We start from the raw sequence: 224,845 nt of genomic DNA on the forward strand, positions 1-224,845 counted from the left end.
CTCGACGCCTGGGGGTCCGTCCGGACTGCGGATCGGGCAAGCGCTTTCCTATCAGCTGCTGGCATGATGGAGCGCATGCGCATTCTTATTGCTCCGGATAAGTTCAAGGGTTCCCTGACCGCGGCCGAGGCGGCGGCTGCCATCGCCGAAGGTGCTTTGCGGGTCTATCCTGACGCCGTCGCCACGCAGTTCCCCATTGCCGACGGCGGCGAGGGGACCCTGGAGGCGGCGGTTTCGGCGGGCTACGAGGAGCGCCTCAACGCCGTCGTGGGCCCCATCCTTGCGCCAATCGGCGCCGCCTGGGCCATCAGCAAGGCCGACGACGGCAGGGTTACCGCCGTCATTGAAACGGCCCAGGCCTCCGGCCTTGCGGAGATGGAACCCACCCCGGCCAACGCCCTCCGGGCCCACAGCTACGGGTGCGGGCAGCTCATTGCGGCAGCCCTGGATGCCGGCGCCAACGAGATCGTGCTGGGCCTCGGCGGCTCGGCCATGACCGACGGCGGCAGCGGGGCACTGCGTGCCCTGGGCCTGAAGCCGCTGGACTCCGCGGGGAACGTGGTGCCCCTGGGCGGCGGTTCACTCGCGGACGTCGCCGCGCTGGACACGAGCGGGCTGGACCCGCGGCTTGCCGCCACAGCCTTCCGCATCGCCGTCGACGTACGCAACCCCCTCTACGGACCCGAAGGTGCCGCGCACGTCTTCGCGCCACAGAAAGGCGCGGACCCGGACACCGTGGAACTGCTCGACGCCGGCCTCCGCAACTGGGCGTCCGTCCTGCGCGAAGCCACGGGCCGGAACGTTAACGTCCCCGGGGCGGGCGCCGCCGGTGGCTTCCCGGCGTCGTTCCTTGCCTTCACCGACGCCGCGCTGGAAGGCGGCTTCTCGCTTGTTGCCGGGCTGACCGGGCTGGCCGGACAGCTGGGTGAGGCAGACCTCGTCATCACCGGCGAAGGATCCATGGACTCGCAGTCACTGACCGGAAAAGCGCCCATCGCGCTCGCGGACGCAGCCCGGGAGCGCGGCATCCCGGTGATCGTGGTGGCCGGCAGGATCCTGGTCACGCCTGAAGAACTTGCCCACCATGGTGTGGTGGCTGCCGCACAGCTGCTGGACGTGGCGCCCAGCCCGCAGGATGCGATGGGAAACGCCGCCAAATACCTGGCCCGGGCAACCAGCCAGGTACTCGAGGGCGCCTAAGGGCTAAACGATAGTGGTGCTGCGCCGCCGCCACCAGCAGGGGCGGTTCCCATGATGGTTCGCCGGCAGATTCCTTTCGGCTGTGCCCGGCTCAGGTGCCGGTTTCATAATGCGGCTCTGCAACGGGTTTGGACTCCGGCGATCCCTTTTCCCGCAGATAGACGGACGCGCCCACCAGGACGGCGACGGCCAGGAACTCGCTCTGCCAGTTCTGGAAGGATTCAAACCAAAAGCGGCTGGTGCCCACGTACTGAATGACCGAGACGCCCGCCTCCCCGTGGCTTTCCTGTTCCTCGTTGTACGCCGCGGCGCCGCCGAAGGCGTGCGCGGTGAACGAGCCAACAAACAGCAGGAACAGGAGGATGGACAGCGAGTGCTCGTAGACCTTGAGGACTGCGCCGCCGCGCTTCACCGGCCAGGGGGTGGCCTTTTTGGTGGCCGCCTGGCGCGGGTCCTCGTCCTGTGGCGCGTCCTTGCCTACAGGCTTGGACTCGGAAGAGCCCCTCTGGAACAGAAAGGCAGTCAGGACCACATACATGGCCATTTGCAGGAACTCCGATTCCCAGTTCTCAAAGGTGGCCTCGACGAAGTCGCCCGTGGCCAGGAATGCCAGAACTGATACAGCGGCTTCCCCGTGCGCCTGCTGCTCCTGGCTGTAGTTCGCCGCGCCGGTCAGGATCATGCCCGCAAAGAACACGAGGAACAGGCCCGCATTCACCAGGAGCAGCCCGTGTTCCCTCATCCATTTGCTGCTCATTGTTAGCCTCCCTTCAAGCCATGGGGCGCCGTGTCTTCAGTGGCGCGCCTGTTCAAATGCATAGGGATGTAGACCAGCAGGACCACCATCACCGCCATCAGCGCCCCGCCTGCAGTAAGGCCGGCCGAGCGGCCGGCGGCCACATCGAAAACAAGCGCAGCCGTACCCGCGCTCAGGAGCGCGATTCCGGCAAGGGTCATCTTGGCGATCGAATCGCCGCTGGACACCAGGGTTTCCTTGAGCCGCTTTCGGAACAGCCGCCGGTGCACGCTCACCGGCAGGAGGATGAGTGCGGTGGTGAGGGCCGCAATCACCACGTTGGCCAGGTAGAGGTTGACCTGGAAATCGTCGAGATCCTCAAACCGCTGCTGGAAGGGGAGGGTCAGCAGGAAGCCGGCAAGGATCTGAACGCCCATCTGCAGCACCCGCAACTCCTGCAGCAGTTCTGCCCAGTTGCGGTCCAGTTGTTCCTCGCGGGTTTCGTTCCGGCCCGATCGGCCTGTGTAATCCTCCACCTCGGACACTGCTTCTCCTTCACTGCCAGCCTCTTAGTTCCCTTTCTACTCTTCCCCGATCCAGAAGCAAGGCTGGCGTTGCACCCGCCCCAACATTTGGTAAGTTTACTGATTATATTCGCACCGAACGGTGGACTTTGCTCCTCCGGCCGGGATAGCTTCGAAGGACCGGTGCACAGCGGAGCTCTTCGAAAACCGACACAGTGAGCAGGCGGACTATGAGCGACACAGGCAAGCAGACAGACCAGCCAAAGGATCCGCGGGGCGGCTACCACTCGGGTCCGTTCCCGGAGCAGGAACAGAAGCAGCCCGGCCTCACGGCGCCGATGGAACCCAAGCCCGACCATGGCGAACTGAGCTACGAGGGGCACGGGAAGCTTCAGGGCAAGGCGGCCCTCATCACGGGCGGTGATTCCGGAATCGGCAAGGCCGCCGCCATTGCCTTTGCCCGTGAGGGTGCCGACGTGGCCATTTCCTACCTCCCGGAAGAGGAGGAAGATGCGCAGGACACCGCGGACTGGATCCGCAAGGCGGGCCAGCGCGTCCTCCTGTTTGCCGGAGACGGCCGCGAGGAGGAATTCAGCACGCGCATTGCCGGGGAAACCGTGTCCGGGTTTGGGCGGCTGGACGTGGTGGTGCTCAACGCGGCCTACCAGAAGAACCGCGAGAGCCTGGAGTCCCTGGCCACCGAGGAATTCGACCGCGTCTTCAAGACCAACCTCTACTCGCTGCTCTGGACCGCGCGGGCCGCGGTACCGCACCTCAAACCGGGCGCGTCCATCATCACCACGGCATCCATCCAGGCCTTCAACCCGTCGCCGGGCCTCATTGATTACGCCATGACCAAGGCCGCGCAGGTGGCGTTCACCAAAGCGCTCGCGCAGGAACTTGGTCCCCAGGGCATCCGCGTCAACGCTGTGGCGCCCGGCCCCATCTGGACCCCGCTGATCCCGGCAACGGAGTGGCCGGATAAGCTCCCGAAATTCGGCCAGGATACCCCTTTGGGGCGGGCAGGCCAGCCGGCCGAACTTGCCGCGGCGTATGTGCTGCTGGCCTCCGAGGACGGATCCTACATTTCGGGGGCAGTCCTGCCGGTAACCGGGGGCAAGGGGCTCTAAGCCCGGGCCCCAAACCGTACGCGACCCAGCAGACCAGCTTCATCCGAACAGACAACAGGAGGAAACCATGACGCAGGAAAACCAGCACGCGCAGCCCGAAACGGACCCGGGCGGCTACGGCACCCCCACCGCTGAGCAGGAAATGGGCGGAGCCCAAGGCGCCCCGGGCAGCGTGGAGACGAACGAGCCCCAGTCGGAGGCCGGCGGGGATCCGGTACCCCACGACATGGACCTTCCTTCCAGCGCCGCCGAGATCGACGAGTCCAACGACGACTCCCGGGGATCCGCCCCGGTCTCGTCCGAGCCTGGGCAGGAAGCTGCCGGAATTCCGGACGGCAGCGGCAATGACCTGCCCCAGGAGAAGTCGCCGAAAGACGACGACGGCGAGGAGTTCAGCGCCGGCTAAGCACGCTCCGGGGCCGTCCGCGGCGGCCTCCCGCGAGCGTTGGGAAAGTTAGTTCGCATGGAGGCCTCCGCCCCGTGGTTCCCCGGGGAACCGCAGGGCGGAGGCCTCCGGCGTGCCGGGACGTCCTGCCGCCCACATGCAACCGTCCGGCGGAACTTGCCGTAACCCTCGCGGGCCTTGCCGCGCAGGCCGAGCCCGCGTTCGCCGTCGTCATCAGTGACCAGTCAACCGGCAGCCGCAGCTGCGAAGTGTGGCTGGCCCCGCAGCCTTCGCTCTGCCGCCGCGATATGCTCCACGCTGCCGGCGGGTTAGCGTTCCGGGACGGCTCCCCCTCCTTTCGACCGGTCGGGGGAGTAGTCTTAGAAAACAGGTTTTGCAGTAGGCCGGAGCGCTTCAACCAAGGCGTGGATCATGGCCGCTGAACCAACAGGGCAGCTCGGCTGGGGACCCCTTCCAGTACCCCCGGAACAGGTATTTGACAGCAAGGATGTCGAAACCTACCTCTGGGAAGTCACCCGTGACTTCATGGCGGACATCAAGGGCGAACAGCGCGGCATCAGCTGGGCAGCCACCCTTTTCCGCCTGGGCCAGGCCCGCACCGTCGCCGCGGGAACGGAAAAGGCGCGCGAGGCTGACCGCGAACAGTGCTCGTTCGCCGACGGTCCGGTCATGGAGGCCATCCGCAGCGGCGAGTTTGTGCTGTTGTCCGATGTCAGCCGCGACCGGCGTTGGCCCGGGTACGCAAGTGCGGCCGCCAGCCACGGGGTGCAGTCGCTCCTGTCCATACCCATCGCATCCGAGGGCGGAACGAGCGCCGCCATCAACCTGTACGCGGCCTTTCCCCACACGTTCACAAGTGACGACCTCCTCCGCAGCAGGAGCTACGCCCAGCAGTTGGCGCGCGCGTTGCGGGTAGTGGTGCGGGTGGCGGAGCGCGCCGAGGCAACGGCGGGGATCGCCGTCGTGCAAAGCTCCCTGGTCCTGGTGGACCTGGCGGTGCGCAGCCTCATGGATGAGTACGGGCTAAGCCGCGAGGGGGCCCTTCGATTCCTGCAGAACCAGGCTCTGCACCACGAACTCGACCTGCGCGACGCAGCCCTGAACGTGGTTGTGCCCGGCTCCGCCCGGGAGAGCCCCAGGGCCGGGGATTCCGGCAGGGAGCCCACGGGGCTGAGGCAGGGAACGCCCGACGGCGTGGCGGACTTCCGCCTGCTGCCTCCTGCCGAGCTGGACCAGCAGGCGGAAAAACCGGGCGGCCGGAAGGCCGGACGGGGCAAGGACACACCTCATCCTGCGGAAGGGAGGACGGCATGACCGCGCAGAAGCACGAGGAGCCGGCGTCGGGAGCCATACAGCATCCCTGGCACCGCTTTGTGGCCCTCGGCGACTCGTTCACCGAGGGGGTGGGCGATCCCGAGCCGGAGAACCAGGGCGGGCTGCGGGGCTGGGCCGACCGCGTGGCCGAGGAACTCAGCGTTGGGCGGCCGGATTTTGCCTATGCCAACCTCGCCATCCGGGGCCGGCGGCTGCGGGAGATCCTGGATCAGCAGGTGGGCCCGGCACTGGCCGCAAAGCCTGACCTGGTGACGCTCTCCGCTGGTGGAAACGACATTGTGTTCCGCCGCAGCGACCCGGACAAGCTTGCCGAGAAGATCGACGCCGGCGTGGAGCAGCTCGCCCGCTCCGGGGCCACCGTGGTCCTTTTTGCCGGTCCCGATTGGGGCGCCACCCCGGTCTTCGGCAAGATACGCGGCAAGGTGGCCATCTTCAACGAGAACCTGTACATAGTGGCCGCCCGGCACAACGCCGTCATGGTTGACCTGTGGTGCCTGCGCGACCTCACTGGACCAGGCATGTGGGATCCTGACCGCCTGCATTTCTCGCCGCTGGGCCACCACACCATAGCCATAGGGGTGCTGGAGGCCCTGGCCGTTCCCCACAGCCTTGAACCGATGCGGCCCAAGGCGCTCCCGCCGCGCAGCTGGAAGGCAGCCCGGGCCGAGGACCTGGCATGGGCCCGTGAATACCTTGTTCCCTGGGCCGTCCGCCAGGTCAGGCACCCGGCGGCGGCCCCGCTGGCTCCCAAACGGCCCCAGCCAGGACCGGTGTTCGGGCATAGGCATTTCCAGGCCGGCCATCCGGCCGGCCTGCCCGCCGAGCCGCCGTCCCTTAAGAAGGCCTAGCGCTTCTTGGGTGTCCGCTTGGCGGCGGCGTTGACGGCTGCCTTCACGGCGGGTGGAAGGCCGGCCTGTTCCGTCTCGGGCTCGGCCGCGGTGCCCCTGGCTTTCGCTATGGCCTTCATGCCGTGGTAGATCACCAGGGCCGCTGCCGAGCCCAGGGCGATGCCCGTGAACTTGAGGTCACCGATGGTCCAGGTGTAGTCCGCGATGCCGATGATCAGGGCCACGGCGGCGGTGGTCAGGTTGACCGGATTCGAGAAATTGACCTTGTTCTGGACCCAGATCTTCACGCCCAGGATGCCGATCATTCCATAGAGCATGGTGGCCGCTCCGCCCAGGACGCCCGGCGGGACAGTGGCAATCAGCTCGCCGAATTTCGGGGAGAAGCTCAACAGGATGGCGAAGATGCCGGCAACCCAGTAGGCCGCCGTCGAATACACCTTGGTGGCTGCCATGACGCCGATGTTCTCGGCGTAGGTGGTGGTGCCGGAGCCGCCGCCGAAGCCTGCCAGGACGGTGGCGGCGCCGTCGGCCATCAGCGCGCGGCCGGAAACGTCGTCGAGGTTCTGCCCTGTCATGGCGGCCACGGACTTCACATGGCCGATGTTCTCCGCCACGAGTACCAGCACCACCGGCACGAAGAGGCCCAGGACGCCCAGGTGGAATTCAGGGGTCTGGAACTGCGGGAGGCCGATCCACGCGGCGGCATCCATCTTGGCGTAGCTCACTTCGCCGCGCAGCATGGCCACGAGGTAGCCCGCTATTACGCCCACCAGGATGCTCAGGCGGCCAAGGATCCCGCGGAACAGGACGCTGACCAGGATGATGGTGGCCAGCGTGACGACGGCGGTGACGGGCGCGGCGTCGAAGTTGTTTTTTGCGGCGGGGGCAAGGTTGAGGCCGATCAGCGCCACGATGGCGCCCGTGACGATGGGCGGCATCAGCCGGTTGATCCAGCCTGCGCCGAACTTCTGCACAATGGCGCCCACCAGGGCCAGGGCCGCGCCGGCCAGCACCACGCCGCCCAGTGCCCCGGGAATGCCGAACTGCTGCTGGGACGCCATGATGGGGGCAATGAAGGCGAAGCTTGAGCCCAGGTAGCTGGGAATCCGGCCCTTGGTGATCACCAGGAAAAGCAGTGTGCCGATGCCGGAGAAGAACAAGGTGGTGGCAGGCGGCATGCCTGTGATGATGGGCACCAGGAACGTGGCGCCGAACATGGCCACCACGTGCTGCATGCCCACGCCGATGGTGAGCGGCCAGGCCAGCCGCTCATCCGGGGCCACCACGTGGCCCGGCTTAATCGACTTTCCGGTGCCGTGCAGCTTCCATTTGATTCCGAGCATGCTCATGGCGGAGGCCTTTCGGGGGCTTTCGGGGGTGCCGCGGAGGGCGAAGATTAACTGGGACAAGGATACCGCCAGCGCCGCGTTGCGGCCTGCTGTGGCGGACGTCACCCGCCGTCACGGGAAGAGGGACGGACTGGTTGAAGTTGCAACTATGGAAAGCAACAAGGCCGCCCCGGTAAGCGGGGAGGCGCAGCGAAAGGTAAGCCCATGACAATTGCCCACGAAGAAGCGGTTATCGATTCGGCCGCCGTCGACGCCATTTTCGCCCAGGCCCGCACCGCCAACTCCTTCACCGGAGAGGTGACCGAGGATCAGGCGCAGGCAATCTACGAGCTGACCAAGTTCGGCCCCACCGCTTTCAACTCCCAGCCGCTGCGCGTGACCTACGTCCGTTCCGATGAGGCCCGCGCCAAGCTGGTGGAGGCCCTCATGCCGGGCAACCGCGCCAAGACGGCTTCCGCCCCGCTGGTGGCAATCCTCAGCTACGACACCGACTGGGCAGGGCAGTGGGACGCCTTCCTCCCCGGCTACAACGCCCCCAAGGCCATGTACGACGCCAACCCGGAACTCGCCGCCGCCACCGGCAACAACAACGCCCACCTGCAGGCCGGCTACTTCATCCTGGCCGTCCGTTCCCTCGGGTTCGCCGCCGGCCCCATGACGGGCGCCGACTTTGGCGCGATCGACGCAGCGTTCTTCCCCGCCGGGGACCAGAAGAGCTTCCTGGTGGTCAACATCGGCCAGCCTGCCGAAGACGCCTGGGGCGAAGCCAAGCCCAAGTTCGCCTACGAGGACGTCGTCCGCACCGTCTAACCCCCGGGACGCTCTCTCACTTAATGCGCCTTTTCTGCCATCGCTCTCTCACCCCTGAGAGAGCGATGGCGCTTAAGCCGCATTAAGTGAGAGAGCGTCGGCAGGGGCGGTGGCAGACTGGGGCTATGCCGATGCGGAACCTCATCCTGGTGGCGTTCGTCGAGCCGGTGGCGGACGGGCTGGTCTTCCCCCGCAGCGAATGGCCGCTGCACATCACCCTGGTGAGGTTCGACGCCGACGCCCCGGACAGTGCCGACGCGGCCGAGCGCATCGCCGGCCTTGCTGAGGGCCCGGCGATGGCCGCCCTGGGCGCCCGGCTGACCGTGGGTGAGGACGCAGGCTTCGGCCGGAACGGCTCCGTGCCCGTGAACCTCATCCAGCCCCAGCCGGACCTGCAGGCCCTGCACGAGCAGCTGGTCGCTGCGGCGGGCAGCCTGGGCGGCACAATCCTGACGCCGGCCCACACGATGGCAGGCTACCGGCCGCATGTCTCGCACCAAGGCGGCAAACGGCTCAACCCGGGCGACGCCGTCGTGCTTGACCGTATTGCACTGGTGGACATGGCGCCGGACGGTGACCGCACCGTCCGGCGCATCCTGCGCCTGTGGGCCCTGCCGGAAACCGAAGAGCCGCCTAGGAGATAACGCTGTCCACCAAGGCCTTGGCTTCCGCCTGGACCTGCTTGAGGTGTTCCTCGCCCTTGAAGGACTCGGCGTAGATCTTGTAGACGTCCTCGGTGCCCGAGGGGCGGGCGGCAAACCAGGCGTTCTCCGTGACCACCTTCAGCCCGCCAATGGGCGCGCCATTGCCGGGGGCCTCGGTCAGCTTGGCCAGGATGGGTTCCCCGGCCAGGGACGTCGCCGTGACGTCCGACGACGACAGCTTGCCGAGTGCCGACTTCTGCTCCCGCGTGGCTGCGGCGTCAATGCGGGCGTAGACGGGCGCGCCGAACTGGTCCGTCAGGCCCTTGTACAGCTGCGAGGGCGACTTGCCTGTAACTGCGGTGATCTCCGAGGCGAGCAGGGCCAGCAGGATGCCGTCCTTGTCCGTGGTCCAGACGGTGCCGTCCTTCTTGTTGAAGGAGGCGCCGGCCGATTCCTCGCCGCCGAACGCGCCTTCGCCGGACAGCAGGCCGGGCACGAACCACTTGAAGCCGACCGGAACCTCAACGAGCTTGCGGCCCAGGCTTTCCGCCACGCGGTCGATGATGGAGGACGAGACGAGGGTCTTGCCCACTACCGAGGCCGGGTTCCAGCCGCTGCGGTTGCGGTACAGGTAGTCGATGGCGACGGCGAGGTAATGGTTCGGGTTCATCAGTCCGCCGTCCGGTGTCACGATGCCGTGGCGGTCGGCGTCGGCGTCATTTCCCGTGGCGATGTCAAAGGCGGACCCGCCGTCGGACATCCGCTTGATCAGCGACGCCATCGCGGACGGCGAGGAGCAGTCCATCCGGATCTTTTCGTCCCAGTCCAGGGTCATGAACGCCCACTGGGGGTCCACCGTGGGGTTCACGACGGTCAGGTCCAGCTGGTGGCGCTCGCCGATCTCACCCCAGTAGTCAACGGACGCCCCGCCCATGGGGTCGGCACCGATCCTGACCCCGGCCTCGCGGATGGCGTCCAGGTTGAGCACGGACGGGAGGTCGTCAACATAGCTGCTGAGGAAGTCGAACTTGCCGGTGGTATCCGCGGCAAGTGCGTCCGCGACGGGAATTCGCTTCACCCCGCGCAGGTCGTTCCCGAGCAGTTCGTTGGCGCGGTTGGCGATCCACCCGGTGGCATCGGAATCGGCCGGGCCGCCGTGCGGAGGGTTGTACTTGAAGCCGCCGTCGGCCGGCGGGTTGTGGCTGGGGGTGACCACGATGCCGTCCGCCTGGGGGGCGCCGGCCGGGGCCTTCCGGTTGTAGGTGAGGATGGCGTGGCTCAGGGCGGGCGTCGGGGTGTAGCCGTGCCGGGCATCCACGAGGACCTGGACGCCGTTGGCTGCCAGCACCTCAAGTGCGGAGTTTTGCGCAGGTTCACTCAGGGCGTGCGTGTCCTTGGCCAGGAACAGCGGACCGGTGATGCCCTGCCCTGCACGGTATTCCACGATCGCCTGGGTGATGGCAACAATGTGTTTCTCGTTGAAGGACGCCTTGAGGCTGGAGCCGCGGTGCCCGGAGGTTCCGAACACCACGCGCTGGCCTGGATCACCCAGATCCGGCGTGATGTCGTAGTACGCATCGAGGAGCGCAGTGATGTCAACAAGGTCCTGGGGTTGGGCAACTGTGCCCGCGCGGCTAGCCATGCCACCAGCATGCCAGACGGGGGCCGGAGTCAAAACGATCCGTCCGGAATGCGGCCGGTGTGTCCGGCCTGTGACGGAATAACGTCATCAAGCGAGTAGTCAACCTGAGTACTGCCCCGGAAAGTACTTATATACCGCCGCCTGCGTGCCCTGTTACCTTCGAAAAAATCCGGCAAAACGTATGGAAGCAAGGCACGACGGCGGGCGGCCGCCGTCGTCCTTCCGGCAGGGAAGCAGGGACGCCATGGGGGCAGGAGACGGGGCAGCCGAGCAGTCCAGGCTGGCCGCGGAGAGGGTGGCCAGGCTCAAGCGCCGGCTCGACGAAGCGGAGCGTTCCACGAAGCCGTGGGACGCAGGCGCCGAGGACGCAGGCGCCGAGGGCGCGACGGCGCTGGCCGAGAAGCTGGGCGAGCTGGTTCCGTTGGGCTGGCACGTGCTGCATGATGTCCACTGGCCGGGCCGGCCCAAGGCAAGCCTGGACCACGTCCTGGTGGGGCCGGGCGGCGTGGTTGTGGTGGATTGCAAGGACTGGACCGGGGAGGTCCGTGTTGCCTCCGGCGTGCTGTGGCAGGGGCGATACGCCCGGACCCAGGCTGTGGAGGGGGCCCTGGCCCAGTGCGCCGCCGTGACGTCCGTGGTTCCCCCGACGCACCGGAGGCTGGTGCGTCCGTTGATCTGCATGGCTGCCCAGCCGGACCTCTTCGGCGTGACGAACTCGGATGTTGCAGTGGCCGGAACCGGCCGCGTCGTGGGGGCAATAGAAGCCCTGCCTCCGGTCCTGGACCAGCAGGCCGTGGAGGGTCTGTACAAACACCTCGGCCAGGAGCTGACCCACGAACAGGAAGCCGGCATCACGGCGCTGCGGAGCGTACGGCCCGGAACCGCAGTTCCGCCCGCCGGAACGGCAGCAACTGATGAAGCAGGGCCAGCAGGTGTTGCCCCGAGGGCGGGCTCGCCGTCCCGTCCGGTGGTCCGGGGGAACCCCTCCGGGACCACGCCGGCCGGACTTGGCCCGGTCCGGCGGCACAATTCGGCTCGGCACAATTCGGTTCGGCACAATTCGGTTCGGCACGGTGCCGGCTCGGCGGCGCGCCAGCACGGAGCCGCCGGCGCAGGAAGGCTTGCCCTCCTTGCCGCTTTTGTGATCTTTGCGGTGTACGTCCTGCCCTACTGGGGACAATAGATCCCCCAACCGGCCGGGAGTAGGCTGGAACAAAATCCAAGGGGGAAAACCATGTCCGACCAGCCCAGCCAGCGTCCCGAATCCGGGCAGCCCGAGTCCGCGGCGCCGTCGGGCTTTGAGCCGCCCCGTTTCGCCGCGCCCTCCGCCGGCGGGACACCACCGCAGCCGCAGTACGGGCAGGGCGGTTACGGGCAGGGCGCTTCCGGTCAGAACGCCTACGGCGAACCGGGGCGGTACCCGACGCCGTACGGCCAGCAGCCGAGCCCCTATGCCCAGCAGCCGGGCCCGTACGGCCAGCCTGCCAGCCCCTATGGCCAGCCGGCGTACTACGGCATGCAGGCGGAGCCGAAAACGCTGAGCATTGCCAGCATGGTGTGCGGCATCGCCTCCGTCATCATGGGCTGGATCCTGTTGCCGCAGGTCGCCGCGATCATCACCGGACACATGGCGCTGAAGCGGGAACCGGCGGGCAGGGGCATGTCCATCGCCGGCCTGGTCCTGGGCTACCTGTGCTTGCTGGGCTACGGCGCGCTCTGGCTGCTCGCCATCATCGGGCTCACCATAGCCGGCACCACCAGCGGTTCGGGCTACATGTACTGAACCCCAGTCATGGGCCAGGCCAACCGCCTGAACCAGCCGCTGGGGCGGTCCGGCGCTCCCGCGCCCGGGCCGCCGTCGTGCGTTTAAACCGTGCCTTTACGCCGTGCGTTCACGCCGCCGTGCGTTCAGCCTCGCGGAGCCTGCGTCGGCGGGATGTTGTGGTTAAGGCGGAAGATGTTGTGGGGGTCGTACCGGTCCTTCAGGGCTGACAGCCGCTGAAACTTCTCCGGTCCGTACGCCGCGCGGGCGGAATCCGGCCCCTTTAGCCCGACTTCCGCACCCAGGAAATTGACGTACTCCCCGTGCTCTGCGAAGGGCTGCATGAGCCCGTGTGCTCTGCGGGCGAACGCGGTCAGCCGCTCGTCCTCGGAGGGATCGCGCCAGAACCCGTAGACATTCAGCCAATACCGGGCAGACCGGTTCGGGAACGCCGTGGCATCGTCAGGTACCCGTCCGAACGCCCCTTCCATATGGTGGATATCGATGCCGGTGCCTTCCCACGCAAGCTCGGAGGCGAAACCCAGCAGGACATCCACCGACTCCTCATCGAGGCGGGAAAAGGAGACGTTCTTCCAGTAACCGCGCGAGCCTTTGGGAAAGACGCTGTCCATGGCGCTCTGCCAGTCCAGCCAGGAGGTGGGGCCAACTTCCTCTTCGTCGGGCGGAGCGCCGGCCCGGAGCCGGTCGACAAGGGCGAGCCCGGCCTCGTGGTCCTCCGCGACCCACGCAAACCCGATGATCATCCACGGGTCGCTGCCCATTCCGAATTCCGCAGGGAAGACCAGGAACGAGACGATCGGGTTCATTTCATCGGGCAGGTTCCGGGTCCAGTCGGCAAAGGCAAGGAGGGCGTTCCGCCAGTGTTCCCGCCGGTAGAACAGGTTCCCGCCCAGCGGGGCCGGCGGCAGCGCGCGGGCATGGAAGGTAAAGGACGTCACCACGCCGAAGTTTCCGCCGCCGCCGCGCAGGCCCCAGAACAGCTCCGGGTTCTCGTGGGCGGCGGCGTGCAGGTGTTCTCCGGTGGCGGTGACGATGTCCACGCATTCCAGGTTGTCCAGGCTCAGGCCGCTTGACCGCGTCAGCCAGCCCACGCCCCCGCCGAGCGTCAGTCCTGCCACGCCTGTTCCGCTGATCACTCCCAGGGGGACGGCAAGGTTGTGGGCGGCAGTTTCGCGGTCGACGTCGGCAAGGGTGGCTCCGGGTTCAACGGTCACCAGTTTGCTGCCGGCGTAGACCTGGACGCGCTTGAGCTGGCCCAGATCCAGGACCAGCCCGCCGTCAACAGTGCCGTGTCCTGCAACATTGTGGCCGCCGCCGCGGACGGCCAACGCCAACCCCGTGCGCCGCACTGCGTCCAGAACGGCGTCAATATCCGGCATGGCCCCGGCCCGGACGACGGCTCGCGGCCGGAGATCGACCATGCCGTTCCACACCCGCCGGGCTTCTTCGTACAGGGGGTCATGGGGCTCGATCAGGGATCCGGACAGCTTCCCGCGCAGCTCGTGCAGTGCCTGCTGTACCGCCAGTTCCCTGGTGTTCTCATGGACTGTGGACATCGTCGGTGCTCTTCCGCTTAAGGGGCTAAGCCCCCGGGGATAAGGAAGATATGGAAGGCGTCAGGCGCCTGTGATGAGGAACTGCCGGCGATTTTGAGCCGGAAGCAGGATGCGATGTCCAGAGTGTAAAACCGCCGCCCGGCGGGGTCAATAAGCGCGCGCTACCCGCGCGTCAGCGGAGCAGCTCCACGTCCGAGACCAGCTCGATGTGGGCAAGCATGGCTTCGGCGGCGCCTTCGGCATCCTGCCCCCTGACGGCATCGGCGATCTTGCGGTGGGAGGCGAGGGACTGCTCGGGCCGGCCCGGCTGGCCGAGGGATTCCATCCTGGTCTCCAAAATCATTTCTGCGATGAAGGCCATGAGCTGCGCCAGCACCGAGGAGTGCGCTGCCGCCGTAATCGCCTGGTGGAAGAGCTCGTCGCCGCGGGCTCCGCGGTCGCCGTCGCTGATCTCCTTCGCCATGACCTCAAGCGCCTCGTCGATGGCAGCCAGGTCTTCATCGGTACGCCGGACAGCGGCGAGGGCGGCAAGCTTCACTTCAAGGGTGCTGCGCGCCTCCACGATTTCCGGCAGCCGGCTCTGGTGCTCCCGCAGGCCCTTGATGACCGAGGCCACGCTGGGCCGCCGGGCCAGGACGGCGCCGGTACCGTGCTGCACGTCGATAACCCCGAGCACTTCAAGGGCAACGAGGGCCTGCGCGAGCGTGGCGCGCGAAACCCCCAGGCGTTCGGCAAGGTCGCGCTCGGCCGGCAGCAGGTCGCCGGGCCGCAGCTGGGCAGACTCGATGTAGGACAGGATCTGCTCCACGAGCTGTTCGTACAGCCGGGGCCGCGTGATTCGTTCCAGTCCCAGCCGTGATGCCTTCTCCACAAAGCCCTCGCTACGTCGTCGGTCCCTCCACAATACAGCCTTCTCCTATTGACAGATAGACTCGGTCTCTAGGAGGCTAGTCCAGTGAGCCAGTAACTCACGTCACACTTTCGTCCAACGGAGGACCAACGATGTCCGCTCCTGTTTTGTCCATCATCATCCTCGCGGCGATGTTCCTGCTCGCCACCGTCCTGCCCCTGAACATGGGCGCCCTTGCATTCGTGGGCGCCTTCCTGCTGGGTACCGTTGTGCTGGGAATGTCCACCAGCGACATCCTGGCCAACTTCCCCGGCGGCCTGTTCCTGACCATCGTCGGCGTCACGTACCTCTTCGCCATCGCCCAGAACAACGGCACCATCGACCTCCTGGTGAGGGGCGCCGTGCGCCTGGTGGGCAACCGCGTAGCACTGATTCCCTGGGTCATGTTCGCCATCACCGCCGTCATCACGGCCGTCGGCGCCCTGTCTCCGGCCGCCGTCGCCATCATTGCCCCGATCGCCCTCAGCTTCGCCGGGAAGTACAGGATCAAGCCCCTGCTCATGGGCATGATGGTGATCCACGGAGCGCAGGCAGGCGGGTTCTCGCCGATCGCCGTATACGGCGTCACGGTGAACGGCATCCTCGCCAAAACCGACCTGGACTTCAGCCCCACCGCCTTGTTCCTGTCCAGCCTCGTCTTCAACCTCGTGATCGCCCTGGTGCTCTTTGTGGTCCTGGGCGGCCGTGCACTGCTGTCCTCCAAGGTGAGCCACTTCGTGGAGCAGGCAGCCGAAGCGCGGATGGCGGTCAGCGTCGGGGCCAAGTCCGGCGACGTCCCCTTCAAGGGCTTCGGCTCCGGCATGTACGGACCCCGGGATCCGGCAGGCGACGGCGTGGCAGCCACCAAGGAGCGCTCCGAGCGCGTCCCGCAGCTGGTGACCATCGCCGGGCTCATCGCCCTGGCCGTCATCGCCCTCGGCTTCAAGGTGGACGTCGGATTTGTCTCCATCACCATTGCCATCGTGGTGGCACTCGTCTCGCCCGCTGCCCAGAAGGGCGCCATCAACAAGATCAGCTGGTCCACCGTGCTGCTGATCTGCGGCATGCTGACGTTCGTCGGAGTGCTGGAGGAAGCCGGAACCATCGAGTTCGTCTCCAACGGCGTGGCCGGCCTGGGCATGCCGCTGCTGGCGGCCCTGCTCATTTGCTTCATCGGTGCCGTGGTCTCCGCCTTCGCATCGTCCACTGCCATCCTCGCCGCACTCATCCCGCTTGCGGTGCCGTTCCTGTCCACCGGCGAAATCGGAGCGGTCGGCGTGATCTGCGCCCTGGCAGTTGCCTCCACCATCGTGGACGTTTCGCCCTTCTCCACCAACGGTGCGCTGGTCCTGGCCAACGCGCCCGAGGGCGTGGACAAGGACCGGTTCTACAAGCAGATCCTGGGCTACAGCGGCATCGTCATCGTCGCAGGGCCCGTCCTTGCCTGGCTCGCCCTGGTGGTCCCCGGATGGCTCTAGCCACGTAACCTCCGCACCCGCCTTTCCCGTTCCACCAGAAAAGGAACCAGCGCATGAGCAGAACCGACAGTACGCAAGGACCCTTGTCCGGCCACCTCGTGGTGGACCTGAGCCGGGCCCTGGCCGGACCGCATGCCGGCATGATGATGGCGGACCTGGGCGCCCGCGTCATCAAAGTGGAGAACCCCGGCACCGGGGACGACACCCGCGGCTGGGGCCCGCCCTTCGTGGGCCCCCCTGAGGACCCCCAGTCCACCTACTTCATGTCCTGCAACCGCAACAAGGAATCCATCAGCCTGGACCTGAAGAGCGGAGATGGCCAGGCGGTGCTGCGGGGGCTGCTGGAGCGCGCCGACGTGGTGATCGAGAACTTCCGTCCCGGGGTGATGGACAGGCTGGGCTTCTCCACGGCCGCCATGCACGAAATCAACCCGCGCCTGGTAATCCTCTCCATCACCGGGTTTGGCCACGACGGGCCGGAATCCCGGCGCAGCGGCTACGACCAGATCCTGCAGGGCGAGGCCGGGCTCATGTCCCTCACGGGGTCAGGGCCGGACGACCCCCAGCGCGTCGGGGTTCCCATTGCCGACCTGCTTTCCGGCATGAACGGGGCCTTCGGAGTGGTGGCGGCGCTGGTTGAACGGGACAGGACCGGCCGCGGGCAGGTAGTGCGGACTTCACTGCTGGCATCACTGATCGGGGTGCACGCGTTCCAGGGCACCCGCACCACGGTGGCAGGGGAAGTTCCGCAGGCGCAGGGCAACCACCATCCGTCCATTGCTCCCTATGGCCTTTTTGCCTGCCGGGACGGGAGCGTGCAGATCAGCGTCGGCAGCGAAAAACTGTGGGCCTCGTTCGCCGCGGCCTTCGGCCTGGACGCGGCGGCGCCCGGCTTTGCCAGCAACGCCGAAAGGGTGGGGAACCGCTCCGGCGTGATTGCCGCCGTCGAACGCGTCTTTGCCGGCTACGGGGCAGCAGAGCTGCTGCAGAAGCTGAACGACGCCGGGATCCCCGCAGGGAAGGTGCGCTCGCTTGACGAGGTGTATGCGTGGGAACAGGTTGCGTCCCAGGGCCTGGTAGTTGACGTCGACCACCCGCTGCTCGGCAAGGTCAGCCTGCCCGGGCCGCCGCTGAGGTTCTTTGCCGCCGGTGACGCTGCGGAAACCACCGTCACCCAACACGACGCGCCGCCCTTGCTGGACGAGGACGGGCAGGCCATCCGCGAGTGGCTAGGCCTCGGTGCCGTAGCCGCGGGGGCGAAATAGCATGGCGACGACGGAAAAAGTGCGGCACCTGGGCGCCGCCGAACTGTTGGACAACGTGGTGGACCAGGGTTCCTTCGTCTCCTGGGACACGCCGGTGCAGGAGCCGCCGCTGTCCGGGGAGTACTTCCGCGACCTCGCCAAGGCAAGGGACCGGAGCGGTACGGACGAGTCCGTGATCACGGGCGCCGGGCTCATCCGGGGGCGCCGGGTGGCGGTGATCGTCAGTGAGTTTTCCTTCCTGGCGGGATCGATCGGCCACGCGGCGGCCCAGCGGATCGTGGCCGCCGTCGAGCGGGCCACGGCTGAGGGGCTGCCGCTGCTGGCCGGCCCTGCGTCCGGGGGCACCCGGATGCAGGAAGGGACACTGGCCTTCCTGTCCATGGTGAAAATTACCGGGGCCGTGCGGGCGCACCGCCAGGCCGGCCTTCCCTACCTGGTCTACCTGCGGCACCCCACCACCGGCGGCGTCATGGCCTCGTGGGGATCCCTCGGCCACATCAACGTGGCAGAGCCCGGAGCCCTCCTGGGATTCCTCGGCCCCCGGGTCTACGAGGCCCTGCACGGCGAAGCCTTCCCGGAGAACGTACAGACAGCGGAGAACCTGTTCAACAAGGGACTGATCGACGGCGTGGTGGAGCCTGCCGACCTCGCCGACCTGGTGGCCAGGGCCCTGGACATCCTGTGCGCGAAGCGGGCCGGCGTTCCGGCGAAGCCCGCGACGCTTGGCGTCCGGCCTGCTCCCGTGGATGCGTGGACATCGATCGGCATCTCCCGGCGTCCCCGGCGTCCTGACCTTCGGCAGCTCCTGAAATACGGCGCAGTGGATGCCCTGCCCCTCAACGGAACGGGCCAGGGGGAGAAGGACCCGGGGCTGCTGCTGGCCCTGGCCCGCTTCGGCGGCCAGTCCTGCATCGTCCTGGGCCACGCCCGGCCGCTCCGCAGGGACGCTGCCGGCATGGGGCCCGGATCCCTGCGGGAAGCGCGCCGCGGCATGAAGCTGGCCGAGGAGCTGCGGCTGCCGCTGCTCACAGTCATCGATACGGCGGGTGCGGCGCTCTCGCAGGATGCGGAGGAAGGCGGGCTGGCAGGGGAGATCGCGCGCTCGCTCCACGAACTCATTGGCCTGGCCGCCCCGTCGGTCTCCGTGCTGCTCGGCCAGGGCGCCGGGGGAGGGGCGCTGGCGCTGCTGCCGGCGGACCGGACCATTGCGGCGCAGCACAGTTGGCTCTCACCGCTGCCTCCCGAGGGTGCCAGCGCCATCGTGCACCGCACAACGGCACATGCCCCCGCGATGGCCCAGGCGCAGGGCGTGAACGTCGCATCGCTGTACGCCAACGGCCTCGTGGACCACATCGTGGATGAGCGGGACGACGCCTCCCTGGAGCCGCGCGAATTCTGCCAGCGCATGGCAAAGGCCATCGAGTATGAGCTGGGCTCGCTCGCCGGCCTTCCCGTTCCAGGCCTCGTTGCCGCGCGGTCCGCGAAGTATCGGAGCCTGGGCGCGGGGTGACCTGGCCCCTCCGCGCGCTACCTCCGCTGCTGGACCCTCGCGCGGTGGGCGTTCCTGCGCAGCTGGAGGATGCGGGCGCCGCCCGCCATCGCAACGAGGACGCCGCCGGTCACGCTGGCGATGAACAGGGCCATGCCCAGCGGGACCATTCCTTCCAGCCCGAAGTAGCGGACCACCACCTGGTCCTGGTTCTGCAGGATGAAGATGATCAGCAGGATCAGGATCACCAGGGCCGCCACCACGGCAGCCCACACCACCCCTGCGCGCGTCACCCGGGGCTGCTCCGCAGCCGCCGGGGTACGTGTTGTAGGACTGGGGGTAACGGGCGAGCCGCTGGCCGGCCGCGCATTCGGCGCAGCCGCAGTGCCGGTTCGGTCCGCCGGCGGCATTCCTTCACCACTCGGCTCCGGCTGCCCCTCAGGCCCCGGCGTGTACTGTCCAGCACTCATTCGTGTCCCCTTCCAAAATGCTAAGCATGCTTACAATGCCACCTTAGCGGGCGGGGTTCGGCAGGCACAACGCCAGTCCCGCTGAGCCCCGGCGCTCCATTTTCGCTCTTCGACGGCCGTCAGCTCACCCGCTTCGGCCGCCACAAGAGTCCACCGGGTAACAGTGCCGTCCGGGGCGGGCTGCGATCCGCGGGGCCAGTGCGTTGTCAATACGGCGGCGGACCCCACTTTCCCGCCGCGGTTCGGCGGCAAAGGTCGTCCGCAATGTCAGGGGTTTCGCCGGGACCGCGTCCGGAAGACAGCGGAAGGGCCCTCAGCGAAGACCCCTCCGTTGACTTTTCCACGGACTTTGCGCCAGCGTCATACCCTCTCCCTGCGCCGTTCAGCAGAGGTGGTGCCGGGCTTCGGTGTCTTCCACCAGGCCGGGAAAGCCCAGAACGTGAAGTCCTGCGCCTTGACTGTCTTCTCCGGCGTCTCTATCGGGGTTTCCGGGGTGTCCTGCTTGGCTTCAGGCCGGCGGCGGGTTTCCTTCCTATCGCCCCACCCGAAGTCCTTGCTGGATGAATAGCACATCACAGACCTCCTTACAGTGACTGCCCTTTAATCGTCCTCCCGTTTCCGTGGGGAGTCGACACCTTTTGCGCAAAGCCTCTGCAGCGTCACTGTTCAGTCATGCCCGAAGGGTGGTTGTCCGCCGTGATCACGTCCTCGGCCTCCTGCGGGCGGTGGAACTCGCACGGGCCATGATGCCGGAGGGGCAGGAGGCAGGTCCGTCCAGTGGGCAGGTGGACCATGCCGCAGCGGCCCCTCTCGGCCAGGTCCTCCCGGATGGTGGCGTTGTTCAGGTCCGGCCTGGCCGGGTTCGCTCCGTGGGGTGTTTCGCTGGCAGCGGCGCGGGAGTGTTCAGCATTCATGGTCGGCAACTCCTCGTTGAGTGATAGCCGGATAAGGGAAGCGAAAGCCGGGCGGACTCTGCCAGTCTGGTCCCGCACGGTTACGGGAGCATTAAGCGGGTGTTAGATCCAGCTCAACAAGCCCTCCACGCGGCTTTTAGTACCCCAACTGATTGGCCACCTGGATCCACGCGGCTTTTAGTACCCCAACTGATTGGCCACCTGGAGCAGGAGGGCCTCGGAACCGGCCGGCCCCACCAGTTGGATGCCCATCGGCAACCCCTGGCCGGGTGCTCCTCCGGTCCAGTGGACAGGAAGGGTGACGGCCGGCAGGCCACAGACATTGACCACGGAGGACCATGGCGCGTACTCGCACTGCTTGCGGTAGTCCCCGTCGGCGTCCCCCGGCCACTGGGCCGCGGGCCACCGGTCGCCGCCGTGCATGCCGGTGAACCAGCCCACCGGACGCGGCGTCTGCGCGAGCGCCGGCATCAGCATCAGGTCCCACCGGGCGTACTGCGCCACAGTATCGTGCTGGAACTGCCGCAGGAAGGCCAGGGATTCAGCGAGTTTCGCCGGGCTGCGCTGCTGTGCCCGACGCCGGAAGGTGCGGGTCAGGGGAGCCAGCAGCGCCTCACGGTGCGGGCTGATCCTGGCCGTCCCCACTGCCGCAGTCCAGGCCGTCGTGAAGGCGTCCGGGTAGCGGTTGTCATAGCGGATGGAAGCCTCGCCGAGGGAATGCCCGGCATGTTCAAGCAGGCGGATGCCCGCATTGAGGGCATCCAGCGCTTCCTGCTCGGGGCTGAAAGGAAACGTCCCGGACCACGGGCTGTCCAGCGTAATCCCGATTCGGAGCTTCGCTGGTTCCTGCTTCAACGCCGCGAGGTAGCCGCCGTCCTTTTCGGGAACATCCCCGGGCATGCCGCGCGTGCGTGCAGCGGGCGTGGACATTGCGGAGGAGGGCCCGGCGGGCACCAGGGCGTCCATCATAAGTGCGGCATCGGCGGAGGTCCTTGCGATGGGGCCGGCCACCACCAGCCGGGCGGGATCCCCGAGGCTTTCCCCGGCCGGGACCAGGCCCCGGCCGGGCTTGAGCCCCACCAGTCCGCAGGCTGCAGCGGGAATCCGGACAGATCCACCGCCGTCGGTCCCCGGCGCGAAAGGAATCAGCCCGGCGGCCACAGCAGCCGCGCTGCCGCCGGAGGATCCCCCCGAGCTCCTGCTCAGGGCATGGGGATTGCGCGACGGCGGCGCGATCCGGTTTTCGCTGTAGGCGGTCAACCCGAACTCGGGCACTTGGGTCTTGCCCAGCGAAATAGCCCCCGCTTTACGGAGCAGGGCCACCAGTGGTGCGTCGCTGAGGGCCGGCTTGTGGTCCACCGCGGCGCTGCCGTGCGTGGTTGGCACGCCTTCCACGTCGGTCAGGTCCTTGTAAGCCAAGGGCATGCCGTGCAGGAGGGGCAACTCCCCGGCCGGAATCCGGGACCGCAGTGAGTCGGCGGAGCGGGCCTGCTCCATCGCCTGGTCCGCCGTCACGGTGACAAAGGCGCCCAGGGGGACGTTCTGCCGGTCTATCCGCTGCAGGAAATGGGCTGCCGCCTCCGCTGCTGAGACCTTCCCCTGCCGCAGCTGGTCCCGGAGGGCCACTGCGGGCAGTTCGTGGAGTTCAGCCACGGGAGCCCGCGGCCAGGGCAGGATGGCCGCGGCCCGTTCGGCCTCGGCCTCCGGCTGCGGCCAGGACGCGGTGTTCAGGAAGCAACTTTCCTCCTTGGGTTCACACAGAAGCTTAACTTGGCTGCGCGCAAGCCCCTCCGGGAGGTAAAGCACTAGGCTTAAAGCGACCCCCGATCCGCGAAGGCAGGAATCACCATGAGCGATTTCGACAACGTTCCCGTCAACGACATCCCCGATGATGCGGTCATCCTGGACGTCCGTGAGGATTACGAATGGGTGGCAGGGCATGCAGAGGGCGCCCTCCACATTCCCATGGACCAGCTTCCGGGCCGTCTGGAGGAACTCGACCCTGACGAGGACGTCTACGTCATTTGCCGCACCGGCGGCAGGTCCTTCCGCGTGGCGCAATGGCTCACGGGCCAGGGCTACACCGCCATTAACGTTTCCGGCGGCATGGACATGTGGCTGGAAGCCGGCAAGCCCCTCGTCTCGGACAACGGGCTGAAACCGATGGTGCTGTAGGCGAGGAATATTCATGTCCGAGTCCTCCGTGACCTATGCCTTCCTCGGGCCCGCGGGTACCTTCACCGAGGCTGCCCTCATGCAGGTGCCGGATGCCGCGCAGGCTACCCGCGTGCCGTCGTCGAACGTCAATGCTGCCCTGGATAAAGTGCGTGACGGTTCGGCGTTTGCTGCCATGGTCCCAATAGAGAACTCGGTGGAGGGCGGCGTTACCGCTACCTTGGACGCAATCGCCGGCGGCAAGGAACTGCGGATAATCCGCGAGGTCCTGGTGCCCATCAGCTTCGTGCTTGTGGCCAGGCCGGGGGTCGGGCTGGCGGACGTGCGCCGGGTGTCAACCCACGGCCATGCCTGGGCGCAGTGCCGGCTGTGGATGGACAGGAATATCCCATCAGCGGAATATGTACCCGGTTCATCCACTGCCGCTTCGGCAATGGGGCTCCTGGACGAGGCCTGCCATTATGACGCGGCCATCTGCGCTCCCCTGGTAGCCCGGGAACAGCCCGGGCTGACCGTTCTGGCGGAGGACATCGGTGACAACCCGGAGGCCGTGACGCGCTTCATCCTGGTCAGCCGCCCGGGCGCGCTGCCCTCGCGCACCGGAGCGGACAAAACCACCGTTGTGGTGCCGCTTCCGGAGGACCGTCCGGGAGCCCTGATGGAGATCTTGGACCAGTTTGCCAGCCGCGGCGTAAACCTCAGCCGTATTGAGTCCCGGCCCACCGGACAGTTCCTGGGGGACTACTTCTTCAGCATCGACGCCGACGGGCACGTGGGCGACGAGCGGATGGCCGATGCCTTGGCCGGGCTCCACCGCCTCAGCCCGGCCACGCGCTTCCTCGGGTCATATCCCCGCGCGGACATGCAACGCGCAGTGGTGGAACCGCACACAGCTGACCAGGCGTTTCGCGCAGCGCGGGAGTGGGTGGAGGGCATTCTCCGGCCTGCATGACAGGGCGCCGAAAACGGTCCTGCCCGCTTCGCCCAAAGCGTACGCAAATGCCCCCTGAAGTACTTTCGCGGGCTGTTGACAATGCGTATGCTTGCCTGATCCACATGGGGGATGGCCCCTAGCGAAGGGAGCGCGTCATGACCACCAGCGGCACCGAAAACGACGGCCAGGGGATGATCGTCAACCCCCGGCCCACTGCCGACAACCAGGACTGGGACGGCGACGACGCCGACCGTGCCGATCGCTTGCGCTTTGAAGAAGAACAAGCCATGATCCGCGAGCAGTCCGAGGCCCATGCCGCCGCCAAAGCTGCCGAGGAGCACAAACGCAGCCGCAACTGACCGCTAATCCTCCCCTTTGACCCGGATCAAGAGAGACCGCGGCTCCACCTGGACCGTGAGCTTGGTGGCCTCGCCGGAGGTGTCGCCGTCCAGCTGGATGGGCATCGGTTCCGGACACTTTATGACCACTTTCCCGGAGCGGTAAACGGTCATGTCGGGCAGCTTCCCGGTGTGCTTGAACATGATTTTGACGTACATCAGCAGCCATCCGACGGCACTGCGGGGGCTCATCACCACTACGTCCAGCATGCCGTCGTCGATCATGGCCTGGGGTATGAAATCGATGCCGCCGGGGATCAGGCCGCAGTTGGCGAACAGAACGCTGCGGATGTTGCGGACCTGCCCCGGACTGCCGTCCAGGGAAATCGTGACCTTCTTCCTGGGTCCCGGGAGATGCCGCATGCCGGCCTCGGTATATGCGAGCCATCCCACGGCCTTCTTCAGTCCGGCATTGGTGTCGGCCAGGATTTCGGCATCCATGCCGATGCCCGCGATCACCAGGAACGAGTGTTCGGTTGATTCCCCGGTCCAGGAGTTTTCAATGCTCATCCGGGCGGTGTCGATGTACCGTTGCCGGCCGAAAAGCGCAGTATTGACGCTGGCGTGAAGGTCGTTGACGTCCAGGTCGACGTTCCGTGCCAGCAGGTTGCCGGTGCCCAGCGGGATGAGTCCCATGGCCACGCCCGTATGCGCGAGGGACTCGGCCACCACACGGACTGTGCCGTCGCCGCCGCCGACGAGGACGACGTCGGGCTTGTACGCCAGGGCCGCCTTGACCTGCGAATAGCCGGGGTCCTCCGCCGTCGTCTCGAAGAAGACGGGGTTCTCCCAGCCCGCCGCCAGACATCCCCGCTGGATGATGCCTTTCGCTTCGCCCGCGCGGGTTTTGATGGGGTTGAGGACTACGGCCACGCGCTGCCGGGCCAGGCCAGGTTCGTGCGCGTCGGCGCCTACGGTGCTGCGGATGTGCAGGGCCTTGAGCTTGCGCACGCCCCACCAGCTTGAGATGGCAAACGCGAGGGCCACCCCAATCAGCAGGTACAGGATCCAGTCGCTCATGGTGGTTCAACAGTAGCCCGGCGAAGCCTTCCGGTCCGGCACGCCCGCTGCCGCCCGCCGTCTTCCGCGGTATTGGATACCCTTGTGTGGTGATCGACGTAAAAGACCTCAGCGAAAACCCGGATAAATACCGTGCAAGCCAGCGTGCCCGCCGTGCGGATGAATCAGTGGTGGACGCGATCATCTCTGCGGATTCCGCCCGCCGCGCGGCGCTGATCCGCTTCGAGAACCTCCGTGCCGAGCAGAACGCTTTCGGCAAGAAGGTGGCACAGACCAAGGGCGACGAAAAGAAGGCGCTGCTGGCCGAGGTCAAGGAGCTGGCCAACTCGGTCAAGGCCGCCTCCGCCGAGGCCGATGCCGCCCAGACGAAGCAGGAAGAACTGCTGCGCACCATCCCCAACCTGGTTGAGGACGGCGTTCCCGAGGGCGGCGAGGATGACTACGTGGTGGTCAAGACCGTCGGCACGCCCCGCGAATTCCCGGACTTCGAGCCGAAGGACCACCTGGAAATCGGCGAGCTTATCGGCGCGATCGACATGGAGCGCGGCGCCAAGGTTTCCGGCGCCCGCTTCTACTTCCTGCGCGGGGTGGGTGCCCGGCTGGAGATGGCGCTGCTGCAGATGGCCATGGACCAGGCCATCGAGGCCGGTTTCGTCCCCATGATCACGCCCACCCTGGTGCGCCCGGAGACCATGCAGGGCACCGGCTTTGACGTAAAGCACGACGCCGAGATCTACCGTCTCGCCGAAGACGACCTCTACCTGGTGGGCACCTCCGAGGTTGCCCTCGCCGGGTACCACGCGGACGAAATCCTGGACTTTGCCGCCGGCCCCATCCGCTACGCCGGCCAGAGCTCCTGCTACCGCCGCGAAGCCGGGTCGCACGGCAAGGACACCCGCGGCATCATCCGCGTCCACCAGTTCAACAAGGTGGAGATGTTCATCTACACCACCGTTGAAGAGGCCGCCGCCGAGCACCAGCGGCTGCTGGCGTGGGAAGAGGAGATGCTGGCCAAGTGCGAGCTGCCGTACCGGGTGATTGACACCGCGGCCGGCGACCTCGGCATGTCCGCCGCCCGGAAGTACGACTGCGAAGCGTGGGTTCCCACCCAGGGCGCCTACCGCGAGCTGACCTCCACCTCCAACTGCACCACCTTCCAGGCCCGCCGGCTGAACATCCGCGAACGCGCGGTGAACGCCGAGGGCGTCGCGAAGGGCACCCGGGCCGTAGCCACCTTGAATGGAACCCTGGCCACCACCCGCTGGATCGTGGCGCTGCTGGAGCACCACCAGAACGCGGACGGCTCGGTCAACGTGCCCAAGGCCCTGCAGAAGTACCTGGGCGGCCTCGAGGTCCTCCCGGTCCTCTAGCTTCGCCTGCTTCCCGGGGCATCGCACCCTCTGACGGACTTTGCACCAGGGCATTCCCGGGTGCAAAGTCCGTCAGAGGGTTCTTTTTGCCCTGGTGCCGCTGTTAGGCAGCCCGGCATTCCGCAGCACAGCGCCCAGCCTGGCTGCATCCGAAGCAGTCGCCCAGTCCCAGCGCACCACACTGAACCCGGCCGCACGGAGTTTGTCTTCGCGCTTCTTTTCAGCCAGGACGGCTTGGCGGGACGTCTGGTCGCCCAAGTACTCATCGCGCAGGTACTTCGCGTCGCCGTCGAACTCGCCAATAAGTTTGAACTGCGGCCAGAAGAAGTCGGTCCGGGCAATGAAGTGGCCTCCCGCGCGGAAGTTTGCCTGCAACAGGGGCGCGGGAAAACCCAGGAGGTGCATCTGTGCCCGGCTGAGTGATTCGCCGGCTGATCCGGAGTTGGCAACGGCGAAATTGAGCACCTGGGTGACCCATCGCCGGCGTGCGCCCGACTCCAGGCGCGCGGCGTGCCCCAGCAACTCGTCCTTGCTCACCCGGGGGCCTGAAGTACGACGCATGCCGATAGCATGATCGGCCAGCACTGTTCCGGCCGCAAAGTTCTCTCTTGCGATGACCGCCACCACCGTCTCGGGCAATGGCGTTATCTGTAGCCCTCCGAACGCGATGGTTGGTCCCCGGGAAGCATGCCGGGCGACACCATAGGAGGTGAGTCCCTCAAGTCCGCACAATCCGGATGGCATTCGAGCAGCGGACGTAGTGGGGAGGCTCCGGCCCCTATGGCCCCGTGATGCACCTGCAAGGTGGACATGATCGGGGACAGCGAGCATCTCCAGGTTCCACAGGACAGCGGCTGTGTTGAGGCAGAACTTTGACGAAGGCAGTTCAAGGTTCACGGCAAGGATTGTCTGCCGGTACCTTTCCCATGGTGGCAGTGAGATCCACTCATCTTTGGCCGCGTACACTCCCTTGCGGACACGGACCAGTTCGCCGCGGGCATACCGCCTGCGGAGCGAGCGCGAGTCTCCGGTACTGCGGTGCAATGCGGCGGCATCAATCAGCTGCATGCCTCCATGGTCGCCGCGCCACCGAGGGAAGGGCAGGACGGTTCTGCCCCATGTGGACAACGGCGGCACCCGAGCCGCACCGGGAAACGGTCTATGCACCGGGGCGTGCGCGGGTGCTTTGTCCGTGGGAGGGTGCACGCCTCAGAACACGGAGGTTAACACTCACACCGGGGACAACCTGTGGGTATTAACCAACTGTTCAATAACTCTGTGGCGCGCGTCCTAGCGGCGTTTCGGGGCGTCTGGTTCACTATTGGAATGACAACGCTGACTGAAACCTCAGTCGCCGGCAACGATGACCGGCGAGATAACAACAACAACGGCCGCAAGCTGATGGTCGCACTGGACGTGGACGGCACGCTGGTGGACCACGACGGCCACATGTCCCAGGGTGTCCGGGAATCGGCGCAGGCCGTAGTGGCAGCCGGGCACGAGGTGATGATCGCCACGGGCCGTTCGCTCAAGGCCACCTTGCCCATCATCGAGAAAATCGGGATTGAGCGCGGCTACGCCGTCTGCTGCAACGGCGGCGTGACGCTGCGGCTCCATCCGGCACTGGACGGCGGCTACGAGGTCATCCACAAGGCCACGTTCGACCCCGCACCCGCACTCCGGGCACTGCGCGAGCGGCTTCCTTCTGCCAAGTATGCGCTGGAGGATGCGGACGGAAACTTCCTGTCCACCGAGCGCTTCCAGGACCCGAGTTTCGGCGTCGAGGCCATCGGCGTCGATTTCCACACCATGCTTGAAGCCACGGCAGTGCGCGTGGTGGTCTTCAGCACCGAAAACACCCCGGAAGAGTTCAATGAGGCCATTGAACACGTGGGCCTCGCCGGCGTCACCTACTCCGTGGGCTGGACCGCGTGGCTGGACATCGCCGCCGCCGGCGTGACCAAAGCCAGCGCGCTGGAAAACCTCCGCGGCAGGCTCGGCATCGAACGGCATCTCACGGTGGCCATCGGCGACGGCCGCAACGACATCGAGATGCTCACCTGGGCAGGACGCGGAGTGGCCATGGGCCAGGCGCCGGAGGAAGTCATCGCCGTCGCCAACGAGGTCACCCACTCAGTGTTCGACGACGGCGCGGCCCACGTGCTGCGCAGCCTGCTGTAGCTGCGGCAAACCTCCCGAGATTCCGGTTCAGCTGGCAGCCTTACGCGGGCTTCGCCTATGCGGCAGCCGGGCTGCGCAGCTGGCTGGACCGCGCAACTGACTGTCCCCGCGTCCGGCGGAAGCCCGCCGTCGGGCAGAATGGAAAGCATGACCCTCACCACCTTCGCCCTCATCCGCCACGGCCAGACAGACTGGAATGCGCAGCGCCGCCTGCAGGGATCCACGGACATTCCACTGAACGACGTCGGCCGGGCCCAGGCGCGTGATGCCGTTGACGTTTTGTCGGCGTACGAATGGGACGCCATTGTGTCCTCGCCGCTGAGCCGCGCTGCCGAAACCGCAGATGTGATAGCCGGCGGACTCGGGCTGGGCGAGGTCCGCCGCCTGCCGGAGCTCACGGAGCGGAGCTTCGGACCGGCGGAGGGAATGCAGGCGGGCCCGGAACTGGAGGCACTCCGCATCCCCGGGGGCTTCCGCGGCGCCGAAAGCGAGGACGAGGCAGCTGACCGCGGTCTCGCCGCCCTGGAGGCACTGGCCAAGGAGTACAGCGGCAGCCGTGTTCTCGTCGTCGCGCACGGAACACTGCTCCGGGTGAGCCTCAGCCGGGCCGTAGGGACCGCTTTGGCCAGCATCGACAACGCTGTGCTGAACCTGGCGCACCACCACGCGATCGACGGCTGGCAGCTCGAATACTTCAACGGCGAGCCGGTGATGGCGGCTAGCCAGGCCTGAGGGGGCCGCAGCCCCTACCGGACCGCGAGGATCAAGCCCAGCAGCCGGGCCGCCGCAGGCCGGGCCGCGTGCTCCTCGTTCCACTGGGCCCGTGCCACCGCCTTGCTGACCGCCTGCGTGGTGATTCCGAGTTCCTGGGCCACAGCCTTCTGCTGGCCCCGCACGCCGGGCGTCAGCAGGTCAAGCACCCGCCACTCGGCACCGGAGCGGTCGCGCACGATATGCCCCAGCAGCCGCAGCACGGCCTCGGCGTCGTGCGCCACGTCAGCCAGCGGCCCCTCCACTGCAACCGGAACCCGGTCCTTGCTGCTCCGCAGGCGGTCCACGGCGCGCCGGGCATACACCAGCCCGTGGCCCGAAGCGTCCTTGATCTGGTTGGGCAACGGTTCGTTGACGGGCCCTACGCCGATGCCCACGTACCAGGAGCCGTCCCGGAGCGCGATCAGGGCCGCCTCCACCGCCTGGTGCGGGCAGTCCACAATGCCCTGGACCTCGTCCTCGACGGACCGGTCAAAATCAAGGCGCGCAGGAATGTGCCGCAGGTCCCTGAGCAGCTGCGGCACCCGGTCGCCATCGCGCCGGCTATCGGTCTGGTTGATTGTCAGCGTGAACATCTGAATCCAAAGACTACCCGCAGGTAGCAGCGCCAAGGCAAGCGGGGTTGCCTCGGGCTGGCCCATCTGGTGCGATGGGGGAACGGCTGCACCTGGCGGATCAAAGGGTGGGCGAACGCGACGTGAGGATGGTTATGGCCGGCAGCATGGGGCAGGGCGAACTTGAACTTGTGGACCGCTGGTGGCGCGCCGCCAACTACCTTTCCGTCGGGCAGATCTATCTCCGCTCCAACCCGCTCCTGCGCGAACCGCTGCAGGCCGAACACACCAAATCCCGGCTGCTGGGCCACTGGGGCACCACCCCCGGCCTGAACTTCGTCTATGCCCACCTGAACCGCATCATCCGCCGCGACTCCGCCGAGATGCTTTTTGTGGCGGGTCCCGGCCACGGCGGCCCCGCCGTCGTCGCCAATGCCTGGCTGGAAGGCACCTACTCCGAGGTCTACGGCCACGTGGGCAACGATGGCGACGGCATGGCCGAACTCTTCCGCCAGTTTTCCTACCCGGGCGGCATCCCCAGCCACGCGGCGCCGGAAAGCCCCGGCTCCATCAGCGAGGGCGGCGAACTCGGGTATTCCCTCGCCCACGCGTACGGCTCGGTCCTGGACAACCCCCAGCTGGTCACCGCCGTCGTGATTGGTGACGGCGAAGCGGAAACCGGCCCGCTGGCCGCCAGCTGGCACTCCCACAACTTCCTGGACCCGGCCACTGACGGTGCGGTGCTGCCCATCCTGCACCTGAACGGGTACAAAATCGCCAACCCCACCATCCTGGCCCGGATGCCCGAAGAGCAGCTGGAGCAGTTGCTGCGCGGTTACGGGCATGAGCCCTACTTCGTGACAGTGGAAGACCCGGACAACACGGAGCAGGCGCACCGCGACTTCGCGGATGCGCTGGAACGCTGCATGGCCGGCATCCGCGCCATCCAGGACTCACGGCGGTCTCCCCGGGCCGGACAGGACGGGGCGGATGCCGCTGCCCGTTGGCCCATGATCGTGCTGCGCTCGCCGAAAGGCTGGACCGGACCGCGCGTAGTGGACGGGCTGCAGGTTGAGGGGACGTGGCGCAGCCACCAGGTCCCGCTCTCCGAAGTCCGCACCAACGGGGAGCACCTGAAGCAGCTGGAAGGGTGGCTGCAGTCCTACCGCCCCGAGGAGCTGTTCGACGGCGACGGCAGGCTCCGGCCCGAGGTCGCCGAGGCCGCGCCCACGGGCGCTTTCCGGATGAGCGCAACGCCGCACGCCAACGGCGGACTGCTGCGGAAGGCGCTAAGGCTGCCTGCCTACCGGGACTACGCCGTCGAAGTCCCGGAGCCGGGGACCGAGCGCGTCAGCCCGATGGTCACGCTGGGCTCGTGGATGCGGGACGTCATCTCGCGGAACATGGAAACGTTCCGGCTCTTTGGCCCGGACGAGACCGCCTCCAACCGGCTGCAGGACGTCTACGAGGTCACGGACAAAGTATGGCAGTACAGGATTGACGACGCCGACGAGCACCTTGCGCGGTCCGGCCGCGTGATGGAGGTGCTCAGCGAACACCTGTGCCAGGGCTGGCTGGAAGGCTACCTCCTGACCGGACGCCACGGGGTCTTCAACTGTTACGAGGCCTTCATCCACATCGTCGACTCCATGTTCAACCAGCATGCCAAGTGGCTGAAGGTGCACCGGCAGCTGCCGTGGCGCCAGCCGGTGGCATCGCTGAACTACCTGCTGTCCTCCCACGTGTGGCAGCAGGACCACAACGGCTTCTCGCACCAGGACCCGGGCTTTATTGACCATGCCGTGAACAAGAAGGCGGAGGTCATCCGGGTATACCTGCCGCCGGACGCCAACACCCTGCTGTACGTCATGGACCAATGCCTGGCCTCCACCGACTACGTGAACATTGTGGTCAGCGGAAAGCAGCCCTCGCCCACCTGGCTGGGCCCCGCCGACGCCGCCAACCACTGCCGCCGGGGGCTGGGGATCTGGGCGTTCGCGGGGTCCGAGGTGCCCGGCGAGGAGCCCGACGTCGTGATGGCCTGCGCGGGTGACGTGCCCACCGTGGAGACCGTTGCGGCAGCCGAACTGCTCCGGGAAGGCGCGCCCGGACTGAAGGTCCGGGTGGTCAACGTGGTGGACCTGATGCGGCTGCAGGACGTGAGCGAGCACCCGCACGGGCTTCCGGCCCGGGATTTCGACGGGATCTTCACGGCGGACAAGCCCATCATCTTCGCCTACCACGGCTACCCCGCGCTGATCCACCGGCTTGCCTACCGCCGCTCCAACCAGGACGGCCTGCACGTGCGCGGCTACAAGGAAGAGGGGACCACCACCACGCCGTTCGACATGGCCATGCTGAACGGGATCGACCGGTTCCAGCTGGCCATCGACGCGATCGACCGCGTGCCCGGGCTGGCCGAGAGGCATTCCCTCCTCCGGCAGCACCTCCAGGACCGGCGGATGAGGGCCCGGGAACACACCCGGCTGCACGGGGAGGACCCGGAGGAGATCCGCAACTGGACCCTTGGCGGCGTGGGTCCCGCTAGCTGACGAGTTCCGCCAGCCCGCAGGAGGGCAGGTGGATCCACCCCTCGTCGAGGGCGGCTGCGGCGTGCGCGCCGTCAGGGGGCGCGGTAAGCCCGACGGCGGCCGCGCGGGCGGTGAGGGATGCGACGACGGCGTCGAACAGGTCGTCCGAGGCTGCAAGCCTGTCCTCCTGCCCGGCCAGGTCCAGCCAGGGGGCCTGCTGCCGCAGGTTCGCGAGGAGTATGGAAAGCCGCTCGGTTTCCGGGGTCCCCCGTCCTTTGTAGCCGCGGGCGACCAGTCCCCACAGTTTCAGGGAAGCAGCCGGATAGACCTCCGCGAGGCGTCCCGATCCGTCCCTGGGCTGGGGGCCGTGGAGCGCCGCGATCTTTGCCTGGATCACCGCGCACCGCATGGCCGGGTGCGCCAGCCGGTCCGCGGAGACGCTGAGGGGGATCAGTCCGGTCCGGCGGGTGACGAACCTGTCCGTGTCACGGTAGGCAAGCAGCCGCCGGCCTTCGATGCCGTCATGCGCAAGCACGGGGTCGGCGTCGAAGGTAAGGTGCCCGGTGAGGAACGGGATCAGGGCCCGAGGCCACCCCACCGGGCAGTCGATCCCCGTCATGGCGGCGCCGCCAAACAGTTCCACGATCTCCTGGTCGCCCACATCCAGCGCCAGGTGCACCAGGCCGGCGGAATCCTTGCCCCATTCGAGGACCGCCACGGCGGTTTTCCTGGTGGCCGCGGCCAGGTCGACGCCTAAAGTCCGCATCGGAACCCTCACGCTGCCCGGTAGCGCAGCGTTCCCGGGATGGTGCCGTGTTTGCCGAGGTCATCGCCGCGGGCGAACCGTGCCCAGAGCGCCCGCAGCTCGCGTCCTGCCGCGTTGACCTCATCCCAGCTGGCGCCGGCAATCAGGCCCACGCCGTCCCACGTGTTCCGGTTGCCGAAAAGCAGCGGGAGGTCAACAGTGTGGGCAGCGCCGAAGATGTTTCCCGGGGCATGCCAGCTCAGGACGTAGCGGTGGGCCTTCCCGCCAGCCCGGGCATGGCGCCGGGCGAACCTCCGCGCCGCCTTCGCATAGACGGTCTCGGTGACCACCCAGTCAATGGCGCGGACGGCGGCAGACCCCACCAGCGGGACGCGCGCCAGCCGGCTGAGGTAGGGGCTGCGGGGCAGGAACAGCCGTGCTTCCTCGGACGTATGCCCGATCAGCACCTCAACGCCGGGCGCGGCGCGGTTCCAGGCGGCTTCAATATCCGGCTCCGCCGGCAGCGGCGCGTGGCCATACTGGGTTCCGAAAGGCATGGCGGCCAGCATGCCGAATTTCCGGGCTACCTGGGCAACGTGGTCCTCCCGCTCAACGATGTCCATGGCGGGGGTGTCCTCGTCCACGGCCTCGGCAACGATGCCCATGGCATGGTTCATTTTCGCCCTGCCGCGGGAGATTCCCAGCGGGGCGCTTTGGATGATGGCCCGCTGGAAGAGGGACGGTGCTTCGGCTGTGGCCATGAGGTGCGCGATCGCGTCACCTCCGGCCGACTGGCCGAAGGCCGTCACCCGGCCGGGGTCGCCGCCGAACGCGGCAATGTTCCGCTGCACCCAGCGGAATGCCTCAAGCTGGTCCAGGAGGCCCAGGTTCCCCGGCCGGCCGGTGCGGGTCGCCAGGAAGCCGAACAGCCCCAGGCGGTACGTCACAGAGACCACCACCACCCGGTTCTCGGACACCAGCGCCGCGGGGTCGAAGATGGCGAGGTCGCCCGAGCCGGTGGTGTAGGAGCCGCCGTGGATCCAGACCATCACGGGGAGCTGTTCGCCGGAGGCAAGGCCGGCGGGCATGGTGATGGAAAGGTTCTGGCAGTCCTCGCTCCCCGGCAGCTCCCCGTAGCGGGTGCCCAGGACGTCATCGAGGAACGGCACCGGCCCCTGCGGGCAGGCGGGCGCGGGGGAGGTGGCGGCAAACGGAACCGTCCAGCCAGGCGCCGGGGCGGGAGGCTGGAAACGTCCGGCGGTGGCGTAAGGGATCCCGGTTGCGCGGACGACGTCCCCGTCCCGCCAGCCGGTGACAGGACCGCAGGGCGGGTTGAAGACTGGCGCTGAGCTCACCAATTCACCTTAAACCACAACGCGGGGTCACTTCCGGCCCAATTCTGGCGAAGAATTCGGCGCGGAGTGACCCCGCGTTGCTTCAGGAAATCAGTGCTTGGTGGGCACGTAACGCTTGATGGAAGCTTCCAGCTCGGCCTCGGCGGCAGCGCGGTCGCCCCAGCCCTCGGCCTTGACCCACTTGCCCGGCTCCAGGTCCTTGTAGCGGGTGAAGAAGTGCTCGATCTCCTTGATCAGGAAGTCGTTGACGTCGCTGACCTCCTGGATGTGGTCGAAGCGGGCGTCCACCGGCACGCAGAGGATCTTGGCGTCTCCGCCGCCGTCGTCCGTCATGTTGAAGACGCCGATGGGGCGGGACTCAACGATGACGCCCGGGTGCAGGTCGAAGTCCTGCAGCAGCACCAGCGCATCCAACGGGTCGCCATCCTCGCCGAGGGTGTTCTCGAAGTATCCGTAGTGCGTGGGGTACTGCATGGAGGTGAAGAGGACGCGGTCCAGGCGGACGCGGCCGGTCTCGTGGTCAACTTCATACTTGACGCGTGATCCCTTGGGGATCTCGATGGTCACGTCATGCTTCATGGAATGCTCCTCGGCAATTGCAGGGGGTTCGCGGCACTTCTGACGGGCAACAAAAAGCACTGTCGGTGCCGCCGACTATTATTGAGGATATAGCGAGAGGCCCTGGAATCAGGAACTTGTGGGGAAATTTCAGGACTTGAGGACCGGCACCAGCATGACCAAGACAATCGGCACGGACCGGCAGTACGGCCGTGTCCGGCAGGCAGCGCTGAGGGGCGTCACCGGTCTGCGGAGGTCCTGGCTGCTGGTCCTGCTGGCGGCCCTCCTGGTTGCCCTTTCCGTCCCGGCGGCCCTGCTGGTGGCCCCCGGCTTCCTGGGTCCCGAGGCCCCTGCCCCCGCTCCGCCCGCGCCCGCATGGCAGCAGGCTCCCGCCACGCTCTCTGCCCGGCCGGGCCTGGCCACACTCGACCCTTCGGCGGACGTCCCGGCCCGGGCCGCCGTCACGGCGCAGCTGGATCCGCTGTTAAAGGCCGACGGCGGCGGAACGTTCACCGCGCTGGTCCAGGATGCGCTGACCGGCGAGGTCCTGTTTGACCGCGGCGGATCGGAAGGCCGCGTTCCGGCGTCCAACATGAAACTGCTCACTGCCGTCGCCGCCCTGCGGTCCCTGGGGCCCGGGCACCGTTTCAGCACAACTGTTGTTGCCGGGCCGGTGCCCGGGCAGGTGGTGCTGGTGGGCGGCGGGGACGTGCTCCTGGGGCCTGGCGAGTCGAACCCCGAACGGGCAATGGGACGCGCCGGCCTGGCATCCCTGGCTGCCGGCACGGTGGAGGCGCTGAAGGCTGACGGCGCGGCGGGGGAGCTCAAGGTCCTCGTGGACGACTCCCTTTTCTCCGGACCCGCGCTGAACCCGGCCTGGGACAGCGGGGATGTGGCCGCCGGCGAAGTGGCACCCTTGTTCCCCCTGGCCCTGAACTCAGCCCGGTACGATCCCGCTGTCACCACCGGTGCACGCCCGCAGGACTCCGCCATGGCTGCCGCCGAGGAGTTTGCCGCCCGGCTGCGGACGGCAGGCGCCGCCGCGGGACTCACTGTGGCAGCCGCCGTCGAACGTTCACCCCAGCCGGCGGGAGCAGGCGCCGCGGCAGCCCGCGCGGCGGCAACGGCCGCTCCCGGGGAGGATTCCAGTGAACCGAGGCTGCTGGCGGAGGTGCAGTCCGCCACCGTGGCCGAACAGGTGGACGTGATGCTGCAGGACTCTGACAACTACCTGGCGGAAGCATTGGGCCGGCTCACGGCACTGGCGGACGGGCTGCCCGGCAGCAACGACGGCGCCACGGCGGCAGTCCGTGCGCAGATCTCCGCAGCCGGCCTCGCCACGGATGCCCTGAAGCTGGTGGACGTCTGTGGACTGGCTATGGGCAACCAGGTCTCGGCCCGGCAGTTTACCGAGGCGGTGCGGGCCATCACCTCGGGCACGGACCCCAGGCTGCGGGCCGCGCTGGACGGATTCCCGGTGGCCGGCCTGACCGGAACCCTGGACACCCGCTACGGCGGCGATGCCACTGCCGGCGGTGCCGGGCTGGTGCGGGCCAAGACCGGCACGCTGAACACAGTGCTCGCATTGAGCGGCTATGTGGTTGACGCGGACGGCAGGCTGCTGGTCTTTTCCTTCATCGGCAACGGGCTCACCCCCGGGGCTGCGGGCAACAAGGAAGCCCTGGACCGCGCCGCCACCGCGCTCGCAGGCTGCGGCTGCCGGTAGCAGCAAGTAGGATTCGCGGCGCGCTTTCCGCATCCTGTGGACCGCCTGTGCAAGTGCGTCCGTGGCCGGCCGGGTGCCCCGAAGGGTTCGCCGGTCAGCGAACTTAAGGACTATCCACAGCATGCTGTGTTCTGATGGGAACCATGGAGCCCACTGCACGCGAGTCGTCAACCCAGACGTTGTCCGCCACGGCACAGTCCTTGATCAACTGGGACCTCGCCGCCTCCACCGCCGCACGCCTGGCCCCGGCCGGGCCCGTGCTCAGCGAGGCCGCCATGGGTGAGGCCGTGGACAGCCTGCGCCGCCTGGCGGATGTGTCCGTTGAGCACGTCCACCAGATCACCGGGCTGGAGGCGGCACGCGACCTCCGGGACTCCTCCGTGCTGGTGGTGGACCGGGCGTCATGGGCCAAGGCAAACACGCAGAGCTTCGCGGTGATGCTCAAGCCTGCCATGGAAAAGATGCTGGAAAGCCGGCGCGGCACGCTGAGCCCCGGCGCCGCCAGCGTCAGCGGGGCCATCACCGGGAGCCAGCTCGGCGCCGTCCTGGCATTCCTGGCCAGCAAGGTCCTGGGGCAGTACGATCCCTTCGCCGCACTCGCGGAAGGCTCCACCGCCCCTGCCGGCGGCAGGCTCCTCCTTGTTGCCCCGAACATCGTGGCCGTGGAGCGCGAACTCAACGTCGCGCCTGAGGATTTCCGCCTCTGGGTGTGCCTGCACGAGCAGACCCACCGCGTGCAGTTCGCAGCCGCCCCCTGGCTGCGGCACCACATGCTTGAGCAGATCGACGAACTCAGCGTTCACCTGCTGGGCAACGTCGACTCCCTGATGGAGCGGGCCACCGCCGCCGCACGCTCCCTCAAGGACCGCACCGCCTCCGGAAACACCCCCGGCCGCGGTGCCATCCTGGACCTCCTCCAGGACCCGGAGGAAAAGGCGGCCATCTCCCACCTCACCGCCGTGATGAGCCTCCTCGAAGGCCACGCGAACGTGGTGATGGATGCCGTGGACGCCAGCATCATCCCGTCCGTAAAGACCATCCGGCAGCGGTTCAACGACCGCGGCAAGGACCGCGGCGTGATCGAAAAGTTCATCCGCAGCCTCCTTGGCCTGGACGCCAAAATGCGCCAATACTCGGACGGCGCCAGGTTTGTGCGGGCCGTGGTGGATGTGGCCGGCATGGAAGGCTTTAACAAGGTGTGGGAGTCCGCAGACCACCTGCCCACCGAGCCGGAGATCCACGACGCCAAGTTGTGGCTTGACCGGATGGGACTCTGATTGCCTCGCAGCGAGTCACCTGACGCAGCATCCGGCGGCCCGGGCGGCGACAGCACCGGCGGGAGGAGCGGCTTCCAGAGCGGACGACGACGGCCCGGGAGGCTGGCGCCCGTCGTCGGCAAGGCGCGTAAGGCGCTCCAGGACGCCTTGGCGCAGGCGGGTTACCCGCGGCATGTCCTGGTGGCCTGCAGCGGCGGGCCGGACTCCCTGGCGCTGGCCGCCGTCGCCGCCTACTTTGCCCGGCGCGGGCACGTGGACGGCCACCCGGTCACGGTGGGAGCGGTGGTGGTGGACCACCAGCTGCAGGAAGGGTCCGCAGGCGTGGCTGCGGAAACCGCGCGGACACTGCGGGACCTGGGGCTGGCGCCCGTGGAGATCCGTGCCGTGACGGTGGCAACGGCCGGCATGGGTCCGGAGGCAGCGGCCCGGGAAGCCCGGCATGAAGCGCTTGAAGCCGCCGCCGCCGGCCAGGGCGCCGGAGCCATCCTGCTGGGCCACACGCTGGACGACCAGGCGGAACAGGTGCTCCTTGGCCTGGCCCGCGGCTCCGGCACGCGCTCCCTTGCCGGCATGAGGCCGGAGCGGGGACTCCTGCTGCGGCCGTTCCTGGGGCTCCGCCGGGCGGATACGGAGGAGATCTGCGAGGTGGAGCAGCTGCAGCCCTGGCACGATCCCACCAACTCGGACCCGGCCTTCGCGCGTTCCCGTACCCGGGTGGAAGTGCTCCCTCACCTTGAGGAAAAACTGGGCCCCGGCGTCGCCGAATCCCTCGCCCGGACCGCTTCAATCCTCCAGCTGGACGCCGACTACCTTGAGGACGTGGCGGAAACCACGTTCTCGGCGCTCGTTGAACGGGACGGCGCCGAAGTGAGCCTCCCGGAGGAGGCCTTGCGCGCCCTCGCCCCGGCCATCAGGTACCGCGTCATCGCCAAGGCGGCGGCCGACGTCGGCGGGCAGCAGCCCGGCTACCAGCGCCTTTTGGCGGCGGAGGCGCTGCTGCGGAGGCAGGGCTCGGCCGGGCCGGTGGAGCTGCCCGGCGGGGTGAGCGCCTACCGCCTGTCCCTCGCGGAGCTGGAGGCGGCGGGAACCGTAGGCGGCCCGGCCGCAACCGATAACGCCAACCCCGTTCCCCGCGAAGCGGCCCGCTGTGGGAAGCTAGTATTCCGGCCTCAAAAACCGCCCGCAAAATAGTCGCACCCCGCATCTACACAGGAGCCATTGGTGGATTCAAACGACGTCCAGGCAGACCTCAAGCACGTTCTCTACACCAAGGAACAGATCCAGCAGCGCATCACGGAGCTGGCTGAGCAGATCGACAAGGACTATGAGGGCCGCGAAATCCTCATCGTGGGCGTGCTCAAGGGTGCGGTGATGGTCATGGCGGACCTGGCCCGGGCGCTGCACAGCCACATCTCCATGGACTGGATGGCGGTGTCCTCCTACGGCTCAGGCACCCAGTCCTCCGGAGTGGTCCGGATCCTGAAGGACCTGGACACGGACCTGATGGGCAAGGACGTGCTGATCGTCGAGGACATCATCGATTCCGGCCTCACCCTGTCCTGGCTCAAGACCAACCTGGAATCCCGCGGCACCGCCTCCGTGGAGATCTGCACCGCTTTCCGCAAGCCCACTGCCGCGAAGGTGGAGATCGACGTCAAGTACGTCGGCTACGACATCCCCAACGAGTTCGTGGTGGGCTACGGCCTGGACTACGCGGAGAAGTACCGCAACCTGGACTTCGTGGGCACCCTGGCCCCGCACGTCTACGAGTAGGCCCCCGGCACGCCGCCGTCGGAAATAGTCCGGTGACACCACGCCCCCTGGAGCAGGTCCTCCGCCGCCCCGGCGCCACTACGCCCACAGGGAACTTTTGCCGTCCATCATGCGTGATCTACTCCGGACGGTGTATAGCTAGAAGCTGACGCAGCACCATCACGCGCGCAGACTACTCGCCGTGCAGCACTACCGGAAGGGACGGGGCCAGCCCCCGAACAGATGAAAGCTAAGAACTTCTTCAAAGGCCCGGGCATCTGGATCGTCGTCGTGGTCGGTCTGCTCCTGGTGGCCTTTGCAACGCTGGCCCCAGGCGGTGCGGCACGGATCGACACTGACAAGGGCCTGGAACTGCTCTCCGGAAACCAGGTGGAGCAGGCCAAAATCTTCGACGGCGAAAACCGCGTGGACCTGACTTTGAAGGACAACCTGCAGCTTGACGGGCAGGACAAGGGCAAGAGCGTCCAGTTCTTCTTCGTGGACGCCCGTGCGCAGGACGTGGTCAAGGCGGTAACCGACGCCAAGCCTGCCCAGGGCTACACGGACCAGCCCATCGAGAGCAACTGGTTCTCCGGCCTGCTCTCCCTCCTGATTCCCGTCATCCTCCTCGGCGCCCTGTTCTGGTTCCTCATGACCCGCATGCAGGGCGGCGGCTCCAAGATCATGCAGTTCGGCAAGTCCAAGGCCAAGATGGTCAGCAAGGACATGCCGCAGGTGACGTTCGCCGACGTCGCAGGATCCGACGAGGCAGTGGAGGAACTCCAGGAAATCAAGGAATTCCTGCAGGAGCCCGCCAAGTTCCAGGCCGTTGGCGCCAAGATCCCCAAGGGCGTGCTGCTCTACGGCCCTCCCGGTACCGGCAAGACCCTCCTGGCCCGCGCCGTCGCGGGTGAGGCCGGCGTCCCCTTCTTCTCCATCTCCGGCTCCGACTTCGTGGAAATGTTCGTCGGCGTGGGCGCCTCCCGCGTCCGCGACCTCTTCGAGCAGGCCAAAACCAACTCCCCGGCCATCATCTTCGTCGACGAGATCGACGCCGTGGGCCGTCACCGCGGCGCGGGCATCGGCGGGGGCAACGACGAACGCGAGCAGACCCTCAACCAGCTGCTGGTGGAGATGGACGGCTTCGACGTCAAGACCAACGTCATCCTCATCGCCGCCACCAACCGGCCCGACGTGCTGGACCCCGCACTGCTGCGTCCGGGACGCTTCGACCGCCAGATCGGCGTGGACGCACCGGACATGATCGGCCGCGACCAGATCCTGCAGGTACATGCCAAAGGCAAGCCGATGGCACCGGGCGTGGACCTCAAGGCCGTGGCCAAGAAGACCCCCGGCTACACGGGCGCGGACCTGGCCAACGTCCTGAACGAAGCCGCGCTGCTCACCGCCCGCTCCAACGCGAACCTCATCGACGACCGCGCGCTGGATGAAGCCATTGACCGCGTCATGGCCGGCCCGCAGAAGCGCAGCCGCGTCATGAAGGAACACGAGCGGAAGATCACCGCCTACCACGAAGGCGGGCACGCCCTCGTCGCGGCCGCACTGCGGAACTCCGCCCCGGTCACCAAGATCACCATCCTTCCCCGTGGCCGCGCCCTGGGCTACACCATGGTGGTCCCGGACAACGACAAGTACTCCGTGACCCGCAACGAACTGCTTGACCAGATGGCCTATGCCATGGGCGGCCGCGTGGCCGAGGAGATCGTGTTCCACGACCCCTCCACCGGCGCGTCCAATGACATCGAAAAGGCCACCGGCACCGCGCGGAAGATGGTCACCGAATACGGCATGAGCGAGCGGGTTGGCGCTGTCCGGCTGGGCCAGGGCGGCGGCGAACCGTTCCTGGGCCGCGATGCCGGCCACGAGCGCAACTATTCGGACCAGATCGCCTACGTGGTGGATGAGGAAGTGCGCCGCCTCATCGACCAGGCCCATGACGAGGCCTACGCCATCCTCACCGAGAACCGGGACGTCCTGGACCGGCTGGCCCTGGAACTGCTGGAACGCGAAACGCTGAACCAGGCCGAGATCGCCGACATCTTCAGGGACATCCGCAAGCGCGACTTCCGCGAGGTGTGGCTGTCCAAGGAGAGCCGCCCGGTCCAGATGGCGGGCCCCGTGGAGTCCCGCCAGGAAAGGGCGGAACGCGAGGCCCAGGAAGAGGCCAAGAAGGCGCGCCTGGACGAGCCTTTGGACGCGCAGCCGCCGCACCCGCAGGGTGTTCCCGAGGATGCACCGTTCCGGGGCGGGGTAACGGACGCGGGGCCTGACGCCCTACGCGGCTAAGCTTTCTTACGTGACCCACTTCGACGACGACGACGTTTCCGCCTCCGCCGGCTACCCGGCGGAGGGCGGCGCCCACCACTCAAAGCACAACAAAGTGGACCGGCCCCGGATCGAGGCAGCTGTCCGTGAAATTCTCCTGGCCATTGGAGAGGACCCGGACCGCGGCGGCCTCGTAGACACCCCCAGGCGTGTGGCCAAGGCCTACGCCGAGGTGTTTGCAGGGCTGCACCATGACCCCGCGGACGTCCTGTCCACCACCTTTGACCTGGACCATGAGGAACTGGTCCTCGTCAAGGACATCCCCTTCTATTCCACGTGTGAGCACCACCTGGTGCCGTTCCACGGCGTGGCCCATGTGGGCTACATCCCGTCGCATGAGGGCAAGGTGACGGGCCTTAGCAAGCTGGCCCGGCTCGTGGACATCTACGCCCGCCGCCCGCAGGTGCAGGAGCGCCTCACCACTGAAATCGTCGAAGCGATGGTCCGCCACCTCAAGCCGCGCGGCGCCATCGTCGTTGTTGAATGCGAACACATGTGCATGTCCATGCGCGGTATCCGCAAGCCCGGAGCGAAGACCGTCACCAGTGCGGTCCGCGGGCAGCTTCATGACCCGGCCACCCGCGCCGAAGCCATGAGCCTCATCCTCGGAAGGTAATCAACAGACCATGGATTCACTAGCTGCAGCGCCGGGAACCGGCCCCGCAACCTCGCCACTGCCCGTCCTGCGCAAACCGCGCCCGGCAGCCCGGTTCGAAGACCTGCCCACCGGCCGCACCCTGGTGATGGGCATCCTGAACGTCACTCCGGATTCCTTCAGCGACGGCGGCAGCCACCCCACGGCGGACACCGCCATCGCGGCAGGGCTCCGCATGTTCTACGCGGGCGCGGACATCATCGATGTCGGAGGCGAATCCACCCGGCCCGGCGCCGAGGACGTCAGCCCGGAGGAAGAACAGCGGCGTGTTGTTCCCGTCATCGAGGCGCTGGTGAAGGCCGGCGCCCTGGTCAGCATCGACACCACCCATGCCTCCACGGCCGCTGCCGCCCTGAAGGCCGGCGCCGCCATCATCAACGACGTCTCCGGGCTCACCATCGAACCGGAAATGGCCGAGCTCGCGGCCTCCTCCAAAGCGCCTTACATCCTTACGCACCGCCGCGGCGACGCCCGCACCATGAACTCGCTGGCCGAATACAAGGACGTGGCGGCGGAAGTGGCAGCCGAGCTCGCCGGGGTGCGGGACAAGCTCTACGCCGCAGGCGTCAGCCAGGAACAGATCATCATCGATCCGGGCCTGGGGTTTGCCAAGAACGACGCCCAGAACTGGGAGCTCCTGCAGAACCTGGACCAGCTGGAAGGCCTGGGCCACCGGATCCTCGTTGGTGCGTCCCGCAAGCGGTTCCTCGGCACCCTGCTCACCGTGGCCGGCAAGTCCGCCGCCCCCGAGGAACGTGACGGGGCCACCGCCGCCATCACAGCCATCAGCGCCTACCGCGGCGCCTGGGCCGTCCGCGTGCACGACGTCGGCCCCAGCCTTGACGCCGTCAAGGTGGCCGCGCGCATGGCCGCACCCCGCGCCGGCAGTTAAGCGCACCCATGGACAGGATTACGCTGAGCGGCGTGACCGCCGTCGGCCATCACGGCGTGTTTGATTTTGAGCGCCGTGAGGGCCAGCCTTTTGTTGTGGACGCCGTCTTGTACCTGGACTTCGCCAAGGCGGCCGAGTCGGACGACGTCCGGGACACCGCGCACTACGGCGAGGTGGCGCAGCGTATTACCGAGTGGATCGCGGGCGAGCCGCTGAACCTGATCGAGGCGCTGGCGGTGCGGATCGCGGAGGGCCTGCTGGCCGAATTCCGGCTCCAGGCCGTGGACATCACCGTGCACAAACCGCAGGCTCCCATCGAGGTTCCCTTCGGCGATGTGTCAGTCAGCGTCCACCGCACCCGGAATGCCGCGGAAAGGCAAGCCCAGGGGGAGGGGCCATGAACAGCGGTTATACCAAGGCGGTCCTTGCGCTCGGCAGCAACCTGGGCGAGCGCAACGATACCCTTAGCGCGGCCGTCGCGGACCTCGTAGACCCGCCGGAGGTGCGGCTGCTGGCGGTCTCGCCGGTGGTGCAGACGAAGGCCGTAGGCGGGCCGGCCGGGCAGCCCGACTTCCTGAACATGGTCATCACGGTTGAAACCAGCCTCACCCCGCGGCAGTTGCTGGAGCACTGCCAGGCGGTGGAAAACAAGCACCACCGCGTCCGGGAGGTGCGCTGGGGGCCGCGGACGCTCGACGTCGACATCATCACCTACGGCGACGTCCGCAGCGAGGACCCTGCCCTGACCCTGCCGCATCCCCTCGCGGCCAGCCGGGCGTTCGTCCTCTATCCGTGGTCCCTTATTGAACCCGCCGCCGTCCTGGACGGTGAACGGATCAGCACCCTTGCCGCCAAGGCAGGCGACTTCAACGACCTCGTCCCCTTTGACGGCTTTGGCGACTTCGACGGAATGCCCACGGCCGGGGCGGTGGAGGAACTATGAAGCCCATCAACCCGCTGCGCCTGCTGCTCATCGGCTTCATCCTGGCCGTGGCGGGCTGGTCCGCGACCGTGGTGACCAGCCGGTACGGCATGTCCACCCCCGTCCTGCCGCCCACGGCACTGGCAACCATGGGCGTGATCGTGGCCATCACGCTGATCCTCGGGATCAGGGTCCTCAGGTGGCGCAACAGCATCAGCGCCAACGGCGCCAAGAACGGCGGCAAGGGCGGCGCCGCCCGTAAGCGGCCGGTGCTGGATCCGCTCCTCGCCGCCCGCACCCTGGTACTCGCGCAGGCCTGCGCCTACGCCGGGACGGTGCTGCTGGGCTGGCACGTGGGCATCTTCCTGGACCAGCTGCGCATCTGGAGCCTGCGCAGCGACCAGGCCATCACCTGGCTCGCGCTTGCCATGGCCGGCGGGGGACTGGTGATGATCGTGGTGGGCCTGCTGGTGGAACGGTTCTGCAGGATCCCGCCGGAGGACGGCGAAACCAAAGGCCTCGACGGGAAGCCCGGCCGTGCCGTTGGCGAGGCGTCCGGGGAAGGCGAATATGCATACCGGGGCGATTGATCCTCCCGGCATCACCTGGCAGCGGGTGTCCCCCAAATATGTCACCGTGAGGGTGGTGCAGTGGGCCCTTGGAAACCTGGCCGCCGTGCTGGTCCTCTCCCTGCCGCTGGTCCTCGTCCTCGCGGAGGCGTGGGCCTGGCCGCCGCTGTGGCTTGCCGCCACCGTGCCGGCCGCCATGCTGGTGGTGGCCCTCTGGCGGCTCGCGCTCATCCCGCGGCAGGTCCGCGCCATCGGTTACGCGGAACGGGACGATGACCTCCTGATCCGGACCGGCATCTTCTTCCAGCGGACCATGGCCGTCCCCTACGGCCGGATGCAGTACGTGGACATCGGAGTGGGCCCGGTGGAGCGCTCTCTTGGACTGTGCACGCTCAAGCTCCACACCGCAGCGCCGGGGACCAACGCCCAGATCCCCGGCCTGCCCGCCGCCGAAGGCGCACGGCTCCGCGAGCAGCTGGCGGCGCGCGGGGAAGCCAGGCTGGCAGGACTGTGACGGCAGAGGGACCTCCGCAGTGGCCCGGCGCCCCGGCCACTGCGGCCGGCAACAACGCCCCTGAACCGCTTTCGGGCACCGCGCCCGACGGCGAATGGCTGCGCGTGCACCCGGCGTCGCCGTTTGTCCGCGGCTGGGTTGCCCTGGCCGCCATTGGCTTCTTCCTCGGCCGTGACGTCTTTGAACGCGCGCTGCAGGGCCGGCCCGTTGTTGAGGAAGACCTCGCCGGCCGGGCCCCCTTGCTGCTGGTGGGCGGCGGCGCAGTGCTGCTGGCCTCGGTGCTGGGGTTCATCCTCACCTGGTACTTCACCAAGTACCAGGTGTCCGGCGGCTACGTCCGCGTCAATACCGGGTTCCTGTTCCGGCAGCAGCGCCAGGCACGGCTGGACCGGGTCCAGGCCATCGACATCGTTCAGCCGCTGCTGGCCCGGATCTTCGGCCTGGCAGAACTCAAGTTCGAGGTGGCGGACGCCGGAGAGTCGGCGGTGCGGCTCGCCTACCTGAAGATCGACGACGCCCGGCAGCTGCGTGCCACCATCCTCGCCCGGGCGGCCGGTGTCATCACGGGCCCGGACCGCCCCGGCGAGCCCGCCCCCGAGGCGCCGGAATATCCGGTGCTTTCCGTGCCGCCGTCGCGCCTTGTAGGTTCCCTGCTGCTCAGCGAGCAGAGCTTCTTCGTGGTGCTTGGTGGCATCGTTTCCGTGGTGCTCTCGGCCATCACCGAACACCAGGGGTTCTACTTTTACCTCATTCCGGCCGCCGTGGGGCTCGCCGCGAGCTACTGGGGACTGTTCAACAAGGGCTACAACTTCAGCGCCGCGATCTCACCGGACGGCATCCGCCTGCGCTACGGCCTGCTGGACACCCAGGCGCAGACGCTGCCGCCGGGACGCATCCAGGCGTTGAAAATCACCCAGCCGCCGTTATGGCGGCCGCTCGGCTGGTACCGGATGCAGGTCAACGTGGCCGGTTACGGCATCGTGGAGAACGCCGGCGAGGGCTCGGCCCGGACCACGCTGCTGCCCGTGGGCAGGCTTGGCGACGTGATGGCCATGCTGGCGCTGGTGCTGCCGGACCCCGGCACCGCGCACCCCGCTGCAGTCTTCGGCGCCGGCCTCACCAGCCTGGATTCCGACGGCGGCTTCGTCACCACTCCGCGCAGCGCACGCTGGCTTGCCCCCTTGGGCTGGCGGCGGAACGGTTTCACGGCCACGGACACGGCCCTGCTTCTCCGCTCCGGCCGCTGGTGGCGCCAGCTGGTGGTGGTTCCGCACCAGCGCACCCAGTCCATGGCCCTGCACCAGGGCCCGCTGGCGCGCCGGTTCGGCGTGGCAGACCTGGTGCTGCACACCACGCCCGGTCCCGTTGCGCCCCGGCTCACGCAGGCCGGCACTGCCCAGGCGCTGGCGCTGTTCGATGAACAGTCCGCACGCGCCCGGCTGGCCAGGAAGCGGCAGACTACGGAACAGTGGCTCCGGCAGGTAGTCCCGGATGCTCCGGCGGGGGAGCCCGGCCCGACAGTGGAACCGGCCGAAACCCGGACGCCCCAACAACAGGAAGGCGGGCAGCATGGCTAAGCCCGGACGCCTCGGCGTCGGAATCATTGGTGCCGGCAAAGTGGGGGCGGTGCTCGGTGCCGCCCTGCGCGCTGCCGAACATGCCGTCGTCGGGGTCTCAGCTGTCTCCGAGGCGAGCCGTGAACGGGCGGAGGCGCTGCTTCCCGGCGTGCCTGTCCTGGAGGTCCAGGACATTGTGGAGCGCGCGGAACTCGTCCTCCTGGCCGTGCCCGACGACGCCCTGCCGGGCCTGGTGGACGGGCTGGCAAAGCTCGGCGCCTGGCAGCCGGGCCAGCTGGTTGCCCACACCTCCGGCCGGTTCGGAGTGGGGGTCCTGCACCCGGTGCGCGCTGCCGGCGCTGTCCCGCTCGCCCTGCATCCGGCCATGACGTTCACGGGGATGAGCCTGGACCTGACCCGGCTGCTGGACTGCACGTTCGGAGTGACGGCAGATGCCGCCATGCTCCCCATCGCCCAGGCGCTGGTGGTGGAGATGGGTGCGGAACCGGTGGCCATCGCCGAGGCGGACCGGACGCTGTACCACGCGGCCCTGGCCCACAGTTCGAACCACCTGGTGACCCTCGTGGCCCAGGCATCCGAGCTGCTGCGCTCGGTGGGAGTGGAGCTGCCGGAACGCATGCTCGGCCCGCTCCTGCGGGCCACGCTGGAGAATGCACTGGCGTCAGGGGAGTCCGCCCTGACCGGGCCGGTAGCCCGCGGCGACGTGGGAACCGTCTCCGCGCACGCGGCCGCGCTGCGGGAGTTCGACGGCGGCGGCCACGGCGACGTGCTCGAGGCCTACCTTGCGATGGCCCGGGCCACAGCCCTGCGCGCCGAAGGGCGCGGGCTGCTGAAAGCCGAACAGCTGGAGGGACTCCGCCAAGCCCTCGAACCGAAGGAGGACTGAAGATGCCCATCAAGCTCGTCACCACGGTGGCAGGCCTCCATGCTGAGGGAGCCCGGCTCCTTGCCTCCAAGCACGGAGCCTCACAGGGTCTGGTGCCCACGATGGGTGCGCTGCACCAGGGCCATGCCGCCCTGGCGCGTACCGCCGTCGAACAGAATGACGTGGTGGTGGCCACGGTCTTCGTCAACCCGCTGCAGTTCGGTGACGCCGTGGACCTGGACCGCTACCCCCGCACCCTGGACGCCGACCTTGCGCTGCTGGAAGCCGAAGGCGTGGACCTGGTGTTTGCGCCATCAGTCGATGAGGTCTACCCCGGCGGCGAACCGCTGGTGCGCGTGACGTCCGGTCGGCTCGGGGAAAAGTGGGAGGGGGCGTCCCGGCCGGGGCATTTCGACGGTGCCCTGACCGTGGTGGCCAAACTGCTCCACTACGGGATGCCGGCCGCAGGGCTGCCGGACGGCGGCGCGGCACGTGCCGGCCTGCCCGCCTACCGTGCCTACTTCGGCCAGAAGGACGCCCAACAGCTGGCGCTGGTCAGGCGCATGGTGGCTGACCTCAATTTTCCGGTGGAGATTGTGGGGGTGCCCACGGTGCGCGCCGTGGACGGGCTGGCGCTGTCCAGCCGCAACCGCTTCCTGTCGGACGAGGAGCGGGAGGCGGCGCTGGTGCTTTTCAGGGCCCTCCGCCTGCTTGAGGAACGGGCGCATGCCCGGCAACCGCTGGATCTGGAGTCCGCCCAGGCGATGGTGGAGTCGCAGCCCCTGGTGGCCTTGGACTACTTCGACGTTGTGGACCCGGGCACCCTGGAGCCGCTGGCCGAGAACTGCCGGGAGACCCCGTTCCGGGGGGAGGCCCTGGCGCTCATTGCGGCCAAGGTCGGGCCGGTCCGGCTGATCGACAACGCGCCGCTACATTCCTGACCCGGCGCCCTGGCCGGTACCCCTGCCGTCGCCGGTGCCAGGCCGGCGTTGATAGGGGGTGTTGATAGGGGAGCGGAGGCCTGTTGGGCCGGCAACTGATCCGATATGCTCAAATTATTGCCCCGGACCCTGGCATCGGCCCATCACGGCTATCCAGGAGGACCAAGTAAAAATGGGCAAAAGTCTCGCTACCCCCATCCGCGGGCTCGTGGACCGGACCCGGTATCCCGCAGCACCTGACGCAAGCCCCCTTGCAGAGCAGTCGCTGGACATCATCTCGTCCATCCTCGAAGACACTTCGCCCGGGCTGGCGGAAATAAAGCTCCGGCTCCGTCGCTGCCTGGCCGCTTATCCGCGGCGCCCGGAGCTGGCGTTGCTCGCCCACCTGATGGAGACATCCAGCCTGGTGAACCCGATGGGCGGCGAAACGCTGCCGTGATCTTGCGGCTGAACTGACCGGCGACGGTGGGTATCCTTAGGTGACCACACCACCGTTCCGGTTCAGCCAGCAGCCAACCCGGCGACAGCGGAATGAATCAGGAAACAGGGGCTCACCATGGACATTGCACCCGGGCTGGCGGGTGAAGAGGACCTGTGTGGCCCCTATCTGGAGAAACTGCCCGTTACCGGCGCCGCCGTATCCCTTTTCGGCGGCGCGACAGCTGAATCCCTGATCTGTGCCAGTGACGCTTTGGCTGCAAGGCTTGATGAACTGCAGTTCAGCCTGGGCGAGGGGCCCCGCTGGCGCGCGGTCCGGACCCGGCTGCCTGTGCTGGTTCCTGACGCACAAGGTGTTCCGCACCCGGAATGGCCGATGTTCCACAGGGCGATTAACGGGACGGACGCGGCTGCCCTGTTTGTCTTCCCGCTGACTATCGGCGCTGCGGACCTGGGCGTTGTTGAGCTTTATCACTCCGCCGCGGGAACGCTGAACAGGTCCCACCAGGCAACGGCGGCCACACTTGCCGGCCAGACGTCCTGGTACCTTTTGCGGAAGATCCTGACGATCGGCTCTCCGGACACGGACCCTGCCCTCGATCCACCCCTGATGTCGCGCCGTGAAATCCACCAGGCAACGGGCATGGTCCTTGCCCAGTCCGGCGCGACCGCGGCGGACTCATTGCTGTTGCTGCGCGCCTACGCGTTCGCCCATGACCTCACGCTGAGGGAGACGGCCCAGGCAGTGCTCGAAGGCCGCCTGAAGTTCGAGCCCGGCCATGGCGGCGGTCCTGGTGCCCGGCCCCTGCAGTAAAATAGCGACATGGCAACGACAACCCGCGCTGAGCGCGTCAGTGGGGCGTTCGTGAAGATCGCGGACACACTGGTTGCGGACTATGACGTCCTTGACCTGCTCCACACCCTGGTCGAGGAATCCGTGGGGCTCCTCGACATCGCGGCGGCGGGCCTGGTCCTGGCCGACCCCAGCGGGGAACTCCAGGTTTTGGCTTCAACCAGCGAGGAGAGCCAGTTGGTGGAAGTGCTCCAGTTGCGGGCCGGGGAAGGACCGTGCGTAGAGTGCTACGCAACCGGTAACCCGGTGACCGTTGAGGACATTCAGGTCCTTGACCGGTGGCCCCAATTCAAGGCGGCGGCGCTGTCCCAGGGGTTTCGTTCCGTACACGCCGTTCCCATGCGGATACACGGCCGGACTATCGGTGCCATGGGCCTCTTCGGTTCTGCGCCCGGTTCCCTGACTGCGGAGGATTCCGCCATTGGCCAGGCGCTGGCCGACGTCGCCACCATCAGCCTCATGCACGAACGCACCATCAGGGAAGCCGTCCTGGTGAACGAGCAGCTGCAGCGTGCGCTCAACAGCCGAATCTTGATTGAGCAGGCCAAGGGAGTCATCGCCCACACGGCCGGTGTGGACATGAACGAGGCCTTCTCGCTGCTCCGGAACCACGCCCGTGCACATAATGAAGGACTCCACGAGACCGCCAGCCGGATCGTGGACCGCAGCCTCACGCTTTAGCCGGGCCTGCTAATCCGAATCGTGCCTGCGCCCGGAACGGTGCCTGGCAGTCAGAGTGGCAGGTGCCCGCGGTACATGAGCTGCTCCAGCAGTGCCTGCTCCGGCTCGCCTGGATGCCGTGCGACGCAGCGGCGGAGCCGGGCCCGTGCCAGCTCTTCGCCGGGTGACTTGCCGCAGAGCACTTCGTCGATGACTTCCTGGGCCTGCCACCGGAGGGACTCGATGGCAAACTGCCGGATCTCATCCGGCGTGTCAACGGCCATCCAGGAGTCCGGATCCGAGGGCACGGCTGGGAACATCCGCTCTGCTGACATTGGGGCCTCCTTGCACCAACCCGAGGGGGCCGGTCAGGGCCTCCACGGCGTCAAAAAGCATGTTGGAAAAACACTACAACGGGAAAGACCGGTCTGTCTCCCTCCGCAGTAGACTGAAGATCCTATGAGTCCAGAGGCAGAAGTCCCTCCGACCCCCGTGCCGGCACCGGTGGCGTCAACTGAGGGCAATGCAAATTCCGTGGACCGGATCATGGCGGTGGCCTATGAGCTTTTTTCCCAGCGGGGCGTGCGGGATGTTGGCGTCAATGAGCTTATTGAACGGTCCGGGGTAGCCAAGGCGACCTTCTACCGGCACTTCCCTTCCAAGGATTCGCTGGTCCTGGCCTTCCTGGAGCAGCGGGACAGGCAATGGACAGTGGGCGCCATCGTCTCGGAGGCCCGCCGCCGGGGAAGCACGCCCGCCGATCAGCTGCTGGCCATCTTCGACGTGTTTGGCGACTGGTTCCTCCGGGAGGACTTTGAAGCCTGCTCCTTCATCAACATCCTGCTCGAGATGGGCCCGGCCCATCCACTGGGGCAGGCAAGCATCGACTACCTGGCAAAGATCCGCGGGCACGTGCAGGCCTTGGCCGAAGAAGCGGGGCTGCAGCGGCCGGAGGAGTTTGCCCGGTCCTGGCACATCCTCATGAAGGGCTCGATCATCTCAGCCACCGAAGGGGACATGCAGGCCGCCAAGCGCGCGCAGCAGATGGCCGGCTGGCTGATCCAGCACCACAGGGGCTAGAAGCTGAGCTCCGGCGTCCGGGGAGCGGAAGTGCTGGACCGCACCACTAACCGGGTCTCCATCAGCTCATCGGCCGGCCCGGCAGTCTCCGCATCATCCTGCACCAGCGCCAGCAGGCGCTCCACCGCCCGCATTCCCTGGTCACGGGGAAACTGGTCGATGGTGGTCAGGCCGAGGATTTCGCCCATCTCGTGGCCGTCCACGCCAATGACGGACAGCTCGTCGGGGATCCGCAGCCCGAGGTCGCGGGCCGCCAGCATTGCGCCGAAGGCCATTTCATCGGAGGCGCAGAAGATCGCGGTCGGCCGTTCCTCGGCGTCCGCCAGCAGGTGCTTTGTCTCCTTGTACGCGCCGTTCGCCGAGTAGTCGGAGATCAGGGACCACGCCTCGTGGACCGGCAGTCCTGCCGCGGCCATGGCTTCCTCGTATCCGGCGCGGCGGCCGCTGGAGATCTCGAAATTCCTTCCATACTCCTGCTCGCCGCCGAGGTGGGCCACCCGGGAGTGTCCAAGGCTGATCAGGTGGTTTGTTGCGCGGCGGCCCACCTCCACATCGTCGATCCGGAGGGTGGGAATCCCCGGAAGCGGGCCGCCCACGCCCACCACCGGGATTCCGGCAGCGAGGATCTGTTCGGTCTCGTGGGCGTTGAGCTGCAGCGAGACTGCCAGGACGCCGTCGAGCCGTTTGCGCAGCAGGAAATCCCCCAGCACCGATTCCCGGTACCGGTCGCCCTGGAAGTCGTAAAGGGTGAGATCGTAACCGGCATCCATCAGGGCGGAATTGGCGCCCTCCAGCAGCGTGGCGAAGTACCACCGGTTGACGAAGGGCAGCACCACGCCAATGTTGTGGCTGCGGCCGCTCGCCAGGCTTGAGGCGTGGTAGGACATGACGAAGCCAAGCTCGCTGGCTGCCTCGGTCACGGCCTGCCTGGCCCGGCTTGAAACACTGCCCTTGCCGCTCAACGCACGCGACGCCGTCGCCTGTGAAACCCCCGCCAGACGCGCTACGTCCCTAATTCCTGCCACTGACCCTCTGCTGTTCCGCTTGGCGCCATGCGCAGCCAAATGCACTGCGCAGGACCCAGCTTACGCTGGTCAGCAGCGTCCCCATCCGTGCTAAGCAGGATGTCCAAGCGTGGCAGGTCAACCGGCTCTGCGCCCATATTCATCATCACCAGCACGCCGTTGTTGGCAAACATGATGCAGTCTGGCGACGTGAAACCGTCAACCCAGGCCAGGGAGCCGGCGCCGAGCTTCAGGCCACGGCGAAGCCCCAGTGCACGGGTGTACAGGGACAGGGCGGAGGACCCGTCCTGCCGCTGCGCGTCCCGGGACAATGCTGCCCAGCCCTCAGGCTGCGGCAGCCAGGACTCACCTGTGCTGTTGAAGCCGAATGCCGGTGCGGCCGCCTGCCACGGCAGGGGTACCCGGCAGCCGTCGCGGCCAATGCGTTCTCCGGCGGTCCGCCGGAACGAGGGGTCCTGGCGGAACGTGTGGTCCATGGTGGTGTGGTCCGGCAGGCCCAGCTCCTCACCCTGGTACAGGTAGACGCCGCCGGGCAGCGCGAGCATAAGCATCGACGCGGCAACCGCACGGCGCAGGCCAAGCTCAGCGTCCGGCTGGACGTCTTCCGCGCCCAGGCCGTCACCGGGCCGGGCAGGGGGCTCGACGATGCCGAAGCGCGTGGCGTGCCGGACGACGTCGTGGTTCGAAAGCACCCACGTGGTGGGCGCGCCCACGGAATCGAACATCCGCAGTGAGCTTTCAATGACCGCACGCAGCCTGGCGGGATCCCACGGCGTGCCCAGGTACGCGAAGTTGAAGGCCTGGTGCATCTGGTCCGGCAGGACCCAGTTGGTCAGCCGGGACAGGGGGTCGATGCTTGCTTCGGCGCAGAGGATGCGCTCGCCGTCGAACTCGGCAAGGACCTCGCGCCACCGCCGGTAGATGTCGTGGATTTCCGGCTGGCCGAACATCGGCGCCAGGTGGCCCGGGAAGTCTTCGGTGCTGACGCCGTCTGGCCGTCCATGCCAGTCCGGCAATCCGTCCGCCTTGACCAGGGCGTGGGCCACGTCCACCCGGAAGCCGGCAACGCCGCGGCTGAGCCAGAAACGCAGGATGCGCTCAAATTCGGCATGCACGGCGGGGTTGTCCCAGTTGAAGTCGGGCTGGGAGGAATCGAAGAGGTGCACGTACCACTGGCCCGGCTCGCCGGACGGCTCCGTAATGCGGGTCCAGGCCGGTCCGCCGAAGTGGGACTGCCAGTTGTTGGGCGGCAGTTCCCCGGTGTCACCGCGGCCGTCCCGGAAGACGAACATGTCCCGTTCGGGGCTTCCCGGACCTGCCGCCAATGCGGCCTGGAACAGCGCGTGGTCCGAGGAGCAATGGTTTGGCACCAGGTCGATGATGACCCGGATGCCCAGGGAATCCGCCCGGGCAACCAGGGCGTCGAAGTCACCAAGGGTGCCGAACACGGGATCGACGTCGCAGTAATCGGCAACGTCGTAGCCGCCGTCCCGCTGCGGCGAGACATAGAAGGGCGACAGCCAGACGGCGTCGATGTCGAGCTCCGCCAACTGGTGAAGCTCGGCTGTGATGCCCGGAAGATCACCTTGTCCATCGCCGTTCAGGTCCCGGAACGAGCGCGGGTAGATCTGGTAAATCACCGAGGACCGCCACCACTCGGAGCCTTCGTCTGCCGGGTGGACGGGTACCAGGCGGGCGGCGGAGAGGTCAGGCTCTACGGGGAGAAGTGTGTTCGTCATCGGGCCATCGTAGCCGCAATGACCCCAAGAATGGAACGGCTTCCAAGAAGTTGATACCGATGCTTCCCGTGACAGGGGCACGTCTTTAGCCGCCTACCGTGTAGCAACGGTGCATGTGACGCCATTTTCGTGAAGGGCTGGACAATAAAAAATGGAAGCGCTTACAGTTGGGTGACGCAAATCACCAGCCGGCTCCCTTCCGCGGAGAAACGGCACGCTTTCAAAGGAGAAAAATGAGTAGGATTCAGGGTGCTCTCGCGGTTACCGCTACCGCGGTGCTGCTGCTTACGGGGTGCGGAAACGGTGCCGAACCAAAGCAGGCAGCCTCATCAGCACCGGCCGCGGCGGGGTCCACCGCCGCCCCCGAGCGGGCGGATGCCGACCTGGTGATCTGGACGGACAACCTGAAGGCCGATTCGATCCGCGCATTCGCCGAGGATTTTGCGGCTGACAACGGCATCAGCGTGGCCGTCCAGGTCATCTCGGGCGAGTTCCAGACTGCCCTTGTGACGGCAAATGCTGCAGGCAATGGCCCCGATGTTTTCACCGGAGCGCACGACATGATCGGCAATCTCGTCCAGAACGGCTCCATTGATCCGCTGCAGATTGCCCCGGACCAGCTCAAGGGCTACGCCGAGACGGCAGTGAAGGCTGTGACCTATAACGAGTCGGTGTACGCACTGCCGTATGGAATCGAAACCCTCGGCCTGTTCCGCAACACAGACCTCGTCCCTGAGGCGCCCCTGACCTTGGAGGATGCCTTCGCCAAGGGACAGGAGGCTGTGGCCGCCAAGAAGGCGGAAGTTCCTTTCAGCTTGCCGCAAGGGAACAGCGGCGACGCCTACCACATGCAGCCGTTGTACACGTCAATGGGCGGTTACCTCTTCGGTTCGACACCACAGGGTGACCTTGATCCGTCTGACCTGGGTGTGGGTGGTGAAGGCTCTGTCGCTGCTGCCAAGAAGATTCACGCCCTTGGGGAAGCGGGCAGCGGCATCCTGAAGCGCTCCATCAGCGTTGACAATTCGATCTCTTTGTTCGCTGACGGCAAGGCGCCGTACCTTGTTGCCGGTCCTTGGGCCCTGAACCAGGTTGAAAAAGCGGGAATCCCCTTCGAGGTGACACCCATTCCCGGTTTCGAGGGACAGGCCGCTGCCCAGCCCTTCGCCGGCGTTCAGGGCTTCTACGTCGCTTCGAAAGGAAAGAACGAAGCCTTCGCCCACGAGTTCGTGGAGAACGCGATGAACACCGAAGCGGGCATGACGCAGATGTTCGAAGGCGCAAAGCTGCCGCCGACCATGACCACGGTCCGGGAAAAAATCGCAGGCCAAAACCCCGCCATTGAGACGTTTGCCTCCGCAGCGGAGTCCGCCCAGCCCATGCCGGCCATTCCTGAAATGGCTGCCGTCTTCGCCCCCCTCGGCCAGGCTTTTGCGGCCCTCGTGGGCGGCGCTGACCCGGAAAGCACGATGCGCTCCGTGCGGGAAACCATCGCTGCTGCAATCGGCAAGTAGCAAACAGGCCCAGGTGGCCGTTGCACAAGTCTTCGGCCCCCTGGGCCCTGCTGCCCAGATTGACCTCCAGGAGAACCCCCATGATCAAAACACTCACGCGCCTGCAGCGTCCCTCGTCGGCTGCAGCAAACGATCCCGGCACCCGTCGCGACATCACGACCAAACCGGTGTCCCTCTTTGCCAAAATCCTTGCACTGGGTACCGTTGCCGGCTCAGCCGCAGCACTTACCCCGGCCCTTATCGCTACAGGAAAGTGGGGCTTCCTCGCGGCGGTCTGGGGCATCGCCGGCATCCTGCTGCTGACATATATCACCGGCCGCGGTGTGCCTGCCAAGTACCTTGTGCCCGGCGCGCTCCTCCTGGTGGTCTTCCTGGTGTACCCCATCGTGATGACGTTCCAGATGTCCACAACCAACTTCGGTGACGGAACCAGGACGTCAAAGGAAGAAACCGTCTCGCAAATCATCGGCGCTTCAGTCGTTCAAAGCCCTGATTCGCCGCGCTACAACCTCTCCGTGGCGACTGAAGGAAATCCCGCGACCGGACCGTACGCTTTTCTGCTTGTGGAGCCCAAAAGCGGATCAGTGTTCCTTGGCACCCCCGGAGACGGGCTGCGGGAGCTTGAACCGGCCGACGTCACCGTCAGCGGCGGGTTCGTCACTGCGGCCGAGGGCTACCAGCTCCTGACGCCCCAAGAGGTCAACAGCGCCAGCGACGCGCTGAAAAATCTTGCGGTGCCCACTGACCGTGGCGCCATCCGGCAGCTGGGCATCCGCCAGGCCTTCGAGGGCGCCTCGCCGCTCACATACGACGAAGCCCGCGATGTCATCTCAAACACGGTGACCGGCGTGGACTACGCACCCGTCCTGCAGGGCGACAAGGAGTACTTCGTCGACGGAGAAGGAAAGCGGCTGTCCGACCAGTCCTGGCTGGCAGATGTGGGGTTCGCCAACTATCAGCGCATCTTCACAGACACAAGAATCAGCTCCGATTTCCTGCAGATCTTCGCATGGACCTTCATCTTCGCAACGGTCTCGGTCGCGGGAACTTTCCTGCTTGGGCTCGGCCTCGCTGCCGCGCTCAACGATCCGCGGATCAAAGGCCAGCGCTTCTACCGGGCCATCCTCATCCTCCCCTACGCCATCCCGGGGTTTATCGCCCTGCTGGTCTGGTCCAGCTTCTGGAACAAAGACTTCGGCCTGATCAACAACGCCTTGGGCCTGGACCTGAACTGGCTCGGCGACCCCTTCCTGGCCAAGGCAGCCATCCTCCTGACCAATTTCTGGATGGGATTCCCCTACATGTTCCTGGTGTGCACCGGAGCCCTCCAGGCGATCCCCGCAGACCTGAAGGAAGCATCACGTATTGACGGCGCCAGCGGATTCCTGGGCTTCCGGAAAATCACGTTCCCACTGCTCCTGGTCACTGTCGCCCCCTTGCTGGTATCGACCTTCGCCTTCAATTTCAACAACTTCAACGCCATCTACCTGTTGACCGAAGGCGGGCCCTTCGATCCCGCCAACCCGACGGCGGGAGCAACTGACATCCTGATCAGCTACACCTACCGCCTGGCCTTCGGAGGGCAGGGCGCACAGCTTGGCTTTGCCGCAACCGTGTCAGTGCTGCTGTTCGTCATCACCGGCATCATCGCCGCAATTCAGTTCCGTTTCACGCGCACCCTGGAAGAGGTGAACTGATGTCGTCTGCCCAGACACGTCTCGCTCCGGTACCCCAGCAGGAACCGCAAAAGACTCCGGAGTCCCGCCGCAGGCACCCGAGAAACCGATGGTTCACAGAAGTTGGATGGCGTCACCTTGTGGCAATCGCGGCGGTGTCCGTAGCCCTGCTCCCCGTGCTGTTCATTGTCTCGGCCGCGCTGAACCCGCTGGGCACGGTGGCGTCCACCAGCCTGATTCCCCGTGAAGTGAGCTTCGTGCATTTCGAAGCCCTCTTCACGGACCCCAACCGCCCTTACCTCCGCTGGTTTGCCAACACGCTGATCATCAGTACTGTCGTCACACTTGGCCAGATTCTGTGCAGCGCCCTGGCAGCATACGCCTTTTCGCGCTTCCGCTTCAGCGGCCGGCGAATTGGCTTGCTCAGCCTTCTCCTCATCCAGATGTTCCCCCAGTTCCTCGCCGTAGTGGCGCTGTACCTCATGTTCACTTCCATCGGTGACGTCATTCCCCAGCTGGGCCTCAACACGCTCCTGGGCTACGGACTCCTGCTCATGGGTGGCGCACTCTCGCAGGTGTGGCTCATCAAGGGATTCTTCGACTCGGTGCCGAAGGAGCTGGACGAGGCAGCAATCATGGACGGAGCGGGCCACGCCACCGTGTTCTTCCGCGTCATCTTCCCCCTGATAACCCCGATCCTGGCAGTCACCGGCCTGCTGTCCTTCATCGGCGTGCTGGGCGAATTTGTCCTGGCATCAATCTTCCTCACCGATAACGACGTCAAGACCCTGGCTGTCGGACTGTACGCCACCATCGACGCTGACCGGTCCGGGAACCTCGGCGTGTTCGCCGCAGGAGCCCTCCTCACCAGCCTGCCCGTGGTCCTTCTCTTCCAGTTCCTGCAAAAGTTCATCACCGGAGGACTCACCGCCGGGGCGGTCAAGGGATGAGCGCCACGCAGCTGTGGGACCATCCACACCATGACGGTTCCGCAATGTACGTTTCCAACCCCACTCCTGAACTGGGGGACGCAGTCACGGTGTTCCTTCGGGTTCCCCGCGCCAGCGGCGTAACGAAGGCCCTGCTGCGCGTATGCATAGACGGCGAACAGGCGCTGCTTGAGACGAGCATCGATCGTCAAAACGCGGACGAGTTCTGGCTGAAGGCTGATTTCCCGCTGGAGAACCCGGTGGTGAACTACCGCTGGCTGCTCGACGGATCCCCGAGCGGGTACCAGTGGTTCAACGGGACTGGCCTGCACACCCGCGACGTAACGGACGCCTGCGACTTCCGCATCACCGCCTACTCCCCGCCCCCCGCCTGGGCAAACAGTGCCGTCCTCTACCAGATCTTCCCGGACCGGTTTGCAAAATCAGTGGACCGGCCGGCACCGGACTGGGCCATCCCCGAGGACTGGGGAAACAAAGTGATCGGGCGGGGACCCGAAACTCCGTACCAATACTTCGGCGGAGACCTCGACGGAATCACCACCCGCCTGGAACACATTGCCTCCTTGGGGGCCGACACCGTGTATCTGACACCGATATTTCCCGCCCGTTCAAACCACCGGTACGACGCATCCAGTTTCGACCAGGTGGATCCCTTGCTTGGCGGGGATGCAGCTCTGCGCCGCCTCTCCGGGGCCCTGCATGACCGCGGCATGCGCCTGCTTGGTGACCTGACGACCAACCACTGCGGGGACGCCCACGAATGGTTCAGGACAGCGGTTGAAGATCCGCAAAGCGTCGAAGCGGGATTCTTCCTCTTCACCAACCACCCTGATGAGTACGTGTGCTGGTTCGGGCATAAATCGCTGCCGAAGTTCAACCACAGCGATCCGGAATTGCGTCGGCGCCTGTACGAGGGCGAGGATTCCGTCGTGGCCCGCTGGCTGGGACCGCACGGATTCGACGGCTGGCGCATCGACGTCGCCAACATGACGGGGCGGCACGGCACGACCGACCTCAACCACATGGTGTCCACCACGCTGCGCCGGACCATGGCTGAAGCCGATCCGGAGGCGCTGCTGCTGGCCGAACACAGTCACGACGCATCACAGGACCTGCAGGTGGATGGCTGGCATGGCGTGATGAATTACGCCGGTTTCACGCGCCCGGTATGGCAATGGCTGAAGCCGCCAACCGCCGTACCGCTGGAGCCAGGGCCGTTCGTGTCCATCCCCCGGCTCTCCGGGAAAGACGTGGTCGGCTCAATGCGGGACTTCGCCGCGGCCGTACCCTGGCGCGCGGCCGCGCACGCCCTCAACCTTGTTGGGTCCCACGACACGTTCCGGGTGAGCACCCTGCTCGGGGACCCGCGGCTGGTCACGGTGGCATTTGGACTGTTGGCCACGATGCCAGGGATCCCCATGCTGTGGGCGGGAGATGAGATCGGACAGGAGGGCGTGAACGGTGAAGATGGCCGCCGCCCCTTCCCCTGGGACAAACCGGATGAATGGGATCATGGCAGGCTGGCCACCACCCGTGCTCTTTTCCAAACGCGGAAACAGTCGGAAGCCCTTCGACACGGCGGACTGCGGTGGCTGGCAATCGGAGATGATGCTTTTGCCTTCCTTCGTGAATCAGCCAACGAAACGGTGCTGATCCACGCCTCCCGGGCCGACCATGCCGCCATCAGGGTTCCCGCCCAGGTCGTCGGAACCAGCCTGCGCGGCCTGGCAGGAACCCCGGACCTTCACGCTGCGGCAGATGGAATGGTCACCCTGCCCGGCGCAGGGCCGGGCTTTGCCATGTGGAGCTGTGACCCGTCCGCTTAAGGGCACTGCGCCGCGGCAGAGAAAATGCTCAGCTTGCTTATCACTTTCGGTGTTCCTAGGCTGGAAACTGTCAGGCAATAGCTTCCGGGGCGTGGTCCGGTGCCCACAAGGCGCCGGACCGGCCTCAGTCGAGGAGGAACAATGTCAGAACAGAGCATCGCAGGCAAGAAGGTCGCATTCCTGTTGACGGACGGCGTCGAGCAGGTTGAACTCACCAGCCCGTGGCAGGCAGTCAAGGACGCCGGCGGCCAGCCCACCCTGGTGGCCCCGAAGAGCGGCAAGCTGCAGGGTTTCAAGGGCACGGAGAAGGGCGACACGTTCGACGTCGACCTGACCGTTGCCGAGGCCAACGCCGGTGACTTTGACGCCCTGGTGCTTCCCGGCGGCGTCGTCAACGCCGACCACCTCCGCGTGGACAAGGATGCCCAGAGCTTCACCCGCAGCTTCTTTGAACAGCACAAGCCGGTGGCCTCCATCTGCCACGGGCCCTGGCTCCTCATTGAAGCCGGCGTGCTCCGCGGACGGAACGTTACCTCGTACCACACGCTCCAGACCGACCTGAAGAACGCGGGCGCCAACTGGACGGACGAGGAAGTGGTGGTGGACCAGGGCCTGGTGACCAGCCGCAAGCCGGACGACCTGCCCGCCTTCAACGCCAAACTGGTTGAGGAAATCGCGGAAGGCCGGCACGCGGGCCAGACCGCCTAGTTCCGGATCCAACCCCGGCAGTTCCCTCAGGCTTCAGAAAAAGTTCCGGTGCGGAGGAATTACTCCACCCGGTAGAGTGTTGGCACCTGCAGCGGCCATGTTCGCGCATCATCCATACACTCCCTGAGGGAACACCCATGTCTACCGAAGTTTCTCCAAACGCCAAAGGGCAGTCAGTCCAGACCGATGGAACCAGGCCTGCCGCGCCGGAGAAGATGTCCCGTGAATCGGTGACCATCATCAGCACGCTGCTGGTGGCCACCTTCGTGGTGATCCTCAACGAGACGATCATGAACGTAGCCCTGCAGCGGCTCATGGTGGACCTCCGGGTGGATGCGCCCACAGTCCAGTGGCTCTCCACCGGCTTCATGCTCACCATGGCCGTTGTCATCCCCACCACGGGGTTCATCCTGCAGAGCCTCTCCACGCGCGCCGTCTTCCTGCTCGCCATGGGGCTCTTTGCCGGCGGCACCGCGCTCGCCGCGGCAGCTCCCGGATTTGAGGTCCTGCTGCTGGCGCGCATCGTCCAGGCGGGCGGCACGGCCATCATGCTGCCGCTGCTGATGACCACCATCCTCACCCTGGTCCCGCTGGCCAGGCGCGGGGCCGTAATGGGCAACGTCAGCATCGCCATTTCCGTGGCTCCGGCCATGGGCCCCACGGTGTCCGGGCTGATCCTTGAGCATTTCACCTGGCGTTTTATGTTCGTGTTCGTCCTCCCGGTGGCCCTCGTGGCGCTCGCCATCGGCGCGAAGTACCTGACCAACGTGGGGGAGACGGAGAAGACCAGGCTCGACTTCCTCTCGGTCCTCCTGACCGTCCCCGCGTTCGGCGGGCTGGTTTACGGGCTCAGCCAGATCGGCGGCGGCCACGGCGGCCAGACCGGTCCGGGAGCGCCCGCCATCGCCGCGCTGGTGATCGGCGTCGCCAGCCTCGCCGTGTTCGTGCTTCGCCAGGTGCGGCTGCAGAAGGCCGAAGCCCCGCTGCTGGACCTACGCGCCTTCAACTTCCGCATGTTCACTGTCTCGGTCCTGCTGATGGTGGTGGCCATGATGGCGCTGTTCGGCGGCGTGATCCTGCTGCCGCTCTACCTGCAGGAAATCCGCGGCCTCGGCTCCCTTGAGACAGGACTGGCCCTGCTGCCCGGTGGCCTTGCCATGGGCCTGCTCGGCCCGGTCATCGGCCGGTTGTTCGACAAAGTGGGGCCGCTGCCGCTGACCGTCACGGGTTCCATCCTGATGGTTTTGTCCCTGTGGCAGTTTTCCATGCTCGACGCCGGCACGTCCGTTGCGTGGATCGTCACCTTGCACGTGGGGCTGAGTTTTGGCCTGGCACTGCTGTTCACACCGGCGTTCACCACCGGCCTGAACCCGCTGCCGCCGCACCTCTACTCGCACGGGTCCGCGATCATGAGCACCACGCAGCAGGTGGCGGGCGCAGCCGGCACAGCCCTGCTGGTGTCGATCTTCGCGGTGGTCTCGGCAGCGTCCGGCCTCGTGGCGGGGATGAGCGCCGCGTTCCTGACGGCAACCGTCATAGCCTTTGCCGCCGTCGTACTTTCCGCGATGATGCGCAAGGCCGAAGGTGCCGGGCCGGGTCACGCCGCCCACTAACCCGCCGCCGGCCTGCCCAACTGAGTAGCGCCAAGTGTCGTTTTGACCGCTCAAAACGACACTTGGCGCTACCTACTTGGGCTAGCCGGCGAAGAAGTCCGCGAGCACCTTGATGAGCCTGTCCGGGGCCTTGATGACGCCGTCGTGGCCCAGACCCGGGAGGATCGTGTAGCTGGAGCCGGAGAGGACGTCGTGGATCTGGCCGCAGGCCACGCCGAAGTACGCGGGGCTCTTTTCGCCCACCACGATCAGGGTTTCCAGCGGCAGCGCCAGGAACGGCTCGGCCGGCATGTCCGCCGCGATGATGGCCTTGATTTCCCGGACGCCGGTGCGCATCAGCTCGCGCTGCTGCCTGCCCTCGGTGGTGCCGGCCGTGAGCTTGTTGGCGAGCGTCAGCATCGACAGCGGCATGCGGGACGAAAACGAGCCCCCGGCTTCAAGCCCGCGCTGCAGGACGGCGAGGGCGCGGTCATCGTCGCCGGCGGCAGCTGCCCGCTCGTACTCGGCCGTCCAGTCAGCCTTGACGCTGTGGTTCACGGAGACCGCGGGGTCGTACACGGCCAGCCGCTCCACCGGCAGGGTCCGCGCCGCGTGCAGGGCAACGGCCCCGCCGAAGCTGTGGCCGAAGACGTCCGTGCTCGCGGTGTGTTTCATGACCGTGTCCAGGTCGCGGATGTCCACGTCCAGCGTGTAGTCCTCCGGCTGGGGCGATGACGAACCGCGGCCGCGCCGGTTGAACGTGTGCACCGGACGGCCCAGGGCCGCGCTGAGCTTCTGCGCAAACTTCGTGTAGTCCGCTGCGGTCACCATGGAAGGCGGGACAATAACAACGCCCGAACCGGCGGAAGCGAGTTCCGTGCCCGTGGAGAAGAGCTCCAGCGTGCCGCCGTCGGGGGTCCTGATGTTCTCACGCGTCATGTTCCGAGCCTAGCTGAGCAACCTGAAGGCAAGCATCACGCGCGCTGCACCCCTGGAGACATTTTCGCCTCGGCCTGCGCCGGGATGGTCAGCCCAGTTGTCCTATGAGCACTGCGCTCTGCTCCCGGATGGCAGGGAGTTCTTCGGCCAGCCCGCAGAGGATGAGCCCCGCGTCGGCCGCCTGGAGCGGAGATTCCGAGGTTGCCAGTCCGTCTGCCCGCAGGTTGACCAGGGATTCGACGAGGCGGAACGCCAGGTCTCCCGGGTTCCCCGAAGCTGCGGCAGGACCCGCCGGGGACACGGCCGCGCCCAGTTCCCCGTACAGGTTCCGCAGTTCCTGCCGGTCCGCCAGGAACCGCGCGAACCGGCCGCCGCGGGTTTCGGGCAGGTGGTACAGGATTCCGAGGTTCCAGCGGGAGCTGCACAGTTGCGTGCCGTCATAAAGGGCGACGGCGTGAAGCCGGCCTCCCGGTGTCCCCTCACCGGGGGGCAGGTCGGCCACCGCGCGGGCAAACTTCAGGCCGCCCAGCACGGTCCCCTCCAGCAGGTCCTCGAGGATGTCGTCCTTGGTTTTGAAGTGGTGGTACAGGGACGACTGCCTGATCCCCACAGCGTCGGCAATGGACCGGGTGGATGTGTTGGCGAAGCCGTGCGTCGTGAAAAGCTCGGCCGCCGCATCCAGGATTTCGTCCCGTGCAGTCGCCCCTGGCCTGGAGGGCTGTTGGCTGCGGGGGCGTCCCGGTCCGGCTGAAGTCACGGCATCATTCTTGCACCCGGGCGGGCACGCCTTCGCCACTCCGGGCGGAGGTGAGGAGGCGGAAATACCGTGGAAACAAGATGTCCATGCGCCTTTTACAGAGGCGAAACTCGTTGGGGACATCGCGCTGGAAAACTATCAAGTGACCGGTATTCCGCAGCTTTCGGCCGAGTGCTGCAGAACCGGCGGCCCCCGCCATTCCAGCCCCCGGAGAATCCGATGACCTCAACCATTGCTCCCGCCGTCCACGCGGACGACGCGGATCTGACGTCCCTTGGCTACGAACCCACCCTCCACCGGAAACTCGGCCGCTACGCTTCCTTTGCCGCCGGCTTTTCCTTCGTCTCGATCCTGACCACCATCTTCCAGCTGTTCGCCTTCGGCTACTCGTTCGCGGGGCCGGCCTTCTTCTGGACCTGGCCGGTGGTACTGGTGGGCCAGCTCCTCGTTGCCCTCAACTTCGCGGAACTCGCCGCCCGCTACCCGCTGTCCGGAGCCGTGTACCAGTGGGCCCGCCGCGTCGGGGGAGAGGGAGTGGGCTGGTTCGCCGGCTGGTTCATGGCCATTGCCCAGGTGGTCACAGCCGCCGCCGCCGCGATCGCCCTGCAGGTGGTGCTGCCCCAGCTCTGGGACGGCTTCCAGATAGTTGGCGGTGACCCCGCGCTCAACACCGTCAGCGGAGCGGCCAACGCCGTCATCCTCGGTGCCGTCCTCCTGGTGGCCACCACCATCATCAACTCGCTCGGCGTCAAGCTGATGGCGCACGTCAACTCGGTGGGCGTCACCTGCGAGATCGTCGGCGTCGTGGCCGTCATCCTCGCCCTCATCAGCGCAGCCCAGCGCGGACCTGAGGTTGTTGCGGACACCACCGTGCTCCAGACATCCGAGCTCGGCGCCGTGGGAGCCTTCCTGGTGTCCGGCCTGATGGCCGCCTACGTGATGGTGGGCTTCAACTCCGCCGGCGAACTCTCGGAAGAAACCAAGGACCCGCGCCGGACAGCGCCGCGCACCATTCTTTCCGCCCTGCTCATCTCGGGCATCGGCGGCGCCCTGATGATCATCACGGCCCTGATGGCCGCCCCAAGCCTCGACGACGGCCGCCTCGCCACCGAGGGCCTGCCCTACGTCCTCACCGCCGTCCTGGGCACATTCTGGGGCAAGGTCCTGCTGGTGGACGTGGCCATCGCCATCTTCGTCTGCACCCTGGCCATCCAGACCGCCGGTTCCCGGCTGGTGTTCTCCATGGCCCGCGACGGCAAGCTGCCCGCGTCCGCCCTGCTGTCGACAGTCCACCCCACCCGGGGTACGCCCATGTGGCCGTCGATTGCCATCGGCGCCCTGGCCGTCGGCGTCCTTGCCATCAACGTTGGCAACGCCGCCCTGTTCACCACCCTCTGCAGCGTCTGCATCGTCATGGTCTACATCGCCTACCTCCTGGTCACCGTGCCGCAGCTCCTCAACAGGCTCCGCGGCGACTGGAACCGGGTGGGGCAGGCGCTGCCTGAAGGACTGTTCTCGCTGGGCCGCTGGGGACTCCCGGTGAACATCCTCGCCGTCCTCTACGGCGCCGTCATGGTGGTCAACCTTGCCTGGCCGCGTCCGGAGGTCTACGACCCCTCCGGCGAAAACGGACTCCTCCTATACTCAGCGCCGCTGATGGTCGCCGTCGTCCTGCTCCTGGGGATGTGGGTCCGACGCCGGAACCTGGCTTCGAAGGCCTGACGCGCCGGAGCTCCACCCCGGCTTGCGGAACAACAGCTCCGGGAACAACCACGCGCAACGAACCGCGCTCCAGAACAACACGGGATAGACATGACTCAAGTAACCGAAAGCCCGGCATCGGCCGGCACCGCCACCACGGAAGGCGCCCGCGCCCACGCCAGGGAGCAGCACGGCAGGACCGTTGACACGATGCGGTTTGTGCCCGCCGCCTCCGCGCCCGACCGCCTGACCGCCGGCCTCACCGGGGACGCCGCCGCCCAGCCCACCTGGGCCGAATCCCTCGCCTTCGGGCGCTACACCACCATGACCCTGGCCCGGGGCACCAGGATCAGGCTCACGGACACCTCCGGCGACGCCTGCGTGCACGCCCTCCTCTACCGCGCCGGAGCCCTGCACGAGCGGCTCAACATCGCGGACACCGTCAAGGTGCCCTGGCAGGCCTACCCCTCAACAGGCCACCCGCTGCTTTCCGACGCCGGCCGCCTGATGGCCACGATCGTCGCCGATGCCTCCTCCCGCCACGACGCCCTGACGGGCGCCACCACCCTGGCGGGCAACACGGCACGGTACGGTGCGGGCACCGCCCACAGTGCGTCCCCTGCCGCCCGCGAGCTGCTTACCCTTGGAGCGCTCAAGAACGGGCTTGGCCCGCGTGACGTGGCGCCGTCGCTGACCCTCTTCAAGGGCATCACCGTGGACCCTGCCGGCAGCATCACCTTCACCGGGAGCGCCGGGCCGGGCGCCGCCGTCGAACTCCTGCTCCAGCTGGACACCGTGCTGGTACTGGCCAACACCGCCCACCCCCTGGACCCGCGCCCTGACTTCACCGGGACTGCCGTCGACATCGTGGCCTGGCATGCGCCGCTGGACCTGGCGGCACTGGAATCCGGAGCACTCACCGGGCCCCTGGCTCCCGAACACCTGCAGGCACTGCACAACACCGAACACGATCTGACCGCGAGGAACGCCCGATGAACACCGCCACCTCCGCCGCTCCCGCAGCAGGCGCCCGCGACATTGCCCTGGCTCCCGGCGACGTGGTCCTCGACGAGCTCGTCGAGGCCCGCGGCCCCTGGTCCGCCGTCGTCTCCGCCGGCGACGTGCTGACCATTGTGGACCTGGAAGGCAACCAGGCCGTGGACTGCCTCCTGTACGCGGCGGACGACACCTCCGTGCGGTACTCCGCCGCCGTCACCATTGCGCAGCAGCAGTCGATTGTCCTGACCACGGGTTCCGTCCTGCGGGCGGAAACCGGCGCGCCCCTGATGACAGTCGTCGCGGACGAGGTGGGCGTTCATGACACCATCGGCGGCGCCTGCTCACAGGAATCGAACACCCTCCGCTATGGCCAGCACACCCGCGAACAGCACGCCTGCGTGGAGAACTTCCTGATCGAGGGCTCGCGCTGGGGCCTGGGCAAACGGGACCTGGTGTCCAACATCAACTGGTTCATGAACGTCCCGGTGGACCCGGACGGCGCCCTGGGCATCGTGGACGGGCTGTCCGCGCCCGGGAAGCGCGTGGCGCTGCGGGCCGAGGTGGACACCCTGGTACTGGTGTCCAACTGCCCGCAGGTCAACAACCCCTGCAACGGCTTCAACCCCACCCCTGTCCGCATGATCGTCACCCGGCCGGAGGCTGCACTGTGAACTCCATTGACACGTCGAACACCTTCGACACCCTCCTGATCGCCAACCGCGGCGAAATCGCCTGCCGCATCATCGAATCCGCGAAGAAGCTGGGCCTCCGCACCGTCGCCGTGTTCTCCGAAGCGGACCGCGGCGCCAAGCACGTCCGGCTCGCCGACGAGGCTGTACTGCTGGGGCCCGCGCCGGCCAAGGAGTCCTACCTCCGGGTGGACGCCATCCTGGCGGCGGCAAAGGAAACCGGCGCCGGCGCCATCCATCCCGGCTACGGCTTCCTCTCCGAGGACGCCGCCTTCGCCGAGGCCGTGGAAGCGGCGGGACTGGTCTTCGTGGGCCCCACCGCCGAGCAGCTGCGCATCTTCGGCACCAAGCACACAGCGCGCGACGCCGCGCGGGCAGCCGGGGTGCCGATGATCGCCGGTTCAGGGCTGCTTGGGGACGTGGACGACGCCGTTGCGGCCAGCACCGCGATTGGCTTCCCGCTGATGCTCAAGGCCACCGGAGGTGGCGGCGGGATCGGCATGACGGTCTGCCGCAACGAGGCCGAGCTCGTGGACAGCTTCCCCCGCGTGGCCCGCCTGGCCGGGGCCAGCTTTGGCACCGCAGGGGTTTTCGCCGAGCGGTACGTGGAGAACGCCCGGCACGTCGAGGTGCAGATCTTTGGCGACGGCGAGGGCCGTGTGGTCAGCCTGGGCGACCGCGACTGCTCCCTGCAGCGCCGCCACCAGAAGGTCCTCGAGGAGGCACCCGCGCCGGACCTGCCGGAGGAGCTGCGCGAAGAACTCCACCGCAGCTCGCGGGCCCTCTGCGCCTCCCTCAACTACCGCTCCGCCGGCACCGTCGAGTTCGTCTACGACTCCGCCCGCAAGGAAGCGTCCTTCCTGGAAGTGAACGCCCGGCTCCAGGTGGAGCACCCCGTCACCGAAGCCGTCACCGGGGTGGACCTGGTGGAATGGATGCTCCGCCTTGCCCAGGGCGGCGGCCAGGCCGCCACCGTCCTTGAAGGAGTGCCGGACAGCCTGCCCGTGACCGGCCACGCCGTGGAAGCGCGCGTGTATGCCGAGGATCCGGCCCGCGGCTTCCAGCCCAGCGCCGGAACCGTCACCAACGCCGCCTACCCCGCAACGGCGGACGTCCGGGTGGACGCCTGGGCCGAAACCGGCACCGAAGTGTCCACCAACTACGATCCGCTCCTGGGCAAGATCATCACTTCCGGCACTGACCGCACCGAAGCTTTCGACCGGCTGGCCGCCGCGCTCGCCGGCACCAGGATCGACGGCATCGAGACCAACTTAGGGCTGCTCCGCGCCGCCACCGCCCTGGACGTGGTCCGCAGCGTCGAGCACTCCACGAGCACCCTGGACAACGTGGGCGACCCCGAACCGCGCATCACCGTGGGCCGCCCCGGGCTGCAGACCAGCGTGCAGGACTGGCCCGGCCGGACCGGACTGTGGCAGATCGGCGTCCCGCCGAGCGGGCCCATGGACGATCTGTCCTTCCGGCTCGGCAACACCGCCCTGGGCAACCCGGAAGGTGCGCCCGGCCTGGAATTCACCATGACCGGCCCCAGCCTGGCCTTCACGCACGCCACCACTGTCTGCGTCACCGGCGCGGAGGTGGCAGTGACGGTTGACGGGCAGGAGGTGCCCGCCTGGACGCCGGTGACGGTCCCCGCGGGAGGTACGCTCGACGTCGGCACGGCCGGCGGCAAAGGCCTGCGCGGCTACATCCTGTTCCAGGGCGGCCTGGACATTCCGCAGTACCTGGGCAGCGCCTCCACCTTCACGCTCGGCCAGTTCGGCGGGCACGCCGGACGGGTCCTGCGCGCCGGCGACGTGCTTCGCGCCGTTGCCCCGTCCGCCGGCGCACCTGAAGAAGCCCCCGCAGCAGCAGTGCCCCTCGACAGCCGTCCCGCCCTTAGCTCCACTTGGGAACTCGCCGTGACGGAAGGCCCGCACGGTGCCCCGGAGTTCTTCCAGCGCGAAGACATCGAAGAGCTGTATGCATCCGAGTACGAGGTCCACTTCAACTCCGCCCGCACCGGCGTCCGGCTGACCGGCCCCAAGCCGCGCTGGGCCAGGACCGACGGCGGCGAGGCCGGACTGCACCCGTCCAACATCCATGACACCGCGTACTCGGTGGGTGCCCTGGACTTCACCGGCGACACCCCCATCCTGCTCGGCCCGGACGGCCCCAGCCTGGGCGGGTTCGTCTGCCCGGTCACCGTGGTGACCGCCGATCGCTGGAAGCTCGGCCAGCTCCGGCCGGGGGACAAGGTCCGGTTCGTTCCCGTCCGCGTCAGCCAGGCGCCGTCGGCCAGGGATCTCGGCCCGGGCCGGCAGCTGGTGCTGCCCGGCGACGCCGGCTGGTCCGGGGACCTATCGAAGGCCACTGCCGCTGCCGCCAGCCTGCCTGCCCCGCGCGGGGATGGCGACGACGGCGTGCTGGGCCGGGTGCCGGAAGGTCCCGGCCGTCCCGCGGTCACCTACCGCCGCTCCGGCGACGACAACCTGCTTGTGGAGTACGGCGAAATGGTCCTGGACCTCGGCCTCCGCGCCCGGGTGCACGCCCTGCACCAGCACCTCGAACAGCTCCGGGTTCCGGGCATCGTGGACCTCACCCCGGGCATCCGCTCCCTGCAGGTCAAGGTGGATCCCGCGGTCCTGTCCACGAAGCGCCTGCTGGGACTGGTCCGGGAGATCGAGGCGGCACTGCCGGCGAGTTCCGAGCTGGTGGTTCCCAGCCGCACCGTCCGGCTGCCGCTGTCCTGGGACGACCCCGCCACCCGCGAGGCAATCGAACGCTACATGGCGGGCGTCCGCGACGACGCCCCCTGGTGCCCCTGGAACATCGAATTCATCCGGCGGATCAACGGCCTGGACTCGGTCAATGACGTCTTCGACACCGTGTTCAACGCCGAGTACCTGGTCCTCGGGCTGGGCGACGTCTACCTTGGCGCGCCGGTGGCCACGCCGCTGGATCCCCGGCACCGCCTGGTCACCACCAAGTACAACCCCGCCCGCACCTGGACCCCGGAAAACGCGGTGGGCATCGGCGGCGCGTACATGTGCATCTACGGCATGGAAGGACCTGGCGGCTACCAGTTCGTAGGCCGCACCACCCAGGTCTGGTCGCGCTACGCGGAGTCCGCCCCGTTCGAGCCCGGTTCGCCGTGGCTGCTGCGCTTCTTCGACCGGATCTCCTGGTACCCGGTCAGCCCCGAGGAACTCCTGGATCTCCGTGCGGACATGGCCGCCGGCCGCGGCCGCGGAGTGGAGATCGAGGACGGAACCTTTTCGCTGGCCGAGCACGAGGTGTTCCTCGAGGAAAACCGAGAGTCCATCGCGGCGTTCCGGGAAAAGCAGGGCGAGGCATTCGCCGTGGAACGGCAGGCATGGGCCGACGCCGGCGAGTTCGACCGCGCTGACGCCCTGGCCGCTGTCATCTCACCGGTGGCAGATGAGGTGACTGTTCCCGACGGCGGGTCCCTCGTGGCCGCGCCGTTCGCCGCGAGCGTCTGGAAGGTTGACGTGGCGGAAGGCGACCGGGTGGTGCAGGGCCAGGCGCTGGTCTCGCTGGAGGCGATGAAAATGGAAACCGTCCTGGAAGCTCCCTGTGACGGCGTTGTGCTCCGCGTCCTGCCGGCCGCCGGTTCGCAGGTGGTGGCGGGAGAGGCAGTGGTGGTCCTCGGCAGCGCGGATGCGGAGTCCGTGTCCGTTACCGAAGCACAGGAACTGGAAGAGGCAACAGTATGAGCACCGTAACCTCCGGCCCGGCCGGCACGCGGGTCAAGGCGGCGCTGGCCGCGCTGGATGCAGTGGACCGTCCGGAAATCTGGATCACCCTGCGCAGTGCGGATGACCTCCTGGCGGAGGCCGCCGCCATCGACGCGGCGGTGTCGGGTGGAGCCCGACTGCCGCTGGCCGGGCTCCTGCTCGCCGTCAAGAACAACGTTGACGTCGCGGGAATCCCCACGACGGCCGCATGCCCCGGGTTCGCCTACGTGCCGGAGAGGGACGCCGAAGCGGTGGCCCGCCTCCGTGCCGGCGGCGCCCTGGTGCTGGGCGCCACCAACCTGGACCAGTTCGCCACCGGCCTGGTGGGCACCCGCAGCCCGCACGGGGCGGTCCGGGATTCCCGCCGACCGGACTACATTTCAGGCGGCTCCAGCTCCGGCTCGGCAGTCGCTGTGGCCCTTGGCCTGGTGGATATCGCCATCGGAACGGACACCGCCGGCTCGGGCCGCGTGCCCGCCGGGCTGCAGGGGATCGTGGGCATCAAGCCGACGCTGGATGTTGTGTCCACCGCCGGCGTCGTGCCCGCATGCCGGTCCTGGGACGCCGTCACCATCTTCGCCCGCCACCTCTCGACGGCGGAGCTCGCCATGGGCGTGATGGCGGGAGGAGCCCGGTCCTGGCCGGCGGACATCCGGCTGGCGGCACCGGAAAAGCCGCGGGTCGCCTATCCCGCAACCCTGCCGGCGCTGCCGGACGCCTGGGCAGCCGAATTCCACCGCAATGTGGACCGGCTCAAGGGACTGGGCGTGGAGGCGGAGGCGATCGAATTCGATGCCTTCCTCGAGGCCGCCCGGCTGCTGTACGACGGCGGGCTGGTGGCGGAGCGCCACGCCGCTGTCGGCAGTTTCCTGGAAAAGTACGACGGCGGCGCAGGCAACCAGGCGGGCATCGACCCCACCGTGGAACGCATCATCCGGGCGGCCGGCAGAGTGCCGGCCCACCGGTACGTGGCTGACACGGCCAAGCTGGAAGCGTTGAAGCAGCAGGCGATGGCGCGGCTGGAAGGGTTTGACGCCCTGCTGATCCCCACCGCCCCGTTCCACCCCACCCTTGCCGATGTGGCCGCGGACCCGGTGGGAGTGAACTCGCTGATGGGGACGTACACGAACTTCTGCAACCTGTTTGACCTCAGTGCTGTTGCGGTGCCGGCCGGCACGGTGGACGGCGCGCAGTTCGGGCTGACCGTGGTGGCACGGACGTTCGAGGACGCCGTTGCCGCGGACATCGCCCGGCTCCTTGAGGTGACCCCCGAAGCGCCTGCCCTCTTCGCTCGTGCCCTTCACGAGCCTGGCGCGGCGCCGGCGGCTGCCGGCGAAGCTGCCCACCCGTCGTCGTCCGTTCCCTGGCCGGTGGCTGCAGGCGCAACCGCCGTGCCGCTGGTGGTGGTCGGCGCGCACCGGAAGGGGCAGCCCCTGGCCCGCCAGCTGGAGGAGCTCGGCGCCGCCTGGGACGGCCCCGTCCGTACCGCGGCCCGCTACCGGATGGTGTCCCTGGACACCGAACCGCCGAAGCCAGGGGTGTACCGTGCGGAGGACGGCGGAGCCGAGCTTGTGGGGGAACGGTGGCTCGTGTCCCAAGCCGGACTTGGGGCGTTCCTGGCTGCCCTGTCAGAACCCATGCTGCTCGGATCAATCCAACTGGCCGACGGTTCCCGGGCTGTGGGGTTCGCCTGCGATGCGGTGGCCGCCGCACAGGGGGAGGACATCACGCTCTACGGCGACTGGCTGGCCGCCAAGGACCATCTGTCCAGGCGCAAGAGCGTGGGGCAGGACCTCGGGGACGCCGCGCTGGCGGGGTCCACCGCGGTGCCTAGCCCTTGAAGTACGTGGAAATGTCGGTGACCAGTTCGCCCACGGCAGCCGGGATGGAACCGTGGAAGCACTTGGGGGAGAGCTCGTAGGTGCTGCCGGGGACCGCAGCGTGCAGCCGCTCGGCCGTTGCCTTGTAATAGCCGGGACTCTTGCCGCCCGCCATGAAGTGGGTGTTGGCAGGAAGCACGCTGAAGTCCCTGGCATGGTCCGCCTCCTTGTAGGCGGCCCGGAGCTCGCCCACCCCGCTGGGCATGACTTCCTGGAACATCCGGTTCACCTTGGTCCGCGACAGCACGGCCATCAGCCCGGCAAGGACGGGCTCGGGGATCCTCGCCAAAGCCGAACCCGGTTTGGTGGCCTTCTTCATGTGGGCCAGGGCATGGCCCACCTTGCCGTTGTTCACGGCGTCCTCGAACCCGTCCAGCCAGCCGGTGTCGATGCTGCCGTCGATGTTCACGGCGGCGTCGTACACCGCAAGCTTGTCCGGCACGTACGCGGTGCCGGTGAACTCCTGGACCGCGTTGAGGGCCACGGATCCGCTCAGGCTGTGGCCCAGGATGTTCCTAGCGCCCGTGGCGTCCAGGACCGTGCGCACATCCGCGATCTCGGTGGCCATGGAGTAGTCCGCTGGCTGTTCCGACGAGCTTCCGCGCCCGCGGCGGTCATACACGTCAACGGCCCACCCGTCGCCGAGGCCCTTCGCCAGGGCCACGGAAAAGGGCCGATAGATCAGGGCGGTGAGGAAGGCCCCGCCGATCAGCAGCACCCGGCGGTCTCCCGGCGCATCTTCGGTGCCGTAGCTGTACAAAGCCAGCCGGCCGCCGTCGTGCGTTGGAAGTACCTGTTCTTTCACCACCCCATCCTAGGCAGGCGCCTGCGGGGCAGCCGCGAAGCCGGGCTGTCCAACTCCCGGTAAACTTGGGGATTGTGACTTCCCAAAACACCCCCGCGCCCAAGAACGCCCCAGAGCCCCTCGACGCCAGCGAGCAGATGCGGATCCGCATGGAGAAGCGCGCCAAACTGATCGAGCGCGGCACCGAGGCGTACCCGGTGGGCGTGGAGCGGACGCACTCCCTCGCCGAAATCCGCGAGAAGTACGCCCACCTTGAGGCGGACGACACCACGGGGGACACCGTGGGAGTCACCGGCCGCGTGGTGTTTATCCGCAACACCGGCAAGCTGTGCTTCGCCACCCTCCAGGAGGGCGGCACCGACGGCAAGGGAACCCGGCTCCAGGCCATGCTGAGCCTCGCCAACGTGGGCGAAGAGGCGCTCGCGGACTGGAAGGCCCTGGTTGACCTCGGCGACCACGTGTTCATCAAGGGCGAGGTCATCTCCTCCCGCCGCGGCGAACTGTCCGTCATGGCAGAGTCCTGGTCCATGGCCTCCAAGGCGCTCCGCCCGCTGCCGGTGCTGCACGCGGAACTGAACGAAGAGACCCGTGTCCGCCAGCGCTACGTGGACCTGATGGTCCGCGACGAAGCCCGCGAAATGGTCTACACCCGCGCCGCCATCACCCGCTCCATCCGCGAAACACTCTTCCGCCACAGCTACGTGGAGGTGGAGACCCCCATCCTCAACCTGGTCCACGGCGGCGCGCTGGCGCGTCCGTTCGAGACCCACATGAACGCCTTCGACCAGAAGATGACCCTGCGCATCGCCACCGAGCTCTACCTCAAGCGCGCTGTAGTGGGCGGGATCGACCGCGTCTACGACATGGGCCGCGTGTTCCGCAACGAGGGCGTGGACTCCACCCACAGCCCGGAGTTCACCACCCTTGAGTGCTACGAGGCGTGGGCTGACCAGTTCGTGATGGCCGAGCGCATCAAGGAGATCATCCTCGACGCCGCCGACGCCGTGGGTGCCGGACGTGTCCTCCAGACGGACGCCGGGGAGATTAACCTCGACGGCGAGTGGGCCTGGCTTGCCGTGTACCCGGGGCTTTCCGACGCCGTTGGCCAGGAAGTCACGCCGGATACTCCGCTGGAGGTGCTCCGCGACATCGCCGCAAAGCACGAGGTCAAGGTGGACCCGAAGTGGGATGCCGAGAAGCTCGCTGTTGAGTTGTTCGGCGAGATCGTGGAGCCCACGCTGCTGAACCCCACCTTCGTCTACGATTACCCGCCGTCCGCCCAGCCGCTGGCCCGTCCGCACCGCGAGGACGGCCGCCTGATCGAAGCCTGGGACCTCATCATCGGCGGAATGGAACGCGGCACCGCCTTCTCCGAGCTGATCGACCCCGTTATCCAGCGCGAACGCCTGACCGAGCAGTCACGCCATGCGGCCGCCGGGGACGACGAGGCAATGCAGCTGGACGAGGACTTCCTGCGTGCCCTTGAGTACGGTGCTCCGCCGATGGGCGGAATCGGACTGGGGATCGACCGGCTCGTCATGTTGTTCACGGGCGCCGGAATCCGCGAAACGATTCTGTTCCCGTTGCTCAAGCCGGAAGGGCACTGACCGTGGAATATGTAGCTGTCCTTCTTCCGTCCGTGGTGGTGGGCCTGCTTTTCTGGTTTGCCATGAAGTCGATTTTCAATGCGGACAAAGCGGAACGCCAGGCGGAAGCCCAGGCCCAGGCCGAAGCCGAAGCTAAGGCGGCATCCCCCGCGGACCGGACGGACCCGGAATCGAATTGATAAACCCCCGGCTTTTCCCTCCAATATCCCCCGGAACCATTTGCCGCTTTGACGCGTTGCCATAAAGGGAGTCATACTTTTAAGGAAACATCCTGCTTTTCTGCACACCGAACCCTTTCCAAAAGGAAGTCTTAAATGGCACAGAAAGTAAACATCATCCTCGTTGATGATCTGGATGGGGGATCCGCAGACGAGAATGTGAAGTTTGGCCTTGACGGGACGAACTACGAGATCGATCTTTCGGCGGCAAACGCCGCTGAACTTCGTTCTTCGCTGGAACGTTTTGTTGCAGCCGCACGGAAAACTTCCGGCGGCCGCCCGGCCCGGGCCAAGGCGGCATCGGGGGGACGCAGCCACGACTCTGCACAGATTAGGCAATGGGCCCGCGAAAACGGCTACACGGTTAACAGCCGCGGCCGAATTCAGGCTGAAATCCAGGAAGCCTACCAAAAGGCCCATTCCTAGTTCGTGCCTCGGATAAAAAGGCCCTGCTTCCCGAACGGGAAGCAGGGCCTTTTCCTGTTCCGGGCCTTTGCGTTCCGGGCCGGGAATGGGCGGCTGCCGCTATTACTCGGGCAGCGACGGTTCATGCGGGTGCCGCGGAGGATTGCCGCGCAGGAAACCTGCGGCGGCAATTTGTTCGGCTACATAGAACACGAACGGCGGGATGTCACCGGTCTTCGCCAGGACCGCCCCGGATCCCAGTGTGGCGAGAGCGAGGGCGGCCGCTTCCTTTTCCCTGTCCGGAAGGCTTGCCAGCGCTCCGGACAGGGACCCTAGGGCAAGCACGTGCAGCCACGCGTAGCTGAGGAACGGCCAGCCCGGAAGCCGGCGTGCAGCGAAGCGCTCCAGGTCGGAGGCGCGCAGGGCGAGCTGGGAAACAAACAGGGGCGCCCCCGCGGCAAGGGCGGCGGTGGCTGCGGCCACCAGCGTCCTGGCCCGGCCGGCAGGGAGGGCAAGGGCCAGGCGTGCGAAGGCGGCGGGCATCGCCGCGGTTCCGGCCGCGGCGACGTGCTGTCCCACGATCCATGAGCGCTGCCCTTTGCGGAGCATCGTGAGCCGCCGGGCGGGATCGGGTTCGAGGTAGACGCCGGGCACCGGACTGATGCCCGCAAGCCAGACAATGCCGGCCGCCACGGCAACTTCCGCCGGACGACGGACGCGTTTCAGATCCACCTGCGACATCTCATTACCTCCCTGGACCCCTTCTCAGGATATTCCCGAACCACCACGGTTTCCCCTGTGGCGAACACGCTCCACAAGCAGGGGCCAGCCACGTAGCATCAAAGTACGTCGTAGCTAGGAGTGTGGCGAAATGTTTGAGCGATTTACGGACCGTGCCCGTCGCGTAGTTGTGCTTGCCCAAGAAGAGGCACGCATGCTGAACCACAATTACATCGGTACCGAACACATCCTCTTGGGTCTTATCCATGAGGGTGAGGGTGTTGCCGCCAAAGCTCTTGAGTCCTTGAGCATTTCGCTCGACGGCGTTCGCGAGCAGGTGCAGGAGATCATCGGACAGGGCCAGCAGGCGCCGTCCGGCCACATCCCCTTCACGCCCCGTGCCAAGAAGGTGCTGGAGCTCTCGCTGCGCGAAGCCCTCCAGCTGGGCCACAACTACATCGGCACGGAGCACATCCTGCTGGGCCTCATCCGCGAAGGTGAGGGTGTTGCTGCCCAGGTGCTGGTCAAGCTCGGCGCCGACCTGAACCGGGTCCGCCAGCAGGTCATCCAGCTCCTGTCGGGCTACCAGGGCAAGGAGACCACCGGCGCAGGCGTCGGCTCCGGGCAGCCCGAGGGCACGCCTGCAGGGTCTGTGGTCCTGGACCAGTTCGGCCGCAACCTCACCCAGGCTGCGCGCGAGAACAAGCTGGACCCCGTCATCGGGCGCGAGCAGGAGATGGAACGCGTCATGCAGGTCCTCTCCCGCCGCACCAAGAACAACCCGGTCCTGATTGGTGAGCCGGGCGTCGGCAAGACGGCCGTCGTCGAGGGCCTGGCCCAGGCGATTGTCCGCGGCGACGTCCCCGAAACCATCAAGGACAAGCAGCTCTACACCCTGGACCTGGGGTCCCTGGTGGCAGGCTCGCGTTACCGCGGTGACTTCGAAGAGCGCCTGAAGAAGGTCCTCAAGGAGATCCGCACCCGCGGCGACATCATCCTTTTCATCGACGAAATCCACACCCTTGTGGGCGCGGGTGCCGCTGAAGGAGCCATCGACGCCGCTTCCATCCTGAAGCCCATGCTGGCCCGCGGCGAGCTGCAGACCATCGGTGCCACCACGCTGGATGAGTACCGCAAGCACATCGAAAAGGATGCCGCGCTGGAGCGCCGCTTCCAGCCGATCCAGGTCAAGGAACCCTCCGTGGCGCACGCCATCGAGATCCTCAAGGGGCTGCGTGACCGCTACGAGGCGCACCACCGCGTCACCATCACCGACGGCGCCCTGGCCTCTGCTGCGAGCCTCGCCGAGCGCTACATCTCGGACCGCTTCCTGCCGGACAAGGCGATCGACCTGATCGACGAAGCCGGGGCCCGGCTGCGTATCCGCCGCATGACCGCTCCGCCGGAGCTCAAGGCCATGGACGAGCGCATCGCCAAGCTGAAGATGGAAAAGGAGTCCGCGATTGACGCGCAGGACTTCGAAGGTGCCGCCGCGCTCCGCGACAAGGAGCAGAAGATGATTTCCGAGCGCGCGGAGAAGGAGCGCCACTGGAAGTCCGGCGGCATGGACGACATCTCCGAGGTGGATGAGGATCTCATCGCCGAGGTGCTGGCGAACTCCACCGGCATCCCCGTGTTCAAGCTGACCGAGGAGGAGTCCTCGCGCCTGCTGAAGATGGAAGACGAACTGCACAAGCGCGTGGTGGGCCAGAACGAGGCCATCAAGGCCCTCTCCCAGGCCATCCGCCGTACCCGTGCAGGGCTCAAGGACCCCAAGCGTCCCGGCGGCTCGTTCATCTTCGCCGGCCCCACCGGCGTCGGCAAGACCGAGCTGGCCAAGGCACTCGCTGAGTTCCTGTTCGGTGAAGAGGACGCCCTCATCACCCTGGACATGTCCGAGTACTCCGAGAAGCACACCGTCTCGCGGCTCTTTGGTGCCCCTCCGGGCTACGTGGGCTACGAGGAAGGCGGCCAGCTGACCGAGAAGGTCCGCCGCCGTCCGTTCTCCGTGGTGCTGTTCGACGAAGTTGAAAAGGCCCACGCGGACCTCTTCAACTCGCTGCTGCAGATCCTGGAAGACGGCCGCCTGACCGACTCCCAGGGCCGCGTGGTGGACTTCAAGAACACCGTGATCATCATGACCACCAACCTGGGTACCCGGGACATCTCCAAGAGTGTGGCCACCGGCTTCCAGTCCGGCACCGACACGCAGACCGGCTACAACCGCATGCGTGCCCGTGTGACCGAGGAGCTCAAGCAGCACTTCCGCCCCGAGTTCCTGAACCGTGTGGACGACGTCGTGGTGTTCCCGCAGCTCACCCAGGACGAGATCATCGAGATCGTGGACCTGTTCGTAACCCGGCTGGAGAAGCGCCTCAAGGACAAGGACATGGGCATCGAGCTCACCAAGGCCGCCAAGGTGCTCCTCGCAACCCGCGGCTACGATCCCGCCATGGGTGCCCGGCCGCTGCGCCGGACCATTCAGCGCGAGATCGAGGACCAGCTCTCCGAGAAGATCCTGTTCGGCGAGATCCACCCCGGCGACATCGTCGTTGTGGACGTGGAAGGCGAAGGCGACGACGCGAAGTTCACCTTCGCCGGCAACGCCAAGCCGCGTATCCCGGAAATCGCCCCGAGCGTCTAGTCTCGACAGCCAAAGCCCCGCCACTCCGCAAGGAGCGGCGGGGCTTTCGCTTTGCCCTCGGTCCCGTCAAAGTGTTGGCATCCGGCGGTCACCCGTGGCTAAGTCGCTGCGGCACCGGAGTCATTTGCCGCTTGCTGCTCCTCCGTCGCGTTGACGCAAGCTACACAAATGACCCCGGCCCCTCCGCTTCGCGTGAGGCGCGCCTATGCACGAGGCGACGGACATCAGGCATTTATGTAGGCGCCGTCAAAGCGAGGAACGAGCAGGCGCCGGGAAATGTCTGATGGTCGTCGCCGGAGCGGACCCGGGCGCCCTGCCCCCCTTTGAACTTGAGCGCCGGCGTCGTTCCGCGGGTAGGTAGCGGTTTGTGATGTGGGACACGGTCGGGTTGAATCGGGGCATGGCTAACTTGGAACCGGCGATCCCGGATGAGCGACCTTTGACCCCTTTTCATGATTTGGACCATTATTTGTCAATCCCGCGGGTAAGTGGCCTCGCCCTGAGCCCGGACGGCACCCGGCTGGTCACTACCGTGGCCACCCTGAACGGGAAAGGCACCGAATTCGGTACCGCCCTGTGGGAGCTGGATCCCGCGGGGCAAAAGCACGCCCGGCGGATCACCCGCAGCGCCAAGGGTGAGGCGGGGGCGGCGTTCGCTGCCAATGGGGACGTCTATTTCACCTCCGCGCGGCCGGACCCGGACAGCCCCGAGGAGGAGCCCGTCAAGGCGCTCTGGCTGCTTCCCGCGGACGGCGGCGAAGCCCGCGTGGTGTTGAACCGGGCCGGCGGAGTGGGCGCCGTGCTGACGGCCCGGAACGCCGACGCCGCCTTCGTGACCGCGGAGGTCCTGGCCGGTTCCGCCGACGAAGAGGAGGACGCCGAACGCCGAAAATCGCGGAAGGACCGCAAGGTCTCCGCCATCCTGCACAGTGAATATCCGGTCCGGTACTGGGACGCGGACCTGGGACCGGGCCAGCCCCGGATCTTCGCGGTTGAGCCCGGCGAAGCACAGGACGGCGGCAAACCGGCAACCGTCGATGCCACCGCGCCGCTGGTCCTGCGGAACCTCACGCCGGATGCCGGACCCAGGCTGCGGGAGGCGGAAACCGTGGTCAGCCCCGATGGCAAAACCATCTACACGAGCTACACCAAGCCGCTGGCCAAGGCCGACAGCAGGTCCATCCTGGTGGCCGTGGACGTGGCCTCCGGCAGCACCAAGGTGCTCCTGGACGAGGAGGGCATGAGCTTTTTCCCGGGTCCCGTCAGCCCCGACGGCAGCACCCTGGCAGTTGTCAGCGAAAGCGACACCACGCCGCAGGAGGCCCCGCAGGTCAAGCTCCACCTGCTGGACGTAGCCGGGGAAGGCGGAGACGCCCCGGGCGGCCTGGTGCCGCTGGCTCACGACTGGGACCGGTGGCCCAAGCCCGCTGCCTGGCTTCCGGACGGGTCCGCCCTCCTGGTCACCGCGGACGACGACGGCGCGTCGCCGGTCTTCCGGATCAGCGTCCCCGCCGGCGCGGCTGAAGTAAGTGTCGCCCGGGTGACGCAGGACGCTGCGGCCTACTCCGACGTCGTGGTTTCGCCGGACGGACGCAGCGCCTACGCCCTGCGGAGCTCCTACGAGTTCCCGCCTGAAGCGGTACGGCTGGACCTGCGGACGGGCGAGGCCACGCGGCTGCCCGCCCCCGCGGAGCGGCCGGTGCGCCCCGGCAGGCTGGAACGCATCGCTGCGACGGCGGCGGACGGGTCCCGTGTCCCGGCCTACCTCGCGCTGCCGGAGGGCGCGTCAGCGGAGTCTCCGGCGCCCATGCTCCTGTGGATCCATGGTGGACCGCTCGGGTCCTGGAACGCCTGGACCTGGCGGTGGAACCCGTGGCTGATGACTGCCAGGGGCTATGCGGTCCTCCTGCCCGACCCTGCGCTCTCCACCGGGTACGGCCAGGCCCACATCCAGCGCGGGTGGGGAGCCTGGGGCAAAGCACCGTACGCGGACCTGATGGCCGTCACGGACGCCGCGGTCCAGCGGCCCGACCTCGACGCCGGCCGGACCGCCGCCATGGGAGGGTCCTTCGGCGGCTACATGGCCAACTGGGTGGCAGGGCAGACGGACCGGTTCAGGGCAATCGTGACGCACGCGAGCCTGTGGGCGCTGGACCAGTTCGGCCCCACCACGGACGCCTCGCAGTACTGGCTTAAGGAAATGACAGAAGAGATGGCGCTGGACAACTCACCGCACCTTCACGTCGAAAACATCGGCACGCCCATGCTGGTGATCCACGGGGACAAGGACTACCGGGTGCCCATCGGCGAGGGGCTGCGGCTTTGGTACGAGCTGCTGTCCAAGTCAAAGCTCGCCGCGGACCAGGACGGGCAGACGCCGCATCGGTTCCTGTATTTTCCGGACGAGAACCACTGGGTGCTCCAGCCGCAGCATGCAAAGGTCTGGTACCAGGTTGTGGAGTCATTCCTGGCCAGGAATGTCCTAGGCCAGGACGTGCCACTGCCCGCCGAACTCGGGCTGTAGCCTTTCCGGCGGGGTTTAGGGAACGCCCTTTTCGGGCAAAGCCACTATTCAGGCAATGCCCCTATTCAGGCAAAGCACCGCCCGCTCCCAAAAAGGGCGCGGGCGGGGCTTTGCAAAGGCCTTTTGCTGGCTGTGCCCTCATCGTCGAAAAGAAATGGCGGCCCGGATAAGGAAAGCCGGCGGCAGTTTCCGGCCGGATGGAAAGCCGTACAGCCAAAAGATTGCCGGCCCCGCACAGGGAAAGGAAGTACAAAAGGGCGGCAAGCTGACAGATGCGGAGTCCCGCAATTCCTTCGGGAGCAGTCCGGGTGGCATTCCCGGCCGCGTGACTAACCCACCAGGCGCCCGGCTGCGCGGCATTTGTGCGGGCCCCGGAAAAACCCGGCGGCACTGTCAAACGGACAGGGCCGAAATACCCGTAAAGAAGGGCGCGGTGGGACTGCCTTCGTGACCGCGAACTAGGATTGCCCTGTGACTGACTCCTTTCATATTCGCCCTGCCCGCACCGGTGACGTCCCCGCCATCAAGAAGCTGGTGGCGCCGCTGGCGGAGCAGCGGATCCTCATGGCCAAGGAGACGGTGGCCTACTACGAAAGCCTGCAGGAGTTTCGGATCGCTGAATCCAGCGACGGCGAGGTCATTGGCTGCGGGGCGCTGCACGTCATGTGGGAAGACCTTGCCGAAGTCCGCACGCTCGCTGCTTCCCAGGACTGGCGCGGCAAGGGAGTAGGGCACGTGCTGGTGGAAAGCCTCCTGGATGAAGCCCGGGCCCTTGGCGTCTCCCGTGTTTTCTGCCTGACATTCGAGGTGGACTTCTTCAAGCGCCACGGGTTCGACGTCATGGCCGACCAGTCAGCAGTTGATCCCGTGGTTTATTCGGAACTCCTCCGCTCGCATGATGAGGGTGTTGCCGAGTTCCTGGACCTCGCGCGGGTCAAGCCCAACACCCTGGGCAACACACGCATGATCAAAGTGCTGTAGCAGCCACCTGATCTGTGAGGACTTGTTTTATTCGATTTGATGGATAAACTGGCTGAGGCCGGGATGGGGGGCCCACAGAAAGGGACAGTCATTTGGGGGCTGTCCCTTTCCTGCGTCTGCCGCCGGGCCGGATTGCCGGGCGGGGATCCCTACCGCCATCCGGCCTGCCGGTAGTAGGGTCAAAGTGACATTCTCCAGGCAGTAGAACCAGGAGCGCCGCCATGAAAAAACTCATTAACGATCCCCGGGCCGTAGTAGATGAATCAGTGCAGGGCTTTGGCCTGGCCCACGCCGACTTGGTTACCGTCAGCTCAGATCCAACGTTCATCACGCGCAAAGACGCGCCTGTGAACGGCAAGGTGGGCCTGGTCTCCGGAGGCGGCAGCGGGCACGAGCCGTTGCACGCCGGCTTTGTGGGGCGGGGAATGCTCGACGCCGCCGTGCCGGGGGCGGTGTTCACCTCGCCGACGCCGGACCAGATCCTTCCGGCGACCCTCGCGGTGAACTCGGGGGCCGGCGTCGTCCATATCGTGAAGAACTACACCGGCGACGTCCTGAACTTTGAGACGGCAGCCGAACTGGCGGAAGCCGAGGGCGTCAGCATCCGCACGGTCCTGGTGAACGACGACGTCGCGGTCGAGGACTCCCTGTACACCGCAGGCCGCCGCGGCGTAGGCGGGACGGTGCTGGTGGAGAAGATTGCCGGTGCCGCCGCCGAAAGGGGCGATGACCTGGAGGCTGTGGCCGCCATCGGCGAACGGGTCAACGCCAATGTCCGCACCATGGGCGTGGCCCTGTCCGCCTGCACCGTCCCGCACGCAGGCTCGCCCAGCTTTGACCTGGCCGAGGACGAGATTGAAATCGGCATCGGCATCCACGGAGAGCCCGGGCGCCACCGCATCCCCATGGAGAATGCCGACGGCATTACGGACCGGCTGCTGGAACCCGTACTGGCCGATCTGGGTATCACGTCGGGGGATAAAGTCCTGCTGTTCGTCAACGGCATGGGCGGCACGCCGCTGAGTGAGCTGTACATCGTCTACCGGCGGGCTGCGCAGGTCCTGTCCGAGCGGGGCGCCGCCGTGGAGCGTTCACTGGTGGGCAACTACATCACTTCCCTGGAGATGCAGGGCTGCTCCATCTCAGTACTGAGGCTGGATGACGAGCTAACGGACTTGTGGGACGCACCGGTGCACACGGCAGCACTGCGCTGGGGCGTGTAGCAGTGCCCCTGGACGTCACCTGGGCGGTGAAGTGGCTGACGCTGTCCGCGCAGGCAATGGCAGAAAACCGGGTCTACCTGATTGAACTCGACCGCGCCATCGGCGATTCGGACCACGGGGAAAACATGGACCGGGGTTTCCAGGCCGTCCTGTCGAAGCTGGCGGAGGCGCCCCCGGAGACACCCGGGGCTGCCTTGAAACTTACCGCGATGACCCTGATGTCCAAGGTCGGCGGGGCTGCCGGCCCTCTGTACGGCACGGCCTTCCTCCGGGCGGCCACGTCCCTGGGGGACTCCGCGGAAATCGATCCGGCCGCGTGGGCAAACGCCCTGGCCGCAGCCCGGGACGGCATTGTGGCCCGCGGGAAGGCCGAATCCGGGGACAAGACAATGGTGGATGCCTGGACTCCGGCGGCGGAGGCAGCGCAAAAGGCTGCGCTGAACGGCGGTTCGGATGTCCTGGCGGTCCTGGTTGCAGCAGCCGAGGCCGCCGAAGCCGGTGCCGTCGCCACCGATCCCATGGTGGCGCGCAAAGGCCGCGCGAGTTACCTCGGGGAGCGCAGCGCCGGTCACCGGGACCCCGGCGCCGCCTCCTCAGCGCTGATTCTCCGCGCCGCGGTGGGGGCAGCTGCATGACCGTGAGCCTTGTGGTGGTCTCCCACAGCGGGAAGATTGCCGACGGCGCTGCCGAGCTTGCCGCCCAGATGGCACCCGACGTCGTGGTCCTGACCGCCGGAGGCACCTCGGACGGCAGGATCGGCACCAGCCTCGAAAAGGTCCTGGCCGCGCTGGACAAGGCTGGCAGCGGGGGCACTGTGATCCTCACCGACCTGGGGTCCGCGGTGATGACTGCCGAGTCCGCGCTGGAGTTCGCGGAAAACGCCGAAGACATGGTGCTGGCCGACGCGCCGCTCGTGGAGGGACTCGTGGCGGCAGCCGTTGCGGCCCAAGGCGGTGCGGATATGCAGGCAGTCAAGCAGGCGGCGGAAGCTGCTGGTGGTCCGGTCCGCGACCAGGAACAACCGCCCCTCAGCAGCGTTGAGGAAGGACGCGTCACCGGAGGGGGCCCGGACTTCACCGGGGACTTTGAGCTGGTCAACCTGGCGGGGATGCACGCGCGCCCGGCGGCGAAGATCGCCGGCGGCCTGTCCGCAATGGATGCCGAGGTGACCGTGAACGGGGTGGACGGGGCATCCATGACAGGACTGATGACGCTCGCCGCGGGGAAGGGGTCCGTGCTGCATGTGGAAGCCTGGGGTGCCGACGCGGAGCGGGCCGTGAACTATGTTGGCGGGCTGGTGCAGGCCGGGTTCGGGGAACCCTGAAGCTGGCCGCACCCGGAATCCGGGCCGGCCCAAATCAGCGCATGGCGGTGTGTTCTTGAGGACCATGGCCGCTCCTGGCAATATGCTCGATGCCATGGAAATGCCCCAGCCCGAAGACAGCTCCGCGGATATCGAAGTACTGGACGGGCAGACGTCCGTCGAGGAGCTGCTGGCCGACCTGGGGTTTGAGTGGCGGCACGGCAGCCCCGCCCAGGAGCCGGCACCGGCCACCGCTGTCGGCAACGCCTTCGGCCAGCCGGCACTGTTCTAACGGCCGTTCTCCCGGGCCTTTTCGAAGGATCGGCCGTCCGGGAGTCAGCCGCTCTGGTGCAGCCCTTCGGCATCCAGCACCAGCGACGCCGTAATGAACCGGCCGCAATGCTCCCCGAACGGATACTCGCCCCGCGGGCGGAATTCCAGCGTATGCACCGGCAGGGCAGCCCCGTCCGGGCCCGTTCCTGCAGCGGTCGCCGTCATCGGTGATTCGGTCAGGGTGTCCAGGAACAGCGTGGCAAGTTTCGTCCCGTCGGGGGAAGCCGTGGCCGAGCAGACCCCGTCGGTGCAGCCCTGGTCGATCGACGCGCTTCCGGGCCGGAGCTCCACGTTATCCTCCCTGCAGGTGCCGTCCTGGCAGGCCTTCAAGTGGAGGGCTGCAACCTGCGGGGCGTAGCTTGCCGGCACGGTTACCGAAACGGCAGTGGCCTGGGCGATGGCAGGGCACGGGGCGGCGCCGGGGCCCGGGCCGCAAGCCGTGGCGAGTCCCGCCGTCGTCATCAGTGCCAAAAGCAGCCCATGCTTGCGCATACTTCCAGCGTAGGCGCGGGGGGCCGCGGCGCCCCGCGCCGGGGCCAACTGATGCCCGCATTGTTATTCCCGGGCGGCGCTGGCTGCCAAAAGGAGACCAGGCGCGGCGAGTTCTGCACCCGCCGCCGTTCTGCCAGCCCCGGAATGCGGTGCGCTCAGGCAGGCAGCCGGTAGCCGCCGTCGTGCATCTCCGCCAGACCGTCCGCGAGCAACCCTGCCAGCGCCCGCTCCAGCTGCTCCGGAGCGGAATTAAGCCTGTGCAAGGCCGCGAGCGGGACGCCCATACCCGCCGGCGCGAAACCCAGGTCGGCGGGTTCCCGATAGAACATCTCGGCCGGCACCGGAGCCTCCGCCAGCCTCAGCACAGCCACCACGGCGCCTCGGACCTGGCGGTCCGTCCCGTGCCAGGCCTGGCCCTTGGGGACGTACGACGGCGGCGGCTCACCTGCCGCCCGCCAGGCGCAGAGGTCGTTGACCGGGCACGCGGCGCACTTGGGTGTCCGCGCCGTACACACGAGCGCCCCCAGTTCCATGACGGCCGCGTTCCACCGGACTGAAGAATGGTCCGCGGCCGGCAGGAGCGAAGCGGCAAGGCGCATCTCCGCCGCCGTGAGGGCCGGGGCCGGGAGGGCTGTGCCGGAGACCAGCCGGGCATGCACCCGCCGGATGTTGGTGTCCACCACGGTTTCCCTCCGCCCGTACGCGAAGGCAGCCACAGCGGCAGCGGTGTAGCTGCCCACCCCCGGAAGGGCCAGGAGTTCCGTGTAGCTGTCCGGGACCTTGCCGTTATGGTCCCGGGTTATGGCCGCCGCCGCCGCATGCAGCCGAAGCGCGCGGCGCGGATACCCGAGCCGGCCCCAGGAGCGCACGGCTTCACCGGCAGGTTCTCCGGCGAGGCCTGACGGGGTGGGCCAGCGCCTCAACCACTCTTGCCAGACAGGGAGCACCCGCACCACCGGCGTCTGCTGCAGCATGATCTCGCTGACCAGGATGCCCCAGGGGGAGCAGCCGGGCTCACGCCAGGGCAGGTCGCGGGCGGTTTCGGCGAACCAGCCGTTGATGCGTTCGTGCAGCGTGTTGAGTCCTGCCGTGCCGCCGGCGGGGTGGCCAGAGCCGGCGGAAAAGGCGGCAGTGGGGGATGCAGTGTCGATGCCAACACTGTAATGGATGCGTCCGGGCAGGCCGAAAACGGGATGTGACCAGAACGTTGGCGGCGCGGCGGCGTGGTGGGTAGCAGAAGCGGGGCAGTTCCCTAGCCTAGAAGTATGGGCAGGCAAGGCAATTCATCAACACGTGGCGGGGCGCCGGCATCCGGTTCCACTGCCGTCCGCAAGCCAAGCGCGGCGGTTTACCGCCGCCGTCGGCTGTTTGTGGGCGGGGCGCTCCTGTTGGTCATCGCACTGGTGACTGGATTCGCGGTTGCCGGGGCGTTCAGCGGCAAGTCGGAGCAGGTTTCCTCCACCGACCCCGCAGCCGCAGCGTCCGCCGGTCCCGCGGCGTCACCTTCCGCGTCCGCCACCGAACCTGCCGCGACGCCCACGCCGTCGGCCACTCCAACATGCAACCAGAACCTGGTGACGGTGTCAGCCTCGACGGACAAGGCAGCCTACGGGCCGGAAGAGAACCCGATGCTCACGCTCAAGGTGACCAACGGCGGCACCATGCCTTGTGAGGTCAACATCGGCACGTCGCAGATGGAGTTCCTGGTGACCAGCGGCGCGGACCGGATCTTTTCCTCCCGTGACTGCCAGGCAAAGAGCGAGGACCTGCTGAAGGTGATCGCGCCCGGTGCCAGCGAGACGGCCAACTTCCCGTGGTCCCGCAACCGGAGCGTGGAGGGCTGCCAGCCTGTCGAAGCAAAGCCGGGCGGCGGCGGGGCGTACTACATCTTCACGGCGAAGCTCGGCTCCAAGGCCAGCCCCAAGGCCGTTTTCCAGCTGCTTTAGCATCGAGTGCTCCGCAGTTGTCCTTTTGAGCCTCCAAAACGACAACTGCGGAGCACTCGACGGCGGTTGTTAGAGGAAGCGGTCCAGCAGGCTAGCTTCCGCCATCCGGCTGAGGCCTTCACGGACGGTGCGGGCGCGCTGGTCGCCGATGCCGTCCACCGTCATCAGGTCATCAATCGTGGCCGCCATCAGGAACTGCAGCCCGCCGAAGTGGTCAACAAGGCGGTCCGCAACAGCCTTGGGAACTGCCTTCAGCCCTGACAGCAGCCGGTAGCCGCGGGGCTGCACGACGGCATCGAGGTTGGCTTCGCCGCCCGCAAACCCCACGATTCCGGAAATCTTTCCGAGGTCGATCAGTTCCGTGGGGCCGAGGTTGACCAGGGCGCTCACGGCTTTCTCGATGTCTTCGGCAGTGGCGTCCGGGGAACCGTAATCGCGGATAATCACGTCGCTGCCGGGGCCGCGGCCCACTGTGAGTTCATCGAGCTGCAGGGACAGGAGCCTGCCGTCCTCGCCGAGCTCCAGGACGTACTGGGCGATTTCCTCGGAGATCCGGCGGACCATTTCCTGCCGCTGGAGGGTGACGGCCACGTCCCGCACGGTGACCATGGCTTCGATTTCCAGGGCCGAGAGCGAGCTGGTGACCTGGTCCAGGCGCGAGCGGTAGCGCTCCAGGGTGGCCAGTGCCTGGTTGGCGCGTGCCAGGACTTTCTCCGAGCCTTCCAGGACGTGGCGCAGGCCGTTGACGTAGAGGGCGATGATCTGCATGGACTGGCTGACGGAGATGACGGGCACGCCGGTCTGGATGGCAACGCGTTCGGCTGTGCGGTGCCGGGTGCCGGACTCCTGGGTCTCGATGCTGGAATCCGGGACCAGCTGGACGGCGGCGCGCAGGATGTTGCCGGCGTCCTTGTCGCAAATGATGGCGCCGTCCATTTTGGCGAGTTCGCGGAGCCGCGTGGGGGAAAAATCAATGCCGATATCGAAGCCGCCGGAGCAGATGGACTCGATGGTCCGGTCCGAGCCCAGGACGATCAGCGCGCCTGTCCGTCCCCGCAGGATCCGCTCAAGGCCGTCACGAAGGGGAGTGCCGGGTGCCACCCTGCCCAGGGTTGCCCTGAGTGATTCTTCGGGGCTCCGCGCCATAGGTGTTCCCTTCAAAGGTGCAGGCCGCCGCCCGCAAGAATGCCGGCTTCAGCAGGTTGCCGGCAGGACCAGAAAGTGCTCTGTTTCCCGCAAGCTCAATGATAGGGGTAAGGAACACCCTCTTCCGCACAGCCAAGCCCCAAAGTGCCCCATTAGGGGGTGCCGCGCAACGGCTCAGGAAAGCGTTCGACGGCGGGTGCTTGAGTGGGTACTTTGGCGGCTGGCCAGCGCCCGAGCGAACGGGTCCGGGCTTACTTCCGGTGCTCCTGGATCCACGGATTGATTGTTTCCGCCAGCCACCCCGGTGACTGTCCCAACTGGAAATCGGGGTTGGGAAGTTTTCCGCGGTTCTTCCAGACCCTGATCAGGCCGACGTCCTGGCCGGTTGCTTCAGCTATCTCCACGTAGCCAAGGAGCGGGATTGCTGGTTCTTCTGCCTGCATAAGTCATTTCCATCCCGCCCTTGGGCGCCGGGAGCCTGAAGTCCCTAACGAATGTCTGCGGACCTGGCGTAGGACAAGGCGGGCGAAGAATCATCGTCTGCCTCAACCCATGCCCTGAAATCCGTGTACGACATAAACGAGTAATAGTCGCAAAACTTCAACACGAGCTTCTCGCTCTTGCTCATGCTCTTGGTGCTCCTCCTTTCTCACATGACACTAAAAGTGTAATGCGGCATTACATCGTCTGCAATGCCGCATTACAGGCAGGCACGTCCTGTGTTCCGGATATTCAGCTGGTGGCGCGGTCAGCGCATCCGTTCCCGCAGCATCCGCTCCAGGTCCTTGCTGACCTTCGAAAGGGACGCCGCCCGGAGGGCCTTCTGTTCGGCCGGGGTCTGGGTTCCCCGGCGCGGGCGCTCCGCATTTCCGAGCGAATCGGGATCCCGCATCAAGGCGGGTGCCAGGCCGGTGGCCAGGGGATCGAAGAACAGGTTGCCGGAATAGGAGAGACCCTGCACAGCCGCTCAGATCCTTACCATGCGGCGCCGGGGGCATCCGTGCGCCGGGGTGTCGTTGGTGTTCATGCGGTCACGCTAGCCCGGCGTCATTTCGCGGCTTTGAACGTGCCGTTTCGCGGGCGTTAAGCGCCGCCGCCGCCGGTTTGCCGCCCTGCGATAAACTGGAACTTGGCTGTTTGCCAGCCCCGTTTCCCCGGCCCCACCGCCTCAGTGCCCTGCGAGGCAGCGCCCGGGCAGTCCCAACCGCAGCGAAAGTAGCACCGTGTCCCAAGATGTCCTGACCCCCGCCCGGATCTCCGGTATCCACAAAGAGGCGGGCCGTCGCCGGACCTTTGCTGTCATTTCGCACCCCGACGCCGGCAAGTCCACGCTCACCGAAGCGCTGGCCCTGCACGCGAAGGTGATCGGCACCGCCGGTGCCTCCAGCGGCAAGGCCAACCGCAAGGAAACCGTCTCTGACTGGATGCAGATGGAGAAGGACCGCGGCATTTCCATCAGCTCCGCGGCGCTGCAGTTCTCCTACCGGGACACCGTCATCAACCTCCTGGACACCCCGGGCCACGCGGACTTCTCCGAGGACACCTACCGCGTGCTGGCCGCCGTCGACTGCGCCGTCATGCTCGTGGACGCCGCCAAGGGCCTGGAAACCCAGACCATGAAGCTGTTCGAAGTCTGCAAGCAGCGGAACCTGCCCATCATCACCGTCATCAACAAGTGGGACCGGCCCGGCCTGGACGCCCTTGCCCTGATGGATGAAATCACCGAGCGCACGGGCTTGCAGCCAATGCCGCTCACGTGGGCAGTCGGCATCTCCGGCGACTTCCGTGGCGTCTGGGACCTCCGCAATGACCGGTTCGCCCGGTTCCAGCGCAACAACGCCGGCGCCCAGATCGCCATCACCGAGTACTTCACTCCTGAGGAAGCTGCGGAGAGCCAGGGCAGCAACTGGTCCGACGCCGTGGACGAGGCCGGCCTGGTCATCGAATCGAACCTGGAGTTCGACGTCGAAAGCTTCCACGCCGGCAAGGCAACCCCCATCCTGTTCAGCTCCGCCGCGCTGAACTTCGGCGTCAAGGAACTGCTGGACGCGCTGGTGGACTTCGCCCCGCCGGCAGCTCCCCGCCCGGACATCGAGGGCAACCCCAGGCCGGTCGAGTCCCCGTTCTCCGGCTTCGTCTTCAAGGTCCAGGCCGGCATGAACAAGGCCCACCGGGACCACGTGGCCTTCATCCGCGTCTGCTCCGGCGTGTTCGAGCGCGGCATGGTGGTCACCCAGACCCGCACCGGCAAGTCCTTCGCCACCAAGTACGCCCAGCAGGTGTTCGGCCGCGAACGCGAAGTGATCGACGAGGCATACCCCGGGGACGTCGTCGGCCTGGTCAACGCTTCCTCCCTTCGCGTGGGGGACAGCCTGTTCCTCGAGGGCCCGGTGGAGTACCCCGCCATCCCGCTGTTCGCCCCGGAGCATTTCCAGGTGGCGCGCTCCAAGGACCCCAGCAAGTTCAAGCAGTTCCGCCGCGGCATCGAGCAGCTCGAACACGAGGGCGTCATCCAGGTGCTCCGCTCCGACGTCCGCGGCGACCAGGCTCCGGTGCTTGCCGCCGTCGGCCCCATGCAGTTCGAAGTGGTGGAGGACCGCATGGCGCACGACTTCAACGCGCCCATGCGCCTGGAACGCCTGCCCTACTCACTGGCTCGAATTTCGACGGCGGACGCCATGCCTGCGCTCGCCAACGTACCGGGCGCGGAGGTGCTTTTGCGGTCCGACGGCGAATACCTCGCCCTGTTCAACGACGTCTGGGCGCTGCGGCGGATCGAGAAGAACCAACCCGACCTCACCCTCGTGCCCATCGGCACCCACAACCCAGCAAAGTAGCGAACCATGAACGCAGTCAAAGCCGGTGCAACACAACCCCGCGCGCTGGTCACCGGCGTCGGCACCATCAACCCGGTCGGCTCCTCCGTGCCCGAAACGTGGGCCGGCCTTGTGGCCGGAAAATCCGGGATCGCGCCGCTTGAGGAGGCGTGGGCCGAGCAGCTGCCGGTGAAGATGGCCGGACAGGTCACTGCTGATCTTTCCGGACACCTCAGCACCCGCGAAATGAAGCGCATGGACCGCTGCGGGCAGCTGGCGCTGATCGCAGCCCGCGAGGCCTGGAAACAGGCAGGCGCCCCGGAGGTCGATCCCGAGCGTTTCGCCGTGGTGATCGGCTCGGCGTACGGCGGGCTTGGCTCCACCCTGGAGCAGGACCGGACCCTCGCGGCGTCGGGCCCGCGCAAGGTTTCGCCGCACACCCTCACCCGGCTTATGGTCAACGGCCCGGCCGCCTGGGTGTCCATCGACCTCGGCGCCCGCGGCGGCGCCCGGACGCCTGTCAGCGCATGTGCCTCCGGGGCTGAGGCGATTGTCCAGGCAGCCGAGATGATCCGCTCCGGCGCTGCCGACGTCGTTATTGCCGGCGGCGTTGACGCCTCGGTCAACGACCTGGTGGTCACGGGCTTCTCCCAGATCCGCGCCCTGTCTACCCGCAATGACGATCCGCAGCGGGCATCGCGGCCGTTCGACGGCGGCCGGGACGGTTTTGTGCTCGCGGAGGGCGCCGGCGTGGTGGTGCTGGAGAGCGAAGAGCACGCGCGCGCCCGCGGAGCAGCTGTTCTGGGGGCAGTGGCCGGGGGCGCGGTGACGTCCGACGCGAACGACATTGTGGCAGCCGATCCTGCCATGCAGCGGCGGGTGATGCAGAAGGCGCTTGAGTCCGCCGGCATGACCGCCGGGGACATCGGCTTCGTGCACGCGCATGCCACGTCCACCCCTGTTGGGGACAGGCTCGAGGGCCAGGCCATCAACGCCATCTTCGGCGCCAGGATTCCGGTGACGTCCACCAAGGGGCACACCGGGCACCTGCTCGGCGGCGCGGGGGCGCTGGCCGCCGTCGTGGTGGTGGAAGCCCTGCGCACCGGGATGCTTCCCGGGACGCTGAACGTTGAGGCGCAGGACCCCGAGGTTGACCTAAACGTGGTCACCGAAGAAGTCCGCCGGCTCCAGCCGGGTACTCCGCCGGCCGGCCTGGTGAACGCCTTCGGTTTCGGCGGGCACAGCGTGGCCCTGGTGATTACGGGCGCTTAGGCCACTGCAACTCGGCCCATCACCCGTCGCGAAGTACATCGCACCCGCATGTGGACAACGCACCCCGGCGTGCGGGGGTGCAGGGACCATTGACGGGTGCCCGCAGCGCGGCTAGCGGGAGAGGCAGGGCAAGCCCTAGGATTCCGCGCGGACGAGTTGCACCAGGGCATCAAGGACCGGCAGTTGGCCCTTCACCAGCTTGGACCGGGCTTCGGGCTCGGGGAACCAGCGGGCATCGTCGACTTCCGGGTACTGCTGGATGCGGCCTGAACCTTTGGGCCACTCCAGCGGAAAGGTGTTGCTGACGATCCGTTCCGGCTGGAAGTCATGCTCGGCTGCAAATACTGTGATGAGTTTGCCCGAGGGCTGTTTGAACTCCCCGAGAAGCCGGTAGTCGGCGTCGGGTGCGGGGGTTCCCATCTCCTCGGCAAACTCGCGCAGGGCCGCGGCCAGCGGGTCCTCGCCCACGGAGTATTCACCCTTGGGGACGGACCAGGCGTGCGTGTCCTTGCGGGCCCAGAACGGGCCGCCCATGTGGGCAATCCACACCTCCAGCAGGCCCGGGGCCGCCTGCCTGTACAGCAGGATTCCTGCACTCGTAACGGGCATTTGTCCTCCGGGAGATGGATATTCAACAACGAACAGAAGATGCCGTCCAACGTTAACCTGCAGTTCACGGCCCTGGTTTAGGTTATTCCTTCAGGCACTCTGCTCGAAGGGACCCGTCATGGCCAGTATCGCTGAGGTTTTGGGTCGGCTTACGCCGGAAGAACTTGAAGAGCTTCGCAGCCTTGGTCCGCAGGGCCACCTGCCGCGGCACCTGGTGGATGCCCTGGACCGGGCAGCCGGCGGGCCGGGCTCCGGCCGCGGCTACTACGTACCCACCGGAAACGTCACCGCCACGGGCGGGCCGCTGCTGGTGCTGCGCAGTGACGTGTCCGGCTGGCTTTTCAACGTTCACCGGGACGACCCCGATTCCTTGCCGCAGCACGGCTAGCTACCCGATCAGCAGGCTCAGGGCCTCGGTCAGGTGTTCCACCTCCCGCACTGAGAAGCCGGCCGGTATCGGGCCAGGCCCTGCATGGCTCGCGGGAACCACGGCATGCGTAAACCCGAGGCGGTGGGCCTCCTGGATGCGCTGGTTGATGCCCGGCACCGGACGTACCTCGCCGGCCAGGCCCACTTCTCCAAAGGCAATGAGCCGGATGGGCAGCGGTTTGCGGGCCTTGGCCGAGGCCACAGCCAGGGCAATGGCAAGGTCCGTGGCGGGTTCGCTGAGCTTCACCCCGCCCACTGTGGCCACGTACGAGTCGTCCTTGTGCAGGAGTGTTCCCGCGCGCTGCTGCAGCACGGCGAGCAGCATGGAGACCCGTGAACTGTCCAGCCCGCTGGTGGCCCGCCGCGGCTGCGAGTTGGGGCTTTCCGCGAGCAGCGACTGAACCTCGGCCAGCAGCGGCCGCCGGCCCTCCATGGTCACGGTGATGCAGGTTCCGGAAACCGGGTCCTTGGTGCGGCTGACAAAAAGCCCGCTGGGATCGGCGAGGCCTTCAATGCCGTTCTCGTTCAGGTCGAAGCAGCCGACGTCGTCGGTAGGCCCGTAACGGTTCTTGACCGCGCGCAGCATCCGCAGCCGCGAATGGCGTTCGCCCTCGAACTGGCACACCACGTCCACCAGATGCTCCAGCAGCCGCGGCCCGGCGATGGAACCGTCCTTGGTCACGTGGCCCACCAGCAGGGTTGTCATGTTCCGGCGCTTGGCCGCGGCAATGATGGACGCGGCAACCTCCCGGACCTGGGACACGCCCCCGGCGCTGCCGTCAACATCGGCGCTGCTGAGGGTCTGCACCGAGTCCACGATCAGGAGCCGCGGCTCGATCTTCTCCACCTGCCCCAGCGCCTGGCCGAGGTCCGTTTCCGCGGAGAGATAGAGCGATTCAGCCACGGCGTCGATCCGCTCCGCGCGGAGCTTCACCTGCGCCGCGGACTCCTCCCCGGTCACGTACAGCACGTCCTGGGCCGTCCGGGCAAACTTGGCGGCCACGTCCAGCAGCAGCGTGGACTTGCCGACGCCGGGTTCGCCGGCCAGCAGGATGACGGCGCCCGGGACCAGTCCGCCGCCCAGCACCCTGTCCAGTTCATCAACGCCCGTGGGCAGGAATGCGGCGGTGGTGGCGTCCACCTCGGCAATGCGGCGGGCGGGCTCAAGGACCGTTGTGGCCGCCGTCGTACGCGCCACGGCGGCGCCGGTTTCCTCGACGGTGCCCCACGCCTGGCACTCGCCGCAGCGGCCCACCCATTTGACTGTGGTCCAGCCGCACTCGGCGCACTTGTAGGCGGGCGCCTTGGATGCCCGGGAAGTCTTCGTAGCCATGCGTCCAACCCTAGCGGCGGGCTCCGACAATTCAGGCCGCCGCCCTGTGGCACCGCCCTCAGGCTGCAGGAAGATGTCCTCCAGGCCCACCCCCGGTTACTTAGGGCCACCGGCCACTACAGCGCCGGCAGCACGTCCCGGGCCTCGCTCGCGTCCATGCCCGTGGCCTCCAGCAGGTCCACCATCAGCGGCCGGTACAGCATCACCACCGTTTCGCCCTCCAGCCGCTGCACTTCCAGGAGCTTGGGGTGCAGGCGCAGGGCGATCTCGCTGAGGTCCCGGCGGGCCGTGCGCATGTGGGCGCGGCGGACGCCGTCGTGCGTTTCCGCCAAGCCGAGCGAAAGCTCGTCGATGGCGGCAGCGGTCTCCTGCAGCACCTCCGCGATGTTTTCCGTGGCTTCATCCGAAAGCGCCGCATGGTTGATGGCACTGGTAAGCCGGCGCGCGAAGACGCGGCTGTTCCGCAGCGCCAGGTCGATGAAGTCCAGCGACTGTTTCAGCTGGTCCAGTTCCTCCCGGTGCCTCCGGTAGGCGGGGGCCAGCCTGGCCACCTCGCCGGAGGTGCGCAGCGACTGGCGCATGGCGTCCACCAGCGGCTGGCAGTTCCTTCCCCGGATCAGGGCGTGCCAGGCCTGGGTGGAATCGCTGTTGTCCAGGGCGTTGGCGCATTCGCGCAGCACCTCGGCAAGCTCGTGGAGGAGATTCTTCACGTCCTTGCGGGGTTCGCGGCGCGGATCCTTGGGGACGAGGATGGTTACCAGCAGGGCAAACAGTCCGCCCACCACGGCGTCGATGCTCCGCGTGAAAGGCCCGCCGGCCGGCGCGGGGAGCAGGACGACCAGCAGCGATTGCAGGCCCAGCTGGGTGGTGAAGATATTGCCGCTGTCCAGGAAGCGGGCCAGCAGGATGGAGAAAAGAAGGACGACGGCGGCCTGCCAGATCCCGGGGCCCAGCCAGTGCAGGAGCAGGTCGCCCACCGCAATGCCGATGGTGCAGCCCAGGCCAACCTCCACCACCCGCCGCAGCCTGGGCTCCCGGGAGAAACCAAGGGCAATCAGGGATGACGTGGCCGCGAACAGGGGGCCGGAATGCCCCAGCACGTACTCCGCGAAAGCGTAAGCTCCCACGGCGCAGACGGTCATCTGGACCGCCGGGAGCAGGGAGTTCCGGCTGCGGATCAGGCCTGTGCGGAAGCGGCCGCGCAGGAACCGCCTGCCTGCTGAGAGTCCTGCTGCGGGAGCCATGCCGTCCAGTGTATTTGCTGCCGGCCCCGTTTTATTTTCCGGTGCGCGGCGCCTTACGGCCGAACATGTGATCTGCGCAATGGTGACCGGGCATATGTCAACCAATATCCCGCCGCCGTTAATCCTCCGTTAACCTTGGGCAGCCCATCCCGTTACCTGCGGACCCTAACTTCGATGAAGGTACAAAACGTACGCATCGCGCAGCAGGGTTCTCCGTCCCTGACCGCAACTGAAAAACCCTGGAAGGGGTACATCTAGTGAAGGCACTCCGCTTCGGCCGCCACGCGGCTATCGCTGTCATCGCAGCCGGCGCTCTCGCGCTTACCTCCTGCGGTTCAGACAACGCCACGAACACCTCGCCCACCGGCAACCAGGCCTCTTCCGGCCCCAAGGTCACCGGCACCCTGACCGGCATCGGCGCATCCTCCACCGGTGCAGCCATGGACGCGTGGAAGGCAGGCTTCGCCTCCGCAAACCAGGGCGCCACCGTGCAGTACTCCCCGGACGGCTCCGGCGCCGGCCGCAAGGCCATCATCGACGGCTCAGCCCAGTTCGCCGGTTCGGACGCCTACCTCAAGGACGAAGAGCTCGAGGCCTCCAAGGCCGTGTGCGGTCCCGACGGCGCCATCAACATCCCGGTCTACATCTCCCCGATCGCCGTGGCCTTCAACCTGCCCGGCATCACGGACCTGAAGCTGGATGCAACCACGGTTGCCAAGATCTTCCGCGGCGAAATCGCCAAGTGGAACGATCCCTCCATCGCCGCCCTGAACGAGGGCGTCAGCCTGCCGGACCTCAAGGTCACCCCGGTGAACCGCTCGGATGACTCCGGTACCACCACCAACTTCACCGACTACCTGGCCTCTGCAGCACCCGAGGTCTGGACGGACAAGTCCTCCGGCGTATGGCCTGCCACCCTGCAGGGCGAAAACGCCAAGGGCACCTCCGGTGTGGTCAAGACCGTCACCGACACCCCCGGCGCCGTGACCTACGCTGATGACTCAGCTGTGGGCGGCAAGCTCGGCACCGCCTCCATCAAGGTGGGCAGCGAGTTCGTCAAGATCTCCGCCGACGCCGCAGCCAAGGCCGTCGAGGCAGGCAAGGCCGTTGAAGGCCGTTCAGCCAACGACGTCGCCATCAAGCTGGACCGCAAGACCACCGCATCGGGTGCCTACCCGGTGGTGCTGGTTTCCTACCACGTGGTCTGCAGCGCCTACGACAAGCAGGAAACCGTTGACCTGGTCAAGGCCTTCGAAAACTACGTAGTTTCCGAGGAAGGCCAGCAGGCCGCCGCGGACTCCGCCAAGTCGGCCCCGCTTTCCTCTACCCTTGCAGAGAAGGCAACTGCGGCTATCGACTCCATCAAGGTCAAGTCCTAATAACCGCTCTGAACCCGGGTTCCCCGCCTGCCGAAAGGCAGTGCGGGGAACTTGGCATTGGACAACACATCTTTCCTGAATCAGCTACCAACCGAAGGGCCGTCGAATGACCGCCACCCCCCTGACAAGTACCCAAGGCGCCGGGCGCGCCGGGGACAAAATCTTCTCGGGCGCCGCGCTGGCCGCCGGCTGCCTCATTCTTGCCGTCCTCTTCGGCGTCGCACTCTTCCTGGTAGTGCAGGCAATCCCCGCGCTGACCGCGCCGGCCGACAAAATCCAGGGCGGCGCCGGCTTCTTCGCCTACATCTGGCCCATCGTGATCGGCACGCTTATCGCTGCGGTCATCGCCCTGGTCATTGCCACGCCCATCGCCATCGGCGTCGCCCTGTTCATCTCGCACTTCGCCCCCCGCGGACTCGCTTCCGGCCTCGGCTACGTGGTGGACCTGCTGGCCGCCATCCCGTCCGTCATCTACGGCGCCTGGGGTGCGGCCTTCCTGGCGAGGGAAATCTCGCCCGCCTACAACTGGCTGGCCGCCAACATGGGCTGGCTGCCGATCTTCCAGGGTCCGGCTTCCGCAACCGGCAAGACCATCCTGACCGCCGGCATCGTCCTGTCCGTGATGGTCCTGCCCATCATCACCTCCCTGTCCCGCGAAATCTTCCTGCAGACCCCCAAGCTGCACGAGGAAGCCGCGCTCGCCCTGGGCGCGACGCGCTGGGAAATGATTAAGATGTCCGTCCTGCCGTTCGCCCGGCCCGGCATCATCAGCGCCGTCATGCTCGGCCTGGGCCGTGCTCTCGGCGAGACCATGGCAGTCGCCCTGGTGCTGTCCTCCGGCGCCCTCACCGCCAGCCTGATCCAGTCCGGCAACCAGACCATCGCCGCCGAAATCGCCCTGAACTTCCCGGAGGCCAGCGGGCTCAAGGTCAGCACCCTCATCGCTGCCGGCCTGGTCCTCTTCGTCATCACCCTGGCCGTGAACATGATCGCGCGCTGGATCATCACCCGGCACAAAGAATTCTCGGGAGCCAACTAAATGACCTCCACGCTTACCCCTGTGCGCAGCAAGCGCTCGGCACTTACCAAAGGCCAGCTGCCCAAGTATGCGCCGTACGTCGTCCTTGCCGCAGCCCTGATCCTGGGTGCCGCCATCATGGCCCTGGTGGGCTTCAACCCCGTCGGCTGGGGCATCGTCTCGGCGTTGCTGTTTGCCATCGGGCTGGTGTCCTGGAGCGCAGCCGTGGAGGGCTCCCGCAAGGCAAAGGACAAGCTGGCCACCTGCCTGGTGGTGGGGTCCTTCCTCATCGCCCTGCTGCCGCTCATTTCGGTGATCTGGACGGTCCTGGTCAACGGCGTTCCCGGACTCCTCAACCCGGGATTCCTCACGACGTCCATGAACGGGGTCACCGGTGTCTACGACAACCGGGCCGCGGAGGAAGGCGCCCCGGTCCTGGGCGGTATTTACCACGCCCTTATCGGCACCATCCAGATCACCCTCCTGGCCACGGTCATCTCGGTGCCGGTGGGCCTGCTGACGGCCATCTACCTGGTGGAGTACGGCAATGACGGCCGGCTGGCCCGCGCCATCACGTTCTTCGTTGACGTCATGACCGGCATTCCTTCCATCGTGGCAGGCCTCTTTGCGGCGGCCTTCTTCTTCGCCATTGTCGGCCCCGGCACCAAAACCGGCGCCGTTGCCGCGGTCGCGCTTTCCGTTCTCATGATCCCCGTGGTGGTGCGTTCCAGCGAGGAAATGCTGAAGATCGTTCCCAACGAACTGCGCGAAGCCGCGTACGCCCTGGGCGTGCGCAAGTGGCGGACCATCGTCAAGGTTGTCATCCCGACGGCGATTTCCGGCATTGCCTCAGGCGTCACCCTGGCGATCGCCCGCGTCATCGGTGAGACGGCGCCCATCCTGGTCACCGCGGGCTTCGCCACCAGCATCAACTCCAACGTGTTCAGCGGCTGGATGGCTTCGCTGCCCACGTTCATCTACACCCAGATCCTGAACCCCACGTCGCCGGCCAACCCGGATCCGTCATCCCAGCGTGCCTGGGGCGCGGCCCTCGTGCTGATCATCCTGGTCATGGTCCTCAACCTTGGCGCCCGCCTGATCGCCCAGGTTTTCGCCCCCAAGACGGGCCGCTGACAGTTTCCAGCCCGCGTCCCTTCCGGTCCTATCCGCCGGAACCTAGACTTCAATTCATACCAGTTAGTGAAGGAACACCATGTCTAAGCGCATCGACGTCAAGGACCTGAACGTGTACTACGGCGATTTCCTCGCCGTAGAGGACGTCACCATCAACATCGAGGCCAAGTCCGTTACCGCGTTCATCGGACCCTCGGGCTGCGGAAAGTCCACCTTCCTGCGCACCCTGAACCGCATGCACGAGGTCCTCCCGGGGGCGCGCGTCGAGGGCGAGGTCCTGCTCGACGGCGACAACCTGTACGGCCCGGGCGTGGACCCCGTGACCGTCCGCTCGCAGATCGGCATGGTGTTCCAGCGGCCCAACCCGTTCCCCACCATGTCCATCCGGGACAACGTGCTGGCAGGAGTGAAGCTTAACAACAAGAAGATCTCCAAGGGTGAGGCCGACGTCCTGGTGGAACGCTCGCTGAAGGGCGCCAACCTGTGGAACGAGGTCAAGGACCGCCTGGAGAAGCCAGGCTCAGGCCTTTCCGGCGGACAGCAGCAGCGCCTCTGCATTGCCCGTGCCATTGCCGTGGAGCCGCAAGTGATCCTCATGGACGAGCCGTGTTCCGCGCTGGACCCCATCTCCACCCTGGCCATCGAGGACCTCATCAATGAGCTCAAGGACCAGTACACGGTGGTGATCGTGACGCACAACATGCAGCAGGCAGCCCGCGTCTCGGACCGCACCGCTTTCTTCAACATCGCAGGCACCGGCAAGCCAGGCAAGCTGATCGAGGTGGGAGACACGCACACCATCTTCAGCAACCCCACCCAGAAGGCCACCGAGGACTACGTCTCCGGCCGCTTCGGATAACCCGCCGTCTTTTTGTCCAGGCGCTCCACAGCCCGAGGAGGAACCCTTCCTGCTCGGGCTGTCGGCTGCCAGGGAGGACGCCAAGGAACTGCTGGCGGGGACTTGGGGAATTTAGTACGCTGGACTAGATACTTCGGGAGCTAGTAACTAGAAGAAATAGGAGCTTTCCTTGACGCAGACGGCAAACGGCCTCAGGGGCCATCATCCCAACGGGCCTGGAACCTTTGCCGATGGGGAGCACCTCTCTGCGGTCTGGCGCAGCAGTTCCTACCTGGAGAGCATCCAGTGGGAACTCGACGCCGCCCACGAGTCCCTCAGGGAAGCCGTCCAGCAGGCAGCCAGTTCCGGGGTGGACCACGGCGCGCTCCTCCAGGCGGCCAACATGACGTCCCAGGAACTGGAAGCGGCCCTGCTGGACGCCCCGCCAGCCTGGCCCACGGGGTTTTAGCCTACTCCGGCACTTCAAGCTGGAAGCCGCACCGGCAGCGCAGGACCCTCGTGGGCAGCGAAACCGCGTTGAGTCCCCCTCCGCTGTCGCTGCTGCGGTAGCAAAGCCGTTCGATCTCGAACTCGGCTTCCTCCATGGGAAACCCGCAGTGGATGTACTCGTCGCCGAACAGGATGACCTGGGCCATCCGGCGCACCTGGTGCAACGCCGCCGCCACATCCCGTGCATAGGCGAGGTGCTCCTGGAACAGCCCGCAGTCGTTGCAGGTGTAGCCAACGGTGACCAGGTCCCCGTTGGCTGCCCCCATCGCACTGATGGCGTGGATGGTCAATTGATGTTCGGTCCCGCAGGTTTCGCAGCGAAGCTGCCGCGGCTGGGGCAGGGAATGCCGGGGCCTCGAAGTAGACATGATGCCTGCTCTTTTCCGCGAGGTGCATCCATGCCGCCGATATGCTGCAGCAGCCCAGTCCGCGGCCCTGCACCCGGCGGCGGATGTCCGGCCCGGGAAAGCGAAAGTACGGGATTCCAGAACCTACTTTCGAATCTACGTCACCGTGATCAGCCTGTATAGGGCAATGAAGCCGCCGCATGAAGACATGGCACTACCAGGTTCAACCAGCCACCGGGGTGAGCGCCAAAGCCAGCACGAATGCCAGTGCAGCCGTGGCGGCGGGGGTGAGGACCCAGAGACCCACGATCCGGATCACCAGCTTCCGGTTGGTCACGGAAAAGTGCTGGTTCTCTCCCGCCCCGAGGACTGCCGAAGTCACCGTGTGCGTGGTGGACAACGGCCAATGGAGCGCAATGGAACCCACAAAAAGCATCACGGCGCTGAGAGTCTGGGCAACAGACCCGCGCAGCGGATCCACCCGGGTGATCTTGTACCCGATCGTGTGCGAGATCCGCCAGCCGCCGAACATGGTCCCGGCGGCAATCATCACCGCTGTCAGCAACATCACCCACAGGGGCAACGAGCCGCCGTCGGAATACCCTGCGGCCAACAGCGCCAGCAGCAGCACGGCGCTGACGCGCTGCCCGTCCTGTATGCCGTGCCCAAAAGCCACGGCCCCGGCCGCCACTGCCTGGCTTCGGCGGAAGCGGTGGTTGACCACATTGGGCTGGGTGTAGCGGGCCGCCCAGGTGGCCGGATACACCAGCATGAATGCGCCGCTGTAGGCGACGAGCGGGGACAGCACCAGTGGAAGCACAACCTGGAAGAGCAGGGACTGGTCCACCCCTCCGACGCCGGTGCCGCCCACCGCCAGGCTGGCCAGGCCGGCGCCGGCAAGGCCGCCCACCAAGGCGTGGGTGGATGAGGCGGGAATGCCCCGCCACCACAGCAAAATCCCCCATGCGCACGCGCTTGCCAGGCCGGCCACCAGGATGCTGAGGCCCTGCGGACCCGGAGGAAGGCTGATCCAGGCCCGGCTGATGGCCACAGCCAGCCCGGCGCTCAGCAGGGCGCCAATGAAGTTGAAGAAGGCCGCCAGCAGGACCGCGACGCTGGGGGTGAGGGCCCTGGTGCGGACGGCAAGCGCCACGGAGGTGGAGGCATCGCGGAAGCCGTTGAGGAAGGCGAACGCCGCGGACAGCAGGACCACCAAGCCGAAAATGACCGGCGTCACCTCAGGATTCCTTGACGATGAGGCTGCCCACCTGGGTGGCGATCCGCCGCATGTCCTTGGTGACTTCCACCAGCTGGTTGGCGATGTCCCGGTTGCGGGAATACTGCGCCCATTTCATGTCCGCGATCATGTCCGCCACCCATACGCGGTGGGTGCGTTCGGCGCGCTTGGTGAGGCGGAGGATTTCGATCCAGTAGTCCTCGAGGTCATCGAGGTTATTGAGCCGGCGCATTGCATCCACGGTCAGTTCGGCCTGCCGGCTGATGATCTCCAGCTGGTCGGCGGCCCGCTTGGGCAGCCGCTCCAGCTTGTACAGGGCCACCAGCTCTGCCGCCGCGTCCATCTTCTCCATCGCCTCGTTGAGGTAGCGGGAGAGCGCGTACATGTCCTCGCGGGGCAGCGGGTTCACGAAACTGGAGCGCATATGCGTCAGGAGGGCGAAGTGCAGCTCCGCGGACTTCGCCTCGTGGTTGTGCATGTCCTCTACCAGCTTGCCGTGTTCAGCAGCAGGGACGCCAAGAATTTCGGCCAGGGTGGCGGCAGCCAGCACAATCTGCTGGGCCAACTGCGAAAGGAGGTCCAGCCCGGCGGGCTCCTGGGGGAAAAGGCGCAGCTTCACGTGTTTACCGGTCTCCGGGGAAAAGTACGGGCGGGGTGTTGCTGCCGTGTGACTTGACTCCGGCGCGCAACTGAGCCAACTCTACCGGCCCGTAACTTGGTGCTTGGAAACAGGCCCGGAATGTCTGGGAAGACGGGCAGGAAAAGTGGCAGAAAAATGGTGCCGAACCGGATACGCCTCTCGGCGGTAGGCCGCTCTAGGCGGCTAATTGTTGAAGCCCGGGGGTTTCGCGGCTCGGCACCGATTTCAGTTTTCTACTTTGGCTGGCGCAAGTCAATCTTGACAGATTGGGCAAGGGCGGGGCAGGCAGGGCGGTCTCAGTCGAGTTCGCCCAGCCGCCACGCGTTCGCGGCATGTTCCAGGTCCTCAGCGGTCTTCACCAGCTGGTGCGAGTTTCGGGTGAGCTTGCTGGCGTGCGCTTCGTTGCCGTGCTCGGCGCCGTCGGCGATGGTTGCCTGGCCGAGTGCCACAACCCGGCAAAAGGCTGCGGAACGTTCCAGCGCGACGTCGAACTCGCCGTCGAACGCGCCGGAGAGGATGGCATCCGCCATGGCCCGCATCTCATCGGCGCCCGGTGGCTCGGCCGCTCCGGCCACCACGTTGGACACCTGGGCAGTGTCCTTTCCGGCCCGGAAGTACACCGAGATGCGCTCCGGGTCCTGGACCGTCGCAGCACGCAGGGCGTAGAGGCGCCACAACGCGCCGGGAAGCGAACGCGCGGGACTTTCGGCCCACATTTCCGCGATGGCTTCCAGCCCCTGCTCGTCGGCGAGCTTCACCAGGCGCTCAGTGACCACGGGATCGTCACTGTCGCGGCCGTGGCGGACCAAGGCCTGGGCCGCGAGGTGGGCCGCCTCCGAGACCCGCGCGGGATCCGCGCCCCCGGCAAAGGGCTCGAAGTCGATGGGAGCGAAGGGCTTGGGCTTATGGTGCCGGTTCGCGCCGCCGTAAGGACTGGATCCTGCTTGCTCACTCATGCCCCCACGCTACTCCTGTGCCAAGGCGGAAATCGAGCATCCGTGCTCCCCGGCCGTCGCGTGATTCCGGGCCGACAGCGGTTTGGCAGCGTCGTGCGAACGCGCCGGAACCATGGGTTAGAGTATTAACGTCCAGAAATGGACTAGGCCGTATTGGCCAGCGCCGACGGCGCTGAACCATTCGGCGGGGGCCTTTAGCTCAGTTGGTAGAGCATCGGACTTTTAATCCGTGGGTCGTGGGTTCGAGCCCCACAGGGCCCACTCTTTTAGCGAAGAGTGGAAACCCCCGGTTCCTTGCACCTGCAGGGAACCGGGGGTTTTTCGTTGAGTTCATGCCGGATCCGAGCATCAGCGCCCGGGACTGGCGGATTAGTCGCTCAAGGCGTCAAGGACTTTGCGCAGCCGGGCACCGGCGTCGTCGGCAACCTCTTTGACGGCCGGCGCAGCGCTAAGCCGGGCCATGGTCTGGGGGTCGATGGCCTCGACAGTGGTGGCTCCCGCGTCTTTGCTGCGGCGTACGACGACATTACAGGGCAGGAGCGCGCCCATTTCCGGCTCTGCAGCAAGCGCCCGGCTGGCCAGCGCAGGGTTGCAGGCGCCAAGGATGACGTAGTCGCCGACGGCCTCGGCGGCTTCGGTGCCAAGCTTGGCTTCGAAGGTGGACCGGACGTCGATTTCCGTGAGTACTCCGAAGCCCTGCGCTGACAGGGCATCCCGGGTGCGGTCCAGGGCTTCGGCCCATGGAAGAGCGATGGTGGTGCTGAGCGTGTACGTCATGATTCTCCTTGGGTGGGCTTGACAGTGAATGTGATCGGGCGAGGGAAAAGAAGGACTTCTCCATAGATCGGGTCTTCCGTCCAGCTTATACCCCCTGGGGTGTTTTTCTCCGAGCGGAAGCCGCAATCCTCTGCACGCAGGCAGAATAGGCACATGGCAAAAAGTAGCAAGGGGCGGATGCCGCGCCTTGAAGATGTGGCGGACAGGGCCGGGGTTTCCCACCAGACAGTCTCCCGGGTGATCAACAACCACCCCAATGTCAGCGGATCGACGCGCGCGAAGGTGGAGGCCGCCATCGCCGAGCTGGGGTACCGCCGGAATACCGCCGCCCGCAGCCTGGTCACCCGGCGCTCGCAGACCATCGGCGTCCTGGCCAGCGAGCTGTCCCAATACGGTCCGGCCAACACACTCCTGGGGGTTGAACAGGCCGCCCGGAACGCCGGCTATTTTGTCAGCATCGCAGCCCTCCGCGAGGTAGGCAGGGATGCCATTTCCGACGCCGTCAACCACTTCATGGACCAGGCCGTTGACGGAATTGCCGTGCTGGTGCCGCACGCCGACACCCTGCTGGCCCTGGAAGAAATGCGCCTGCCCGTGCCTGTGGTGGCGGTGGGGTCCCTTGGCAGCAGCAGTGTCAGCGGGGCCATGGTGGACCAGCGCCGCGGCGCCGAGCTCGCCGTAGAGCACCTGATCAGCCGGGGCCACCGCCGGATCGGCCATATCGCCGGACCGCAGGACTGGACGGACGGTTCAGAACGCGCCGAAGGCTGGCGCGAGGCACTCAGGGCTGCCGATCTGGCCGACGACCTCCTGGTGCAGGGCGATTGGAGTGCCGGCAGCGGGTATGAGGCAGGCCGGAAGCTCGCGGCCGACCGGACCGCGACGGCTCTCTTCGTGGGCAACGACCAGATGGCCCTGGGCGTGCTGCGCGCCTTCGCGGAAGCGGGGGTCCGGGTGCCCGACGACGTCTCCGTGGTGGGGTTCGACGACCAGCCGGAATCGGGGTACTTCACCCCGCCGCTCACCACGGTGCGGCAGGACTTCGAGGAGCTGGGCCGGCGCTGCATGGACATCATGCTTAAGGAGATCGAAGCCGGCGCCGACGTCAGCTCCACTGTGGTCACGCCGGAACTGGTCCTCCGGGCGAGCACGGCACCGCCCGCGCAACCGGAAAAATCCTGAACAAATTTCCATGCAAGTGCATCCAACCTTGATGCTGCGCCGGTAGTAGGGGTGTAAGCAAAAACGCCCGCGCAGCGGGCCGATCAAGGAGAAGGACATGCGCAACAGGATTTTTACAGCAGGCGCCGGTGTGGCGGCAATCGCGGCGGCCATCGCTCTCGCCGGCCCGGCCCACGCTGCGGAGGGGGACGCGCAGCTGTCCGTCCTCCACGGTGTACCGGGCTTGACCGTGGATGTCTGGGTCAACGGAGACCGGACCCTGGACGACTTCACTCCCGGCAGCCTTGCCGGCCCGCTGGCACTGCCGCCAGGGGCCTACGAACTCGCCATCACCGCCTCCGATGCCGCGGACGCGTCCGCGGCCGTCATCGGCCCGGTCAGTGTCACCCTGGCCGCCAACGGCAACTACACCGCAGTCGCCAACCTCGACGCAGCAGGCAAACCCACCGCCAACCTCTTCACCAACAACGTTTCCCGGATCGAGGCCGGCAAAGGCAAACTGACCGTCCGGCACACGGCGGCAGCTCCCGCCGTGGACGTCCTCGCCGGCGGTGCCGCCGTTGTTACCAACCTCGCCAACCCGAACGAACAGACCCTCACGCTTGACCCCGGCACCGTTTCGGCCGCAGTCGCTGCCACGGGAACCACGGCACCGGTGATCGGCCCGGCCGACGTCACGATCGCTGAAGGTACGCACACCATCGTGTACGCCTGGGGCAGCCTGGCGGACAAGAACCTCCAGTTGGCCGTCCAGACCATCGAGGGCCTGCACTCAGCTCCCGCCTCGGTGCCTGGAGCCCGTGACGGCTCCGGCGATGTTGCCTCGACTGGCCCGGCAGTACTCGCGGTCGGTTTCGGAGCGGCAGCGCTGGCCCTGCTCATCGGCGGCCTGGGCGTAGCCCGCACCGTGGCCGCCCGCCGGGCGGAGTAGACCCCGCTGACGGCCGCCCGGTGAAAGCCGGGCGGCCGTCCCCTTGTCCCATCAGATGCAGGTTCCCGCCCAGGCGCGGACGCAAGAAAGGCCGGACAGATGGACCCGATACAACAAGCCGGCAAGGCAGGCGCCGGCCCGGCCAATGCCGGACAGGTTAAGGCAATCACGACGAAGGCAGGGGAGTGCCGCCGTCGTCCTTCCGCTTTTTCTGTCGCCGGGCTCCTGTTCGCGGCCGCACTGCTGCTTCCCGGCTGCGCGGCGCAACCGGCCCAGCAGGCTCCAGCCTCCCCGCCGGCAGCCAGCCAGGCTGGCGCGACGAGTCCAGCCCAGCGGGAAAGCTCAGCCGCCGGGACTGCGCCGGTTCCGGAGATTCCGGTGCGGCCCGCCACTCCGGAATCAACGGCCGCGGAGCCTTCCCCGGTTTCGCTCACGGTGGCCGGGACTTCCATCGACATGCCCGTAGTTCCGGTGGGAGTTGCGGAGGGCGGGGCCATGGAAATCCCGGACGCCTTCGACCGGGCGGGCTGGTACCGGTTCGGCCCGGCCCCGGGAGCCGCGGCCGGTACTGCCGTCATTGCGGGGCACATCGACACGAAATCGGACACCGCACCGTTCTCGCAGCTGAAAACGGTGGCGGCAGGAACCCTGGTGCAGGTAGGGCGGCAGGGTGCCCCTGCCCTGAACTACCGGGTGGTCGGGGTGGAACTGATGGCCAAGGACAGGTTCGACGGAAGCTCCGTGTTCCGGCGCTCGGGCCCGCATGAACTCAAGGTTGTCACCTGCGGCGGCGAATGGCTGGACGAACGAATGGACTACAGCGACAATGTGATTGTCACCGCGGTCCTTGAGTGAGCGGTGATGCTGCCTTGAACCTCGCCACCGATGCCGCGAAGGAGCCACGTTTGGTACCTCCCGACCAGGCTTCGCGGGGTTGGGAAGATGAGCTCACACCCTCCTTCCTGGCCGGAGACGAACGCGCCCTGGCGGCCGCCTACCGTGAATTCGCGCCGCTGGTGCACACCCTTGCATTGCGTTCGCTGCCGGACCGCTCGGCGGCGGACGATGTTACCCAGGAGGTCTTCATCCGCGTGTGGCGCTCCCGGAGCACCTTCAATCCGCAGGTTGCGAGGCTTCCGGCGTGGATTGTGGGCATCACCCGGAATGTCATCTCGGACACCCTGTCCGCATCGGCCCGGGAAACGCGGAAAGCCCTCGCGGTGGCGGGAGCCGGCCTGGCCGACGAAGCCGGGAACGGCCTTGAAGACGCGGAACTCCTGGCGGACAGGATCCTCCTGGACGGGGAACTGGACAGGCTTGGCGAACCCCAGGGGTCCATCATGAAGCTTGCCTTCTACGATGACCTGACCCATGAGCAGATATCGCGGAAACTTGGCCTGCCCCTTGGTACCGTCAAAAGCCACATCCGCCGCAGCCTGTCGCACCTGAGAAACAGATTGGAGGTAAACCATGCCGCATCTTGATCCGGAAGAGTTGAGCCTCCTTGCCCTGTACGACGACTGGGACGACGGCGGCAGGGAGCACCTGCGGGTCTGCCCGGAGTGCGCGGCAGACTTTGCTGCGCTTCGCCGGGCGGTGGAGGCGGTAAAGACCACGCCGGATGCCGGCAGCCTCGAGCGCCCCGGCCCCCACGTGTGGGCCGGGATCCATCGGGAACTGGGCCTGTCCGGGTCTGTGCAGGAAGATCCGTTGGCCAGCGCCGGGCACAAGGCCGCGGCGGAGCCTGTTTCCCTGCAGGACAGGGCCGGAACCCGCCCGGCCCGGCGCGCAGCCTGGTGGCAGCGCCCGGGAACCTGGATGGCTGCTGCCGCGGCGGCCGTGCTTGTCACCGCAGGTGCTGTGTGGTCGCTCAACCAGGCGCCCCGGCCGCTTGCGGAGGCGGACCTGGCACCACTTGCCCAGTTCTCCGCCGCCGGTTCGGCAAAGGTGGTGGAGGCGGCGGACGGCTCCCGTGCCTTGGAGGTACAGCTCAGCAAGGACGAGGCGAAGGGCTACCAGGAAGTCTGGCTGATCGCCCCCGACCTTTCACGGCTGGTGAGCCTGGGCGTGATGAATTCCGAATCGGGGACCTTCCAACTGCCCGCCGGCCTGGAGCTCTCGGAGTACCCCATTGTTGACGTCTCTGACGAGCCCGTGGACGGCAATCCGGCCCATTCAAGCGTCAGCATCGCCAGGGGCACGCTCAAAACCTGAGCCGCCCCTGCCGCTCCGGCTAGTGGCCGAAGTGGGCGCGGGGCGGACCCTCGGGAAGCCGCTCGAGGATGTCCTCCGCCACCTGGCGCAGCTTGATGTTCCGGTGGCTGGACGCCTTGGCGAGGATGGCAAACGCCTCGTGGTAGGAGCACCGGTTCTGCGCCATGATCACTCCACAGGCGACATTGATTGATGTCCGGCTGTCCAGCGCCGAGCGCAGGTCGGTGGCCATGGACCTGGCGGAGTGGAGGCTGATGGCCACTCCCAGGCTGGGCGCGGCAAGTCCGGCGAAGGTGCGGGCTTCGGCGATGACCTGCAGCGGGAAAGCCTTGGCGTCCTGGGTGAAGAATGCCAGGGCCGCACCTATGTCCCCATCAGCGGTTCCGTCCGCAGCCCCACTGTCCGCATAACCGGTTGCCATCCGGAGCCGAACCCCCATCGCGCTGCCGAACCCTGCCAGCTGCAGCTGGGTGGAATACCGCGGCCACCGGAAGTCCCCGTTCCGCTGGAGCACCGCCACGGGATGGCCGCCTGACAGGATGTCGTTGACCGGGCCTTCCTTGGCTTCCTGCTCCCACTCCAAAACACGGACCACGTCGTCCGACGTGCCGGTGGCGGCTGGATTCCTCTTGGGCTGGCGCACCACCACCCCGCACTCGATCCGGATCCCCGTGGCCCGCACCACTGACCGGACGGCCGCGGCCGCCAGCAGGTCGAGGGATTCAATCAGGCTGGGGGTGCCGGTCACCAGGTCAAGCACCAGCCCATCCGGGGTGCCGGACTCCGCCGGCCTTCCAGGGACGGGCCGCGCCGGCGCCTGCCGCCGGTCCAGGCCCTGCCGGGAACGAAGAGGGCCGGCGACGGCTGGGGGAGAGGCCTTGGTCTCAAAGGCCTCCTCGTCGCCGGCCCCGCTTAATACCCGCGTCCGATGGACCGGGAAGCCTGCGCTTGCCTGCTGTGCGTGCATTGCCATCTCACACCCCCTAGTGAGCCAAGTACCAGGCCGGAACACGTCTTGTCTCTGTGAAGAAAGTAGTTCCGCCGCAGGTCCCGGCGAACGCGTAAGAGGTACCCGACTTTGAGATTAGGTACTACTTGGATTTTCGCCTCCACCACCAGCCTGTGCTTGACTCCTGCCGTCGCAGCACGAACAATGCTTTCTATAACGTTGTAAAAGGACGAAGACGAGGACGTTTTAGTGACCGCCACAGAATCAGCCGCAGCCAAAATCACCATGGATCCCTCCTTCGTGGCGGGTCCGGTCCGCCGGCGTACTTTCGGTGCCTTTGTTGAGCACCTTGGCCGTTGTGTGTATACAGGCATTTTCGAGCCGGACCACCCCAACGCCGACGGGGACGGGTTCCGCCGGGACGTGCTGGAGCTGACCCGGGAACTGGGGGTGTCCACGGTCCGCTATCCCGGCGGCAACTTCGTCTCGGGGTACCGCTGGGAGGACGGCGTGGGTCCGGCGGACCAGCGGCCTGTCCGGCTGGACCTGGCCTGGCACTCCACCGACCCCAACCTCGTAGGGGTGGACGAGTTCGCCAAGTGGTCCGCCAAGGCCGGCGTCGAGCCCATGATGGCCGTGAACCTGGGCACCCGCGGCACGCAGGAGGCGCTTGACCTGCTGGAGTACTGCAACATCGACGGCGGCACCACCTTCGCGGACCAGCGAAGGGCCAACGGCGCGGAGGGCGGCTACGGCATCAGGATGTGGTGCCTCGGCAATGAAATGGACGGCCCCTGGCAGATCGGGCACAAGAACGCGCTGGAGTACGGGCGGCTGGCAGCGGACACCGCCCGCGGCATGCGCATGATCGAACCGGACCTGGAACTTGTGGCATGCGGCAGCTCCGGACCCACCATGCCCACCTTCGGGGAGTGGGAACGCGTGGTCCTGTCCGAAACCTACGAGCTGGTGGACCTCATCTCGGCCCACCAATACTTTGAAGACTTCGGGGACCTGCAGGAACACCTCTCCGCCGGGCACCGGATGGAGGCGTTTATCCATGACATCGTCAGCCACATCGACCACGTGAAGTCCGTGAAGAAGTCCGCCAGGCAGGTCAACATCTCCTTCGATGAGTGGAACGTCTGGCACATGAGCCGCGACGAGTCCCGCGTCCCCACGGGCAGGGACTGGCCTGTTGCCCCCGTCCTGCTCGAGGACACCTACACGGTGGCGGACGCCGTCGTCGTTGGCGATCTCCTGGTCACCCTGCTCAGGAACACGGACCGCGTCCACTCGGCCAGCCTGGCCCAGCTGGTCAACGTGATCGCCCCGATCATGACCGAACCGGGCGGCCGCGCCTGGAAGCAGACCACCTTCCACCCGTTCGCACTCACCTCCCGCCACGCTTCCGGAACCGTGCTGCAGCTCGCCGTCGAATCCCCGCGGATCAGCGGGGGAAAGACGGCCGACTTTGCCGCAGTGTCCGCCGTCGCAACCTATGACGCCGAAAAAGGCGAAGCGGTTGTCTTTGCCGTCAACCGCTCGGCCACTGACGTGATTGCTTTGGATGCCGCGGTCTCCGGCCTCGGCAGCGTGCAGGTGGTGGAGGCGCTCACCTACGCGAACAAGGATCCGTACTGGCAGGCAACCGCCGACGACTCGACGTCGGTCCTGCCGGCCGAAAACGTCACGGTGAAGGCCGACGGCGGCCGCCTCACCGCCGAGCTCCCGGCCGTGTCCTGGTCTATGATCCGGCTGGCGGTGGGGCGCTAGCCTCCCGCCAGACTCCGGCCCGGCCGGGCCGGGCCGGGCCGGGCCGGCATGACGGCGGCGGCCCGCGGGTGGGAGGATGGACCGCATGGAATTGCACATCACAGGGGATCCCGCCGCGGACAAGTTGCTGAGCGAGGACGCCTTCGCCCTGCTGACCGGCATGCTGCTGGACCAGCAGGTGACCATGGAGTCCGCGTTCGCGGGGCCGGAGAAGATCAGGACCAGGATCGGGTCAATGAAACCCGAAGCCATCGCCGCGCAGGAGCCGCAGGCATTCGTGGAAATGTTCAAGGAACGGCCCGCCGTGCACCGCTTCCCCGGCTCAATGGCCGCACGCGTGCAGGCGCTCGCCGAAACGGTGCAGGACGAGTGGGACGGGGACGCCGCCGCCATTTGGACCAGGGGCAATCCGGACGGCGCGGAGGTGCTTCGCCGGCTGAAGGCGCTGCCCGGCTTCGGGGAGCAGAAAGCCAAAATCTTCCTGGCACTGCTCGGCAAGCAGTGCGGGCTGCAGGCGCAGGGCTGGCGGGAAGCTGCCGGGCACTACGGCGAGGAGGGCTCGTACCTCTCCGTGGCAGACATCGTGGATTCGGAGTCCCTCACCAAGGTGCGGGCCAGCAAGCAGGCCGCGAAGGCGGCTGCCAAGGCAGCAAAGGGCTGACCGGCCGCTCCCTCGCGGCTTAGCGCCGCAGCGTTGGCCCGCTGCAGCGCTGGTTGCGGCACCCCCGCCATCTTCTGCAACGATGTATGGCAGGAACTGGCGGAACCACACGAAGGAGCCATGATGGCGGTCACCATGAACGACGTTGCGAGGGCGGCCGGAGTGTCGCTCAAGACCGTTTCCAACGTGCTCAATGACTACGAGTTCATCCGGCCTGCCACCAGGCAGCGGGTCCTGGACGCCATCGGGGAGCTGGGCTATGAGGCCAACCTGACCGCCCGCAGCCTCCGGTCCGGGAAGACCAGGATGCTGGGGCTGGTCCTCTCCGACCTTTCCGCTCCCTACTATGCCGAACTGGCGTCAAGGTTGATGAAAGCGGCGTCCCGGCGCGGGTACCGGGTCCTGGTGGAACAGTCCGACGCCGCGGGCGAGGCGGAACTTAACGCCCTGCAGGGCCCGTTCCGCCAGCTCACCGACGGGCTGCTGTTCACTCCCTTGATGGTTGACGCGGACAGCATCGCCGCCCGCCTCGGCAAGAAGCCCCTGGTCCTGCTGGGCGAACACATCCTGGATCCCCGGTTCGACCTGGTCACCATGAAGAACGGGGAAGCGGCTGCAGCCCTGACCACCCACCTGCTGGCCGGCGGCCGCCGTCGGATTGCCGTGGTTGGTGCCCGCCCCGGGGAGTCCGCGGGCAGCGCCGGGCTGCGGCTCAACGGCTACCGCAAGGCGCTGGACGATGCAGGGATCCCGTTTGATCCGGCACTGATCGCGCCCTGCGAGTGGCGGCGGGACGGCGGAGCGGCGGCCGTGGCCGGGCTCCTGGACAGCGGCGTGAAGTTCGACGCCGTCTTCGGCCTGAACGATGTCCTCGCCTTGGGAGCCATGCACGAGCTGCTGATCCGCGGCGTGCGGGTTCCGCAGGAGGTGGCCGTGGCGGGCTTCGACGACATCGACGAGGCCCGGTTCGCCGCACCCTCGCTGACCACCGTCTCGCCCGGCATGGAGGAAATTGCGGAACGCTCCATCGGCCTGCTCATCGACAGGATCGAGGGGCTGGCCACGGAGGAACAGGGTGTGCACATCGAGGCCGGCTTCCAGTTGAAAGTCCGCGAGTCGGCACCGTAGGGGTTGTACCTTGCCGAGGTTTCGCCGGCAAGCCACGGGGTACGTTTCAGGACATGATCGCACTTCTTGTCATCGACATGCAGAACGCCTACTTCGAGGCGCCCGAACTTGCCGCGCAGCAGGAACAGTTGGTGGCCTCCTGCAACCGGCTGCTGGAGGCCTTCAAGGCGAGCGGCCACAAGGCCCTGATGGTGGGGACGGAGCACGAGCTGGACAAGTCAACCTGGACGCTGAACATGCTCGACGACGACCAGGGCTTCGTTTTCCGCGGCACCGGGCAGGCCCAGGCAGTGCCGGGGCTCGCCCTCGACGGCCTGCCCCAGCTGAACAAAACCCGGGACAGCGCCTTCGTGGGCACCAACCTCCTGTCCCGGCTGCGCAACTGGGGCGCGGACGAGGTGGTCCTCGCCGGAGTCTCCACCCACAACTGCATAGCCCAGACCGGCGCCGACGCCTTCGCCCACAACATCCGGGTCACCTACGCCAAGGACGCGATGGCCTCCGAGGACAGCCAGGACGCCGCGGACATGCTGCGCATCCTCTCCGCCAGCTACCGACAGCCCGTCCAGTCCACCGAGGAGATCCTGGCCCGGCTCACCACGTGAACCACCTGCCGCCGGTGTCTTGCCTGGACTGGAGAGCCGCCCATAACAAAGCCGTAACGTAGCCGAAACGTCCGCCGCCTACTGTAGGTCCCACGCCGTCCGCTGGCTGCCGAAGGGACCCTCATGCATTTGATGCCACGTGAGCAGGAAAAGCTTCTGATCGTGGTGGCCGCCGACCTTGCGCGCCGCCGCCAGGCCCGCGGACTCAAGCTCAATTACCCGGAAGCCGTGGCCATCATCAGCTACGAACTGATCGAGGGCGCCCGGGACGGCCGTACCGTCGCGGACCTCATGAGCTACGGGACCACCCTCCTCCGCCGCGAGGACGTCATGGAGGGCGTGCCCGAAATGATCCACGACGTGCAGGTCGAGGCCACCTTCCCCGACGGCACCAAGCTCGTCACCGTCCACGATCCCATCCGCTGAAGGGGCAGGCCATGATCCCAGGAGAATACGTCCTCCGCCCGGAGCCCGTGACGGCAAACGCAGGGCGGACGGCGATCGAGGTCGCCGTGACCAACACCGGCGACAGGCCCGTCCAGGTGGGCTCGCATTTCCACTTTGCCGAAGCCAATGCTGCCTTGTCCTTCGACCGGGAGGCCGCCTACGGCCGGCGCCTGGACATTCCCGCAGGCACCGCAGCGCGCTTTGAACCTGGGGACTCCCGGAGCGTGCGGCTGATCGAACTGGCCGGGCGCCGCGAGGTGTTCGGGCTCAGCAACGCTGTCAACGGAAAGCTCGACGGCGGCACCCGCCCGGAAGGGGACGTCCAGTGAGCTTCGAGATCCCACGCCGGCAGTACGCGGACCTGTACGGGCCCACCGCCGGGGACAAGATCCGCCTGGCGGACACCGAGCTGTTCCTCGAGATCGAACAAGACCTCACCGTCTACGGCGAAGAGGTGGTGTTCGGCGGCGGCAAGGTGATCCGCGACGGCATGGGCCAGAACGGCCAGGCTGTCCGCGATGAGGACATCCCGGACACCGTGATCACCAACGCCGTGATCCTGGACTACACCGGCATCTACAAAGCGGACGTGGCACTGAAGGACGGGCATATCTTCCGCATCGGCAAAGCCGGGAACCCGCAGATTACCGACGGCGTCACCATCACCCTCGGCGCCAGCACCGAAATCATCGCCGGCGAACGCAAGATCCTCACCGCCGGCGGCGTTGACACCCACATCCACTTCATCTCCCCGGACCAGGTCCCGACGGCGCTGGCGAGCGGCGTGACCACCATGATCGGCGGCGGCACCGGTCCGGCCGAAGGCACCAAGGCCACCACCGTGACGCCCGGGAAGTGGCACATCCAGCGGATGCTGCAGGCGGCCGAGGGGTTCCCCATGAACATCGGCCTCTTCGGCAAGGGCCACGCGTCCGCCGTCGAACCCCTGGCCGAGCAGATCCGCGCCGGCGCCATCGGACTCAAGGTCCACGAGGACTGGGGTGCCACCACCTCCTCCATCGACACCTCCCTGAAGGTGGCGGACGAGTACGACGTCCAGGTGGCCATCCACACCGACACCCTGAACGAGTGCGGGTTCGTGGAGGACACCATCCGCGCCATCGACGGACGCGTCATCCACACGTTCCATACCGAGGGTGCCGGCGGAGGCCATGCCCCGGACATCATCAAGATCGCCGGCATGCCCAACGTCCTGCCGGCCTCCACCAACCCCACGCTGCCCTACACCCGGAACACCATCGAAGAGCACCTGGACATGCTGATGGTCTGCCACCACCTCAACCCGGACATCCCCGAGGATGTGGCCTTCGCCGATTCCCGGATCCGTGCCGAGACCATCGCGGCCGAGGACGTCCTGCAGGACCTCGGCATCTTCTCCATCACGTCGTCGGACTCCCAGGCGATGGGGCGCGTTGGCGAGGTGATCACCCGCACGTGGCAGGTGGCGGACAAGATGAAGAGGCAGCGCGGTGTCCTGGAAGACCCCCGCGCGGACGGCTCCGCCGGCACCCACGGCAGCGCGGGCAGCGACAACTTCCGGCTCAAGCGCTACGTTGCCAAGTACACGATCAATCCCGCCATCGCCCAGGGGATTGCTGACTCCGTGGGCTCGGTGGAGGTGGGCAAGTTCGCCGACCTGGTGCTGTGGGACCCGGCCTTCTTCGGCGTCAAGCCCGAGCTTGTCCTCAAGGGCGGCCAGATCGCCTACGCGCTGATGGGGGACGCCAACGCCTCCATCCCCACGCCGCAGCCGCGCACCATGCGGCCCATGTTCGGGGCGTTCGGGAAGGCGGTGCAGCAGTGCTCCATCACCTTCCTGTCCAAGGCAGCCATCGACGCCGGTGTTCCCGGGGAACTCGGGCTGGAGAAGGTCATCCGGCCTGTCTCCGGCATCCGGTCGCTCACCAAAGCCGACCTGAAATATAACGACGCCACCCCGGACATCCAGGTGGACCCGGAAACCTACCAGGTGACGGTCGACGGCGAAGACGTCACCTGCGAGCCGTCCGACGTGCTGCCCATGGCCCAGCGCTACTTCCTCTTCTGATTTCATCCAAGCCCTCGGAGACCCAGTGATCATCGACAAAGTCCTCGGCAACCTGCACGAACTGCCGGACCCGCACACCTACGCGGGCGTGCACCAGGAAAAAGTGGTCCTCCCCAGCGCCCAGCTGGTCAAACGGATCCAGCGCGCGACGACGGACCACGGCAAGGAGATCGGCATCCGGCTGCCGTCCGGCTCCGGAGACCTGCGCGACGGCGACATCCTGCACGTCGAAGGGTCCAACATGATCGTGGTGTCCGTCCTGCCCACCGACGTCCTGGTGATTGCCCCGCGGAGCATCTCCGAAATGGGCGTCGTGGCCCACTCCCTGGGCAACCGGCACCTGCAGGCACAGTTCTTTGATGCTGCCTCGGAGTACGGGGCCGACGTCATGGTGTGCGCCTACGACCACACCGTCGAGGACTACCTCCGCCACAATGCCGTGCCCTACTCCCGCCAGGAACGCGTCATGCCTGTGCCTTTCCGCCATGCTGAACACTCGCACTAGTTCCAGCGTCACCTTGGGTACGGCGGCGGGTGAAGGGGGCTGTGCCCGTCCCCGGGCGCTCCCAACCCTCGCAAGCTCGGGCCGGGTCCCTCGCGCCAGTGGGCCCCCCGCGCGGCCCGCCACGCCGCAGCCCCCTTCACCCGCCACCGCCAGCGTCGGCAGTTACCAGCTGGCGCTCGCGCAGCTTACTGACTCGGCGCTTCCTACCGGGGCGTTTGCTCACTCTCTTGGTTTCGAGGGGTACATCGAGCGGGAGCTCGTGCTTGATGAGGGGTCTTTTGCGGTGTGGCTCGGTGCTTTTATCGGGCAGCAGTTGACGTACTCGGATGGGTTGGCTGTCCGGTTCCTCTATGAGGGGGTTGATGTTCTTGAGCTTGATGCCCTGCTTTCCGCCTGTCTTTTGCCGCGGCAGGTTCGGGAGGCTTCCGTCAAGATGGGGACCCGGTTGCTGGAGATCGGGGCGGAGGTCTTTCCCTCGGCGGAGCTGGAACTGTACCGGGACCTGGTGACCACCGGCAGGGCCGCCGGGCACCAGCCGCTGGCGTTCGCCGTCGTCGCACGTTCGCTGGGAGTGCCGCTGCAGGAGGCGCTCGCCGCCCACCTTTTCGCCACGGTCACGTCCCTGACGCAAAACGCCGTCCGCGCCATCCCGCTGGGCCAGAACGCAGGCCAGCGGCTGCTTCGGAAGGCGGCCGACGACGTTGCTGCCGCCGTCGAACGCATCCCGCACCTCACGCCCGACGACTTCGGGGCCGTGAGTCCCGGACTGGAAATTTCGCAAATGCGGCACGAACGCCAACGTGCCCGGATGTTCATGAGCTAACCGTGCCTTTAGGTACTGTGCTTTCAAATTCAGGAGGAACCATGGCTGAACCCATCAAGATCGGCATCGGCGGACCCGTCGGGGCGGGCAAGACCCAGCTCGTGGAGCGCCTCACCCGGCACATGAGCGGGGAGGTCTCCATGGCCGCCATCACCAACGACATCTACACCATCGAGGACGCCAAGATCCTCGCCGCCAACGGCATCCTCCCCGTGGACCGGATCATCGGCGTCGAAACCGGCGGCTGCCCGCACACCGCCATCCGCGAAGACACCTCCATGAACACCGCCGCCATCGAGGAACTCAAAGCCCGGCATCCGGACCTGCAGGTCATTTTCGTCGAATCCGGCGGCGACAACCTCTCGGCCACCTTCAGCCCGGAACTCGTCGACTTCTCCATTTACATCATCGATGTGGCCCAGGGCGAGAAGATCCCCCGTAAGGCAGGCCAGGGGATGATCAAATCGGATCTCTTCATCATCAACAAAACCGACCTCGCGCCGCACGTTGGGGCGGACCTCGCCGTCATGGAGCGGGATTCCAAAGAGTTCCGCGGGGCCAAGCCGTTCTGCTTCACCAACCTCAAGACCGACGAAGGGCTCGACAAGGTCATCGATTGGATCCGGCACGACGTCCTGATGCTTGACCTGGCGCAATGAGCACGACGGCGGTCGGGTCACCGATGGGCCGGCTTGAGTTGGGCGTCAGTCTGCGGGGCGGCCGGTCGGTTGCCGCGCGCCAGTTCCACGAGGGCGCCTTACGGGTACTTCGGCCGCACTACCTCGATGACTCCGGGCAGGTTTGCTATGTCGTCGTCAACCCTGGCGGGGCGTATCTTGGGGCGGATCTCTTTGTGCTTGATGTCGAGGTCTGTGAGGGTGCTGACCTGTTGCTGACCACGCAGTCCGCCACCAAGGTCTACCGGACTCCAGGGTCCTTTGCCGAGCAGCGGATGGCTGTCCGGCTGGGGGAGGGGGCCCGGCTGGAACTGGTGCCGGACCAGCTCATTGCCTACCGGGAGGCCAGCTACCGGCAACGGACGCACATTACTGTCCGGCCGTCGTCGTGCCTTGTCATGGCCGAGGTGGTGACGCCGGGCTGGTCTCCGGACGGTGCAGCCTTCCGGTACAAGGAAGTGCGGCTGCGGAACGAAATCCACGTTGAAACTGAAGGCGCCACCCAGTTGCTGGCGCTGGACAACCTGCTCATCCGGCCACCGTCGGGGGATGTCACAGTGCTTGGCTTCATGGAAGGCTTCAGCCACCTCGGGTCGCTCATCGTGGTGGACCCCCGCGTGGACCAGGCGCTCGCGGATGAGCTGCACGGCACCACATCCAACACTGATGCCCTGACCGGCATCTCCCTCACCCGCACAATCGCCGGCACCACGGGCCTGGTCCTGCGCTCGTTGTCGAACAGTACCGGGGAACTGAACCGCCACCTCGGGGCCTGCATCGCGCTCCTCCGGGAGCGGTGGCACGGGCAGGGACCACTGGACCTGAGGAAACACTGATGACGGCCCTCGGCAACATCACCACGCTGTACCGGGAGCGGGAAGCGCTGCCGCTGCGGACCCGCCTGCTGTGGATGTTCGGTGCCGTGGCCGCGCTGCATGCGGCCGCCGTCGTGCTCCTGCTCGCCGGGAACGCAGGCAAGGCAGGCGGAACCGGGGCACAGGCACTCACGTGGGGGCTGGTCCTGACCGCCTACCTCTCCGGCGTGAAGCACAGCTACGACTGGGACCACCTCGCGGCCATCGACAACTCCACCCGCAAATTCGTGGCGCAGCGGCAGGACCCGGTGAGTGTCGGGTTCGCGTTCAGCCTCGGCCACAGCTCCGTGGTGACGCTGGCCGGCGTGCTGGTGCTCGCAGGCGCCGCGGTGGTGGGGGAGTTCATGCAGGAAGGGTCCGCCGGGAACCTGGTGCTCGGGCTGGTGGGCAGCGGCGTGTCCGGGCTGTTCCTGCTGGCCATGGGCCTGTTCAACGGTTCGGCGTTTGCCCGCTCGGCCCGCGCCTACCGCCGGGCACGGACCGGGGCCGCGATCAATCCGCAGGACCTCGCGCCGCAGGGACTGGTTGCCCGCCTCCTGGCGCGACCGCTGGCCAGGGTGCGGCGGCCGCGGAACATCTATGTCATCGGCTTCCTGTTCGGGTTGGGCTTTGACACCGCCACCACCGTCGGACTGCTGATGATCACGACGGCGGCGTCGCTGGCCGGGGTGCCCGCGTTCGCCTTGCTGGCGCTGCCCCTCGCGTTCACCGCCGCCATGACCCTGTGCGACTCCCTCAACGGGATGGCCATGATGCGGATGTACCGTTCGGCCCTCGACGATCCGCAGCGGAAACTCGGCTTCAACGCCCTCGTCACCGGAATCTCGGCGGTCTCCGCCCTGTTTGTCGCGGTCATCACCCTGGGCGGCTTCGCCAACACAGCCTTCGCGCTGGAGGACCCCTTGACTGTGTGGCTGGGATCCGTTGACCTGGGCGACGCCGGCCTGCTGCTGGTGGCCCTGCTGCTGGCCGTCTGGGCAGCAGCAGCCCTGAAAGCACCGACGCAGGCAAAGCGGATGCAGGGCCGGCCCGCCCCCGGACCCTAGGCGGGTGCCGGCGCGACGGCCCGTGCGGCAGGGCGGCTCAGGCGGCCACCCGGCCCCTGCCCTTGGCGTGCGTCCGGCTCTTCCCGGGAACTGGGCGGTGTCGTTTTCCATGGGGCCCGGACAGGACCTGTCCGCCGTCGGGCACCGTTGCGTCCGCTTCCAGACGGGCGCCGTGCTCAATCGTCACGCCGGAGCCGATCCGGGAATGGCTCCCGATGTGCACCCGGTTACCCACGACGGCGCCGCGGCCAATGCGCACACCGTCGCCGATCACCGTCCGCTCGCCCACTGTCGCGTCGCGGTCAATCCAGCTGCCGTGTCCGATCCGGCACCCCGGCCCGATCCGGGCGCCGCCCTCCACGTACGTCATGGCGCCAATCCGGGCGCTCTCGGCCACAACGGCGCCGGGCCCAACAAGCCCGCCGCCGTTGGCATGCCGGACGTACCGGGTGACCTTCCCGGCGTCGTCTTCCACTGATACAAACTTCGCGGTCATTCAATCCCTCGTTCGAATGAGCGGAACTTTCCGCACATTCAGTTAACGGCGCGGAACTCAAGACGATTCCCGAACGGCGACGATCAGTCTGCTACGGCAGGTCCTTTCCGGGCTGTGCACCTTCAGCCTGCTCAGGGGCTGCCTCCTGCTCTGTCAGCTGCAGGACGGTTCCCTGGAAGGCGGGCAGTTCGAGGAAGAAACTGCACAGGTCATCCACCTGGCCAACAGCGTCGCCGCTGAAGAGGTCGTGGACAGCGGCACCCGGCACCAGGTGGCTGGACTGGATGCTGCCGGCAATATCCTGGTCCGAGAAGTTCAGCACGGTGACCCCCAGGGCGCCGCTTTCCAGCCGGATGACCATCACCAGCAGGCCGCGGTTGGAAACGTCCGGAACATCGAGCAGGGCCCCTGTGGCTATGCCGTTTTCTTCGCGCACAGCGAGGATCCGCTGGAGCCTGCTGGCGTAGGAGTCCGGGTTCTTCAGCTGCTCGGGAAGGGGGCCGTAAAGGCTGCGCGCCCGGGGCATGCCCGAGGAGGACACTTCCGCGTCCGGGCTGGTGCCCATGATGTCGTGGGCCCCGCGGTTGATCCAGCGGGTGTCGCCCTGGGCGGTGAGTTCCTCGACGCTCTTCCGGTCCAGCGCGGTGATGCCGGCCAGGTCCCAGCCGGAAAGGGCGAAGACGCCCGGCTGGAGGGCGTTGAACATCGAGAGGAGGATGTGCACGTCCAGGACCCGCGCTTCCTCTTCGGAAGTGATGGCATCAGGGTCCCGGATTCCCAGCGCTGCCATGATGAAGCTAACTGTTGTGCAGGCGATGCCGTTGGTGGTGAACACCGCGTTGTAGGGGGCGTTCTCGCCGGTCAGCCGCTCGCGCATGGTCTGCTGCACCTGCTCCGCGAGCTGCGCCCCGGTGAGCTCCTGGCCGTTGAGCTCGAACATCTCGTCCCGGTGCCCGGCAGCGAAGTGCATCAGCTCGTAGGTCAGCTCATCATGGTTTTGCAGCGCATGCACGAGTGAAGCCTGGTCCACGCCGATCTCCATTGAGAGGCGCAGGGTCAGCCGCAGGAGTTCGGTGTCCGCAGTGACAAGCGCGTAGTGGTAGGCCGGCCTGGTGATGAAGTCGTAGGAAAGGTCAGGGCCTGCTTCGGAGGTCGCCTTGATGTCGTCGATGGTCAGGTTAAGCTCCTGGAAGGAGAACCCGCCCACCTTCCGGATCATGGAGCCAATGAGCTGGTTGGCCGCCTCGGACAGCGGATGCCCCTCGGACCAGCCCGGCTGCTCCTCGGCACTTTTTTCCACGCCGAGGAATCCGTTGGCGTCCAGCCTGAGGGCACCGGTGCCCAGGTCGACCAGGGAATGCAGCGCATCGCCCACCACCAGGCGCATCCCCGCGAACGTGGGGTCCAGCCAGTTGATGGACGGCTGTCCTGCCTTGAAGTAGTGCAGGTAGACCCAGCGGCGCGTTTTACCGGTGGTGTCAACGATCGGCCGGGTTGCGCTCCAGTTCGTTTCCTTGACGCCGGGCTCATAGAAGATGACCCGCTGCAGCCGGCCAATGATGTACCCGGCCTTCTGCAAGGCCTGTTCGGCGTCCGGGCTCAGGTTTACCGAGTCCTGCCCTTCGGGGACCTCCGGCAGCAGGTGCCAGTCCTCCTCCGGGATGTCCACCATGTGGTAGATCCCCGGGTAGTCCCGGAAGTTCATTTCGGCGAGGCGGAAGTCCGCTCCCTTGCCCGTGTGCCCCGGGACGATGTCGTCAATGATGGTGCCGCCGTGGTCGGCAGCGACCTCGCACATCCGGCGGAATTCATCCTCCGTGCCGAACACAGGGTCGATCGCCATGCTGATCCTGTCGAAGTGGCCGTCCACGCTGGGTGTCTGGGACCAGCCGCTGATGCCGCCCGCCAGTTTGACCGGGCCCGTGTGGATGGCGCGGATGCCTATCTGGCTGAAGGCTTCCCACATGGCCGGATCACCGAGGGCCGAGAGGAAGGACTGGCTGGACCTGGTGATGAAGGACAGTGGATATGCGGTGAACCATACCGGCGCACGTTCAACGGCGGCCCGGGGATTCGGATGGGCGTAGGAGTTCTGCCACATGCTGGCCTGTCCCGAGAGTTGCCGGGCCAGCGTATTGGCGTCGCCCAGCATTGCCTGGTTCCGCAGCCACTCGACGTAGGCCGCATTGCGTCCATCGAATTCGAAGGACGGCCTGGTGGCGAAGTACTGGCGGCGGCGGGCAGTGGGGCGCAGCGCCTTGGGCCGGGCAGGATAGAACTGCTCGTCGAAATTGACGTCCGGTTCCACCGAGGGTTCAACAGTTACCGGAGTAGCTTCCTGGTCATCACCCGCAACGGTCTCCGCTTCATAAACACCGTCGCTGGCCATCGGTTCCCGCATACAGTCCTCTTTCTAACGTTGATTCCGCGGTCCCAAGGCGCGCTGCCTGACACCCTTCCCATAGTCCCAGTACCCGGGGGTGCCGAGACTATTCGGGGCGAACTACGAAACTACCAAGAAATGGCTAGGCCACAAGGTTGGCCGCGGCAGTGTCCATATGTTCCCGGATGGTTTTCCGGGCCAGCGAGGCGTCGCCGGTTTCGATGGCCGCCACAATATCGTGGTGCCGGTCCACGCTCATGTTCTTGACGCCCTTTTCGAGCCCGGCGAACATGATGGACATCCTGATGGACCCTTCCAGCGCTTCCCAGGTGTGCAGGAGTGTCTCGTTGCCCGTGAGCCGGCACAGCGTGCGGTGGAATTCCAGGTCGGATTCGACGCGCTGCTGCAGGCCTTCCTTCTCGGCTGCCTTCATCGCATCGATGGCCGAGCGGAGGGATGAGATGACGTTTTGGCGGTCCGGCAGTTCACAGAGCTCTCGGGCGGCCAGTGACTCGAGGGCGGCGCGAACTGTGTAGATGTCGCGGATCTCTTTTGCGTCCAGGTGCCGGACGGAGAGCCTGCCGCGCGGCCCGGCGGAGACCAGGCCTTCCTGTTCAAGCTGGCGCAGGGCTTCGCGCAGGGTTCCCCGGCTGATCTGCAGCATCTCGGAGAGTTCGGTTTCCACCAGGTGGCGGCCCGGTTCAAGTTCACCGCTGGTGATCGCGGTGCGCAGAGCCGAGAGCGCCTGTTCGCGCAGGCTTTTCTTTTGCAGTCCCAGCAGCGGGGCGGTCAGTCCGGCCATGGCCTCTGTCCTCAATGTTGTAAGTCGACTGTTTACAGTCGGTAGTAGTTTCGATAGTACGGCAGAAAGCACGGCTCCGGCCGGGACCGGTGCCGTGCTTTCTGCGTTGCGGCACGGATTCTAGCCGAGTTCGGCGAGGACCTTTGCCACGATGCGGTCCACGGCCAGGCCGTAGCGGTCGTGCAGGGTGGGCAGTGCACCGGCGTCCAGGAACCGGTCCGGAAGTGCCACGGGCACCACCCGCTTGCCGAGCCCTGCTGTGACCACTGCGGAGGCGACGGTTTCGAACAGGCCGCCCACCACCGAGTGGTTCTCCAGGGTGACGGCGAGCCGGTCGGTGTTGATCTCCTTGAGGACGGTTTCGGCGTCGAACGGCTTGATGGTGGGGGTGTGCACGACGGCGACGTCCACGTTGTGTGCCGCCAGGGCCTTTGCTGCCTGCAGGGCCCGCATGGTCATCAGCCCGGAGGAGATGAACACGACGTCGTTGCCGCCGCGCAGGACCTTGGCCTTGCCGAGTTCGAACGTGTAGCCGTATTCATCCAGCACGGTGGGGACGTTGCCGCGCAGCAGGCGCAGGTACGTGGGGCCGTCGGAAGCGGCGAGCTGCGGGACTGCCTGTTCGATGTCGATCGAGTCGCACGGGTCCACGATGGTCAGGTTGGGCATGCCGCGGAAGATCGCCATGTCCTCGGTGGCCTGGTGGCTGGGGCCGTACCCGGTGGTCAGGCCGGGCAGGCCGCCCACGATGTTGACGTTCAGGTTCGGCTCGGCCGCGTCCAGGCAGAGGAAGTCGTAGGCGCGGCGGGCGGCGAACACCGAGTACGTGGACGCGAACGGGACGAGCCCGGTTTCGGCCAGGCCGGCGGCGGCGCCGAAGAGCAGCTGCTCGGCCATGCCCATCTGGAAGAACCGTTCGGGGAAGGCCTTGGCGAAGATGTGCATGTCCGTGTACTTGCCCAGGTCCGCGGTGAGGCCGACGATCTTGTCGTTCTCCTGCGCGGCCTTGACCAGGGCGTGCCCGAACGGTGCGGACGCGGTCTTCTGGCCGGGGTCGGCGAAGGAGGCGATCATCGCCGAGGTCTTCAGCTTCGGCTTCGGCTTCGCCGCTGTTGCGGTGTCGGGGGCCTCGGTGGTGGCGCTCATGCTGAAGCCTTTCCTTCGTAGCCGGCGGTGAGCTGCTCGCGGCAGATTTGCCATTCGTGTTCGTCGATGCGCATGAAGTGGGCCTTCTCGCGCTCCTCCAGCAGCGGCACCCCGCGGCCCACCTTCGTGTCGCACAGGATCACCGAGGGGCGTCCGACGGCGGCGGCCTGGGCGGCTGCATTGTCGAACGCTGCCAGCAGCGCGCCGACGTCGTTCCCGTCCACCCGCTGCGTGTACCAGCCGAAGGACTCCCATTTCTCGGTCACCGGCTCGGTGCGGAGCACTGTGTCCGTCTTGCCGTCCGCCTGCAGGGCGTTGATGTCCACCATCGCGGTGAGGTTGCCCAGCTGGTGGTGGTGCGCACCCATGGCAGCCTCCCAGGTGGAGCCTTCGTCCAGTTCGCCGTCGGAGAGGAAATTGAAGACGCGGGCGCCGGAGCCCTGGTAGCGCAGGCCCAGGGCCATGCCCACGGCAATGGTGAGGCCGTGGCCCAGGGAGCCGCCCGAGATTTCCATGCCGGGCGTGTAGGTGGACATCCCGGACATCGGCAGCCGGGAATCGTCCGAACCGTAGGTTTCCAGCTCTTCGACCGGGACGATGCCGGCCTCGGCGAGGGCGGCATAGTGGCCGATTGCGTAGTGCCCGGTGGAAAGCAGGAACCTGTCCCTGGCCTCCCAGTGCGGATCCTCCGCCCGGAAGCGGAGCTGGTCTCCATAGACCGCGGCCAGCATGTCAGCGGCCCCCAGGGCCTGGCCGACATAGCCCTGGCCCTGGACCTCGCCCATGTTCAGGGCGTGGTGCCGGATGCGGTAGGCCGCGGCGCTGACCTGCGCCAACCGGTCCTGGACGATTCCTGTGGACATTGCTGTCTCCGTGTTCGATTCGTGGGTGATGGTCATCAGACAGTTACCGAATGCGGGGTGCTTTTGGTGGCCTCATCAGCCAGCTGGCGTTCGCGCTTGCCCCAGGTCTCCCGGGTGACGAGGGCGGCCCAGAGGCCGATCGCTGCGTAGAAGCTGAAGAGGAGCGCCGGGCCCATCCAGCCGAGGGCTACGAACAGCAGGGTGGTGACGAAGGGCGTGAAGCCGGAGACCATGGCTGAGATCTGGTACGCCAGGGACGCTCCGGAGGAGCGGGTCTTGGCCTGGAACAGTTCCGGGAACCACGGACCCTGGGCGCCGGCAAGCGAGTTCTGGCAGACGGCGTAGGAGATGACGATCGTGGCAATGACGAAGATGAACAGCCCAGTGTTCACCATCAGGAACATGGGGATGCCGAACAGGGCAGCGAACGCTGTGGACCAGATGTACAGGGGCCGGCGGCCGACGCGGTCCGTGAGGCGGGCCCAGGCCATGGTGGCGAAAATGCCGATGAACGAGGCGATGCAGAGGGCCACCAGGGTTTCGGTCTTGTTGGCGAGCTGCTGGGTGTGCAGGTAGGAGATCATGTACGTGACGGACACCGCGTAGCCTGCAGTCTCGGCAATGCGCAGGCCGATGCCGCGGACAATGCTCCGCCAGTCGGTCCGGATGACCTCGGTGATGGGCGACTTAACAATGGAGCCGCTCTCCTTGACCTCGTCGAAGACGGGGGACTCCGGCACCTTGGAGCGGATGATCAGGCCGACGGCGACCAGCACGATGCTTGCGAGGAACGGAACACGCCACGCCAGTTCACCGCCGAGGTTAACGCTGACCAGGAAGACGAGGTTGGCCAGGAGGAGGCCCACGGGGAAGCCGGCCTGCACTATGCCCGTGTACTTGCCCTTGGACTTCCAGGGCGCATGCTCGTAGCTCATGAGGATGGCGCCGCCCCATTCCGCACCGAAGGCGAGGCCCTGCACGATGCGGACAAACACCAGCAGCGCGGGAGCCAGCAGGCCAACCTGTTCGTAGGTGGGCAGCAGGCCGATCAGGAACGTGGCCACACCCATCAGGATCAGGGAGGCGACCAGGACGGGCTTGCGGCCCACCTTGTCACCGAGGTGGCCGCCGATGATGCCGCCGATGGGGCGGGCGGCGAAGCCGACGCCGAGGGTGGCGAATGCTGCAAGCGTTCCTGTTACGGGATCGCCCGTGGGGAAGAAGGCTGTTCCGAAGTAGAGGGCCGCAGCGGTGCCGAAGCCGATGAAGTCGTAGGTTTCGATGACGGCGCCCACTCCAGAGCCGATAGCGACGCGCTTTGCATCCTTGGTGCCGTGAACGTGTCCACGCATTTTTAGAGCTTCGTTGCTCATGGTGTTTCCCTTTCGAAAAGCGGTCCGAGGGGATTCGGCCGCTGTCGACTGTTAACAAATGATATCCCCAGTGTGACCTGCCTCATGCTGACTGTCAACAGTCAATGTTGGAAGTTGACTGTTGACAGTGGATGGGCCTACAGTGATTCACATCACCACCCGCTCATCCAGAGGATCAACGACGATGTTCAACTCCCGACTCGGCTGCTCGTCCATCAGCTTCAGGCACCAGGACCTGCCGGCCGCCCTGCGGACCATCAGCGGCCTGGGCTTCGAGGAGATCGATCTCGGCGCCCTCCCCGGCGTGTGCGATCACGTTCCGTACACCCTGGATGCGGCGGCCGTTGACGCGGTAACAGCCGAGGTTGCTGCTTCCGGGCTGCGGGTCCGTTCCGTCAACGGGGATATCGGCGACCTCAATGCCGTACTCGACGCCGGACAGCAGGCAGCCCGCGAGCGGCACCTGGAGGCGCTGCTGACCCTCACGCGGAATACCGGCGCGAAAGCGCTGGTCCTCCCGTGCGGTGCCCTCAGCCACGAACCTGTTCGGAGCCTTGGCGAGGACCTGGACCTTATTGCCGCCCAGCTCACCCACGCGGGGCAGCGCGCGGCGGAGTCCGGCGTCGAACTCTGGACAGAATCCCTGCACTTCCTGCGGTTCTGCTGGAACCTCGAACGCGCGGAACTGCTGGCCCAGCGGCTGGCGGGCACCGGCGTCGGAATTGTCATGGACTTCAGCCATATCGTCGCCGCCGGCGAAGACCCGCTGGAGTACCTCGAATCCCGGAAGGGCAGTATTTCCCACGTCCATCTCCGGGATGCCGTGCCGGGCAACATCAACCTCAGCATCGGCAACGGCAACGCCGACTTTGCCGCAGGGCTGCGCCGGCTTGCGGCCGACGGCTACGGGGGGCACTTCTCGCTGGAGCTCGAAACCAGGGACGTCACCCATGACGAACGCCCCGCAGCGGCAGCCAAAGCCGCGAGCTTCATCACCGACCTCATCTGACCATCGACACCCACTTCAACAATCCAAACGATTCAAGGGAGCATCATGACCACCATCCAGCGCACCGCCGTCCTCACCGGGGCAACCTCGGACCGGGGCATCGGCATCACCACCGCCCGCCGCTACGCACGCCAGGGCTGGGCGGTGGTGATCCTGGACCTCGACGGCGAGAAGTCCGCCAAGGTCGCCGCCGAAATCGGCAATGAATTCAACGTCCCCGCCTTCGGCCACGAGATCGACGTCGCCAACGAAGCGTCCGTCACCGCAGCCCAGGCCGCCGTCGCCGCCGAGGTCGCCTCCGGCAACCTGCCGCCGGTAGGCGCACTGGCCAACATCGCCGGCATCACCTCGCCGGTCCCGTTCCTGGAAACCACCCTTGAGCTCTGGCACAAGGTCATGGATGTCAACGCCACCGGCACGTACCTGGTCACCAAGGCATTCCTGCCGGACATGATCGACAACGGCTGTGGACGCATCGTGAACATGTCCTCGGTCTCCGCCCAGCGCGGCGGCGGCGTGTTCGGCAAGGTTCCCTACTCCGCCGCCAAGGCCGCCATCCTGGGCTTCACCAAGGCCCTGGCCCGCGAACTGGGCGCCACCGGCGTGACCGTCAACGCCATCACCCCCGGCGCCGTGGACACCAACATCCGCGTGGGCAGCACCGAGGAGCAGGAGGCCGCCATCAACGCCGGCATCCCGCTGGGCCGGAACGCCACCACCGAGGAAGTAGCCGCGGTGATCACGTTCCTTTCCTCCGAGGACTCGGCCTACCTCACCGGAACCACCATCGACATCAACGGCGGCAGCCACATCCACTAGGCAGCCGCCTCCCCTCAACAGTCCCTAAGCCCGCCCCGGAACCCACGGCAGAGAGCACATCATGACAAAAATCTTCAACGATCCCTCGGAATTTGCCGAGGAGGCCCTGGCGGGGTTCTGCGATGTCCACGCGGACCTGGTTCGCCAGGTTCCAGGCGGCGCCGTGCGGCGCCTCCGGCCCCCGCGGCCCAAGGTTGCCGTCCTGGCGGGCGGCGGCTCCGGGCACTACCCGGCCTTTGCCGGGCTGATCGGCGCCGGCTTCGCCGACGGCGCGGTGGTGGGAAACATCTTCACCTCGCCCTCCGCGCAGCAGGCCTACATGGTGGCCAAGGCCGCAGAGTCCGGCGCCGGCGTCGTTTTTACCTACGGGAACTACGCCGGCGACGTCATGAACTTCGGCATGGCCAGCGAGCGCCTGGCTGCAGAGGGCATTGCCGTGGAGAACGTCCTGGTGACTGACGACATCGCCAGCGCACCGCCGTCGGAATCCGCCAAGCGCCGCGGCATCGCCGGTGACTTCACCGTCTTCAAGGCGATGGGGGCCGCAGCCGAGGCCGGCGCGGACCTCGCCGAAGTGGTCCGCCTGGGCCGGAAGGCCAATGACCGGACCCGCACCATCGGCAGCGCGTTCTCCGGCTGCACCTTCCCCGGCGCGGAATCGCCGCTGTTCTCCCTGCCCGACGGACAGATGGGACTGGGCCTGGGCATTCACGGGGAGCCCGGACTGTTCGACACCGCGCTGCCGCCCGCAAAGGAGCTGGGCCGGGAACTGGTGGCACGCCTGCTCGCTGAAACTCCGCCCGACGCCGGCGAACGGATAGCGGTCATCCTCAACGGGCTCGGCTCCACCAAGCACGAGGAGCTCTTCGTTCTCTGGGGCACCGTGGCGCCGCTGCTCCGTGCCGCCGGGTACAGCCTGGTGATGCCCGAGGTCGGGGAACTCGTCACCAGCCTCGACATGGCCGGGGTGTCGCTCACCGTCACCTGGCTGGACGAGGAACTGGAACCGCTGTGGCTTGCCCCGGCGGAAACACCCGCCTACCGCCGCGGCAACGCGGTCCGGGAGGCCGGCACCGTGGCGGCCGGAGGAGCGTCCGACGACGACGTGGCCTCTGCCGCGTTCGTTGCCACCGACGCCTCCCGGCAGTACGCCGCCGCGGGCTTTGCCGCGCTGGAAGCCACGCAGTCCGTCCTGCACGACGCCGAGGAGCGGCTCGGCAGGATGGACGCCATCGCCGGAGACGGTGACCACGGGCGCGGCATGGTGCGCGGGATCGACGCCGCTGCCGCGGCTGCATCCGCTGCCCTCGCCCAGGGCGCCGGAGCGGGCGATGTGCTGGCAGCCGCCGGTGATGCCTGGGCCGACAAGGCGGGCGGAACGTCCGGCGTCCTGTGGGGAGCGGGATTGCGGGCTCTTGGTGAATCCCTTGGAAACAGTTCGACGCCGGAACCCGCGCAGCTGGCAGCGGCGGTCAGGGCATTCGCGGACCGGATCGTGCAGCTGGGGAAGGCGGAGACAGGCGACAAGACCATGGTGGACGCGTTGCTGCCGTTCGCCTCTTCCTTTGCCGGGCTCGTGGCAGAAGGCGTGGAGCCGGGCCGGGCGTGGGAGGACGCGGCCCGCGACGCGACGGCAGCCGCCGAGGCGACAGCCGGCCTGCTGCCGCTCAAGGGCCGCGCCCGCCCTTTGGCGGAAAAGAGCCTGGGCACACCGGATCCCGGAGCGACCTCGCTGGCCATGATCTTCACCGTCATGGGCCCGCACCTCACCGCCGCCGTATCCAGCGAATCCGTGGGAGCACGGCAATGAACACTGAAGGACGAGCCATGGGACTGAGACTTGTTGTAGGCGCGGACGAGGCGGGAGTCGATTACAAGGACAAGGTCCTTGAGGACCTCCGGCAGGATCCCAGGGTCAGGGAAGTGATCGACATTGGCGTCAACCGGTCCGATGCTCCGGATGACTTCACCAGGCCGTACCCATATGTGGGTATCACGGCTGGCGAAATGATCAGGGACGGCGCCGCGGACCGGGCCATCCTCTTCTGCGGCACCGGAATCGGCGTGGCCATCGCGGCGAACAAGGTGGAAGGAATCAGGGCCACTGCCGCCCACGATTCTTTCTCCGTGGAACGCTCCATCCTGTCCAACGACTGCCAGGTCCTCACCATGGGCCAGCGCGTGGTGGGCATCGAACTCGCCCGCCGGCTGGCCAAAGAGTGGATCGGTTACACCTTCGATCCGGCCTCCGCGTCCGCGGGAAAGGTCAAGGTCCTCACGGATTTCGAGGCTTGCTGAGCGCGGTCCCGCTGCAGGAAGCAGGCCACGATGCTGATCAGGGCGGCATTCGACAGTAAAGTTTAGAGGGCCCGCACCAGCGGGCAACGCCAAGGGCAGGAGCCAGGATGGGCCGCAGGACACTCGTCGACGATCTTGTCGACGGCCTGCTTGACGACATACTGGCAGGCAAGCTAAAACCACACGATGCCATCCCGCCCGAAGCGGACATAGCAAAGGCGTACGACGTCAGCCGGCTCACGGTCCGCGAGGCGCTCAAGGCGCTGAGGGCGCAGAACATCCTCTACGTCAAGGCGGGGCGCGGAACCTTCGTGAACCCGTCGGACAACTGGACCGGCCTGGACGCGATCTTCAAGGCCGCCTCGCATGGAAACGGCGCGGACCAGGTGTCCGTGGGACTGATCGAAATGCGGCGCATGGTGGAAACGGGCGCGGCGTCCCTGGCCGCCAAGCGCCATACTCCCGAGCATGCCCGGCAAATGGAGCAGTGCATCGCGGATATGAAGCGCTTCCACGAGGCCGGGGACCTGGACCGCTTCGTCGACGCTGATATAGCGTTCCACGATGCTGTGCTCAGGGCCTCGGGGAACCCCTTCGTGCGGGCCCTCTTCGCGCAGTTGGGACAGTTGCTCTACATGACCCGGCGCGAGACCTCGGCCGTGCCCGAGATCCAGCTCCATGCGATCGAATACCACCAGAAGGTCATGGACAGCATCCTCAGCGGTGATGCCGAACTTTCCCGCCGGGTCATGGATGATCATATGGAGCAGACGTACCGCGACTACGAGCGCTACGTCCAGCACCCTGAATCGCACGGCTAGTTTCCAGGCGCCCCGGTTCCAGCGACACACCATCGCCGGTGGACGGCGCCCATTTTCGGGCGGCTTGACGTAATCCGGATCACCCTTCTATGATCTTTCTCATGTTGCTTCGTCAGATGTCAGACATCAGACCCAAATAGCAAGCAGACGGAATATCCCCATTTCCCTCGGAAGCGCCGCCCCCAATGCGCCGCTTCCGCCAGATAGAAGGTCGACGATGACTTCACTCTCCATGCCGTCCGCAGGACTGGGCGAACTCGGCGAGCGCACGCTCCGCAAGGTTCGCCGCCGCGTCATGCCGCTGATTGTCCTGCTTTACTTCATTGCCTACCTTGACCGCAATAACGTGGGCTTCGCCAAACTCACCATGAGCGAGGACATCGGCCTCACCGCCGCCGCCTACGGCCTTGGTGCCGGCATCTTCTTCCTGGGCTACGCCCTGCTGGAAGTTCCCAGCAACGCCGGGATGTACCGCTTCGGCGCCCGCAAGTGGCTGGCCAGAATCCTTATCACCTGGGGCATCTTTGCCAGCGCCATGGCGCTGGTCAACGGGGAAAGCACCTATTACATCATCCGGTTCCTGCTGGGTGCGGCCGAAGCCGGCTTCTTCCCCGCGATCCTCTTCTACCTGACCCTGTGGTTCCCCGCCGCCCAGCGCGTCACGGTCCTGGGCATCTTCATCCTCGCCCAGCCCATTTCCAACGCCCTCGGCGCCCCGGTCTCCGGCCTGCTGCTGCAGATGGACGGCATCATGGGCCTGCACGGCTGGCAGTGGCTCTACATTATCGAGGGCATCCCCGCCATCCTGCTCGGCCTGCTGACCCCGATGCTGATGACCGACCGTCCCCGTGACGCCAAGTGGCTCAGCACTGAAGAACGCGAATGGCTCGCCACCACCATGGACGCCGAACTTGCCGCCAAATCCAAGGGCGGCAGCCACAACTTCCTGGCCGGCCTCAAGGACAAGCGCACCCTGACCTACTCGGCCCTGTACTTCGGCCTGGTCTGCGGCATCTACGGCCTGGGCCTCTGGATGCCCACCATTGTGGCCGCCCTTGGCAAGTTCTCCACCGCCGAGGTGGGCTTCATTGTCCTCATTCCGTACTCCATTGCCGCGGTCTTTGTGTACTTCTGGAGCAGGCGGGCGGACCGCACGGGCAAGCGCGCCTGGCACTCCTCCGTCAGCATGGTGCTGGCCGGCATGGGCCTGCTGGCCGCGGGCTACCTGCTTCCGGTCAACCCCATCCTTGCCCTCATCGCCCTGACCGCTGCGGCGATGGGCATCTACGGCGCCATTGCACCGTTCCTGTCCATGCCGTCCGCCGCGCTCACCGGAGCTGCTGCCGCATCCGGGCTGGCGCTGGTGAACTCCCTCGGCAACCTCGGCGGCTTTGTGGCCCCGTACGCCGTGGGCCTGCTCAAGGACGCCACCGGCAACAACCAGAGCGGACTGCTCTTCCTGTCCTTCTGCCTGTGCGTCACGGCAGTGGCCACGTACTTCTACGCCCGGAAGCGGCCTGAGGGCGACGCCGCACTGGACCCGGCAGTTGCCGCTGCGGCAGAAGTCAACGCAGCCAAAGTCTCCTGACCCCGAACCCTGACGAAAGATACACCTGTGACAACCACACCATTTCCTGCCGACCGAACCGTCGTACTGACCGGGGCTGCCTCTGCCCGCGGCATCGGCCGCGCCACGGCGGACCTGATGGCCAGCGAGGGCTGGTCCATCGCGATCCTCGACATCAACGCCGAAGACGCCAAAGCCGCGGCTGCGGAAATCGGTTCCAACCGTGCAGTGAAGGCAATCGGAGTCGGCGCGGATGTTTCCGACGCCGCCTCCGTGGACCGGGCCATCAGCGAAATCGAAGACTCGCTGCCGCCCATCGTTGCCCTCGCCAACCTTGCCGGCATCAGCTCGCCCACAACCTTCATGGAGACCACCGTGGAGGAGTGGGACAAGGTGTTCGCCATCAACATGCGCGGAACCTTCATCGTGTCCCAGCGCGTCCTCAAGGGAATGATTGAGCGCAAGCTCGGACGCATCGTGAGCATCTCCTCGATTTCCGCCCAGCGCGGCGGCGGCACCTACTCCAAGGTGGCCTACAGCGCCTCCAAGGCTGGAATCATCGGCTTCACCAGGGCCCTTGCCCGTGAAGTGGGTGAGTTCGGCGTTACCGTCAACGCGATCGCACCCGGTCCCATCGACACCGACATCATGGGCGGCACCCTCACCGAGGAACGCAAGGCCCAGATGTCGGAGGGCATCATGATGGGAAGGGTGGGTACCCGCGAGGAAGTGGCCGCCCTGATTTCCTTCCTGCTCGGGAAGGACGCCGGCTACATCACCGCCGCGACCTACGACATCAACGGCGGCCTGCAGGTCAGCTGACCTCACAGCCGTGATTCACAGCAGAAGCGCCCCGGCGGGTTCCGTCCGGGGCGCTTCTGCTGTGCCCGTGCCCGGGCATCTGCATCCTGCAGATCCGCATCCGCATCCGGGACATCCCCGCCCTGGCGTCCGGGGGCTGGGCTTCCCGGGTGCCGGTTCCTACACTGGGGTGATGATCACAGTCACCGGAAGTGTGGAAACCAAACTGTCCGCAGACAAGGCCTTTGCCTTCCTGAGCGCGTTCGAGAACACCAGCGAGTGGGACCCCAACACTCCGGTGATGGAAAAGCTGACGCCCGGCCCGGTCGCGGTGGGGCACCGGTACCACGCCGAGTCCGAGTTCCGTGGCAAGCGCCAGTCACTGGAGTACGAGGTCATCGAGCTGACTGAAAACCACATCAAGCTCCGTGGCGAGAACAAATCCGTCACGGCCTTCGACTCCATCGACGTGAGTCCCGCCGCCCAGGGGTCGGTAGTGAAATACACCGCGGAGTTCAGCATCAAGGGGCCGGCCAAAATCGTCCAGCCGCTCCTGAAACCTGCCTTTATGTCCCTGCGGGACCCGGCGCTGAACGGGATCCGGGACACGCTCAACGCCCTGGCCGCCGCCTAGGCTTACGCCGTTACGCCGTGCTGCCCCGGGCATTCCCGGGTGCGCGGGCATGCGGTCGTCATGGTGGACACATTATGACTTTCCCGCAGGTAGGCTGGCATATACCGTTCGGCAGTGAGCGGCCAAGGCGTTCTTTAATGGACTACATGGCCTTTGTGCTGTTCGGGAGGGGGGAAGCATTGGCTCACGCCGAAGCCGCGAATGACGAAGTTTTCGCAGACGTCGCGCTGCATCTTCAGGACCTGGTGCTGGACAGTGCCGATGTTGACGAGTTCCTTCGGGACCTGGCCGGCTATGCCGCGGCACGGCTCAGCAGCCAGGACCGGGAAGTTTTCTGCGGCGTTGCCGTCGAAAGGCACAAGAAGGCCACCGCCATAGCCGGCAGCGATCCCTGCATCCGCACCCTCGACCAGCTCCAGGACAAGTACGGCTATGGCCCGGGCATCACCGCCATGCGCACCACGGACACCGTTCTGGTCCCCGATGTGAGCCAGGAAAAGCGGTGGCCCGCGTATGCGAGTGCCCTCTCCCGGCAGGGATTGTTCTCCGCTGTGAGTGTGCCGCTCGTGCTCGGCGAAGACATCCGTGGCGCGCTCAGCCTGTACTGCCGGCGGCTTCAGGCGTTCAGCAGCGAAGACATTGCCACGGCCCGGGCCTTCTCCGGACAGGTTTCAAAAAGCCTGCGGCTGGCCCTGCGGATCGGCAGGTTGCAGGACACCAGGGACAGCATGAGCGCGGCCATGAAATCACGGACTGTGATCGACCTGGCCACAGGTGCCATCATGGCCCAAAGCCATTGCAGCCAGCACCAGGCGTTCAGCGTGCTGCTGCAGGCATCCAACACACGGAACATGAAGCTCAAGGACGTTGCCGCAACCGTGGTTGCATCAATCCCCGGCAGTTCCGGCATCTCCACCTACTTCGACGAGTAGGGTTCCTGTGAGTCGCTGCGTGCCCGGGCCAGCAGGGAGCCACTGAACGGCGCGCGGGACAGCAGCCCTGCTGCAGCACAATGTTCGTTGACGGCCTGGGCCAAAGCGTCCCGGTCCTTTGGAGGAAGGATTGCCAGCCCCGCGCTGTAGTCCCGGATTTCCTCCTCGGAGGCGTCGCCGCCGAGGGCCAGGTGTTCCAGCCACAACTGACCCATGTCCAGGCCGTGCTCCCGTATCACTGCGCCGGTCAAGGCCTGCTGGTCCGCTGCGTCCACCGCTCCGTCCTTTCCTGGAAGTACATCTTTCCCCGGTCGAGGTTCGGAGCCGAGGCGCCGCTGGATGGGCCGTTGGTGACTCTTTTTTCCAAGCCCGGCAATGCGGTGGGAGTCCCGGAACCATCCGTGTGGAATGGAAGCACGACGACGGCGCGTTCCACCTTGAGGCGACGGTACCTGGGGGAGTGGAGTCCGACGTCGTACTAGCCGCCCACGGCCAGGAGCCGCTGGATCTGCGCTGCAGCATCGCTGTCCGGTGCCGGCGTGTAGACCACAAGATGGAGGTCCGGCCGGTCCGACGGCGAGACCTGGTGGTGCTCCAGCCGGAGGACGCCCACCGACGGGTGGTGGAACAGCCGTTCGCGGGATTCGAAGCCCAGGATGTCGTACCGGTCCCAGCTTTCCTTGAATTCCGGACTCGTCTCCTTGAGCCGCTCCACCTGGTAGGCCACGTCCGGATCGCCCAGCCGCTGCCCGGCTTCCGCCCGGAACTCTGCCAGGAACCGCCTGCTGGTGACGTCCCAGTCGGGGAGCAGTTCACGGACATACGGGTCGGTGAAAACCAGCCACAGCAGGTTCCGTTCCGGGGCGGCCACGTTGGCGATGTTGGGGTAGAGCGCGGCATAGGCCCGGTTCCAGCCCGTGACGCTCCAGTCCGGGGCAAGCGCGAAGGCCGGGTTGGGGCCCAAGGCATCGAGGAGCCGCTGGATGTGGGCTGGAGCGTCTGCAGCTGCCGGGCCTGCGGACACCGGCGCGGAATAGCCTGCGAGGGACAGGACGTAGGAGCGGCCGGTCTCCGAGAGGTGCAGGGTCCGGGCCACGGCTTCCAGGACTTCCCGCGAGGGCCTGATCTCCCGGCCCTGCTCGAGCCACGTATACCAGGTGACGCTCACGCCGGAAAGGAAGGCCACCTCCTCCCGCCGCAGTCCGCGTTCCCGCCGGCGGGCCACGGGCGGCAGGCCGTACTCCGACCGCAGCGCCTGGTCGCGGCGTGCACGCAGGAAAAGACCGAGTTCCTTGCGCTTTTCGCCTGCCTCTTTCACGACATCCAACACTAGTACTCTGGTACTCCTGCTACTAGTATCAGCACTGTCTTCCGCCCGCGCGCCCGGGACGGCAGGATCGGTAGTATGCCTCCTCTTCGTTCACGCACTGTCACCCACGGCCGCAACATGGCCGGAGCCCGCGCACTGCTGCGCGCCTCCGGCGTCGCCAACACGGACATCGGCAAGCCGATCATCGCCGTCGCCAACTCCTTCACCGAGTTCGTCCCCGGCCACACCCACCTCGCCCCCGTGGGCCGGATCGTCTCCGACGCGATCCTCGCCGCCGGCGCCGTGCCGCGCGAGTTCAACACCATTGCCGTGGACGACGGCATCGCCATGGGCCACTCAGGTATGCTCTATTCGCTGCCGTCCCGCGACCTGATCGCCGACTCCGTGGAGTACATGGTGAACGCCCACTGCGCCGACGCCCTGGTCTGCATCTCCAACTGCGACAAGATCACCCCGGGCATGCTCATGGCGGCGCTGCGCCTGAACATCCCCGTGGTCTTCGTTTCCGGCGGACCCATGGAGGCCGGCCGCGTGACCCTGACCGACGGCTCCGTGCGCTCCCTGGACCTGGTGAACGCGATCGCCGACGCCGTGGACGAGTCCATCTCCGATGAAGACATCAACCTCATCGAAGAGAATGCCTGCCCCACCTGCGGTTCCTGCTCCGGCATGTTCACCGCCAACTCCATGAACTGCCTTACCGAGGCCATCGGCCTGTCCCTGCCGGGCAACGGCTCCGTGCTGGCCACCCACACCGCGCGCAAGGCGCTGTATGAGAAGGCCGGAAGCACCGTCGTCGAGCTGGTGAAGCGCTATTACGACGGCGACGACGACTCCGTGCTGCCGCGCTCCATCGCCACCGCCAAGGCATTCGACAACGCCATGGCGCTGGACATTTCCATGGGCGGCTCCACCAACACCATCCTGCACCTGCTCGCCGCGGCCCAGGAGGCGGGCGTGGACTACGGCCTGGCCGAGATGGATGCCAAGTCCCGCCAGGTGCCCTGCCTGGCGAAGGTGGCCCCGAACGTGGCCAAGGACAAGACCTACTACATGGAGGATGTGCACCGCGCCGGCGGCATCCCCGCGCTGCTGGGCGAGCTGAACCGCGGCGGCCTGCTGCACAAGGACGTCCACTCCGTGCACTCCGCCGACCTGGACGGCTGGCTGGACGACTGGGATATCCGCGGCGGCAAAGCCACCGAAGAAGCGGAGGCCCTGTGGCACGCGGCCCCCGGCGGCGTCCGCTCCTCCACCGCGTTCTCCCAGTCGAACCAGTGGACCTCCCTGGACACCGACGCCGCGGAAGGCTGCATCCGCTCCGTGGAACACGCCTACTCCAAGGACGGCGGCCTGGCCGTGCTCCGCGGCAACGTGGCCGTCGACGGCGCCGTGGTGAAGACCGCCGGCGTGGACGAGTCCATCTGGACCTTCTCCGGCCCGGCCGTGGTGTGCGAGTCCCAGGACGAGGCCGTGGAAAAGATCCTGAACAAGACCGTCAAGGAAGGCGACGTGGTGGTCATCCGCTACGAAGGCCCCCGCGGCGGTCCGGGCATGCAGGAAATGCTCTACCCGACGTCGTTCCTCAAGGGCCGCGGCCTGGGCAAGAAGTGCGCCCTGATTACGGACGGCCGCTTCTCCGGCGGCACCTCCGGCCTGTCGATCGGACACATCTCGCCGGAGGCCGCCTCCGGCGGCACTATCGCCCTGGTGGAGAACGGCGACATCATCAGCATCAACATCTCTCAGCGCTCAATGCAGCTGGAGGTCTCCGACGAGGTCCTTGCCGAGCGTCGCGAGAAACTGGAAGCCAACGGCGGTTACAAGGCCAAGAACCGGGACCGCCTGGTCTCCCCGGCCCTGCGCGCCTACGCCGCCATGGCTCTGTCCGCGGACAAGGGTGCGGTGCGGGATGTCTCGCTGGTGGAGAACCTCGTCTAGGTCTTCCCGGGCCCGGGGCGCGTCTTTACGACTGGAAAGGTTGGCCGGTGTGGAAGCGCGCGAAGCCGGCGTGGAGGTCGTGGACCGTGACGGAACCGGTGCCGAGGAGCTGTGCTTTCGCCCGAAGCCGGGCCAGCAGCTCCTCGGTGGGGCGGCCGAATATCTCGATGGATTTCATGGTGATCAGCGGCGCAACCGGCGGGAACCTGGCGCCGGCCACCTTCAGGTGCAACTCCAGCGAGGCTAAATCCGAGTGCAGATGGAGGACCTTCATGGTGGATCCGTCGTCGGAGAAGTAGACGCTGTAGGAGAGGATCCGGGGCTCGTTCTGCTCAACGAAGGCCGCCAGTTCCGCCATGGCTTCCTTGAGCTGCCCAAGTTTGCCGGGGCGGACCTCCGAGGTGTCCAGGTATGCGATGAAATTGCCCATCCCGTCCTCCCGGTGCAGGCAAGGCTGATTGTTGGCACTGCACCAACAATTGTCCTCCCTGTCTGCGAGGATGTGCGAAGGAGAATTCCCAGGAGGATCATTGCCGTACACCGTTGATTTCAAGAACGTGTCCACCGTGGGGCTGGAGTCCTCACCCGTCGCGGAGGCGCTGGCCGGGCTGCGTGCCAACGAGGCCCGCTATTACAAGAACAAGTATGGCCACGACTTCACGGTCACGCCCGCGGAGGAGGCGCCGGAGACGCTGGAATACGTGAAGAACATCCTCGCCACCGAGCGCAACCTCGTCATCTCATCGCGCCCGCTTGAGGTTTCTTCCTTCGAGGTGGGCGGGCTGCGGATGGCGTACGTGTTCTACGAATCCGGCCTGTCCATCAACGTCATGTACAGCATCGAGGAGGGTGGGAAGCGGGCGGTTGGTTTCAAGCTCTCCGACGGCATGGAGGTTCCCGAGGAGCTGGCGTCCACCTTCAAGTTCGCGCGCCAGAAGTCGAAGCTTGCCGGCACCATCCGGGGCTCCTACTTCGTGGTCAAGGGCCAGTACTGAAGCGGGGACGGCTTGGCCACGGAGGCCCTTGCCTCGAGGGGCTCCCTGGTTCGCATGGCAAGGGGTAGGGCTTTCAGCTGCTCGCTGGACCGGAGGACGCTTTTGGGGCGCTGCGTCAGGTTAGGGTCTGGACGGTTTCTTCGGGGTGTAAGAAAGGGCACCGGGGACCCTATTCTGACGCGCATTGGTGTCACTCCGTGACATCACCCTGGTGTATGACTACGGATTTGACGGCCGGCTACCGCACCTTCGTCGGTAGCGGCCGAAAAGGCGTACGTGCGACCCACCTTTGGCATCCAACATCCCACAGTCTTCCGACAGCCCGGTCCCGGCCGATCCCGCTCCACAGGGGACATGGAGCGGGATCCGTAGTCAGGAGCTTTCCCCCGGCCCAGTGGCGGCTCCTACCCAACTCGGGTTCTGCATACGGCAGCCTGCTCCCCAGACCGACACCTCGGTTACCAGCCGCGCCCGGGCGAGGGCCGCTGCGTCAAGATCGTGTCCGCGGGGAGGAGACTAGCTGAGCGCTAATTCGATGGCGGCGATGACCTCGGGGGCGATTGGAGACGTCTTCGGGGAAAATCGGGCGATGACTTCGCCTTTGCCGCTGACGAGGAACTTTTCGAAGTTCCACGTGATCTCTTCCTGCAGTTCCTCCGTGTGAAATTCGGTCAGTGCCGCATACAGCGGATGGCGTCTGGCGCCGTTGACTTTGACCTTCGCGGTCAACGGGAACGTCACGCCGTAGCTGACGGTGCAAAATTCCTGGATCTGCTCCGAACTCCCCGGTTCCTGGCCCTTGAACCCGTTGCAGGGCACACCCAGGACCGTGAACCCCTGGTCCTGATACTTGCGCTGAAGCGCCTCCAGGTCCTCGTATTGCGGGGTCAGGCCGCATCTGGATGCGACGTTAACCACCAGAACGGTCTTGCCTTTGTATTCCCCGAAGTTCACCGATCTGCCGTCGATCATGGTCAGTTCAATACCGTGCAGTTGCTGGGCTGTCGCGCCGTCATCTGCCACGCGCAATCCTTTCGTTGTTGCCCGCCCGACCTCGGCGGTGTTTATGTTTTCGCTGACCGAAGATTACCCAGCGCGATCAGCCATTCCGCCCAGCTCGGATAGCCGCCTCCGTTATCGGAGCTGGCGTCGGAGCGCACCCCGGGAGGTCCGCATGCGTGCCTGGAGTTGAGCGACGGCACATGGATCCTCAGAAGTTCGGCGTCTCTGCAGCGGTCTGTGACTGGAGAGGAAGCCTGTTGAGCCGCACGTTTGCATCTCGCCGGACCAGCGCGGGACCTGCGGAACGTTGTCAGTCAGCTCGGGGGGTACCGATCGGCTGGGCGCAGTCGCCTTATATCGAGATGCCGGCCAGCTGTCCGGACCCTCCCTGGTCCGGACAGCTGGCCGGCGATTTTTCCAGCCTTGGGATGTCAGCCCCTGGGCACCGCTTCAGAGGCCACGGCGCGCGCGGGCTCGGCCGGCAAGGGGTCGTCGTGGTAACGGCGCAGAGGCCGTCCTGCCGTCTCGGGTATCAGGAAGGTGACGACGAGGAATGATGCGACGGCGACGGCTGCGACGTAGATCGCGGGCGAGAGCGAATATCCGGTTCCGGCGACCAGCCACGTTGCCACGAAGGGCGCGGTACCGCCAAACACGGCATAGGTGATGTTGTAACAGGTGCCCGATGCCGCGAAGCGCACGTCGGTGGAGAACATTTCCGACATCAGGACCGATGTCACCACATTAGCGGTCACCGCGCCAAGCCCTATGAGCAGTTGGCTGACGACGGCGGTTGCGAACGTTCCCTGCTCGGCGATCATGTACGCCGGAATGGTGAGAATGGCCAGGAGACCGGCGGCGGTCTGCATGGTGCGGCGGCGACCGATGCGATCCGAAACACGGCCCATGACGGGGGCCAGCGCCGTCGCCATGGTCAGCGAGATCAAGCTGGAGAACAGGGCAAGGTGCGCGGGGAGGCCGACCACCTTGATCAGGAAGGTCGACATGTACGTGGAGTAAATGTAGAAGGAGAGTGCCGTGAGCATCACAAACCCGCCCAGTCGCAGCATCGCGCGCCACTGGGTGCGGAAGACGGCCCCCAAGGACGGGGCGGGCCGGGCAGCGGAATCATCGAGCATCGCTTGGAACTCGGGGGACTCGTGGAGCTTGGCTCGAATGTAGAAGGCGATCAGTCCCATCGGCACCGACAGCAGAAAGAGGATGCGCCAGCCCCAATCACCCATGGCCCCGGGGGGCAGGATAAAGCTGAGCAGCGCGCCGAGTCCAGCGGCGAGGGCGAATGAGGAGAACGTCGCCGCCGACATGGCCGACGAGTAACGGGCCCTGTGCCTGTCGGGGCTGTGCTCGACGACGTAGATGGTGGCACCTGCATATTCGCCGCCTGCGGAAAAGCCCTGCAAGCACCGGGCAAGCACCAGTAGGACGGCAGCCCAGATGCCGATCGTCTCGTGGCTTGGGATGAGCCCGATTGCGGCCGTGGATCCGGACATGAGCAGGACGGTCAGGACCAGGATCTTTTTGCGCCCGAGGCGGTCGCCCAGGCGTCCGAAGAAAATGCCACCCAAGGGCCGCAGCGCGAACGCGACAGCGAACACGGCGAATGTCTCCAGCAGACCCGTGACCGGGTCCTTGGACGAGAAGAAGGTCGCAGCAATATGGGTTGCCATGTAGCCGTAGATGGCGAAGTCAAACCACTCCACCACTGTCCCGGCAAAAGAGGCCCTTACTACCTTGCGCAGGCGCTCCGGGCTCACCTTTTCCAGCGAATTATCTGCAAGATCGTGTTCCATGTTGTCTCCGTTCAGGGGATGGCGCCGAGACCGCGGAGTGCTTCATTTCAAGCTAGCCCACCAGGGCAATGCTTAGCACATATGATCTAGATCACCGTTGATCACACAACAACCTATTTCCTCTGTCAGCAACTCGTCAAGGATTTTTTCGTGACTATTCCTGTCACATGAGGAGGCTTAGGGTCATCGCTTGGCACTTTCCGACCTGATCCGGAACCGTCGTCATCATGGGCCGTGACAGCCGGCCGGGATTTCCTGGTCTGGGCCTGCGGCGTGCCGGGAGAGGTGTGACCGTTTCTACGAGGAGAGGTTGGATGGGCGCACCGTACGATGGCTACGGTGACTTTAATTGGCGCCTGGAGAGGGAGAACTCATGATGGATCCACAAACCACCACTGATAAGCCGCAAGGGGCAGCAGCTTCGTTGCTCAACGGGCTTACGGTTCTCGAAGCGTTCTCCGTCGCCAAGCGTTCCCTCCTGGGAGTCACGGAGATCTCCGAACTCGTTGGCCTGCACAAGAGCACGGTCTCCCGGATGCTCACCGGTCTGGACGAGGCAGGCTACGTACAGCGCGACGAAGAGACGGGACGATACCGGCTCGGGCTCGGGATGATCGGACTGGCCGGACCACTGCTGGCCGAGCTCGGCGTTCGCCGTGTCGCCCTGCCCCACCTCGAAGAACTCGCGCAGGCCACCGGCGAGACGGCTGCGATCTCCGTCTGGAACGGCACCAACGCTATTGTTGTGGAACAGGTCGCCAGCCTGCACCAGGTCAAGCACACCGCGGCGATTGGAACGCGTTACAACAAGTTCGCCAGTTCCTCAGTTCGGGTGTTTCTCGCCGAACTGCCGTCCGAGGATACCGATCGTCTGCTGGCTGGCCAGACGGTCCTGCGGGAGGGCTACCGCGGTCTCGAGGACCCGGCCCACGAACAGCTTGCCGGCGTACGGGACCAAGGCTTCGCCGTTAACGACGGCGAGACCACTTACGAGGAATACGGTGTGTCCGCCCCCGTGCGGGACTACCGGGGTGCAATCGTCGGCTGCATCACAGCCAGCGCCCCGCGATCCCGAGTGCAGCACACGCAGAGCCAGTCGATCCTGCGCGAAGCCGTGCTGCGGGCCGCTGAGCGCGTATCGACGCGACTGGGCAGCCTGCCGGAGGAAGCAGATCCAGTCCGCTGACGGCCCATCCGGGCAGGACCCGGTGCGTCGGCGAACCGTTTTCATCATGGTTTTGCCAGGGCGGAGACCGACGGAACTTCAAGCAGCCACCCCGCCCAGGTCCTAGCCGCTCCCTTACAGGACACTTCTCCAATGGCGACACCCCGGCCTGAATGCGGCCGGAACACAGTGTTGCCGACCTTCCCTAGCTGCGCGGCGAATCAGCCAGGAAGGGAAGCCGTCCAGCCCAAGCGCGTGGAAACTTCCGAGGCGGCCCCCTGTACGGCTTGAATCAGAGCGTCCCTGGTGGCGTGCTTGTGGACCCGGGAACGCGGAGCGGATGCAGTGATGCACCCAACCACCTTGCCCCGGTAATCCCGAACCGGAGCGGAGACCCCGAACTCCTCCTCCGCAGTCAAGCCGTCGTTAACGGCATATGCCTGACGGGCGACTTCCTGCAGGTGGGCGGTGTGGTCCAACGGCAAACCATCTCCTGCCGAGCGTAGTATCTGTCCGGATCCGATCAGTTCGGTCGCGAGAGCCGGCGCCAGCTCCGCCAGGAAGACCCGCACTGAGGAACTCTCAAATTTGTTGTACCGGGTTCCAATGGTGGCAGTGTGTTTGACCTGATTCGGGCTGGCAACCTGCTCCACGACGATGGCCTCGTGACCATTCCAGACCGAGATAGCGCTGGTCTCTTGGGTGGCTTCAGTTAACTTCTCCAAATACGGAACCGCAGCACGGCGCACATCCAGGTCCGCCAGCAAAGGGGCGGACAACGCAAGAAGGCCCAGCCCGAGCCTATACCGTCCCGTCTCCTCATCCCGCTGCACATATCCAGCTTCCGTTAACCCTCCAAGAATCCGGGAGACCGTGCTCTTATGGAGTCCGACGCGCTGAGCAACCTCAGTCACACCAAGAACCGGATTTTGAACGGAAAAGGCTTCCAGTACTGCAAGACCGTTCAACAGTGACGCCGCAGCTCCCTGGACCTGCCCATTGTCCTGCCTCGGCCTGCCTACCACCTTTATCCCTTCGCGCTACTTGACTATCCCGCCACTCTTTCGGGCCATCATATGCCGCAATGTGCCCCCACCTCACTGAGTCCGTCCGCTCCATATCGCCGCCGTGCCATCAACGAACAGAAGGCCCGCCTTTGCCCGGGCCTTCAAAAGTGTTCCGCACAGACCACATCCGAGTTTTGGCGGCCTTCCCTGTCCCTGGCTTGTCCCGATGTGCTCGGCATCCGGCACAAACCGGACCCTCACCGGCCTGTCGGAGTAACGCACCAACGATGCCCGTCCTATCCAAAAGTTTTTCCGGCGAACCTCTGGCGCCGTGAATGAGCCTGCGCTACTGTAGCCAATACAGCAACAGAGTTGCTAGGACAGAAACAATGAAGTCGTAAGAGTGGAGAGAACCATGACAACAGAGACGTTCAACGACATCGAAGCCCGTCTTGCCGCAGTGCTCGAGGAGGCGTTCGAAGCAGGCACGGACATCTACAACGAACGGGGCTTCAAGCGTCGGGTCGGCTACGGCAATCGCCCCGCAGTGATCCACATTGACCTCGCAAACGCCTGGACCCGCCCGGGCCACCCGTTCAGCTGCCCGGGCATGGAGGAGATCATCCCGAACGTCCAGCGGATCAACGAGGCCGCGCGCGCCAAGGGCGTCCCGATCTTCTACACCACGAACGTATACCGCAACCGCGACGCCACCTCCGGGACGAACGACATGGGTCTGTGGTACTCAAAGATCCCCGTCGAGACCCTTCCGGCGGACTCCTACTGGGCACAGATCGACGACCGCATCGCACCTGCGGAAGGCGAAGTCGTGATCGAGAAGAATCGCGCCTCAGCGTTCCCGGGAACGAACCTCGAGCTCTTCCTGACCTCGAACCGCATCGACACCCTGATCGTGACCGGCGCAACCGCAGCAGGGTGCGTGCGCCACACCGTCGAGGACGCGATCGCGAAGGGCTTCCGCCCGATCATCGCCCGGGAGACCATCGGCGACCGCGTCCCGGGCGTCGTGCAGTGGAACCTCTACGACATCGATAACAAGTTCGGTGACGTCGAGTCCACAGATTCCGTGGTGGATTACCTGAACCGCCTCCCGCAGTTCGAGGACACGGTCCCGAAGACCCTTGCGGACCCCCAGCCCGAGGTGGCCGCCCCCGCGGATCCGGCCTGATCCACACCGCACTCTCGAATCCCGCGGCCCCCGGCATCCAGGCCGGCCCGACGACAGCCGGCACCCCTCAGCGGGTGCCGGCTGTCGTCGGGTTGGGTTCGGCTGCGGTGATGAGTGCGCGTGGAACACTCGCTGTACCGCCGACGAACTGCGCTCAGCCGGCCTCAGCGATCCCGAGCTCGGGACCTTTAGCTGCAGCGATGAGCGGCTGGACAGGCTCCACGAGATCGCGCAGTGGAGCTTCCGGGACGCCTACGAGGCCCCACCGTTTGCCCGCAGCGGGAAAGACCGGCTGGACGGGGGGCCTGGCAGCTGTTTGTCCCCACCGCCGCGTACCTAGTCGACGTCGTCGGATTCTCCCGCAAGTAGCTGCGGGATGTCCGCGCCGACCAGTGGGGGAACGATGTCATCACCAACATCTCGCCGTCGCGGGGCCCCGAGGTGACATCGGCTGATCCACGGGTACCTGAACCTCGCCCCGGGCACGCCCGAAGCATTGCCCGCCCTGGAATTCCTCGCGAAGGAGCTGGCCTCGGCGAAAGGCGCCTGAAGCACGGTGGCCTAAGTGGATCCTAGGTGTGGGCGATGTCCGCCGGAGGGCCCGGCGGAGCGTTGCCCGCCCCGCCCTGGCTGCTTGACCAGATCTGGCCCATTTCTTCGGTGGACTGCTCCACAATCCTGCTCATCGCTGCGTGCGCTGCGCCCGCCTCGCCGCGCTGGATGGCGCTGGCAACATCTACATGCAGCTGCAGGGCTTCGTGGTGCGGCAGATGGGGCATCAGGCCATGTTCCGTCCGGCCGGTGAGGACCTCCGCCACAAGGTTCTGCAGCTGGGAGAACATTGCATTACCGGAAGCTTTGAGTATTGCGGCATGGAACTCCACGTCCAGCCGGAGGAATTCCTCCTGGTCTCCGCGTTGGCCGGCGGCCCACAGCTTGGCCGCAAGGGAAACGAGCTCGCTGCCGGCGTCCCAGGAGGCCCGTTCGGCGGCGAGGCGCGCGGCCTGCGGCTCGATGGCTCCGCGAAGTTCATTGAGGGACTGCAGCTGCTCCAGCCGGCGGGCGGAAGCCAGCCGCCAGCGGATCACTTGGGGATCGTAGAGATTCCAGCACTCTTCAGGCTGCACAACTGTCCCAAACCGCCGCCGGGATTCCAGCATGCCTTTTGATGACAGCACCCGGGCGGCCTCACGGACCACGGACCGGGATACATTGTGCTGCCCCTCCAGCTCATCCAGCCGCAGTACGGAATGCGGGGCCCAGCGCCCATCGGCGATGCCGAGCCCCAGGCTTTCGACCAGCGCCGCATGCAGGTCGGTAGGGGACTCCGCCTTTGGGATTTTCATAAATAAATCATACGGCTCACTGGCAAGGGGTTGTCTAAGTCTGCCTTATTTCCATATGATCGCTTCCAAGACAGATGTAAAGATGCATTTGTAGGGCGGCTGGACAGTGACGTCAGCCCTCAGAAAGCAAAGGGAGTCGTAATGAAGCGACGTTCAATCGTGCAGTACGCGGCAGTCGCCGCAGCACTTTCGCTGGGGCTGACTGCCTGCAGCGGTGGCGGCGGCAGCACGGACGCCAAGGAATCAGGCACGGTGCGGGTGACGCTGGCCAACCATGTCTGGACTGAAGGCATCAAGGCAGCCATTCCCGACTTCGAGAAGTCCAGCGGGCTCAAGGTGGAACTGACCCAGCTCGGCGAGGACCAGCTCTCGGACCAGTACAACGTCAAGCTCAACGCGGGCAGCGATGAGATCGACGTGATGATGTACCGCCCGCTCCAGGAAGGCAAGGCATTCGCCAAGAACGGCTACCTTGCTGACCTGACCGAAAAGGTGTCCTCCGATTCCGGCTGGGACTGGAAGGACTACCAGGAAGGCCCGGTCAAGGCCACCACCGCCGACGGCAAGGTCGTAGGCGTCCCTATCATCACCGAGCGCGAGGTCCTCTACTACCGCAAGGACCTGCTGCAGGCCGCCGGTCTCCAGGTTCCCAAGACCATGGAGGAGCTTGAAGCGGCGGCCAAGGCCATCAAGGCGTCCAACCCCGACATCGCCGGCTTCGTGGCCCGCACCGGCAAGTCCGCGGCCGTCACCCAGTTCTCCAGTTTCCTGTACAGCTTCGGTGGCGACTTCACCGACTCCAGCGGAAAGTCTGCCGTCAACTCGGACGCGGCAAAGAAGGCCTACGGATACTACGGCGGCCTCATCAGGAACTACGGCCCCGCCAACGTCAGCACCGACATGAGCTGGCCCGAGGCCATGGCAATCTTCACCCAGGGCAAGGCCGCCTTCTACACCGAGGCGGACTCGCTCTACAAGAACGCCACTGATCCGGCCAAGTCCAAGGTGGCGGACTCTGTAGGTTTCGCACCCCTGCCGGCAGGTCCCGCAGGTTCCAAGCCGTACAACATCCCCTCATGGGGCCTGGCGGTCAACGAGGCGTCCAGCAACCAGGACAACGCGTGGAAGTTCATCCAGTGGGCCACGGGCAAGGAACGCACCCTGGCCGCGCAGAAGGCCGGTGTCCCCGGACCCCGGACTTCCGTGTGGTCGAACCCAGAGGGTACGTCCACCTACCCCAAGGACCTCGCCGAAGCCATCGCCGTCAGTGCGAAGAACGGTGTGGGCCATGACCGTCCGCAGGTTGTGACCGTGGGCAAGGCCAGGGAAATCGTGGGCGAGCCCATCGTAGCCAGCATCACCGGCGCCGACCCTTCCGCTGCGGCCGACTCGGCCAACGAAGCCTTCCAGAAGTTCCTGGACGGCGAAAAGAAGTAACGCCACAGGCGCCCGCGCTGCGTCCAGCGCAGCCAGCACCACAGCCCGGCGGGATGGCAGACCCTGGTCGCCGTCCCGCCGCGGACCGCTCCCCCCAACTCCTTAGGTGAACCATGTCCGTTACGAACGCTCCCCGCAGCGCTCCCGCCCGCAGCGCCGGCCGCCCTCCCAGCGTTGGGGGGAACATCTCCGCCTGGTCCAACCGGCACCGCAAATGGCTTTTTGCGGCCCCAGCGATGATCTTCGTCGGCGTCCTGATTGTCTTCCCTCTGGTGTGGACCCTGTACCTGAGCCTCACCGATTCGCAGGGCTCCGTACGCGCCGCCACGGAGTTCATCGGTCTGCAGAACTACCTGACAGTCCTCACTGACACCGAGCGCTTCTGGCCGGCGGTGGGCCGCACGTTGACCTTCACGGGTGTCGCACTGGTCTGCGAGGTTGTGCTCGGCATGGGCATCGCACTGCTCCTGTGGCGTCCCTTCCGCGGTGAAAAGTGGGTCCGCGTGGCCATCCTGCTTCCCCTGGTAGCCACCCCGGTTGCCGTCGGAATGATGTGGCGCCTGATCTTCGATCCCAACATCGGCTTCGCCAACCAGTTGCTCGGAATGATCGGCATTCCGCCGCAGCCCTGGCTTTCCGGCCAGGACACGGCCCTTGGCACCACCATTTTCATGGACGTCTGGCAGTGGACCCCGATGGTGGTGCTGATCCTCCTTGCCGGGCTGACGTCCCTCTCCGATGAACCTGACGAGGCTGCCCGGGTGGACGGCGCCAACGCCTTCCAGCGCTTCTTCTACATCACGCTGCCCCTCATGATGCCCACCGTGATCGTTGCCATCCTGCTTCGCGGCATCGACGCCCTGAAGACCTTCGACATCCTGTACGCCACCAAGGGCAAAGGCGGTGGTTCCTTCAACGAAGTGGAAACCCTGAACGTCTACGCCTACGGCCTGAGCTTCGACTACAACCAGTACGGGCTGTCCTCCGCCGTCCTGATCCTGTTCTTCATGATCATCATCGGGTCGATGTGGCTGCTGACCATGCGCAAGAAAGCGGTAAGCAAATGACCGTCCTGACCCCAACCCAAACATCCGGGAAGCCCCAGGTGCTTCACCGCCGCCGGAAGCCCCTGTCCGTCAGGCTCTACAAGGTCTTCCGGGTTTCAGCCCTCATTGCCGTGGTGCTGTTCCTCCTCGCCCCGCTGTTCTGGATGTTCCTTGCCTCCCTCAAGACCAACGTGGACATCTATGACACAGGCAAGGCCCTGTTCTTCACGCCCACCGGCGAGAACTACGCCAACGTCCTGCAGCGGAACAACTACTTCGTCTTCATCTTCAACAGCTTCTGGGTGGCCTTCGTTTCCACCGCACTGTCCATTGTGCTTGGGGTTCCCGCCGCCTACGCGATGAGCCGGTTCACCATGCACCGCTCCGCCCTCGTGGTCCTGATGGCCCGCGTGATCCCCGGCGTGTCCCTGCTGGTGCCGTGGTACTACGTGTTCTCCAACCTGCGGATGGTGGGCCGGTTCGAGGTGCTGATCCTCAGCCACATGTTCGTTGCCCTGCCGCTGATCGTCTACATCATGATGAGCTACTTCGATTCCCTGCCGCTCGAGCTGGAGGAGTCCGCCCAGGTGGACGGGCTTACCCCGATCGGCGCGTTCCGCCTCATCACGCTGCCCCTTTCCGTCGCGGGGATCGCCACGGCCGGGATCCTCTCGTTCATCTTTTCCTGGAACAACTTCATGTTTGCCCTGGTGCTCTCCGGCTCCAGCACCAAGACGCTGCCCGTGGCCATCTTCGACTTTGTGTCCTACGCCAGCATCGACTGGGGCGGGCTGATGGCCGCTGCCACCGTGGTCACCATCCCGATCATGATCATTGCGCTTTTCACGCAGAAGTACATCGTTTCCGGCCTCACCGCCGGCGCGACCAAGGGCTAGGCCACAGATGACGCTCATCAGCAGGATTGAAACCTTCCTCGTTGCGCCGCGCTGGCTCTTCGTCCGGATCGAGACGGACAGCGGAATTGTCGGCTGGGGAGAAGCTACGTGCGAAGGCCGCAGCGAGACGGTGCGCACCGCCGTCGAGCAGCTCGCCGAACTCCTGATCGGCAACGACGCACTGCGGATCGAGGACCACTGGCAGGTGATGACCAAAGGGTCTTTCTACCGCGGCGGCCCCATCCTGGCCAGCGCCGTCTCGGGCCTGGACCAGGCGCTCTGGGATATCGCCGGCAAGCACTTCAACACCCCCGTGCACCAGTTGCTGGGCGGCCACGTCCGGGACCGCATCCGGATGTACGGCTGGGTGGGCGGCGACGAACCCAACGAGGTGGCCGACCAGATCAGCGCCCAGCTGGAGGTGGGCCTCACCGCGGTGAAGATGAATGCCAGCGGGCGGATGAGTCCGATCGCCTCGGTGGCCGAGCTCGACGGCGTTGTCTGCCGGGTGGCCGCCGCCCGCGAAGTCCTGGGTGAGCACCGGGACGTTGCAGTGGACTTCCACGGCCGCTTCAGCCTCGCCAACGCCCGCCGCGTGGCGCCGCTGCTGGAACCTTACCGGCCTTTCTTCCTCGAAGAGCCCGTGGTCCCCGAGAACACGCACCTGCTGCGCGAGTTCACGTCGTCCACCACCACGCCGGTCTCCACCGGCGAGCGGCTCTACAGCCGGCAGGAATTCCTGCCGGCGCTGCAGGCCGGCATCGCCGTGGCCCAGCCGGACCTCTCCCATGCGGGCGGCATCACGGAGGTCCGCAAGATCGCCTCGCTGGCCGAGGTCTATGAAGTCCAGCTGGCACCGCACTGCCCGTTGGGTCCGCTGGCACTCGCCGCATGCCTCCAGGTGGGCTTCGCGACACCTAACTTCCTGATCCAGGAACAGAGCATCGGCATCCACTACAACAAAGGCGCCGAGGTCCTGGACTACGTGGTGGACAAAACGCCGCTGAAGTTCGTGGACGGCCACATCGAGCGGCTCACCGGACCCGGCCTGGGCATCGAGATCGACGAAGCCGTGGTCCGGGCCGCGGACAAGCGCGGACACGCCTGGCGGGGCCCGGTCTGGCGGCAGCCGGACGGCGCGTTCGCAGAATGGTGACGGCCCGGACTGCGGGCACGGACACAGACACCCCTCAAAAGGAGAAGCCCAGAATGGAAAACACCCTGACCCCCGAGGCTCTGCTGGCCGGGGTGCGCCGGGCCAGGCTGGTGGCGATCGTTCGCGGCACGGACGGCCAGGCCGCGGGGAGGGCGGCCCTCGCCGCGATGGAGGAGGGCTTCAAGTACGTTGAAATCGCCCTGACGACGCCGGGAGCGCTCACCGCGATCAGCCAGGTTCGCGCCGCTGCACCTGCCGGGTGTTTCGTGGGCGCCGGGACTGTGCTGACAAAGCAGGACGCGGAAAACGTCGAGTCGGCCGGCGGCCAGTTCGTGGTCACCCCGTCACTCGCCCCCTCCATTGAGGCAGCGGCCGGGCGGGGGATCGCCGTCCTGGCCGGGGCCCTCACCCCGAGCGAAGCATTCGAGGCGATGAACCGCGGTGCCACGGCAGTCAAGCTTTTTCCCGCCTCCATCGGCGGGCCCGGTTACCTCAAGGCGCTGCGCGACCCGTTCCCGGACATCCCGTTCATCGCGGTGGGCGGCGTCGGGCTCGATGAAGCCGCCGGATACTGGGGAGCCGGGGCCATCGCGGTTGGGCTGGGAAGCCCGCTGTTTGGCGATGCCGGATCCGGGGGCGACCTTGCTCCGATGCGCGGACGCGCGCGCCGCTTTGTTGCCCTTGCCGCAGAGTACAACGGCAGGGCCGCGGAGGACCTGCGGTGACTGCCGCCGTCGGACGCCCTTCTCCGGACCTCCTGACTTTCGGCGAGTCCATGGTGTCGCTGCGCTCCGCCGGGCCGCTTTCCGCCGGCGGCGCCCTCACCATGCACGTTGCCGGCGCCGAGTCGAACGTGGCCGTGGGCGTCGCACGGCTCGGGCACAGCGTCAGCTGGGCCGGCGTTGTGGGTGCCGATCCGCACGGCGAGTTCATCCTCCGCCAGCTCCGTGCCGAGGGAGTGCGGCTGGAGCACCGCGAGGACGCTGCCCGACGGACCGGGGTGATGTTCCTCGAACAACGCACGGCCGACGTGACCCGCGCCTTCTACTACCGCTCCGGCTCGGCAGGGTCAACGCTGTGCCCGGAGGACGTGGAACACGCCCTCCGGGCGGGCGCCCGCATCCTCCACCTGACCGGCATCACGGCCGCCCTCAGCCCCGAGTCCCGGAAGGCCGTGGAGTACGCTGCCGAACGCGCTGCCGCTGACGGCATCATGGTGTCGATCGACGTCAACTACCGCAGCAAGCTCTGGTCCCGGGACGAGGCGCGGGAAGTGCTGGCACCGCTGGTGCGGCATGCCGGCATCCTGATCGCTTCCGACGACGAACTTGGCCTGGTTGCCGCCGCGCCGGACGGCGCACCGGGGGCGGACACCAATGAACCGGCGATGGTTGCCGAAATCCTTGGGCTCGGAGTGCGCGAAGTTGTGGTCAAGCGCGGCGCGGCCGGCGCCACCGTCCACACCTCGGAGGGCCGGTGGGACGCCCCGGCCGTCCCGGTCACCAGCATCGACACGGTGGGGGCCGGCGACGCCTTCACCGCCGGCTACCTGTCCGCCCTGCTCGACGGCGCCGACGTGGCCGGCCGCCTGCAGCGCGGCGTGCTCACCGGAGCCTTCGCCGTCAGCACCGCGGGGGACTGGGAAGGCCTTCCCAACCGTGCGGAACTTGCCCTGCTGGGCACCACTCCCAGTGGAACCACGCAGCGCTGACCCGTTCGCGGTCCACCCCTGCCCGCACAACCCGCCGCTCCATCGATTAAGAAAGCCTGGATCTGTTGTGAAAATCATTGCTGCCGATGTGTTTGTGACCAGTCCCTCCCGTAACTTCGTGACGCTGCGGGTCACCACGGAGGATGGTGTGACGGGTATTGGGGATGCCACGTTGAACGGGCGGGAGCTTGCGGTCGCCGCGTATTTGAAGGAGCATGTGGCGCAGTTGCTGATCGGGAAGGATCCGCACCGGATCGAGGATACGTGGCAGTTCCTGTACCGGTCCGCGTACTGGCGCCGGGGTCCGGTGACGATGGCGGCGATCGCGGCGGTGGATATGGCGTTGTGGGACATTAAGGGCAAGGTGGCCGGGATGCCGGTGTACCAGCTGCTGGGCGGGGCGTCGCGGAACGGGTTGCGGGCGTACGGGCACGCGTCGGGCGCGGATTTGCCGTCGTTGTTTGATTCGGTGCGGGAGCACCTGGAGCTGGGGTACAAGTCGATCCGGATCCAGACGGCCGTTCCCGGGATCAAGGCCGTGTACGGGGTGGCGGCGCAGGCGCAGGCTTCGGGGGAGCGGTATGACTACGAGCCGGCCGGGCGGGGTGCGTTTCCGGTGGAGGAGGACTGGGACACCCGTGCGTACCTGCGGCACCTGCCCACGGTGTTTGAGGCGGTGCGGAATGAGTTCGGTCCGGAGATCCCGTTGCTGCATGACGGGCATCACCGGATGACGCCGATCCAGGCGGCGAAGCTGGGCAAGGCGCTGGAGCCGTATGACCTGTTCTGGTTGGAGGACTGCACCCCGGCGGAGAACCAGGAGGGCCTGCGCCTGGTCCGGCAGCACACCACCACGCCGTTGGCGATCGGGGAGATCTTCAATACCGTGTATGACTTCCAGACCCTGATCAAGGAACAGCTGATTGATTACGTCCGGGCCGCGTCCACGCACTTCGGGGGGATCTCCCCGTTGAAGAAGGTGATGGATTTCGCGGCGCAGTACCAGATCAAGTCCGGTTTCCACGGGCCCACGGACATTTCTCCGGTGGGCTTCGCGGCGCAGCTGCACGTGGGCCTGGCGATCCATAATTACGGGATCCAGGAGTACATGCAGCATTCGGACAAGACCAACGAGGTGTTCGAGCAGTCCATGACGTTCGTGGACGGCTACCTCCACCCCGGGGACAAGCCCGGCATCGGCGTCGAGTTCAACGAAGAAGCCGCAGCCGCCTACCCCTACCAGCAGGCCTACCTGCCCTACAACCGCCTCATCGACGGAACGGTCCACGACTGGTGACCACGCGCTGCTGAAGGCCGGTTATTACCGCGCCCGGTCACGAGGTGGCGTGCCCGGGCGCGGCATTGCCGGCATGATTGGCGGGGCAGCCGCGCTGGCCACCACTCCCTTCAGCCCCTGGCGGCCCTGCCGGGAATGCTTCACCGGGCAGCGCATTGCCGGCCTCCGCCGGACAAGCCGCCCCCTACGACTCGCACTCCCGGCAGTACTTCTTGCCGTCCTTCTCCCTGGCGAGCTGGCTGCGGTGGTGGACCAGGAAGCAGGACATGCAGGTGAATTCGTCGGCCTGGACCGGCACCACCTGGATCAGGAGTTCCTCGTTCGAGAGGTCCGCCCCGGGCAACTCGAAGCTGTCCGCGAGCTCGGCCTCGTCCACGTCGGCTATAGCCTCCCGTCGGCCAGACTTCTGGGTCTTCAGCTCCTCGAAGCCGGCGTTCGGCTCTTCCTCGGGCGTCACCCGTGGAGCGTCATAGTCAACTGACATTGATGCGTTCTCCTGTCGGCTGGAAGCAGTTCGTTCTGAACAGAGCAACAACATGGAGGCGGGCCACGTTATTCCCGGCGGTTAAGTAGGTAGACTGATCTAACTACTTTTGACCCAAGGAGCCGCTGTGTCCCTCCCGGAGATTGCCCGATCCGCCGCTCCCACTGCTTCGGCCGGTGCAGCCGCCGCCGCGCCAGCCCGTGCCGGCTCGACCAGGCGTAAGGCCCGAATACTGCTGCTTGACGCTGCAGCCCGGCTCTTCTACGCCCAGGGTGTGGGGGCCACCGGGATTGATGCCATCACCGCTGAAGCCGGCGTGGCCAAGAAGAGCCTCTACAACAATTTCTCCTCCAAGGCGGAGCTGGTGGCGGCCTACCTGGAAGTCCGGCATTCGGAGTGGCTCGGCCTGTACCGCCAGCGGCTGGAAACCGCGAAGACTCCGCAGGAACGGGTGCTTGCCGTCTTTGACGCATACATGGACCACGCGAATTTCGCCTACCGGGACGGGTTCAGGGGATGCGGGCTGCTCAATGCAGCAGCGGAACTGCCCGCGGGGGCGGCCGGGCGGGCGGCGGTCCGGAAGCACAAGGAAGAGGTTGAGGAGCTGCTGGCCGGGCATGTCGCCGAACTCCTGCCAGGGGATGAGCGTGCCGCGGGGCTGGCCCGGCACCTGGCTTTCCTGCTTGAGGGTGCCATGGCCAGGGCAGGGCTGGAAGGGGACGACCAGCGCCTGAAGGACGGCCGGACCATCGCTGCCCGGCTGTTGGAGGGGCTGTGAACCCGGGAGCCGGAGATTTCAAAGTGCCGCTCTGGGGCGCTTTATGCGTTGCCATCGCATCCGTGCTGTGGGGAACCACGGGCACGGCTGCCACCTTCGCCCCGTCGGTGAGTCCGTTGGCCGTGGGCGCGGTGGCCATGGGTATCGGCGGCCTGCTCCAGGCCCTTTACGCCGTCGGTGCCATCGCCGGGCAGTGGCCGGGCCTGCTGGACCGCTGGCGATTGGTGTCCCTGGGTGCAGCGGCGGTGGCCGTCTATCCCCTCGCCTTCTACAGCTCGATGCGTCTTTCGGGGGTAGCAGTGGGAACTGTGGTTTCCATTGGCTCGGCGCCGGTGGCGGCCGCCCTCATCGAGCGCTTCGCGGACGGAAAGCCGCTCACCCGCAGGTGGATGGCCGGAGCTTTCCTGGGTGTCACGGGCGCAGCAGTGTTGTCCTTCGCCGGGCAGGGGCACGGGCAGGCAGCCGGTTCCCCCGGCGAGTCATGGACGCCATTGGCGGGAATAGCCCTGGGCCTGGTGGCCGGTGCCACGTATGCACTGTATTCCTGGGCAGCCCACCGCCTTATCGGCGGCGGGCTGTCCTCGCGGGCTGCCATGGGAACTGTCTTCGGCCTCGGTGGGCTCCTGCTGATGCCCGTGCTTGCGGTAACCGGCGCGCCCCTGCTGGAATCCTGGACCAATTTCTCGGTGGGTGCCTACATGGCACTGGTTCCGATGTTTGCCGGCTACGTCCTGTTCGGCTGGGGCCTGGCCAGGATCCGGGCCAGCACTGCCACCGGCATTTCCCTGCTTGAAACGGTGGTGGCTGCAGTCCTGGCGGTGCTGGTGGTGGGTGAACGGCTGCCGCTGCATGGTTGGCTTGGCGCCGCCGTCGTGATTTTCAGCCTGTTCATCCTGACGCCGCGCAAGCCGGCCGCCGGCCCGGAGCCAGGGCCGCTACCGCCGTCGTAGTTCCGCGAACTCAATCGACGGGACGATCGCGCCGGCGTCCCGCTCCACGAAGTTGGTTCCCGGCGGCACCACGTCATCGATGGCGTCCAGAACGGATTCGCTGAGCTGGACGTCCGCTGCCCGCAGGTACGCCTGCAGGTGTTCCTCGCTGCGGGGCCCGATGATGACACTGCTGATGGCGGGGTGGCTGAGGGCGAACCCGATGGAAAGGTCCACCAGCGAAAGCTCCAGCTTGTCCGCCAGCCTGGCGAGTGCATCGGCCGCCAGGAGCTTGCGTTCGCTGGAGGGCCCGGAGATGTCGTACCGGCCGGGCAGTGAATGCACGCGGGTGGGTGCCTTGCCGGATTCCAGGACGAAGCTGCCGGACAGCCAGCCGCCGGCCAGCGGCCCGTAGGCCAGGACGCCCAGCCCGTATTGCTGGGCAATGGGCAGGACGTCGCGTTCGTTGCCGCGCACCAGCATGGAGTAGGGCACCTGGTTTCCCAGCGGCGGGATGAGGTGGTTGGTGGTGGCCAGCCACTGTGCCTCCACAAGCTGCGCCGGGGTGAAGACGGACGTGCCGTAATAGAGGATCTTGCCCTGGCGGATCAGGTCGTTGAGGGTGGTGATGGTCTCCAGGACATCGGTGTTGTAGTCCGGCCGGTGCGCCTGGTAGAGGTCGATCCGGTCTGTCTGGAGCCGGCGGAGGCTGCCCTCCACCGCCTGGGTGATCCAGCGGCGCGAGTTTCCGGAATGGGCCGGGTTGGCGCTCATCTGGCCATGGAACTTGGTGGCAAGGAAGACGTCGTCGCGCCGTCCGCGCAGCGCCCGGCCCACCACCTGTTCCGACTCGCCCTGCGAGTAGACGTCGGCGGTGTCGACGGCGGTGATCCCGGCGTCCAGCGCAGCCTGGATGATCCGGATGCCCTCATCGGCGCCGGTGGGGGCGCCGTGCGGTCCGCCGTTGCCTTCGCCGAAATTCATGGTGCCCAAAGTGAGCGGGCTGACCGGGGTACCCGACCGACCGAATACCCGCAGTTCGCTGAGGCTCATCCCCGGTTCCTCCCGTTGCATAGCCACTAATGCCTTCGATCGTCATGAGGCTACACAGCTTCACGCGGGGCTGGCAGGCATACGCCTTAGTCCTTCGCTTTTCTTCGCACGGAGTAACGCAGGAGCCCGGGCGTGACGAATTATGGCGGGCGTTTACCCCGCGGATCCGCTTATATTGGTGCATGGGCACCCCGAGCAATGATGAACAGTTCATCAAGTTGCATGACCTGATTATTAGCAGCAGCAACGTGAACGACTTCCTCACGGAGCTCTCCGAAGTGGCTGCATCCGCCCTGAGCGAGTCGGCGGGTTCGCGGGTTGAGTGCGGCGTGACATTGCGGCGACGCAAGCGCAGCGCCACCGTGGCGGGCAGCAGCGACCGGGCCAGGGAACTGGACAGGCTCGAGCAGGCTCTCGGTGAAGGCCCGTGCCTGGCCTCGCTGGAGACCATGCAGCCTGTTGTCCTGGCTGACGTGGACACCGATACCCGCTGGCCGAAGTACCAAAAGATCTTGGCCGCCAACGGCTGCCGAAGCGTGCTGGGCGTACCCCTCGCCCTGGATGAGGACCAGGCAGCGGCCCTGAATTTCTTCGCCTCGGAATCCGGCGTCTTCTCCGACGCTGTCGTCAGCAAGGCCCAGGGTTTTGCCGACCAGGCGGGGCGGGCAGTGCGGCTGGCCCTGCAGATCGCGGACGCCCGGAACATGGCAGACGACCTCTCGGCCGCCCTGCAGAACCGCACCACCATCGATCTGGCGTGCGGGGTGATCATGGCCCAGAACCGTTGCTCGCAGGAAGAAGCCATGGCGCTGCTCACCAAGGCGTCCAGCCACCGGAACCAGAAACTGAGGGACCTCGCCGCGGAAGTCCTGAGCCGGGTGAGCTCCGGCTCCGTCAGCACGCACTTTGATCCCTAGCCCGTTGCAGGCTGGCCCGTGGCCGGGCCGCTGCATTAGGAACGGCCGCCAGCGTGTATTCGAACCGGCCGGGCCCGACGTCGGCAGGCGCCCGCCCGGGCAGCTCCACCCTGGCGGTGGTTCCGGTAGGGACTTCGATTCCCACTGCGTGTCCCGCCGGTTTCGTCTCGGCGCCGCCCTGCAATAATCTGAACCAACGGTTGTGCGCGGGGGTGCAGGCGCCCCGGTACAACAGGCAGCAACAGGCAGCACTGTAAGTTCGGGCCACATCACACCAGACGAGGCGGACACGCATGACGGCTTCAGACCAGCAGCACTCATATCGTCCAGGGATGCCAACTGATCCTCCGGGCACCCTCCCTGCTGCGGGGGAAGCTGCTGCCGGCGGGGCCATTGACCCCCACCTGCTCCAGAAGCTCGCGGACGCCCATGGAGTGGGCACCTCCTTCCAGGGCTGGGACGGGCTGCCGCACACTGTGGCCGAAACTACCCTGATCAAGGTCCTGGCTGCCCTTGGCGTGAAGGCGGACACCAACCCGGCGATTGAGGCCGCGCTGGCGGAAGCGGAACTGGCGCCGTGGCGGCGGATGCTGCCTCCCGCCGTCGTCATCCAGCAGGGCGAGCCGGCGCTGGTCCCGGTCCATGTGCCCGACGGTGCCGCCGTCCGGCTGGGCATTGCCCTTGAGGACGGGGCAGGCACCGTGGACGCCGTCCAGCAGGACGTTTGGGAACAGCCCAAGGATATCGACGGCGTGTCCACCGGCCGTGCCACGTTCGCCCTCCCGCAGGACCTGCCCCTTGGCTGGCACACCCTGACCGCCGAGTCCGGCGGCGCCACTGCCACGGCAACCCTGGTGGTGACGCCGCGCCAGCTCACCACTGCCGAGCCCCTCGAACAGCGCCGCGGCTGGGGGCTTGCCACGCAGCTCTATTCCGTGCGCTCCAAGCGGTCCTGGGGCATCGGCGACTTCGCCGACCTGGCTGACCTGGCTGCCATCAGCGGTGAGCGCGGGGCCGACTACGTGCTGGTCAACCCGCTCCATGCGGCCGAGCCGGTGCCGCCGGTGCAGCCGTCCCCGTATTCGCCGTCCACGCGCCGGTTCTTCAATCCGCTCTACATCCGCATCGAAGCAATTCCCGAGCTGGCCTACCTGAGGCCGCGCAGGCGGGCCGCTGTTGAACAGCTTCGGGAGGAAGTCGCCGGGCTAAACAAGGAGGCCGGCCGGCTGGACCGGAACGCCGTCTATGCCGCCAAACTCCAGGCCCTGGAAATGCTCTATCACGTCCGCCGCTCCCCGGCCCGGCAGGCCGGGTTTGACGAGTTCTGCCGGATCTCCGGGACCGGGCTGGACGATTTCGCGCTCTGGTCCGCCATCCGTGAAGACGTCGCGCCGGACGATCCCCTGTGGACGGACCCGGCCACTTCCCTGGGCACACCGCAGGCTGAAGCACTGCGCGAAAAGCTTGCGGACAGGATCGGATTCCACCGCTGGCTGCAGTGGATCTGCGATGAGCAGCTCGAGGAGGCCCAGAAGGCAGCCCTGCGCTCCGGTATGCGCCTGGGCGTGGTGCATGACCTCGCCGTCGGCGTGGACCACAGCAGCGCCGATGCCTGGACGCTCCGCCACGTGCTTGCTCCCGGCACCAGCGTGGGCGCACCGCCGGACATGTACAACCAGCAGGGCCAGGACTGGGGGCAGCCGCCGTGGCATCCCGCCCGCCTGGCCGAGGCCGGTTACATCCCGTTCCGGAACATGCTGGCCACCGTTCTGCGGCACGCCGGCGGCATCCGGGTGGACCACATCCTTGGGCTTTTCCGGCTCTGGTGGATCCCGGTCGGGAACGCCCCGGGTGATGGCGCCTACGTCCGCTATGACCATGAAGCGCTGATCGGCATCCTGGCACTGGAGGCCCAGCGCGCCGGGGCCGTCGTGATCGGCGAGGACCTGGGCACCTTCGAACCGTGGGTGCGTGACTACCTTGCCGCCCGCGGCATCCTGGGAACGTCCATCCTTTGGTTTGAGTACGACGGCGATTCCCCCCTTGCGCCGGAAAAGTACCGGACACAGGCACTTTCCAGCGTCAATACCCACGACCTTCCGCCCACCGCCGGCTACCTTGCCGGCGACCACGTGGCGCTCCGCAGCCGGCTCGAACTCCTGGAACGGTCCGAGGAAGAGGAACGGGCCGAGCACAACGCCTCGCTGGAGAAAATGCTGGCCCTGCTGCGCGAGCGCGGCTACCTGCAGGGGGACCCCGGTTCGCTGGCGGTGACCGAGGAACAGACCATCGAGGCGCTCCACCTCCTGCTCACGCAGACGCCGTCGGTCCTGCTGGGCGTTGCCCTCGTGGACGCGGTGGGGGAGCGCCGCGTCCAGAACCAGCCCGGCACCACCGAGGCCCTGTACCCGAACTGGCAGGTCCCGCTGGCCGGGCCGGACGGCAGGCCGGTGTTCCTTGACGACCTTCCCGTCAACGCGCGGTTCAACTCGCTGCTGGCAGCGGTGGACGGTGCCCTGCGCAGCTAAACGCCACGTGGGCCCACACCCGCAGGGTTCCCTGGCCGAGCTCGCCAGGCTAGGGTGCGGGTGGGGAGGGCCACTTCGTGCCCATCCAATGCTCCGGATGGGGCGCGAAGTGACCCCGCGACTTCGGTTTTCGCGGGGCTCCGCTAGCCGGCCGTGATCAGGTGGCTGAAGTGGTCATAGCGGAAAGTGACCGGGCCGCCGTCGTGCTTGAACACGATGTTGCCGCCCGGGGAACTTCCGCCCGCGCCGTAGCTGACACCCCAGGACCGGTCAAGGGCGGCCTTGAACTCGTACGTTCCCGCGGCGAGATTCGGCACGGCCAGCTTCCAGACGAGGCCGGCCGGGTCCAGCACCAGCTGCGCCTGGTCGCAGGCCGGATCCCAGTCCTTGATGCAGCCCAGTTCGCTGTTCATGCTCCCCGCAGCCGCAACGGCGCCGGGCTGCTGGGAGGCGTACACGGCCGTGATCACGTGCGTGCTGTTGTCATAGCGGAACGTCACGGGGCCGCCCGGATGGTCCAGGGCGATGTTCGGCCCGTTGAGCTTGCCGCCGGCGCCGTAGTTCTCCGCCCAGCCGCCGTTCAGTGCAGCCTTGTACTCGTACTGGCCGGCAGGCAGGTCCACCGTGAGCCGCCAGATCTTGTCGGCCGGGTCCAGTGCCATCCTGGCCTGTGAACACGTGGGCTCCCAGGGCGCCGCGCAGCCCATGGCCTGGTTCAGGGACCCAACCACGGTCACTGAGCCGGGCTGCGGGGCATCGCCCACCGTGACCGTCCGGGCCGCGCTGGCCACGCTGAAACCGGGACCGGTCATTGTGGCCCGGTAGGCCACCTTGGTGCCGTCCTCAAGGTTCGAGATGTCGTCCGTTGCCGAATAAACGGGTGAGGACCCGTCGGTGGCAACCGTGGTCCACTCGCCGCCGGCCACGCTGCGTTTGAAGGTAACCTCGTGGCTTGCCTTCTCGGGATCGACGGTGGCGCTGAGCTCCACCGAGCCTTTCACGTTGCTGCCTTCCACCGGCTTCTGCAGCGTGATGACGGGTGCGGGAACGTTTGCCGTGCGGGACTGTGACGTGGCGGTGTGTCCGCCGTTGTCCAGTACGGTGGCGCGGTACTCCATCGCCGTGCCGGCGTCGAAGGCCGCCACGTCGTGGAACACCTGGTACGGAGCCGTGTCATCAGTGCCGATGGGCGTCCAGTCCCCGCCTGCTGCCTTGGCTTCGAAGGTGACCTCATAGAACGAGGAACCGCCGACGTCGGCCGTCACCTTGAGGCGCCCGTTGTCACCCTGCGCGGGTGCCGGCTCCTGGAGGACGACGGCGGGCGCTTCCTTGGAGTGCGGGATCCTGCCGGAGGACTGGTACACCACGGCGGAAAGCGGCGGGACGGTGACGGCCAGCTTGCCGTCCGCCGAAGTCTTCGCCTCGTCCGCGCCTTCGCCGTAGATCCGCGTGTAGGTGCGCTTGGCAATGTAGGCGGGTACCTCTGCGGTCTGTGCCTGTTCGCTGTTGTTCAGCGCCACAACATACTCGCGCTGGTCCGCCGCATCCGTGCGGGAGAAGGCGTAGATGCCGGGCCCGTCGGAGGCATAGCGGTGCTGGTGGGCGCCGTCGCGCAGGGCCGGGTGCTCCTTGGTGAGCGCGGCGAGCTCGCTGATCTTGCCGTACAGCGGGTGCCCGGGGTTGAAGTTGTCCTCGGCGTGCGTGGCCTCGGTGCCCAGCAGGTCGTCGTCGAGGTATGCCTCCACTTTGCTGGGGAAGAGGGTCTGGCGTGCGTCCTGGTCCCCGCCGGGGCCGGTGAAGCCCTGCTCGTCGCCGTAATAGATCACGGGGTTGCCGCGGGAGAAGTACATCAGTTCGTGGGCCAGCCGGTCGCGGGCCACCTTTTCGTCGTCCGTCGCTCCGGGGTTGTCCGCGGCGATGAAGCTGCCGATGCGGCCCATGTCGTGGTTTCCCAGGAAGGTGGGCAGCTGGTACACGTTCGAATCTGCATCGGTGTACCAGTCATCGCCGGCGAAGAACGTCTCCAGGGTGCGGGTGTCCTGGCCCTTGGAGGCGAAGCTCCGCGCCGCCTCCTGGAAGGGGAAGTCCAGGACAGCCTGCATCTGGTTGCGGGTGGTGAACTGGGAGGTGAAGCTCTTGGTGGTGTCGAAGACCTCGCCGAACATAAAGAACTCGTCCTTGCCCTGCGCTTTGGCGTAGTTGAGGACGTCCGGGCCGAACTCCTGCCAGAATTCGTTGTTGACGTGCTTCATCGTGTCGATCCGGAAGCCGTCCACGCCGAAGTCGCGGATCCAGGTCTTGTAGATGTCCTTCATGCCGCTGACCACTTTGGGGTGCTCGGTGAACAGGTCATCCAGGCCGAAGAAGTCGCCGTAGTAGGCGTCCTCACCCGCGAAGGTTGTGTCACCGCGGTTGTGGTACAGCGTTGGATCGTTCAGCCAGGCGGGGACCTTCAGGTTCTGCTCTTCGGCTGTCAGTTCGGGAATGTAGGGGAAGGATTTCAGTGGGTCGAGTTTCGGGAAGTTGTCCGAGCCGGCGTAATCGCGGTCATCGAACGCCACGCCGTCCGCGGTCTTGTAGGGCACTTCATCCTTGGAAACGTATCCCTGGCGTGCGCCGTCCTTGTAGCTGATGACATCAGCCGTGTGGTTGGTGATGATGTCGAAATAGACCTTCATGCCGCGGCTGTGGGCCTCATCAATGAGGGCCTTGAGCTCGGCATTGGTGCCCAGATGCGGATCGATCTGGGTAAAGTCGGTGATCCAGTAGCCGTGGTATCCGGCCGATCCGTCCTCTGTCTGCACCGCTTTGTTCTTGAAGCTGGGGGTGAGCCAGATGGAAGTGGTGCCCAGGCCCTGGATGTAGTCGATCTTGTCCAGGAGGCCCGCAAGGTCTCCGCCGTTGTAGAACCCCTTGTTTGTGGGATCGAAGCCGGACACCATGGGATCGCTGCCCAGGCCGCCCTGGTCATTCGCGGTGCTTCCGTTGCTGAAGCGGTCCGCCATCACAAAGTAGAAGTTCTCATCCGTTACGGGGGCGCGGAGTGAGTGAAGGGCCGACGCCGACCCAGGGTCTTTGGGGCCAGGTGCAGCCTGGGCGGGAAGGACTGCCGCGGAGGCGGCGACGGCGGTTGCCAGCAGTCCGGCGGCAACGGCCCGGGCCGGCGCGGCCGGGGGTGTGGTGGATCCTGGAGACTTTCGGGCGCGTGGGGGCGCGCTGGGACGGGTGCGGAATATCAAGGCTGAGACCTTCCTGGGAGCGGCGCTGCTGTTCAGGCTTGCCGGCGGACAACAGCCGGCAATTGCTGTGAGGGCTCACAGGTAAGCAAGCTTCCTTGTGAACCACGGCACAACTGTAAGCGCTTGCATTGAATAACTCCAGTGTTTAGCCAATGGCGTCCGCGGTTCCGCTTGGCCTCAGCGCTTCCTGCCGGCCGCCCCTTGGAACCTCCAGCCGGCCGGCGCCGGGGCGGGGACCAGGGCAGTCGGCGACGGGACCTGCACGTCGTTGATCATCCCGGTAGGGATGCCGGTCACGTCATCCAGGGCGAACGTTGCCACGTTGTCCGACCGCTCGTGGGCTACGTGCAGCCACGTTCCCCTGACCAGGTGGTGGCGCGGCCAGTTTCCGCCGCTGGGATCTCCGCGGCGGAGTCGCCCGGAGCCCGGCCGCCGGAGGTGGCCGGACCACGGAAGATCACCTCGAATGTCCCCGCTTCCGAACGGGAGGGCAACCGCATGGTCAGCCACCAGGCCGGTGCCCGGCACATAGTTCCAGACCCGGAGGGTGTCATGGCCCAGGTCCGTCGTCATGACGCGTCCGTCCGCCAGCATCAGGCTGGCGTGGGCCCGGCTTTGCCGAGGTTCACCCGGGTCGAGGCCGACGTGCGGATCCACCGATGGTGCCGCCGGGAAGCAGCCTGTCATCCCGCCGTCGTCATCCAATCCATAGAGCAGGACCTGCCCGTCGCCCCAGCAGGGGGACGTAAGGAAGCGGCCCAGGGGGTCCACTGCCACATGGCACGTTGCATCTCCGGCGGGTTGAGAATCACCCAGCGGCTCCAGTCCGAAGTCACCCGTGCGGCGGAAAGCCCGGACCATCCCGCGCTGCTCGGCCACCGCGTACACCACCGGCAAGGCGGGATGAACGGCAAGGAACGACGGCGAATCCGCCTTCACTGCCGTTCCCAGCCATTCGAGGCTTCCGTCCCCGTGCGCGGCGAGGGCACCGATGCCATCGGCACGGCCGCCTCCACCGGCGGTGTAGCTACCGGTCCAAATGAGATCGTCCTGTGCAGGCGGGATCATAGGTCCATCCTGCCAACAAGCGCTGCCGTGCGGTGCGGTTGCGGACTAGCATTGAACTCCATCCGGCCCAGGCCGGCCCGGCTTGTTGAAACGCCCGGCTCGCAGAAAGGTGTGCCCTTGCCAGTTTCCGGGATCTCCGCGCCCCACGCGTTTGCCGCCACAGTTTCCGCGTTGCGGGCCGCCGGATGTGTATTTGCCGAAGATGAGGCGGGGCTGCTCATCAGTGAGGCGCCCGGCCCTGCAGCGCTCGCCGACTGGGTTGGCCGGCGCAGATCGGGCGAGCCCCTGGAGTACATTCTTGGCTGGACCGGCTTCGACGGACACCGGATCGCTGTCGAGCCGGGGGTCTTTGTGCCCCGGCGCCGGACCCGACTGCTGGTGGACGAGGCCGTGGGACTGCTGCAGGGCGGCCGGTTTTCTGCACCCCGCATTGTTGTTGACTTGTGCTGCGGGTCCGGGGCAGTCGGGGCGGCCATTGCCCGACGGGACCCGGGCATCGAACTGCATGCTGCAGACGTCGACCCGGGCGCCGTGAAGTGCGCGCGCCGCAACGTGGGGCCGGTGGGCGGACGCGTGTACGAAGGGGACCTGTTTGCCGCGCTTCCGCCCGGGCTTCAAGGCAGGGTGCGCGTCCTGGCAGTGAATGCCCCCTATGTCCCCACAGATGCGATAAGAACGATGCCGCCGGAAGCCCGCCTCTATGAGTCGCGGACAGCACTCGACGGCGGCCCGGACGGGCTCCACTTCCACCGGCGCGTGGCCGCAGGGGCGCTGGAGTGGCTGTCCTCCGACGCGCATCTGCTCATTGAGACCAGCGAGCACCAGGCTGAGGGAACCGCATCCGTTGTGGCCGCGGCGGGCCTTGCCGTCCGGACAGTCCATTCGGACGAACTCGACGGCACTGTAGTTATTGGCAGTGCCGGCGTTGGCAATGCCGGTGTTGGCGCTGCCGGGCCTGGCACTTCTTTAGCCTGAGCCCGGTCCAGGGCGGGCTCGGCTGGACCCCACCGAACCGTTAGGGCCGGGAAGGGAGGCGTGCGGGCCGGCAGTTTAGCTAAGACGCTGCTGGCCGCCGCGTCCCCCAAGGATCGCGACGGCCAGCAAAGCCATTCAGTTGTAGCACAGACCCGCTGTTTTTCCGCTGTCAAGCGGGACGGGCCGTCACAGGCCGGACGGTGTGCCGGGGCTAGGCCTTTGAATTGGTCTCGTCGGAGGTGCCGAGGTTCAAGGTTTCCGGGTGGGTGGAGTGCGCGGGGATGTGGTCCTCGCCAAGGTCGTCGCCACTTGGGGTGCTCCTGCCTGGAGCGCCAGCGGTAGAGGCACCCGGAACTGTGGTGCCAGTGGCACTGGCTGTCGTGCCGGCGTCGGACGTTGACGATTTGGTTGCGCCGGAGCCGGAGGAGCCTTCACGATGCACCGCTGAGCCGATCACCGTACCTGCCCGGCGTGCGGCCTCACTCAGCTGGTCCGCGACCTCAGGAGCCTTTTCCTTGATGGCTTCCGTTGCAACCGCCACCTTGTCCTGCACGGGCTTGCTGTCCCAGATGCCCGCAGCGCGTGCCTTGAGCTTGTCATAGGCGGCCCTGCCGGACCGCGACCCAAGCACATACCCGGCGGCAATGCCAACGCCCAAAAGAAGTTTGTTTTTCATGATGAACTCCTGCTCACTGAGAAGGTTTCACTTCCGGCCAGAGAGGCCGGGAGATAGGAAAACCGGCCCGGGGATGTTGTCCCCAGGCCGGTTTCCTGGCTTACGCGACAGTTAGCCGCGAGCGCCGCGCTTGGTGACCATGCCGTAAACCAGCAGCACGATAAGCGCGCCGCCGATGGCCAGCAGCCACGTCTGCAGGGAGAAGAACTCCTGCAGTCCGCTGCCAAAGATCATTCCGCCGATCCAGCCGCCGAGGAGTGCTCCGACGACGCCCAGGACGAGGGTGATGATCCAGCCGCCACCCTGCCGGCCCGGGAGGATCGCCTTAGCGATCGCACCAGCAATAAGTCCGAGAATCAGAAATGCAAGAAATCCCATTTTTCGTTCCTCTTCCTAAATAAAGGAGGCCTCCGGATCCCGGAAGCACTTCATCCTTCTGCTCAATAGTAATCATGCTTACTATCTATTTGCCAACCCCGGGTTCCCGGAAAAGCCCACTTCAGGCCCGTTTCAATGCCCTGTCACGTCGGAATCATTGCCCGCACCGGGACCTTCGTCCAGGACCGCTAATTCCGCTAGATCCTGCGGATCCAAGGCGAAATCGAAGATGTCCAGGTTTTCCCTCATCCGGTCCGGATTCGACGTTTTCGGAATCGTTACAATTCCGTTTTGAACATGCCATCGAAGGACCAGTTGGCCGGGCGTTTTTCCGTGCTTTTCGGCTAGTTGGAAGAGGATGGGAGCACCGAGCAGGCTGGCCCCGGCGCCTCCCAGCGGGCTGTAGGACTCGGTGACGATTCCGTGCTTTGCATGGAATTCCCGCTCGGCCGCGCGCGTGACCGCTGGCGTCAGCTGGATCTGGTTGACGGCGGGGACCACGTCAGTAACGGCCATCAGCCGTTCCAGGTGGGAGGGTTTGAAGTTGGAGACGCCGATGGAGCGCACTTTTCCTTCCGCCTGGAGCCGCTCGAAGGTCTTCCACGTGGAGATGTACTCGTCCCGCGCGGGCAGGGGCCAGTGAATAAGCAGCAAGTCCACGTAATCCAGCCCCAGCCGCTTCAGTGACCCTTCCAGCCCTTCCACCGCCCTGTCGTTCCCCTGGTATTGGCCGTCCAGTTTGGTGGTGATGAACAGCTCGCCACGGTCCACGCCGCTGGCCCGGATACCGTTGCCCACGCCCTGCTCGTTGCCGTACTTCACGGCGGTATCGATGTGCCGGTAGCCGGCTTCCAGGGCCTGCACGACGGCGGTGGCCGCCTGGTCGTCGTCCAGCGGCCAGGTGCCAAGGCCCACCTGGGGGATGGAGTAGCCGTCATTGAGTTTGATCAGCGGTGCAAGTGTCATTTCACCAGTCTCTCCCGGATCGGTTTCCCCGGGCCCTTGAATGCCCGGGGAATATTGGAAGGCGGCGCTGCCCGCCCGGCGTTAGGCACCCCGCCTGGCCCAGCCGGTCAACCGGTCACTGAGGTCCATGAATTCCCGGTCCACCACCTGGAGGCCAGGGTTCGCGTCGTGCCAGTCCACGATTTCGCGTGCGCCGTCGGCGAAGGGAATGGTGGCGCAGTAGCCGGGGACCAGGGACTTGATCTTGGTGTTGTCGAAGACCACCGAGTGGGAGCGGTCGCCCAGGAGGTTGGGTCCCAGCTCCGGGCTGTGGGCGGCGATGGTTTCGGAGGCAACGTGGACCAGTTCCGGGTCCGCAACACCGGCTGCACGGGCGAACAGCCGGTAGATCTGGTTCCAGGGCAGGTACTCGTCGGATGTGATGGTGTAGCTCTCGCCTACCGCTTGCGGCAGGCCGAGCAGCCCCACAAAAGCCTTGGCAAAGTCCATGCTGTGCGTCAGGGTCCACAGCGAGGTCCCGTCCCCGTGCACCATGACCGGCAGCCCCGCCCGCATCCGGTGGAGGTCCGTCCAGCCGCCCACCATGGCGATTTTGGTGCGGTCGTACGTGTGGGAAGGGCGCACCACGGTGAGCGGGAAATCCTGCTCTCTGTAGGCCTGGTAGAACAGTTCCTCGCAGGCGATCTTGTCCCGGGAGTACTGCCAGAACGGGTTCTTCAGGGGCGTGGACTCGCGGATTGGAAGCCGGGTAGGCGGCTTTTGGTACGCAGAGGCGGAGCTGATGAACACGTACTGCCCGGTGCGGCCTGTGAACAGGTCCAGGCTGGCCTTGGCGTGGTCGGGGGTGTACGTGATGAAGTCCGCGACGGCATCGAAATCGCGCCCGCCCAGCGCGTCACGAACCGCGGAGGCGTCCCGCACGTCCGCGGTGAGGGTTTCAGCCCCTTCCGGAACCGGCCCTGTGGACCGGCCCCGGTTGAGGATGGTCAGCCGGTGCCCCAGTGCGACGGCGCGTTCTGCGGCCGCCGCACTGATGACGCCGGTGCCGCCGAGGAACAGGATGTTCCTCGGCGCCACCGTACCGGCGTCAGGGGTGGACGGGTTCACCACGCGTAGTCTTCCGGCGCCGTACGGTGCCCCGGGAAGATGTCGTCCAATCGTTTGAGGGTGTCGGCGTCCAGGGTTACGTCCAATGCCCTGACGGCGGCGTCGAGCTGTTCCTGGGTGCGCGGTCCCACGATGGGTGCCGTGACGGCAGGCTGGTGCAGGAGCCAGGAAAGGGCGATGTCGCCCGGCTCGTGGCCCAGCTCATCGGCGAAATCCTCGTACTGCCGGATCTGGTCTTCGTGCTTCTTGAGTGTTTCGGCCGCGCGGCCCTCGGTGCGCCGGACGCCGTCGCGCTCCTTCTTCAGCACCCCGCCCAGGAGCCCGCCCTGCAGCGGCGACCAGGGGATGAGCCCCAGCCCGTACTGCTGGGCCGCCGGGATCACTTCCAGCTCCACCTGGCGCATGAACAGGTTGTAGATGGACTGCTCGCTCACCAGGCCGGTGTAGTTGCGCCGCCTGGCCGCCTCCTGGGCCTGGGCAATATGCCAGCCGGCGAAGTTGCTGCTGCCCGAGTAGAGGATCTTCCCTTGCTGGACCGCCACCTCGATGGCCTGCCAGATTTCGTCCCACGGCGTATCCCGGTCGATGTGGTGAAACTGATAGACGTCGATGTAGTCCGTCTGCAGGCGCTTCAGGCTGGCGTCGAGGGCGCGGCGGATGTTCAGGGCGGAGAGCTTGGACTCGTTGGGGCGGTCCGTCATGGTGCCGTAAAGCTTGGTGGCCAGGACCGTGTGCTCGCGGCGCTCGCCGCCCTTGGCGAACCAGCGGCCAATGATTTCTTCGGTCCAGCCGCGGTGGCCGGCGCCGCCATAGACGTTGGCAGTGTCGAAGAAGTTGATGCCCTGCTCGCGGGCCGAGTCCATGATGGAGTGGGCGTCCGCTTCCTCGGTCTGCGGACCGAAGTTCATGGTGCCGAGGCAAAGGCGGGAGACTTTCAGGCCGGAGCGGCCCAGGTGGGTGTACTGCATGGCTGAATCCTTTGGGTTTGGTGGTTCTACAGCTGCGTGAAGGCGGCGACGGCGGGATCGGAGCCGATGCGGGCCCCGGACTCAAGGGCGCTGATGGCGGCAAGCTCCTCGTCGGAGAGGGTGAGGGCGGAGGCAGCGAAGTTCTCCCGGATCCGGGCGGCCTGGCTGGACTTGGGAATCACGATGTTTCCCGCGGCCAGATGCCAGGCGAGCACCACCTGCGCCGGGGTGGCATTGTGGGCGTTGGCGATGCCGGTCACCGCATTGCCGTTCAGGTCTCCGCCCTGTCCCAGCGGGCTGTAGGCCTCCACGGCGATGCCAAGGCCCCGGCACTTGGCCGCAAGGTCTGCCTGCTGGTAGCTGGGGTGCAGTTCGATCTGGTTGACGGCCGGGACGATCTCCGAGGACTCCAGCAGGGTGTCCAGGTGCTCGGCGAGGAAGTTGGAAACGCCTATGGCGCGGATCTGGTTGTTCTCGTAGAGCCGTTCCATCTCCTTCCATGCCTGGACGTACAAGTCCTGCGACGGGACGGGCCAATGGATGAGGTAGAGGTCAACGTAGTCGAGGCCCAAGGCTTTGCGGCTGTTCTGGAACGCTTCCTGCGCGCGGTCCTGCTCGCCGTTCCGAAGCTTGGTGGTTACAAAGATGTCCTCGCGCGGAATGCCGGTAGCCGCGATCGCGGCACCCACGCCCGCCTCGTTCCGGTAGGCGGCGGCCGTGTCTATATGGCGGTATCCGGCCTCGAAGGCGTCCTCCACGGTCCGCTGCGTGTCCTCCGGCGGTACCTGGAAGACGCCGAAACCAAGCTGGGGGATGGTGACGCCGTTGTTCAGTGTCAGCTCTGACATTGGGGCTCCTTGAAACATGCGGGGGTGGGGTGCCGTTGACTCGACGGGAGAAAGCGGTTTCCGCTGGCTCGCTTTTGAGCCTATGCACTTTTGGCCGGGAAGTCAGCAGGGGAACCTGATTCTGTTTTTCCTAGGACTCCCAGTCCTACCTTCGTTGTAGGAGAGAGCCACCATGGCGGGCACAATGGTCTGCATGGGTCAAAGCGCGGAGTTCGGAAAATTCCTCAAAGCCATGCGGTCCCGCCTGAGCCCTGAGGACGCCGGTGCGGGACCCACCTCCGGTGCCCGCCGGGTTCCCGGCCTCCGTCGCGAAGAAGTCGCCCGGCTGGCAGGGGTGAGTACCGACTACTACGTCAGGCTGGAGCAGGGCCGGAACATCCATCCGTCGCGGACGGTCCTTGAGGCAGTGTCAAGGGCCTTGCGGCTGGACGGCAGCGAGCATGCGCACATGATGGACCTGCTGGAAAACTGTGCCGGGTCCGCGAGGTCCAGCACAACGGCCGCCCAGGCTGTCCGTCCGGCGCTGCGGCAGCTCCTGGAGGCGATGGGCGACGTTCCGGCCATGGTGCTGGGCCGGCGCAGTGACGTCCTCGCCGGCAACAGGATGGCCTTCCTGCTGTTCGCGGATTTCCCCGCGCTGCCGGCTGTCGAACGCAACCTGACCCGCTGGCTCATTCTTGACCCGTCAGCCCGCGAGCTCTTCCGTGACTGGAAAACCGTGGCGGCGGAAGCGGCCGGAGCGTTGAGGCTGGATGTAGGCCGCCACCCCAACGATGCCCAGGCCAACCAGCTGGTGGGCGAACTCGCTGTCCATAGCGAGCACTTCCGCCAATGGTGGGCCGGGCACCGGGTGGCCACCCGGTCGGCAGGAAGCGTGCGCCTGCACCACCCCGCCGTCGGGGACCTGGAACTGAACTTTGAAAACCTTGTCCTCCCGGACGATCCCGACCAGACGCTTCGGGTGTATTCGGCCCGGGCCGCTTCGCCGTCGGCCGACGCCCTTGCACTGCTCGGCAGCCTGGGAGCACCCCAGCCGGCGGCCGAACGTGAATCCGACCGCAACACCGCTCCGTCCACGGCGGAAAGCGGGGAGTGACGGCGGCCGGAGCCGTTGTACTTTTGGCCATTTGAGGCGGGTGTTTCTGGCCACGAGCCCATTGGGGAAAGATTGCACTTTTCCTAGGCTGGAGGAGCAAGGTTTCTCCACCAAGGATGGTCTCAACGATGAAACGCATCGCACTGCTCAAGGAACGCCAGGCTGCCGCCGCCGACGCCCCCTCCACCGCCACCGGTTCGCACTGCCCGGCGTCGGGCCTGTGGAGCCCGGACCACGATCCGCACACCGTCCTGTCCTTCTTCGAAGGACAGGTTTTTCCCGCGTTCGACGGCATTCCAACAGTTTGGCGGCGCCGCTCGGCCGGCACCGTCTCGGCGAACTAGGCCCGCTTAAACGCCAACTGACTCGCAGCAGACGTCGTCAAAACACGGTTTCGCGACGTCTGCTGGGAGTCAGTTGGGCGGGAGTTAGTGCTCTTCCAGCCGGAAGCCGATCTTGATGGTGACCTGCCAGTCGGCGATCTTGCCTTCTTCGAGGTGGCCCCGGATCTCCTTGACCTCGAACCAGTCAAGGTTGCGGAGGGTCTGGGAAGCCTTGGCGATCCCGTTGCGGACGGCGTCGTCCACTCCCTGGTCCGACGTGCCGACGATTTCAGAAATGCTGTACGTGTGGTTGGACAACTTCGCTCCTCGTGATCAACGGTGCTCCCGGTTGCGGGCGGTCCTTGAAGACTAGTGGCACTTCCAGAACGTTGACCAGCCCTTATCCGATGTTCCGCACCGCCGTCAGGACGAACCCGCGGCCTGCTTCGCCTCGAGCACCAGGTTCTTCAGGTCGTCCAGGGTCTGCTGCATGTGCGCGTCCATGGCCTGCCGAGAACGGGTGGCATCCCGCGACTCCAGCGCTTCGGCAATGTTCTGGTGGTGCCGGATCGCATGCTCCTGGATCTCACGGACGGCCGAGGTTTCAGTGCGCCGCTTTTCCAGCACCCGGTGCAGCGGCTCGAACAGCACAGCCACGAAGACGTTCTCCGAGGCATGCAGGATCAGGTCGTGGAAAGCCAGGTCCGCGGCCACGAACGCGGCCACGTCATTGACTTCGTGGGCGGCACGCATGGCCGCCACATAGCTGTACAGGGCCTGGATCTCAGCGTCGCTGATCCTTCCCGCCGCCAGTTCACAGGCGCCGGCTTCCAGCATGCGCCGCAGTTCGATGAGCTGGATGGAAGCGTCAGCCTCGTTCTTGCCCTCGGAAGCGGCGCGCAGCACGGCCTCCAGCGATGCCCAGCGGTTGAGGGGGTTCACGAACGTGCCCCGGCCCCGCTCGACGCTCAGGATCCGCTGCGCCTGGAGCGTTTTCATGGCCTCGCGGACCGTCATCCGGCTGACCTCATGCCGGGCGCTGAGCTCATGCTCGCCGGGGACGGTGGCGCCGGGCGGGAACTCACCGGCGATGATGCGGTCCAGGAGCTCGTCGGCCACCTGGCCCACCAGTGATTGCCTCGCCATGCTGCCCCCGTTATTCCCTCATTGGATATGTCAGACAAGTCTACTTGCGCGTCGTTATGTCCTGTGCCACACTAAAAACCAAATGCAAGATGTCTGACATCTTACACCTGTCTTTTACATCAGGATCCGTCAGAGGATCCATACACAACGGAGTGCACTGTGACGCTTGAAACAGACGTCCTGGCCGCGTATCCGGCCGAGGTCCGGATTCCCGCCGAACTGGTAGCCAGCATCCTGGCTGCCTCCAACGCGGAGACCCCGCGTGTCCTGGTCGTGCTCGACGACGACCCCACCGGAACGCAGTCCGTGGCAGACCTGCCCGTGCTCACCCGCTGGGACGTGGAAGACTTCATTTGGGCTTTCAGCCAGTCGAAGCCTGCCGTCTACGTCCTCACGAACACCCGCAGCCTGGACCCTGCCGAGGCTGCCGCCCGCAATGAGGAGGTGGTCCGCAATGCCCTCGCAGCAGCGGGTTCCCCGGAAGAACTGCGCCTTGGCTTCGTCAGCCGCAGCGATTCCACCCTCCGCGGCCACTACCCCCTGGAGCCGGACGTCATCGCCGCCACAGTATCGGACGTCAGCGGGGAAAAAACCGACGGCGTTGTGCTGGTTCCAGCCTTCCCCGACGCCGGGCGGGTCACCATCGGCGGCGTCCATTACATGCGCGGCACCGCAGACGCGGCCGGCACCCTCATCCCTGTGTCCGAAACAGAGTTCGCCAAGGACGCCACCTTCGGCTTTTCCACCTCCGTAATGGCTGACTACGTCGAAGAGAAGTCCAAGGGCCGCTTCGCCGCGGACACGGTCATCGTCCTGGATCTGAACATCATCCGCGCCGGCGCGGCAGCCCAGGACCCTGCCATCTCTGCCAACGCCATCGCCGACGCAATCGAACGGGCCACCGATTCCACCCCCATCGTGGCGGACATCGTGACCGAAAACGACCTCCGTGCCCTGTCCCTCGGCCTGGAAGAAGCCGAACGGCGCGGCAAGAAGCTCCTTTACCGCGTAGGCCCTCCCTTCGGCCGTGCCCGGATCGGCCAGGAAATCCGCGCCGAACTCACCGGCGCGGAAGCCTACGCCGGAAACACCCCGTCGGTAGCAGGCGGCCTGATCGTCGTCGGCTCCCACGTCGGCGTCACCACCCGCCAGCTCAAGGCCCTGACGGAGCAGCACAGCGCCGCACGCATCGTGGAGATCGACGTCGAAAAGCTCCTCGGCCCGGAATCCGCCAGCCACTTGGACCAGACGGTGGACGCCGTCGTCGAGGCCCTCCGCGGCGGGGACGTCATCGTCCACACCAGCCGCCTGCTCATCAAGACAGACGACCCGGCCGAAAGCCTGCGGATCGCACGCACCGTGTCCGCCGCCGTCGTCGCCGTGGTGAACCGGACACTGAAGACCTTCCCGCCGCGGTTCGTCATCGCCAAGGGCGGAATCACCTCCTCCGACGTGGCCGCCCACGGCCTGGAAATCCGGCACGCCATTGTCCGCGGCCCCATGCTTCCCGGCATCGTCTCGCTCTGGGAACCGGTGGACGGCCCCGCCAAGGGCATCCCGTACATCGTCTTCGCCGGCAACGTGGGCGACGACCAGTCACTGGCCGACGTCACCCGCAAGCTCAGCAACACCTTCTAACCCCCACCGGCTCCAGATCCCGCACACATTCAATGGAGAACACCATGACCAGCAACTACACCGTCACAGTCCTGGGCCTCGGCGCCATGGGCCTGCCCATGGCCACCCGCCTCGCGTCCCAGCTGACAGTCCACGGCTTCGACATCGCCGAACCGCGCCTGAAGCTCGCCGAAGAAGCCGGCATCGCCACCTTCGCCTCTGCCCGCGAAGCCGCCAAGGGTGCCGACGCCGTGCTCCTGGCCGTCCGCAACGGCGAGCAGCTCAACGACGTCCTCTTCGGCGAGAACGGCGTGGCCTCCGTGCTTGAGCCCGGCGCCGTCGTCATCCTTGGCAGCACCGTGGGCACCGAAGCCATCCCCGCCACGGTGGCCAAGCTCGCCGAATACGGCGTGGACCTCGTTGACGCACCGCTGTCCGGAGGCCCCAAGCGCGCCGGCGAGGGCGACCTGCTGATCGTCGTCGGCGCTTCCCCCGAAGCCCGCGAAAAGGCAGCCCCCGCGCTGGACCTGCTGGCTTCCACCCTGACCGTTGTGGGCGACAAGCCCGGCGACGGACAGGCCCTCAAAACCGTCAACCAGCTCCTCTGCGGCGTGCACATCGCCGCAGCGGCCGAAGCCATGGCCCTCGCCGACGCCCTCGGACTGGACCAGGCCAAGACCCTCGCCGCCCTCGAGGCCGGCGCCGCGGGCTCGTTCATGCTGTCCAACCGCGGGCCGCGCATCCTTGAGGCCTACAACGAGGAAGGCGCCGAGGTCCTCTCCCGCCTGGACATCTTCGTCAAGGACATGGGCATCGTGGGCAAGGCCACCCGTGCCGCCGGCCTGGCAGCTCCGGTTGCGGCTGCTGCCGAGCAGCTCTACCTGCTGGGCCAGGCCCAGGGCCTCGCCGCCGCCGACGACTCCGCCGTCATCAAGGTCGTTGCGCCCACAAGGCGCACCGCGTAGCCACTTTCCTCAACCAGCGCCTGATGGCCGGTCTTCCGGAAGACCGGCCTGTCAAAGGAGACACCCCGAAATGAACCACCTGATGCACCCGCTGATCGCGCGGGCGGCTGAAACTCCAGCCATCAAACCCGCAGTGGAGCTTGGCACTCCGCTGCTCCTGACCATCGCAGCCCTCGGCATTGCCGTGCTGCTGGTCATGATCATCCGCTTCAAGATCCAGGCCTTCGTTGCCCTGCTCACCGTCAGCATCCTGGTTGCCGTCGCTGCCCAGATCCCGCTCAAGGACGTCTTCACCGTTGTCGCCAACGGTGTCGGCAGCACCATGGGCAAGGTGGCATTGCTGATCGCACTCGGCGCCGTCCTGGGCCGCATGATCGAGGTGTCCGGCGGCGTCCAGTCCCTCGCTGCCCACTTCACCGCAAAGCTCGGCGCCAAGCGGGTTGCCGTGGCCCTCACCGCCGTCGGCTTCCTGGTGGCCATTCCGGTCTTCTTCGAAGTCGGCGTCATTGTGCTGGTCCCCATCGTCTACGCCTTCGCCAAGATCGCCAAGGTGCACCCGGTCAAGTTCGGCCTGCCCATGGCCGGCATCATGCTCGCCATCCACGTGGCCGTTCCGCCGCACCCCGGCATCGTGGCAGGTGCCGGCGTCTTCGGTGCCGACATCGGACTCATCACCCTGATCTCCCTGGCCATCTGCATTCCCCTGGGCTTCCTGTCCTACTGGGTTGCCAGCATCATGAACCGCAAGGAGTACGAGCTCCTCCCGTCCGTCAAGGCACAGGTTGAAGAATTCGGCTCCGACTCGCTGGTCAAGGTAGGCCACGACGGCCCCGGCGCCATGGCTGTTGCCCCGCCCCGTCCCGGCCTGATCATCTTCCTCATCGCCGCCCCGATTGTGCAGATCCTCCTTGGCACCCTGGGCACCCTCTCCATCCCCAAGGACAACTCCTGGTACGGCCTGGCCGCGTTCATCGGCAACCCGTTCTTCGCGCTGCTGGTGGCCGTTGCGCTGTCCTTCTTCCTGCTGGCCGTCCGCCGCAACTGGTCGCTGAAGGAAACCGGCGAAATCTTCGAGGGCGCCCTGCCCCCCATCGCCTCCATCCTGATGGTGGTTGCCGCCGGCGGCGTGTTCGGTGAAGTCCTCCGCACCTCCGGGATCGGCGCCGCCCTCTCCCAGACCCTGGACCACCTGGGCCTGCCCGTCATCGCCCTTGGCTTCGTCATCTCCCTGGCCCTTCGCGCTGCGCAGGGTTCGGCCACCGTTGCCATCGTGACCACCACCGGCCTGCTGACGTCCGCCGTGATGGAAGGCGGCTACACCCCGGCCCAGATCGCCGTGATCGTCATCGCCATCGGCTTCGGTTCGCTCGGCCTGTCCCATGTCACCGACGCCGGGTTCTGGACCGTGGTGCGCTACTACGGACTCACTGTTTCGGACGGCCTGAAGACATGGACCGTCCTGACCACCATCCTGGGCCTGGCCGGCTTCGTCCTGACCTTCATGGCCTGGATCCTGGTGGGAGGCCTGGGCGTCTGATGCGTACCCGACTCGACCGCCTGGTGACCGCCGCCCTCCAGCAGGGTTCCGCCATCCCGGCCTTCACCTGCTACGACTTCACGACGGCGCTGGCCGTGGTGGCAGCGGCGGAGGAATCCGGCCGCGGCGTCATCCTGCTGGTGGCCCCGAAGACTGCCGCCACGTCGAACGGCCTGCGCCTCGTCGGTGCCCTCCGTGGCCTCGCTGACGCTGCGTCCGTCCCGGTGGCGGTGCAGCTTGACCACGCAACGGACCTTCGGGTGATGGCCGACGCCGTTGCGGCAGGGGCGGATTCCGTCCTCGCCGACGGTTCCTCCCTCCCTTACGAGGACAACATTGCGCTGGTCCGGGCGGCCCGTGCGCTGCTGGGGCCGGACGTGGTACTTGAAGCCGAGCTTGGCGGGCTCGCCGGCGACGAGGACCGCGCCTTCAGCGCGGACCAGTCCGGCGTCGCCGTGGCCGGCCTCACCGACTCCGCCCTGGTGGAGGACTTTGTGGCCCGTACCGGCGCGGAACTGCTGGCTGTCGCCGTCGGAAACGTCCACGGTAAATACAAGGGCGAGCCGCAGCTGCGCTGGGACGTGCTGCAGGACATTGCGGTGCGCACGCACCTTCCGCTGGTCCTGCACGGCGCTTCCGGAATCCCGGCGGAGGAGCTGGTGAAGGCGGCCTCCATGAACGTTGGCAAGGTCAATTTCAACACGGAGCTCCGCACCGGCGTCCTGGCCACACTGGAGGAGCAGCTACCGGGCCACCGCGCCGACGGCGAGAACCTGCAGGCGCTCCTGGGCCACTGGAACAGCTCCGCCCGCGACTTCGCAACCACCACGCTGGCGACGCTCACGCGCTGAGATTTCCGCAGGGGAGGGAGGCCGGGATCAACCATGATCCTGGCCTCCCTCCTTTTTGTGATCCTGGTGCCCTCCTCAAGCTCACCCTTAACCTGAGCCTGCTTCCGGGCGCACAATGGAGCTGTAACGAGCAGTTACCGCAAAGGAATGAACATGGGCGGCGCACAGGAGCAGGGGACATCTTCGCAGCCCGGTCCGGCGGGCACCCGCGACGAGGTGCTAGACCTCGTCCGGTTCTTTTGCCTGGCACTGGTGGTGGTCGGCCACTCCATGATGGGTAGCCCCGTACTGCATCCGGACGGAACGGTCACTACCCACAACACCCTGGCCGAGCAGGACTGGTTTGAACCCGTGATCTGGGTGTTCATGGTCATGCCGCTGTTTTTTGTTGCCGGCGGCACCACGGGCCTGCAGTCCTGGCAACGGCTCAAGGCCGGGGGCGGCACCGCCGCTGAGTTCCTCCAGGCACGGCTCCTGCGGATGGTGCGCCCCGCCGCTGCCCTGCTGGCGGTAATGTTCCTTGGGCTCTGGATGGCCGGGCTGCTTGGCGTGCATCCGCAGGTGGTGGAGCTGATGGCAGCCGGGGCCGGGATGCCGCTCTGGTTCCTCGCGGCGTACCTGGCGGCGCAGCTTTCCATTCCGCTCCTGGCCGCCTTCCATGGGCGGAGCCCCTGGCTGGCAATTGGGGTCCTTGCTGCCCTCGTGGTGGCCGTGGACTGCCTTCGCGGAACGCTGCCCTTGCTCGCATATGCCAACCTGGTATTCCTCTGGTGTGCGGTGCAGCAGCTGGGGTTCCTGGCCGCCGACGGCCGCTTCGCCAGGCTCTCCAAGTCCGGCCTGCTGGCGCTCATCCTCGCCGCGAACCTCCTGCTCGGCCTCGTCGCTGCCCTGGGCCTGTACTCCGGGAACATGCTGGTGAACCTCAACCCGCCGAACCTGACCCTCTTCCTCCTGGGTATTTCGCAGGCCGCCCTGATCGAACTTGCCCGGCCTGCGCTGGTTCCGCTCTGCTCCCTCGGATGGGTACGGACGCTGCTTCGGGTGGCGGGCGGCCGTTCGCTGACCGTGTACCTGTGGCACCTTCCCCTGCTGGTGGCAATGTCAGGCCTGCTCCTCCTCACCTCCGTCCCCAAGCCCGCCGCCGGAACCGCGGAGTGGTGGTGGTCGCGCCCCGTGGTCCTGCTGTCACTGCTCCTGCTGCTGCTTCCGGCGGTGGCGGCGTTCGGCCGCCTGGAGGATCGGCCGACGGCGGCACTTCAGGGCCGCCGTCCGCCCGCCATGGCGGTGGCGGCCGCCGTCGTGGTGGTCTTCACCCCCGCCGCGGTAGGAGCCGCAATCAACGGGCTGACGCTGGGATTGCTGGGGGCCGGGGCAGCCTGCTTCCTCCTGGCACTGGTGCTGCTTCACGGGGTGCGGCGCCCGCTGCGGACCGGATCCGCTCCCACGGCAACGGAAATGTCCCGCTAGCCAAACTTCCCGCTAGCCAAACTACTTGGCCGGAGGAATCGCGGACCGGGCGGTTTCGCCGGGCTGCATGCCCGTCATGGCGTCGCCGGAACAACTGAGAGCGGGCTCGGAACCACCGTCCGCGAAGCGGGAGCTGACATCCAGTCCTGGCTCCAACGCACCGGACTCCTTCCGGCCGGGCAGGACACCGGGGCGGAGGCATTGCCAGCGGAGTGAAGTAGTGCCAGTGTCGAACCATGACCGAGAACACGATGTCCAGCGAGGATAAGTTCGCCCCCGACGTCTCTGTGCGGCGCAACGATGCGCAGCACCGTTATGAGCTTCACGTGGGTGATGTCCTCGCCGTCCAGTCCTTCTACCGGGACCTGCCGGGCCACATAGACTTCTCCCACACGGAGACCGGCGAGGAATTCGAAGGGCAGGGACTGGGACGTGTCCTGGCCCACTTTGCGCTCGACGACGTGGTGGCGTCAGGAAAGCGGATCATTCCGCATTGCCCGTTCATCGCCGGCTACCTTCGTAAGCACGAGGGGTACGAGCAATACGTGGATTGGCCGGACAGCTGATCCGCTCCTGAACACTTGAGCCGGACGGCTGAGGGGGACCAGCCGATCCAGCGCCGTCGGGGAGCCCGCCGAGGGGCGTTTCCCAGCAGTCAGCTGGCGAGTGCGTGTTCGGCGAGGACCGGGACGTCGATGGTGAAGCCGCAGGCACAGCGGTACGTCTCCACGTGCTCCGAAGCAGCTCCCAGGCCCATGCCCACCGGGACCACCGAGGTTCCGTCCACATAAACGGGCATCCGAACAGGGAGTGCCTCCGGGTCCACCAGCTGCATCGGGGCGCGGCAGTGCATCCGTGAATTGAGTGTGACCAGCAAGCCCATATCCGCGGGCCGGGTGACGCCCAAAGAAGATTCTGCTCCTGCGTCAGGCTCCCCGGGCACCGTAAGCTGGTCTTCAATAACGCTGGTCATGATGTTCATCCTTGGGCTTCTTTCACGAAGCTGCCGGCGTTGGCAGCCCCGCCGCGAACTGCTTGCGGAGGTTCATTTACCCCATAAGCAAAGCATGCTTACTAATTGTTCGCCAAATTGACGCTTGCGCCCTCAGTGCATCTTGCCCGCTTCCGGCCGGCCGGTTATTTTGCAGCAGGACTGCCCCGGCTGCCAGTCAATGACGCCGAAAAGGGCCCGCGCAGGGCAGTTTCACGACTCCTTCGCTAAATACATCACAAAAGTTTGATTAAAAGGTTTACCTAAGTAAGGCTTGCCTTTGTTCGATGTAATGCCGACCGAAGGAAAACCAGTGCCGCTGCTGCCCCGCCTTGACGAGCTGGAAATGGATGATCCGCCCAACACCAACGGAGCGACGAGCCATGACCGGCCAAACCATGACCGGCCAAACCATCAGACCCCAGTTCAGGAACCTGGCGGCAGGGACTTCGGCTCGCGTGTGGAACTCGCGCTGGCGGCCAGCAACCACCTCCTCAACGCACGCAACTCGCCGCGGTATGTGGCCCAGGTGCTGCAGGGCGTAACGGCCGTTGCCACGAAACTTGAGCGGACCGCCCGGCCGTTCACCGGCGTCGGACCCTCCGAACTGGAGGCCCGCGTAGGCGCCGTGGACCTCGAAAGACCCCTGCCGGACACGGCCGCCGCCCTCCAGGAACTCGAGGATGTGTACCTGCGCGATGCCGTGTACTTCCACGACGCCAGGTACGCCGCCCACCTCAACTGCCCCGTGGTCATCCCGGCGCTGGTGGGCGAAGCGGTCCTGTCCGCGGTGAACTCCTCCATGGACACGTGGGACCAGAGTGCAGGCGCCACCATGATCGAACGCCGGCTTATTGACTGGACCGCAAAAAGGCTGGACCTTGGTGACGCCGCGGACGGCATCTTCACCTCCGGCGGCAGCCAGTCCAACCTGCAGGCCCTGCTGATCGCCCGCAACCACGCCGTTGCCGGCCTGCGGCAGGACCCTGCCCGCGCCGGGCTCCGGCTTCCGGCGCTGCTGGACACGCTGCGGATCTTCACGTCCGAGGACAGCCACTTCAGTATCCAGAAGTCGTCATCAATGCTGGGCCTGGGGTTCGACGCCGTCGTCACCGTCCCCTGCACGCCGGACCACCGGATGGATCCTGCCGCCCTCGCCGAGGCCATGGCCGGCGCATGGGACGCCGGTTTGACCCCGATGGCGGTGGTGGCCACCGCGGGCACCACGGACTTCGGCGCTGTCGATCCGCTCCCGGAGCTCGCCGCACTGGCCCGGGCCTACGGGGCATGGTTCCACGTGGACGCTGCCTACGGCGGCGGCCTCATTGTCTCCGGCCGCTACCGGCACCTCCTTGACGGCACAGGGCTTGCCGACTCGGTCACCGTCGACTTCCACAAAACCTTCTTCCAGCCGGTCAGCTCCAGCGCCCTGCTGGTGCGCGAACGGACCATGCTGCGCCACGTCACCTACTATGCGGACTACCTGAACCCGCACAGCGCAGCGCTGGCAGCCATCCCCAACCAGGTGGACAAGAGCATCCAGACCACCCGCCGGTTCGACGCCCTGAAGCTGTGGCTCACCCTGCGCATCATGGGCGCGGACGCCATCGGCGCCCTGTTCGACGAAGCCATCGACCTCGCCGCACGCGTGGGCAAGCTCCTCGCCGCCGACGACGCCTTCGAACTCGCCGCCCCGCCCCGGCTCAGCACCCTGGTTTTCAGGTACCGGCCCCGCCTGGACAGCGGCGACCGGATCAGCGAGGACGCGGCGGATGCCCTCAACCCGGCCATCCGGGCGGCGGTCTTCGCCTCCGGGGAAGCGGTGGTTGCCGGAACCACGGTGGGCGGCCGGCACTACCTGAAGTTCACGCTCCTCAACGCCGAGGCCACGCTGGAGGACATTTCCGGCATCATCAACTTCCTGCGCCGCACGGGCGCCGGGCTGCTGCGCAGCGAGGCGACCGCATGAGCACCACCGCCACCCAAAAGGCAGGCAGGCGCAGGATCTACGACTTCGCCGCGGTCGGCGTCGGGCCCTTCAACCTGGGCCTCGCGGCGCTGGCTGAACCGGTGGAAGGGCTGGACGGCATCTTCCTGGAACGCAGGGAATCCTTTGACTGGCACCCCGGGATGATGCTGGCGCCCGCCCACCTGCAAGTGCCCTTCATGGCCGACCTCGTCACCCTGGCCGATCCCACCTCGCCATACTCGTTCCTGAACTTCCTCAAGCAGGCCGGCAGGCTCTACCGGTTCTACATCCGGGAGAATTTCTACCCGCTGCGGGCGGAGTACAACCAGTACTGCCAGTGGGTGGCCGGGCAGTTGCCCGGCGTCCGATTTGGCACAGCTGTGCTGGATGTAACGTACGACGACGGCGTGTACCGGCTTTCCGTCTCCGGTCCGGGAGGGCCTGAGGTGCTGCTGGCGCGGCGGCTGGTGCTGGGCACGGGCACCTCCCCGGACGTGCCCGGGGCTGCGGCAGGGATCGTGGCCGATTCACGTGCGGGAGCCGGGGGAGTGGTCCTCCACACCGCCGACTACCTGGCGCGGAAGGCAGAACTGCAGCAGCAGCGCAGCATCACCATCCTGGGCAGCGGCCAGAGCGCCGCCGAGATCTACTACGAACTGCTCCAGGAATCGGACGCCCACGGGTACCAGCTGAACTGGGTGACCCGCTCCGGCAGGTTCTTCCCGCTTGAATACACCAAGCTGACGCTTGAGATGACTTCGCCCGAGTACGTGGACTACTTCCACGCCCTCCCGCAGCACCAGCGCGATTACCTGAATAAGGCCCAGAAAAACCTCTACAAAGGCATCAATTCGGACCTGATCGACGCCATCTACGACCTGCTCTACACCAAGAGCATCTCCGGAATGGTGGACACCCGGCTGCTGACCCACTCGAGCCTGACCGCTGCCTACTGGAACCCCGGGGCCGGGACCCACACCCTGCACCTGGAACATGCGGAGCAGGGCACGTCCTACACGCTGGACAGCGAAGCGGTGGTGCTGGCCACCGGCTACGGCTACCAGGAACCAGGTTTCCTCGCCGGCATCCGGGACCGCATCGACCGGGACAGCGCGGGCAGGTTCGCCGTGGACCGGAACTACAGTACCGGGGTCCAACCCGGCGAGATCTTCGTCCAGAATGCCGAGCTGCACACCCACGGGTTCGCCACCCCGGACCTGGGCATGGGCGCCTACCGCAACTCCTGCATCCTGCGCGAAATGACCGGCCGCGAGGTGTACCCCGTGGAGCGCAGCATTGCGTTCCAGCAGTTCGGGCCGCCGGCTGCGGTTGGCTCTCCGCTGGATTGCGGACCGGTGCCGGCATGACATTCACCTTCCGCTGCCTCGACGCCGAAGCCGACGCGCCGCTCCTTCACAGCTGGGTGACCCGGCCCTACGCCTCGTTCTGGGGCATGCTGTCCGCCAGCGTGGAGGACGTGGTGCAGGAATACAGGAACATCCAAGCGAGCGGCCACCACCACGCGGTGCTGGGGCTCGACGGCGGCGTCCCCGCCTTCCTGATGGAGGAGTACCGTCCCGCGTCCTCGCCGCTGGCCGCTGTGTACCCCGTCCTTCCCGGGGACGTGGGGATGCACCTGCTGGTGGCCCCGCCGTCGGCCGCACCCGTGCGCGGCTACACCGCCGCGGTGATGGACGCCGTCCTGGCACGACTCTTCAGCACGCCGGGAGTGGACCGCATTGTGGTGGAGCCGGATATCCGGAACACCAGGATCCACGCCCTGAATCAACGCCTGGGCTTCCAGCCCGCAGGGGCGGTCACCCTTCCGGACAAGGACGCGCTGCTGAGTTTCTGCAGCCGAGACGATTACCTGGCCGCCCGAACGTCCCTTCTGCCCGCCCTTCCGCCCGTAACCCAGGGAGCACCACTATGACTATCGATCTCGATCCCGCCGCCACAACCACCCCCGGGCAGCCCTCCGCCGGCCCTGCACCGCATCCCGGCCGTGTACCGCATCTCACCGGCGAAAGGTGGGACAACGCCAACCGGCACCTGCTCCGCAAGGCACTCGCCGAGTTCTCCCACGAACGGATCCTCACCCCGGAACCGGTGGGAGGTAAGCCTGGCGGGGCCGGGGCGGACGGGCGCGGCCGCTACCGGGTCCGCAGCGATGACGGCACCTCCGAGTACCAGTTCAGCGCCCGGATCCTAAGCATGGACCACTGGGCCATCGATCCCGGCTCCATCCGGCACTTCCGGGGCGGCACCGAGGCGCCGCTGGACGTGCTGGAGTTCATCACCGGGTTCCACGGAATGCTGGGCATCAACCTCCATATGCTCCCCGTCTACCTCGAGGAGGTCGGCAGCACCCTGGCGAGCCACGCCTACAAGCAGTGGGCCGGCCAGCCGACGGCGGCTGAACTCGCGGCAGGGATCACCGGCGGCGAGGACCCGGCGGCCGACTTCCAGGCCATTGAGCGCAGCATGACCGAGGGCCACCCCTGCTTTGTTGCCAATAACGGCCGCCTGGGCTTCGGCATCAGCGACTACCACGCCTTCGCACCGGAAACGGGCGCCCCGGTGCAGCTGGAGTGGATCGCCGTGCACCGCACCCGCGCCGTCTTCACTGCATCGGAAGGGCTGGAGTACCGGGCGCACCTGCAGGCCGAGCTCGGATCCCTGCTGGGCACCTTCACCGCTGAACTGCAGCTGCAGGATCTCGATCCGGACCAGTACTTCCTCATGCCGGTACATCCCTGGCAGTGGGAGAACAAGCTCACGGTCACGTTCGCGGCGGAGATCGCCCGGCAGCGCATCGTCCACCTGGGCGCCGGGACGGACAGCTACCAGGCGCAGCAGTCGATCCGGACCTTCTTCAACACCAGCGACCCCGTCCGCCACTACGTCAAGACGGCCATGTCCGTGCTGAACATGGGCTTCATGCGCGGGCTGTCGCCGGAGTACATGAAGGCCACCCCGGCCATCAACGACTGGCTGCGGAACCTGATCGAGGCGGACGATGCACTTCAGCGCCGCGGGTTCACCATGATCGGCGAGGTCGCCGCCATCGGCTACCACAACGGCTACTACGAGGCAGGCGCTGCGGGCGGTTCGCCGTACCGGAAGATGCTCTCCGCCCTATGGCGCGAAAGCCCCCTGCCGCTGCTGCAGGACGGGCAGCAGCTGGCCACCATGGCCTCGCTCCTGCACGTTGACGCGAGCGGCAGGCCCATGGTTTCGGCGCTCATCGAGCGCTCCGGCCTGCCGGCAGGGGACTGGCTGCGGCGGTATTTCGAGGCCTACCTGGTTCCACTGGTTCATTGCCTCTTCCGGTATGAGATGGCGTTCATGCCGCACGGCGAGAACGTGATCCTGGTGTTCGAAAACGGCGTACCCGTCAGGGCCGTCATGAAGGACATCGCCGAGGAAATCGTGGTGATGGGGGACCGGCTGGACCTGCCGGAGGATGTATCCCGGATCCGGGCGGAGATCCCGGACGGCCAGAAGGTGCTGGCCGTCTTCACGGACATCTTTGACTGCATTTTCCGTTTCCTGGCCGCGCTCCTGGACGGGGACGGAAGACTGGGCCAGGACGACTTCTGGCGGATTGCCGCCGCTGCGGTCAAGGACTACCAGGGGCAGCATCCGGAACTTGCCGGCCAGTTCGCCCGGCATGACCTCTTTGCCGCCGACTTCGAGCTGTCCTGCCTGAACCGGCTGCAGCTGCGCAACAACCAGCAGATGCTGGACCTGGCAGACCCGTCCGGCGGGCTGCAGATGGCAGGACGCCTGGCCAATCCGCTGGCGAGGTTCGCCTGAGGACCACGCCTGGTACCACACGGACAGTGGACCGGGACGGGAGATCGGCGCCTCGCTAGGCTTGCAGCATGACCACGCCGCACCCCCAGCAGGATCTTTCCGGGACAACAGCCCTCGTCACGGGGGCCAGCGCGGGGCTGGGGTCCGAGTTCGCGCGCCAGCTGGCCGCCCAGGGCTGCAACCTGGTGCTGGTTGCGCGGAACCGGGCCCGCCTCGAGGAAGCAGCGGCGGGCCTGGAACGGCGCTACGGAACCACTGCCGAGGTGCTTCCCGCAGACCTGACGGACGACGCCGGCGTGGCCGCCGTCGTCGAACGCCTGTCCGATGCGCGGCGTCCGGTGGGGATCCTTGTCAACAACGCCGGAATCGGCCTGCTGCACAACTTCGAGGACAACCACATCTCGGAGGAGAAGAAACACCTCAAGCTGCACGGGGAAACCGCCATGGAGCTTACCCATGCCGCGCTCAAAGGCATGCTGGAGCGGGGCGAGGGCCGGATCATCAACGTGGCCAGCATCGCCGCTTTCCTGCCGCGGGGCACCTACTCCGCGGCGAAGGCCTGGCTGGTGAGTTTCAGCCGCTGGGCAAACCTGGCCTACGGCAAACAGGGCATCAAGGTCACCGCGGTGTGCCCGGGCTTCACCCACACGGAGTTCCACGACCGGATGGGCATGGACAAATCGGTGGCGCCGTCCTGGGCCTGGCTGCATGCCGAGCGGGTGGTGCGGGAAGGCCTGGCGGACAATGCCCGGGGCAAGGCGGTGTCCATCCCCTCCAAGAGGTACAAGGTGGTGGCGGCCGTTGCCCGGGTGGCGCCGGCAAAGCTAATGGCGGGGCCGCCGCGGAAGCCGAAACAGGGACGGAAACCCGAGTAATGCTGACGGCGAGCGCGACCCCGCCCGCCGGACAGCCACCACCACGCCGATTCCCACCAGCGCCCCCACCATGGTCTCCACAGCGCGCTCCAGGATCAGGACCGCCGGGTCGGCGGGGGCTGCGAGCTGGGTCATCAGCAAAATGACCGGCGTGAAGGAAACCATGGCCAGGCCGTAGTGGCGGGTCATGAACAGCTCGGTGGTGAACTGGAAGAGGATCACCAGGAGCGCCAGCACCACGGCCTGCCGGCCCGGGAACAGGCCCGCCAAGGACCATGGCACCGGAAGAATGGCGGCGGCGGTGACCCCCAGTCCCACGAACGTCCCCACGATCCGGTGGATGCCCCGCCGGACGCTGCTCGGAAGGTCGGCCCCGGCCAGCGGCACCGCAGCCGCGGCCATGGCCCAGTGCGGATGCCCGCTGCCCGTCAGGACGCCCACAGTGCCGGCTGCACCCACTGCCAGGACGTACCGGGAGGCATGCACGAGCATCTCCCGGTGCCCGGCGGGGCTCATGGCCGGAGCAGCCCGGACGGCGCCGCGCTGCCAGGACCTGCGGCGGATCCAGCCGCCGAAGCCCACCAGCATGGAGAACGCGGCAGACCCTGCGGCGATCAGCATGGCCACCTGCCACGGAACCACAGTGGGCACTGAGGCGCAGGCTCCCAGCGCGAGGATCCCAAAGAACGGTCCGTTGGGCTTGAGCCGCACGCGGTCCGCGAAGAGGGATCCGACGCCGGCGAGGACAGCCTCCACTCCCACGAGCCACCATGAGTGGAGATGGTTGACGGACAGGAACACGCCCACCGCCACACCGCCCAGCAGGACGACGGCGGCCTGGGACTGGTGTCGGAGCCGGAGCTGGTGCGGCTCTGAGCGCCCGTACATGCCGATCAGGGCACCAAAGACGGCATAAATCATGAGGTCTGAACGACCTGTGGCCAGGAGCAGGAGTGACGGAACCGCAACGCTGAGGGCAACGCGCAACGCCGCCAAATGGTCATTGTTGGCCGGTTCCAGCCGATGGAGCGCGCGCACCTGCACGAGGACGCGTTCCATGACTTATCACCTCTTGCTGTTCCAGTACGGCCTTTTGGAAGTTATCACCGTGGGGCAGGGCCCGTCATTTCCACTGCCCGGCGCAGGACTCGGAACGTCATTCCGGCCGGTACGCCAAAGGCCCGCCCCTTCGTGCTTCCTCCAAGGAAACACGAGGGCGGGCCTTCTGGGCTTGGGCCGCAAGACGGGGCTCCGGACCGGCAGGACCGGTTCCGCCGGAGTGCGACTAGGCGCCGGCAGGAACCTTGTCGGCCTCGCGTGCATCGGCGTCGCGCGCATCGGTGATGTCCTGGGTCTCGAACGGGAGTTCGTCCAGGTTGAGCAGCGGGTTCTCGTCCTGCGTGGCAACCAGTTCGCGTGCCTCGGCCTGGGTATCCACGCTGGGCATGGACCCTGGCAGCGGGCGCTGGGCCGACTCCTTGAGGAAGTAGATGGCCACGGCACCCACCAGGGAGGTTCCCATCAGGTAGTACGCGGGCATCATGTCGTTGCCTGTGGCGCTGATGAGGGCTGCCACGATGAACGGAGTGGTGCCGCCGAAAATGGCCACCGAGAAGTTGTACGCGATGCCCATCGCCCCGTACCGGCTGGAGGTGGGGAACTGCGCCGGGAGGGCGGAGGCCAGGTTGGCGACGTAGAACGTCACCGGGAATGCGATCAGCGCCAGGCCGGCCAGGGTGGACCAGATCTCGCCGATGCCGATCAGCAGGAAAGCCGGAGTGGCCAGGACCACTGTGCTGACTGCGCCGATCCACAGGACGGGCCGGCGGCCGATTCGGTCCGACAACTTTCCGGTCAGCGGAATGCAGAGGCTCATGACCACCAGCACGGGGATGGTCAGGAGGGTGCCGTGCACCGGATCGTAACCCTTGGACTCCGTGAGGTAGGTGGGCATGTAGGACGTCAGCGCGTAGCCGGCGGTGTTTGCTGCGGCCACCAGGATCATGGCAACAATGATGGAGCGCCAGTAGGCCTTGACGATGCCCACCGGGCCCTTCGCCGTTGCCTGGTCGGATGACGCCGCATGCTTCGCGAGATCCTCCTGGGCATCCAGGGTGGCCTGGAACTGGGGGGACTCCTCGATCTTGCTCCGGAAGTAGACCGCGATCAGGCCCAGGGGCCCGGCCACCAGGAACGGAATACGCCAGCCCCACTCCTCCATGGCTGCCTGGCCGAGCGTCAGCTGCAGGACCGAGACCAGGGCGGCCCCGATGGCGAAGCCCATGTAGCTGCCCAGGTCCAGGAAGCTGGCGAAGAACCCGCGGCGCTTGTCCGGGGCGTATTCGCTGACGAACGTGGTGGCACCGGCGTATTCACCGCCGGTGGAGAAGCCCTGGACGATCTTCAGCAGCACCAGCAGCCCTGCAGCCCACAGCCCGATCTGGGCGTAGCCGGGCAGGAGGCCGATGGCGAACGTGCTCGCTGCCATCAGCATCAGCGTGGCGGCGAGGATCTTCTGCCGGCCCATCTTGTCGCCCATCCAGCCGAAGATCACGCCGCCCAGGGGGCGGGCAATGAACGTGGCGGCGAAGGTGCCCAGCAGGAACAGCGTCTGGGTGGTGGGGTCCGACTCCGGCAGGAAGACCGGACCCATGGTGGTGATGAGGTAGCCGAACACGCCGACGTCGTACCATTCCATGGTGTTGCCCACGATGGTGCCGCCGAGGGCTTTCTTCAGCATGGGCTGGTTGACGACGTTGACGTCCGATTCCTTGAGCCGGCGCCGCGCGAGCAGCTTAGGCTTGCGCGGGCTTTTGGTAAGAGCCGACGACGGGGCGCCAGGGGGTGTAGCTGGGTTGGTTCCAGAGGCGCTGTTGACGCCTGCGGAAGAGTCTGTCGTGCTTCGGTCTGTGGGCATTTGGGCAACTCCTGTGGAGGTCATTTGCTTGCGACTTGTAGCTGCGCCGCTCCGGGCAGGCCTTCAATTTTACGCGAATGCCGTAGCGCCTGCGTGGTTTATGCCGTAGGATCACCCGTTTGGCAGCCGTATCCGGCACGTTTACCCGAATTCTTTTCCCGGCTTTTCCCGCGCCATCACTGGCATGCGGCGGGCCCAGGCCCATCGTTACCCAATCTTTTTCGTTTTATGCGCCACACCCCCGTGAATCTGTCCCAAGATGGCGCTGAAAGTGACCGGGACCACGCCGGGCCGGACCTGCCGGGCGCACACCGGGCCGCGGTCCAGGGGCACTTTTGCCGGCCCAGGCGGAGGGGGTTCACAGGTGCCGTGTGCGTCCCTAAGGTGGTTCCATGGAAACACTTTCTTTCAGGTAGGGGACGCCTGCGGCCAAGCCACCGCGGGCCGCTTCGAAAGTTTTTGCCGGGGCCCGGTTTTGGCCACTCTCGATAGCACTTCATCTGTGGAAGGGAAGAACAAATGGCTGACGAAAAGCGTGAATTCCCCATCAATCCGGAGGTTGCGGACCACCTCGCCGCGGCAATGGACACTCCGGACATGCCGGGTGCCGAAGCGCCCCTTGCCCCCCTGGGGGGAACCGGGCAGCGCACCTGGCCGGATGGATACGGAAAGCGCCGGCACCCGAAAGAGCGGGATGCGGGCCACGGCCGGATAGGGCAGGGAGCCGCAGTGACGGCGATCCACCGCACCAGCCGGCCGCAGATGCCGCACTCGTCCTAGGCCCCGGACACTTTAGGACGCGCATCCTGCCTGGCAACGCGTACATGGCCTGGCGACACCGAAATCCGGTGCGCCAGGCCTTTTGCGTGTCCCGGATCAATCTGGCCTTCTCTGCGAGTGGCCGGCCGGCTCAGCCTTCGCGCACAACCTCCGCCGGGTCCTTGTCCAGCCGCCAGCCCCGCCACACGGGATGCCGCAGCCTCCCGGTTCCCGTCCACTCGCTGTAGGTCACTTCGCCGACAAGTTCGGGGGCAATCCAATGCGCGTCGGCGGCATCCGGGCGCGGAACGTCCAGGAACGGCGAAGTCTTCCGGGCCAGCCGTTCCACGGTTTGCCGCAGTTCGGCAAGTTCCCTCCCGCTGAAACCGCTGCCCACCCGCCCCGCGTACTGCAGCTTCGTCCCGTCCGGAATGCCCACCAGCAGTGAGCCCACGGTGTCTTCCCGCCCGCCTTTGCCCGGGCGCCAGCCGCCCACCACAACCTCCTGCGTCTGTTCCACCTTCAGCTTGATCCAGGTACGGGTCCGCTGCCCGCTCACGTACCGGCTGTCGGTCCGCTTGGCCATCACCCCTTCGAGGCCCAGCTCCCGGGCACTCTCCAGGATGTGGTCCACCCGGTCCTCGAGGACCGGAGAAAGCCCCGCGGGGCAGCCCGATGCGGTGAAGAAGTCCTCCAGCCGTTGCCGGCGCTCGGCGAGCGGCAGCCTCCGGAGGTCCGTTCCGTCGTCGTGCAGCAGGTCGAAAAGCATCAGCTGCACGGGAATGGCAACCCGGGCCCGTGCGACGTCGGCGGGCCGGGTGAGCTTCATCCTTCCCTGCAGGAGCCCGAAGTCGGGCCTTCCCGCCGCGCCGATGGCCACGATCTCACCATCGGCAACGAACGGCCGGGCCGGCCAGCAGGCCCGGTCCACGAGCTCGGGGTAGGTGCTGGTGACATCGTTGCCGTTGCGGCTGAATATCCGTACCGTCCTTTCGTCTCCCACGAGGATGGCGCGGACCCCGTCCCACTTGAGTTCGAACTGCCAGTTGCTGCCCTGCAGGTCGGCGGCGTCTCCGGAGGTGGCCATCATGGGCCTGTAGTCCCCGGGCCGCACCGCAACGTCTTTATCCCGTGCCTCCTCCTGTCCTTCCCGCGGCGGTGCGTGCCGCCGTCGTCCGCCAGGCCGCCCGGGCTCCATGAGGTGGATAAGCCACTGGCCCTCGGAATCCCTTCCCTGCCCCCGCCCTGTGTGGATAAGCGCGAACTTCCTGGTCCCGCCCAGCCCTCCTCCTTCCGAACCGGTGAGGGTGGCAATGACTTCCCTGCCGTTGATCCACTTGTCCAGCTCATACGTCCCGTGGTCCCAGATGGTTACCTCGCCGGCGCCGTATTCCCCTTTGGGAATAGTCCCCTCGAAGCCCGCGTAGTCCAGGGGATGGTCCTCGGTCTGCACTGCCAGGTGGTTCTTGCCGCCGGACTCAGGCACCCCCTTCGGCAGTGCCCAGGACACCAGCACTCCTTCATGCTCCAGGCGGAAGTCATAGTGCAGGCGGCTGGCGTGGTGCTCCTGGATCACAAAGGTATTCCCCCTGCCGGCCGTGCCCGTGAAGGGTTCCGGAGTCTTCCCGGGATCACGCATGGAGCGGTACTTCTCCAGCCGGGGGTCGTTGCCGGCGTTATCGACGGCGGCGAACGGGTCCTTGCCTTCCTGCACGCGCCGGATCACCGCCTTATGGTCCAGGTGGCTGAGGCCGGGGGAGCCGAGCTCCTCCCAGGTCCGGGGCGCAGCCACCATGGGGGTGGGGCGGCCACGCAGCGAGTACGGCACGATAGTCGTCTTGGCTGCATTGTTCTGGCTCCAGTCCACCAGGACCTTGCCCTTGCGCAGGGTCTTTTTCATGTCGCTGACGGCCAGGACCGGGTGGTCGGCCTCAAGGGCCCTGGCAAGTTCGCGGGCGAAGCCGGAGACCTGGTCAGAGGTCTGGCTCCGGTCCAGGGCGGCGTACAGGTGGATGCCCTTGCTGCCGCTGGTCACTGGGACGGGGTCCAGGCCCACGTCCTGGAGGATGGCGCGCGCCAGGAGGGCTACTTCAACGCACGCCTCCAGGCCGGCGCCTTCGCCGGGGTCCAGGTCCAGGACCAGCCGGTCGGGGTTCAGTTGGTTGCCGTGGGAGTCCACCTGCCACTGCGGAACGTGGATTTCCAGGGAATTGATCTGCCCGAACCAGGTAAGGGTGGCGGGGTCGTTGACCATCGGGTAGTAGATGGTGCGGTCCTTGTGGGTGATGGCTGCCCGGGGGAGCCAGCCCGGAGCCGAGTCCTCAAGGTTCTTCTGGAAGAACACCTCGCCGGGCTTATCGGCGGTCCCGACGCCGTTCACCCAACGCTTCCTGGTGGCCGGCCTGTTGTACGCCGCCGGGATCAGGACGTGGGCCACAGCGGCGTAGTAGGCCAGGACGTCCGCCTTGGTGGTGCCCGTCTCCGGATAGATGATCTTGTCCAGGTTGGTGAGGGTCAGTTCCCGCCCTGCCACCCTGACACGCTCCTTAGCGGCGGGCACGGGGCTTCACCTCCGGCGTTGCGTGATGTTCACTTGAGGAATGAGAGCCATCTGGAAAGGTGCCATCGCGTTCGGCCTGGTCAACGTGCCCGTGAAGGTCTACAGCGCCACTGAGGATCATGACATCAGTCTGCACCAGGTCCACAACGCCGACGGCGGCCGGATCCGCTACCAGCGGCGGTGCGAGGTCTGCAGCCAGGTCATCGATTATTCGGACATCGAGAAGGCCTACGAGGAGGACGGCCGGACGGTGGTCCTGTCCAAGGACGAACTCAAGGCCATTCCGGCGGAGAACAACCATGAGATCGAAGTGGTGCAGTTCGTCCCGTCCGAGCAGCTTGAGCCCATGATGTTCGAGAAGAGCTACTACCTTGAGCCGGACTCCAAGTCTCCCAAGGCCTACGTGCTGCTGCGCAGTGCGCTGGAAGACACGGACAGGGTGGCCATTGTCCAGTTCGCGCTGCGGGAGAAGACCCGGCTGGGCGCTTTGCGGATCAAGGACGATGTCCTGGTGCTCCAGTCCCTCCTGTGGCCGGACGAGGTGCGGGAAGCGAAATTCCCTTCCCTTGATGCATCCGTCAAGATCTCCCCGCAGGAGCGCGATATGTCCGCGGCCCTGGTGGAGTCCATGGCGGCCGATTTCGATCCCGCTTCCTTCACGGACGACTACCAGGTCCAGCTCCGCCAGCTTATTGAGGCCAAGCTGGAGCAGGGTGAATCGCTGGACACCGAGGAAACCTTCGGCGTGGAGGCCGGCGAGGGCAGCAAGGGTGAAGTCATCGACCTGATGGAGGCGCTGAAGCGAAGCCTGGACCGGAAACGGGGCGGCGGGTCCGATGCCGCGGCAGGACGGGCGGGTGGCGAAGCCGGCGGGGACTCCGGCAGCGAAGCCGGCGAAGACGAAGCAGCCGCCAAACCGGCGCGCAAGCGGTCTACCGCGGCTAAGACCAGTGCCGAAAAGACCGGCACCACGGCGAGGTCCGCGGCAGCAAAGTCCACGGGAACGCAGTCCGGCGCAGACAAATCCGGCACGGCCAAGTCCGGCACGGCAAAATCCGCCGCCGCCAAGTCGACAGCGGCCAAGTCCGCCGAAAAACCCGCCGCCAAGGCGTCCGCCAGCAAGGCGACGGGCACCCGGGCGCGCAAGCCTGCGTGATGGCCCCTGTGATGGCCTGCCGCCTGCGGATCCTGATCCGGTGCCCGATGCCATGTACATGAAACTACTAAGCTTGCTTGCGTTCCGGTAGCGGGGTGCTCTTTACAGCCGGGTCCGGTGCGTCCACAATGAGTCGCATCGCAGCCACCGCTGTGCCCACAGCGTGCTGACACTCCAACGGCCCTGTGAGGAGCGCTGAACATGAACGATCAGACAGATGCCGCCGAGGCGGACCGGGCACTCAAACAGAAACACCGGGCCATGTGGGCATCCGGTGATTATCCGGCCCTTGCTGACGAGATGCTCCTGGACCTCGGCGCCATCCTGGTTGAAGCCTGCGGCATTAACTCCCGCCACAATGTGCTGGATATCGCCGCCGGATCAGGCAACGCGGCCATTCCCGCGGCCATGATGGGAGCCAAGGTGGTGGCCAGCGACCTCACCCCCGAGCTTTTCGAGGCCGGCCGCCGTGAGGCCGCGAACCGGGGAGTCAGCCTGGACTGGAAGGAGGCCGACGCGGAGGCCCTGCCCTTCGCCGACGCCGAGTTCGACGTCGTCATGTCCTGCCTCGGCGTCATGTTTGCCCCCCACCACCAGGCGGCGGCGGACGAACTCCTGAGGGTGTGCAAACCGGGTGGAAACATAGGACTGTTGAGCTGGACCCCGGAGGGGTTCATCGGCAGGATGTTCGACACCATGAAGCCCTTCGCCCCGCCGCCACCGCCGGGAGCACAGCCGGCGCCGCTGTGGGGAAGCGAGGAGCACGTGCGTGAACTGCTGGGGGACAGGATCACGGATACCGCTGCGCGCAAGCAGACCCTGGCCGTGCGGAGCTTCCATCAACCCGGCGACTTCGTCCGCTACTTCAAGTCCCACTACGGCCCCACCATCTCCGTCTACAAATACATCGGGGAGGACGGGGACAAGGTCAAAGCCCTGGACCAGGCCCTGACGGAACTGGCTGACTCCTTCGGCGATGCCCACGGCGACACCCCGTTCCAGATGGAGTGGGAGTACTTGCTGTTCACTGCGAAGAAGGCCAAGGAAAGTGCCTGATTACGTGGCCACGTCCTCGGTCACGGTTGATGCCCCTCCCACCCGCGTGTGGGATGTCATCACGGACCCGGCGGCCACGAAGGAGTTCATGTTTGGCACCGAGCTCTCCACGGACTGGACCGTGGGCGGACCCATCACCTGGAGCGGCAACTGGGACGGCAAGGACTACGAGGACAGGGGCACGATCCTCGAGGTGGTGCCCGCCAGGAAACTGGTCTACACGCATTTCAGCCCCCTCGCCGGGCAGGAAGACAAACCGGAGAACTATCACACCCTCACCTGGACGCTTCAGGACAAGGGCGGCCGGACGCTTTTGACGCTGACCCAGGACAACAACACCACGGCGGAGGCGGCTGACCACTCAAAAGGCATGTGGGACAAGCTCGTGGCGGACGTGAAGAGGATTTCCGAGGGCAGTTAAACCGCCTGGTTGGGATGGGGCGGGGGATTAACGCAAGCGGCCGTCGTCGGGCGTTTCCCTGGGAGGGAAGGCCCGACGACGGCCGTGCGGCTTGGCCGCCGGGGCAGCCTGTCAGCTGCCAGTCAGCTGCTAGGCGTCGTGGTCCGTTTCCAGGATCTGGACGAGGCGGTCCAGCGCGGTGTCCGCGCCGTCACCTTCGGCGCGAAGGACCACCACGTCGCCGTGCGAGGCGCCCAGGCTCATGAGGGACAGGATGCTGGCAGCGTCCATCGCCTCGTCCACCGGCTCGCCCTCGCGGGCGATGGTGATGTCCAGGTCGTACTCTCCTGCTGCCTCGGCAAAGATGGCGGCGGGGCGGGCGTGCAGGCCCACGCGGCTGGCGACGGTTGCTGTGCGTTCTGGCATTGTTGCTCCTTTGTCTTCCGGCGGCTGGTTGAAATGCCGGGGTAGAGGTAGTGGGTGAGGCAGGTCAGACGGTTGCTGGGACGGTTTCCACCGTAGCAGCGCTCTTGGGGGCGGCCCAGCGCTTGAGGCCGATCACGGCCAGGGCGGTCACGATGGCACCGGCGACGATCGAGAGGACGAACATCAGCACGTTGCCGATCGCGAAGAACACGAAGATGCCGCCATGGGGAGCCTGCGAGGTGACCCCGAAGGCCATGGTCAGCGCGCCGGTCAGCGCGCCGCCCAGCATGCTGGCAGGAATGACGCGGAGCGGATCAGCAGCAGCGAACGGGATAGCGCCTTCGGAGATGAAGGATGCACCCAGCAGCCAGGCAGCCTTGCCGTTTTCGCGCTCAGCCAGGCTGAAGAGCTTGCGGTCCAGGACGGTGGCCAGGGCCATTGCCAGAGGGGGCACCATGCCGGCGGCCATGACCGTTGCCATGATCTGCCACGGCGCCTGGTTGTCCGCGCTGCCGGCGCTGAGTCCCGCAACGGCGAAGGCGTAGGCCACCTTGTTGACGGGACCGCCCAGGTCGAAGCACATCATGAGGCCAAGGATGATGCCCAGGACCACGGCGGAAGCGCCGGTCATGCCGGAGAGCCAGCCGTTAAGGGCGGTGGTGAGGCCGGCGATGGGGCCGCCGAGCAGCAGGAACATGAGTCCGGACGCCGCGATGGAGGCGAGCAGCGGGATGATGACCACGGGCATGAGGCCGCGCAGCCAGCGGGGAACCTGCCAGGTGCCGATCACGTGGGCAACGTAGCCGGCCAGGAGGCCGCCCACGATGCCGCCGAGGAAGCCGGCACCCATGAAACCGGAGACTGCACCGGCCACGAAGCCGGGGGCGATGCCGGGCCTGTCAGCAATGGCGTAGGCGATGTAGCCGGCCAGCGCCGGGACCAGGAAGCCCATGGACAGGGCGCCGATCTTGAACAGGACTGCGCCCAGGTAAGCGGCGAGTCCGCCCTCGGGAAGGTTGCCGAAGTTGTTCTCCACAACCACCTTGTCCGCGACTTCGGTGATGTCGTAACCACCCAGGAGGAAGCCCAGGGCGATCAGGAGGCCACCGCCGGCCACGAACGGGATCATGTAGCTCACACCGGTGAGCAGGGCCCTCTTCAGCTTCTGGCCGATGTGCTCGCCCTTTTCGGCGGCGGCCTGCTCAGCCTGTTCCTCGGCACCGAAGTGCGGGACGCGCCGCGCGTTCGGGTCCGAGGCTGCGGCCAGCGCCTCCTGGACCATCTTGGCGGGCTCGTCGATGCCCCGCTTCACAGGGGCGTTGATGACCGGTTTGCCGGCGAAGCGCTCCTTGCCGCGTACGTCCACGTCCACCGCGAAAATTACGGCGTCGGCGGCGGCAATGACGGCGGGATCCAGCGGCTTGGCGCCGGAGGAACCCTGGGTTTCCACCTGCAGGTCGACGCCGGCCTCCTGGGCAGCGGCCACCAGGGAATCAGCTGCCATGTAGGTGTGTGCGATGCCGGTGGGGCAGGCGGTCACGGCCACGAGGCGCTTGGGACCGGCCGGGGCTGGTCCGGCCGTAGCCGCACCGGCCGGAGCCGTGCCCGGGGCAGCGGCGCCAGAGCCCGCCGAAGCAGCGCCTGCCGAAGCCCCGGCGGACGCGCCGGAAGCAACAGCTTCAGCGGGTACCGCGGCTGCATGGGCTGCAGGCTTGTCGGCCAGCGCACCGTCCACCAGTTCCACGATCTCCTCGCGGGATGAGGCGTTGCGCAGGGCCGTGGTGAAGTCCTTTTTGATCAGGGACCTGGCCAGCTTCGAGAGCAGCTTCAGGTGCTCCTGGTCGGCTCCGTCCGGGGCCGCGATGAAGAAGACCAGGTCCGCCGGGCCGTCCTTGGCTCCGAAGTCCACCTTGGGATTGAGGCGGGCCATGGCCAAGGTGGGTTCCGTGACGGCGGCCGAGCGGCAGTGCGGGATGGCGATGCCGCCCGGAATGCCGGTGGCGGTCTTCTGCTCGCGGGCGAAGGCGTCAGCGAAGAGGCCTTCAACTTCTGTTGCGCGTCCGGCGGCAGCTACTTTGCTTGCCAGGTGCCGGATCACCGCCTCGGGCGCGTTGCCCAGGTTCTGGTCGAGCTCGACCAGGTCCGTGGTGATGAGCTGGGTCACTGTCAATCCTTTCGAAGGGCCGTGATGGTTACGGCATCCGGGGTGGTTTGGTGTACTGCCGGAACCGTTGAACCGGGCAGGGAGGCGGCTGCGGCACCGTGGGCCACAGCCTGGCGAAGGCAGTCGGCCGGGGCGGCGCCCCGGCCATGGGCGAGCAGGTAGCCGGCCAGCGCGGAATCGCCCGCGCCCACCGTACTGACCGCGGCGACCGGCGGATGCGTGGCCAGCCACGCGCCGTCGGCCGTTACCAGGACAGCTCCCTTGGATCCGAGAGTTGCCAGCACAGCACCCACGCCGGAACGTACGACGGCGGCCGCGGCGGCCGCGGCCGCCACCGGATCCGCTTCCAGTTCGTCAGCGGTAGCCGCGGCGAAGCCGGCTGCAGCAGCCAGTTCCGCCAGTTCTTCGGCGTTGGGTTTGAGGAGGTCCGGTTTCCCGGAACCGTTGACGGCCGGTTCAGCACCGGCATCGCCTCCGGACATTGCGGCCGCGAGCGGCGCACCGGAGGAGTCCACGGCAATGAGCGGTGCGCTGCCGTTTCCGGCTGCGCGGATCCGGCGGGCCGCCGTCGCGTAGAAATCAGCAGGGAATCCCGGCGGCAGCGAACCTGCAAGGACCACCCAGCTGGCTCCGCGGGAGCTCTCCAGCAGCAGTTTGATCAGGGCTTCCTGCTGGTCCGCATCCATGACCGGACCGGGCTCATTGATCTTGGTGGTCACGCCACCGGGTTCCGTGAGGGCCACATTGGTGCGGAGCGGTTCGCTGATGGGCAGGGAAACAAACGGCACCGCGCTTTCCCGCAGCCCGGCCAGGACGGGATCGCTGTCCGCGCCGGGGAGGACGGCAACGGAGTCCAGGCCGGAGGCAACCAGTGCACGGGACACGTTGACGCCCTTGCCGCCCGACTCCTGGCTGACGGAAACGGCACGCTGCACTTCGCCCCGAACCAATGGGCCCGGCAGTGCCACGGTCCGGTCAAGGCTGGGGTTGGCGGTGAAAGTGACGATCATGCGATCACCACGTCAACGCCGGCTTCTTCAAGGGCGGCCGCCAGTTCCGGGCCGGGCTCGCTGTCTGTAATCAAGGTGTCCAGATCTTTCAGGGAGGCGAACTGGACCAGGGTTTCCGTGTCCAGCTTGGAGGAATCGGCCAGCACAACAATCCGGCGGGCCGAGTGGACGAAAGCTGCCTTAACCGCGGCTTCCTCGGGGTCGGGCGTGCTCAGCCCAAAGCTTGCGTGGATTCCGTTGGTGCCGATGAAAGCGATGTCCGGCCGCAGTTTGCCGGCGGCCTCCACGGTTGACTGACCCACGGCAACCTGGGTGATTCCGCGGACCCGGCCGCCGAGTATCTCAAGGGCGATGCCGGGAACGCTGGAGAGTTTGCCTGCGATGGGAACGGCGTGGGTGATGGCCACCAGTTCCGCCCGCGGTCCGGTTGGGTCGGAAGGTTCGACGGCGGCGCGCCGCGAGAGCATGTCCGCCAGGACTTCCGTAGTGGTGCCGCCGTCGATCAGGACGCTGCCGGCGGAGTTGCGTGGAATGAGGGCCAGCGCGGCTTCGGCGATCCGGATTTTCTGGTCCGGCCGCTGGATGGCGCGCTCGTTCACGCTTTCCTCGGTGGTGCTGAACCGGTCTGCGGCAACGGCTCCGCCGTGGACGCGGCGGACGGTGCCCGCATTCTCGAGGGCGGCAAGGTCGCGGCGGACGGTCTCGGTGGTGATGCGGAAGCGCTCGGCCAGGAGGGTCACGCTGACCCGGCCGCTGCCGGCAACAAGCTCGGCAATCTTCTGCTGGCGCTCCTCGGCGAACACGTACCCTCCGTTGCGTAGGTCTTCTGGTGGTGTGGATTGTTCACTGTGGCTGCCGTCCCTGCGTGACTGGCATCACATGATGTTGAGTTACTTGACTTTATCTTTGCTTGTGTTGGTTTGTCAATGGAAACCCACATGAAACAAAGTGGCACTTTCGGGGACAGCAAAAAGCCGGGCCGGACCATGGATGGTCCGGCCCGGCTCCTCGGGTCAACGTCGTGTCCTGCGCTGCGGCGCGGACCCCGGTGGTGCTACAGTCCGCCGTCGCGGCTTTCGTTCCGCGTGATGCGTTCCCCGGTATTCGGGTCAACCACGGAGCGGGTCTCGCTGATGCGCCGGCTGCGGCCCGGGGAAGCGAGGATGAGGGAGGCGATGAGTCCAATGACGCCAACCGCCATCAGGATGTAGCCGATGAGCACCTGGTCCACGAAGGGGATGAGGCCCGGAGCGACCGCCCAGGCAAGGATGGCGCCGAGGGCGATAAGGAAGATGGAGGATCCGATTCTCATGCTTTGCTCCTTGTTGTCACGGATGGAAGCCTTCTTGGGCCGCGGACTTTTGGTAAGCATGCTGTCCGTTAAGCGCCACGCTACAGCCCGGGGTGGCTGTATTCAATGGCGGGGGCCGGCGCGTAACCCATTCGTTGTGCTGTGGCGCCTGTGAAGGAAGAGGCTGATGCGACTCGATGACGTTGCCCGCGGACCGGCACGGCTCGGGCATCAAGCCACGCTTGCTGGCTAGGCTGATCCGATGGAAACAGTTGTGTGGTCCAAACCTGAAGGCGAGCGGGCGGGCACCCCACTACTTGTGATGATGCACGGTTATGGCACGGACGAGTCCCGCATGGTGCGCCTTTTTGAGTACCTGCCGCCCGAGTTCACGTGTGCGGCGCTCCGCGCGCCGATGCCGATCGGTGACCATTACGGCTGGTTCATGCTGGACTACTTCCTGGCCAATGACTTCGCGGATGTCATTAAAGCCTCGAGTGCCGTCCAGGCCTGGATCAACAGCGTCAAGGCCCGGCACAGCAGCGTATGCTTGCTCGGCTACTCGCAAGGCATGGCAATGGCGAGCACTCTGCTGCGCCTCCACCCTAAGGACTATGAGGCGGTGGTGGGACTTTCCGGTTTTGTGCTCCGGAATGAACTGCTGTCCCTCACGGAATCCTTCGACACCAGGCCGCCCTTCTTCTGGGGCCGGGACAAGGCAGACCTGGTCATCAACGAGGACGCGATCGCCTACACCGAGGAATGGCTCCAGCAGAACACGCTCCTGACCGCCAGGACCTACCCCGGCATGGGCCATGCGATGTCGAAGACGGAGATGGTGGACGTGAGCGTCTTCCTGCGACACTATGTGCTCCGCCCGGACGGGTCCGGAAAAATCGACGCGTGACGCTCTCCCGTGCTGAGACGTGCCTCACGCAAGGCCCGCTAGAAAAAACAGTTGCCAGCTAAATTTGTAAGCGCTTACACTCATCTTCGGCCGTTATCGCGGCCCTGAACTGGGCGGACAAGGAGATCAGCGCGGTGTCGAGGGTTTACTGCAGCCGGATACTGTCCCATGCCCTTTATCCGGCCAGCGATGCTGGAGGTGCCGCCGGTTTGTCCGACGACGGGCGCCGCGTCCATCATGGTAGGGATACACCGATCAGCAATGCCAGAGCCGAGGCGCTCCCCATGCAGACCGCCGCCCGTGGCCGCAGATCGTTCGGGCACCGATGCCTCCCCAACTCCAAGCATCCAGCCTTCAAGGCTGCCCGCCGTCCTGAAAGGACAACGCACCGCTGATGACTGAAAACACCGCAGCAGACAACGCAGCAGCCGAGGTGTCCGCCTGGGCTGGTGCCTCTGCCATCCTTTTCGACCTGGACGGGGTGCTGACCCCCACGGCAACCGTCCATGAACGGGCATGGCAGGAACTGTTCGAGGACTACCTGGCGGCGCAGCCCCAGGTTCCCGGATACAGCGAGAGTGACTACTTCGACCACATCGACGGCAAGCCGCGCTTCGACGGTGTCCGCGATTTCCTGGCCTCGCGGGGGATTGTGCTCCCCGAGGGCCCCACTGACGACGATCCCGCCAACACCACCGTGCAGGGCCTGGGCAACCGGAAGAACAGGATTTTCAACGACATCGTGAGCGCGGGGGTGGAGCCCTTCCCCGGGTCGGTGCGCTTCCTCGAAGCCGCGCTGGAACGCGGACTGAAGGTCGCCGTCGTCTCTTCCTCCCGAAACGCTCCGGCCGTCCTCGCGGCAGCCGGACTCAGCGCCCGTTTCCCGGTGGTGGTGGATGGCGTGGTCGCGGCAAGCGAAGGCCTGCCCGGCAAGCCCAGTCCCGCCACCTACGAGTACGCCGCCCGCCTGCTGGGCCTCCCCAGCGGGGAGTGCGTGGTGGTGGAGGATGCCGTGTCCGGCGTCCAGGCCGGCGAGGCCGGAACCTTCTACTCGGTCATCGGCGTGGACCGCGGCGCCGGGCGGCAAACGTTGCTCGACGCCGGAGCCACCCTGGTGGTCAATGACCTCAAGGAACTTCTGCCCTAGAGAAGGCAGCCTTCCCCGAGGCCGCCCGCTGCTACCCCCGGCAGCTCCCGTCAGTACGCATTACCCCTGAACGCATCACCCCCCCGAAAAGTATCCCCAGGCCGGCAGCAAACCGGTTGCCCGGCCAAACGCCTAAGGACCCAACACCATGGCCCTGATCTCAGCGGACCGCGAAAGATTCCCCAACACACCCTGGCAGCTCGTGGAAACACGCCACGAAGCGGGCAGTGAAGGGACGCTGGAAACACTCTTTGCCCTCGGCAACGGACATCTGGGGATCCGCGGCGCCCACTGGGCCGCCGCCGACTCCGACCTGCCCGGCAGTTTCATCAACGGGCTGCACGAAATCTGGGACATCAAGCATGCGGAAAACGCCTTCGGGTTTGCCCGGACCGGCCAGCGCATCCTCTACATTCCAGATGCCAACAACTTCACCGTGGTTATCGACGGCGAGTCCCTCAGCCTGGCCGAGTCCGAGGTGCTGGATTACCGGCGCTCCGTGGACTTCTCCACCGGAGTGTACGAATGCCGCGTCACCTGGCAGTGCCGCTCCGGCGCCGTCGTCACCACAACCGAACGCCGCGCCGTAGGTTTCGCCTCCCGCGGAGCCTTGGGGATCTCCCTGGATGTGGTGACGGACCGTGAGGTTTCCGTGGATGTCACCTCCTCGGTGATTAACCGCCAGGACCAGCCCGTTGAGGACCACTCTGTCCACGATCCCCGCCGGGCGGGCCGGCACGCCGGACGCGTGCTGCTGCCCCTGCGCCTCGACGGCGGCGACGGATCACTCCGGCTGGCGTGGGAGGCTGCCGAATCCAAGCAGCGCGTGGGCGTTGCGGTTGACCACTGGACCTCCGCAGGGCACCAGCCGTTCGACACGCTGGTGGACCAGGACGACAGCAGCGTGCGCTACGTCCTGGCCGTCAGCCCGGGGGAGCCGTTCCGCCTCGAAAAGAGCGTCAGCTACGCGGCCGGCCCGGCGATCCAGGACCCCTCGCTCGATCCCGCCGCGGCCGCGGAGGAAGGCCTCCGCCCGGTGGAGGACATCTTTGCCGAGAGCGAAGCGCACTACCGCGGCTACTGGGCCACCTCCGACATTGTGGTTGACAGCCAGTCCGTGCTGCAGCAGGCCATCCGCTGGAACCTGTTCCAGCTCGCCCAGGCGACGGCGCGTGCCGGCGTCGCCGGCATCCCCGCCAAGGGCGTGACGGGATCCGGCTACGAAGGCCACTACTTCTGGGACCAGGAGGTGTACCTCCTGCCGTACTTGACGTACACAAACCCCGCCGGTGCCCGGCAGGTCCTCGAATTCCGCCATGGCATGCTCCCCGTGGCCAAGATCCGGGCCAAGGAACTGAGCGTTGACGGCGCCCTGTTCCCGTGGCGCACCATCAACGGGCTCGAAGCCAGCGCGTACTACGCCGCCGGCACGGCACAGTTCCACATCGCCGCTGCCATCGCCTTTGCCACCAACCGGTATTTCTGGGCCACCGGGGACACCGCGTTCCGCGACGGGTTGGGCGCCGAACTGCTGATTGAAACGGCGCGGATGTGGATCTCGCTGGGCTTCTTCGGCAAGGACGGGCTCTTCCACATCCACGGCGTCACAGGTCCCGACGAGTACACCGCCGTGGTCAACGACAACCTCTACACCAACGTGATGGCCCGCTTTAACCTGCGTGCTGCCGCGGCCCTGGAGCATGCGGGCATCACGCAGGAAGAGCGGGAGCTGTGGGAGGCGGCCGCCAACCGGATGCAGCTGCCGTTCGATGAGCGCATGCAGGTGCATTCGCAGGACAACGACTTCATGCACCTGGAACCGTGGGACTGGACCACGCCCCGGTCCAAGTACCCCCTGCTCCTGCATTTCCACCCGCTGGTGATCTACCGCCACCAGGTCCTGAAGCAGGCAGACACCGTCCTGGCAATGTTCCTGCAGTGGCAGGATTTCACGCCTGAGGAAAAACACCGCGCCTTCGACTTCTACGACCCCCTGACAACGGGCGATTCAACCCTTTCGGCCTGCGTCCAGGGCATCATGGCCGCCGAGGTGGGGTACTCACGGCAAGCGCTGGACCACTTCACCAACGCCTTGTTCATCGACCTCGATGACACGCACGGCAACACCATCGACGGCGTGCACATCGCCTCCACCGGCGGGGTGTGGAGCTCCCTGGTCTGCGGTTTTGCCGGGTTGCGTGACCAGGGCCCCATTCCGTACTTCGACCCGCGGCTGCCGTCGGAGTGGGACGGGCTCACTTTCCACCTGAAGATCCAGGGGCGCCTGTTGCTGGTTGAACTCCGTGCAGGGGCCATCACCCTCACGGTCCGTGAAGGGGAAGCCCTGGCCGTGGACGTCCGCGGCCAGCTGGTCACCGTAGGTGCCGAGCCCGTCCAGGTGGCGCTCGAACCGGTGCCGGAACCGGAGCCCACGGTTTTCCCCAGCGGACATCCGACGGCGAGTATCCCCGTGGTGCGTGCCAACAGCTGAGTGAGGTGCGGCGGTGGGAGCCTAGTCTCCTGCCGCCGTCGTGCGCTCCGCCTCGGGTGACCGGTCCAGCGGGTGGGCCAGTTCGTCGTCGGGCATGCGCGCAGCGGCCATGGCAATCACTGCCATGACGGGGCATACGCCGCCGGCCACCAGAAAGATCAGCCAGACAGGCAGGACCTCGGCGGCCGGACCGGCCAGCGCCATGGAGACAGGCATCAGGGCGAGCGAAACGAAGAAGTCCAGGCTGGACACCCGGCCCAGCAGGTGCGGCGGGACGCGCCGCTGGAGCAGGGTGCCCCAGATGACCATGCCCACGCTGCCGGTGGCGCCGAAAACGAACAGCGCGGCGGCGATGGCCCAGAAGCTGTCCATGACGCCGACTGCGGCCAGGGGCAGGCTGCCGGCACCCCAGGACACCATCATCACCGTCAGGTAGCGGCGCGGCAGCCGGAAGGACGCCGTGAACAGCGAGCCAAGGGCGGCACCCACCCCCATGACGGCCAGGAGGAAGCCGAACATGCGGGAGTCGCCGGCAAGCTGGTCGCGCACCACGAAGGGCAGGAGTACCTCGATGGGCCCGATCAGGAACAGCACGGAGATGCACGCCCAGATAAGGGTCCACAGCAGCCAAGGTGTTTGCCGGGTGTAGCGGACTCCCTCGCGCAGGTCGTGGAGGAAGGATGTCCCGGCGGCCCCGGCGCCCGCGCCCGCGCCCGCCGCCGCCCCGCGTCCGTCCCGCTCCGCCCCGTTGGTGGGCGCGGCCTGTGCATGTTGGCCCAGGAAGTTCAGGACGATGAAGGCCAGCAGGTGGCAGGCGGCCACTGCCGAGACAGCGTGCGACGGCGACAGGGCAGCCACCACCATGCCCGCCACCGCAGGGCCTGCCGCCTGCTGGAGCACGGGCCGCATGGACCCCTCCATCCCGTTCGCGGCCAGCAGGTCCTGGGCGGGGAGGATGCGGGGCAGGATGGCCGAGTAGGCAGGGAAGAAGAACGCGGCGCCAACGCCCAGGACAAAGGAGCCTGCCGCAACGTGCCACAGCTGGAGCAGGCCGGCCATGGCCAGCCCGCTGACGGTGGCTATCACCGCAAGGTTGGCGCCCTCCACGGCAATGATCAGTCGGCGCTGGGGGACCCGGTCCGCTGCGATGCCGCCGGCCAGGACGAACGCCACCAGGCCGGCGCTGCCCGCGGCCGCCACCAGGGAGAGTTCCAGCGGGCCGCCGCCCAACTGGATCACCTGGTACACCATGGCCACGGCCCACATGCCGGAACCGAAAATCGAGATGGCCAACGCTGCGATGAGCACCCGGTACTCGCGGTGCGCAAAGGGCCGCAGGGCTTTGGGGGTGGGCATAGGCTAAGTCTAGGCTTTGGGCGTATGCCGGGGAGCCAGCCCAAACCGCCCTCCCGGCCGCGGCAGGTGGGGATGGCACTGGCGGTAGCCTAATGTTAAGCAACCTTAGTATTAGCGATTCCGGCATCGGCCCGCCGGCGAGACAAACAGAGGTGACCATGGCTACGCGCAGCAACCCCGCAGTACGAATCGCGCAGGAAACTGCCCACAACGCGGTATTCGATGCCGACGGCAAGCCCAAGCCCGGTGTCCACAACATGCTCCTCAGGGCGGTGGAGATCCAGCGCCCCCTGGTGGTGGCGTACATCCGCCGGCTGCAGAAGAAGCACCCCCGGGCCACGGCCGCCCAGCTGGCTGACATCCTGGAGCGCGACTACCTCCGCGCCGTCACCGGCGGCGGCGCGCTGGTGGGCGCAACCGCCGTGGTGCCCGGTGTCGGAACTGTGGCGTCCCTCGGGCTCTCTGCCGCCGCCACCGTGGGGTTCTTGGAAGCGACGGCCCTCTACTCCACCTCCCTTGCGGAACTGCACGGGATCCGGCTGACCAACCCCGAGAAGGCCAGCACCATGGTCATGGCCATCATGTTGGGTGAGGAGGGGACTGCCCTGCTTGGGACGCTCAGCGGCCAGGCGGCCGGGAGGGAAATGAACGCCAACAAGGCCTGGGGCAATGTCCTTTCCAAGTCGATGGCAGTGCCGGGCTTCGGCAGCATCCGGAGCAGGATCCAAAAGGCTTTCCTCAAGAACCTCCTCAAGCGCCAGGGGTCCGCGCTCTTCGGCCGGGCCCTGCCGTTTGGCATAGGTGCTGTGGTGGGCGGAGCCGGTAACCTCATCATGGGGCGCGCTGTGGTGGCCAACGCCAAGGAGGCGTTTGGCCCCATGCCGGACACCATCCCCGGAGAGCTCACCGCTGCGGCCGCGGCACAGGACAACAAAAAGCTGGAAGGCAACACTTTTGGATCTCAACGCTGACCTTGGCGAATCGTTCGGTTCATGGAAGATGGGGGACGACGCCTCCATGTTCCAGCTGGTCACCAGCGCCAATGTGGCCTGCGGTTTCCACGCCGGAGACCCCGTCACCATGCTGGACAGCTGCAGGGCTGCCTACGAACTGGATGTCACGGTCGGCGCGCACGTGGGGTACCGGGATTTGGCAGGCTTCGGCCGCCGCTCGCTGGACATGAGCTTCGACGAGCTGTTCGGCGACGTCCTGTACCAGTTGGGGGCGCTCGACGGCGTTGCCCACGCCGTGGGTGCGTCCGTGGACTATGTGAAGCCGCACGGAGCGCTGTACAACCGGCTGGTGCGCGACGCGGAACAGGCTTCCGCTGTTGTGGCCGCCGTGAACGCCTACGATCCCGGCCTTCCCATCCTTGGGCTGCCGGGATCTGAGCTGCTGAAGCAGGCGAAGGAGGCCGGCCATCCGGTGTTTGTCGAGACCTTTGCGGACCGCGCCTACCTTGCCGACGGAACGCTGGTGCCGCGCTCACAGGAAGGTGCCGTGCTGCACGACGTCGACGCGATCGTCGAGCGGGCCGTGCGCCTTGCGACCAAGGGGGAAGTAGTGGCCCTGGATGGCAGCGTTGTGCAGGTCCGGCCGGATTCCCTGTGCATTCACGGTGATACTCCGGGAGCCGTTGGGATGGCTGCCGCAGTCCGGGCCGGGCTCGAAGCGGCCGGCGTGGAGCTGGAGTCGTTCGCCTAGCCTGCGTCCTAAAAGCAACGCGGGGTCACTTTTGGCCGGTGCGGGGCCGTTTATCGGGTACTAAGTGACCTCGCGTTGCTTCGAAACGGTCTGTGGCCTACCCAAAAATCAGGTGCGCCACAGTAAAAATTGCCAGCCCGGCCAGCGACCCCACCACGGTGCCGTTGATCCGGATGAACTGCAGGTCCTTGCCCACCTGGAGTTCGATCTTTTGCGAGGTTTCCTCCGCATCCCAGCGGGCCACGGTATCGGTAATCACTCCGGCGATGTCGGAGCGGTACGTCCGCACGAGGTAGCCGGCGGCGTCGCCGATCCAGGTGTTCACCTTCCCGGCGAGCTCGGGGTCGCTGACCAGCCGGGAGCCGAAGTCGCGGACCGCAGCCTTGAACTTGATGGTCAGTTCGCTGTCGGGATCATCCACCGCACCCAGGAGGGCGCTCTTCACGGTGCCCCACGTGCGGGAGGCGAGTTCGCGCACCTCGGGATCGCCCAGGACCTGGGCCTTGATGTCCTCGGCGCGGGCAATCATTGCCGGATCGTGCTGCAGGTCCTGCGCGAGGTCGTTGAGGTACTTGTCGATGGACTGCCTTACCTGGTGGTTCGGGTCGGCCTGCACCGCGCGCACGAACTTCAGGATCTCCACGTAGACCTTGTCGCCCACCAGTCCGTCCACGAACTGCGGCACCCATGTGGGGGAGCGGTCGGACACCAGGTGGGTGACAGTATCGTGGTTGTCATCCACCCAGTCGGCGGCCCGGTCCACCAGCAGGTCCACCAGCTTGTGGTGGTGCCCGTCGTGGAAAATCCGCTCCGCCATCTTCCCCACGGGAGGTCCCCACGGCGGAGCCAGCAGGTGCTTGCGCACCATTCCCTCGATGACCGCCTGGACGTCGTCGTCGTTCAAAACCTTGAAAATACCCCGGATCAGGGCGGCGCCCTCCTTGGCTACCCTGTCTGCGCCGGCCGGCGTGGCAAGCCATTCCCCGGCCCGGCGGGCAATGTTGACGCTGGCCAGCTTCTCCTGGACCACCTGCTCGGAGAGGAAGTTTGTCTCCACGAATTCGCCCAGCGAGGCGCCGATCTGGTCCTTCCGGCGCGGGATGATGGCGGTGTGCGGGATCTTGATGCCCATGGGGTACTTGAACAGTGCGGTAACGGCGAACCAGTCAGCCAGCGCGCCCACCATGCCGCCCTCGGCTGCGGCCCGCACGTACTGCAGCCACGGATACTCCTTCTGCAGCGCGAAAGCGAAGACAAAAATCACCGCCATCACCACCAGCAGCCCGAGCGCCACCAGCTTCATCCTCCGCAGCGCTGCCGCCTTTTCGGCGTCGCCAGGGCTGAGGTGATGGACGACGGCGGCACGCACCTTCGGGCGGCCCTTCGGGTCGGGCGCGGGGGAAGGCGCTGGCCCGGTGGGTGCTTCCCGGGTAGTTGGCTCAGAGTTCACCTGCATGTGCCAAGCCTAGCCCCGCGGTTCGCGCCGGGTCGGCTACCGTGTCTCCATGACCAGTGACGAGTCCGGGCCGCAGCGGCCCACGGTCTTTGCCCACCGCGGTTCCAGCGCCGCCTTCGCCGAACACACCCGTGCCGCATATCTGCAGGCGCTGGCAGACGGCGCCGACGGCGTGGAGTGCGATGTCCACCTCACGCGTGACCAGCACGTTGTACTCCTGCACGACGCCAACCTGGACCGCACCTCCGACGGAACCGGGCCCGTCGCCGAACGCACGCTGCGGGAGCTGAGGCACCTGGATTTCTCGTCATGGAAGGGCGTGCGTATTCCCGAAACGTACGGGGCGCTGTCCGAGCAGTTCCTGACCCTGCCCGAACTGCTCGAGATCCTCCGGGGCGCCGGCCGGCCGGTGAAGCTGGCCATCGAACTCAAGCACCCCAGCCCGTACCAGCTCAAGCTCGAGGACAGGGTCCTGGAAGTACTGCGGGACGAGGGCTGGGATCCGCTGACCTCTTCGCTGGACAACGTGTCAGTGACGTTCATGAGTTTCAGCCCGGACTCAGTGCGGCAGTTGCTCCACTCGGTTCCCCCTGAATTCGTCTGCCAGCTGGTGGACGATGTGGACATCCGGGTAATCCGCGCGGGTCTGGGCTTCGGCGTGATAACCGGCGGTGCAATTGCCAACCTGATGAAGGCCGCCCAGCTGGAAGGTGAGCGGATCCTGGACCTTGGCGAGGTGGGTATGGCCGGGCCCGGAATCGAGTACGTGCGCCGGCACCCGGCGTCCGTCCAACGCTGGCTCGCCGCCGGCCGGCGCTTCCGGGTATGGACGGTGGACACGGAACAGGATGTGGCGCTGTGCACAGGACTGGGCATCCAGGAGATCACCACCAATGTGCCCGCCCGTGTCCTCAGCCAACTGGAGCTTGCCTCGCCCCAGGGCAGGTAAGTTCCCGGCCGCGAGATGGTTTCGGCGCTTCCGGCGGTGCTGTGATTGAGTTGAACCATGCCTCTTCCCCGCTCCGGCCGGGCCGCCCAACACCTTTCTGCTGCAGCCATGAGCGCACTGCTCCTGGCCAGCGCCATGAAGCACTTCCGCGACCCCGGCTTCTACCGCCAGGTGGTGCCCGATTACCTGTGCCGTGACGACGGCGCTGCGCCCTCGCGGCCCTTCGCCCTCCTTTCGAGGGAGGAATGGATCGCGGTGAGCGGCCTGCTGGAGCTGGCAGCCGCCGTCGGAATCCTGGTCCCTGGAACACGAAAGGCAACCGCCACAGCCACCACCATGATGTTCGCTGCGTTCCTCGCGGGGCATGTCGACGCCCTCCGCCGGGCTTACGGGCCGCGGGGAACCCGGGCGCAGCGGAAGGTGCACAGTGTGCGGCTTCCGCTCCAGGCGCCGCTCATTGCGTGGGCTTGGAGCCTGCGGAAGCCCGCCGTGGGGGCGGGCCTGTGACGCTGCTGGCATCCCCGGCAGTGCGGATGGGCATCTCCATCAGTATCGCCACCGGTCTGTACGGCGTTTCCTTCGGCGCGCTCTCGGTCACGTCAGGGCTCAACTTCTGGCAAACCATGGCCTTGAGCCTGCTCCTGTTCAGCGGCGGCTCGCAGTTCGCTTTCATCGGTGTGGTGGCGGGCGGCGGCTCCGGCATCGCGGCCATGAGCGCTGCCACGCTCCTGGGAATGCGCAACGGGATCTACGGCATGCAGTTGAACGCCCTCCTGCACCCCACGGGCTGGCGCAAGTACGTGGCTGCCCAGTTGACCATCGATGAATCCACGGCCACAAGCTCCGGCCAGGCGGACCCCGCTGAACAGCGCCGCGGGTTCTGGGCCGCGGGCATCGGAATCTACGTGCTGTGGAACCTGTTCACCGCCGTCGGTGCGCTCGCCGGCAGCGGCCTGGGCGATCCAAAACAGTGGGGACTGGACGGCGCAGCGGTGGCTGCATTCCTTGGCCTGCTGTGGCCGCGGCTCAAGGGACGCGAGCCCGTTGCCATCGCCGTTGTGTGCGCCGTGGCCACCGTGGTAGCCGTTCCCTTTGTCCCTGCCGGCGTCCCAATCCTCGTGGCGGCGGTGGTGGCTGCCGTGATCGGCTGGTTCAGCCACGGCCGCAGTGATGAAGGCCTGGAGCCGGATGTCGACCCCTACCGGGAACGCCACCGGCATGGCGGCAGGGGCAGCAGCCCCCTCGCGGGCCCGCATGAAGGCCGGGCCAGCGCGCAGGAGACAGGACAGGGGACAGCCGAATGAGTCTCTGGATCTGGCTCCTGATTGCCTGCGCCCTGGCCTACGCCTGGAAGCTGGTGGGCTACTTTGTCCCGGCCCGGCTGCTCGAAGATCCGAGGATGTCCCGTGTGGCCGGCACCATGACCATCGGATTGCTGGCATCCCTGACCGTGGTGAACACTTTCGCAACCGGCCAGTCGCTGGTTGCTGACGCAAGGCTGGGAGCACTCGCGGCTGCCGCCGTAGCCCTGGCGCTCCGGGCGCCGTTCCTGGTGGTGGTGCTGGCCGGAGCGGGCACGGCTGCGCTCTTGAGGATCCTCGGCTGGAATTGAGCGGGCGCCCCTTCCGGAAGCCCATGTTGCGATGTGGTGAAGATCACTCACGTTGTGCTTTCCCGGTTGTACTATAAAAGCGGCTATGCAGTTGGCCATGGGATCTTCAGATGAATGGCGGCCATGGAAAATCAGCTGCACGCGGCCGGGGAAAGAGCCGGGCGTCCTCACCAGACAAACGTTCGACGACGGGCTGGACTGCCTGCCAAACGCTTCTTTACGCGCTTTTCCGGCCTGGCGGATGTTCCGGCCGAGGACCTGGAGTCCCTCTCCCGGAGCCTGTGGAAGTCATTTGAGCTTGATCCCGCATCCCAAATTCCGGCACTGCAGGCCCTGGTGCGCCAGGAGCTTCGGGGCAGGGGGGATCCCGGCGAATAGCAGGCCGTGATCCCTGGGGCCTGTCTATGGTGGACTGGAACCAGGCCGCATTCCACTGCGGCGGCCATGAAGGAGGAACCGACATGAATGACGACATGAACGATCAGTCACGTCCGGAGCAGCCGGAGCATGGCCAAGGTGCTGACGGCGGCGCAGCCCGGGACACTGATTCCCGGGAGGCCGATGCCCGGGAGGCCGCGAAGAAGACGGCCGCAAAACCAGGACCCGACGTGCACGCACCGGAGCGGCACGGGAAGCCGCGGCAGGGCTACCTTGATCCAAGCGGTTCCGAAGGTTCCAGGGAGATGCGCGATACTGCACGGCGCCGCAGGGACGCGGAGGAAAAGCTGCAGCAGCACCTGATGGAAGCCAAGGACCATGTTCCCAACGAACACCACGGGCACCACTAAGGCATAGGGTCAGGCCACCCCGTGGGCTTCGCCGTCAGGCGAGCCGGCCCTGCGGCTGCATTCTTCGACAGCCATCTCATACCAGGTCTCCACACCAAATTCGGGCTCGGGCGTGTCCAGGTTCTGGTAGAGGGCATCCAGCAGGTGTGCCAGTTCTTCCGCGGTCATCGTGGGGAGGATTTCCTCCGGCCCGCGGGGATCATTGAGGTAAAGGTTCAGCTTTGAGCTGTTCATCTTAGTGCGGCCGTTGCCCGGGCGAGGTACTTGGATTGCTGCATGCGTCACTCCAAAATCAAGACACAGAGGGCTGGCTGCGTAACCCTTTCTGAAGTCTAGTGGCACCCTCAGGACGCCCACAATGGGGTTGCCGTTCAGTGGATTGCTAGCCCGGCTGGGTCTCCGCCAGGGGAGACGGCGGGACTGGCACATGCGCCGGAAGCGGCCGGGACGGCCGGGACGTGCGGATGGCATCCTCGATCAGGGCCAGCGGCCGGCGCCAGGCGTCGGACCCTGGCTCCATGGTGTCCACTACGCCAATGAGCATTGCGAGCAGCCGGAACATGTCGGTCATGGAGATGTCCGCACGCAGGCTTCCCTGGCCCTGCCCGCGCACCAGCAACACGCTGATTGATTCCATGAGTGAGCCCGTAATGCCGGTCAGGAGCTCACGACGGCCCGCGACGGCGCCCAGCAGGTTGGCATCAGCGCTGGCAGCAGCCATCAGGGCCTCGAGGACCCGCAGCAGTCCGGCGGTCGCGTCGATATTGGCCAGGGCGTCGTCGATCACGGGGTCCACTGTCAGGCGCAGCTGCCGGTTGAGCGCGGCGAGGACCAGCTCTTCCTTGTCAGCGAAGTTCCGGAAGAGGGTGGCCGGGCCCACTCCCGCCGTTGCCGCGATGGTCTGCAGCGGTACTTCGGGGCCATACTCGCGGAAGCACTGGCGCGCCGCTGTGATGATCTTGTCCACGTTCCGCGCTGCGTCGGCGCGGAGCGGCTTGCGGACGACTGCGAGGCTCATGCGAAAAGGTTAGCAATGGAGCTTTCGGCGTTCACTGTTACTGGAGGGTAGTGGGTTATGTGACGCGCCAGGCCACCCGTTTCCCCCTGCAGCCCTGCAGGATGCATGGCACACTGGCACCATGTTGCTTGCGTTTTCTGTTGCCCCCTCCGGCGCGCCCAGCGAAGGTTCCCGTCCCTCCGATGCTTCAGTGCACGACGCCGTTGCGGCCGCCGTCAGGATCGTCCGGGAATCGGGGCTTCCCAACAAGACGGATTCGATGTTCACCACCATCGAAGGCGAATGGGACGAAGTTTTTGACGTAGTGAAGCGGGCCACCGAGGCAGTGGGACGGTACGGAAGCAGGGTGTCCCTGGTCATCAAGGCCGATATCCGGCCCGGCTACACCGGCGAGCTGACGGCAAAAGTGGACCGACTGGAAGAAGCGCTCGCTGACGGTTCCTGACCCGCGGCGGCCGCATCCGCCGTCGGCCTTTTGCTCTGGACCCCGGCGCGGGCCCGTGCCAGACTGTGGCAATGTTCGAGCACAAGCCCCGGCCAGAGTGGATTGCGGCTGAAGAATACCTGTCCGACGTCGTCGTCCGTCCGGATTCCGCCCTGCAGCAGGCCATTCGCTCCGCCGAAGAGGCCGGCATGCCCGCCATCGAAGTGGCTCCCAACGCCGGAAAGCTGCTCAAGCTCCTGGTCCAAATCTCCGGAGCCCGCCGCGTGCTCGAAATCGGCACCCTCGCCGGCTACAGCACGATTTGGATGGGCCGGGGCCTTCCCGACGGCGGCAGCCTGGTCACCTGCGAGTTCCTGCCCAAGCATGCAGAGGTTGCCTGGGCCAACATCGACGCCGCCGGCTTGGGGGAAAAGGTCGAAATCCGGCTGGGACCCGCGCTGGAAACGCTGGCCGCACTTGAGGAAGAAGCCCGGGAACCATTCGATTTCATCTTCATCGATGCGGACAAGGAGAACAACAGCGGTTACCTGGACTGGGCCGTCCGGCTGGGCCGGCCCGGGTCGACGGTGGTGCTGGACAATACCGTGTGGGAGGGAGCCATCCTTGACCCCGGGATGGACCCGGTCAACGCGCCGGGAATCATCGACGCGCTGAAACTCCTCGGCGAGCATCCCCGGCTCGATGCCACTGTTATCCAGACGGTGGGCTCGAAAGGCTGGGACGGATTCGCGCTGGCCCGCATCCGGTAGCGCTGTGCTCATTTTGCCGCGCTCGATACTGGAACTGCTAAGTATGCTTAGAATGAATTTTCGGCTGGAGTTCGGCCGGACAGAGAGCAGCAGCGGAGGAAACTGATGAAAGCGTCACCCACCCTGGCCGGCAATCTGCAGACGGTGCTTACCGATCTCATCGAACTGCACCTGCAGGGAAAGCAAGCCCACTGGAACGTTGTGGGCACGAATTTCCGTGACCTGCACCTGCAGCTTGACGAGATCATTGCCGCTGCCCGGCTCTTCGCCGACCAGGCTGCTGAACGCATGCGCGCCCTGCACGCCCTTCCGGATGGCCGCAGCAGCACTGTCTCGGCCGGCAGCCGGCTGGACGAATTTCCCGCAGGGCTGACCTCCACGAAAGAGACGGTCAAGCTCATTACGGCCAGGCTGGAGCGTACGGTCCAGACCATGCGGGATGTCCATGATGAAGTGGATGAGGAGGATCCCACCAGCGCGGACCTGCTCCACGCGGCCATCGAGCGGCTGGAGCAGCTTGCCTGGATGGTCAACGCCGAGACCATGGCGGCCACGGCATCCGTCACCGAGCCGGCAGGCAAGTAGGCGCCGCCGCCCCGATGCCGGAACTCTCCGAAGAACACAGCCCATCACCGGCCGGTAACGCGCCGGCCAGCCCACACACACTGGTCCGGCTGTCCGCGAACGGGGTACGGCCTGGCGGTGTGGATGCCTTGTTCCAGGCCGTCTCCTCGGCCGTCGGCGACGTCCCCGCGTTGCTTGCATTGGCCCGCGACGCCGGGAAGGAGTGGCCGCGGCCCGGCGAAGGCAATACCGGGCTTCTCTGGGAGCTCCTGGCAACGATGGCCGCCATTGACGTCGCTGCTGCCCGCGTCTTCGAGCCGCACCTGGATGCCCTGGCCATCCTTGCGCAGGCGGGCCATGATCCTGCCCATGCCACGGGGACGTGGGGTGTATTCGCCGCGGAAGGTCAAGGCTTCCGGCTCAAGGCGGAAGCCAAGGGTTCCTCGGTTTTGCTCACTGGATCCAAACCCTGGTGCTCCCTGGCCCCGTTGCTTGACCACGCGGTGGTCACGGCCCACACGGACGACGGCGGCCGGGCGGCCTTTGCAGTGGACCTGCGCCACGCCGGCGTGACCTGCGGGGAACCGGCGTGGGTGGCACGGGGTTTGCGGGAAATTCCCAGCGGGCCGGTGCGGTTCGACAGGGTCCCCGCTGAGCCGTTGCAGGGAACCAACTGGTATTTCAGCAGGCCCGGGTTTGCCTGGGGCGGCATGGGTGTGGCCGCGTGCTGGCTTGGCGGGGCTGTCGGCATTGCCCGGGATTACCGGGATTCCCTGCATGCCGGAATTCTTTCAGGCCGGGAGCCTGACCAGATTGCGCTTGCCTCACTCGGCGAACTGGACCGCATCCTTACCTCCACACTTCAGTATTTGGCAGGAACGGCGGAGCGCATTGACCGCCGGGAACGGGACTCCCTGGAACAGGGAACTGCCGGGCAGGGGACCGCCGGGCAGGCATCGGCGTGGAGCGATGCGCTGCGGGTGCGCGGAACCTGTGCCGCCGCCGTCGAACGCGTCTTGTCGGTGGTCGGCAGCAACCGGGGCCCGGCCCCGCTGGCCTTCGACGAGAAGTATGCCAAACGGACGGCCGACCTGGCACTGTACGTCCGCCAGCACCATGGCATGCGCGACGACGCCCAGCTGGGCGCCCTGGCCCTGAAGGGGGACGCGTGGTGGTGACCTTCCTGCACACGGACGAGGGGACTGACGAGTCCGCCTGGGCGGGAGGGGGACTCGCAGTCCTTCCGGAACTTCCGCTGGGTCCGCAGGAGCTGGCCGCCATGAAGTTCCTGGTCCTGGCCGCCCACCCGGACGACGAGACGCTCGGAGCGGGCGGCCTGCTGGCACGGCTTCAAACACTCGGCGCAGAGGTGGAGGTGCTGTTGTTCACGGCAGGGGAGGCCTCACACCCCGCCTCCACCACCGTCTCCCGGGAAGAGCTGACCGCCATCCGCCTGGCAGAGTTCGCAGCTGCCCTCGAATCCCTGGGGCTCAAAGACCGCTGGCGCTACCATGGCCTGCCGGACAGCGGCCTGGCGGAGCACGCCGGGGCCATCACCCGCTGTGTCAGTGAGGCCGCGGCGGGACTGGCCGCACCCGCGGGCCGGCTCGCCATTGTTGCGCCCTACCGGGCCGACGGGCACGGAGACCATGAGGCCCTGGGCGCTGCCGCCGCTTCTGTTGCTGCCGACGGCGGTTATGCCCTGCTGGAGTACCCCATCTGGTACTGGCACTGGGCCGGGCCCGGGCACTCCGACTGGCAGTCCTGGGTACGGCTGCCATTAGAACCGGGCGAAGAGTCCTTAAAGGCGCAGGCCTTGCAGGAGCACACCAGCCAGACGCGGCCCCTTTCGCCGCACCCCGGCGACGAAGTCCTCCTGGATGAGTCCTTCCTGCGCCATTTCTCCCGGCCCTTTGAGACTTTCGCCTGGACTGCTCCGCAGGAGTTTCCGGCCGGAAAGCAGGACGCCGCCGACAAGGCGCCCCATACCAGCAAGGACGCCCGGCGCATCTTTGACGGTGTCCACTCCAGGGAACCGGACCCCTGGCACTACACCACCAGCTGGTACGAGCGGCGGAAGCGCGCGCTGACGTTGGCAGCGCTGCCCGCCGAACACTATGCCTCCGGGCTGGAGCTCGGCTGCTCCATCGGGATGCTGACAGCCGATCTTGCTGCACGGTGCACGAACCTGCTGGCCGTCGATGCCAGCGGCGCCGCCCTGGAACAGGCAGCCGAACGCCTGGCCCCTTTCCCGGGAGTAGCAGCCAGGCAACTGACGCTTCCCGGTGAGTGGCCCGACGGAAGCTACGACCTTGTGGTGATGTCCGAGGTGGGGTATTACCTCGCCGCCGATGAGCTCGATGTGTTGCTCGAAAGGATCAGGGAATCCGTTGTGCCGGGCGCCGCCCTGGTGCTGTGCCACTGGCGGCATCCCATCTCGGGCTGGGCGCTCGACGGCGAAAGGGTCCACACGCGGGCACGGGACCGTTTGGCGTGGCCCACTGCCGGCCTGTACCGGGAACGCGACTTCCTGCTTGAAACCCTGATAGCGCCCAACGCCTCGGTGCCTGCCCCTTGACGCCGGTTGAGAGGGTGGCCGTGGTAATCCCGGTTCACAATGAGGAAGACCACCTGGACGCCGCCCTCACCGGCGTTACGGCCGCCGCTTCGAGACTGCAGCTGGCCCAGCCTGGAATTGGCGTGCGGGTACTGGTGGTCCTTGACTCCTGCACCGATGGTTCTGCTGCCATTGCAGCCACCTTCACTGCCAGGAACAGCTGTTTTTCTGCCGTGCCGGTCGCCTTCCGCAGCGTCGGGCGGAGCAGGCGTGCCGGGATCTGGCAGGTGCTCGGCGCTTCAAGCGACGACGGTCCTGAGGCCGCGGCAGGACTGTGGCTGGCCAACACTGACGCCGATTCGGTTGTTCCGGACAACTGGCTCGTGGGTCAACTGGAGATAGCTGCAGCGGGGGCCGATGCGGTCCTCGGGTCCGTGGAAGTGGATCCTGCGGGTGTCACGCCGGACTTGCTAAGCCGTTGGGAGTCCATGCACCCGTTCGCGGAAGACCATCCGCATGTGTTCGGAGCAAATTTCGGCATCCGCGGCTCGGCATACCTTCAGGCCGGCGGGTTCCCGCGCCACCTCGCACATGAGGACCGGGTGCTGGCGGCGCGGCTGCGGGAGAAGGGGTTTGACGTAAGGGCCACTGACACCGTCAGGGTGCGGACCTCGGGCCGGACACAGGCGCGGGCCCCGCAGGGGTTCGGCGCCTACCTGCGCACGCTCGGCATGGACATCGCACTGGCGCCGGAGAATTAGGCCAGCGCGGGACTGGACGGCTTAAACGGAAAGGGTCCGCTGCGTTTCCGCAGCGGACCATTTCCAGGAGGACTAGTCCTTTCGGAATGCGTCCTTGACCTTTTCGCCGGCCTGCTTCAGGTCAGCTTTGGTCTGGTCCATCTGGCCCTCAGTCCGGAGGCTTTCGTCATCAGTTGCCTTACCGGCCGCTTCCTTTGCTTTGCCGCCCATCTTCTCGGCGGCATTGTCAATCTTGTCGTCCAAACCCATGGCATTTCTCCCTTCGGCTTGTGGCCTGCGGCAATGCGCATGCCGTTCTCCCATGCTAGCCAGCCTGGGGTGTTGTTCAACAGGTCGCTGGCTGGATCCGCCAGGCAGTTGGCCGCAAAGCCGGGGGATGCTCAGACCAGGTCAGGGGCGCTGGCCACGATGTAGTCCGCGGCCGCGGGTCCGGTCATCGACAGGTTGTTGCTGTCCGGGTTGATTTCGTGTGTCTGCAACGCCGCCCACAGTGCTTCCGGCGGCTGGAGCGAAGCCTTGTGGAGAAGGCACCAACTGGTGTAGAGACCGTACAGCTCATCGCGTCCGAGGCCAAGGCCCGGTTCCCTGTCCGCGACAACTGCTTCGGCAAGAAATTCTTCAAAATGTGTAGCAGGCATGTTCGCTCATTCGGGTTCGACCGTGATGCCGCCGTTTCTGCTTCAGCGGCCCTGCCCGGCCCAGAAAGGCCTTGCAGAATAATCATGAAGGTATGGCAGGCGGCACACTTTGTCCAGTTAGGCCGTCCACCCAGGCCAGGGATTCCGTCCTGAATCGAGGGGGCCGACGGCGACTGGGGGGACTGGCCTCGGTCTCAGAAGAGGCCATCTCGCCGCCGGCCCCGCCTACACCCGGGCCACCATGCCAAACCCGGGAAGATAACAGGACCTCCGCTATCAATTTTCCCCTATCTTGGAAGTCCTGCCTAGCCCCCGGCGGCGGGCCCCGGCAGCGCTCCTGCCGGGGCCCGGTTGCCGTTAGTTCTTCTCGGTGCTTTCTCCGCCGTGGGCGCGGTCCCGGACTTTGTCCCGGACCCTTTCCCGGTGCGGCTCCGTAGGCTGGGCATCGTTCTTGCCGCCGACGTCATTCCC

At 66.6% G+C, this 224,845-nt stretch carries 220 protein-coding genes and 1 tRNA gene (1 of these 221 running past the window's edge); 143 read left to right on the forward strand and 78 right to left on the reverse strand.

Annotation, left to right across the window (positions count from 1 at the left end):
• The first annotated feature begins 75 nt into the window (after window positions 1-75).
• Window positions 76-1,200 carry a glycerate kinase gene (locus SMD14_RS01225; protein ID WP_321215030.1) on the forward strand — a complete coding sequence of 375 codons (1,125 nt, stop codon included), beginning with the start codon at window positions 76-78 and terminating at the stop codon, window positions 1,198-1,200.
• A gap of 91 nt (window positions 1,201-1,291) precedes the next feature.
• On the opposite strand, the gene SMD14_RS01230 is transcribed toward SMD14_RS01225, so the two are convergent.
• Together SMD14_RS01230 and SMD14_RS01235 are read right to left on the reverse strand one after the other, a co-directional pair.
• The gene (locus SMD14_RS01230; RefSeq protein ID WP_321215031.1) at window positions 1,292-1,957 is read right to left on the reverse strand and encodes a DUF6766 family protein; all 666 of its coding nucleotides are present in this window, start codon (window positions 1,955-1,957) and stop codon (window positions 1,292-1,294) included.
• 2 nt (window positions 1,958-1,959) lie between these two features.
• A complete protein-coding gene (locus SMD14_RS01235) occupies window positions 1,960-2,481 on the reverse strand; it encodes a DUF6328 family protein (RefSeq protein WP_321215032.1) in 522 nt (173 codons plus the stop codon).
• 209 nt (window positions 2,482-2,690) lie between these two features.
• Here SMD14_RS01235 and SMD14_RS01240 point away from each other — a divergent pair, with 209 nt between their 5' ends.
• The 4 genes from SMD14_RS01240 (at window position 2,691) to SMD14_RS01255 (ending at window position 6,179) form a co-directional block, all read left to right on the forward strand.
• Window positions 2,691-3,590, forward strand: a complete 900-nt coding sequence (locus SMD14_RS01240) for an SDR family oxidoreductase (protein WP_321215033.1) — start codon at window positions 2,691-2,693, stop codon at window positions 3,588-3,590.
• Window positions 3,591-3,657: 67 nt separating this feature from the next.
• A complete protein-coding gene (locus SMD14_RS01245) occupies window positions 3,658-3,996 on the forward strand; it encodes a hypothetical protein (protein WP_157239812.1) in 339 nt (112 codons plus the stop codon).
• A gap of 411 nt (window positions 3,997-4,407) precedes the next feature.
• The gene (locus tag SMD14_RS01250) at window positions 4,408-5,310 is read left to right on the forward strand and encodes a GAF domain-containing protein (RefSeq protein WP_321215034.1); all 903 of its coding nucleotides are present in this window, start codon (window positions 4,408-4,410) and stop codon (window positions 5,308-5,310) included.
• Window positions 5,307-6,179, forward strand: a complete 873-nt coding sequence (locus SMD14_RS01255; RefSeq protein ID WP_321215035.1) for an SGNH/GDSL hydrolase family protein — start codon at window positions 5,307-5,309, stop codon at window positions 6,177-6,179. The genes SMD14_RS01250 and SMD14_RS01255 overlap by 4 nt, the downstream gene beginning before the upstream one ends.
• Here SMD14_RS01255 and SMD14_RS01260 read toward each other — a convergent pair.
• Window positions 6,176-7,528 (reverse strand): solute carrier family 23 protein, encoded by a 1,353-nt coding sequence (locus SMD14_RS01260; protein ID WP_321215036.1) that lies wholly within the window; start codon window positions 7,526-7,528, stop codon window positions 6,176-6,178. The two genes, SMD14_RS01255 and SMD14_RS01260, sit on opposite strands and share 4 nt — an antisense overlap.
• 204 nt (window positions 7,529-7,732) lie before the next feature.
• On the opposite strand from SMD14_RS01260, the gene SMD14_RS01265 reads away from it, so the two are divergent.
• Both SMD14_RS01265 and SMD14_RS01270 read left to right on the forward strand, forming a co-directional pair.
• Window positions 7,733-8,338: a malonic semialdehyde reductase gene (locus SMD14_RS01265; RefSeq protein ID WP_157239805.1), complete on the forward strand. Its 606-nt coding sequence runs from the start codon at window positions 7,733-7,735 to the stop codon at window positions 8,336-8,338.
• A 131-nt stretch (window positions 8,339-8,469) separates the two neighbouring features.
• On the forward strand, window positions 8,470-8,982 hold the full coding sequence (locus SMD14_RS01270; protein WP_321216324.1) for a 2'-5' RNA ligase family protein: 513 nt from the start codon (window positions 8,470-8,472) through the stop codon (window positions 8,980-8,982).
• Here the strand turns inward: SMD14_RS01270 and pgm are convergent.
• Window positions 8,972-10,624 (reverse strand): phosphoglucomutase (alpha-D-glucose-1,6-bisphosphate-dependent), encoded by a 1,653-nt coding sequence (pgm, locus tag SMD14_RS01275; RefSeq protein WP_157239802.1) that lies wholly within the window; start codon window positions 10,622-10,624, stop codon window positions 8,972-8,974. The genes SMD14_RS01270 and pgm overlap by 11 nt on opposite strands.
• A gap of 181 nt (window positions 10,625-10,805) precedes the next feature.
• Between pgm and SMD14_RS01280 the strand changes: the two genes are divergently transcribed.
• Together SMD14_RS01280 and SMD14_RS01285 are read left to right on the forward strand one after the other, a co-directional pair.
• Window positions 10,806-11,807: an NERD domain-containing protein gene (locus SMD14_RS01280; RefSeq protein ID WP_321215037.1), complete on the forward strand. Its 1,002-nt coding sequence runs from the start codon at window positions 10,806-10,808 to the stop codon at window positions 11,805-11,807.
• 51 nt (window positions 11,808-11,858) lie between these two features.
• Complete coding sequence (locus tag SMD14_RS01285; RefSeq protein WP_321215038.1) at window positions 11,859-12,407, forward strand: DUF4190 domain-containing protein; 549 nt, start codon at window positions 11,859-11,861, stop codon at window positions 12,405-12,407.
• A gap of 125 nt (window positions 12,408-12,532) precedes the next feature.
• Here SMD14_RS01285 and SMD14_RS01290 read toward each other — a convergent pair whose 3' ends face one another.
• A complete protein-coding gene (locus SMD14_RS01290; protein ID WP_321215039.1) occupies window positions 12,533-13,963 on the reverse strand; it encodes an FAD-binding oxidoreductase in 1,431 nt (476 codons plus the stop codon).
• A gap of 172 nt (window positions 13,964-14,135) precedes the next feature.
• Complete coding sequence (locus tag SMD14_RS01295) at window positions 14,136-14,834, reverse strand: FadR/GntR family transcriptional regulator (RefSeq protein ID WP_321215040.1); 699 nt, start codon at window positions 14,832-14,834, stop codon at window positions 14,136-14,138.
• 131 nt (window positions 14,835-14,965) lie between these two features.
• Between SMD14_RS01295 and SMD14_RS01300 the strand changes: the two genes are divergently transcribed.
• From SMD14_RS01300 to SMD14_RS01310, 3 genes are read left to right on the forward strand one after another with little or no spacing between them, the layout of a single operon-like run.
• The gene (locus SMD14_RS01300; RefSeq protein ID WP_157239794.1) at window positions 14,966-16,330 is read left to right on the forward strand and encodes an SLC13 family permease; all 1,365 of its coding nucleotides are present in this window, start codon (window positions 14,966-14,968) and stop codon (window positions 16,328-16,330) included.
• Window positions 16,331-16,383: 53 nt separating this feature from the next.
• The gene (locus SMD14_RS01305) at window positions 16,384-17,595 is read left to right on the forward strand and encodes a CoA transferase (RefSeq protein WP_321215041.1); all 1,212 of its coding nucleotides are present in this window, start codon (window positions 16,384-16,386) and stop codon (window positions 17,593-17,595) included.
• Window position 17,596: 1 nt separating this feature from the next.
• Window positions 17,597-19,105, forward strand: coding sequence for a carboxyl transferase domain-containing protein (locus tag SMD14_RS01310; protein ID WP_321215042.1), 1,509 nt, complete (start codon window positions 17,597-17,599; stop codon window positions 19,103-19,105).
• Between the two features lie 17 nt (window positions 19,106-19,122).
• Here SMD14_RS01310 and SMD14_RS01315 read toward each other — a convergent pair whose 3' ends face one another.
• The 4 genes from SMD14_RS01315 to SMD14_RS01330 all read right to left on the reverse strand — a co-directional run bounded on the left by SMD14_RS01315 (window position 19,123) and on the right by SMD14_RS01330 (window position 22,121).
• On the reverse strand, window positions 19,123-19,377 hold the full coding sequence (locus SMD14_RS01315) for a lipopolysaccharide assembly protein LapA domain-containing protein (RefSeq protein ID WP_321215043.1): 255 nt from the start codon (window positions 19,375-19,377) through the stop codon (window positions 19,123-19,125).
• Between the two features lie 537 nt (window positions 19,378-19,914).
• A complete protein-coding gene (locus SMD14_RS01320; protein ID WP_321215044.1) occupies window positions 19,915-20,127 on the reverse strand; it encodes a hypothetical protein in 213 nt (70 codons plus the stop codon).
• Between the two features lie 86 nt (window positions 20,128-20,213).
• On the reverse strand, window positions 20,214-20,468 hold the full coding sequence (locus SMD14_RS01325) for a hypothetical protein (protein WP_321215045.1): 255 nt from the start codon (window positions 20,466-20,468) through the stop codon (window positions 20,214-20,216).
• A 177-nt stretch (window positions 20,469-20,645) separates the two neighbouring features.
• Window positions 20,646-22,121, reverse strand: a complete 1,476-nt coding sequence (locus SMD14_RS01330; RefSeq protein WP_321215046.1) for an amidase — start codon at window positions 22,119-22,121, stop codon at window positions 20,646-20,648.
• Between the two features lie 195 nt (window positions 22,122-22,316).
• Here SMD14_RS01330 and SMD14_RS01335 point away from each other — a divergent pair, with 195 nt between their 5' ends.
• The 3 genes from SMD14_RS01335 to SMD14_RS01345 all read left to right on the forward strand — a co-directional run bounded on the left by SMD14_RS01335 (window position 22,317) and on the right by SMD14_RS01345 (window position 23,936).
• A complete protein-coding gene (locus SMD14_RS01335; RefSeq protein ID WP_157239784.1) occupies window positions 22,317-22,643 on the forward strand; it encodes a rhodanese-like domain-containing protein in 327 nt (108 codons plus the stop codon).
• 13 nt (window positions 22,644-22,656) lie between these two features.
• Complete coding sequence (gene pheA, locus SMD14_RS01340) at window positions 22,657-23,595, forward strand: prephenate dehydratase (RefSeq protein ID WP_157239782.1); 939 nt, start codon at window positions 22,657-22,659, stop codon at window positions 23,593-23,595.
• 137 nt (window positions 23,596-23,732) lie between these two features.
• A complete protein-coding gene (locus SMD14_RS01345; RefSeq protein ID WP_157239781.1) occupies window positions 23,733-23,936 on the forward strand; it encodes a hypothetical protein in 204 nt (67 codons plus the stop codon).
• A 3-nt stretch (window positions 23,937-23,939) separates the two neighbouring features.
• On the opposite strand, the gene SMD14_RS01350 is transcribed toward SMD14_RS01345, so the two are convergent.
• Window positions 23,940-24,995 (reverse strand): diacylglycerol kinase family protein, encoded by a 1,056-nt coding sequence (locus tag SMD14_RS01350; RefSeq protein ID WP_321215047.1) that lies wholly within the window; start codon window positions 24,993-24,995, stop codon window positions 23,940-23,942.
• A gap of 89 nt (window positions 24,996-25,084) precedes the next feature.
• On the opposite strand from SMD14_RS01350, the gene serS reads away from it, so the two are divergent.
• Window positions 25,085-26,365 (forward strand): serine--tRNA ligase, encoded by a 1,281-nt coding sequence (gene serS, locus SMD14_RS01355; RefSeq protein ID WP_321215048.1) that lies wholly within the window; start codon window positions 25,085-25,087, stop codon window positions 26,363-26,365.
• A gap of 72 nt (window positions 26,366-26,437) precedes the next feature.
• On the opposite strand, the gene SMD14_RS01360 is transcribed toward serS, so the two are convergent.
• A complete protein-coding gene (locus tag SMD14_RS01360) occupies window positions 26,438-26,926 on the reverse strand; it encodes a hypothetical protein (RefSeq protein ID WP_321215049.1) in 489 nt (162 codons plus the stop codon).
• Between the two features lie 765 nt (window positions 26,927-27,691).
• On the opposite strand from SMD14_RS01360, the gene SMD14_RS01365 reads away from it, so the two are divergent.
• Both SMD14_RS01365 and SMD14_RS01370 read left to right on the forward strand, forming a co-directional pair.
• Complete coding sequence (locus SMD14_RS01365) at window positions 27,692-28,546, forward strand: HAD family hydrolase (protein ID WP_321215050.1); 855 nt, start codon at window positions 27,692-27,694, stop codon at window positions 28,544-28,546.
• A gap of 147 nt (window positions 28,547-28,693) precedes the next feature.
• A complete protein-coding gene (locus SMD14_RS01370; protein ID WP_321215051.1) occupies window positions 28,694-29,278 on the forward strand; it encodes a histidine phosphatase family protein in 585 nt (194 codons plus the stop codon).
• 14 nt (window positions 29,279-29,292) lie between these two features.
• Here the strand turns inward: SMD14_RS01370 and SMD14_RS01375 are convergent, their stop codons facing one another.
• Window positions 29,293-29,892 carry a hypothetical protein gene (locus SMD14_RS01375; protein ID WP_157239772.1) on the reverse strand — a complete coding sequence of 200 codons (600 nt, stop codon included), beginning with the start codon at window positions 29,890-29,892 and terminating at the stop codon, window positions 29,293-29,295.
• Between the two features lie 134 nt (window positions 29,893-30,026).
• On the opposite strand from SMD14_RS01375, the gene SMD14_RS01380 reads away from it, so the two are divergent.
• Window positions 30,027-32,423, forward strand: coding sequence for a phosphoketolase family protein (locus SMD14_RS01380; RefSeq protein ID WP_321215052.1), 2,397 nt, complete (start codon window positions 30,027-30,029; stop codon window positions 32,421-32,423).
• Here the strand turns inward: SMD14_RS01380 and SMD14_RS01385 are convergent.
• The 3 genes from SMD14_RS01385 to SMD14_RS01395 form a co-directional block, all read right to left on the reverse strand.
• Complete coding sequence (locus SMD14_RS01385) at window positions 32,416-33,168, reverse strand: DUF429 domain-containing protein (protein ID WP_321215053.1); 753 nt, start codon at window positions 33,166-33,168, stop codon at window positions 32,416-32,418. The two genes, SMD14_RS01380 and SMD14_RS01385, sit on opposite strands and share 8 nt — an antisense overlap.
• An 8-nt stretch (window positions 33,169-33,176) precedes the next feature.
• On the reverse strand, window positions 33,177-34,505 hold the full coding sequence (locus SMD14_RS01390; protein WP_409339700.1) for a carboxylesterase family protein: 1,329 nt from the start codon (window positions 34,503-34,505) through the stop codon (window positions 33,177-33,179).
• A gap of 87 nt (window positions 34,506-34,592) precedes the next feature.
• A complete protein-coding gene (locus tag SMD14_RS01395) occupies window positions 34,593-35,081 on the reverse strand; it encodes an inorganic diphosphatase (RefSeq protein ID WP_157239765.1) in 489 nt (162 codons plus the stop codon).
• 154 nt (window positions 35,082-35,235) lie between these two features.
• On the opposite strand from SMD14_RS01395, the gene dacB reads away from it, so the two are divergent.
• The 17 genes from dacB to SMD14_RS01480 all read left to right on the forward strand — a co-directional run bounded on the left by dacB (window position 35,236) and on the right by SMD14_RS01480 (window position 51,068).
• The gene (dacB, locus tag SMD14_RS01400) at window positions 35,236-36,786 is read left to right on the forward strand and encodes a D-alanyl-D-alanine carboxypeptidase/D-alanyl-D-alanine-endopeptidase (RefSeq protein ID WP_321215055.1); all 1,551 of its coding nucleotides are present in this window, start codon (window positions 35,236-35,238) and stop codon (window positions 36,784-36,786) included.
• A 143-nt stretch (window positions 36,787-36,929) separates the two neighbouring features.
• Window positions 36,930-38,063, forward strand: coding sequence for a zinc-dependent metalloprotease (locus tag SMD14_RS01405; protein WP_321215056.1), 1,134 nt, complete (start codon window positions 36,930-36,932; stop codon window positions 38,061-38,063).
• Between the two features lie 102 nt (window positions 38,064-38,165).
• Window positions 38,166-39,254 (forward strand): tRNA lysidine(34) synthetase TilS, encoded by a 1,089-nt coding sequence (gene tilS, locus SMD14_RS01410; RefSeq protein WP_321216325.1) that lies wholly within the window; start codon window positions 38,166-38,168, stop codon window positions 39,252-39,254.
• A 30-nt stretch (window positions 39,255-39,284) separates the two neighbouring features.
• Window positions 39,285-39,836, forward strand: coding sequence for a hypoxanthine phosphoribosyltransferase (gene hpt, locus SMD14_RS01415; protein WP_104996440.1), 552 nt, complete (start codon window positions 39,285-39,287; stop codon window positions 39,834-39,836).
• 222 nt (window positions 39,837-40,058) lie between these two features.
• Window positions 40,059-42,122, forward strand: coding sequence for an ATP-dependent zinc metalloprotease FtsH (ftsH, locus tag SMD14_RS01420; protein ID WP_157239757.1), 2,064 nt, complete (start codon window positions 40,059-40,061; stop codon window positions 42,120-42,122).
• A 10-nt stretch (window positions 42,123-42,132) separates the two neighbouring features.
• Window positions 42,133-42,777: a GTP cyclohydrolase I FolE gene (folE, locus tag SMD14_RS01425; protein ID WP_321215057.1), complete on the forward strand. Its 645-nt coding sequence runs from the start codon at window positions 42,133-42,135 to the stop codon at window positions 42,775-42,777.
• Window positions 42,778-42,787: 10 nt separating this feature from the next.
• Complete coding sequence (gene folP / locus SMD14_RS01430) at window positions 42,788-43,708, forward strand: dihydropteroate synthase (RefSeq protein WP_321215058.1); 921 nt, start codon at window positions 42,788-42,790, stop codon at window positions 43,706-43,708.
• An 8-nt stretch (window positions 43,709-43,716) separates the two neighbouring features.
• Entirely contained in the window at window positions 43,717-44,109 is a 393-nt protein-coding gene (gene folB / locus SMD14_RS01435; protein ID WP_321215059.1) for a dihydroneopterin aldolase, read from the forward strand.
• Window positions 44,106-44,651 carry a 2-amino-4-hydroxy-6-hydroxymethyldihydropteridine diphosphokinase gene (gene folK, locus SMD14_RS01440; protein ID WP_157239752.1) on the forward strand — a complete coding sequence of 182 codons (546 nt, stop codon included), beginning with the start codon at window positions 44,106-44,108 and terminating at the stop codon, window positions 44,649-44,651. The genes folB and folK overlap by 4 nt, the downstream gene beginning before the upstream one ends.
• Window positions 44,648-45,220, forward strand: a complete 573-nt coding sequence (locus SMD14_RS01445) for a DUF3180 domain-containing protein (RefSeq protein ID WP_321215060.1) — start codon at window positions 44,648-44,650, stop codon at window positions 45,218-45,220. Before folK ends, SMD14_RS01445 begins: the two co-directional genes overlap by 4 nt.
• Window positions 45,201-45,713, forward strand: a complete 513-nt coding sequence (locus SMD14_RS01450) for a PH domain-containing protein (RefSeq protein ID WP_157239748.1) — start codon at window positions 45,201-45,203, stop codon at window positions 45,711-45,713. The genes SMD14_RS01445 and SMD14_RS01450 overlap by 20 nt, the downstream gene beginning before the upstream one ends.
• Window positions 45,710-47,290, forward strand: coding sequence for a PH domain-containing protein (locus tag SMD14_RS01455; protein ID WP_321215061.1), 1,581 nt, complete (start codon window positions 45,710-45,712; stop codon window positions 47,288-47,290). The genes SMD14_RS01450 and SMD14_RS01455 overlap by 4 nt, the downstream gene beginning before the upstream one ends.
• Window positions 47,283-48,176, forward strand: a complete 894-nt coding sequence (locus SMD14_RS01460; protein ID WP_321215062.1) for a DUF2520 domain-containing protein — start codon at window positions 47,283-47,285, stop codon at window positions 48,174-48,176. The genes SMD14_RS01455 and SMD14_RS01460 overlap by 8 nt, the downstream gene beginning before the upstream one ends.
• Before the next feature lie 2 nt (window positions 48,177-48,178).
• Window positions 48,179-49,096, forward strand: a complete 918-nt coding sequence (panC, locus tag SMD14_RS01465) for a pantoate--beta-alanine ligase (protein WP_321215063.1) — start codon at window positions 48,179-48,181, stop codon at window positions 49,094-49,096.
• A gap of 172 nt (window positions 49,097-49,268) precedes the next feature.
• Window positions 49,269-49,535, forward strand: a complete 267-nt coding sequence (locus tag SMD14_RS01470; RefSeq protein WP_321215064.1) for a hypothetical protein — start codon at window positions 49,269-49,271, stop codon at window positions 49,533-49,535.
• A 117-nt stretch (window positions 49,536-49,652) separates the two neighbouring features.
• Window positions 49,653-50,348 carry a GAF and ANTAR domain-containing protein gene (locus SMD14_RS01475; protein ID WP_157239741.1) on the forward strand — a complete coding sequence of 232 codons (696 nt, stop codon included), beginning with the start codon at window positions 49,653-49,655 and terminating at the stop codon, window positions 50,346-50,348.
• A 9-nt stretch (window positions 50,349-50,357) separates the two neighbouring features.
• Window positions 50,358-51,068, forward strand: a complete 711-nt coding sequence (locus tag SMD14_RS01480; RefSeq protein WP_157239739.1) for a GAF and ANTAR domain-containing protein — start codon at window positions 50,358-50,360, stop codon at window positions 51,066-51,068.
• 50 nt (window positions 51,069-51,118) lie between these two features.
• Here SMD14_RS01480 and SMD14_RS01485 read toward each other — a convergent pair whose 3' ends face one another.
• Window positions 51,119-51,382 (reverse strand): hypothetical protein, encoded by a 264-nt coding sequence (locus SMD14_RS01485; RefSeq protein WP_157239737.1) that lies wholly within the window; start codon window positions 51,380-51,382, stop codon window positions 51,119-51,121.
• A 124-nt stretch (window positions 51,383-51,506) separates the two neighbouring features.
• Here SMD14_RS01485 and SMD14_RS01490 point away from each other — a divergent pair, with 124 nt between their 5' ends.
• Window positions 51,507-52,127 carry a TetR/AcrR family transcriptional regulator gene (locus tag SMD14_RS01490; RefSeq protein ID WP_157239734.1) on the forward strand — a complete coding sequence of 207 codons (621 nt, stop codon included), beginning with the start codon at window positions 51,507-51,509 and terminating at the stop codon, window positions 52,125-52,127.
• Here the strand turns inward: SMD14_RS01490 and SMD14_RS01495 are convergent.
• Both SMD14_RS01495 and SMD14_RS01500 read right to left on the reverse strand, forming a co-directional pair.
• Window positions 52,124-53,152 (reverse strand): LacI family DNA-binding transcriptional regulator, encoded by a 1,029-nt coding sequence (locus SMD14_RS01495; protein WP_321215065.1) that lies wholly within the window; start codon window positions 53,150-53,152, stop codon window positions 52,124-52,126. The genes SMD14_RS01490 and SMD14_RS01495 overlap by 4 nt on opposite strands.
• Window positions 53,131-54,891: a glycoside hydrolase family 13 protein gene (locus SMD14_RS01500; RefSeq protein ID WP_321215066.1), complete on the reverse strand. Its 1,761-nt coding sequence runs from the start codon at window positions 54,889-54,891 to the stop codon at window positions 53,131-53,133. The genes SMD14_RS01495 and SMD14_RS01500 overlap by 22 nt, the downstream gene beginning before the upstream one ends.
• A gap of 233 nt (window positions 54,892-55,124) precedes the next feature.
• Between SMD14_RS01500 and SMD14_RS01505 the strand changes: the two genes are divergently transcribed.
• The 6 genes from SMD14_RS01505 to SMD14_RS01530 all read left to right on the forward strand — a co-directional run bounded on the left by SMD14_RS01505 (window position 55,125) and on the right by SMD14_RS01530 (window position 63,178).
• A complete protein-coding gene (locus SMD14_RS01505; RefSeq protein ID WP_321215067.1) occupies window positions 55,125-56,405 on the forward strand; it encodes an extracellular solute-binding protein in 1,281 nt (426 codons plus the stop codon).
• An 80-nt stretch (window positions 56,406-56,485) separates the two neighbouring features.
• A complete protein-coding gene (locus SMD14_RS01510; protein WP_321215068.1) occupies window positions 56,486-58,102 on the forward strand; it encodes an ABC transporter permease subunit in 1,617 nt (538 codons plus the stop codon).
• 119 nt (window positions 58,103-58,221) lie between these two features.
• Complete coding sequence (locus SMD14_RS01515; RefSeq protein ID WP_321215069.1) at window positions 58,222-59,031, forward strand: ABC transporter permease subunit; 810 nt, start codon at window positions 58,222-58,224, stop codon at window positions 59,029-59,031.
• On the forward strand, window positions 59,028-60,857 hold the full coding sequence (locus tag SMD14_RS01520) for a glycoside hydrolase family 13 protein (RefSeq protein ID WP_321215070.1): 1,830 nt from the start codon (window positions 59,028-59,030) through the stop codon (window positions 60,855-60,857). The genes SMD14_RS01515 and SMD14_RS01520 overlap by 4 nt, the downstream gene beginning before the upstream one ends.
• A gap of 141 nt (window positions 60,858-60,998) precedes the next feature.
• Window positions 60,999-61,565, forward strand: a complete 567-nt coding sequence (locus SMD14_RS01525) for a type 1 glutamine amidotransferase domain-containing protein (protein ID WP_157239724.1) — start codon at window positions 60,999-61,001, stop codon at window positions 61,563-61,565.
• A gap of 137 nt (window positions 61,566-61,702) precedes the next feature.
• Complete coding sequence (locus SMD14_RS01530) at window positions 61,703-63,178, forward strand: DHA2 family efflux MFS transporter permease subunit (RefSeq protein ID WP_321215071.1); 1,476 nt, start codon at window positions 61,703-61,705, stop codon at window positions 63,176-63,178.
• Between the two features lie 81 nt (window positions 63,179-63,259).
• On the opposite strand, the gene SMD14_RS01535 is transcribed toward SMD14_RS01530, so the two are convergent.
• Both SMD14_RS01535 and SMD14_RS01540 read right to left on the reverse strand, forming a co-directional pair.
• Window positions 63,260-64,096, reverse strand: a complete 837-nt coding sequence (locus SMD14_RS01535) for an alpha/beta hydrolase (RefSeq protein WP_321215072.1) — start codon at window positions 64,094-64,096, stop codon at window positions 63,260-63,262.
• Window positions 64,097-64,184: 88 nt separating this feature from the next.
• Entirely contained in the window at window positions 64,185-64,853 is a 669-nt protein-coding gene (locus SMD14_RS01540) for a TetR/AcrR family transcriptional regulator (RefSeq protein ID WP_321215073.1), read from the reverse strand.
• 219 nt (window positions 64,854-65,072) lie between these two features.
• Between SMD14_RS01540 and SMD14_RS01545 the strand changes: the two genes are divergently transcribed.
• The 5 genes from SMD14_RS01545 to atzF all read left to right on the forward strand — a co-directional run bounded on the left by SMD14_RS01545 (window position 65,073) and on the right by atzF (window position 73,838).
• Window positions 65,073-66,575, forward strand: coding sequence for an amino acid permease (locus SMD14_RS01545; RefSeq protein ID WP_321215074.1), 1,503 nt, complete (start codon window positions 65,073-65,075; stop codon window positions 66,573-66,575).
• A gap of 90 nt (window positions 66,576-66,665) precedes the next feature.
• Window positions 66,666-67,550, forward strand: coding sequence for an urea amidolyase associated protein UAAP1 (locus SMD14_RS01550; RefSeq protein ID WP_321215075.1), 885 nt, complete (start codon window positions 66,666-66,668; stop codon window positions 67,548-67,550).
• A complete protein-coding gene (locus SMD14_RS01555) occupies window positions 67,547-68,224 on the forward strand; it encodes an urea amidolyase associated protein UAAP2 (protein WP_321215076.1) in 678 nt (225 codons plus the stop codon). The genes SMD14_RS01550 and SMD14_RS01555 overlap by 4 nt, the downstream gene beginning before the upstream one ends.
• On the forward strand, window positions 68,221-71,976 hold the full coding sequence (gene uca / locus SMD14_RS01560) for an urea carboxylase (protein ID WP_321215077.1): 3,756 nt from the start codon (window positions 68,221-68,223) through the stop codon (window positions 71,974-71,976). The genes SMD14_RS01555 and uca overlap by 4 nt, the downstream gene beginning before the upstream one ends.
• Window positions 71,973-73,838 carry an allophanate hydrolase gene (gene atzF, locus SMD14_RS01565; RefSeq protein ID WP_321215078.1) on the forward strand — a complete coding sequence of 622 codons (1,866 nt, stop codon included), beginning with the start codon at window positions 71,973-71,975 and terminating at the stop codon, window positions 73,836-73,838. Before uca ends, atzF begins: the two co-directional genes overlap by 4 nt.
• Here atzF and SMD14_RS01570 read toward each other — a convergent pair.
• Complete coding sequence (locus SMD14_RS01570; protein ID WP_321215079.1) at window positions 73,828-74,682, reverse strand: alpha/beta hydrolase; 855 nt, start codon at window positions 74,680-74,682, stop codon at window positions 73,828-73,830. The two genes, atzF and SMD14_RS01570, sit on opposite strands and share 11 nt — an antisense overlap.
• Window positions 74,683-74,756: 74 nt before the next feature.
• On the opposite strand from SMD14_RS01570, the gene lysS reads away from it, so the two are divergent.
• The 3 genes from lysS (at window position 74,757) to SMD14_RS01585 (ending at window position 76,933) form a co-directional block, all read left to right on the forward strand.
• Window positions 74,757-76,289 (forward strand): lysine--tRNA ligase, encoded by a 1,533-nt coding sequence (lysS, locus tag SMD14_RS01575; RefSeq protein ID WP_321215080.1) that lies wholly within the window; start codon window positions 74,757-74,759, stop codon window positions 76,287-76,289.
• 2 nt (window positions 76,290-76,291) lie between these two features.
• On the forward strand, window positions 76,292-76,468 hold the full coding sequence (locus tag SMD14_RS01580; protein ID WP_321215081.1) for a hypothetical protein: 177 nt from the start codon (window positions 76,292-76,294) through the stop codon (window positions 76,466-76,468).
• Window positions 76,469-76,603: 135 nt separating this feature from the next.
• A complete protein-coding gene (locus SMD14_RS01585) occupies window positions 76,604-76,933 on the forward strand; it encodes an Lsr2 family protein (protein WP_157239706.1) in 330 nt (109 codons plus the stop codon).
• 102 nt (window positions 76,934-77,035) lie between these two features.
• Here the strand turns inward: SMD14_RS01585 and SMD14_RS01590 are convergent, their stop codons facing one another.
• Window positions 77,036-77,653: a hypothetical protein gene (locus SMD14_RS01590; RefSeq protein ID WP_321215082.1), complete on the reverse strand. Its 618-nt coding sequence runs from the start codon at window positions 77,651-77,653 to the stop codon at window positions 77,036-77,038.
• 130 nt (window positions 77,654-77,783) lie between these two features.
• Here SMD14_RS01590 and SMD14_RS01595 point away from each other — a divergent pair, with 130 nt between their 5' ends.
• From SMD14_RS01595 to SMD14_RS01625, 7 genes are all read left to right on the forward strand, one after another.
• The gene (locus SMD14_RS01595; protein ID WP_157239703.1) at window positions 77,784-80,276 is read left to right on the forward strand and encodes an ATP-dependent Clp protease ATP-binding subunit; all 2,493 of its coding nucleotides are present in this window, start codon (window positions 77,784-77,786) and stop codon (window positions 80,274-80,276) included.
• A gap of 400 nt (window positions 80,277-80,676) precedes the next feature.
• Window positions 80,677-82,800, forward strand: coding sequence for an alpha/beta fold hydrolase (locus SMD14_RS01600; protein ID WP_321215083.1), 2,124 nt, complete (start codon window positions 80,677-80,679; stop codon window positions 82,798-82,800).
• Between the two features lie 471 nt (window positions 82,801-83,271).
• Window positions 83,272-83,781 carry an amino-acid N-acetyltransferase gene (locus SMD14_RS01605; protein WP_104996474.1) on the forward strand — a complete coding sequence of 170 codons (510 nt, stop codon included), beginning with the start codon at window positions 83,272-83,274 and terminating at the stop codon, window positions 83,779-83,781.
• Window positions 83,782-84,002: 221 nt separating this feature from the next.
• Window positions 84,003-85,004 carry a dihydroxyacetone kinase subunit DhaK gene (dhaK, locus tag SMD14_RS01610; RefSeq protein WP_321215084.1) on the forward strand — a complete coding sequence of 334 codons (1,002 nt, stop codon included), beginning with the start codon at window positions 84,003-84,005 and terminating at the stop codon, window positions 85,002-85,004.
• Window positions 85,005-85,006: 2 nt separating this feature from the next.
• The gene (gene dhaL, locus SMD14_RS01615; protein ID WP_321215085.1) at window positions 85,007-85,639 is read left to right on the forward strand and encodes a dihydroxyacetone kinase subunit DhaL; all 633 of its coding nucleotides are present in this window, start codon (window positions 85,007-85,009) and stop codon (window positions 85,637-85,639) included.
• A complete protein-coding gene (dhaM, locus tag SMD14_RS01620) occupies window positions 85,636-86,328 on the forward strand; it encodes a dihydroxyacetone kinase phosphoryl donor subunit DhaM (protein WP_321215086.1) in 693 nt (230 codons plus the stop codon). Before dhaL ends, dhaM begins: the two co-directional genes overlap by 4 nt.
• A 94-nt stretch (window positions 86,329-86,422) precedes the next feature.
• Complete coding sequence (locus SMD14_RS01625; RefSeq protein WP_321215087.1) at window positions 86,423-86,599, forward strand: hypothetical protein; 177 nt, start codon at window positions 86,423-86,425, stop codon at window positions 86,597-86,599.
• Between the two features lie 44 nt (window positions 86,600-86,643).
• On the opposite strand, the gene SMD14_RS01630 is transcribed toward SMD14_RS01625, so the two are convergent.
• Together SMD14_RS01630 and SMD14_RS01635 are read right to left on the reverse strand one after the other, a co-directional pair.
• Window positions 86,644-87,132, reverse strand: coding sequence for a hypothetical protein (locus SMD14_RS01630; RefSeq protein ID WP_321215088.1), 489 nt, complete (start codon window positions 87,130-87,132; stop codon window positions 86,644-86,646).
• Window positions 87,133-87,287: 155 nt separating this feature from the next.
• Window positions 87,288-88,205, reverse strand: a complete 918-nt coding sequence (locus SMD14_RS01635) for an A/G-specific adenine glycosylase (RefSeq protein ID WP_157242773.1) — start codon at window positions 88,203-88,205, stop codon at window positions 87,288-87,290.
• A 192-nt stretch (window positions 88,206-88,397) separates the two neighbouring features.
• On the opposite strand from SMD14_RS01635, the gene SMD14_RS01640 reads away from it, so the two are divergent.
• On the forward strand, window positions 88,398-89,078 hold the full coding sequence (locus tag SMD14_RS01640; protein WP_321215089.1) for a hypothetical protein: 681 nt from the start codon (window positions 88,398-88,400) through the stop codon (window positions 89,076-89,078).
• A 69-nt stretch (window positions 89,079-89,147) separates the two neighbouring features.
• Here the strand turns inward: SMD14_RS01640 and disA are convergent, their stop codons facing one another.
• The 3 genes from disA to SMD14_RS01655 all read right to left on the reverse strand — a co-directional run bounded on the left by disA (window position 89,148) and on the right by SMD14_RS01655 (window position 91,185).
• Window positions 89,148-90,224, reverse strand: a complete 1,077-nt coding sequence (gene disA, locus SMD14_RS01645) for a DNA integrity scanning diadenylate cyclase DisA (RefSeq protein ID WP_321215090.1) — start codon at window positions 90,222-90,224, stop codon at window positions 89,148-89,150.
• A 251-nt stretch (window positions 90,225-90,475) separates the two neighbouring features.
• Entirely contained in the window at window positions 90,476-90,667 is a 192-nt protein-coding gene (locus tag SMD14_RS01650) for a hypothetical protein (protein ID WP_157239691.1), read from the reverse strand.
• 305 nt (window positions 90,668-90,972) lie between these two features.
• The gene (locus SMD14_RS01655) at window positions 90,973-91,185 is read right to left on the reverse strand and encodes a hypothetical protein (RefSeq protein ID WP_231755145.1); all 213 of its coding nucleotides are present in this window, start codon (window positions 91,183-91,185) and stop codon (window positions 90,973-90,975) included.
• A 262-nt stretch (window positions 91,186-91,447) separates the two neighbouring features.
• Between SMD14_RS01655 and SMD14_RS01660 the strand changes: the two genes are divergently transcribed.
• Window positions 91,448-93,061, forward strand: a complete 1,614-nt coding sequence (locus SMD14_RS01660) for a peptide chain release factor 3 (protein ID WP_321215091.1) — start codon at window positions 91,448-91,450, stop codon at window positions 93,059-93,061.
• A gap of 6 nt (window positions 93,062-93,067) precedes the next feature.
• Window positions 93,068-94,312, forward strand: coding sequence for a beta-ketoacyl synthase (locus SMD14_RS01665; protein WP_157239689.1), 1,245 nt, complete (start codon window positions 93,068-93,070; stop codon window positions 94,310-94,312).
• A gap of 135 nt (window positions 94,313-94,447) precedes the next feature.
• On the opposite strand, the gene SMD14_RS01670 is transcribed toward SMD14_RS01665, so the two are convergent.
• On the reverse strand, window positions 94,448-94,921 hold the full coding sequence (locus tag SMD14_RS01670; RefSeq protein ID WP_321215092.1) for an NUDIX domain-containing protein: 474 nt from the start codon (window positions 94,919-94,921) through the stop codon (window positions 94,448-94,450).
• A 118-nt stretch (window positions 94,922-95,039) separates the two neighbouring features.
• On the opposite strand from SMD14_RS01670, the gene SMD14_RS01675 reads away from it, so the two are divergent.
• Entirely contained in the window at window positions 95,040-95,309 is a 270-nt protein-coding gene (locus SMD14_RS01675) for a hypothetical protein (protein WP_104996487.1), read from the forward strand.
• Here SMD14_RS01675 and radA read toward each other — a convergent pair whose 3' ends face one another.
• Together radA and SMD14_RS01685 are read right to left on the reverse strand one after the other, a co-directional pair.
• Window positions 95,310-96,683 (reverse strand): DNA repair protein RadA, encoded by a 1,374-nt coding sequence (gene radA, locus SMD14_RS01680; protein ID WP_321215093.1) that lies wholly within the window; start codon window positions 96,681-96,683, stop codon window positions 95,310-95,312. It abuts the gene before it with no gap.
• A gap of 116 nt (window positions 96,684-96,799) precedes the next feature.
• Entirely contained in the window at window positions 96,800-97,927 is a 1,128-nt protein-coding gene (locus tag SMD14_RS01685; RefSeq protein ID WP_157239678.1) for an aromatic acid exporter family protein, read from the reverse strand.
• A 257-nt stretch (window positions 97,928-98,184) separates the two neighbouring features.
• On the opposite strand from SMD14_RS01685, the gene pstS reads away from it, so the two are divergent.
• The 5 genes from pstS to SMD14_RS01710 all read left to right on the forward strand — a co-directional run bounded on the left by pstS (window position 98,185) and on the right by SMD14_RS01710 (window position 102,765).
• Window positions 98,185-99,306 (forward strand): phosphate ABC transporter substrate-binding protein PstS, encoded by a 1,122-nt coding sequence (pstS, locus tag SMD14_RS01690; protein ID WP_321215094.1) that lies wholly within the window; start codon window positions 98,185-98,187, stop codon window positions 99,304-99,306.
• Between the two features lie 106 nt (window positions 99,307-99,412).
• The gene (gene pstC, locus SMD14_RS01695) at window positions 99,413-100,345 is read left to right on the forward strand and encodes a phosphate ABC transporter permease subunit PstC (RefSeq protein ID WP_157239674.1); all 933 of its coding nucleotides are present in this window, start codon (window positions 99,413-99,415) and stop codon (window positions 100,343-100,345) included.
• Complete coding sequence (pstA, locus tag SMD14_RS01700) at window positions 100,346-101,458, forward strand: phosphate ABC transporter permease PstA (RefSeq protein ID WP_321215095.1); 1,113 nt, start codon at window positions 100,346-100,348, stop codon at window positions 101,456-101,458.
• Window positions 101,459-101,537: 79 nt separating this feature from the next.
• Complete coding sequence (pstB, locus tag SMD14_RS01705) at window positions 101,538-102,317, forward strand: phosphate ABC transporter ATP-binding protein PstB (RefSeq protein WP_009357830.1); 780 nt, start codon at window positions 101,538-101,540, stop codon at window positions 102,315-102,317.
• Between the two features lie 169 nt (window positions 102,318-102,486).
• Window positions 102,487-102,765, forward strand: a complete 279-nt coding sequence (locus SMD14_RS01710) for a hypothetical protein (protein WP_157239670.1) — start codon at window positions 102,487-102,489, stop codon at window positions 102,763-102,765.
• A 1-nt stretch (window position 102,766) separates the two neighbouring features.
• On the opposite strand, the gene SMD14_RS01715 is transcribed toward SMD14_RS01710, so the two are convergent.
• The 4 genes from SMD14_RS01715 to SMD14_RS01730 all read right to left on the reverse strand — a co-directional run bounded on the left by SMD14_RS01715 (window position 102,767) and on the right by SMD14_RS01730 (window position 105,986).
• On the reverse strand, window positions 102,767-103,174 hold the full coding sequence (locus SMD14_RS01715) for a hypothetical protein (RefSeq protein ID WP_157239668.1): 408 nt from the start codon (window positions 103,172-103,174) through the stop codon (window positions 102,767-102,769).
• A gap of 202 nt (window positions 103,175-103,376) precedes the next feature.
• Window positions 103,377-104,390, reverse strand: coding sequence for an inorganic phosphate transporter (locus SMD14_RS01720; RefSeq protein ID WP_321215096.1), 1,014 nt, complete (start codon window positions 104,388-104,390; stop codon window positions 103,377-103,379).
• 1 nt (window position 104,391) lies between these two features.
• Complete coding sequence (locus SMD14_RS01725; protein WP_321215097.1) at window positions 104,392-105,009, reverse strand: nuclease PIN; 618 nt, start codon at window positions 105,007-105,009, stop codon at window positions 104,392-104,394.
• A gap of 317 nt (window positions 105,010-105,326) precedes the next feature.
• Window positions 105,327-105,986, reverse strand: a complete 660-nt coding sequence (locus tag SMD14_RS01730; protein WP_157239667.1) for a hypothetical protein — start codon at window positions 105,984-105,986, stop codon at window positions 105,327-105,329.
• A gap of 188 nt (window positions 105,987-106,174) precedes the next feature.
• Here SMD14_RS01730 and SMD14_RS01735 point away from each other — a divergent pair.
• Window positions 106,175-106,247, forward strand: a tRNA-Lys gene (locus SMD14_RS01735).
• 108 nt (window positions 106,248-106,355) lie between these two features.
• On the opposite strand, the gene SMD14_RS01740 is transcribed toward SMD14_RS01735, so the two are convergent.
• Window positions 106,356-106,763 carry a DUF302 domain-containing protein gene (locus tag SMD14_RS01740; RefSeq protein WP_321215098.1) on the reverse strand — a complete coding sequence of 136 codons (408 nt, stop codon included), beginning with the start codon at window positions 106,761-106,763 and terminating at the stop codon, window positions 106,356-106,358.
• Between the two features lie 153 nt (window positions 106,764-106,916).
• Between SMD14_RS01740 and SMD14_RS01745 the strand changes: the two genes are divergently transcribed.
• From SMD14_RS01745 to SMD14_RS01765, 5 genes are all read left to right on the forward strand, one after another.
• Window positions 106,917-107,945 carry a LacI family DNA-binding transcriptional regulator gene (locus SMD14_RS01745; RefSeq protein WP_321215099.1) on the forward strand — a complete coding sequence of 343 codons (1,029 nt, stop codon included), beginning with the start codon at window positions 106,917-106,919 and terminating at the stop codon, window positions 107,943-107,945.
• A gap of 97 nt (window positions 107,946-108,042) precedes the next feature.
• Window positions 108,043-108,876, forward strand: coding sequence for a DUF4397 domain-containing protein (locus SMD14_RS01750; RefSeq protein ID WP_321215100.1), 834 nt, complete (start codon window positions 108,043-108,045; stop codon window positions 108,874-108,876).
• Window positions 108,877-108,975: 99 nt separating this feature from the next.
• A complete protein-coding gene (locus SMD14_RS01755) occupies window positions 108,976-109,731 on the forward strand; it encodes a class F sortase (protein WP_321215101.1) in 756 nt (251 codons plus the stop codon).
• 50 nt (window positions 109,732-109,781) lie between these two features.
• Window positions 109,782-110,360: a sigma-70 family RNA polymerase sigma factor gene (locus SMD14_RS01760; protein ID WP_321215102.1), complete on the forward strand. Its 579-nt coding sequence runs from the start codon at window positions 109,782-109,784 to the stop codon at window positions 110,358-110,360.
• Window positions 110,347-111,090: an anti-sigma factor gene (locus SMD14_RS01765; protein WP_321215103.1), complete on the forward strand. Its 744-nt coding sequence runs from the start codon at window positions 110,347-110,349 to the stop codon at window positions 111,088-111,090. The genes SMD14_RS01760 and SMD14_RS01765 overlap by 14 nt, the downstream gene beginning before the upstream one ends.
• 19 nt (window positions 111,091-111,109) lie before the next feature.
• Here SMD14_RS01765 and SMD14_RS01770 read toward each other — a convergent pair whose 3' ends face one another.
• Window positions 111,110-112,063 carry an ANTAR domain-containing protein gene (locus SMD14_RS01770; protein ID WP_321215104.1) on the reverse strand — a complete coding sequence of 318 codons (954 nt, stop codon included), beginning with the start codon at window positions 112,061-112,063 and terminating at the stop codon, window positions 111,110-111,112.
• 225 nt (window positions 112,064-112,288) lie between these two features.
• On the opposite strand from SMD14_RS01770, the gene SMD14_RS01775 reads away from it, so the two are divergent.
• From SMD14_RS01775 to SMD14_RS01830, 12 genes are all read left to right on the forward strand, one after another.
• Complete coding sequence (locus SMD14_RS01775) at window positions 112,289-113,815, forward strand: alpha-N-arabinofuranosidase (RefSeq protein WP_321215105.1); 1,527 nt, start codon at window positions 112,289-112,291, stop codon at window positions 113,813-113,815.
• A gap of 76 nt (window positions 113,816-113,891) precedes the next feature.
• Window positions 113,892-114,476 carry an HhH-GPD-type base excision DNA repair protein gene (locus tag SMD14_RS01780; RefSeq protein WP_321215106.1) on the forward strand — a complete coding sequence of 195 codons (585 nt, stop codon included), beginning with the start codon at window positions 113,892-113,894 and terminating at the stop codon, window positions 114,474-114,476.
• Window positions 114,477-114,599: 123 nt separating this feature from the next.
• Window positions 114,600-115,604, forward strand: coding sequence for a LacI family DNA-binding transcriptional regulator (locus SMD14_RS01785; protein ID WP_321216326.1), 1,005 nt, complete (start codon window positions 114,600-114,602; stop codon window positions 115,602-115,604).
• Between the two features lie 53 nt (window positions 115,605-115,657).
• On the forward strand, window positions 115,658-116,209 hold the full coding sequence (locus SMD14_RS01790; RefSeq protein ID WP_321215107.1) for an isochorismatase family cysteine hydrolase: 552 nt from the start codon (window positions 115,658-115,660) through the stop codon (window positions 116,207-116,209).
• Window positions 116,210-116,332: 123 nt separating this feature from the next.
• Window positions 116,333-116,635, forward strand: a complete 303-nt coding sequence (locus SMD14_RS01795; protein ID WP_157239652.1) for an urease subunit gamma — start codon at window positions 116,333-116,335, stop codon at window positions 116,633-116,635.
• A gap of 11 nt (window positions 116,636-116,646) precedes the next feature.
• Window positions 116,647-116,985, forward strand: coding sequence for an urease subunit beta (locus SMD14_RS01800; RefSeq protein ID WP_157239650.1), 339 nt, complete (start codon window positions 116,647-116,649; stop codon window positions 116,983-116,985).
• Window positions 116,982-118,724, forward strand: a complete 1,743-nt coding sequence (ureC, locus tag SMD14_RS01805) for an urease subunit alpha (protein ID WP_321215108.1) — start codon at window positions 116,982-116,984, stop codon at window positions 118,722-118,724. The genes SMD14_RS01800 and ureC overlap by 4 nt, the downstream gene beginning before the upstream one ends.
• 25 nt (window positions 118,725-118,749) lie before the next feature.
• The gene (gene ureE / locus SMD14_RS01810) at window positions 118,750-119,229 is read left to right on the forward strand and encodes an urease accessory protein UreE (RefSeq protein ID WP_321215109.1); all 480 of its coding nucleotides are present in this window, start codon (window positions 118,750-118,752) and stop codon (window positions 119,227-119,229) included.
• A gap of 169 nt (window positions 119,230-119,398) precedes the next feature.
• Window positions 119,399-120,052: an urease accessory protein UreF gene (locus SMD14_RS01815; RefSeq protein ID WP_321216327.1), complete on the forward strand. Its 654-nt coding sequence runs from the start codon at window positions 119,399-119,401 to the stop codon at window positions 120,050-120,052.
• 41 nt (window positions 120,053-120,093) lie between these two features.
• The gene (gene ureG / locus SMD14_RS01820) at window positions 120,094-120,711 is read left to right on the forward strand and encodes an urease accessory protein UreG (RefSeq protein WP_157239646.1); all 618 of its coding nucleotides are present in this window, start codon (window positions 120,094-120,096) and stop codon (window positions 120,709-120,711) included.
• Window positions 120,708-121,565 carry an urease accessory protein UreD gene (locus SMD14_RS01825; protein WP_321215110.1) on the forward strand — a complete coding sequence of 286 codons (858 nt, stop codon included), beginning with the start codon at window positions 120,708-120,710 and terminating at the stop codon, window positions 121,563-121,565. The genes ureG and SMD14_RS01825 overlap by 4 nt, the downstream gene beginning before the upstream one ends.
• Window positions 121,565-122,650 carry a nickel transporter gene (locus SMD14_RS01830; RefSeq protein ID WP_321215111.1) on the forward strand — a complete coding sequence of 362 codons (1,086 nt, stop codon included), beginning with the start codon at window positions 121,565-121,567 and terminating at the stop codon, window positions 122,648-122,650. Before SMD14_RS01825 ends, SMD14_RS01830 begins: the two co-directional genes overlap by 1 nt.
• Window positions 122,651-122,687: 37 nt before the next feature.
• Here SMD14_RS01830 and SMD14_RS01835 read toward each other — a convergent pair whose 3' ends face one another.
• From SMD14_RS01835 to SMD14_RS01860, 6 genes are all read right to left on the reverse strand, one after another.
• Window positions 122,688-123,146, reverse strand: coding sequence for a DapH/DapD/GlmU-related protein (locus SMD14_RS01835; protein WP_321215112.1), 459 nt, complete (start codon window positions 123,144-123,146; stop codon window positions 122,688-122,690).
• Window positions 123,147-123,237: 91 nt separating this feature from the next.
• Complete coding sequence (gene treS, locus SMD14_RS01840; protein ID WP_157239638.1) at window positions 123,238-125,547, reverse strand: maltose alpha-D-glucosyltransferase; 2,310 nt, start codon at window positions 125,545-125,547, stop codon at window positions 123,238-123,240.
• 124 nt (window positions 125,548-125,671) lie between these two features.
• Window positions 125,672-126,331, reverse strand: coding sequence for a GntR family transcriptional regulator (locus tag SMD14_RS01845; protein ID WP_321215113.1), 660 nt, complete (start codon window positions 126,329-126,331; stop codon window positions 125,672-125,674).
• Window positions 126,332-126,451: 120 nt separating this feature from the next.
• Entirely contained in the window at window positions 126,452-127,477 is a 1,026-nt protein-coding gene (locus SMD14_RS01850) for a transketolase C-terminal domain-containing protein (protein ID WP_321215114.1), read from the reverse strand.
• A complete protein-coding gene (locus SMD14_RS01855; protein ID WP_409339738.1) occupies window positions 127,474-128,340 on the reverse strand; it encodes a transketolase in 867 nt (288 codons plus the stop codon). The genes SMD14_RS01850 and SMD14_RS01855 overlap by 4 nt, the downstream gene beginning before the upstream one ends.
• Window positions 128,341-128,375: 35 nt before the next feature.
• Window positions 128,376-129,713: an MFS transporter gene (locus SMD14_RS01860; protein WP_157239630.1), complete on the reverse strand. Its 1,338-nt coding sequence runs from the start codon at window positions 129,711-129,713 to the stop codon at window positions 128,376-128,378.
• Between the two features lie 184 nt (window positions 129,714-129,897).
• Here SMD14_RS01860 and SMD14_RS01865 point away from each other — a divergent pair, with 184 nt between their 5' ends.
• The 9 genes from SMD14_RS01865 to SMD14_RS01905 all read left to right on the forward strand — a co-directional run bounded on the left by SMD14_RS01865 (window position 129,898) and on the right by SMD14_RS01905 (window position 138,594).
• A complete protein-coding gene (locus tag SMD14_RS01865; RefSeq protein ID WP_321215116.1) occupies window positions 129,898-130,722 on the forward strand; it encodes a sugar phosphate isomerase/epimerase in 825 nt (274 codons plus the stop codon).
• A 45-nt stretch (window positions 130,723-130,767) separates the two neighbouring features.
• The gene (locus tag SMD14_RS01870; protein WP_321215117.1) at window positions 130,768-131,541 is read left to right on the forward strand and encodes an SDR family NAD(P)-dependent oxidoreductase; all 774 of its coding nucleotides are present in this window, start codon (window positions 130,768-130,770) and stop codon (window positions 131,539-131,541) included.
• Between the two features lie 61 nt (window positions 131,542-131,602).
• On the forward strand, window positions 131,603-133,351 hold the full coding sequence (locus tag SMD14_RS01875) for a dihydroxyacetone kinase family protein (RefSeq protein WP_321215118.1): 1,749 nt from the start codon (window positions 131,603-131,605) through the stop codon (window positions 133,349-133,351).
• Window positions 133,348-133,839 (forward strand): RpiB/LacA/LacB family sugar-phosphate isomerase, encoded by a 492-nt coding sequence (locus SMD14_RS01880; protein ID WP_321215119.1) that lies wholly within the window; start codon window positions 133,348-133,350, stop codon window positions 133,837-133,839. Before SMD14_RS01875 ends, SMD14_RS01880 begins: the two co-directional genes overlap by 4 nt.
• A gap of 107 nt (window positions 133,840-133,946) precedes the next feature.
• Window positions 133,947-134,660, forward strand: a complete 714-nt coding sequence (locus tag SMD14_RS01885; RefSeq protein ID WP_321215120.1) for a FadR/GntR family transcriptional regulator — start codon at window positions 133,947-133,949, stop codon at window positions 134,658-134,660.
• Between the two features lie 217 nt (window positions 134,661-134,877).
• Entirely contained in the window at window positions 134,878-136,248 is a 1,371-nt protein-coding gene (locus tag SMD14_RS01890; protein WP_321215121.1) for an MFS transporter, read from the forward strand.
• A gap of 27 nt (window positions 136,249-136,275) precedes the next feature.
• Window positions 136,276-137,049, forward strand: a complete 774-nt coding sequence (locus SMD14_RS01895; RefSeq protein WP_321215122.1) for an SDR family NAD(P)-dependent oxidoreductase — start codon at window positions 136,276-136,278, stop codon at window positions 137,047-137,049.
• 172 nt (window positions 137,050-137,221) lie between these two features.
• Window positions 137,222-137,662, forward strand: coding sequence for an SRPBCC family protein (locus SMD14_RS01900; RefSeq protein ID WP_321215123.1), 441 nt, complete (start codon window positions 137,222-137,224; stop codon window positions 137,660-137,662).
• 137 nt (window positions 137,663-137,799) lie between these two features.
• Window positions 137,800-138,594, forward strand: coding sequence for a GAF and ANTAR domain-containing protein (locus SMD14_RS01905; protein WP_321215124.1), 795 nt, complete (start codon window positions 137,800-137,802; stop codon window positions 138,592-138,594).
• On the opposite strand, the gene SMD14_RS01910 is transcribed toward SMD14_RS01905, so the two are convergent.
• A complete protein-coding gene (locus tag SMD14_RS01910) occupies window positions 138,579-138,869 on the reverse strand; it encodes a hypothetical protein (RefSeq protein ID WP_321215125.1) in 291 nt (96 codons plus the stop codon). The two genes, SMD14_RS01905 and SMD14_RS01910, sit on opposite strands and share 16 nt — an antisense overlap.
• Before the next feature lie 203 nt (window positions 138,870-139,072).
• Complete coding sequence (locus SMD14_RS01915) at window positions 139,073-139,924, reverse strand: helix-turn-helix transcriptional regulator (RefSeq protein ID WP_409339701.1); 852 nt, start codon at window positions 139,922-139,924, stop codon at window positions 139,073-139,075.
• A 75-nt stretch (window positions 139,925-139,999) separates the two neighbouring features.
• Between SMD14_RS01915 and ilvD the strand changes: the two genes are divergently transcribed.
• A complete protein-coding gene (gene ilvD, locus SMD14_RS01920) occupies window positions 140,000-141,865 on the forward strand; it encodes a dihydroxy-acid dehydratase (protein WP_321215126.1) in 1,866 nt (621 codons plus the stop codon).
• Between the two features lie 25 nt (window positions 141,866-141,890).
• On the opposite strand, the gene SMD14_RS01925 is transcribed toward ilvD, so the two are convergent.
• Window positions 141,891-142,295, reverse strand: coding sequence for a hypothetical protein (locus SMD14_RS01925; protein WP_321215127.1), 405 nt, complete (start codon window positions 142,293-142,295; stop codon window positions 141,891-141,893).
• Between the two features lie 100 nt (window positions 142,296-142,395).
• On the opposite strand from SMD14_RS01925, the gene SMD14_RS01930 reads away from it, so the two are divergent.
• Complete coding sequence (locus SMD14_RS01930; protein ID WP_321215128.1) at window positions 142,396-142,860, forward strand: phage tail protein; 465 nt, start codon at window positions 142,396-142,398, stop codon at window positions 142,858-142,860.
• Between the two features lie 516 nt (window positions 142,861-143,376).
• On the opposite strand, the gene SMD14_RS01935 is transcribed toward SMD14_RS01930, so the two are convergent.
• Entirely contained in the window at window positions 143,377-143,883 is a 507-nt protein-coding gene (locus SMD14_RS01935; protein WP_321215129.1) for a glutathione peroxidase, read from the reverse strand.
• 410 nt (window positions 143,884-144,293) lie between these two features.
• Window positions 144,294-145,673, reverse strand: a complete 1,380-nt coding sequence (locus SMD14_RS01940) for an MFS transporter (protein WP_321215130.1) — start codon at window positions 145,671-145,673, stop codon at window positions 144,294-144,296.
• Between the two features lie 373 nt (window positions 145,674-146,046).
• Here SMD14_RS01940 and SMD14_RS01945 point away from each other — a divergent pair, with 373 nt between their 5' ends.
• Complete coding sequence (locus SMD14_RS01945; protein WP_321215131.1) at window positions 146,047-146,859, forward strand: IclR family transcriptional regulator; 813 nt, start codon at window positions 146,047-146,049, stop codon at window positions 146,857-146,859.
• Window positions 146,860-147,059: 200 nt separating this feature from the next.
• On the opposite strand, the gene SMD14_RS01950 is transcribed toward SMD14_RS01945, so the two are convergent.
• The gene (locus SMD14_RS01950; RefSeq protein WP_321215132.1) at window positions 147,060-147,806 is read right to left on the reverse strand and encodes an IclR family transcriptional regulator; all 747 of its coding nucleotides are present in this window, start codon (window positions 147,804-147,806) and stop codon (window positions 147,060-147,062) included.
• A 454-nt stretch (window positions 147,807-148,260) separates the two neighbouring features.
• Here SMD14_RS01950 and SMD14_RS01955 point away from each other — a divergent pair, with 454 nt between their 5' ends.
• Window positions 148,261-149,034: an N-carbamoylsarcosine amidohydrolase gene (locus SMD14_RS01955; RefSeq protein WP_321215133.1), complete on the forward strand. Its 774-nt coding sequence runs from the start codon at window positions 148,261-148,263 to the stop codon at window positions 149,032-149,034.
• A gap of 572 nt (window positions 149,035-149,606) precedes the next feature.
• Here SMD14_RS01955 and SMD14_RS01960 read toward each other — a convergent pair.
• Window positions 149,607-150,380 carry an FCD domain-containing protein gene (locus SMD14_RS01960; RefSeq protein ID WP_321215134.1) on the reverse strand — a complete coding sequence of 258 codons (774 nt, stop codon included), beginning with the start codon at window positions 150,378-150,380 and terminating at the stop codon, window positions 149,607-149,609.
• 141 nt (window positions 150,381-150,521) lie between these two features.
• On the opposite strand from SMD14_RS01960, the gene SMD14_RS01965 reads away from it, so the two are divergent.
• The 7 genes from SMD14_RS01965 to manD all read left to right on the forward strand — a co-directional run bounded on the left by SMD14_RS01965 (window position 150,522) and on the right by manD (window position 157,923).
• Entirely contained in the window at window positions 150,522-151,817 is a 1,296-nt protein-coding gene (locus tag SMD14_RS01965; RefSeq protein ID WP_157239601.1) for an ABC transporter substrate-binding protein, read from the forward strand.
• Window positions 151,818-151,930: 113 nt separating this feature from the next.
• Window positions 151,931-152,884, forward strand: a complete 954-nt coding sequence (locus tag SMD14_RS01970) for a carbohydrate ABC transporter permease (protein WP_228405109.1) — start codon at window positions 151,931-151,933, stop codon at window positions 152,882-152,884.
• Window positions 152,881-153,759 carry a carbohydrate ABC transporter permease gene (locus SMD14_RS01975; RefSeq protein WP_321215135.1) on the forward strand — a complete coding sequence of 293 codons (879 nt, stop codon included), beginning with the start codon at window positions 152,881-152,883 and terminating at the stop codon, window positions 153,757-153,759. The genes SMD14_RS01970 and SMD14_RS01975 overlap by 4 nt, the downstream gene beginning before the upstream one ends.
• A 7-nt stretch (window positions 153,760-153,766) precedes the next feature.
• On the forward strand, window positions 153,767-154,915 hold the full coding sequence (gene dgoD / locus SMD14_RS01980) for a galactonate dehydratase (RefSeq protein ID WP_321215136.1): 1,149 nt from the start codon (window positions 153,767-153,769) through the stop codon (window positions 154,913-154,915).
• 53 nt (window positions 154,916-154,968) lie between these two features.
• Entirely contained in the window at window positions 154,969-155,640 is a 672-nt protein-coding gene (locus tag SMD14_RS01985; protein ID WP_321215137.1) for a bifunctional 4-hydroxy-2-oxoglutarate aldolase/2-dehydro-3-deoxy-phosphogluconate aldolase, read from the forward strand.
• The gene (locus SMD14_RS01990; protein WP_321215138.1) at window positions 155,637-156,626 is read left to right on the forward strand and encodes a sugar kinase; all 990 of its coding nucleotides are present in this window, start codon (window positions 155,637-155,639) and stop codon (window positions 156,624-156,626) included. Before SMD14_RS01985 ends, SMD14_RS01990 begins: the two co-directional genes overlap by 4 nt.
• A 67-nt stretch (window positions 156,627-156,693) precedes the next feature.
• On the forward strand, window positions 156,694-157,923 hold the full coding sequence (gene manD / locus SMD14_RS01995; protein WP_321215139.1) for a D-mannonate dehydratase ManD: 1,230 nt from the start codon (window positions 156,694-156,696) through the stop codon (window positions 157,921-157,923).
• A gap of 184 nt (window positions 157,924-158,107) precedes the next feature.
• Here manD and SMD14_RS02000 read toward each other — a convergent pair whose 3' ends face one another.
• Complete coding sequence (locus SMD14_RS02000) at window positions 158,108-158,407, reverse strand: DUF4193 domain-containing protein (protein WP_157239592.1); 300 nt, start codon at window positions 158,405-158,407, stop codon at window positions 158,108-158,110.
• A gap of 229 nt (window positions 158,408-158,636) precedes the next feature.
• Here SMD14_RS02000 and SMD14_RS02005 point away from each other — a divergent pair, with 229 nt between their 5' ends.
• Together SMD14_RS02005 and SMD14_RS02010 are read left to right on the forward strand one after the other, a co-directional pair.
• Window positions 158,637-159,185, forward strand: coding sequence for a helix-turn-helix domain-containing protein (locus SMD14_RS02005; protein WP_321216329.1), 549 nt, complete (start codon window positions 158,637-158,639; stop codon window positions 159,183-159,185).
• A 62-nt stretch (window positions 159,186-159,247) separates the two neighbouring features.
• The gene (locus SMD14_RS02010; RefSeq protein ID WP_321215140.1) at window positions 159,248-160,135 is read left to right on the forward strand and encodes a DMT family transporter; all 888 of its coding nucleotides are present in this window, start codon (window positions 159,248-159,250) and stop codon (window positions 160,133-160,135) included.
• On the opposite strand, the gene SMD14_RS02015 is transcribed toward SMD14_RS02010, so the two are convergent.
• Window positions 160,121-161,167, reverse strand: a complete 1,047-nt coding sequence (locus SMD14_RS02015) for an aldo/keto reductase (RefSeq protein ID WP_157239588.1) — start codon at window positions 161,165-161,167, stop codon at window positions 160,121-160,123. The two genes, SMD14_RS02010 and SMD14_RS02015, sit on opposite strands and share 15 nt — an antisense overlap.
• Before the next feature lie 182 nt (window positions 161,168-161,349).
• Between SMD14_RS02015 and SMD14_RS02020 the strand changes: the two genes are divergently transcribed.
• Complete coding sequence (locus SMD14_RS02020) at window positions 161,350-162,084, forward strand: GAF and ANTAR domain-containing protein (RefSeq protein ID WP_321215141.1); 735 nt, start codon at window positions 161,350-161,352, stop codon at window positions 162,082-162,084.
• A 332-nt stretch (window positions 162,085-162,416) separates the two neighbouring features.
• Window positions 162,417-164,612, forward strand: coding sequence for a 4-alpha-glucanotransferase (malQ, locus tag SMD14_RS02025; protein WP_321215142.1), 2,196 nt, complete (start codon window positions 162,417-162,419; stop codon window positions 164,610-164,612).
• Window positions 164,613-164,755: 143 nt separating this feature from the next.
• Here the strand turns inward: malQ and SMD14_RS02030 are convergent, their stop codons facing one another.
• Both SMD14_RS02030 and SMD14_RS02035 read right to left on the reverse strand, forming a co-directional pair.
• Window positions 164,756-167,851, reverse strand: a complete 3,096-nt coding sequence (locus SMD14_RS02030; RefSeq protein WP_321215143.1) for an alpha-amylase family glycosyl hydrolase — start codon at window positions 167,849-167,851, stop codon at window positions 164,756-164,758.
• 177 nt (window positions 167,852-168,028) lie between these two features.
• On the reverse strand, window positions 168,029-168,919 hold the full coding sequence (locus SMD14_RS02035) for a beta-propeller fold lactonase family protein (RefSeq protein WP_321215144.1): 891 nt from the start codon (window positions 168,917-168,919) through the stop codon (window positions 168,029-168,031).
• Window positions 168,920-169,036: 117 nt separating this feature from the next.
• Between SMD14_RS02035 and SMD14_RS02040 the strand changes: the two genes are divergently transcribed.
• Window positions 169,037-169,894 carry a putative protein N(5)-glutamine methyltransferase gene (locus SMD14_RS02040; RefSeq protein WP_321215145.1) on the forward strand — a complete coding sequence of 286 codons (858 nt, stop codon included), beginning with the start codon at window positions 169,037-169,039 and terminating at the stop codon, window positions 169,892-169,894.
• Window positions 169,895-170,105: 211 nt separating this feature from the next.
• Here the strand turns inward: SMD14_RS02040 and SMD14_RS02045 are convergent, their stop codons facing one another.
• The 6 genes from SMD14_RS02045 to SMD14_RS02070 all read right to left on the reverse strand — a co-directional run bounded on the left by SMD14_RS02045 (window position 170,106) and on the right by SMD14_RS02070 (window position 174,837).
• A complete protein-coding gene (locus SMD14_RS02045; RefSeq protein WP_321215146.1) occupies window positions 170,106-170,570 on the reverse strand; it encodes a YtxH domain-containing protein in 465 nt (154 codons plus the stop codon).
• Window positions 170,571-170,681: 111 nt separating this feature from the next.
• Window positions 170,682-170,948: a GlsB/YeaQ/YmgE family stress response membrane protein gene (locus tag SMD14_RS02050; protein WP_104996554.1), complete on the reverse strand. Its 267-nt coding sequence runs from the start codon at window positions 170,946-170,948 to the stop codon at window positions 170,682-170,684.
• 132 nt (window positions 170,949-171,080) lie between these two features.
• Window positions 171,081-171,914 carry an aldo/keto reductase gene (locus SMD14_RS02055; protein ID WP_157239577.1) on the reverse strand — a complete coding sequence of 278 codons (834 nt, stop codon included), beginning with the start codon at window positions 171,912-171,914 and terminating at the stop codon, window positions 171,081-171,083.
• An 81-nt stretch (window positions 171,915-171,995) separates the two neighbouring features.
• Window positions 171,996-173,024, reverse strand: coding sequence for an NAD-dependent epimerase/dehydratase family protein (locus SMD14_RS02060; RefSeq protein WP_321215147.1), 1,029 nt, complete (start codon window positions 173,022-173,024; stop codon window positions 171,996-171,998).
• Entirely contained in the window at window positions 173,018-173,989 is a 972-nt protein-coding gene (locus SMD14_RS02065) for an aldo/keto reductase (protein WP_157239576.1), read from the reverse strand. Before SMD14_RS02065 ends, SMD14_RS02060 begins: the two co-directional genes overlap by 7 nt.
• 26 nt (window positions 173,990-174,015) lie before the next feature.
• Window positions 174,016-174,837, reverse strand: coding sequence for an aldo/keto reductase (locus SMD14_RS02070; protein WP_157239574.1), 822 nt, complete (start codon window positions 174,835-174,837; stop codon window positions 174,016-174,018).
• Window positions 174,838-175,030: 193 nt separating this feature from the next.
• Between SMD14_RS02070 and SMD14_RS02075 the strand changes: the two genes are divergently transcribed.
• Together SMD14_RS02075 and SMD14_RS02080 are read left to right on the forward strand one after the other, a co-directional pair.
• On the forward strand, window positions 175,031-175,933 hold the full coding sequence (locus tag SMD14_RS02075; protein ID WP_321215148.1) for a helix-turn-helix transcriptional regulator: 903 nt from the start codon (window positions 175,031-175,033) through the stop codon (window positions 175,931-175,933).
• 128 nt (window positions 175,934-176,061) lie between these two features.
• On the forward strand, window positions 176,062-176,277 hold the full coding sequence (locus SMD14_RS02080) for a hypothetical protein (protein ID WP_157239572.1): 216 nt from the start codon (window positions 176,062-176,064) through the stop codon (window positions 176,275-176,277).
• An 84-nt stretch (window positions 176,278-176,361) separates the two neighbouring features.
• Here SMD14_RS02080 and SMD14_RS02085 read toward each other — a convergent pair whose 3' ends face one another.
• Together SMD14_RS02085 and SMD14_RS02090 are read right to left on the reverse strand one after the other, a co-directional pair.
• A complete protein-coding gene (locus SMD14_RS02085; RefSeq protein WP_139027623.1) occupies window positions 176,362-176,574 on the reverse strand; it encodes a dodecin in 213 nt (70 codons plus the stop codon).
• Window positions 176,575-176,679: 105 nt separating this feature from the next.
• Window positions 176,680-177,402 (reverse strand): FadR/GntR family transcriptional regulator, encoded by a 723-nt coding sequence (locus SMD14_RS02090; RefSeq protein WP_321215149.1) that lies wholly within the window; start codon window positions 177,400-177,402, stop codon window positions 176,680-176,682.
• A 159-nt stretch (window positions 177,403-177,561) separates the two neighbouring features.
• Between SMD14_RS02090 and SMD14_RS02095 the strand changes: the two genes are divergently transcribed.
• From SMD14_RS02095 to SMD14_RS02120, 6 genes are all read left to right on the forward strand, one after another.
• Complete coding sequence (locus SMD14_RS02095) at window positions 177,562-179,040, forward strand: four-carbon acid sugar kinase family protein (protein ID WP_321215150.1); 1,479 nt, start codon at window positions 177,562-177,564, stop codon at window positions 179,038-179,040.
• A 44-nt stretch (window positions 179,041-179,084) separates the two neighbouring features.
• Window positions 179,085-179,984: an NAD(P)-dependent oxidoreductase gene (locus tag SMD14_RS02100; protein ID WP_321215151.1), complete on the forward strand. Its 900-nt coding sequence runs from the start codon at window positions 179,085-179,087 to the stop codon at window positions 179,982-179,984.
• Between the two features lie 70 nt (window positions 179,985-180,054).
• Window positions 180,055-181,521, forward strand: coding sequence for a GntP family transporter (locus SMD14_RS02105; protein ID WP_321215152.1), 1,467 nt, complete (start codon window positions 180,055-180,057; stop codon window positions 181,519-181,521).
• Entirely contained in the window at window positions 181,521-182,372 is an 852-nt protein-coding gene (locus SMD14_RS02110) for a class II fructose-bisphosphate aldolase (protein WP_157239563.1), read from the forward strand. Before SMD14_RS02105 ends, SMD14_RS02110 begins: the two co-directional genes overlap by 1 nt.
• Before the next feature lie 153 nt (window positions 182,373-182,525).
• The gene (locus tag SMD14_RS02115; protein ID WP_321215153.1) at window positions 182,526-183,839 is read left to right on the forward strand and encodes an acyltransferase; all 1,314 of its coding nucleotides are present in this window, start codon (window positions 182,526-182,528) and stop codon (window positions 183,837-183,839) included.
• Window positions 183,840-184,075: 236 nt separating this feature from the next.
• Window positions 184,076-184,405: a GNAT family N-acetyltransferase gene (locus SMD14_RS02120; protein ID WP_157239560.1), complete on the forward strand. Its 330-nt coding sequence runs from the start codon at window positions 184,076-184,078 to the stop codon at window positions 184,403-184,405.
• An 89-nt stretch (window positions 184,406-184,494) separates the two neighbouring features.
• Here SMD14_RS02120 and SMD14_RS02125 read toward each other — a convergent pair whose 3' ends face one another.
• Entirely contained in the window at window positions 184,495-184,812 is a 318-nt protein-coding gene (locus tag SMD14_RS02125) for a hypothetical protein (RefSeq protein ID WP_321215154.1), read from the reverse strand.
• Between the two features lie 331 nt (window positions 184,813-185,143).
• Between SMD14_RS02125 and SMD14_RS02130 the strand changes: the two genes are divergently transcribed.
• From SMD14_RS02130 to SMD14_RS02150, 5 genes are all read left to right on the forward strand, one after another.
• Window positions 185,144-186,799 (forward strand): aspartate aminotransferase family protein, encoded by a 1,656-nt coding sequence (locus SMD14_RS02130; RefSeq protein WP_321215155.1) that lies wholly within the window; start codon window positions 185,144-185,146, stop codon window positions 186,797-186,799.
• The gene (locus tag SMD14_RS02135) at window positions 186,796-188,166 is read left to right on the forward strand and encodes a lysine N(6)-hydroxylase/L-ornithine N(5)-oxygenase family protein (protein WP_321215156.1); all 1,371 of its coding nucleotides are present in this window, start codon (window positions 186,796-186,798) and stop codon (window positions 188,164-188,166) included. The genes SMD14_RS02130 and SMD14_RS02135 overlap by 4 nt, the downstream gene beginning before the upstream one ends.
• Window positions 188,163-188,732, forward strand: coding sequence for a GNAT family N-acetyltransferase (locus SMD14_RS02140; protein ID WP_321215157.1), 570 nt, complete (start codon window positions 188,163-188,165; stop codon window positions 188,730-188,732). The genes SMD14_RS02135 and SMD14_RS02140 overlap by 4 nt, the downstream gene beginning before the upstream one ends.
• Window positions 188,729-190,618 (forward strand): IucA/IucC family siderophore biosynthesis protein, encoded by a 1,890-nt coding sequence (locus tag SMD14_RS02145; RefSeq protein WP_321215158.1) that lies wholly within the window; start codon window positions 188,729-188,731, stop codon window positions 190,616-190,618. The genes SMD14_RS02140 and SMD14_RS02145 overlap by 4 nt, the downstream gene beginning before the upstream one ends.
• Before the next feature lie 68 nt (window positions 190,619-190,686).
• Window positions 190,687-191,493, forward strand: a complete 807-nt coding sequence (locus tag SMD14_RS02150) for an SDR family oxidoreductase (protein WP_157239551.1) — start codon at window positions 190,687-190,689, stop codon at window positions 191,491-191,493.
• Here SMD14_RS02150 and SMD14_RS02155 read toward each other — a convergent pair.
• Both SMD14_RS02155 and SMD14_RS02160 read right to left on the reverse strand, forming a co-directional pair.
• A complete protein-coding gene (locus SMD14_RS02155) occupies window positions 191,443-192,552 on the reverse strand; it encodes an FUSC family protein (RefSeq protein ID WP_321215159.1) in 1,110 nt (369 codons plus the stop codon). The two genes, SMD14_RS02150 and SMD14_RS02155, sit on opposite strands and share 51 nt — an antisense overlap.
• Window positions 192,553-192,778: 226 nt before the next feature.
• Complete coding sequence (locus SMD14_RS02160) at window positions 192,779-194,410, reverse strand: MFS transporter (RefSeq protein ID WP_157239547.1); 1,632 nt, start codon at window positions 194,408-194,410, stop codon at window positions 192,779-192,781.
• A gap of 519 nt (window positions 194,411-194,929) precedes the next feature.
• On the opposite strand from SMD14_RS02160, the gene SMD14_RS02165 reads away from it, so the two are divergent.
• Window positions 194,930-195,190, forward strand: coding sequence for a hypothetical protein (locus tag SMD14_RS02165; RefSeq protein WP_157239545.1), 261 nt, complete (start codon window positions 194,930-194,932; stop codon window positions 195,188-195,190).
• 130 nt (window positions 195,191-195,320) lie between these two features.
• Here the strand turns inward: SMD14_RS02165 and SMD14_RS02170 are convergent, their stop codons facing one another.
• Entirely contained in the window at window positions 195,321-197,729 is a 2,409-nt protein-coding gene (locus tag SMD14_RS02170) for an ATP-dependent DNA ligase (protein ID WP_321215160.1), read from the reverse strand.
• A 40-nt stretch (window positions 197,730-197,769) separates the two neighbouring features.
• On the opposite strand from SMD14_RS02170, the gene SMD14_RS02175 reads away from it, so the two are divergent.
• The 3 genes from SMD14_RS02175 to SMD14_RS02185 all read left to right on the forward strand — a co-directional run bounded on the left by SMD14_RS02175 (window position 197,770) and on the right by SMD14_RS02185 (window position 200,362).
• Window positions 197,770-198,885, forward strand: coding sequence for a Ku protein (locus SMD14_RS02175; protein WP_321215161.1), 1,116 nt, complete (start codon window positions 197,770-197,772; stop codon window positions 198,883-198,885).
• 201 nt (window positions 198,886-199,086) lie between these two features.
• A complete protein-coding gene (locus SMD14_RS02180; protein WP_321215162.1) occupies window positions 199,087-199,941 on the forward strand; it encodes a class I SAM-dependent methyltransferase in 855 nt (284 codons plus the stop codon).
• A complete protein-coding gene (locus SMD14_RS02185) occupies window positions 199,934-200,362 on the forward strand; it encodes an SRPBCC family protein (protein ID WP_321215163.1) in 429 nt (142 codons plus the stop codon). The genes SMD14_RS02180 and SMD14_RS02185 overlap by 8 nt, the downstream gene beginning before the upstream one ends.
• A gap of 129 nt (window positions 200,363-200,491) precedes the next feature.
• Here SMD14_RS02185 and SMD14_RS02190 read toward each other — a convergent pair whose 3' ends face one another.
• From SMD14_RS02190 to SMD14_RS02210, 5 genes are all read right to left on the reverse strand, one after another.
• The gene (locus tag SMD14_RS02190) at window positions 200,492-200,767 is read right to left on the reverse strand and encodes an HPr family phosphocarrier protein (protein ID WP_157239538.1); all 276 of its coding nucleotides are present in this window, start codon (window positions 200,765-200,767) and stop codon (window positions 200,492-200,494) included.
• Between the two features lie 64 nt (window positions 200,768-200,831).
• A complete protein-coding gene (locus tag SMD14_RS02195) occupies window positions 200,832-202,931 on the reverse strand; it encodes a fructose-specific PTS transporter subunit EIIC (protein ID WP_321215164.1) in 2,100 nt (699 codons plus the stop codon).
• Window positions 202,932-202,933: 2 nt separating this feature from the next.
• Window positions 202,934-203,941, reverse strand: a complete 1,008-nt coding sequence (locus SMD14_RS02200) for a hexose kinase (protein WP_321215165.1) — start codon at window positions 203,939-203,941, stop codon at window positions 202,934-202,936.
• Window positions 203,938-204,744, reverse strand: a complete 807-nt coding sequence (locus SMD14_RS02205) for a DeoR/GlpR family DNA-binding transcription regulator (RefSeq protein WP_321215166.1) — start codon at window positions 204,742-204,744, stop codon at window positions 203,938-203,940. The genes SMD14_RS02200 and SMD14_RS02205 overlap by 4 nt, the downstream gene beginning before the upstream one ends.
• A gap of 251 nt (window positions 204,745-204,995) precedes the next feature.
• On the reverse strand, window positions 204,996-205,253 hold the full coding sequence (locus tag SMD14_RS02210) for a DUF6458 family protein (RefSeq protein ID WP_157239533.1): 258 nt from the start codon (window positions 205,251-205,253) through the stop codon (window positions 204,996-204,998).
• Between the two features lie 241 nt (window positions 205,254-205,494).
• Between SMD14_RS02210 and SMD14_RS02215 the strand changes: the two genes are divergently transcribed.
• The 3 genes from SMD14_RS02215 to SMD14_RS02225 all read left to right on the forward strand — a co-directional run bounded on the left by SMD14_RS02215 (window position 205,495) and on the right by SMD14_RS02225 (window position 209,777).
• The gene (locus SMD14_RS02215) at window positions 205,495-206,139 is read left to right on the forward strand and encodes a phospholipase (protein WP_321215167.1); all 645 of its coding nucleotides are present in this window, start codon (window positions 205,495-205,497) and stop codon (window positions 206,137-206,139) included.
• Between the two features lie 394 nt (window positions 206,140-206,533).
• The gene (locus tag SMD14_RS02220) at window positions 206,534-207,286 is read left to right on the forward strand and encodes an HAD-IA family hydrolase (protein ID WP_321215168.1); all 753 of its coding nucleotides are present in this window, start codon (window positions 206,534-206,536) and stop codon (window positions 207,284-207,286) included.
• 148 nt (window positions 207,287-207,434) lie between these two features.
• Entirely contained in the window at window positions 207,435-209,777 is a 2,343-nt protein-coding gene (locus tag SMD14_RS02225; RefSeq protein WP_321215169.1) for a glycosyl hydrolase family 65 protein, read from the forward strand.
• A gap of 21 nt (window positions 209,778-209,798) precedes the next feature.
• Here SMD14_RS02225 and SMD14_RS02230 read toward each other — a convergent pair whose 3' ends face one another.
• Window positions 209,799-211,133, reverse strand: coding sequence for an MFS transporter (locus tag SMD14_RS02230; RefSeq protein ID WP_321215170.1), 1,335 nt, complete (start codon window positions 211,131-211,133; stop codon window positions 209,799-209,801).
• Between the two features lie 158 nt (window positions 211,134-211,291).
• Between SMD14_RS02230 and SMD14_RS02235 the strand changes: the two genes are divergently transcribed.
• Window positions 211,292-212,104: a hypothetical protein gene (locus SMD14_RS02235; protein ID WP_321215171.1), complete on the forward strand. Its 813-nt coding sequence runs from the start codon at window positions 211,292-211,294 to the stop codon at window positions 212,102-212,104.
• Window positions 212,088-212,837 carry a 5-oxoprolinase subunit PxpA gene (locus SMD14_RS02240; RefSeq protein ID WP_321215172.1) on the forward strand — a complete coding sequence of 250 codons (750 nt, stop codon included), beginning with the start codon at window positions 212,088-212,090 and terminating at the stop codon, window positions 212,835-212,837. Before SMD14_RS02235 ends, SMD14_RS02240 begins: the two co-directional genes overlap by 17 nt.
• 97 nt (window positions 212,838-212,934) lie before the next feature.
• On the opposite strand, the gene SMD14_RS02245 is transcribed toward SMD14_RS02240, so the two are convergent.
• Window positions 212,935-214,293 carry a DUF445 domain-containing protein gene (locus tag SMD14_RS02245; RefSeq protein ID WP_321215173.1) on the reverse strand — a complete coding sequence of 453 codons (1,359 nt, stop codon included), beginning with the start codon at window positions 214,291-214,293 and terminating at the stop codon, window positions 212,935-212,937.
• Between the two features lie 49 nt (window positions 214,294-214,342).
• On the opposite strand from SMD14_RS02245, the gene SMD14_RS02250 reads away from it, so the two are divergent.
• The 5 genes from SMD14_RS02250 (at window position 214,343) to SMD14_RS02270 (ending at window position 217,642) form a co-directional block, all read left to right on the forward strand.
• On the forward strand, window positions 214,343-215,242 hold the full coding sequence (locus SMD14_RS02250; protein ID WP_157239518.1) for a glycerophosphodiester phosphodiesterase family protein: 900 nt from the start codon (window positions 214,343-214,345) through the stop codon (window positions 215,240-215,242).
• A 57-nt stretch (window positions 215,243-215,299) separates the two neighbouring features.
• Window positions 215,300-215,749 (forward strand): hypothetical protein, encoded by a 450-nt coding sequence (locus SMD14_RS02255; RefSeq protein ID WP_321215174.1) that lies wholly within the window; start codon window positions 215,300-215,302, stop codon window positions 215,747-215,749.
• Window positions 215,746-216,546: an AzlC family ABC transporter permease gene (locus SMD14_RS02260; protein ID WP_321215175.1), complete on the forward strand. Its 801-nt coding sequence runs from the start codon at window positions 215,746-215,748 to the stop codon at window positions 216,544-216,546. The genes SMD14_RS02255 and SMD14_RS02260 overlap by 4 nt, the downstream gene beginning before the upstream one ends.
• On the forward strand, window positions 216,543-216,854 hold the full coding sequence (locus SMD14_RS02265; RefSeq protein ID WP_157239514.1) for an AzlD domain-containing protein: 312 nt from the start codon (window positions 216,543-216,545) through the stop codon (window positions 216,852-216,854). The genes SMD14_RS02260 and SMD14_RS02265 overlap by 4 nt, the downstream gene beginning before the upstream one ends.
• Window positions 216,855-217,315: 461 nt before the next feature.
• Window positions 217,316-217,642, forward strand: coding sequence for a hypothetical protein (locus SMD14_RS02270; protein WP_231754822.1), 327 nt, complete (start codon window positions 217,316-217,318; stop codon window positions 217,640-217,642).
• A gap of 9 nt (window positions 217,643-217,651) precedes the next feature.
• Here SMD14_RS02270 and SMD14_RS02275 read toward each other — a convergent pair whose 3' ends face one another.
• Together SMD14_RS02275 and SMD14_RS02280 are read right to left on the reverse strand one after the other, a co-directional pair.
• Window positions 217,652-217,876 carry a hypothetical protein gene (locus SMD14_RS02275; RefSeq protein ID WP_104996592.1) on the reverse strand — a complete coding sequence of 75 codons (225 nt, stop codon included), beginning with the start codon at window positions 217,874-217,876 and terminating at the stop codon, window positions 217,652-217,654.
• A 148-nt stretch (window positions 217,877-218,024) separates the two neighbouring features.
• The gene (locus tag SMD14_RS02280; protein WP_157239512.1) at window positions 218,025-218,660 is read right to left on the reverse strand and encodes a TetR/AcrR family transcriptional regulator; all 636 of its coding nucleotides are present in this window, start codon (window positions 218,658-218,660) and stop codon (window positions 218,025-218,027) included.
• 121 nt (window positions 218,661-218,781) lie between these two features.
• Between SMD14_RS02280 and SMD14_RS02285 the strand changes: the two genes are divergently transcribed.
• From SMD14_RS02285 to SMD14_RS02310, 6 genes are all read left to right on the forward strand, one after another.
• Window positions 218,782-219,105 (forward strand): thiamine-binding protein, encoded by a 324-nt coding sequence (locus SMD14_RS02285; protein WP_157239511.1) that lies wholly within the window; start codon window positions 218,782-218,784, stop codon window positions 219,103-219,105.
• Window positions 219,106-219,176: 71 nt separating this feature from the next.
• Window positions 219,177-219,854 (forward strand): O-methyltransferase, encoded by a 678-nt coding sequence (locus SMD14_RS02290; RefSeq protein ID WP_157239509.1) that lies wholly within the window; start codon window positions 219,177-219,179, stop codon window positions 219,852-219,854.
• Between the two features lie 105 nt (window positions 219,855-219,959).
• Window positions 219,960-220,439: a DNA starvation/stationary phase protection protein gene (locus tag SMD14_RS02295; protein ID WP_321215176.1), complete on the forward strand. Its 480-nt coding sequence runs from the start codon at window positions 219,960-219,962 to the stop codon at window positions 220,437-220,439.
• Between the two features lie 119 nt (window positions 220,440-220,558).
• Window positions 220,559-221,596 (forward strand): acyl-CoA dehydrogenase family protein, encoded by a 1,038-nt coding sequence (locus SMD14_RS02300; RefSeq protein ID WP_321215177.1) that lies wholly within the window; start codon window positions 220,559-220,561, stop codon window positions 221,594-221,596.
• The gene (locus tag SMD14_RS02305) at window positions 221,590-222,996 is read left to right on the forward strand and encodes a bifunctional PIG-L family deacetylase/class I SAM-dependent methyltransferase (protein WP_321216330.1); all 1,407 of its coding nucleotides are present in this window, start codon (window positions 221,590-221,592) and stop codon (window positions 222,994-222,996) included. The genes SMD14_RS02300 and SMD14_RS02305 overlap by 7 nt, the downstream gene beginning before the upstream one ends.
• 20 nt (window positions 222,997-223,016) lie before the next feature.
• Window positions 223,017-223,736 (forward strand): glycosyltransferase, encoded by a 720-nt coding sequence (locus tag SMD14_RS02310; RefSeq protein WP_321215178.1) that lies wholly within the window; start codon window positions 223,017-223,019, stop codon window positions 223,734-223,736.
• Window positions 223,737-223,808: 72 nt separating this feature from the next.
• Here the strand turns inward: SMD14_RS02310 and SMD14_RS02315 are convergent, their stop codons facing one another.
• The 3 genes from SMD14_RS02315 to SMD14_RS02325 all read right to left on the reverse strand — a co-directional run.
• Complete coding sequence (locus SMD14_RS02315; RefSeq protein ID WP_157239504.1) at window positions 223,809-223,985, reverse strand: CsbD family protein; 177 nt, start codon at window positions 223,983-223,985, stop codon at window positions 223,809-223,811.
• A gap of 131 nt (window positions 223,986-224,116) precedes the next feature.
• Window positions 224,117-224,374, reverse strand: a complete 258-nt coding sequence (locus SMD14_RS02320; protein ID WP_157239502.1) for a hypothetical protein — start codon at window positions 224,372-224,374, stop codon at window positions 224,117-224,119.
• Window positions 224,375-224,731: 357 nt separating this feature from the next.
• Window positions 224,732-224,845, reverse strand: partial view of a YihY/virulence factor BrkB family protein gene (locus SMD14_RS02325; RefSeq protein ID WP_157239500.1) — the final stretch only. Its footprint extends 1,086 nt past the window's final position; only the last 114 of its 1,200 coding nucleotides appear in the window; its start codon lies off the right edge, out of view; its stop codon occupies window positions 224,732-224,734.

This window comes from Pseudarthrobacter oxydans (assembly GCF_034258515.1).
GTDB lineage: Bacteria > Actinomycetota > Actinomycetes > Actinomycetales > Micrococcaceae > Arthrobacter.

Bases quoted from the DNA above. Each gene is read 5' to 3' on its own strand.
- SMD14_RS01225 (WP_321215030.1), top strand. From the start codon at position 76: ATGCGCATTCTTATTGCTCCGGATAAGTTCAAGGGTTCCCTGACCGCG.
- SMD14_RS01230 (WP_321215031.1), bottom strand. From the start codon at position 1,957: ATGAGCAGCAAATGGATGAGGGAACACGGGCTGCTCCTGGTGAATGCG.
- SMD14_RS01240 (WP_321215033.1), top strand. From the start codon at position 2,691: ATGAGCGACACAGGCAAGCAGACAGACCAGCCAAAGGATCCGCGGGGC.
- SMD14_RS01245 (WP_157239812.1), top strand. From the start codon at position 3,658: ATGACGCAGGAAAACCAGCACGCGCAGCCCGAAACGGACCCGGGCGGC.
- SMD14_RS01250 (WP_321215034.1), top strand. From the start codon at position 4,408: ATGGCCGCTGAACCAACAGGGCAGCTCGGCTGGGGACCCCTTCCAGTA.
- SMD14_RS01255 (WP_321215035.1), top strand. From the start codon at position 5,307: ATGACCGCGCAGAAGCACGAGGAGCCGGCGTCGGGAGCCATACAGCAT.
- SMD14_RS01260 (WP_321215036.1), bottom strand. From the start codon at position 7,528: ATGAGCATGCTCGGAATCAAATGGAAGCTGCACGGCACCGGAAAGTCG.
- SMD14_RS01265 (WP_157239805.1), top strand. From the start codon at position 7,733: ATGACAATTGCCCACGAAGAAGCGGTTATCGATTCGGCCGCCGTCGAC.
- SMD14_RS01270 (WP_321216324.1), top strand. From the start codon at position 8,470: ATGCGGAACCTCATCCTGGTGGCGTTCGTCGAGCCGGTGGCGGACGGG.
- pgm (WP_157239802.1), bottom strand. From the start codon at position 10,624: ATGGCTAGCCGCGCGGGCACAGTTGCCCAACCCCAGGACCTTGTTGAC.
- SMD14_RS01280 (WP_321215037.1), top strand. From the start codon at position 10,806: ATGGAAGCAAGGCACGACGGCGGGCGGCCGCCGTCGTCCTTCCGGCAG.
- SMD14_RS01285 (WP_321215038.1), top strand. From the start codon at position 11,859: ATGTCCGACCAGCCCAGCCAGCGTCCCGAATCCGGGCAGCCCGAGTCC.
- SMD14_RS01290 (WP_321215039.1), bottom strand. From the start codon at position 13,963: ATGTCCACAGTCCATGAGAACACCAGGGAACTGGCGGTACAGCAGGCA.
- SMD14_RS01300 (WP_157239794.1), top strand. From the start codon at position 14,966: ATGTCCGCTCCTGTTTTGTCCATCATCATCCTCGCGGCGATGTTCCTG.
- SMD14_RS01305 (WP_321215041.1), top strand. From the start codon at position 16,384: ATGAGCAGAACCGACAGTACGCAAGGACCCTTGTCCGGCCACCTCGTG.
- SMD14_RS01310 (WP_321215042.1), top strand. From the start codon at position 17,597: ATGGCGACGACGGAAAAAGTGCGGCACCTGGGCGCCGCCGAACTGTTG.
- SMD14_RS01320 (WP_321215044.1), bottom strand. From the start codon at position 20,127: ATGTGCTATTCATCCAGCAAGGACTTCGGGTGGGGCGATAGGAAGGAA.
- SMD14_RS01325 (WP_321215045.1), bottom strand. From the start codon at position 20,468: ATGAATGCTGAACACTCCCGCGCCGCTGCCAGCGAAACACCCCACGGA.
- SMD14_RS01335 (WP_157239784.1), top strand. From the start codon at position 22,317: ATGAGCGATTTCGACAACGTTCCCGTCAACGACATCCCCGATGATGCG.
- pheA (WP_157239782.1), top strand. From the start codon at position 22,657: ATGTCCGAGTCCTCCGTGACCTATGCCTTCCTCGGGCCCGCGGGTACC.
- SMD14_RS01345 (WP_157239781.1), top strand. From the start codon at position 23,733: ATGACCACCAGCGGCACCGAAAACGACGGCCAGGGGATGATCGTCAAC.
- SMD14_RS01350 (WP_321215047.1), bottom strand. From the start codon at position 24,995: ATGAGCGACTGGATCCTGTACCTGCTGATTGGGGTGGCCCTCGCGTTT.
- SMD14_RS01360 (WP_321215049.1), bottom strand. From the start codon at position 26,926: ATGCGTCGTACTTCAGGCCCCCGGGTGAGCAAGGACGAGTTGCTGGGG.
- SMD14_RS01365 (WP_321215050.1), top strand. From the start codon at position 27,692: ATGACAACGCTGACTGAAACCTCAGTCGCCGGCAACGATGACCGGCGA.
- SMD14_RS01370 (WP_321215051.1), top strand. From the start codon at position 28,694: ATGACCCTCACCACCTTCGCCCTCATCCGCCACGGCCAGACAGACTGG.
- SMD14_RS01375 (WP_157239772.1), bottom strand. From the start codon at position 29,892: ATGTTCACGCTGACAATCAACCAGACCGATAGCCGGCGCGATGGCGAC.
- SMD14_RS01380 (WP_321215052.1), top strand. From the start codon at position 30,027: ATGGCCGGCAGCATGGGGCAGGGCGAACTTGAACTTGTGGACCGCTGG.
- SMD14_RS01385 (WP_321215053.1), bottom strand. From the start codon at position 33,168: ATGCGGACTTTAGGCGTCGACCTGGCCGCGGCCACCAGGAAAACCGCC.
- SMD14_RS01395 (WP_157239765.1), bottom strand. From the start codon at position 35,081: ATGAAGCATGACGTGACCATCGAGATCCCCAAGGGATCACGCGTCAAG.
- dacB (WP_321215055.1), top strand. From the start codon at position 35,236: ATGACCAAGACAATCGGCACGGACCGGCAGTACGGCCGTGTCCGGCAG.
- SMD14_RS01405 (WP_321215056.1), top strand. From the start codon at position 36,930: ATGGAGCCCACTGCACGCGAGTCGTCAACCCAGACGTTGTCCGCCACG.
- ftsH (WP_157239757.1), top strand. From the start codon at position 40,059: ATGAAAGCTAAGAACTTCTTCAAAGGCCCGGGCATCTGGATCGTCGTC.
- folP (WP_321215058.1), top strand. From the start codon at position 42,788: ATGGATTCACTAGCTGCAGCGCCGGGAACCGGCCCCGCAACCTCGCCA.
- folB (WP_321215059.1), top strand. From the start codon at position 43,717: ATGGACAGGATTACGCTGAGCGGCGTGACCGCCGTCGGCCATCACGGC.
- folK (WP_157239752.1), top strand. From the start codon at position 44,106: ATGAACAGCGGTTATACCAAGGCGGTCCTTGCGCTCGGCAGCAACCTG.
- SMD14_RS01445 (WP_321215060.1), top strand. From the start codon at position 44,648: ATGAAGCCCATCAACCCGCTGCGCCTGCTGCTCATCGGCTTCATCCTG.
- SMD14_RS01450 (WP_157239748.1), top strand. From the start codon at position 45,201: ATGCATACCGGGGCGATTGATCCTCCCGGCATCACCTGGCAGCGGGTG.
- SMD14_RS01460 (WP_321215062.1), top strand. From the start codon at position 47,283: ATGGCTAAGCCCGGACGCCTCGGCGTCGGAATCATTGGTGCCGGCAAA.
- panC (WP_321215063.1), top strand. From the start codon at position 48,179: ATGCCCATCAAGCTCGTCACCACGGTGGCAGGCCTCCATGCTGAGGGA.
- SMD14_RS01470 (WP_321215064.1), top strand. From the start codon at position 49,269: ATGGGCAAAAGTCTCGCTACCCCCATCCGCGGGCTCGTGGACCGGACC.
- SMD14_RS01475 (WP_157239741.1), top strand. From the start codon at position 49,653: ATGGACATTGCACCCGGGCTGGCGGGTGAAGAGGACCTGTGTGGCCCC.
- SMD14_RS01480 (WP_157239739.1), top strand. From the start codon at position 50,358: ATGGCAACGACAACCCGCGCTGAGCGCGTCAGTGGGGCGTTCGTGAAG.
- SMD14_RS01485 (WP_157239737.1), bottom strand. From the start codon at position 51,382: ATGTCAGCAGAGCGGATGTTCCCAGCCGTGCCCTCGGATCCGGACTCC.
- SMD14_RS01490 (WP_157239734.1), top strand. From the start codon at position 51,507: ATGAGTCCAGAGGCAGAAGTCCCTCCGACCCCCGTGCCGGCACCGGTG.
- SMD14_RS01500 (WP_321215066.1), bottom strand. From the start codon at position 54,891: ATGACGAACACACTTCTCCCCGTAGAGCCTGACCTCTCCGCCGCCCGC.
- SMD14_RS01505 (WP_321215067.1), top strand. From the start codon at position 55,125: ATGAGTAGGATTCAGGGTGCTCTCGCGGTTACCGCTACCGCGGTGCTG.
- SMD14_RS01510 (WP_321215068.1), top strand. From the start codon at position 56,486: ATGATCAAAACACTCACGCGCCTGCAGCGTCCCTCGTCGGCTGCAGCA.
- SMD14_RS01520 (WP_321215070.1), top strand. From the start codon at position 59,028: ATGAGCGCCACGCAGCTGTGGGACCATCCACACCATGACGGTTCCGCA.
- SMD14_RS01525 (WP_157239724.1), top strand. From the start codon at position 60,999: ATGTCAGAACAGAGCATCGCAGGCAAGAAGGTCGCATTCCTGTTGACG.
- SMD14_RS01530 (WP_321215071.1), top strand. From the start codon at position 61,703: ATGTCTACCGAAGTTTCTCCAAACGCCAAAGGGCAGTCAGTCCAGACC.
- SMD14_RS01535 (WP_321215072.1), bottom strand. From the start codon at position 64,096: ATGACGCGTGAGAACATCAGGACCCCCGACGGCGGCACGCTGGAGCTC.
- SMD14_RS01545 (WP_321215074.1), top strand. From the start codon at position 65,073: ATGACCTCAACCATTGCTCCCGCCGTCCACGCGGACGACGCGGATCTG.
- SMD14_RS01550 (WP_321215075.1), top strand. From the start codon at position 66,666: ATGACTCAAGTAACCGAAAGCCCGGCATCGGCCGGCACCGCCACCACG.
- SMD14_RS01555 (WP_321215076.1), top strand. From the start codon at position 67,547: ATGAACACCGCCACCTCCGCCGCTCCCGCAGCAGGCGCCCGCGACATT.
- atzF (WP_321215078.1), top strand. From the start codon at position 71,973: ATGAGCACCGTAACCTCCGGCCCGGCCGGCACGCGGGTCAAGGCGGCG.
- SMD14_RS01585 (WP_157239706.1), top strand. From the start codon at position 76,604: ATGGCACAGAAAGTAAACATCATCCTCGTTGATGATCTGGATGGGGGA.
- SMD14_RS01590 (WP_321215082.1), bottom strand. From the start codon at position 77,653: ATGTCGCAGGTGGATCTGAAACGCGTCCGTCGTCCGGCGGAAGTTGCC.
- SMD14_RS01595 (WP_157239703.1), top strand. From the start codon at position 77,784: ATGTTTGAGCGATTTACGGACCGTGCCCGTCGCGTAGTTGTGCTTGCC.
- SMD14_RS01600 (WP_321215083.1), top strand. From the start codon at position 80,677: ATGGCTAACTTGGAACCGGCGATCCCGGATGAGCGACCTTTGACCCCT.
- dhaK (WP_321215084.1), top strand. From the start codon at position 84,003: ATGAAAAAACTCATTAACGATCCCCGGGCCGTAGTAGATGAATCAGTG.
- dhaM (WP_321215086.1), top strand. From the start codon at position 85,636: ATGACCGTGAGCCTTGTGGTGGTCTCCCACAGCGGGAAGATTGCCGAC.
- SMD14_RS01625 (WP_321215087.1), top strand. From the start codon at position 86,423: ATGGAAATGCCCCAGCCCGAAGACAGCTCCGCGGATATCGAAGTACTG.
- SMD14_RS01630 (WP_321215088.1), bottom strand. From the start codon at position 87,132: ATGCGCAAGCATGGGCTGCTTTTGGCACTGATGACGACGGCGGGACTC.
- SMD14_RS01640 (WP_321215089.1), top strand. From the start codon at position 88,398: ATGGGCAGGCAAGGCAATTCATCAACACGTGGCGGGGCGCCGGCATCC.
- disA (WP_321215090.1), bottom strand. From the start codon at position 90,224: ATGGCGCGGAGCCCCGAAGAATCACTCAGGGCAACCCTGGGCAGGGTG.
- SMD14_RS01650 (WP_157239691.1), bottom strand. From the start codon at position 90,667: ATGCAGGCAGAAGAACCAGCAATCCCGCTCCTTGGCTACGTGGAGATA.
- SMD14_RS01665 (WP_157239689.1), top strand. From the start codon at position 93,068: ATGAACGCAGTCAAAGCCGGTGCAACACAACCCCGCGCGCTGGTCACC.
- SMD14_RS01670 (WP_321215092.1), bottom strand. From the start codon at position 94,921: ATGCCCGTTACGAGTGCAGGAATCCTGCTGTACAGGCAGGCGGCCCCG.
- SMD14_RS01675 (WP_104996487.1), top strand. From the start codon at position 95,040: ATGGCCAGTATCGCTGAGGTTTTGGGTCGGCTTACGCCGGAAGAACTT.
- radA (WP_321215093.1), bottom strand. From the start codon at position 96,683: ATGGCTACGAAGACTTCCCGGGCATCCAAGGCGCCCGCCTACAAGTGC.
- SMD14_RS01685 (WP_157239678.1), bottom strand. From the start codon at position 97,927: ATGGCTCCCGCAGCAGGACTCTCAGCAGGCAGGCGGTTCCTGCGCGGC.
- pstC (WP_157239674.1), top strand. From the start codon at position 99,413: ATGACCGCCACCCCCCTGACAAGTACCCAAGGCGCCGGGCGCGCCGGG.
- pstA (WP_321215095.1), top strand. From the start codon at position 100,346: ATGACCTCCACGCTTACCCCTGTGCGCAGCAAGCGCTCGGCACTTACC.
- pstB (WP_009357830.1), top strand. From the start codon at position 101,538: ATGTCTAAGCGCATCGACGTCAAGGACCTGAACGTGTACTACGGCGAT.
- SMD14_RS01715 (WP_157239668.1), bottom strand. From the start codon at position 103,174: ATGTCTACTTCGAGGCCCCGGCATTCCCTGCCCCAGCCGCGGCAGCTT.
- SMD14_RS01730 (WP_157239667.1), bottom strand. From the start codon at position 105,986: ATGAGTGAGCAAGCAGGATCCAGTCCTTACGGCGGCGCGAACCGGCAC.
- SMD14_RS01740 (WP_321215098.1), bottom strand. From the start codon at position 106,763: ATGACGTACACGCTCAGCACCACCATCGCTCTTCCATGGGCCGAAGCC.
- SMD14_RS01745 (WP_321215099.1), top strand. From the start codon at position 106,917: ATGGCAAAAAGTAGCAAGGGGCGGATGCCGCGCCTTGAAGATGTGGCG.
- SMD14_RS01750 (WP_321215100.1), top strand. From the start codon at position 108,043: ATGCGCAACAGGATTTTTACAGCAGGCGCCGGTGTGGCGGCAATCGCG.
- SMD14_RS01755 (WP_321215101.1), top strand. From the start codon at position 108,976: ATGGACCCGATACAACAAGCCGGCAAGGCAGGCGCCGGCCCGGCCAAT.
- SMD14_RS01765 (WP_321215103.1), top strand. From the start codon at position 110,347: ATGCCGCATCTTGATCCGGAAGAGTTGAGCCTCCTTGCCCTGTACGAC.
- SMD14_RS01770 (WP_321215104.1), bottom strand. From the start codon at position 112,063: ATGGCAATGCACGCACAGCAGGCAAGCGCAGGCTTCCCGGTCCATCGG.
- SMD14_RS01780 (WP_321215106.1), top strand. From the start codon at position 113,892: ATGGACCGCATGGAATTGCACATCACAGGGGATCCCGCCGCGGACAAG.
- SMD14_RS01785 (WP_321216326.1), top strand. From the start codon at position 114,600: ATGGCGGTCACCATGAACGACGTTGCGAGGGCGGCCGGAGTGTCGCTC.
- SMD14_RS01790 (WP_321215107.1), top strand. From the start codon at position 115,658: ATGATCGCACTTCTTGTCATCGACATGCAGAACGCCTACTTCGAGGCG.
- SMD14_RS01795 (WP_157239652.1), top strand. From the start codon at position 116,333: ATGCATTTGATGCCACGTGAGCAGGAAAAGCTTCTGATCGTGGTGGCC.
- SMD14_RS01800 (WP_157239650.1), top strand. From the start codon at position 116,647: ATGATCCCAGGAGAATACGTCCTCCGCCCGGAGCCCGTGACGGCAAAC.
- ureG (WP_157239646.1), top strand. From the start codon at position 120,094: ATGGCTGAACCCATCAAGATCGGCATCGGCGGACCCGTCGGGGCGGGC.
- SMD14_RS01825 (WP_321215110.1), top strand. From the start codon at position 120,708: ATGAGCACGACGGCGGTCGGGTCACCGATGGGCCGGCTTGAGTTGGGC.
- SMD14_RS01830 (WP_321215111.1), top strand. From the start codon at position 121,565: ATGACGGCCCTCGGCAACATCACCACGCTGTACCGGGAGCGGGAAGCG.
- SMD14_RS01835 (WP_321215112.1), bottom strand. From the start codon at position 123,146: ATGACCGCGAAGTTTGTATCAGTGGAAGACGACGCCGGGAAGGTCACC.
- treS (WP_157239638.1), bottom strand. From the start codon at position 125,547: ATGCGGGAACCGATGGCCAGCGACGGTGTTTATGAAGCGGAGACCGTT.
- SMD14_RS01845 (WP_321215113.1), bottom strand. From the start codon at position 126,331: ATGGCCGGACTGACCGCCCCGCTGCTGGGACTGCAAAAGAAAAGCCTG.
- SMD14_RS01850 (WP_321215114.1), bottom strand. From the start codon at position 127,477: ATGAGCGCCACCACCGAGGCCCCCGACACCGCAACAGCGGCGAAGCCG.
- SMD14_RS01855 (WP_409339738.1), bottom strand. From the start codon at position 128,340: ATGTCCACAGGAATCGTCCAGGACCGGTTGGCGCAGGTCAGCGCCGCG.
- SMD14_RS01860 (WP_157239630.1), bottom strand. From the start codon at position 129,713: ATGAGCAACGAAGCTCTAAAAATGCGTGGACACGTTCACGGCACCAAG.
- SMD14_RS01865 (WP_321215116.1), top strand. From the start codon at position 129,898: ATGTTCAACTCCCGACTCGGCTGCTCGTCCATCAGCTTCAGGCACCAG.
- SMD14_RS01870 (WP_321215117.1), top strand. From the start codon at position 130,768: ATGACCACCATCCAGCGCACCGCCGTCCTCACCGGGGCAACCTCGGAC.
- SMD14_RS01875 (WP_321215118.1), top strand. From the start codon at position 131,603: ATGACAAAAATCTTCAACGATCCCTCGGAATTTGCCGAGGAGGCCCTG.
- SMD14_RS01880 (WP_321215119.1), top strand. From the start codon at position 133,348: ATGAACACTGAAGGACGAGCCATGGGACTGAGACTTGTTGTAGGCGCG.
- SMD14_RS01885 (WP_321215120.1), top strand. From the start codon at position 133,947: ATGGGCCGCAGGACACTCGTCGACGATCTTGTCGACGGCCTGCTTGAC.
- SMD14_RS01890 (WP_321215121.1), top strand. From the start codon at position 134,878: ATGACTTCACTCTCCATGCCGTCCGCAGGACTGGGCGAACTCGGCGAG.
- SMD14_RS01900 (WP_321215123.1), top strand. From the start codon at position 137,222: ATGATCACAGTCACCGGAAGTGTGGAAACCAAACTGTCCGCAGACAAG.
- SMD14_RS01905 (WP_321215124.1), top strand. From the start codon at position 137,800: ATGGACTACATGGCCTTTGTGCTGTTCGGGAGGGGGGAAGCATTGGCT.
- ilvD (WP_321215126.1), top strand. From the start codon at position 140,000: ATGCCTCCTCTTCGTTCACGCACTGTCACCCACGGCCGCAACATGGCC.
- SMD14_RS01925 (WP_321215127.1), bottom strand. From the start codon at position 142,295: ATGGGCAATTTCATCGCATACCTGGACACCTCGGAGGTCCGCCCCGGC.
- SMD14_RS01940 (WP_321215130.1), bottom strand. From the start codon at position 145,673: ATGGAACACGATCTTGCAGATAATTCGCTGGAAAAGGTGAGCCCGGAG.
- SMD14_RS01945 (WP_321215131.1), top strand. From the start codon at position 146,047: ATGATGGATCCACAAACCACCACTGATAAGCCGCAAGGGGCAGCAGCT.
- SMD14_RS01955 (WP_321215133.1), top strand. From the start codon at position 148,261: ATGACAACAGAGACGTTCAACGACATCGAAGCCCGTCTTGCCGCAGTG.
- SMD14_RS01960 (WP_321215134.1), bottom strand. From the start codon at position 150,380: ATGAAAATCCCAAAGGCGGAGTCCCCTACCGACCTGCATGCGGCGCTG.
- SMD14_RS01965 (WP_157239601.1), top strand. From the start codon at position 150,522: ATGAAGCGACGTTCAATCGTGCAGTACGCGGCAGTCGCCGCAGCACTT.
- SMD14_RS01970 (WP_228405109.1), top strand. From the start codon at position 151,931: ATGTCCGTTACGAACGCTCCCCGCAGCGCTCCCGCCCGCAGCGCCGGC.
- SMD14_RS01975 (WP_321215135.1), top strand. From the start codon at position 152,881: ATGACCGTCCTGACCCCAACCCAAACATCCGGGAAGCCCCAGGTGCTT.
- dgoD (WP_321215136.1), top strand. From the start codon at position 153,767: ATGACGCTCATCAGCAGGATTGAAACCTTCCTCGTTGCGCCGCGCTGG.
- SMD14_RS01985 (WP_321215137.1), top strand. From the start codon at position 154,969: ATGGAAAACACCCTGACCCCCGAGGCTCTGCTGGCCGGGGTGCGCCGG.
- SMD14_RS02000 (WP_157239592.1), bottom strand. From the start codon at position 158,407: ATGTCAGTTGACTATGACGCTCCACGGGTGACGCCCGAGGAAGAGCCG.
- SMD14_RS02015 (WP_157239588.1), bottom strand. From the start codon at position 161,167: ATGAGCCTCAGCGAACTGCGGGTATTCGGTCGGTCGGGTACCCCGGTC.
- SMD14_RS02020 (WP_321215141.1), top strand. From the start codon at position 161,350: ATGGGCACCCCGAGCAATGATGAACAGTTCATCAAGTTGCATGACCTG.
- malQ (WP_321215142.1), top strand. From the start codon at position 162,417: ATGCCAACTGATCCTCCGGGCACCCTCCCTGCTGCGGGGGAAGCTGCT.
- SMD14_RS02035 (WP_321215144.1), bottom strand. From the start codon at position 168,919: ATGATCCCGCCTGCACAGGACGATCTCATTTGGACCGGTAGCTACACC.
- SMD14_RS02045 (WP_321215146.1), bottom strand. From the start codon at position 170,570: ATGAAAAACAAACTTCTTTTGGGCGTTGGCATTGCCGCCGGGTATGTG.
- SMD14_RS02050 (WP_104996554.1), bottom strand. From the start codon at position 170,948: ATGGGATTTCTTGCATTTCTGATTCTCGGACTTATTGCTGGTGCGATC.
- SMD14_RS02055 (WP_157239577.1), bottom strand. From the start codon at position 171,914: ATGACACTTGCACCGCTGATCAAACTCAATGACGGCTACTCCATCCCC.
- SMD14_RS02065 (WP_157239576.1), bottom strand. From the start codon at position 173,989: ATGCAGTACACCCACCTGGGCCGCTCCGGCCTGAAAGTCTCCCGCCTT.
- SMD14_RS02070 (WP_157239574.1), bottom strand. From the start codon at position 174,837: ATGTCAGAGCTGACACTGAACAACGGCGTCACCATCCCCCAGCTTGGT.
- SMD14_RS02075 (WP_321215148.1), top strand. From the start codon at position 175,031: ATGGGTCAAAGCGCGGAGTTCGGAAAATTCCTCAAAGCCATGCGGTCC.
- SMD14_RS02080 (WP_157239572.1), top strand. From the start codon at position 176,062: ATGAAACGCATCGCACTGCTCAAGGAACGCCAGGCTGCCGCCGCCGAC.
- SMD14_RS02090 (WP_321215149.1), bottom strand. From the start codon at position 177,402: ATGGCGAGGCAATCACTGGTGGGCCAGGTGGCCGACGAGCTCCTGGAC.
- SMD14_RS02100 (WP_321215151.1), top strand. From the start codon at position 179,085: ATGACCAGCAACTACACCGTCACAGTCCTGGGCCTCGGCGCCATGGGC.
- SMD14_RS02105 (WP_321215152.1), top strand. From the start codon at position 180,055: ATGAACCACCTGATGCACCCGCTGATCGCGCGGGCGGCTGAAACTCCA.
- SMD14_RS02110 (WP_157239563.1), top strand. From the start codon at position 181,521: ATGCGTACCCGACTCGACCGCCTGGTGACCGCCGCCCTCCAGCAGGGT.
- SMD14_RS02115 (WP_321215153.1), top strand. From the start codon at position 182,526: ATGGGCGGCGCACAGGAGCAGGGGACATCTTCGCAGCCCGGTCCGGCG.
- SMD14_RS02120 (WP_157239560.1), top strand. From the start codon at position 184,076: ATGACCGAGAACACGATGTCCAGCGAGGATAAGTTCGCCCCCGACGTC.
- SMD14_RS02125 (WP_321215154.1), bottom strand. From the start codon at position 184,812: ATGACCAGCGTTATTGAAGACCAGCTTACGGTGCCCGGGGAGCCTGAC.
- SMD14_RS02135 (WP_321215156.1), top strand. From the start codon at position 186,796: ATGAGCACCACCGCCACCCAAAAGGCAGGCAGGCGCAGGATCTACGAC.
- SMD14_RS02140 (WP_321215157.1), top strand. From the start codon at position 188,163: ATGACATTCACCTTCCGCTGCCTCGACGCCGAAGCCGACGCGCCGCTC.
- SMD14_RS02145 (WP_321215158.1), top strand. From the start codon at position 188,729: ATGACTATCGATCTCGATCCCGCCGCCACAACCACCCCCGGGCAGCCC.
- SMD14_RS02150 (WP_157239551.1), top strand. From the start codon at position 190,687: ATGACCACGCCGCACCCCCAGCAGGATCTTTCCGGGACAACAGCCCTC.
- SMD14_RS02155 (WP_321215159.1), bottom strand. From the start codon at position 192,552: ATGGAACGCGTCCTCGTGCAGGTGCGCGCGCTCCATCGGCTGGAACCG.
- SMD14_RS02160 (WP_157239547.1), bottom strand. From the start codon at position 194,410: ATGCCCACAGACCGAAGCACGACAGACTCTTCCGCAGGCGTCAACAGC.
- SMD14_RS02165 (WP_157239545.1), top strand. From the start codon at position 194,930: ATGGCTGACGAAAAGCGTGAATTCCCCATCAATCCGGAGGTTGCGGAC.
- SMD14_RS02175 (WP_321215161.1), top strand. From the start codon at position 197,770: ATGAGAGCCATCTGGAAAGGTGCCATCGCGTTCGGCCTGGTCAACGTG.
- SMD14_RS02180 (WP_321215162.1), top strand. From the start codon at position 199,087: ATGAACGATCAGACAGATGCCGCCGAGGCGGACCGGGCACTCAAACAG.
- SMD14_RS02190 (WP_157239538.1), bottom strand. From the start codon at position 200,767: ATGCCAGAACGCACAGCAACCGTCGCCAGCCGCGTGGGCCTGCACGCC.
- SMD14_RS02200 (WP_321215165.1), bottom strand. From the start codon at position 203,941: ATGATCGTCACTTTCACCGCCAACCCCAGCCTTGACCGGACCGTGGCA.
- SMD14_RS02210 (WP_157239533.1), bottom strand. From the start codon at position 205,253: ATGAGAATCGGATCCTCCATCTTCCTTATCGCCCTCGGCGCCATCCTT.
- SMD14_RS02215 (WP_321215167.1), top strand. From the start codon at position 205,495: ATGGAAACAGTTGTGTGGTCCAAACCTGAAGGCGAGCGGGCGGGCACC.
- SMD14_RS02220 (WP_321215168.1), top strand. From the start codon at position 206,534: ATGACTGAAAACACCGCAGCAGACAACGCAGCAGCCGAGGTGTCCGCC.
- SMD14_RS02225 (WP_321215169.1), top strand. From the start codon at position 207,435: ATGGCCCTGATCTCAGCGGACCGCGAAAGATTCCCCAACACACCCTGG.
- SMD14_RS02230 (WP_321215170.1), bottom strand. From the start codon at position 211,133: ATGCCCACCCCCAAAGCCCTGCGGCCCTTTGCGCACCGCGAGTACCGG.
- SMD14_RS02235 (WP_321215171.1), top strand. From the start codon at position 211,292: ATGGCTACGCGCAGCAACCCCGCAGTACGAATCGCGCAGGAAACTGCC.
- SMD14_RS02245 (WP_321215173.1), bottom strand. From the start codon at position 214,293: ATGCAGGTGAACTCTGAGCCAACTACCCGGGAAGCACCCACCGGGCCA.
- SMD14_RS02250 (WP_157239518.1), top strand. From the start codon at position 214,343: ATGACCAGTGACGAGTCCGGGCCGCAGCGGCCCACGGTCTTTGCCCAC.
- SMD14_RS02255 (WP_321215174.1), top strand. From the start codon at position 215,300: ATGCCTCTTCCCCGCTCCGGCCGGGCCGCCCAACACCTTTCTGCTGCA.
- SMD14_RS02265 (WP_157239514.1), top strand. From the start codon at position 216,543: ATGAGTCTCTGGATCTGGCTCCTGATTGCCTGCGCCCTGGCCTACGCC.
- SMD14_RS02270 (WP_231754822.1), top strand. From the start codon at position 217,316: ATGAATGACGACATGAACGATCAGTCACGTCCGGAGCAGCCGGAGCAT.
- SMD14_RS02275 (WP_104996592.1), bottom strand. From the start codon at position 217,876: ATGAACAGCTCAAAGCTGAACCTTTACCTCAATGATCCCCGCGGGCCG.
- SMD14_RS02280 (WP_157239512.1), bottom strand. From the start codon at position 218,660: ATGAGCCTCGCAGTCGTCCGCAAGCCGCTCCGCGCCGACGCAGCGCGG.
- SMD14_RS02285 (WP_157239511.1), top strand. From the start codon at position 218,782: ATGTTGCTTGCGTTTTCTGTTGCCCCCTCCGGCGCGCCCAGCGAAGGT.
- SMD14_RS02290 (WP_157239509.1), top strand. From the start codon at position 219,177: ATGTTCGAGCACAAGCCCCGGCCAGAGTGGATTGCGGCTGAAGAATAC.
- SMD14_RS02295 (WP_321215176.1), top strand. From the start codon at position 219,960: ATGAAAGCGTCACCCACCCTGGCCGGCAATCTGCAGACGGTGCTTACC.
- SMD14_RS02315 (WP_157239504.1), bottom strand. From the start codon at position 223,985: ATGGGTTTGGACGACAAGATTGACAATGCCGCCGAGAAGATGGGCGGC.
- SMD14_RS02320 (WP_157239502.1), bottom strand. From the start codon at position 224,374: ATGCCTGCTACACATTTTGAAGAATTTCTTGCCGAAGCAGTTGTCGCG.